The sequence below is a fragment of the Flavobacterium soli DSM 19725 genome (assembly GCF_000422705.1).
Taxonomy (GTDB): Bacteria; Bacteroidota; Bacteroidia; order Flavobacteriales; family Flavobacteriaceae; genus Flavobacterium; species Flavobacterium soli.
In genome coordinates, this window is the sequence record NZ_AUGO01000001.1 from 57,672 (window position 1) to 288,357 (window position 230,686).

Here is a 230,686-nt window from a genome sequence, read left to right on the forward strand (position 1 = left end):
CCAAATTTCTTACGGATTGATCATGCAAGAAATCGAAAGAGGAGATTCGGGCGTTCGTTCGACAGCTTCTGTTCAATCTTCCTTGGTGATGTATCCAATTTGGAAATACGGAAACGAAGAACAGAGAATGAAGTATTTGCCAAAGTTAGCTTCTGGAGAATTCATAGGCTGTTTTGGCTTGACCGAACCTGACCACGGATCTAATCCTGGCGGAATGACAACCAACTTCAAAGACAAAGGCGATCACTATTTATTGAATGGTGCCAAAATGTGGATTTCTAATGCTCCTTTCGCAGATATCGCTGTAGTTTGGGCAAAAGACGAATCAGGAAGAATCCACGGATTGGTTGTAGAAAGAGGAATGGAAGGCTTCACGACTCCAGAAACACATAACAAATGGTCACTTCGTGCATCTGCAACAGGTGAATTGATTTTTGATAACGTAAAAGTTCCAAAGGAAAATTTATTACCAAATAAGTCAGGTCTTGGAGCCCCACTTGGATGCTTGGATTCTGCTCGTTATGGAATCGCTTGGGGTGCTATTGGTGCTGCAATGGATTGTTATGATACCGCTTTGCGTTATGCAAAAGAAAGAATTCAATTTGACAAGCCAATTGCTGGAACTCAATTGCAACAAAAGAAATTAGCCGAAATGATTACTGAAATCACAAAAGCTCAATTGCTAACTTGGAGATTAGGAGTCTTGAGAAATGAAGGAAAAGCAACTTCTGCTCAAATCTCTATGGCAAAAAGAAACAATGTGGATATGGCCATCAATATTGCCAGAGAAGCACGTCAAATTCTTGGCGGAATGGGTATCACGGGCGAATATTCGATCATGCGACACATGATGAACTTAGAATCTGTTATTACCTATGAAGGAACCCACGATATTCACTTGTTGATTACAGGAATGGACATCACCGGAATTGCAGCTTTCAAATAATAGAACTCTATTCAAATATAAATCCCGTCTCATTTCTTATAACCAGACGGGATTTTTTTTTTGCAGTACAACCAAATAAAAAAACCCAACTACTTTCATAGCTGGGAAATTTGGGAATTAAAACTAACTTTTGTTTCTTTTATACTAATGGTCCACCTGCCAAAATTTCTTCGTTGGCAAACTCTTCGAACTTCGCAAAATTTTCTTTGAATTTCTGACCTAGTTCTACCGCTTTTACATCATATAAATCCTTATCAGCCCATGTATTTCTAGGATTTAAAACTTCACTAGGAACATTTGGACAAGATTGTGGTTTTGCAATTCCGAAAACACTGTGATTTACAAATTCTACATTATCTAAATCTCCGTTTAAGGCAGCCGTGATCATTTCACGTGTGTATTTCAATTTCATTCTGCTACCAATTCCGTAAGGACCACCTGTCCAACCCGTGTTGATTAGCCAGACTGTAACACCAGCATCTTTCATTTTCTTGCTCAACATCTCAGCATATTTTGTTGGATGCAACGGCATGAATGGTGCACCAAAACAAGCAGAAAAATTAGGCTGTGGTTCCGTAACCCCGGCTTCAGTTCCAGCAACTTTTGCAGTATATCCTGAAATAAAATGGTAAGCCGCCTGTCCCGGTGTCAATTTAGAGATTGGAGGCAAAATTCCGAATGAATCAGCTGTTAGGAAAAATATATTTTTTGGGTTTTTCCCAATAGAACCTTCTTGAATATTATCAATATGGTAAATTGGGTAACTTACTCTCGTGTTTGGAGTGATTGAAGTATCTTCAAAATCTACTTCATTTGTACCCGCTTTAAAAACCACATTTTCAAGGATTGCACCTTTTTTGATCGCTCTAAAGATATCCGGTTCATTTTCTTCTGTAAGGTTCACCACTTTAGCATAACATCCACCTTCAAAATTGAAAACAGTATTTTCGCTTGTCCATCCGTGTTCGTCATCACCAATCAGTTTTCTTTTTGGATCTGCAGACAAAGTTGTTTTTCCGGTTCCTGACAATCCGAAAAAGATTGCAGTATCACCATCATTTCCAACATTAGCCGAGCAATGCATTGGCAAAGTATTTTTATCAACTGGAAGGATGAAATTCAAGGCAGAGAAAATACCTTTTTTCATTTCACCTGTATAACCCGTTCCTCCAATCAAGGCAATTTTTCTAGTAAAGTCTAGTATGGCAAAATTATGCTGACGTGTTCCATCTACAGCTGGATCAGCCATGAAACCTGGAGCACATACCACGTGCCAATCGGCTGTGAATCCTTCAAGTTCCGAAGCTTCTGGTCTCAAGAACATATTGTAGCAAAACAAATTAGACCAAGCCGTTTCGGTAATAACCCTAACGTTTAGTCTATAATTGTCATCTGCACATACATAACTATCTCTAACAAAAATTTCGTTCTTAGCAGAAAGGTAATTGGTTACTTTATCGTAAAGCTTATTAAAATTTTCTGATGAAAACGGAATATTTACTTTTCCCCACCAAACTTTATCTTCTGTAATGCTGTCTCTAACTATAAATCTATCCTGTGGAGACCTTCCTGTAAATTCACCAGTATTGATGGCCAAAGCCCCTGTAGAATTCTCAACCCCTTGTCCAGATTGGATAGTGATGTCGTGAAGCTCGTCTGGAGTCAGTTGGTAATGTACATTTGTGTTTTTGATCCCAAGACCTTCTAACGAAATCGATTTCGTAAATAAAGCGTTATTATCCATAATTTTTTTGTTATGTTGTTTTTAAACAGAGTACAAAAGTAAAAATTAATAATTACAACGATGTAGTAAATTGAAAAATTATGATTTTTTGTTGAAAAAATCGAAGAATAACCAAAGCCAAGCCACAATTAATAGGAATCCTCCAATAGGTGTTACGAATCCGATAACTTTGAAATCAAAACTTGTCAAGTCATTTGTAGCCAAAAGATAAATGGAACCCGAAAAAAGTAGTAAACCAAAAACAACCAAATAATAAATCACCTTCTTTGCCTTTTCCGAAACTAAAACTGACGTGCCCACAAGCAATAAAAACAAGGCATGATACATCTGATATTTTACTCCAGTTTCAAAAGTTGCAAGTTGCTCTAGATTCAACACTTTCTTTAATGCATGTGCTCCAAAAGCACCAAAAATTATAGCAATAGCACCTATTATTGCAGCAGTAGAAATTATCTTTTTGTTCATCATTTATAAATTTTGTATAAAGTTACGAAACACCATTTCAAAAAAATATAAAAGATTAACAACATTTTTCTTTTTTATAAATATAACAAATCACTACTTTTGTGTGACACAAACTAACTATGAGACACATACTAATCATTGGAGCAGGACGATCAGCATCCTCATTAATCCAATACCTTCTGAACAAGTCCGAAGAGGAAAAACTACACCTCACCATCGGAGACTTATCGCTGGAATTAGCCGAAAAGAAAACGGACAATCACCCAAATGCCACTGCAATAGCATTTGACATTTTTGATGAAAATCAAAGACAAGCACAAATCCAAAAAGCTGACATTGTTATCTCGATGTTACCGGCTCACCTGCATTTTGAAGTAGCAAAAGACTGCATCAAATACAAAAAGCACATGGTAACCGCTTCCTATGTTAGCGAAGCCATGCAATCATTAGACGGTGCTGCAAAGGAAAACAACTTGGTTTTCATGAACGAAATTGGGCTAGATCCGGGCATCGACCACATGAGTGCCATGAAAATCATCGATGAAATTCGCGAACAAGGTGGAAAAATGTTGCTTTTTGAATCGTTCTGTGGAGGTTTAGTTGCTCCAGAATCCGACAACAACCTATGGAATTATAAATTTACTTGGGCTCCAAGAAACGTAGTTTTGGCTGGTCAAGGTGGTGCCGCAAAATTCATCCAGGAAGGCACTTATAAATACATTCCGTATCATAAATTGTTCCGCAGGACTGAATTCTTGGAAGTAGAAGGTTATGGGAAATTTGAAGGTTACGCCAATCGCGATTCATTAAAATACCGCGAAATCTATGGCCTTAACGACATTCTAACTTTATACAGAGGAACCATCCGCCGTGTTGGTTTTTCCAGAGCCTGGAACATGTTTGTACAACTTGGTATGACCGATGACACCTACCTCATTGACAATTCTGAAACCATCAGTTACAGGGATTTCATTAATTTATTCTTGCCCTATCATCCAACGGACTCTATAGAATTGAAAACCCGTTTGAGCCTTGGTATCGAACAAGATGATATTATGTGGGACAAATTGGTCGAACTGGACATCTTTAACGAAAACAAAATTGTTGGACTTAAAAATGCAACTCCAGCACAAATTCTAGAAAAAATCCTAAACGATAGCTGGACCCTAGAAAAGGACGACAAGGACATGATTGTCATGTACCACAAATTTGGCTATGAACTCAACGGAGAACAAAAACAAATCGACTCCAAGATGGTGTGCATTGGCGATGACCAAACCTATACCGCAATGGCCAAAACCGTTGGACTTCCAGTAGCAATGGCAACCTTGCAAATCCTCAACGGAAACATCAAAACGCCAGGTGTGCAATTGCCACTCCATAAGGAAGTCTACTTGCCAATCCTCAAAGAATTAGAAGAATTTGGAGTAAAATTCTACGAACGCGAGATGCCTTATGTGGGCTATAACCCCGACAAAGTTGGCGTAAATCTTAAGTTCTCATAAATAACAAGAATCCGTTTCGAGAGAAGCGGATTTTTTTTGTCGTTTTAATTAGAAGCGAATCAACAGTCTTAAAAATAAAACCATGTTCCTGCTGGATGCCACTATCTTTTGTTCTGAACCCCAGAACAAAAGGATAGTGACAACCATCAGGGCTATTATGAAAACTATAGGCTCCTTTATATTCGCTTGGAATCAGAATCAATAACCAACGAATCACAACGGATTAAAATCCGTTGCTATAAAATGAGTCGTTCCTACGGAACTCGGCCGGGATTGACAGAGCCAGAGGCTCGGAACATATTCTAACACCAGATTTTAATCTGGTGGCAATTCTACCATCATAAATCCTTATATTTACTTTTCAATTTAAACCAAAAACAACCTTTAGGTTACAATAAAAACAAAATGAAAATAAACTCCTTACAAATAGAAATAGACGGAATCGACAAAGAGATACTTCGCGACCTCATGGACGATGCCCGAAAACCCATACTCCAAATTGCTAATAAAATTGGAATTTCGGGAGCGGCAATCCACCAACGCTTACGAAAACTGGAACAATCGGGTGTGATTTCGGGATCAAAGTTTGTGGTCAACAATAGGGTTTTGGGCTACAGCACGATGGCTTTCGTGGGCATCTATCTGGAAAAAGCGGCAACAAATCTTGAAACCGTAAAGGAACTAAAAAAAATACCTGAAGTTCTAGAATGCCATTATACCACCGGAAACTGGTCGATCCTGATCAAGATTATCTGCCGTGATAACGAACATTTGATGACGCTATTAAATACTAAAATTCAGGCTATTGAAGGCGTTTCGAGAACAGAAACATTCATTTCGTTGGATCAACAAATTGAAAGACAAATTCAATTATAAATTTTAGATTGTCGATTTCAGATTGTCGATTTCAGATTGTCGAGCACCAGATTAAAATCTGGCGCTACAATATGTTCTGAGCCTCTGGCTCTGTCAATCCCGGCCGAGTTCCGTAGGAACGACTCATTTTATAGCAACGGATTTTAATCCGTTGGATTTTCAATTCATTGGGATTTCAATTCGTTGAGATTTCAATTCGTTGGAATCTTTATCCATTGGTTATTGATTGTGGTTCCAAGCGAAAATAAAGGAGCCTTAAGTTTCCTTTTAGCCCTGATGGTGCTATTGTTTGAGCTCTTGCAACTGCCGTAAGAGCTGTTGCAAAGCGAGTGGCATCCAGCTGGAACATGGATCTACTCTAATTACCAAAGATTCGCTCCTTATTATACATAAAAAAATCCGCTTCTCTCGAAACGGATTATAATTATTTTGTCTTCTGAGATTAGTCTCTTGAACCTCCAAAAACTTGCAAAGCCCAATATAGCAGAGAAGCCAATGCTCCAATTGCCGCTACAACATAGGTTCTTGCAGCCCATTTCAAGGCGTCTTCTGATCCTGCATATTCTTGCTGGCTCAGCATGTTTTTATTTTTTAGCCAAGCCAAAGCTCGGTTACTGGCGTCATACTCAACTGGCAAGGTGATGAAACTAAATGTGGTAGCTATAGCCATCAATCCCAAACCTGCAATAGCAATATAGTAGCCAAATCCGGCTCCAGCAGCAGCTCCCAAAATTAATCCCCCGATAATCAACCACTGCGACATTCCTGAAGCAACGTTCACTACAGGAACCAATTTAGACCGCATCGTTAACCATTCATAAGCTGTGGCGTGTTGAACAGCGTGTCCCACCTCGTGAGCGGCAACGGCTGCAGCAGCGGCATTTCGTTCGTTATAAACGGCTTCGCTCAAGTTCACCGTTTTATCGGCTGGATTGTAATGATCTGTTAAACGTCCTGGTGTTGAAATCACTCGAACGTCACGAATGCCATGATCGGCAAGCATTTTCTCTGCGATTTCGGCACCACTCATTCCGTTGCGTAAACCTACTTTTGAGTACTGCTCGAACTTGCTTTTCAATCGGGCACTAACAGCCCAACTCACTAAAGCGATAACCCCGATTAATATATAATATCCTATCATTTTGTTTTGATTTTATTGTTTGTTCAAATATAGCAAAATATACGCCAAATGATAGCAGATGTCATTTTGACACGAGTTAAAGATTTTGTAAAATATTTTTGCCACAGATTTCAAGGATTAAAAAGGATTAAATTTCTGTGAAAAATAATCCACTAAATCTGTGGAATCTGTGGCAAAAAAAATGAGCTAATGACTATCCCACCAAGTTGATGATTTTTCCTGGAACGATGATCACTTTATTAGGCATCTTCCCGTCTAATTGCTTGATGGTTCTTTCGTCTTTCATCACAATTTCCTCGATTTGTTCCTTGGTTAGATCCAAAGGCAATGTCATCGTGAAACGCATCTTTCCGTTGAACGAAACTGGATATTCCTTGCTGCTTTCTACCAAATATTCTGGGTTGAATTTTGGGAAAGGAGCTGTTGAGATACTTTGCTCATGCCCTAGTCTTTTCCATAATTCTTCGGCGATGTGTGGTGCATAAGGCGAAATCAAAATCGCCAAAGGCTCTAGAACCGAACGTTCGTGGCATTTTAGAGCCGTGAGTTCGTTTACGGCAATCATAAACTGGCTTACGGAGGTATTGAACGAAAATCCTTCGATGTCCTCGGTTACTTTCTTGATGGTTTTGTGTAAGGCTTTCAAGGCTTCTGGTGAGGCTGGGTTTGAAGTCACAATCAATCCTGATTCGTCGAAATACAGTTTCCATAGTTTTTTCAAGAACCCGAAAACCCCTGTGATTCCGGCGGTGTTCCAAGGTTTTGCTTGTTCTAATGGTCCTAGGAACATTTCGTATAAACGTAAGGTATCGGCTCCGTATTCTTCGCAGATGTCGTCTGGCGTTACTACGTTGTATTTTGATTTGGACATCTTTTCTATTTCGCGAATTGTAAAAAACTTTTGATCATCGTTTATTACCTCTAAGCCATTAGAATCTAAATACAAAGCAGAATTTGTTTCAGAATTCCACTTTTTTAGCCTGTAAATATCAACTTCGTCAGTTGTTCCTTTTAGGTATTCAATTGGTAAGTGAATTTTAGCATATCCATTATACTCAATATAGACAGTTTCTATCCTAATTTGAAAATGTTTAAAAACTAATTTTTTCCATTCTTCTCTCAAAACTGTTAGATAATCAAATTCATTTAATTTTTCCTGAACATATCTTATACCTTTTGACTCAAAATCAGAAGAGAGAAAAATAGATTCGCAATTACGTATTAAAAAATTCTCTTCCTCGTAAAATTCTTTTGTAATTTTTCCTTCTACTAATTGGTACAAATTTGATTGAAATCTAAATAATAATCTAAATAGAAAACCGCTCATCCCCAAAATCATCCCCTGATTGATCAATTTCTTGAACGGTTCTTCTTGGTTGACAAAACCTCTGTCCTTCAAAAATTTGTTCCAAAAGCGGGAATACAGCAAGTGGCCTGTGGCGTGTTCGCTTCCTCCTATATATAAATCGACATTCTGCCAATAGTTTTGTGCTTCTTCCGATACAAATTCGTCGTTGTTGTGAGCATCCATATATCGCAACCAATACCACGAACTTCCTGCCCAACCTGGCATGGTGTTCAATTCCAATGGAAAAATAGTCACATTGTCAATCAACTGATTACTGACTACTGAACACTGAACACTATCCCAAGCCCAATCGGTTGCGTTTCCTAAAGGCGGTTGTCCGTCTTCGGTTGGCAAATATTTTTCAACTTCTGGAAGGCGAATCGGAAGATGCTGTGTTTCGATCATTTGTGGCAATCCGTTTACATAATAGACCGGGAAAGGTTCGCCCCAATATCTTTGGCGGGAGAAAACGGCATCACGCAAACGATAATTTGTTTTTCCTTTTCCTTGACCTAATTCTTCTAAAGCTTCAATGGCTTTTTGAGTGGCTTTCTTATAATCCAATCCGTTTAGGAAGTCGGAATTAGCAATCACCACATTGTCCTTTGAACCGTAGGCTTCTTCCGAAATATCTACGTTGTCAAATATATTTTTAATCTCGATATTGAAATGTTTTGCGAAAGCATAATCGCGTTCGTCGCCACAAGGAACGGCCATAACGGCTCCTGTTCCGTAACCTGCCAAAACATAATCGCCAATCCAAACCGGAATGGCTTCTTTCGTGAAAGGATGTTCAGCATAAGCTCCTGTGAAAACGCCTGAAATGGTTTTTACATCGGCCATTCTTTCGCGTTCGCTGCGTTTTGCAGTTGCTTCAACATAGGCTTCTACGGCTTGTTTTTGTTCGGGTGTTGTGATTTTGGCCACTAAATCGTGTTCGGGTGCCAAGGTCATAAATGTCACTCCGAAAATCGTGTCGGGTCTTGTGGTGAAGACTTCAATTTTATGGTCGTTGGTTTCGTCTCCGCTTAGAATATAATCAACCGCATTTCGTTCGAACTCTGAATCTTTTACCTTAAAAGTAACAGAGGCTCCAACTGATTTTCCGATCCAGTTTCTTTGGCTTTCTTTTAGAGATTCTGTCCAATCGATGGTATCCAAACCTTGAAGCAAACGTTCAGCATAGGCCGAAATTCGCATACTCCATTGTGTCATTTTCTTGCGGATTACAGGATGTCCTCCACGTTCTGAAACACCGTTTACGATTTCGTCGTTTGCCAGAACAGTTCCCAATGCCGGACACCAGTTTACTTCGGTTTCAGCAAGGAAAGTTAATCTGTATTTTAGTAGAATTCGTTCTTGTTCTTCTTTTGAATAGGATTTCCAGTCTTCTGCAGAGAAAGTTGGAATATTATCATCGGAAACGGCGTTTACTTTTGCGTTTCCGTTTTCTTCGAAATCCATTATCAATGTTTTGATATCTCTGGCTTCGTTGGCATCTTTATCGTACCAAGAATTGAACAATTGGATGAAAATCCATTGTGTCCATTTGTAATAATCGGCATTTGAAGTTCGCACTTCTCTGCTCCAATCGAATGAAAAACCGATTTTATCGAGTTGTTCTCTGTAACGTGCGATGTTTTCCTTCGTGGTTTTATCCGGATGCTGACCAGTTTGAATGGCATATTGTTCTGCCGGAAGTCCGAAACTGTCGTAGCCTTGCGGATGCAAGACGTTGAAACCTTGGTGGCGTTTGAATCGTGCATAGATATCAGAGGCAATGTAACCCAGCGGATGCCCAACGTGCAAACCAGCTCCGGATGGATAAGGGAACATGTCTAAGACATAGTATTTTGGCTTGTCTGAATTATTTTCTGCAGCAAAGGTTTGGTTTTCTGCCCAGTGTTTTTGCCATCTGGCTTCGATTTCGTTAGGGTTGTATTTCATTTCTATAATAATGACACCCCCTATGGGGTTTTGGTTTGTTTTATTTGTTTCTATAATAATGGCAACCCTACGGGTTTTTGTAATTATCAATCATTTCACATCTATAATAATGGCAACCCTATGGTTTTTTTCTAAAAAACTACTAAAAATTTTAATCCCGTAGGGATGCCATTTTTGTAGAAAAAAATAATTAAGACCTTTTTAAAATCCCGTAGGGATGATATTTTGATTCGTAATTTATTTTAACGTAATCCTAAAACCAAAGATTCCAAAGATAAAATGGATTTTCCAATAGCCCCGATTGGAGAAAGTAGCTTTTTGTTCTGGGGTTCAGAACAAAAACTACTTCGGAAAGCGGGAACATGGACTCCAAAAATGCCCGAACGATTTGCTCCTATACAAAAAAAATCGATTCGAGGTGGCAAATTTACGTTTATTGTACGAAAGTTGAAACTTTGAACGTTATAAACTGTGTTTAAAGAAATTCTTTATTATTTTTACCAAAAATTATTATATAGATGAGTTCTTCTTACGATAAATTTCAAAAACGCAGACTGCTTTCTTCTTATTTTTCGGTTGTTTTAAGTGTATTCCTGGTGCTTTTCCTGTTGGGAATATTAGGCCTTTTTGTTGTAAATTCTAAAAAACTTTCGGACGATTTCAAGGAAACAATCGTAATGACGGTTTTTATGAAAAATGAAGCCAATGACACGATTATCAAGGCTTTTGACGATGAAATGAAAACAGCGAAGTTTATACTTTCGCATACTTATGTAACCAAAGAAGAGGCTGCAAAAATCCATACCGACATTATTGGAGAAAATTTCATGGAGTTTTTAGGTGCGAATCCTTTGCAGAATTCGTTTGACTTGCATTTGAAGGCCGATTATATTGTTAACGACAGTATTGCAAAAATTGAAACGCGTTTGAGAAGCAACGAAATGGTTTCGGATGTGGTGTATGATAAACAATTGGTGAATTTAGTGAACGACAATATTAAAAAAGTGAGTTTTTATATCCTTTGCATCAGCGGATTTCTTGCTTTGGTGGCGGTTTTATTGATCAATAGCTCGATGCGTTTGTCGATTTACTCGAACCGATTTATCATCAAAACGATGCAGATGGTTGGGGCTACGAAGTCGTTTATTAGAAAACCATTTATCTGGAGAAGTATTAGATTGGGAATTATTGGTTCGGTTTTGGCGATTTTGGCCTTGATTGGAACACTATATTATATCGACACGAATTATCCAAACCTTGAAATCCTGGAAGACCAATTGATGACGGGAGCTATTTTGCTTGGTGTGCTTTTGGTTGGGATTTTGATTACTTGGATTAGTACGTTCTTTGCTACTCAACGTTTCTTGAACTTGAGAACGGACGATCTTTATTAGAAAGAGGGAAGTTGGAAGACGGGAGACAAAAAAATAGATTAAAATATATATACAATGGAAAATAAACCACAAAAGCAGTTTCTTTTTGACAAAGTGAACTATAAAATTTTACTGATTGGTCTAGCTGTTATTACTTTAGGCTTCATTTTGATGTCTGGCGGAGGTAGTGAAGATCCAGCGGTTTTTAGCGAAGACATCTTTAATTTCAGAAGAATCAGATTGGCACCAACGACGGTGTTGATTGGTTTTGGAATTACGATTTACTCCATTTTGAAAAACCCGAAGAAGAATTAGTTAATTTGATAATTCGGTAATTAGATAATTCAAATTGCCAATTCAACTCATTATCTAATTTTCTAATTACTACATTTTCTACTTATTTTATGGATTTAATACAAGCGATTCTTATTGCAATTGTTGAAGGCCTGACAGAATATATTCCTGTTTCTTCAACAGGTCACATGATTTTTTTGAGTTCTTATTTTGGAATACAAGAGGATGATTTTGTAAAGCTATTTCAGGTTTCGATTCAATTTGGAGCCATCTTGGCTGTTGTAGTTTTATACTGGAAAAAGTTTTTTGATTTCAGTAAATTCAATTTCTACATCAAATTGGCCTGTGCCGTTGTTCCTGCTTTAGTTCTGGGTTATATTTTTGATGATTATATTGATGCGGTTTTGGGAAATCCCATTCCAATTGCGATTGTATTAATTGTTGGTGGTTTCGTATTGCTTTTTATTGATAACTACTTTCAAAATCCAACTATTGTTAGTGAAGAACAAATTACCATCAAGAAAGCCGTAACAATTGGTTTTTGGCAGTGCTTGGCGATGATGCCAGGAACAAGCCGTTCAGCCGCTTCTATTATTGGGGGGATGCAACAAGGATTGACACGACAAACTGCTGCCGAATTCTCTTTCTTTTTGGCAGTCCCTACAATGTTGGCAGTTACGTGTTATTCGGTTTTTCTAAAGACGTATAATGATTCACAACTTAAAGGTTATGAATTATTGATGGAAAATGGCGAGAACTTGAAGCTGTTTCTAATCGGAAATCTTATTGCTTTTGTAGTTTCAATTATTGCCATAAAATTTTTTATTGGTGTTATCAAAAAATACGGTTTCAAACCTTGGGGTTGGTATAGAATTGTGACTGGAAGCTTGCTTTTGGTTTATTTCATTTATCTAAAATAATTTAAATTGACAGCACAAGATTATCAGGAAGGCCAAGTTATATTGATTGACAAACCCTTGCATTGGACTTCCTTTCAGGCGGTTAATAAACTCAAATATACCTTAATCAATAAAGCAGGGCTTCCTAAAAAATTCAAGATTGGTCATGCCGGTACTTTAGACCCTTTGGCAAGCGGATTATTAATTGTTTGTACTGGAAAATTTACCAAAACGATTTCAGAAATTCAAAGCCAAGCCAAAGAATATACCGGAACTTTCTACATTGGCGCCACTACTCCATCCTATGATTTGGAAACAGAAATCGATCAGACTTTTCCAACTTCTCATATCAATGAAGATTTGATTCATGAAACCGTAAAGCAGTTTTTAGGCGAAATTGATCAAGTTCCGCCTATTTTTTCGGCTATTAAAAAAGATGGAAAACGTCTATACGAACATGCTCGTGCAGGAGAAGAAGTTGAAATTCAATCTCGGAAAACCACTATTTACGAATTCGAAATAACCAGAATAGCACTTCCAGAAATTGATTTCAGGGTAAAATGCAGCAAGGGAACTTACATCCGTTCCTTGGCCTTTGATTTTGGAAAAGCAATGGAATCAGGTTCGCATTTGACGGTTTTAAGGCGTACGAAAATTGGTGATTATAGTGTTGAGAATGGAGTTTCACCTGAAGCCTTTGTAGAGCAAATTACTAAAATCTCCGAAGCTAATTCTTAATTACAAAAGGTTTAGAATCTCATCTTGAGTCGAAATCCCCTTGTCGTGCAAATACCATAATTGCAATTCGGTTTTGATGGTTTCATCAATCACTCCGAATTTTTCCTTATACTCCTTCATTAATTTTGTTGCTCCAGACGGTCTTGGCCCCCAATCGGCAATTACATTCAAAGTTTCTTTTTCAAGGACAATTAACTTTGGAATCGACTTTCCGCCATTGGTCAAAAACAAATTCATCAAAGCTTCATTCTCATCACGGAAAACAATTTTTAAATCTATATTTTCAGACAATTCTGCCATTTTATTGAAAATTGGCAATAATTGAGCGGCATCGCCACACCAGCCTTCAGAAATGACCAACCAGATATATTCATTCTTCAGGTTTTTCAATCTCAATATATTTTCTTCCGAAATCTTTATTGTTTTCTCCAAACGGTTCATTCTTGTTTCGTTCAACTGACTGTAGTGCAGCAAATCTTCTGACTGCGTATTTCCTGAAGATTTACCTTCTTGAAGCAATTGCGAAACCGTAGTTCTATATTCTGAATAGGAAAAACTTCTTTCAAGACTTTCCTGTAGTATATCTTTCATAATCAAATTTTGAACTGCAAAATTAATTCAAAAAAACGAATTCCATATTTTTCTGAAAACTATATTTCAAAAAAACAGAATATGTATATATTTGCACAACTCAACTAAAGTAACAGATGAAATACAAAAGAATACTCTTAAAATTAAGTGGTGAAGCGTTAATGGGTGATCGTCAGTACGGGATTGATCCTGCAAGATTGGCCGAATATGCTTCGGATATTAAGCAAATTCACGACAAAGGTGTGGAAATTGCGATTGTAATTGGTGGAGGAAATATCTTTAGAGGAGTTGCTGGAGCAAGTAACGGAATGGACCGCGTTCAGGGTGATTATATGGGAATGTTGGCAACAATTATCAACGGAATGGCATTGCAAGGTGCTTTGGAAGATAAAGGAATGCTGACGCGTTTGCAAACTGCTTTAAAAATTGAAGCAATTGCAGAACCTTATATTAAAAGAAGAGCCGTTCGCCATCTTGAAAAAGGCAGAATCGTAATTTTTGGAGCCGGAACTGGAAATCCTTATTTCACAACTGATACAGCAGCCGTTTTACGTGGTGTTGAAATTAATGCAGATGTGATTTTGAAAGGAACAAGAGTAGACGGAATCTATACTGCAGATCCTGAAAAAGACCCAACGGCAACAAAATTCGATTACATTTCGTTTGAAGATGTATTGAAAAAAGGATTGAATGTAATGGACACAACCGCTTTTACTTTGAGCCAGGAAAATGAATTGCCAATTTTGGTTTTCGATATGAACAAGCCAGGTAACTTATTGAAAATTTGCGAAGGAGAAAATATTGGAACAGTAGTAAATATTTAGTGTTCAGTAATCAGTGTTCAGTAATCAGTAACTCAGACAACCGACAACTAACAACCGATAACAAATAAAAAAATGACTGAAGAAATTGAATTTATATTAGACAGCACAAAAGAATCTATGATAGGTTCTATTGCTCATTTGGAGAAAGAATTCTTGAACATCCGTGCAGGAAAAGCCTCTCCAGCAATGCTAGGAAGTGTTTTTGTAGATTATTATGGATCTCAAACTGCACTTTCCCAAGTTTCTAAAATCAGTGTTCCTGATGCAAGAACGATCACGATTCAACCGTTTGAAAAAAATATGATTCAGCCAATTGAAAAAGCAATTCAGATTGCAAATATTGGCTTTAATCCGATGAATAACGGTGATATGATTATTATCAGCGTTCCACCTTTGACGGAAGAACGCCGTCGTGATTTGGCAAAACAAGCAAAGGCTGAAGCCGAAGATGCAAAAATCGGAATCAGAAATGCTCGTAAAGATGCCAATACTGATATCAAGAAACAGGAAAAAGACGGAACTTCTGAAGATATCTGCAAAAAAGCAGAAGAAGATGTTCAGAAATTAACCGATAGCTACATTAAAAAAATCGACGAACTTTTGGCTGTTAAGGAAGCTGAAATTATGAAGGTTTAAAATCATAAATATTTTATAAAATCCGCCTTGTTTATCGCAAGGCGGATTTTTTTTATCAAAGAGTTTGTAACTTGCACTGCAATTGAAAATCACTGCAAGACCCCCTCTATGAAGCAATTAACGGTATTGTTTTTATTTTTTTCGCTTTTTTCTCAAGCCCAATTCCAAATAACTGGAGTTGTGCGAGACGAGACAACTCATAAACCGCTACCATTTGCTTCAATTTCAACCAAAAATGGCTTCGAAATTACAGATATCGATGGCAAATTTGACATACAAAGCAAAGAACCCATTCTCTCTTTTATAGTTTCCTATATCGGTTTTCAAAAGAAAGAAATCAATACACAAGGAAAAAAAAGTTTCATGGTCTTGCTTTCGCCAAAATCCGAGAGTTTACAAGAAGTTGCAATTGGCGAAAATCCTGCAAATGCTGTCATTAAAAAGGCAATTGCTTTAAAAAAACAAAACGACCCACAAAAAAAACTCAACAGTTTTCAGTTTAGAGCCTACAATAAATTGGTCATAACCGCCAACCCAGATTCCATCAACGGAACATTGGATTCTATTTTCGTAACCAATAAAGGTGTTCGGAAATTTGTGAAACTCGATTCTACCGATTTTAAGTTTAAAAAAATAATTGACAAACAACACATTTACCAAACTGAGAAGATTTCGCAATATCAATTTGATGGGCAACATTTCAAGGAAAATGTTTTGGCGACCAAAATGGCTGGTTTCAAGCAACCTATCTATGAATTGATCGGACTAAAATTGCAATCCTTTTCAGTCTATGATTCGAAATACGAACTCCTCGAAAACCGCTATGATGGAGCTTTAGCCAATGACGCCTTGCGAGAATATACATTTAAGATCTTAGATACAGTAACTATTCAAGAACGTGATTTGTATGTGATTTTTTTCAAAAACAAAAAAAGAGCCAAGAAAAACGGACTTCATGGTGTTTTATACATCGACCAAAAAAACTATGCAATTGCAAAGGCTATTTTCAGGGTCAAAAATATTATCGACATTAGCGGAATTCATGACTATGAATACCTTCCAGAAAGCGATTTATGGTTTCCAAAGGGGAAAACTTTTAAAATCGTAAAAGGAAATAACAGCGAAAATATAAAAATACTCGGTGGTCAAATTCAGTTTGAAGGCGATTTAGAAGACGGAAAAACAGATACGAAGGAAAAAGTAACTTCAGATTTTGTATATCTGATGTCGGAATCCAATCATTTTGATTTTGAGTTTAATGTTCCTCTCACCATTAGAAAACCAGCAATTGCTATCGACATTAAAGATGATGCTATAAAAAAAGAAGAATATTTTTGGCAGAAATACAGAAAAGACAGTCTTGATGCAAGAGGAAAACAAACTTATAAGACTCTTGATAGTATTGTAATCAAGCAAGGAATCGAGAAGAAATTAAGAATCGGAAGACGCGTTTTAAATGGTTACATTCCGCTAAGTTTTTTTGATATAGATTTGAGATACTTGGTTAAGTACAACAATTATGAAGGCTTTCGATTAGGTTTCGGAGGAATGACTAATGAAAAGCTTTCGGATAAATTTCGCCTTGACGGTTATGGAGCCTACGGTTTAAAAGATGGAGAATTCAAATATAGTGCTGGTGGAGCTGTGAGAGTGGGAAAATTTTCAAATTCATGGATTGGTGGTTCTTACACGGATGATATACGAGAAATCGCAAGTACCTCTTTTGCAATTGATAAAAGGGTTTTTAAAATTTATGATCCGCGACCAATCAACTTGAGTACGTTTTACAGACATAAAACTTGGAGGGCCTATATCGAAACGAAAATCATCCCAAAAACGGAAAGCATTTGGCAAATTACCCAAAGCCATGTGGAACCGCTATTTAGTTATGTATATAACCAAAATAGTGATGATTATACTTCCTATAACATGACCACGGCGATGGTTTCCTTGCAATGGAATCCTTTTAGCGATTTTATGCAAACACCAACTGGTAAATTAGAAATTGAAAAACGCTATCCGAAATTCACTTTCCAGTTTACAAAATCTTTGCCAGGTATTATGGAAAATGATTTTGATTTTGGAAAAGTTGACATTAAAGCCGAATATCAAAAAAAATACCTGAACGGGCAAAAAACTTCTTTTTACACGGAATTTGGTTATGCATTTGGCGATGTTCCTTTGACGCATTTGTATAATACTTCGCCAAACAGCCTCACAAAAGACAACATTTTGCAACGTATCACCCTTGCGGGAAAAAACAGTTTTGAAACCATGTATTTCAATGAGTTCTTTTCGAGTCAATATGCACTTCTTCAAATAAAACATGCCTTTAAACGCATGAATCTTTTTGGAAAAGTGAAGCCTTCGGTAGTTTTAGTTTCCAGGGCAGCTTGGGGAAATATGGAAAAGCCTGAACAGCATTTTGGCATCGAATATAAAACCTTGAACGACGGTTATTTTGAATCCGGTATTGAGCTAAACCAAATCTATAAAGGCTTGGGATTATCTGGATTTTATAGATATGGTCCTAACCAACTATTACGATTTGAAGATAATATTTCGATAAAATTGAGCTTTGTTTTGGATTTGGGTCTTTAATGATTGGAAACAAATTTCAATCCGATAATGGATGCGATCAAAGTGGAAATAAAAAATATTCTCCAAAAAGTAGCGGGTTCTTTGAAGATAAAAATCCCAACCAGAACCGTTCCTACTGCTCCAACTCCCGTCCAAACAGCATAAGCTGTTCCAATTGGCAAGGTTTGTGTCGCTTTATACAACAAAAACATGCTGATGGCAAGGCATACAAAAAAACCTCCCATCCATAAACCTGATGTAGTTCCCGAAGTTTCTTTGGCTTTGCCTAAACAAGTTGCAAAACCAACTTCGAATAATCCCGCGATAATCAATAAAATCCAGTTCATAATGTGATTGGCATAATAAAAGAAACCTGCTAAATCTTTTGGATTCAACAGGTTCTCTTCTTATTAACTTTAAAACGTGTAAAAAATGACAATCAAATATAGTAATTATGGTTTAATAATCAAAACCGAGGGAATATTTGTTAGCCAAATACTTTGAGTATCGATTAGTTTTTTCCAACTTTCAAGGCTGATAATCATAATATCCTGTTGCTTTAGGAAATCTTTCTTTATAATTCGTTCTCCCATCTTCGTAGAGTTAGGACTGTTTTGTTCAATTTCGCTGATTTTTTCATTGATTTCATCATTGTTTGCAATAGCTTCATTTGGATCTATAAAAGTGACATGCGAATTATTATTGTAAATTAATTTCTCGGCATAGTTAATCAGGAAAGCATCATCGGTACTGAAAATTGGCATGAAAACCTTATCCGGATTTTTTAAATCTTTATCGACCAAAATACCAACCGGCATCTTGCTTTTTGCTATAATCTGTCTTGTTCTTTCATCAAAAGGAGAATTTTCAAAGAGGCCTTCCTTTCCAATAAATTTATCTATTAACCTATCGGGGTTGATGATTCTAGTGGTAAATCCTAATACTTTTCCCAACAAAGTTCCTTCGAAAATGGACTGACCAAGACCTACCAAAAGCAAATCATATTCACCTTGATTAGCAATTTCAACAATATCAGTATTGATATCATTAGACGCCTTAAACAAGGTTATAATATTTTGATTCAATTCTTTAGATTCTGAAAAAATCGGTGCAAAACTCTTCTTTTCCTGTTCTTCCAAATCGAAGGTATGAAGTTCGTTACTTGAGGTAAGATGCATTGCTGTTACAATAGAATCGGTATTTTCTTTTTTTACAAAACTATTAGCCAGCCTCAAAAGCGATTTTCCCCTGTCGGAATTTCCAAAAGAAAACAGTATTTTATATTTATTGACCACCTGAACTTCTTCTGGAATAATGGCATCTTTGGTTTTGAATATAAGATTAATCAAATCCAAAGCCGGACCTGTCATAAAAGTAGTAACTAAAGCCATAATAACCATCATCGTGAATATTTCTGGCGACAATACTTTTAGATCCAATCCAATATTTAGGACAATCAATTCCATCAAACCTCTCGTGTTCATCAAGGCTCCAATAGTGAGGCTATCACGCCAATTTTGCCCAACGAATTTTGCTGCAATTGCACTTCCTAAAAATTTACCAATTACAGCAACAACAATAATCAAACCTGTTATTTTCCAAAGATAAGGATCGTTTATCAATCCTATTTGAGTTCTTAAACCTGTAAAAACAAAAAATAGTGGCAATAGGATAATAACCGACACATCCTCTACTTTTTCTATAAAGATAGCCCTGAATTTTGTGTTATCTGGCATTATGGCTCCAGCCAAAAAAGCTCCAAACAAAGCATGAATTCCGATAATTTCTGTTGTATAAGCAGAAATTATTAAGGTGAGAAGAAAAATGGCTACAACTGGTTTGCTTAAACTTTGACGTGAATTTTTTAGTTGTCCGACTCGTTCCAAAAACGGCCTCACCACTCTCAACATTAGGAAAACATAGCTTATAGCTAAAGCGATAACATATAATGAACTCACGAAAGAACCCGCTTTGACAATCGCAATTACGGTTGCTAGAATACACCAAGCCGTTATGTCATCTGCAGCAGCACAGGTTATAACTATTGTCCCTAATTTCGTTTTATGAATGCCTCGTTCTTGAACAATTCGTGCCAAAACTGGGAATGCGGTTATACTCATTGAAATTCCCAAGAAAAGTGCAAAAGACATAAACTCGACACCATCTGGAGCAAACTGGTTATACATAAAGTAGGCCAAAGCCGTCCCTAAAGTAAACGGAAAGATGATACTGGCATGACTAATAACCACGGCGTCATTGGCTTTGTTTTTCAAGGCTTTTAAATCCAATTCCATCCCAATGACAAACATAAAGAAGATAAGTCCGATTTGGCTCAGAAATTTCAAATTCCCCAGTGAAGCAACCGGAAATAGAGTATCAAAAAATTCAGGAAAATAAAGTCCCATTAACGACGGACCAATTACAATTCCTGCAACCATTTCTCCAATTACCGACGGTTGTCCAATTTTTCTAAAAATCCAACCAAAGAAACGAGCTACTAAAATAATACTGATAATCTGAAGCAATAAGATAGCAAGCGGTTCCTTCAAGCTATGCGACATCGAATCCACAAATTCGGCCCAATGGTCGTTTAAAGATTTAGGAACTACTATTTCCCGACCTACTTCTAAAAATTTTCCTTTTGATAAAATCCAATAGATTAAAACCGAAAAACCTCCAGTTATTGAGATGTAAAAAATAGAATTCTTGTAGTTCTTCATGCGATTTTAAAAGCAAGATTTAGAGGTAAAAAACGATTCAAATATATCAATTTTAACAATTCAAAAAATCAATTGACCTAAATATAATATGAATGTTAAAATAATCTCAAAAGAGTCATTTATGTTTGCATCAAATCAAAAAAAAATATTGATTTATCTACCTTTGCACTCTTAAATTTTGATGATGGTTAAATGGTTTAGTTTGGGATTTTGGGAGTTAGTGGCCAGAGTCGTGCTTCGAAATAAAATTTTGATGTTATCAATAGTGGTTTTGATCACACTATTCTTAGGTCTTCAGTGGAAAAACATTCGTTTTACTTATACAGAAGCTAATTTATTGCCTCAAGATAATATTGTAAATATCGAATATAATGCTTTCCTAGAGAAGTTTGGTGAGGAAGGCAATTTGATAATAATTGGTGTTCATGATGATGCTTTATTTACACCAAAAGCTTTTGCAGCATGGACAAAGATGATGAATAGCCTCAAGGACAATAAGGAAATTGACCTTGTGATTTCTATTAGTGATCTAAAGACGTTATCTAAAAATGATTCGCTTCAAAAATTTCAATTGGTTCCCTTTGTCCAAGAAAACAAAACAGTTGACGAAGCCTATTTGAAACAGATAAAAGCATCACTGTTCTCTGATCTCCCTTTTTATGAAGGATTACTTTTCAATAAAAAATCAGGTAGTATCCGATCGGCAGTTTACATGGATAAAAAAATCGTAAACACTCCTCAACGAAAAGATTTTATACTTCAGAAATTAATTCCAGCGATTGACCAATTTGAAAAAGAAACCGAAATTGATCTTCGGGTTTCCGGAATGCCTTACATCAGGACATTGAATGCCGAAACGATAAAAGGTGAAATTGGCATCTTTATTGGGGCTTCATTGCTGATAACTTCCTTACTGTTTTTCTTTTTCTTTAGAAGTTTTCGAGCGACTTTGATTTCGATTATCATCGTAATTATTGGTGTAATGTGGTCGTTTGGAACTTTGGGATTGCTGCATTATGAAATCACAGTTTTAACAGCATTGGTTCCTTCATTAATTATAGTAATTGGGATTCCCAATTGTATTTTTCTTACCAATAAATACCATCAGGAATATAAAGTGCATCGGAATAAGGCCAAAGCTCTGCAACGTGTCACCACAAAAGTTGGAATGGCAACCTTGATGACCAACTTAACAACTGCGATAGGCTTTGCAACATTTATTGTTTCCAATAACGATTTGCTGATTGAATTTGGCGTTGTGACTTCCATCAATATCATGGGACTTTTCTTTTTATGCCTTGTTGTAATTCCAATTTTTCACAGTTATGTTCCGGCTCCTGTGGATCGTCACTTGAAGCATTTGGATTCAACCGCTGTTTCCTCTTTCATGAATTGGATTCTAACAACCATAAAATACAACCGCTTTTCGGTTTATATTGCTGCCGTGATTCTATTGGTAATCAGTATCATTGGGATTTATAAAATGCGAATTTCAGGAAGTTTGATTGAAGATATGCCTAAAAAAGAAGCCTTTTTCAAGGATATTGTTTTCTTTGAAGAAGAGTTTGACGGTGTGATGCCACTTGAAATCATGATTGATACCAAACGAAAAAGGGGAGTCATGAAACTTTCTACCTTGAGAAGAATGGAAGAGCTTGAAGAGGCCATAAACGAAATTCCAGAACTTTCGAAACCACTTTCGATTGTGAATTTGGTCAAATATTCCAAGCAAGCCTATTATAATGGCAACCCTGAATATTATGAATTGCCAACCAATCAAGAACAGGCTTTTATTTTATCGTATGCCAAAAATACAGCAGGAGATTCCAAAGAAAATGTTATGAAAAGTTATGTAGATTCGACAGGGCAATTTGCACGAATCACAACCTTTATGCGAGATGATAGCGGAGATAAAATCCAAAAAATTGAAGCCGAACTTCGAAAAGAAATCAACAAGATTTTCCCGAAGGAACAATATTCGGTTTCCATTACAGGGAAAGCCTATGTTTTTCAGAAAGGAACGGGCTATTTGCTTCACAACCTACTTTCTTCTTTAATTTTTGCAGTGTTTCTGACTTGCTTTTTGGTGGCTTTTATGTTCCGCTCTCTAAAAATGGTTTTGGTTTCCTTGATTCCAAATATCCTTCCGTTGTTGCTAACGGCTGGAATAATGGGCTTTTTGGATATTCCGCTAAAACCCTCGACTATTTTGGTATTTGGAATTGCATTTGGCCTTTCTGTAGATGATACTATCCGTTTCCTAGCACAATATCGCGAAGAATTAAAAAAGAATAACTGGAAGATTCGAAAATCGGTTTATGCTACTTTTACAGATGCAGGATTGAGTATGTTCTATACTTCGATTGTATTATTTTTTGGATTTTCGGTGTTTATGTTATCCAGTTTTGGAGGAACAGTAGCTCTTGGTGGTTTGGTTTCGATAACCTTATTTTTTGGAATGCTAGCTAACTTGATGCTACTTCCAGCATTGGTACTGACGCTAAATAAAACACTTGCTAACGAACAGGAATTTATTGAACCGAAGATTGACATCTTGGAACATAGTGACGAAGAAATCGACAATATGTTGAGACAAAAGCCAAAATCTGAATCAAGAAAACCCTAAATTACCAAGCCATTTGATTGGTTTAGCCCCGATAGAAGTGGAAATCCTTTTTGTTTTTTCTTTAAAAACAAAAAGATTGCAACGGATAGCGGGAAAAAGCTCCTAAAAAATAACATCAAAAACTATATATTTGCATTCGATTAAAATTTTTATAAAATGAAACACACAAAAGTTAAGGACTTATTAAACAGTACAAAGACGCTTCACGAAGTAAATGCAAAAGGTTGGGTTAGAACTTTTAGAAATAATCAATTTATCGCGTTGAACGATGGTTCGACCATTCATAATATACAGTGTGTTGTTGATTTTGAGAACACGCCAGAAGAAACTTTGAAGAGAATCACGACTGGAGCTGCGGTTTCGGTAACGGGTGACTTGGTAGAAAGTAAAGGTGCCGGACAAAAATTTGAGATTCAGGTTAAGAAACTGGAGATTTTGGGAGACTCTGATGCCGAGAAATTTCCGATGCAACCTAAAAAACATTCTTTAGAATTTTTGCGTGAAAATGCTCACCTACGTGTAAGAACCAATGCTTTTGGAGCAATTATGAGAGTTCGCTCGGTGTTGTCATTTGCAGTTCATCAGTATTTTCAAGAAAGAGGTTTTGTATATGTAAACACACCTGTAATTACTGGTGCAGATGCCGAAGGTGCTGGAGAAATGTTTCAAGTGACTTCATTGCCATTGGATAATCTGCCAAAAACAGAAGAAGGAAACATTGACTATAAAAAAGATTTTTTTGGAAAGCATACTAATTTGACCGTTTCTGGACAATTGGAAGCCGAGACTTTTGCAATGGCTTTGGGTCAGGTGTATACTTTTGGGCCAACCTTTAGAGCTGAAAACTCTAATACTTCTCGCCACTTGGCTGAATTTTGGATGATTGAGCCGGAAGTTGCTTTTAATGATTTGGACGACAATATGGATTTGGCCGAAGACTTTATCCAATATGTAATCAAATACACGATGGAAAAATGTGCCGATGACTTGAAATTTTTAGAAGGTCGTTTGCTCGAAGAAGAAAAATCAAAACCACAGGCTGATAGAAGCGAAATGCCGTTGTTGGAAAAATTGAATTTTGTTTTAGAAAACAATTTCAAACGTGTTTCCTATACCGAAGCTATTGACATTTTGAGAAATTCAACTCCAAATAAAAAGAAAAAATTTCAATATATCATTGAAGAATGGGGAGCTGACTTACAATCAGAACACGAGCGTTTCTTGGTTGAAAAACATTTTAAATGCCCTGTTATTTTATATGATTATCCTGCCAATATCAAGGCGTTCTATATGCGTTTGAATGATAATACAGAACCTGGAAAAGAAACTGTTCGAGCAATGGATATTCTTTTTCCAGGAATTGGAGAAATCGTTGGAGGTTCTCAAAGAGAAGAGCGTTTAGACGTTTTGATGGAAAAAATGAAAACCATTGGCATCGACGAAGAAGAACTTTGGTGGTATTTGGACACGAGAAGATTTGGTTCAGCCGTTCACTCAGGTTTTGGACTCGGATTTGAAAGACTTGTTTTATTTGTTACTGGAATGACGAATATTAGAGATGTAATTCCGTTTCCTAGGACTCCTGGAAGTGCGGAGTTCTAAGAATCATCACTTTATAAAAACCTATCAAAAATGGCACAAGTTTATCATAACGTGTGCCATTTTTACTTGAAAATGTTTAAATTTGAATTATAAATACCAATTAATTTACTAGGATGCTCAAGCAGTTTTTAAATTTAAAATTATCACAGAAATTATCTCCACAGCAAATCCAGCTGATGAAGCTGATTCAATTGCCTACGCAAGCCTTTGAACAACGTCTGAAAGAGGAAATGAACGAGAATCCAGCCTTGGAAGGTGGAGATGAAGAAGAATATGAAAAGGATGAATTTGAAAGTGAAGAATTCGACGATTATGATGAATTTGAGGGCGACCGAATTGAAGCCGAAGACATCAACATTGATGAATACCTGAGCAACGACGAAACTCCCGAATACAAGACACAAATCAACAATTACAGTGACGACGACGACGATCGTGAATCGCCTTTGGCGGCTCCAGTGAGTTTTCATCAGGATTTAATTAATCAGCTGAATACTTTTATCTTGAATGATGAAGAGCGGGAAATTGCAGAATTTCTTGTAGGAAGTATCGATGATATGGGTTACATCCGTAGAAGCGTTCCCGACATGGTCGATGATATGGCCTTTACCCAAGGCATTTATACGGATGAAAAAACGGTAGAAAAAATACTTCACATCGTCCACGAACTGGAACCATCCGGTGTTGGAGCTAGAGATTTGCAGGAATGCTTGTTGTTGCAATTGAAACATAAAACCCCAACAGAGTCGGTAGATTTAGCAACAGACATCATCGAAAATCAGTTTGAGGCTTTTACCAAAAAACATTACGATAAATTATTACAGAAATACGGCGTTTCGAACGAACAACTCAAGAAAGCCATTCATGAAATTGAAAAACTGAATCCAAAACCAGGAGGGTCATTTACAGGAAATAATAAAGTTACGGAAAACGTAGTACCCGATTTTGCCATCCGAATAGTTGATGACGAACTAGAATTGACCTTAAATGGAAGAAATGCCCCTTCCCTACACGTTTCCAAAGATTATCAGGAAATGATGCAGACTTATAAAGATTCCCGTGATAAATCGAATGCTCAAAAAGATGCTGTTCAATTTATAAAACAAAAACTGGATTCAGCAAAATGGTTTATTGATGCGATAAAACAACGTCAGGAAACCCTTTTTGTGACGATGAATGCCATCATGCATTATCAACAGGAATATTTTTTTGATGGCGATGAAACCAAGCTCAAACCAATGATCTTGAAAGACATTGCCGATATGGTTGGCTTGGATATTTCGACCGTTTCGCGTGTTGCCAATAGCAAATATGTCGAAACGCCTTATGGAACTAAACTAATCAAGGAATTTTTCTCGGAAGCCATGAAGAACGATCAAGGCGAAGATGTTTCGACACTTGAGATCAAGAAAATATTGCAGAATGTAATCGAGGAAGAAGACAAGCACAAACCCCTTCCAGATGATCAATTGGCCGATATCTTAAAAGAAAAAGGCTATCCGATTGCCAGAAGAACAATTGCAAAATATAGAGAACAGCTTGATATTCCTGTGGCTAGAATGAGGAAGAAAATGTAAACTATTGCCCTTTTGGCTAATCCTTTTGGTTCTATAATGAAAAAAATACTTCCTGCATTTTCCTATATTTTACATCCGCTATTTATATCGGTTTATGCGGTTTTGATATTTTTCCTTTTCGGAGAACATTACTTTCTTTACCCGGATATTTATTTGGTCATCATTCAGATTGTCATCATTACGATCTTTATTCCGGTAACGTTTTACTATCTACTTCTCTCAATGGGAAAGGTAGATTCTATCATGCTGGCCAAAAGAAACCAGCGAATTATTCCTTTAATTATCCATGCCATCTTGCTTTATATCTTAATTAAAAAAAGCATAACGGTCGATAATTTTTTAGAACTGCATTTCTTTTTTCTTGGAAGTTTGATGAGTACTTTTATGGCCTTGCTTTTCATTTATTTCAAGCAAAAAGTGAGCCTTCACATGATCGGGATTACCGCTTTGACGGTTTTCACTATCGGCTTGAGCCTGCATTTTCAAGTGCGATTGATTTCCTTGATTGTGCCTCTAATTTTGTGCAACGGACTCGTAGCTTCATCAAGATTGGAAATGAAAGCACATACTTATACCGAATTATTCCTAGGATCCTTAATTGGAATCCTGCCACAACTCGGACTTTTTTACTTTTGGCTATAGGATATAAAACATCAAACCGATGTTTAAAGTAGTAAAATCAATACTTTCTCCGTCAACCGTTCGGGCAGATTTGTAGAGAGAGTTCATCCCATAATAGGCATGAAAATTCCAAGTATTGTATCCGAAAGATAAAAATGGACCGTACTGAAACTTATTAAAATCTTCGTTATTGATGATGGTTTGAGTTTCATCTGAGGCGACATATTTGGTTTTGCCTAAAGCCAAATAACGTACTTTAAAACCCGCATAAACCCTCCAAAACTTATGACTTTCGGGCGTTGAATTTCGCCATCTGAATTCAATTGGAACGTCCACAAAAACCTGTTCCATCTTGTTTCTCGAAAAAGTACTCGGATCAACAATGCCATAAACTATACCTTCTGGAGTTTCCGAAGCCACCAAATCCGTGTGGTATTTATTATAAGAAAGACCAAGGCCCAATGCAACAGCCATTGTTCGCTTCTTGTTAATGGGCATATCGCGAAGAAAACCTGCACTAATTCCTGTAGAAATCCCTTCCTGCGAAAATCCTCTTGGAGAATTCATCAATTGGTTATAGGTCAGGCCTATATAAAACTGATCTTCCCGATAGAGCGAATCGATTTTAGTGTAGAAAACGGTATCTATCGCCACCGTTGGAATCGCTTCCTGCGAAAAAGATTTTGCAAAGCAAAACAAGAAAAATACTTTAAAAAATAAACGCATGTTTTTTTGGGGTTAGTCCACAATTAGATGCAAATGCATTGTTCAGACAAATATATCAAAAACATTTAGCAGTCGCTTTAGTTTTAGCGGTATAAAATCATAAACTTATATTAATTGAAGCCCTAAAGTGTCCACGAATTTCTAAATTTATACAAATCAAAATAAAATATAAAAAAATTATGCAAATACAATTCAACACCGACAGTACAATCGAAGGACACGAAAGATTACAGGCTTATTTTACAGAAGAGTTAGAGAAATCGCTAAGTCGTTTCGAAGACAAAATTACACGCGTAGAAGTACATCTTGGCGATGAGAATAAAGATAAATTTGGGTTAGACGACAAACGTTGCTTGATAGAAGTTCGCTTGGCTGGTTTAAATCCTTTAGCCGTGACACATAATGCAGATACAATAGAAAAAGCTTTCAGTGGTGCCACTGATAAAATCAAAAAAGTTTTAAGTACTACTTTTGAAAAAATGAAAAGTCACTAAATTCAAAATTTTGAGATATAAAAAAGCTCTTATGAAATTTCATAAGAGCTTTTTATTTAGCAGAGAGGATCGGATTATTAAAATGCAATAGCCATATCAATATTAATTTTGGTCATAAGCCATATCATAAGTCATAATTCAACTACTAAATATCTCACTTCTTCCATTTTTTAGATTAGAATTGTATCTTTATTCCCAATTACAATTCTCATACAATGAAAAAAATCATGCTAGCCGTTTGTGTCTTGGCCATCAGCTTCCAATCCTGCAAACAGGAAAATACTCCCGGACAAACCGAAAACGAAAACAAGGAACTCAGCACTATTCTTGAAAACTACTATCAGGAACGCTTGAAGCTCTACCCTATTGACGCTACTTTTGCAGGCGACGAACGCTACAACAACATCTTGCCTAACAACCTGAGCGACGCCTATATAGCCGAAGTAAAAGCCTTCTATCAAAAGTATAAAACAGAAATCGCCAAGTTTGATACCGATAAATTATCTCAAAATGACAAGCTCAGCAAGGCCATATTGGAGTGGGAATGCGACATCAACCTTGAAGGTTTTGACTATCATGAGGAGCTATTGCCTATCAATCAGTTTCAGTCGTTTCCTTTAATGATCGGTCAGTTGGCGAGTGGTTCGAGTGCACAGCCATTTAAGACCGTGAAGGATTATCAAAACTGGTTGCAACGACTGGATGCTTTCAACAACTGGATCATTTCGGCGGAAGCCAGAATGAAAGAAGGTGTTGCCAAAGGATATGTCTTGCCAAAAGCATTAACAGAGAAAGTGATCCCGCAGATAAAAGACCTCGCCAATCCCGATCTAAAGAGTAACCTGTTCTACAGTCCGCTAAACAACTTTCCAAAGTCGTTTGCTGCAGCAGATAAAAAAGCATTGACAGATGACTACACCAAACTCATCAGCGAAAAGCTGATCCCTTCGCTAACAAGCCTCCACAACTACATCAAGACCGATTACCTAAAAGCAAGCCGAACGTCAACTGGGATTTCTGCAGTACCTGATGGCGAAAAATACTACAATTACCTAATCAAAAGATATACAACTACCGACCTCACGGCCGATGAAATCCACCAATTAGGACTCAAAGAAGTAGCAAGAATTTCTGCCGAAATGGAGAAGGTAAAAAACCAAGTAGGCTTTAAAGGTGACTTGAAGGAATTTTTTAACCATGTGCGAGACAAGAAGGAACTCATGCCGTTTACCAATCCGCAACAGGTCATTGACAACTTCAATGCCATCCATGAAAAGATGAAACCAAACTTGGAGAAACTTTTCGACATGAAACCCAAAACACCTTTTGAGGTGAAAAGAACCGAAGCCTTCCGCGAAGCCTCTGCAAGTGCCGAATACAACCCAGGTTCTATCGATGGGACACGTCCTGGTGTGTTTTATGTACCCATTCCAGACGTCACTAAATACAACATCTATGCCGATGAAGATTTGTTCCTGCACGAAGCCATTCCCGGCCACCACTACCAAATCTCGTTGCAACAGGAAGATACCTCTTTGCCATCGTTTAGAAAAACTATCTGGTTCAATGCCTATGGCGAAGGTTGGGCTTTATATACCGAATCGCTTGGAAAAGAACTTGGCCTTTACCAAGACCCTTATCAATATTTCGGGATGCTAAGTGCCGAAATGCTTCGTGCCGTTCGCCTCGTAGTCGATACCGGAATGCACACCAAAGGCTGGACACGCGAACAAGCCATCCAATATTCTGCCGAAAATGAAGCCGAGCCTATGCAAAGCATTATTGCCGAAATCGAACGTTATATGGCTATCCCAGGTCAAGCCGTTTCCTATAAAATTGGACAATTAAAAATCCGTGAACTAAGAACCAAAGCCGAAAAAGAACTCGGAAGCAAATTCAGCATCAAGGAATTCCATAACCAAGTATTGGAATCGGGTTGTTTGCCTCTAAAAGTATTGGAAGACAAAATCAATATTTGGATCAAAAAGACGAAATAAACACTACTCCATTTTTTTAATTCTACACGAGTTGCACTAATTTACACGAATCTATTTGTGCAAATTAGTACAATTCGTGTTTTTATTATGCACAATCTATGCTTTATCAGGAGCGAATCGGTTGGTTCATTTGGAATCTTCGTTCCCGCTTTCCACTACTATCTTTTTGTTCCGAACCCCGGAACAAAAAGGATAGTAGCTCCAATCGGGGCTAAACGGCAAACGTCCTTTCCTTTGGAAACCGTCCCAAAGAGTACCATTCTGCATCTACAATTATAGTTTTACAAAATTCACAAATAATTAATTATCAATATATTAACTTCCTTGTAGTACTTTTGTTTCCATTAGTTTTAGAGTCATTTTGCCGAAGCTATATTTTATAGTGTTTTCTTTATACCCAGCAAAGAAACCCCACAAATTATAATTTCAAAAAACAAATGACCATGAAGAAAATTACATTTATACTGCTGTTTTTTATGGCAGTGACTTTTTCTGGTTTTGCTCAAGTACAAATTGGTACAGGAACAAACCTAGATCAAAAAGTGCCCTTCAATGCAAGCTTCGGCTATTCTTACAGTCAATCGATTTATTTGGCTTCAGAAATCAATGCCTCAGGAACAATAACTTCCCTTCAGTGGTATTATGCTGGAAGCGGAGCCTTGCCCAATAACCAACAGTTGGTTATCTATTTGGGAACTACCACTAAAACATCTTTTACTTCGCTAACCGACTGGGAGCCTGTCACCAATTTGACGCAAGTCTATTCAGGAGGCATCACAACCGATGAAGCACCAGGATGGAAAACCATCACCTTGACCACTCCATTTGTCTACAACGGAACCAGTAATCTAGTGGTAGCAGTTGATGAAAACCAAGAACTATGGGATAACTATGATGATAAATTTTACAATACTGCCGTTACTGAACCACGTTCTATCTTTTACTACAACGATTATGAGAATGTAGACGCTGCTAATCCGCCAGAAGCGTATGAAACAATTGGTTTTGTCCCTACCATTATTTTTGGAGGTATTACTCAAGCTTGCCCAACGCCGTTTTATATAGCCATGAGTAATGTCACTACTACCACTGCAACGGTTTCTTGGCAGGCTCCAGACAGTGCTCCAGCAGAAGGAAGTGGCTATTATTTATCGACATCAAGCACTCCGCCAACGGCTACCACAACGGCTACCGATAATATACTTTCTGGATCTTCTATAGCAATTGACGATTTGCAACCCGAAACCGTATATTACATTTGGGTTAGAAACAATTGTGGTGATGACTTGTACAGTGCTTGGTCGGCCATTACAATTTTCAAGACAGATTGTTTGCCTGTTACTACTTTCTCCGAAAATTTTGATGCTGTTGCAACACCAGACTTACCTTCATGTTGGAATAAGATCTTAACCGGTACGGGACTCTCACCTTATGCAAAGATTGAAACCATAAGCTCACAAAGTCAATCTCCAAGCAATGCTGTAATGCTGACGAGTTCTGACTCTAATGAAACGTCCACTAATATCATTTTAGCTTCCCCTAATCTCTCGACACTTGGAGCTGGAACACATCGATTGAGGTTCTATGCAAAGGGAAATGGCAATTTGCAAATAGGTACATTGAGTACAAATGACAACAGTGCCGTTTTTACAGAAATGCCAGATGGGGATATTGATACCAATAGTACTTTCACGCAATATGTAGTTGATTTTACTTCCTATACGGGAACGGATCATTACGTTGGAATTCGTTTAGCATCTCCTTTTGCTTCGGTTTATATTGATAATGTTATTTGGGAATTGGTACCTTCTTGTCCTGATGTAACGGATATTCATGTTCCTTTTGTGACAACAAGCGGTGCTACTATTAGCTGGACTAGTGGGAATCCTGTACCTACAGTTTCTTGGGATGTGGCTATTGGAACTGCTACCGATGAAAATCCAACTGCTTTACCTTTTTTCAACTCAACAGCAACAGATAAAAATATTGATGATTTATTGGATAACACCGATTATAGAGTGTGGGTTAGAACAGTTTGCAGTTCCGAAAATGGTGCTTGGATTGGACCAATTGCATTTAAGACTGCCTGTTTACCAACAACCAGTTTCTATGAAAATTTCAACACAACAACAACTCCTGAATTACCAAATTGCTGGAGCAAAATCATGAGAGGTGAAGAGCTATCAGAATATTCGTGGGTAGAAACTACACAATATTCTGATATCTTTCCAGAACCCAACATCACGATGCAATTATACAACGATGATTCTGGATCAACTGCGGAATTGATTTTAGTTTCTCCAAATCTATCTACCACGCTACCTCTTGGCACCTACAGATTGAAGTTTTATGCCAAACATGCAGAAGAAGATATTGCTTCTGTGGATATCGTGACCTTGGATAGCAATACTGCTACAGCTGTTACAAATCTTATTGAAACGGTAGAACTATCTGACGAGACTACTCAATATGTAGTTAATTTCGATAATTATACTGGAACTGATCCCTACATTGGCATCAGATTGAATACCACAGCAACCTATGAATCTGTTTTTATAGACAATATTTTATGGGAAATTATTCCTTCTTGTCCAGATGTCACACTGGTAAATGTTCCTTCAACATTACCTGACGGAGCTACAATAAATTGGACAGGAACTGGTGCTGAAGATACATGGGATGTTGCTGTAGGACTTGAAACAGACACAAATCCTGCTTCATTGGCTTTCGAAAACTTTGAAACAAATACTGCAGAAATTTCAGCTTTGTTAGACAATACGATTTATAATGTATGGGTGAGGTCGGTTTGTACTGGTAATGACAAAGGAGCTTGGATAGGGCCTGTTGCATTTAAAACAGCTTGTTTGCCTGTTCCTACTTTTACTGAAGATTTTGAAACTTCTCCAACTCCCGATTTACCATCTTGCTGGAGCAAAATTATAAGAGGTGAAACGGTTTCTGAATATGCTGAAATAGAAACTTCTCCATGGTCAAACATGCCTGATCCTACTACTGCTGTGTTAATGAATACTTCTAATTCAACCGCAACTGACGATATCATCCTAGTCTCTCCAATGGTCAACACCTTGTCTACAGGCCTTTATCGCTTGAAGTTTATTGCAAAAGGAATTAGCACATTACAGGTAGGAACTCTAAATGCAAATACCAATACAGCCATTTTTACGAACGTAGAAACGGTAACAACAACGAATATTCCTACTCAATATGTAGTGGAATTTACTACCGATAACGGAACTGATTCTTATATTGGTATTCGTGTCAATAGTGATGTTGAATATACGTATGTAGAAATCGACAATATTGTATGGCAACCCATTCCACTATGTCCAGATGTAACTTCTTTAGAGAAAACAGCCACTACAATGAATACTGCTACAATAGCGTGGGATAATAATGCTGATTTATGGGAAGTGGCAATTGGTGCGACTTCTGTCACAGATCCAAGCACCTTGACGGCAATTGAAGTAATTGACCCTGAACATACTTTTGATGATTTAACAGCGGGAACATCCTATAATGTTTGGGTTCGGGCTATTTGTGGCACTTTAGGCAATGGCGCTTGGAACGGTCCTTTTATGATTACTTCCCAATGCCTTGGAACTTCAGTACCCTACATAGAAGATTTTGAAACGGCTACAAATCCTGAATTACCTGGCTGTACATCTTCCTTAAATCTAGCCGATGCACCAAGTACTTGGTATACCAACTACTATCCAGGTTATGGATTTGAAAACAGCACTTTAACCTATTTAGGGGATTTATATACAGATGCTAATGCATGGTTCTTTACAAGAGGTATTAACCTGACTGCTGGCGAAAGCTATACGGTTTCCTACAGATATGGCGGTGCATCAACTGATACCTTTTTTTATAATAACAATTTAAAAGTAATGTATGGTACAGAAGCATCTCCAATGGATATGACCTTACCGGTGGCTGAATATTTAGATTTTGGATTGGATGCACCTGTTTCACAAGCAGTGACGATTACACCTCCCGCAACTGGAGTCTACTATTTTGGATTCAACGTGTTTTCACCGAATAACAGCTATTATATGTATATTGATGATATTAAGGTTGAAAGTGCCTTATCTACTAGCGAATTTGATATGGCTCATTTCAATTATTATCCTAATCCGGTTAAGAATATTTTGAACATTTCATACATCAATGATATAACTTCGGTAGTAATTTATAATATTCTAGGCCAGGAAGTAATGACAAAATCTGTAAACGACAATTTGGCTAAAATTGATATGTCTTCTCTATCACAAGGAACGTATTTAGTAAAAGTAACCTCTGGTAACTCGACTAAAAATATAAAAGTGATTAAGTCATAATTTTATAAACGCTCTTTAAACTAAAAAAGACAGGTAATTATACCTGTCTTTTTTGTTTTGTATCTTTTTAAGGCTGAATTTATTTTTTTAAGAAGTCGATATTTCGTTTTAAACCTTCAAACTTGGTACGCTTTACTGGAGAGTTTTTAAATACAGCCCGAAACGTTTCTTCGGTAATTTCGTCCCAGTCTTTTTTAGACATCGACAACAATTCAGGATTCGGATTGAATAACGGTTCGCTGTGCGGTTTCGAGAATTTATTCCACGGGCAAACATCTTGACAGGTATCACAACCAAAAGCCCAATCATCGAAACTGCCTTTCATTTCCTGTGGTATATTTTCCTTGAGTTCAATTGTAAAATACGAAATACATTTACTTCCATCCACGACATAAGGAGCCACAATTGCTTGTGTCGGACAAGCGTCAATACAAGCTGTGCAACTTCCGCAATGGTCGGTTGTAGCATGATCATATTCTAATTCTAAATCAATTATTAATTCGGCTATAAAGTAGAAAGAGCCTACTTGCTTTGTAAGCAAATTACTGTTTTTTCCAATCCATCCTAGTCCACTCTTTGACGCCCAAGCTTTGTCTAAAACAGGTGCGGAATCTACAAAAGCTCTTCCTGAAACTTCACCTATTTCATTTTGAATAGAGAATAAAAGCTCCTTTAATTTTTCCTTGATGACAAAATGGTAATCTTGTCCGTAGGCATATTTGGAAATCTTATAGGCTTCTGGATTTTGTGTTTCTGAAGGATAATAATTTAAGAGTAACGATACAACAGATTTGGCATCATCAACTAAAAGTGTCGGGTCAAGACGCTTGTCGAAATTATTTTCCATATAGGTCATCTGACCGTTCATGTTGCTATTCAACCAATTTTCCAAACGCGGAGCTTCAGTTTCAAGAAAGCCTGCTTTCGATATACCACAAGACATAAATCCGAGACGCTTGGCCTCGGATTTTATGAATGCTGCATATTTTTCTTTGTTTGAGATCAAGATGGAAGTTGGGAGATGGGAGATGGAAGAAAAACCAATCCTATCAATTATTTTAGTTGAGATTTAAAAGCAATTGTCATATTCATAAGATTAAAAGAATCATTATATAATTTATTAAATACATCCTCAGTCATATAACCCCTTCTTTTTGCTTTATATAAACAAGTTACAACTTCAGCAATCGATCGAATGGAATATCCTAAAAACCTACCGAATTCCGCCTTTGATTGCTCAATACTTCCTTCAGAAATATTTAGCGCAACTGAATCAGAAGCCCTTACTATTTGTGAACAAAGATTATAGATTTCATTTTTAGGAAACGTCATAGATAGCCTATGAATTTCTTCTCCAAAATCCATTGCTTTCTGCCAAATAATTAATTTTTCAAACTTGAAACTCATTTAATCACTTTCATTAATTCTACTAATTCTTCCATCTCCCAACTTCCATCTTCCCGACTCTCTAAAAAAGTCCACCTTGAATGTTTGTCCTAATTTTACCTAGATGCTGATAGGCTTTCTCTGTTACTTCTCTTCCTCTTGGCGTTCTCATAATAAAACCCTCTTGTATAAGGAACGGCTCATAAACCTCTTCTATGGTTTCGCTGCTTTCTGAAACGGCTGTTGCCAAAGTGGACAATCCTACTGGTCCTCCTTTGAATTTATCGATAATTGTGGTTAGGATTTTATTGTCCATTTCGTCCAATCCGTGAGCATCAACGTTTAGTGCTTTTAGAGAGAATTTTGCTATTTCGATATCTATTTTTCCGTTGCCTTTTATTTGGGCAAAATCACGAACACGTCTTAATAGTGCATTGGCAATTCGAGGTGTTCCGCGACTTCTTCCTGCAATTTCGATTGCCGCTTCCATGGTGATGGGCATTTTTAATATCGAAGAACTTCGTTGAACGATTGTGGTTAAAAGTTCGGTATTATAATATTGTAAACGGCTCTGGATTCCGAAACGGGCTCTCATTGGAGCTGTCAACAATCCGGAACGAGTTGTAGCTCCGACCAATGTAAATGGGTTCAGATTGATTTGAACTGTTCTGGCATTTGGACCTGATTCAATCATAATATCAATCTTGAAATCTTCCATTGCAGAATAGAGATATTCTTCTACGATTGGACTCAAACGATGGATTTCGTCTATAAAAAGTACATCTCTTTCTTCAAGATTGGTTAGTAAACCGGCCAAATCTCCTGGTTTGTCTAAAACGGGCCCTGAAGTTATTTTGATCCCCACTCCAAGTTCGTTTGCCAAAATGTTTGCCAATGTTGTCTTTCCTAATCCTGGAGGTCCATGAAAAAGGGAATGATCCAAGGCTTCATTTCGTTGATTGGCGGCTTGAACAAAAACTTTTAGGTTATCCAAAATCTGATCCTGACCCGCAAAATCATCAAAGGATAGTGGCCTTAATCTTTTTTCCAGATCGAGTTCTTCTGGATTATAACCGTTGTTGGTTGGGTCTAAATTCTCATTCATCTGGCAAATATAGTCATTAGAGATTTTCTTTAAATAGAATTATTTGCTAACGTTATATCCTTTTGCTAAAATGGATTGCCATTCGGGATTTTTGACCAAATATTTTGCTACAAAGGGACAAAGTGGTGCCAATGTATAATTATGCTCTTTAATGTGGTTTAATGCTTTCTCAACAATCTTAGTTCCGATGCCTTTTCCGCCAAGAGATTTTGGGACTTCGGTATGGGTCAAAAACATTACGTTGTCATTAGTCAAAATATATTCAATGAAAGCCAGATGTCCTTCAACTTCCATTTCAAATCTTTTCTTGTCTTCGTTTAAAACAAATTCGTAATCATTCATAATAGCTGTTTTTATTATTCATAAAAGTAATTAATAATCCTTAGATAATCCCAATAAAAAAAGCCCTGAACAAACAGGGCTTTCTAATATAAAAGTAATCTTAGTGATTTAAAACTTCTTCACCTTCTTTCATCGGGATATGCTGAGGAACGAAATCTTCATCATGTCCTGGCTTACTGTAGTCGTAAGGCCATCTGTGAACTTCAGGAATTTCTCCTGGCCAGTTTCCGTGCATGTGTTCTACAGGAGCTGTCCATTCAAGTGTATTTGATCTCCAAGGATTTTGTACTGTCTTCTTACCGTAGAAAATACTACTGAAGAAGTTATACAAGAAAACCAATTGGAAAGCACCACCTACCAAAGCGAAGATTGTGATCAAAACGTTTACGTTTTGCAAATCATCAAACAATGGGAAGTTTGTATTGGTATAGTATCTTCTTGGTAAACCTGCCATACCGATGAAGTGCATTGGGAAAAACACCCCGTAGGCACAAACTGCAGTTACCCAAAAGTGAATATAACCTAAATTTTTATTCAACATTCTTCCGAACATTCTTGGGAACCAGTGGTAGATTCCAGCAAACATTCCGTAAAGTGCCGAGATACCCATTACAAGGTGGAAGTGAGCTACAACGAAATACGTATCGTGAACGTTGATGTCAAGTGTACTGTCTCCAAGGATAATCCCTGTCAAACCACCTGAGATAAATGTTGATACCAATCCGATAGAGAACAACATTGCAGGATTCATCTGCAAGTTACCTTTCCAAAGTGTAGTAATGTAGTTGAACGCTTTTACAGCAGAAGGAATTGCAATCAACAAAGTTGTGAATGTAAACACAGATCCAAGGAATGGATTCATTCCCGAGATAAACATATGGTGACCCCAAACGATAGTTGAAAGGAATGCAATTGCTAATATAGAAGCAATCATGGCACGGTAACCGAAAATTGGCTTACGTGAGTTGGTTGCAATAATTTCAGATGTAATACCCAAAGCCGGTAATAATACAATATATACTTCAGGGTGACCTAAGAACCAGAACAAGTGCTCGAACAATACCGGTGAACCACCTTGATAGTGTAAAACTTCTCCAGCGATATAAATATCAGATAAGAAGAATGAAGTTCCGAAACTTCTGTCCATTATAAGCAACAATGCCGCAGATAAAAGTACAGGGAAAGAAACGATACCAATTACAGCAGTAATAAAGAATGCCCAAATTGTAAGAGGAAGTCTAGTCATAGACATACCTTTTGTTCTCAAGTTGATAACGGTTACCACATAGTTCAAAGATCCCATCAAAGAAGATGCGATGAAAATTGCCATAGAAACCAACCATAAAGTCATACCAGTTCCTGAACCCGGAATTGCTTGTGGCAATGCAGATAAAGGTGGATAAATTGTCCATCCTGCAGATGCTGGCCCTGACTCTACGAATAAAGAAGAAACCATGATTACACTTGAAAGGAAAAACAACCAGTAGGAAATCATGTTCATGAATCCAGAAGCCATATCACGTGCTCCAATTTGAAGCGGAATCAGTAAGTTACTAAAAGTTCCACTCAAACCAGCAGTCAATACAAAGAATACCATTATCGTTCCGTGGATGGTAACCAACGAAAGATAAGCATCATTTTTCATCACTCCACCTGGAGCATATTGTTCACCAAGGAAGAACTTGAAAACACCGAAAGATTCTTCCGGCCAAGCCAACTGCATTCTGAAAAGCATGGACATTCCCACACCAATGATTCCCATGATAATACCTGTTATCAAGTATTGTTTAGCAATCATTTTATGATCAATACTAAAAATATATTTAGTAATGAAAGTATCCTTGTGGTGGTGTTCGTGTTCGTGATCGTGTTCGTGATGATCGTGTCCGTGATCTGACATATATTATAATTTAAATTTTATTTAAAAATATATTTGTTTATTATTTTACTGCTGCAACAACTTTTGTTGTATCAACTGCTACTGCTATAGTGTCTTTTGCTACTGGTGATGAAGGTCCTTGAGGTTCTTCGGCAGAAGCTTTCTCTGGTTTAACTGATTCAACCAAGGTAGGTTTTTCACTTAACCATTTTTTATAATCTTCTGGAGTGTCTACTACAATTTTCATTTGCATATTGTAGTGCGAAGCTCCACAAATTTTATTACAAAGCAATAAGTAATCAAAAGTGTAAGGATCTAATGGAGATTCCCCTTTGGCAACTAAGACAGCACTTCTTTTAGCACGTTCCTTGTTGATGTTAGCCACTTTTTCGGTCATTTTTTTACTTCCTCTATATTCCTCAGTTGTTTGTGTAGGAGTGAAAGCAAATTGAGTAACCATACCAGGAACACAGTTCATTTGAGCTCTAAAGTGAGGCATATAAGCAGAGTGCAATACATCTTGAGAACGCATTTTGAACAATACTTTTTTACCTTTTGGAATATGAAGTTCAGTAACCACTTTATCATCTTGTGCATTTGGATCAGCCAAATCAACACCTAAAGTATTTACACCTTCAATGTAACGAACGTTTGCTTTACCAAGCACATTATCTTCACCTGAATATCTAGCTTCCCAAGCAAATTGTTTTGCATAAAGTTCGATAACGATTACATCTTCTTCTTTCTCATTAACAAACATAATATTTGTCCAAGCATATAATCCGTAAAGAATTAAACCAGCTAAAACAACCGCAGGAATAACAGACCAAATGAATTCCAACCTGTCATTATCTGCAAAATACAATGCTTTTCTATCTTTATTTCCTCTGTATTTAAAAGCAAAGTAGTGCAATAAAACCTGAGTAATAGCTTGAACAATAAAGATCAAAACCCAAGTGATGTTCATCAATCTATCTACATCTTTTCCATGTTCAGAAGCTGGATTGTCTAAAACCAAATGTCCCCAGGCGAAAAGTCCATAAATAGTGAATATGTAGATGAATGCCAAGAAACCAAACATCAAATATCCTTGAACATTATTGTCCTTGTCAGTGGCAACTTGCACATTATTTGCACCTTGTCCAACTTGAGTCAAATCGAATATTTTAGTCAACTGCCAAAGAGCAATAGCTAATAAAACTAAAACTATAATTACCAACAAACTTGTCATCTGTTTTTACTTTAAATATTAATAATGAAAATGCTTACTTTCCTCAATAAATGGATTTCTTTTTGCCAATAGTGGAGATTTAGTAAGTGCTGAGAAAACAACAAATATAAACAACCCTACAAAGAAAAGTAAAGATCCAATTTCAGGAATTCCTATGAACCATTGATCGCCAACTGTTGCAGGCATAATCATATTATAAAAATCTACATAGTGACCCAGCAAGATTACTGTTCCAGCCATAATGATGATCCAAGTCAGACGTTTGAAATCTGTGTTGATCAATATCAAGATTGGGAAAACGAAGTTCATCACTACCATTCCGAAGAAAGGCAAGTTATAGTCTTCAATTCTTGTAATGAAATACGTAACCTCTTCTGGAATGTTTGAATACCAGATCAACATGAATTGAGAAAACCATAAATACGTCCAGAATACACTTATACCGAACATAAATTTCGCTAAATCGTGAATGTGACTTGTATTTACAAACTCTAAATATCCTTTTGATTTCAAGTATAAAGTTACCAATGCAATTGTTGTGATTCCGCTTACGAAGAAACTTGCAAAAACATACCATCCAAACAATGTACTGAACCAGTGTGGGTCAACCGACATAATCCAATCCCAAGACATGATAGATTCTGTAACGATAAAGAATACAAGGAATGCCGCTGACATTTTGAAATTCTTTTTGTAGAAGGTATTGTCATTCGCTTCATCTTGAGCAAGACAGTTTTTTCTAGAATAATATCTGTATAAATTCCAACCGATTAGGAAAATTGCAGCTCTGATCAACCAGAAAGGCACATTTAAATATCCTGTTTTTCCAGCGATAAGTTTGTCATAGTTTTCATGCCCAACAACATCTACACCTTCATTCATCCATACGAATAAATGATTGAAATGCAATCCCGTTAACACCAAAATTATGAAGAAAATTACTGAACCCCAAGGAAGATATGCTGAGATACCTTGCATCACTCTGAACAATACTGGAGACCAACCTGCCTGAGCAACTTGCTGGATTGCATAGAAAGCCAAGGCTCCTAATGAAATCAACATGATAAAAAGACAAGCTACGTACAAAGCAGCCCAAGGCTTGTTTTGCAATTGGTGCAATACGTGGTGCAGGTGTTTTTCATGTTCTGCATGAGCATCAACATGCTCTGTAGTTTTATGTTCAGCAACATGATGATCTTCTGCTACAACTGCAGCAACTTCAGTAGAATCGTGAGTCGCCTCGTGGTGAGCTACTGTATCATTTGCTTTAACACTGTCTGAAACACTATGAGTAGTTTCTACTTCTTTATGAGCATCACCTTCTGCAGCATGAGCTTCATGATTTGCTTCGCCGTGTCCTGCTGTTGCATGTTCATCGTGAGCATCACCATGACCGTGACTATCGGCTGCAAGAATTTTTTCTACTTCTGCAATATCTTTTGGTGCATTTAAAAAACCAATTCCAATACCAACAGCACCTAATACCATTAGGACAATTGAAAAAGTTTTTAATTTGCTAGAAAATGTGTACATATCTTATATATCAGTGTTATACAATTATAATTCGCTTTTCAACTTCATTACATAAGAAGCCACCATCCAACGCTCATCAGCTGATAGTTGGTTGGCATGAGATCCCATAGCGTTCAAACCATACGTTTCAACATGAAAAACACTTCCTTCAGTAATTACTCTGTCTTTATAGCTAGGAACCCCTAAGAATTTCTCTCTTTTAGATAAATTCCCTTTTCCATCTCCTTTTTCTCCATGACAAATTGCACAATAAATACCATACAACTGAGCCCCTTTATCAGAAGTTTTAGCTACAGAATCCAAAGGAGACTTTAAATTCGCTTTCGCCAATTCGTAACCCTCTGTTGTATTTGGATATTCGTAAGGTACAAACCCTCTTTTTATTGCTCCATCAGGAACCAATTGTCCTTCTTTTCCATTTCCAAAAGCATCAGACTCTGCATAAGTTTCATAACTTACTGCTTCATACATGTTCGGGAAGTATTGGTAATTAGGACTTTTTTTATCAAAGCAAGAAGTTACTACTGCTGATAATCCTAATACAACTACTATTTTATTTAAGCTTTTCATATCTACTATTAATGCTTTTCGATTACTTTAACTTCTACGGCACCTGTATTCTGGAAAAAAGAAACTAATTCTTCTTCGTTATTGTTTACAGCAACTTCCATCAAGAAGTGATCATCTGTTGTTCTTACATCTGGATTTTCAGCTTGCTTGAATGGCCATAATCTACTTCTCATATAAAAAGTAATAACCATTAAGTGAGCTGCAAAAAACACAGTCATCTCAAACATTACCGGTACAAAAGCTGGCATGTTTTCAATATAACTGAAACTTGGTTTTCCACCAATATCTTGAGGCCAGTCAGAGATCATGATATTATTCATCATCCAAGTAGCGAAAGACAAACCACACAACCCGTAGATAAAAGCACAAATTGCTAATCTGGTTGGTGCAATTCCCATAGCTTTATCCAATCCGTGAACTGGAAATGGCGTGAAAACTTCTTCGATATGGTGATGAGCAGCACGGGTTTTCTTAACCGCGTCCATCAACACATCATCATCATTGTAAATAGCGTATATAACTTTATTACTACTCATGGTGTGAATCTTTATTTGCTTCTCTTAATTTTTTATAATTTTCTCCAGATGATTTCAAGATTGTTTTTACCTCTGCTTGTGCAATTACTGGGAACGAACGAGCATAAAGTAAGAACAATACGAAGAAGAAACCAATTGTCCCGATGAATATTCCGATATCCACAAATGTTGGTGAGAACATTGTCCAAGAAGATGGAAGATAATCTCTGTGAAGTGAAGTTACGATAATTACGAAACGCTCGAACCACATACCAATGTTTACAACGATTGAGATTACGAAAGAGAACATGATACTTGTTCTTAATTTCTTAGACCACATGAACTGCGGAGAGAAAACGTTACAAGTCATCATTGCCCAATATGCCCACCAGTAAGGTCCAGTAGCTCTATTCAAGAATGCATATTGTTCGTACTCTACTCCAGAATACCAAGCTACAAATAACTCTGTAATATAAGCAACACCAACGATAGAACCAGTAATCATGATTACGATATTCATCAATTCGATGTGCTGTATTGTGATATAAGCTTCAAGGTTAGAAACTTTTCTCATAATAATCAACAATGTATTTACCATTGCAAATCCTGAGAATACCGCTCCAGCAACGAAATATGGAGGGAAGATTGTTGTATGCCATCCTGGAATTACAGAAGTAGCAAAGTCAAAAGATACGATTGTGTGTACAGAAAGTACAAGTGGAGTTGCCAAACCTGCAAGAACCAAAGAAACTTCTTCGAAACGTTGCCAGTCTTTTGCTCTACCGCTCCAACCGAAACTCAATATTGAATATACTCTTTTTGTGAAAGGTGTGATTGCTCTATCTCTAAGCATTGCAAAATCTGGAAGCAAACCTGTCCACCAGAAAACCAATGAAACTGAAAGGTAAGTTGAGATTGCAAATACGTCCCAAAGCAATGGTGAGTTAAAGTTCACCCATAATGAACCGAATTGATTCGGAATTGGTAAAACCCAGTAGGCTAACCATGGACGACCCATGTGGATGATTGGAAATAAACCTGCTTGAATTACAGAGAAGATAGTCATTGCTTCTGCAGAACGGTTAATGGCCATTCTCCATTTCTGACGGAATAATAATAATACGGCAGAAATCAAAGTTCCAGCGTGACCGATACCAACCCACCAAACGAAGTTCGTGATATCCCAAGCCCAACCAACTGTTTTATTTAATCCCCATGTTCCGATTCCTGTAGATATAGTGTAAATGATACAACCTAATCCCCATAAAAAGGCAACTAAGGCAATAGTAAATACTGTCCACCATTGTTTATTGGCTCTTCCTTCAACAGGTGCAGCTACATCTACTGTTATATCGTGATAAGATTTATCACCAATAACTAAGGGTTTTCTAATGGGTGCTTCGTAGTGAGACGACATAATCCTTTTATATTGTTACTTAATAATTTATTTGACTAGGTATTTCTAACTTTTACGTGGTAGATAACGTTTGGCTGAGTTCCAACATGCTCTAACAAATGATACATTCTATCATCTGCTTTCAATGTGGCAACTTTACTTTCTTTATCGTTAACATCTCCAAAAATCATAGCTCCAGAAGAACAAGCTGCTGAACATGCTGTTTGGAATTCACCATCTTTAATTGCTCTACCATCACGTTTTGCATCAAGGATTGTTTTTTGTGTCATTTGAATACACATAGAACATTTCTCCATAACTCCACGAGAACGAACATTAACATCTGGATTCAATACCATACGACCTAAATCATCATTCATGTGATAATCAAATTCGCTGTTTTTACTGTACAAGAACCAGTTGAAACGACGTACTTTGTAAGGACAGTTGTTTGCACAATAACGAGTACCCACACATCTGTTGTATGCCATGTGATTCTGACCTTGACGGCTATGAGAAGTTGCAGCAACTGGACAAACTGTTTCACAAGGTGCGTGATTACAGTGCTGACACATTACTGGTTGGAACGCTACTTGAGGATTTTCTGAAGCCATTTCCATTTCTCCAAAACCTCCCAATGAACCTTTATCTCCAAATAGGCCATTGAATTCTTCTTTCTTCGTATTATCTCCTTCAAAAGTTGTTTCAGAAGAATAATACCTGTCAATACGCAACCAGTGCATATCACGGCTTCTTCTAACTTCTGATTTACCAACAACTGGAACGTTATTTTCAGCGTGACAAGCGATAACGCAAGCTCCACAACCTGTACAAGCATTCAAATCGATTGACAAATTGAAATGATGTCCAACCGAACGATCGAAAGAAGTCCACAAATCAACCTCTACAGCTTTTACCGGATTATGATCCAATGAAACCATTGGCTGAATGTTCCACTCTTTAGCATTTTGAGTATTAAAAACTTCTAAAGTAGTTTCTTTGATAATATCCCCACGTCCCATTAATGTCTTTTGCAACTGAACACAAGCAAACTCGTGATCACCAGCAGCTTTAGTTACATTAACCGACTGAACATTATTAAAATTTTTATATAAAACGTAAGCATTAACACCTACTTGCATTTCTTCTTTTAAAGCTGCCTTTTTACCATATCCTAATGACAAACCAACAGTTCCAACGGCTTGACCTGGCTGGATAATTACGGGTACTTTTTCTAATTTTGTACCACCCACTTCAAGATCTGCATAGCTTCCGTTCAAACCTCCATTAGCAACATTATAGTTTTCTAATTTCAATCTGTCAGCATCTGCTTTAGAAATCGTGATGTAGTTATCCCAAGAAACTCTTGTAATTGGATCTGGAAACTCTTGCAACCAAGGGTTGTTTGCCTGTTGTCCGTCACCCATACCTGTTTTAGTATAAAGCACTAATTCTAATCCTGAAACAGCTTTTGATTGAGCCAATGCATTTGCAGCACCAGCATAATCAGCAGAACCTCCAGCAGCAGCCGAAACAGCTCCTACAAAAACACCATCATGAACTACTTTGTTCCAAGTTGAACCTGATAAATAGGAAGCAGAATTTGCTTTTAAATAATCATAGTAAGTTGCTGTATTTCCTGTCCAAGACAATAAGATATCTTGAAACTGTTTTGTTTCAGCAAATAAAGGACGAATCGTTGGTTGTGTTAATGAGTATGTTCCTTTTGTAAGTGACAAATCATTCCAAGATTCTAAATAATGAGTAGTTCCTACAGCAATATTTGAAGCTAAAGCCGTCTCATCTTCTTTTAAAGAAATTGCAACAGATAAAGTAACTTTTTTCAAAGCCTCAACAAATTCATTGTTGTTTGGCATTGAATAGGCTGGATTCACACCACTCATAATTAAAGTATGAACGCTTCCTGCTTTCATATCATTTACTAACTGAGCTACTTTTGCGTTAGATCCTTTTCTGATTTGACGTGTTCCCGAAGTGGTAAATGCTTCGCTTGATAATGATGCATTAATTGCTAAAACCAACAATTGAGCATTTTTATCATCAATTCCAGAAACCAAAACTCCTTTTGAACCAGAAGCTTTCAATTGTTGAGCCGCTTTTGTTACTTCAGCATCAAACTTTCCAAGATTGACAGCAACAGCAGAACCTGTTACGATATTATATATTTTTACTAATGCTTGTTTTTGTATAGCCGTTGTCATCGGAAAACGCTTATCAGCAGCCGCTCCAGACAATGTCATATTCGATTCAAACTGGAAATGTTTCGACATTTTTCCGTTTTTAGGAACTCTGCCTTGAGCATAACCTGCATCATATCCCCCACCTTGCCAATCTCCAAGAAAATCAGCTCCAACTGAAACAATTGTTTCTGCCTTTGAGAAATCATAATCCACTAAAGCTCTTTCTCCATAAGCCGCTTCAAAGGCATCTAAAGCTTCTGAAGAAGAAACTGCATCATAAACAACATGTTTCGCACTTGGATTAGCCGCTATAAATTCAGCGATTAATTTCTCTGTAGATGGACTAGCCAAAGTTGGTGTCAACAAAACCACTTGTCCGCCTTTTGCCTTAGCATCAGCCAAACTTGCTTTTACTTTTGCATCTACTTCACTCCAGCTTGCTGTTTTACCAGCTATTTTTGGTTGTTTCAAACGCAAACTGTCATATAAAGACAAGATTGACGCATGAACTCTTGCATTTGCAGAAAACTTAGCTCCTGCAATGGTATTGTTCTCAATTTTAATAGGACGCCCTTCTCTTGTTTTTACTAATAAATTAGCAAAATCAAAACCGTCAAATACTGTAGTTGCATAATAATCCGCAACTCCAGGAATGATTTGTTCTGGCTGAACTACATAAGGAATAGATTTGATAACCGGACCTTCGCAAGCCACTAGAGATGCTGCAGCAGTGCTGAATCCAACGTACTTTAAGAAATCACGACGTGTTGTTGAGGAAGCTGACAAAGCAGCATCATCTCCTAAAAATTCATCCGTAGGGATAGCTTCAACAAATTCGTTATTTCTTAACGTCTCAACAATAGAACTATTTTCGTTTAGCTCTTCAACACTTTTCCAGTATTTTTTGTTTGATGACATCTTATATAAATATTAGCTTCTTAATTATTTTCTTTACTTGTTTTGTATTACTGCTTTTCAACAATAATTAATAGTGACATTTACCACACTCCAAACCACCCATATCGGCAGCTGTAAGTTTGTCTTTGCCATATTTTTTAGCAAGCTCGTCGTGAATTTTCGTATAGTATTCATTTCCTTCCATCTTAACATCAGTCTCACGGTGACAGTTAACACACCATCCCATTGTTAGAGGAGCAAACTGCTTCATCACTTCGTAAGTTTCAACTGGACCGTGACATTTTTGACATTCAAGACCTGCAACCGAAACGTGCTGAGAGTGATTAAAGTAAGCGAAATCAGGAAGATTGTGGATTCTAACCCATTTTACCGGCTTAGTTTTTCCTGTATATTTTTGAGTAGTTTTGTCCCAACCTACTGCATCGTATAATTTTTGGATTTCAGCAGTATAGAACTCTTTGCTGTATTCCACATAAGTAGAATCTTTATCACCTTGGAATTCAGAAATGTTTTTGTGGCAGTTCATACAAACATTCAATGAAGGAATACCTGCATTTTTACTAACCCTAGCCGAAGAGTGACAGTATTTACAATCAATACCATTATCACCAGCGTGAATTTTGTGAGAATAATGAATTGGTTGAATTGGAGCATAATCTTGATCGATACCTACTTGCATAAAGAATCCATATACAAAATAAGCACTTGAAAGCAACAATAGGATTGCCGTAACCAAAACCAAGAATTGATTTTTAGCATAAGCTTTCCAGATTGGCATTGTAGCTTCTTTTTCAACCACTTCAATTCCATTTGCTTTAGCGATCTTATTCAAGACATTACTAACCAAGAACAACATTACAACCAACATCGCCATTACAAGCACCAAAGCACCAAGAACGATATTATTTGAAATTCCTGAACCAGCTGATTCACCACCAGGCAAATCTTTTTTCACCTCAGCTACTGGAGCTACCTCAGAAGTATAAGCCAAGATATTATCAATATCTGCGTTTGACAATTGAGGAAAAGCAGTCATTACCGACTTATTGTTTTCTTCAAAAACCTTAACCGCTGCCGCATCTCCTGACTTAATCAATGCCTGACTGTCTTTGATCCACTTGTACAACCAATCCTTGCTGTATTTATCAGCAACACCTCTCAATGCCGGACCTGTCATTTTTGCATCTAATTTATGACATGCCGCACAATTAGAATTAAACAATGCTTTTCCCGCAGCAGCGTCACCAGCAGCAGCTGGAGCCGAAACCGTTTCTGCAACAGGAGCTGCAGGTGCGTCTTGAGAAAATGATTTAGCGGAAATTGTTAGCATCAAAGCTAAACTGAATAGTAAAATTCTTGAAATCGAATTATGGTTACCCACCTTTTTCATATTTTAAATGATTATCGACTAATTTTTGGTATGATTTTTTCTGTGTATAAAATCAGAGAAAACCTTATAGGTCATTTATAATTTGGACAAAAATACGATTTAAGAACTATTCTCAAAACCCTAAATATATCTTAATTCTTAATTTATATTTATTCTAAATAATTTTATTCTTTCGTTTAAACCTATATATAGTACATTTGTTTAAAAAACACCACTTTATGAAAAATTTAGGATTACATTCTTTTAAAATTATAGTCTTTTCAACTCTCTTGTTCTCTTCATATTCGTATTCTCAGGACGAAAAAGTTACTGTTACTCAAGATTCAAAATTTGAGAATTTATTAAGTGAAAAAAGAAGAATAAACTCCTCCATAACCATAAATGACCGCTATAAAATTCAAATTTTTAATGGTGATAGTGAAAATTCTAAAAAGACTTTGAATGAATTCAAAAGGGAATTCAAAACGCTTGATGGGACCATAATCTTCAATACCCCTTATTATAAGGTATGGGTTGGTAATTTTAAAACCAAAATTGAAGCCGAAAGAAACCTCATAGCACTTCAAAAAAAGTATCCGAATGCTCTACTTATAAAGCCTAACAAATAGGCATAAAAAAATCCCGATTGCTCGGGATTTTTTATTTTATAGAAATTCTTATTTCAGTTTTTTCTTCACTGCAACTTCTTGGAAAGCCTCAATAACATCGTATTGTTCGATTTCATTGTATCCTTTGATTTGCATACCACAGTCATACCCTTTAGAAACTTCCTTCACATCATCTTTGAAACGTTTCAAAGCAATCAATTCACCTGTGTGAATCACAACCCCTTCTCTTATCAAACGTATTCTTGACGAACGGAATATTTTTCCATCGGTAACCATACAACCTGCAATTGAACCCACTTTCGAAATTTTGAATATCTCTCTGATTTCGGCAGTTCCTGTAATCTCTTCTTTCATTTCTGGAGACAACATTCCTTCCATTGCATCCTTCAAATCGTCAATTGCATCGTAGATGATCGAGTAATTACGGATATCGATTTCTTCCTTATCAGCTAACTGTCTTGCATTTCCTGCTGGACGAACGTTAAATCCGATGATGATGGCATCTGAAGCAGAAGCCAACATTACGTCAGTTTCGGTAATTGCTCCAACACCTTTATGGATGATATTAATTTGAATTTCTTCGGTAGAAAGTTTAGAGAATGAATCTGATAATGCTTCAACAGAACCATCAACGTCACCTTTAAGGATTATGTTCAATTCTTTAAACTGTCCTAATGCAATACGACGACCGATTTCCGCAAGGGTAATGTGGCGTTGTGTACGTACTGATTGCTCACGCATTAATTGAGTACGTTTTGCAGCAATTTGTTTTGCTTCTCTTTCATCTTCAAAAACGTTAAATTTATCACCCGCTGTTGCCGCACCATCCAAACCTAAAACCGATACTGGAGTTGAAGGACCCGCTTCTTTCACAACATTTCCTCTCTCATCATGCATCGCTTTGATCTTACCGTGGTGTTTTCCAGCAAGCATATAATCTCCTACTTTCAAAGTTCCGTTTTGAACCAAGATTGTAGAAACATATCCTTTTCCTTTATCCAAGAAAGCTTCAACAACAGTTCCTGAAGCAGCTCTGTTTGGATTTGCTTTCAATTCAAGGATTTCAGCTTCTAATAAAACTTTTTCTAATAAATCTTTTACACCTGTACCTACTTTTGCCGAAATATCATGCGATTGGATTTTTCCACCCCAATCTTCAACAAGCAAGTTCATACCTGCCAATCTTTCCTTGATTTTCTCTGGATTAGCATTTGGTTTATCCACCTTATTGATGGCAAATATGATTGGAACACCTGCTGCTTGAGCATGGCTGATTGCCTCCTTTGTTTGTGGCATGATGTCATCATCCGCTGCCACAACGATAATAGCGATATCAGTAACTTGTGCTCCACGAGCTCTCATCGCAGTAAACGCTTCGTGACCTGGTGTATCAAGGAATGCAATTTTTTGACCATTATCCAAAGTTACTCCGTAAGCTCCGATGTGCTGTGTAATACCTCCCGACTCTCCAGCAATTACATTTTCTTTACGAATATAATCCAAAAGTGATGTTTTACCGTGATCGACGTGACCCATTACCGTAACAATTGGCGCTCTAGTCTCTAAATCTTCTTCAGAATCCACAACATCTTGGATAGAATCTTCTAATTCTGTTGTTATGAATTCTACTTCGTAACCAAATTCGTCAGCAACGATTGTCAAAGTTTCAGCATCAAGACGCTGGTTCATGGTAACCATTATTCCTAATGACATACAGGTTCCAATTACTTTCGTGATTGGCACATCCATCATTGTTGCAATTTCACCAACGGTAACAAATTCTGTTACTTTGATTGTTTTGCTTCCTTCTTCTAATGCTCTTTGTTCGTCATCCGATTTCTGACGGTGCGTATCCCTCTTGTCTCTTCTGTATTTGGCCGCTTTTGATTTACCACCTTTACCTTGAAGTTTTTCAAGAGTTTCTCTAATTTGATTTTTTACTTCTTCCTCTGTAGGCTCCACTTTTGCGACAATTGCCGGACGGTTTCCTTTTACGAAACCTGGCCTTGCACTTCTGTTAGCATTATTTCCTCCCGTTCCCGGAGCATTTGGACGAATTATATTTCCTGGAGTTGCAGTCCCACCAGTTTGACCTGGCGCTCCTGGTTTTCCTGGGATTCTTTTTCTCTTATTTTTATTATTGTTATTATTGGCTGTGCCTGGAGCACCAGGAGTACCCGGTTTGTTTGGAACAATTTTAGGTTCTTCTTTTTTCTTTTTAGGCTTATTGAATTGAGATAAATCAATTGTTTTTCCTGTAAAAGTTGTTCCTGACAATTGAACATATTGCGTAGTAATTGCTTCGTCAGCGGGTTGTTCAGGAGTGGTAGTTACTGGAGCTTCTGCTTTTGGCGTTTCTGCTTTTGGAGCTTCTTCTTTTTTAACAACTGCCACTGGTTTTTCCTCCACCTTTTCAATTTTTTTCTCAACCACTACAGGTTTCTCCTTTGGAGTTTCTTGCTGAACTGGTTTTTCAACTACAACTTCAGGTGTTTTTTGTACTGGAGGAGTTTCAACAGGTTTTGCTGGAGCTACAGGCTCTTCTGCTTTTACAGCTGGTGTAGCTTTTTTAGGATTTAGATCAATCGTTCCTACTTGTTTAGGACCTGTCACTACAGCTTTCGCCTTGATAACTTCTTGCTGTCTTAAACGTTCTTCATCCAATTTGCGTTTTTCTTCGATTTCTTTCTCTCTCTCGATACGCAACGCTTCTTTTTCTTTTCTTTTTTCTTCACTTACTTCCAGTGAAGCTTCCTTTTTCCCCTTATCGCCAGCAAATTGATTTTGTAGGATACCATATTCTGCATCAGAAATTTTGGCGTTTGGATTTGCATCAATAGCAATTCCCTTATCTTTCAGATAATCAACGGCTCTTTCTAACGAAATATTGAATTCCCTTAAAACCTTGTTTATTCTTATTACTCTCTCTTCAGACATAAAAACTTTTTATTATTACCTATTTTGTTGTGTTGTTGTAAGAAGAGTTAATTAGGCATTAAACTCTTCATTTAATATTCTCATTACATCCAAAATCGTTTCCTCTTCTAGATCTGTTCTTCTAACCAAATCGTTCACATCTTGTTTCAAGATGCTTCTTGCTGTATCTAAACCAATTTTAGCAAATTCTTCAATAACCCAAGCTTCGATTTCGTCTGAGAATTCTGTTAATTCAACATCATCTTCTTCTTCAGCGATGTTTCCTTCTCTAATTACATCTAGCTCATATCCTGTTAATTGACCAGCCAATTTTATGTTATGACCTCCTCTACCAATTGCTTTTGATACTTCTTCTAATTTCAAAAACACTTCAGCTCTTTTTGTTTCTTCATTGATTTTGATTGAAGATACTTTAGCAGGGCTTAATGCTCTTGTAATATACAATTGAATGTTTGTTGTATAATTGATAACATCGATATTTTCATTTCCTAATTCACGAACAATTCCGTGAATACGAGAACCTTTCATACCAACACATGCTCCAACAGGATCAATTCTATCGTCATAAGAATCTACAGCTACTTTTGCTTTTTCGCCTGGAATCCTTACTACGTTTTTCACCATAATCAAACCGTCGAAAACCTCTGGAATTTCTTGTTCAAATAATTTTTCTAGGAACTTTTCTGAGGTTCTAGACATAATAATTTGAGGTTTATTTCCTTTCAATTCAACGTTTTCAATAATTCCTCTAACATTATCTCCTTTACGAAAAAAGTCAGATGGAATTTGTTTTTCTTTTGGAAGAACGATTTCATTTCCTTCATCATCCACCAAAATTACAACTCTTGGACGAACATGGTGTACTTCTGCAGTATAAATTTCACCTATTAGATCTTTAAATTGCTTGTATAGATTTGTATTGTCGTGTTCGTGTATCTTAGAAATAAGGTTTTGACGCAGTGCCAAAATAGCTCTTCTTCCTAAATCAATCAATTTTACTTCTTCTGAAACCTCTTCTCCAATTTCGAAATCAGGCTCAATTTTTCTAGCTTCTGTTAGGGTAATTTCAAGGTGATCCAAATCAAGGTCATCATCTGCCACAATCACTCTTCTCTGCCATATTTCCATATCTCCTTTATCAGGATTGATGATGATGTCAAAATTATCATCAGAACCAAATTTCTTTTTCAATGCGTTTCTAAACACATCTTCCAAAATTGCCATAAGCGTTACACGATCAATGAGTTTGTCATCTTTAAACTCTGAAAATGATTCGATTAATGCTAAATTCTCCATAATTAAAATATTACTGTAACAATTGCTTCTTTTATATCTGTGTATGGAATTTCCTGTCTTTTTTGAACAGTTTCCTTTCCTTTTCCTAATTTTTTAGGCTCTCTCGCTTCCCATGCTAATGTGATGAATTCATCATTTGCATCTACCAATTCTGCTTCAATTGTAGATTCTGCCAACTTTACGATTAGCATTCTGCCAATATTTTTTTTGTATTGGCGAACTAATTTTAAGGGCGAGCCTACTCCAACTGAAGCTACTTCTAAAGAAAAATCTTGTTCTTCTCGATCAAGATTATGTTCGATTGCACGACTCACATCAATACAATCCTGCAATACCACTCCGTTATCACCATCTAAAGTTACAATAATTTTAAATGCGTCGGTAATGGTTAGATCAATTAAAAAAATGGATGGCTTTTCTTGTAATCCTTCATTTAATAAATCGATAACTTTTTCTCTGAATGTCATAATTTTATAAAAAGAGGGAAGCATTGCTTCCCTCATTATTCAATTTTTAATAAATAACGGTGCAAATATAGTGTTTTTTTTATAAATCAAAAATGATTGCACATTGTTTAAAATATTCTTACCTTTAATTCATTAAAAAACAATTAAAACACCAACCCTTATCCTTTTTTTATGAAAAGAATTTTAGTACCCACCGATTTTTCCGAGCATGCTGAATATGCTATTAAAGTAGCGGCTCAAATTGCTAAAAAAAATAATTGTGAAATCTTCCTTCTAAATTTACTTGACTTGCCAACTCACATGAATGACGCGGTTAGTAGCGGAGTTAATATTCCTGAAGTAATGCTGTATTTAAGAAAAACTAATGAAAGGCTTGAAGAACTTAAAGATGCTCCTTTTTTCGAAGGACTACAAGTTACAGCCGAAGCTAGAATAGAAAGAGCTTTTGAAGGTATTGTAACGTATAGCAAAGAGCACAATGTTGACTTGATTGTGATGGGTTCTCACGGTTCATCCGGTTTTCAAGAAATGTTTATAGGATCTAATACTGAAAAAGTTGTTCGCGCATCCGACATTCCTGTTTTGGTTATCAAAAATGAGATCACAGAATTCAGAGCAGAGAATTTTGTTTTTGCTTCGGATTTCTCTGGAGAGATTAAAAAACCGTTCCAAAAACTGGTAGATTTTGCAAATCTATTTGATGCAAATCTAAATCTTGTAATGATAAACACTCCAAATAGTTTCAAAACGACGATTACTGCACAAAAAATCATGAGTGATTTTGTCAAGAATTTTGCAATAAACCGATACTCATTAAATATCTACAATGACGCAAATATCGAAAAAGGTATCATTAATTACTCCAACAGTGTTGATGCAGATTTGATTGGGATTTGTACTCACGGAAGAACTGGATTAGCTCACTTTTTCAACGGAAGCATTAGCGAAGATATTGTAAATCATGCAATAAGACCTGTTATTACTTTTAAAATTTAATTCAAAAAACATAACTTTTTGGCATAAAAAAAACCTCTCAATTTCTTGAGAGGTTTTTTTGTTGGTCTACTAGGACTCGAACCTAGAAAGACTGCACCAAAAACAGTTGTGTTACCATTACACCATAGACCAGCTTGCTTATTGCGAGTGCAAATTTAATACAAAAATCATCTCTCACAAATTTTTTGACAAAAAAAATTAAAAAATATTTTTTATCATTCCATTCCGCAAAAAAGCTTTTTCTTTGTAAACGGAAAAATAAAAACAAATCATTACATTAATATGATGACATTTAACTTCAAAAAATGGAACACAATTTTAGGATGGATCGCTTTTGCAATAGCTTTAGCAACCTATTCATTAACTGTTGAACCAACTTTAAGCTTCTGGGATTGTGGAGAATATATTGCAACTTCGGCAAAACTAGAGGTAGGCCATCCTCCGGGAGCCCCTTTATATCAAATGCTTGGAGCTTTCTTTGCAATGTTTGCCTTTGGAAACAATCAAATGATTGCATTAATGGTCAATATGATGTCGGTTTTTTCGAGTGCCTTTACTATATTATTTATGTTTTGGTCGTCGTCAATCTTATTAAAAAATCTGATTTCTAAATTTTCTGAAGTAGATCGAAACAATTCTATCGTTATTTTGGGTAGTGCTTTTGTTGGCTCGATGGCCTACACCTTTTCGGATAGTTTTTGGTATAATGCTGTAGAAGCCGAAGTATATTCGATGGCATCCTTATTTATCGCAGTTTTATTTTGGCTTGGTTTAAGATGGGAACAAGACATGGACAAGCCAAGAGGAAACAAATGGTTGCTTATTATTTCGCTTGTCATTGGACTTTCGTTTGGAGTTCACTTCATGGCATTATTGACTATCCCTTCTATCGGATTCTTATATTACTTCAAACATTACAAAACTGTTACCGTAAAAAACTTTATCATTGCCAACATTGTTGTTGTATCGGTTTTGCTGTTTATCTTCAAATTACTTTTGCCTTTAACAATGGGATTCTTCGGGAAAACCGAAGTTTTCATGGTCAACAGCATGGGATTACCTTTTGATTCAGGAACCATTTTCGTAGCCTTGTTATTTGTTGCTTTCTTTTATTTTGGTTTAAAATACACTAAAATGAAAGGATATATTCAAATCAACACTTTGTTATTAAGTATCTTGTTTATTCTTATTGGGTTTTCAACTTGGATGATGTTACCTATTCGTGCCAATGCAAACACCGTAATCAACGAAAATAAACCATCGGATGCAAGAGAAGTCTTGGCTTATTATAATAGAGAACAATATGGTGTAAACCCTTTGTTCTATGGTCCACAATTTACAGATACTTATGCAGGTTTAGACCCAGACACACCTTATCTTGATAAAGCTCCTAATTACGAAAGAGACTATAAAACAGGAAAGTATGTTATTGTAAACAATTATAAAAATGCCGAACAAAATAGTGATGACAGACACAAAGGATTCCTTCCAAGAATGTGGAGTACAGATCATGCTACAAATTATATGACCTTTACAAATCCAGTTGAGTTTAGAATCAATCCTGAATATGCTCATGAAAAAGAACTGGTTCAGATAATTGCTGAATTTAGAAAAGCCTTCAATCAGAGAGAAATTGATCTCGATGGCTATCATAAATTTCTTAAAAGCTACGGAGAATATCTGATTATTGAAAAACCTACCATGAGCGATAATTTAGGCTTCATGTTTGAATACCAATTTGGCTACATGTATTGGAGGTATTTAATGTGGAATTTCGCAGGAAGACAAAGTGACAACCAAGGAAAGTATGACAACCTTGACGGAAACTGGATGACTGGTATTAAATATTTTGATGAATTAAGACTAGGCTCTCAAGACAATCTTCCTTCTGACGTATTGGAAAACAAAGGACGAAATTTTTATTTCTTCTTACCTTTTATATTAGGCTTAATTGGTTTGATTTACCACGCCAATAAAGATTTAAAGAGTTTTTATGTACTTCTTGTATTATTCTTATTTACAGGATTGGCCTTAAAGATTTACCTCAACGAACGTCCATTCGAACCACGCGAAAGAGATTATGCTTTAGTTGGGTCGTTCTATGTATTTGCCATTTGGATTGGGTTTGGAGTGTATGCCATATATGATACTGTGAAAAATTGGCTACAGCCAAAAATTGCCGGACCAGTAGTTATTGTAGCTTCCCTATTGATAGCACCTGTATTAATGGGCTCTCAAAACTGGGATGATCATGATAGATCAGGAAAATATACTGCATTAGCAATGGCAAAAGCCTATTTGAGCTCATGTGAACCCAATGCGATATTGTTTACCATTGGCGACAATGACACGTTCCCGCTTTGGTATGCTCAAGAAATTGAAGGATTTAGAACCGATGTCCGAATTGTAAACACCAGCCTGTTCATGACCGATTGGTATATTGACCAGATGAAAGCGAAAGCTTATGAATCAGAGCCAATGCCTATTTCGTTTACACACGATCAATATGTTGGAGATAAATTGGATTACACACTTCACAACCCGAAAACTGAAAACCGCTGGGACATCAAGGATTTCTTGAATTTCATTGCAATGGATGACCCGAGAACGATAATCGAGATGAATAATGGTCAGAAAATACATTTCTATCCAACCAATAAAATCAGAATTCCGGTTGATAAAAATGCTGTTATTGCAAACAAAGTCGTGAGTCCAAAATTCTATGACTCAATCGTTCCTTACATTGATATTGATATCAAAGGACAAGCATTATATAAAAACCGACTGATGATGCTTGATATCGTTGCCAATAACAACTGGAAACGACCAATTTATTTCACAGGTGGAAGCTTTGGCGATGATGACTATATTTGGATGAAAAATTTCCTGCAATTAGACGGAATGGTTTACAAACTAGTTCCCGTGAAAAATGACATTGAAAAAATGGCAAGTCCTCTGGATATGGGTCAGATTGATTCAGATAAAATGTATGACATTGTGATGAAATGGGATTGGGGTAACGGCGAAAGTCCTAATATTTATCATGATCCAGAAACTAGAAAAAATAGCATCACCTATAGAACCAATCTTGCACGATTGATGGAACAGTTGATTAACGAAGGTAAAAACGACAAAGCCAAGAAAATTATTGACTTGGCGATGGAAAAGATGCCTTTGGAATATTATGGCTTTTACACCATGATCGAACCATTTGCAGCAGGATATTATGAAGTAAAAGAACCTGCTAAAGCAAGAAAGATCTTGACACAACTTATTGGAAAATACCAAGAGAATTTAAAATTCTATAGTAACTTGAAATCAAACGAACAGATGGAACTGTATGTTGAAATCATAACCGATATCGAAAGATACAGGGATTTATTATTGGTCATGAAAGAGCGAGGTGATATTGAATTCTATAACTCCAACAAAGCAGCTTTTAATTCCTATAATAAAATGTTTTCACGCTTTAAACGCGATAGCGAATAAAAAAAAACTAAATAAATCAAAATAAAATGCAGCGTTGTTGAAAAATAGCGCTGCATTTTTTATTTTTACAACCATACAAAAAACCCTCCATGAAGTTCTACTGGATCAAGACGCATTTCCTTATCAAGAAAATTTTTTCCGGATTTGTTTGGGATTTTCCTACTACTGAAAAAAAAGTATATTTGACCTTTGATGATGGTCCAACTCCTGAAGTAACTGAATGGACATTGGATCAGTTAAAACAATTTGATGCAAAAGCAACATTTTTTTGTATAGGCGAAAACATCCAAAAGCATCCCGAAATTTTTCAGAAACTTGTACAAGAAGGACATTCGATTGGAAATCATACCTTCAACCATTTAAACGGATGGAAAACATCAACAGAAAATTATATCGAGAACTTTAAACAATGTGAAGCCGAAATTCTAAAACAATTCTCAATCTTACATCTAAAATCAAAGCTTTTCCGTCCGCCTTACGGCAAGATAAAATTCGGCCAGTCCAAGATAGCGAAAGGCATGGGTTATAAAATCATAATGTGGGATGTGTTGAGTGCAGATTTTGACACGACAGTTTCACCAGAAAAATGTCTTCAAAACGTTATCAAAAACGCGAAAAGCGGAAGTGTGATTATTTTCCACGACAGTCTAAAGGCGTCTAAAAACTTAGAACATGCCCTACCGAAAACATTGGCTTTTTTAAAAGAAAATGGATATAAATGTGAAGCGATTTAGAGTTGCTCCTGAACCAAACCGATGATAGTATTAGCATCCAACTCACCCGATTGTCGCCAAACCATTTGTCCTTCCTTGTAAATCATCATGGTTGGCAATACTTTTATACGCAAAGCATCTGCCAATTCTTGATTTTTATCAACATCAATCTTGATCACTTTGGCTCTATCACCAAGTGCTGCAGCAACATCTCTGATAACAGGATGCATGGACACAGACTGTTCGTTCCACTCTGTATAAAAGTCGATTAGAACAGGGATTTCAGCGTTTATAAGTTCTCCAAATTTTGACATAAAAATGAATTTTTATAGTAATCAATTATACAAATGTAGCATTTTTAACGAATTATGCTACACTCTTACCTTTTTTTAGTTCGATGACTGTTATTTCTGGCCAAATCCCAACTCTTCCAGGATAGGCATGAAACCCAAAACCACGATTTACATACACGTATCTTCCCACATTTTCATACAATCCAGCCCATTGTTTGTAGATATATTGAACTGGACTCCACTTGAAAAAACCTGGGATTTCGATTCCAAATTGTAATCCGTGGGTATGACCGGAAAGCGTTAGATGATAATGTTTTTCATCATTTTTTACTTCATATTCCCAATGTGATGGATCGTGGCTCATTAAAATCTTGAAATCGTTTGACGACAATCCTTCGGATGCCTTTGCCAAATCTCCAGCTTGTTTAAAATTATGTCCCCAATTTTCTACCCCAACAATGGCAATTTTATCATTTCCTTTTTGAAGGGTTACATTTTCATTGAGCAACAACTTAAAATCGATGTGTCCATGAATATTTTTAATCGCTTCAAAATTATCAGCTTTATCTTTTTGAGAAGGCCAATTTACATATTCGCCATAATCATGGTTTCCTAAAACAGAATATTTTCCAAATGCAGGTGTTTTAATCCTTTTGAAGGTATCAATCCACGGATCCATTTCGGTGGCATGTGTGTTTACGATATCGCCTGTAAAAAGGATGATATCCGATTCTTGCTCATTTACCAAATCTATGGCATAATTTATTTTTTCATGATTATCAAAACTACCGCTGTGAACATCGGAAATTTGTGTAATCTTGAAACCATCAAAGGCATCGGGCAAATCCGGAAAATAAATGGCTTGCTTGATGACTTTGTAATTGTATTTTCCTTCGAAAATTCCGTAAATCAAAGAAGTAAAAGGAATTGCAGCAAGTCCTAATGCGATCTGGCTGATAAATTTTCTTCTCGACGGAATATTGCTAACATCAGGATCATTGTTTACGAAATATTTGATAGCACCAATTGAAAGCCGGAAAACATCTTCACCAAACATGATAATGGTCAGGACAATTTTTGGAATATAAATCAGTAAAAGCAATCCTAATGTAAAGAGAGATTGCTTGTTTTGTCCGACGGATCGATCAAAAGTGGTAAAAGAATAGATGATAAAAACAATGGCCAAAAGGCTTAGAACCTGATAAGAAATCAAAAAAGGCCTTGCCTTGATAACCGTTCTAAAAGCTTGAAAAGAATATATTTCTATAAAAAGAATGACGATGACAAAAATAATCCAACGAATCATTTACTATAATTTTATACAAATTAACAACTTCGGGAAATGATAGCGTTTTTTATTATCAAATATTTAACTAGTTATTCACCTTTAAAGCTTATGATCTTGGAATTTTTCGAGCATGGTACTCTTTTTATCCGAGGAAATAGAAAGTTGATCCCCGTTTTCCATGATCACGGTTCCGCCATCTTGTTTTAAAATTTTCTGAATTCTCGATAAGTTCACAATATGACTCCGGTGGATTCGCATGAAATTACCCATTGCCTCAAGCCGTTCAAAATCGGATATTTTCTTGGCAACCGTAATCCTGTGTTTGTCTATCGTATAAAAATGAGTATAAGAACCATCGGCCTTTAAATATAAAATATTTTGCAGGAGCAAAAAGGTAATCCCATCCCCTGTATTCAAAGCTACTTTTTTGTTTAACGGACTCTCGAGATTATTTTGTAAGACTTTCAGTTTTTCAAGGTCACTATTGTTTTCAACCACTTTGTTTAGTGCTTTTTCCAATGCTTCTACACGAACGGGTTTCAAGATATACCCAACAGCCGAAAGCTCAAAAGCATTGATAGCATATTCGCTAAAAGCGGTTACAAAAATGATTTTAAAGTTAATTTGACTTTCGTCAAAAAACTTCAAGAGCTCCAAACCCGAATAACCAGGCATTGCGATATCTAAAAAAACCAAATCAGGCTTGAATTGGTGAATCATTTTTACAGCATTTGGAACATCTTTGCTTTCACCAAGAATCTCCACCTGCGGAAAATTTTCTTCCAAAATACCTCTTAAAGCAAGCCTTGCGTTTATTTCGTCATCAACAATAATTGCCGTCATATTAAATTAATTAATCTAGGTTTAAAGATATAAAACTTCCCTGCATTATTCAGTTATAGGAATATAAATCTTGATTCTAGTTCCTAAAGGTTCTTCTAATTTTGATTTCTTATCAATTGTTTCGATATCTATCGTCACATCGGTAGTTTTATTGATCAATTTTACACGATTTTCTATTGCTTTTGTAGCAAATGAAATGTGTTTCTTTATCTTTTGATTGATCACTTCCGAAGCTTTTCTACCGATTCCGTTATCATCAATAGTGAAACACCATATATCATTGAGGATTTCTGCTTTGATTTCCAGTCTTTTGGGACCTTCTTTGTGCATCAAACCATGTTTTATCGCGTTTTCTACAAAAGGTTGAATAATCATCGATGGGATTGTATGTTGACTCAAATCGACATTTTCTGGAAAGGAGATTTTATATTCAAAATCATCCTCAAATCGAGCTTTCTCTAGAGAAACATACAAATCTATAGTTTCAAATTCCTTTTCGATAGTAACTTCATTTTTATCCGAACTGTCTAAAATTTTTCGCATCAAATCCGAAAATTTACCCAAATAGTCCGTTGCTCTATTTTTTTGATTGGAATAAATTAATCCTTGAACTGCATTTAGAACATTGAACATAAAATGTGGATTCATTTGAGACCGTAAAGCCGTTAATTGTGACAAGGCTAGCTGTTCTCTTAACTCCTGACTTTTTTTGGTCTTGATTTCGGCCCATCTATAAACCAAAAGGAGTAGTGCCAATAATCCTAGAAATGAAAGCCCCATAAACCAATACTGCAACCAAAACGGTTTATTGATTATAAAATTAATTTCTCGTGTGTTGGTATAATTATCACCAATTTTCACTCGGATTTCGAACTTATATTTTCCTGGATTCAATGCCAGATAGTTAATATTGTTGGTTTTTGAAGGTTGAGAATACCAAGTATCATCATAGGTTTTTAATCGGTATTCATATGTATAATCACCCAAACTTTTGAAATGTATAGTGCTAAACTTGATATTGATATTATTTTGGTCATGTGTCAAAACAAGATCTTGATTATAAGGTAGTTTTTTTCCATTTACAAAAAACCCCGTGAAATCAAATTGTGGCAAATTTTCATCTTCCACAATGTCTTTATCAAAATAATAGACACCTTGATTGGTTGCTAAACCTACGGTTTTGTTATCTACAAAAACATCATTAATTGTGATTCCTTTTATACACAGATTCAAAGCTGCATTTTTGACTTTTCTAGCCTTTAGATCAAAAAGATCAAAACCATTATCTGTAACAATCCAAAGGCTTTTTTCGTCAATTTCCATTCGTCTGCAATTATTGCTGGAAAGTCCGTTTTTTGTCGTAATCCTTTGAACAACTCTTTCATTTTGTATTTTAACAACTCCATTTTGTAAAGTAGAAATCCAAACCGATCCTTCTGCATCCTGCACCATTTCCGAAGCAATAATTTCCTTATTGTCTGGTAACTTTATTACGATTTCATTCCCTAAATTATCATATACATATAAACCATCAATATAGGCCACATAATATTTTCTTTCATATCGATCAAACAAAACACATTTTGCCCTTTTGTCTCTAAAAGTCAAAACTTGATTGTCATATTTGCCATAGGAAATCATTTTATATTTTGACAAAGGTTTTTCAAAATTGGGCATACCGTTCAGTGATTTTGCGATTAAACCCGCAAAATTTGAATTGGCAAAAAGAAAATTGCCTTGATCGTCTTCTACTATTCCTTTTCCCAAATAGATATTTTTAGTTATCATCGTTGGGTTACCGATCGTAAAAAAACCATAGGTTGTGAGAAGTTGGTTTCCTGAAAAACTGACAAATTCTATAGTGTTATCAGACTGTGTATTATAGACCAAAACTTTTTCACCTTTCGTATTAATCTCAATAATTTTTCCGTTACTTGTTCCTATAAAATAATTGCCATTTGGTCCTTTCGTAATTCGGGTATAATTTTTGTTGGAATATTCTTTTGCAAGGTCAAAATTAAAGCTCTTGATCTCTTTGTTTGGCATCAAATACAAACCTTCGTCTAGTGTACTAATCCAACTGTTGCCTTCATGATCTTTGACTATATCTGTTATTCTTTTCTCTTTTAAAAATCCCTCCTTAAATTTAAAATTTGCAACATCAATTTCATACAAGCCATTATTGGAACAAAGCCATAAACTGTTACCTACGCTACTTAATCTATTGAGAAAGATATTTTTCAAATCATCTGTCAGCTCGATTTTTCGATCACCAACGACACAATCATAATTCATAGATCTGTGATTGTAACACACTTGGCCTCGAAACAACTCTAGAATTTTAAAGCCATTTTTTTCTTCGGATAAGTCTATTAGCTTATCGTCAAGAAAAGTCAAAATCCTTGAAGCTGTTGACACATAGAGCTTTCGCAGATGATTATCATAGACCATCGACAAAAATCCATCAGCTTCGTTTTTTTGGAGTGAATAAACGAGCTTTGGATGCTGGCCTCTATAAAAAGTAAATATTTTATTTTGTGTAATAATCCAAACTTTTCCATTCGATATCACATAGTCAACAAAGTTTTCACCTTGCTTATGAAATATTGACTTTGCAACTGCATTTTCTTCAAGCAATTCGTTTTTTAATGTAAATAATTGATTGGCAAAATTCTTACACCAAATTACTCCGTCTCTGTCTTGCTGAATACTGTTGATGGCATTTCCAAGATTATCCTTATACTTGATTTGTTTAAAATTAACGCCATCATATGTGATCAATCCTTTATCAGTTCCCAAATAAAGTAAACCATCCGAGGCTACAAAAAGATCATAAATAACCTCTGACGGCAATCCTTCTAAAAAAGAAATCTTTCGAGTCAAAGGCTGTTGTGCCTGAAGTGACAATCCTAAAAACAGAAAAGCAACTACAAGAAATGTTGCAATCTTTTTTGAGTTCAGTTCAAAGTTGGGTAAAGTAAAAAACACTAATGATTAATTTGTGTATAAAATTAACTAATATGGTTAAACTACCTGCTTTTATTTTATGAAACTAGGTTTAATGTTCTTAAAAATTCGTTTTTCGAAAAATTTATCGATTGATTCTGAAACTATTTACAACTTTAAAATGCCTCTTGCCAAAACAATTAACACATTTACCATCAAATTCATCACAGGAAGATGGTAACCTATTTATTTATTGCCTTTGGTTTTCTTTTTGGTAGCTAAGTTTTGTATTTTTGAACCTTTAGAAAAATACAATTATGTCACAAAAACGCCTTTTCCTGCTCGATGCCTATGCCCTGATTTTTCGTGGTTATTATGCCTTTATAAAAAATCCTCGAATCAACTCAAAAGGGATGGAAACCTCTGCCATCATGGGTTTCATGAATTCCCTGATGGATGTTATCAAACGTGAAAAACCCGATCATCTCGCAGTTGCTTTCGATAAAGGTGGATCCGATGTGCGTTTTGAAATGTATCAAGAATATAAAGCCCATCGTGATGAAACTCCCGAAGCCATCAAGATTGCTGTTCCCTATATCCAGGAATTGCTAAAAGCGATGCACATTCCGATCGTAGAAAAAGCAGGAATCGAAGCAGATGATCTCATTGGAACACTAGCAAAACAAGCCGAAAAGGAAGGTTTTCAAGTGTTTATGGTCACGCCAGATAAGGATTTTGCACAGTTAGTTTCTGAAAATATTTTCATGTACAAACCCGCCCGAATGGGTAATGATATCGAGATTTGGGGTATTCCTGAAGTCTTAGCAAAGTTTGAAATCCAACGACCAGAACAGGTCATCGACTTCCTCGGGATGATGGGTGACTCTGCCGATAACATTCCTGGACTTCCCGGTGTTGGAGAAAAAACCGCAAAGAAATTCCTTGCTGAATATGGTAGTTTGGAAAATTTATTGGCCAATACACATCAGCTTAAAGGTGCCATGAAGGAAAAGATTGAAGCTAACAAAGAACTTGGTCTTCTTTCTAAAAAATTAGCAACTATCCTACTCGATTGTCCAGTGACTTTCGATGCCAACGATTATGAACTATCAAAACCGGATATCGAAAAAACCGATGCCTTGTTTCAAGAACTCGAATTCAGGCAAATGAAAGCCCAGTTCGATAAACTATTTGGCTCTGGAAAAGAATATGACGAAATTGATGCCAATGGAACTACTTCAGAAATTCCGCAAGCTATAAAAAAAGCTCCTGCCAAAAAATCAAATGAAGACCAATTCGATTTGTTCGGGTTTAGTGATGACAATCAGGAAACGACCCCTACAAATTCCTATTATGATACGCTAGAAAACACCTCCCATTTTTACCAAATTGTTCAAGGTGATTTGCCTATAAAATTGCTGTTGCAAAATTTATCCAGCCAATCCGCCGTTTGCTTTGACACCGAAACTACCGGAATCGACGCCCTAAATGCCGAACTCGTGGGTATGTCGTTCTCTTTCGAAAAAGGAAAAGGTTTCTACATTCCGTTTCCAGAGAATCAGGAAGAAGCTCAAGCCCTCATCGAGAAATTCCGACCGTTTTTTGAAAATGAAGCCATCGAGAAAATTGGACAGAATATCAAATACGACCTCAAAATCCTATCACGTTACAACATCCAAGTCAAAGGAAAACTTTTTGACACGATGATTGCACATTACCTCATCAACCCTGATATGAGGCATAATATGGATATTCTATCAGAAACCTATCTCAAATACAGTCCAAAATCCATCGAAACCCTCATCGGGAAAAAAGGTAAAAACCAACTCTCGATGCGAAATGTTCCCTTGGAAGACATCAAAGAATATGCAACCGAAGATGCCGATATCACACTTCAATTGAAAGAACATTTCCAACCGATTCTAGAAAAAGTGGGTACCAAAAAATTATTTGACGAAATCGAAATTCCGCTAATTCCGGTCCTTGCCGATATGGAAACTGAAGGTATTCGCCTTGATGTAGAATTCCTAAAAAAGATGTCACTCGACATGCAAAAGGAAATCGACGCCTTCGAGGAAAAGATTTATGAAACGGCTGGCGAAAAATTCAACCTTGCTTCTCCAAAACAATTGGGTGACATTTTATTCGATAAATTAAAAATTGGCGGAGCCAAACAAAAGAAAACCAAAACGGGCCAATATGCCACTGGCGAAGAAGTCCTGAGCTATCTAGCCAACGAACACCAAATTGTTAAGGACATCCTAGAATGGCGTCAGATGGTAAAACTAAAAAGCACCTATATTGATGCTTTGCCCAATCAAGTTGACCCCAAAACAGGTCGTGTTCACACTGATTATATGCAAACTGTTGCCGCAACAGGCCGTTTGAGTTCTAATAATCCCAACCTTCAAAATATCCCGATCAGGACCGAAAGAGGCCGTCAAATCAGAAAAGCCTTTATCGCCAGAGATGAAAATCATATACTACTTTCTGCCGATTATTCCCAGATAGAACTCCGAATCATTGCAGCACTTTGTGGCGAAGAAAACATGATCAAAGCCTTTCAAAATCACGAAGACATTCACAAGAGTACCGCTGCAAAAGTGTTCAATGTTCCTTTAGAAGAAGTAACTAAGGAACAACGAAGCCATGCCAAAACCGTAAATTTTGGAATTATTTATGGTGTTTCGGCCTTCGGACTGAGCAATCAAACCAATCTTTCAAGAAAAGAAAGTGCCGAGCTAATTGACGCTTATTATAAAACCTATCCTCGACTAAAATCCTTCATCCAAGAACAAGTAGATTTTGCCAGAGAAAATGGCTATGTCGAAACCATTTCAGGAAGAAGACGCTATTTGAAAGACATTAATTCTGCCAATGCCATCGTGAGAGGTGGTGCCGAACGAAACGCCGTGAATGCACCCATTCAAGGATCTGCCGCCGATATTATCAAGATTGCCATGATCAATATCCATAAGAAATTAAGTAAAGAAAACTGGAAATCCAAGATGCTCCTTCAAGTGCATGACGAGCTTGTTTTTGATGTCCACAACTCCGAACTTGAGAAGATTCAACCCATGATCAAACACGAAATGGAAAATGCGTTCAAGATGGCGGTTCCGTTAGATATTGAAATTGGTTTGGGAAACAACTGGCTTGAGGCACATTGATTTTAACAAAAAAATAAAAGTATTATTGCTACATTTGGTATCATTAAAACAATTAAAACAAACGCAACCTTTTAACATTTTTTTTATCTGATAAAAGGCTTGCTATGTAATATGCTAAACAGACATAATTGGAATCTCTTAAAACCATTCTTTATTTTTCTATTTTTAACTATCCCATCAAGATGGAGGAAATCTATGATTTCTCCAAATCCAAAGATATTGCAAAAATAAAAGAAGAATTGAGCGAATTAATTTTACGGAAAATAATTTTTAAAGTTGATGATTTCTATCTTTCAACATATGATTTAGAAGCAATCGAGAAAAGAAAAAAAGGTAATCAAATGGCCATCAAGGCATTAATAAAAGCAAAAGAAAGAGCTGCCTTTATTGCTAAATTTCCATACGTCCAAGCCGTAGGTGTTTCAGGTTCTTTATCTAAAGGATATTATGACAACGATAGCGATATTGATTTTTTTGTAATTACAACACCCCGAAAGCTTTGGATTACAAGAACATTTTTAATGTTATATAAAAAAATATTCCTGCTCAATTCTAGAAAATATTTTTGTATCAATTATTTCATGTCCCAAAACAGTTTAGAAATTGAAGAAAAAAACCGTTTTACAGCAACTGAAATCAAGACTTTAATTCCTTTTCAAGGGAAAACCATTTTAACGGAATTTTACAAAAAAAATGAATGGGTTTCGGATACTTTCTGGAATATGAATCCAATATTAGATGGAATTCCAGAAGTTAAAAAAAACATATTTGTTCATTGTATTGAAAACGTTTTAAAGACAAGATTTGGCGACTGGCTGGATGATACTTTCAAAAAAATTACAATCAAGAAATGGAAATCTAAATTTGATTTTATGAGTGATGAAGATTTTAAGGTAGCTCTAAAATCAACCAAGAACATCTCAAAACATCATCCTTCCAATTTTCAGAGAAAAGTCATCATGGCTTTAAATGAAAAATATGACCAAGTCCACAAGAACCATAGTATAGTTTTATCAAAAGAACATGTCTGACCTTCTTTTTTCGCATTCGTATTACTATAAATTAGATCCGAAGCAATGGAAAAACAAAACTCCTTTTCCTCCATTAGGGACTTTGTATGCCGCAGCATTAATGCGAAAAAATGGTTTTACTGTAGATTTATTTGACACGAATTTATTAGATTCTCCAAAAGCAATTTCTGCAAAATTTACTTCTAGCAAACCAAAATATTTGGTAATTTATGATGATGGGTTTAATTATCTAACCAAAATGTGCTTAACCAATATGCGTGAAGCTTGTTTTGAGATGATTTCGATTGCAAAATCATATAATTGCAAAATAATTGTTTGCAGTTCTGATGCTACAGATCATTATTACAACTATTTAGAAAAAGGGGCTGATTTTATCATTCAAGGTGAAGGCGAAATTACTTTACTAGAATTAATTCAACATTTAGAAGAAAAGAAAGATATTTCATCGATAAATGGAATTGTTTTCAAAAATCAAGACGGAATAAAAGTCAATCCAAAACGAGCCGTTCTTCAAAATCTCGACGATTTGCCATTGCCAGCTTGGGATTTGGTCGATATGAATTCCTATAAAGAAATTTGGAAAAAAAGTGGCCAAGAATTCACTTTAAATATAGCTACAACAAGGGGATGCCCTTATAAATGCAATTGGTGTGCAAAACCCATTTACGGCAATCGATATAATGCCCATTCGCCAGAATATATTGTAAACGAGATTGCCTTTTTGCAAAAACAATTTGGAGCAAAACGGTTTTGGATGTGCGATGATATCTTTGGTTTAAAACCCAATTGGGTCCAAGAATTTAATATCGGATTAAAAAATGTACCTCTAAAAATTAGCTATTACATTCAAAGTCGCGTTGATTTATTATTAAAAGAAGACACCATTGATGCTTTAGCCAAATCTGGTTTAGAAGAAGTTTGGGTGGGAGCCGAAAGCGGTTCGCAAAAAATTTTGGATGCCATGGACAAGGGCACGAAAGTGGAAGAGATTTATGAAGCAACACGCCTGTTAAAACAAAAAAACATTCGCGTTGCCTTATTTCTTCAGTTTGGTTATTTGACCGAAAACCAAGAAGACATTCAAAAAACCATTGCAATGGTAAAAGACTTGCAACCTGACAATATTGGCATTTCGGTTTCGTATCCTTTACCGGGTACAAAATTTTATGAGAAAGTAAAAGATGATTTAAGACTCAAGGCCAATTGGACTGATTCTGATGACTTTGACATGATGTTTAAAGGAACGTACAATTCCAACTATTACAGAAAACTGCAACGATTTGTGCATAAGGAGTTTAGAAAAAGTCAAGGTTTTCAAAACCTGAAAAACTTTTCATTTTCTCCAGAAAAAATAAAATCTATTTTGAAATTAGGGTACTATATTCCAAGTGCTTTTTGGGACAGAATTCAATTGAAAACATTACAAAATGAACGCTAGTTTTGACATAGCGGCAAACACGTATGATCAATCTTTTACTAACTCGGAGATTGGAAAACTACAGCGTAATTTTGTTTACAGAGTGGTCTCAAAACATTTACATACCACAAAAAAAATCCTTGAAATAAATTGCGGAACCGGTGAAGACGCCATTTGGTTTGCCAAGAAAGGCTTTGAAGTAACAGCAACAGACATTTCAAATGAAATGATTGCGGTTGCAAAAGCAAAAGCTACTTTTCAAAACCTCAACTTTATTCAAACCGACATAAATTCTATTTCTGAACAATTCTTTAATCAAAAATTTGACACTATCTTTTCAAATTTTGGAGGTTTGAATTGCCTGACACCAAATGAATTAGAAAACTTCCTATCCAGTTCTACAAAAATGCTTTCAGAAAAAGGAAAATTGATTTTGGTAATCATGCCAAAAAATACGCTCTGGGAAAAGGTATATTTTATTTTGAAAGGAAAATTTAAAACCGCTTTTAGACGAACTAAAAAAGAAGTGATTGCAAATGTTGACGGTACCGGTGTTCCGACTTATTACTATAATCCAAAAGAAATTGTACATTTAACCAAAACAAATTTTGAATGTTTAGAAATAAAGCCCATTGGCTTTTTTGTTCCACCCTCTTATTTAGAGCCTTTTTTTAAGAAACAAAAAAGATTTTTGCAATTTCTAACTACATTGGAAAACAAAATTAAAAGCAGTTCATTTCTATCAAAATATGCCGATCATTACATCTTAATTTTAGAAAAAAAATGAGTCTTTTATTTACACATGCTTATTATTTATCTGATGATCCAAAAGAACAAAAGATAATGAAACCCTATCCACCATTGGGTTTATTGTATGTGTCTGCCTATTTGTTAGATAAAAAAATTCCGAATACTGTTTTTGATAGTACTTTTTCGTCTCAGGAACAACAGTTGGGTTTTATTCTTGAAAAACAACCAAAAGTGATTTGCATTTATACCAATTTGATGACCAAAATAGAAGTTGTCAAATTGATTAAAGTCCTAAAATCTGTCAAATTTAATTTTCCAAAAATTATTCTTGGTGGTCCAGATGTTACCTATAATATTGAAAACTATCTTAAAGCTGGAGCCGATTTTTTAGTCATTGGCGAAGGCGAAGAAACTACTTTTGAGTTGTATAATGCCATTCTAAACCATCAAAACCTGCATGAAGTAAACGGAATTGCTTTTTTAGAAAACGATACGGTCATTCAAACCAAAGCAAGAACAAAGTTTAAAGAGTTGGACGAATTGCCATTACCGAATAGAAAAGCAATTAACATGCAAAAATATTTGGACACCTGGAAAAACAATCATGGACAAAGCTCGATGACGATTTCTACACAACGTGGTTGCCCTTATACTTGCAAATGGTGCAGCACGGCAGTTTATGGGCAAAGCTATAGAAGAAGACCTGCAACACAAGTTGCGGCAGAAATGAAAATGCTCAAAGAACAATACAATCCAGATGCAATTTGGTTTGTGGACGATGTTTTTACCGTTAGCCATAAATGGTTATTGGCGTTTCGAGAAGAGGTTTTCAAACAAGAAGCCATAATTCCGTTTGAATGCATTACAAGAGCTGAACGCCTAAATGACGAAATTTTATCTTTATTGAAAGAAGTGGGGTGCTTTAGAATTTGGATTGGCGCCGAAAGTGGTTCGCAAAAAATAATCGACCTGATGGACAGGCGTGTAGATGTAAATGTAGTAAAAGAAGCCATTCAAAAAACCAATGCATTAGGAATGGAAACCGGAACATTCATCATGCTTGGTTATCCGGGAGAGACGGAAGAAGATATTGCTACAACTATTCAATATTTGAAAGAGGCCAACCCTACATTGTATACAATTACCGTTGCTTATCCTATAAAAGGGACATCGCTTTATACCGAAGTTGAAAGCAAAATTACTAATCAGTTAGATTGGGAAACCTCAACCGACAGGGAAATTGAATTTGAACGGACCTATTCTAAAAAGTTCTACAAGTATGCTGTTAGTAAAGTGGTGAATGAAGTAGAATTTCATCGGGAAAATTCAAAAATCACTTTGAAAGCTCTAAAATTCAAGACAAAATCTTTTTTGGCGTTTGGACTAATGAAATTAAACCGATAATGATTTGACAAAGGAAACGAAATATGTTTTTTGCCTAACCTTGATTTATTTCATAGTAAGCCTCATCGGGGTGATGCATCATGAACTTTGGCTGGATGAATCACACCATTGGCTCTTGGCAAGAGATAGCACTTCTTTTTTGGATCTAATTCAAAATACACGATATGAGGGACATCCCATTCTCTGGAATATTCTATTGTTTTTTATAACCCGAGTCACTTCAAATCCTCTTTGGATGCAAATCCTACATATCTTATTTTCGAGTGCGGTAGTATTTATTTTCTTGAAAAAAGCACCATTTTCCTGGGTATTTAAAACACTTTTTATTTTTGGTTATTTTATGCTTTTCGAATATAATTTAATTAGTAGAAATTATATCCTAGGCATCCTATTTCTTTTTTTAGCTGCGTCATGTTTCAAAAATAGAAAAAACAATGTCGCTCTAATAGGTATTTATTTAGCTTTAGCCAGCAATATACATTTAATGTTTTGTGTAATTGCTTTTGCCCTTTTTCTAACGTTATTGCTCGAACAGTATCAAAATAAGCAAATCGGTACATCCGCAACAATTGGAATTGGAGTTTTTCTATTGGGTTTAATACTGGCTGCGGTTCAGATAATTCCTCCTAACGATACTCTTTTTTTTAATAAAATAGATGCCATTCCTTTTCATGAGAAATTAATAAAAGGATTCATTTCCCTTTTTAAAGGTTTGGTCACTCTTCCTGATTTCAGATCGATTCATTTTTGGAACTCAAATATTTTTGTAAACCTAAGCAAGCCATTTGCAACTGTTTTGGGACTACTGTGCTATTTCATTCCGCTTTTATTTTTTAAAAGCCGTAAAATGCTGTTTTTTGTTTACACTGCTCTTTTGGGAACACAAATTTTCTTTTTTGTAACGCAAAGAGGTGCTACTCGATTTGACGGGATGACTTTTATCATACTGATTTTAGCTTTATGGCTTGAACATTATTTTACAGATGAAAATAAAAAATTAGCTAGTTTCATAGCTGCATTCAAATTGAATTTACTTAAAAAACCTATCGTTTACTCTATTTTAACAATACAGCTTTTTAGTGGTGTTTGTGCCTATGCGGTAGATTTTAAAGAACCTTTCTGTTCTGCCAAAGAAACCGTAAAGTATATAGAAAATGAAAACATCAATACAGAAAACATAATTTCCATTACCTGTGACGGCACATTAATAAGTCCATTTCTGGAAAAAAAAGTGTATTTCCTGTGTGATGAAAGCTTGCAAAGCTATTGTCATTGGGATTCTACTTGCAAAGCTGATCTTCCGCCTGAAGAGATTATCGAAATGATTTCTAAATATATGCGTCATCACCAAAATGCCACGTATATTTCCACCTATCCAATTGCAAGTAATTTTCAAAAAGACATTTGGATTAATGTGACTGATGAAATAAGTATTTGCTTTTTAAAAAATTTTGAAAGGAGTATAGTCCGTAACGCAGACTATTTTGTTTATGAAGTTAAAAGAATAAAATCCTAAAGATGAAAATTAAAAAATACATATTCTATGTTCTATTGCTATCGTTTTTAATTTCTTGCGAAAATGATTCCTATTCTGACTTGGTTGAAACAGATTCCTTACTACACTTAAAATGGAATAAAGCTTATCCTGATGACTCAATTGACAAATCTCTAATTGGTTTGAAATGGGCATTTTCCTATATTGGAGCAACCTTGCCAACAACAACAAACGGTATTACTATTCAGAATTCAACTATTATAATCGATCTAAAAAAGCTTGGCTTTAATGAAAATGCAATTCAAAAACTTTTGAAATTATCGATTAAAATTAAAAACACTTCTGAATATAAAACAAATAAAAACATTGATCTAGGCAGATTTGTTACCTTATTAATCGGATCTTCAGAACATTACTATGAAATTATTGGCACTCCAAATACCCTTGATGAAGTTTTAAACCAATATACTTTATTGCCTCAAAAAGGATATGTGGACATTTCTGGAGTTTCATTAGAGCATCGTATTCTTCAATTTTCAGAACAGAATGGTTTTAATCAAGTTTTTCTTTCCGAAGAAGTAGATTCTATTTCGGGAACAATTTATGAATATGAAACCATCGAACTACTACCAAATGGACAACTTCGCTTTGGAATTTTTGATGCTAATAAAAATCGGAAAAATAATGCCGATCCCAGTCACTCGAATGCAGGAAAACCAGCCAAATGCATGTGGTGTCATGAATCTAATATTCAAACTATATTCTACCCTATCAATGATTTCCCAGATTATCTTAGTTCTACGGAGCTTAACAACACTTTAGTGCATTACAGACAATCCAATATAACTCAAAAATTAGCACTTAACAAGGGTGTAGATTTTTCGCAAACCCAAGAACATACTTACACAGAGCTATTATATATTTCCTTTATGGAACCATCTGTGGAGCGGTTAAGTATTGAATGGAGCATGCCCATACCTGAAGTCGAAAATTTACTTTCAGGATTGTCAACCCATGTTGATGAAGAATTTCCTTTTCTGGGAATGTTATATCATCGAAAAGACATCGAAAGTTTAGCACCTTTTCAAGGTTTGTCTGTTTCAACTAGCGTTAGAGAAGAGTCACAAATAGAAGTCAACCATTTAAATGATTAATAAAAAAAAAATAATCGTTATAATGCCTGCTTATAATGCAGCTAAAACTATTCAAAAAACATTTGAAGAAATTCCTTTTGATATTGTTGACGATGTTGTTTTGACCGATGACTTTAGTAATGATGAAACGATTGCTGTAGCAAAAAAAATTGGCATCCAACATATTATTGCTCACAAAAAAAATAAAGGCTATGGTGCCAATCAAAAATCGTGTTATGAAAAAGCAATTGCATTAAATGCTGATATCATTGTAATGCTACATCCTGATTATCAGTACACCCCAAAATTAATTCCGGCAATGGTTACCCTAGTTGCAAATGATCTATATGATGTCGTTTTGGGCTCTCGAATTTTGAGTAAAGGTGCTTTAAAAGGTGGGATGCCTTTTTACAAATATGTTTCAAATAGAGTCTTGACTTTTATTCAGAATATTTTAATGCATCAAAAACTATCCGAATATCATACAGGTTATCGTTGTTTTGATGCCAAACTTTTAAAGCAAATTGATTTTGAAAACAATTCAGATGATTTTGTTTTTGACAATGAAATTCTAGCACAATGTTGCTTTTTAAAGGCTCGAATTGGGGAAATTTCTTGTCCAGCCAAATATTTTGAAGAAGCTTCGTCCATTAATTTCAAGAGAAGCATCAGGTATGGAATTGGAGTTTTACGGGTTTCCTTTTCCTATTTTCTTCAAAAAACCAAACTGTTTCAATTTTCGATTTTTAAAAATCTATGAAACAATTTATATTAAAATATTATCCCTTTGGTATAATGCTTCTGCTTTGCATTTTTTATATGTATAAAGCGATTTCGTTTCCCCTTCACGATTTTGCCAATTATTATTTTGGAGCACAGTTTCTAGCCGATGGAGAATTCAATACTTCAATCTACTTTCCCTCCGAATTTAATAAAGCAATTGCCGATTTAGGTTTTGAAAACATTTTTGTGAGCTATGCTCCAAACACACCGTTTCTAGCCGTTTTCTTTTTGCCTTTTACAATGATTTCTGTGGTCAAGGCCAAAATATTTTTTAATCTAATTTCCTCTTTCTTATTGCTTTTGAGTTGCTTTAGATTATTCGATTTCTACAAAATAAACCTCAAATATGCCATTCTAATTCCAATAGTATTCTTTATCCCAATAAAAAACAATTTACTCTTTGGTCAGGTTTATTTTCTATTGTTTTTCTTATTAGCTGAAAGTTTAATCGCTTACGAAAAACAACAGCTTAAAAAAATGTCTTTGTTTTTAAGCTTATCAATAGCATTAAAAGTTTTTCCTATACTTTTTTTGTTGCTTTTTATTTTTAAAAAACAATACAAGCCCTTGATTTATATTTGTGGTGTTTGTGCTTTTCTTTTTGGGATTTCATTATTACTTACAGGCTTAGAGGTTTGGGTCTTCTTTCTAAAAACAGTTTTACCAAGAGCTTCAAATGGCGAAATCGCAACTGCTTTTGTAGATAATTACCAATCGGTATTTATGTTCTTGAAGCGATTATTAGTTTATGATGAAATCGAAAATCCATATGCTTTTTCGGTTGCATCAAGTTATTTCCCAATATCAATCTTAGCATTCAAACTGGGTTGTATTTCACTTGGATATTTCATTACAAGAAACTCAAATAACAATTTGCAAATTTTCAGTTTCTGGATTTTAGCTTCTATTTTACTTTCGCCTTATGGAAGCACCTATACTTTTATAGTATTATTATTCGCATTTTTAACTTTGGCAAAAAGTGAAATTTCAAATTTTAAAAAGATCCTTTTATTTGGGATTTTATTTTTAACAAATAACCTTTCTGTATCCTTTTTTATTGAAAACCAATTTCCCTTTTCTTATGTAAGATTATTTTTTCTAATTGCTTTTTTTATACTTTTTATGATTTACTTTTATAAAAAATCAACTTTTATAAAAGCCTTTAGTATGGGCTGTTTTGTTTTTTTTATGGGTACTTTCTTTAAGCAGAACATTTCAAAAACCAGTACATCCTTTTTAACAGAAGAAAGTCCCATTTTAATTTATGATTACAAAATAACAAACAATCAACTGACCTATTTTTATTGGAACGAAAAAGGCGAGAACACAAATTCAGTTCCTTTATTATCAAATAAAGCTGAAAAACTTGAATTGAAAAACAATCAAATTTATTACAATAACAAACAACTTACCTTTGACAAAAGCAACAAACTAAAACCAACTCTAATTGACCAAAAAACCATACTTTTTTTATCCGATTATGAGAGAGGCATTGGATTTTATACGTTGCAAAAACTGAATTATAATTGAGCAGTAAAAACTTAAATAGAATAGGATTTATTTCCTCCAACTCCGTAAGGCAACTACTTAATTCTGTATTTGCAATGGCTATTCCATTTATGGCTATTCATTTTTCTACTAAAGAAATCTGGGGTGAATTTGTTTCAATCTTGCTCTTTTCTTTAATTGCAATTCAATTTTTTAATTGGGGAAACAAAGAATATCTATTGAGGGCTTTCAGCAAAATGCCCAATGAAATTTCAACCACCTTTACTACCCTTCTATTTACACGTCTGCCTTTAGTTGTATTGTTTTCTATAATTGGAATTTGGAATTTTAAAACCGAATTTGGAATTTATATTTTTCTATGGTTTTTGGGAAGATATTTGATTCACTCCTTTGAAGTTTTGATTATATATGAAAAGAAATTCATTTCTTCTGTTGTAATCGAAACACTATGCTTTTTAGTATTCTTTTTATCTTTTTATTGTTTTCGGTTAAATTTTGACGTAGAAATACTACTCATTTTATATAGCTTATATCAATTGCTAAAAGGGTCATTGTATCTCATTCTATTTAAAGGTTTTTTAAATTTTAAAAATATACATTTTGATTTCAATTACTACAAAATCAGCATTTGGTTCTTTTTACTCTCATTTATTGGATTTTTAGCTTCTAAAATTGATGTTTACATTATTGAAAGTTTCGGGAATAAATTGATTACTTCAGATTATCAAATAATTAATAGTTTGCTTGTTTTTACGATGTCCATTGCTGCGTTTATTTATACTCCTTTCATTAAAAACATCTATAGAAATAGTGAAGAAATGATAATTAAAGCTAATCTTTTTATTTCACTCACTGGATTGATAATCATTCCCATGGCATTATTTATCATTTCGATGATTTTATATTTTTTCTTAAAACTAGAGTTGGATTTTTGGTTTTTTATAATTGCTTTTTTTTATGTTTATCCATCCTATATTTATGGAATAGAAATAGTAAGTTTGTTTAAGCAACATCGCGAAAAAAAAGTATTTTTCATCTTATTTATTGGAGCAATTGCTAATTTTATTTTATCCTATGTTTTTTTATATTTAAATTTTGGTATTTCTGGTGCGTTATTAGGAAGTGCGCTTTCTCAAACAATAGTTTTATTTTTATTCAAATTCAAAAATAATGTCAAACAATAAAACCATCCTCTTCAACCCGAAAAGCGCTAACGGCAAACACAGGATCCCAAATTCTATCTTGCAGGTTGGAGCTTCCATTGATGGCAAATATGAATATGTTTTTATCGATGGAAATTTAGAAGAAGACCCTTGGCAAACGATTGAAAATTATTTAAAAACAGGAGAATACAAATATTTTGGTTCAACAGTTATGCCTGGTCCTCAATTACGGCAAGCCATTCCTTTTACAAAAAAAATAAAAGAATTTTATCCCGATATTATTACCGTTTGGGGAGGCTATTTTGCTTCTAACCAATATAAAGTGGCTCTAAATTCAGGCGTTGTAGATTATGTTATTAATGGTCCTGGCGACAACACCTTTCCTGAACTTATCAAAACTTTAGAAGCAAATGAGTTAGAATCTTTGATTTTGATAAAGAACCTGATCTATAAAGACGAAAAAGGAGCAATTATAAAAACCGCTGTCGAAGCCTTGTTGGACCAAGACAGCTTGCCAAAGTTTCCCTACAACCATTTGGATTCCTTTTATCCTGTAAAAAATTATTTGGCCAAGACTTTTATGGGAAACAAAACTTTATCCTATCATTCCAGTATGGGATGCCCTTTTTCATGTTCCTTTTGTGCAGTAGTACCCATTTATAATGCAAAATGGAAAGGTATGTCGGCAGCTCGAATCTATGAAGATGTCAAGTATTTCAAAGAAAAACACAATATTGATGCAATAGAGTTCCATGACAACAACTTCTTCACTTCCAAAAAAAGAGTTCTAGAATTTTCAAAACTCATACTGAACGACAACATCAGTTACTGGGGAGAAGGCAGGATTGATACAATAAACATGTATTCTGACGATGATTTAAAACTCATGCGGAAAGCAGGTTGCAAAATGATTTTTCTAGGTGCTGAAACTGGAAACGATGCGGTTTTGAAACAAATGAACAAAGGCGGAACACAAACCGGACAAATGATAAAGGATTTCGTGCTTAGAATGAAAAAAGCCGATATTATCCCAGAACTTTCTTTTGTGTTAGGAATGCCCGCCAAAACAGAAAAAGAAGTTTACGACCAAATTCTTTGGGACATCAACTTCATTAAGGAAATAAAACTTATCAATCCAAATGCCGAAATCATTATTTACCTCTTTAGTCCAGTACCGACTGAAGGTTCTGAATTATACAATCAGATTTTGGAAGCAGGGTTTTCATTTCCAGAGACTTTGGAAGAATGGATTTCGCCAAGTTGGGAAAACTTTGATCTGCGAAAAAATCCGCTTACTCCGTGGCTGAAACCTTATATGATTGACACGATTAAGAATTTTGAAACAGTCTTGAATGGCTATTATCCAACGGTTTCCGATTTTAGAATCAAAGGCTATAAGAGACAATTGCTGCGGTTGACTTCGGGCATTCGGTACAAAACTGGATTTTATCATTTCCCATATGAAATCAAGGTAATGCATAAATTGTGGAAATACAGACAACCAGAAATCGAAGGATTTTATTCGGAGTAATTCAATGGTATAAATGAGAAACTTCCTGAAAAAAATAACGCATCCTTTTTTAAGGCTCGGATTAAAAATCTACTATTTTAAGCCAAGAAAATTCTGTTATGAAGGCATCTGTATCAAGGTGCATCCGGATGTTTTTCCACCGCATTTAACCTTAAGCACAACAATTCTTCTGGATTTCATCAAAGAAAAAAAACTGACAAATAAATCGTTTTTGGAATTGGGTTGTGGGAGTGGAATTATCTCATTGTTTGCTGCTAAAAAAGGAGCGGATGTTACTGCAACCGACATCAACCCAACAGCATTGGAATTCTTAACCGAGAACGCAAAAAAGAATAACTTAGAATTGGAAGTAATAGCTTCTGATTTATTTCAATCATTGCCCAACAGAACTTTTGACTGCATTGTTATCAATCCGCCTTACTACCCCAAAACGCCTAAAAATGTAAAGCAAAAAGCATGGTTCTGTGGTGAAAATTTTGAGTATTTTGAGCAATTATTTCCGCAATTAAAAAACTATTCGACTACTGAAAACGAAATATACATGATCCTTTCTGAAGATTGTGAAGTAAAAAAAATAAAAGCGATTGCCTCAAAAAGTGGAATCGCCTTTGCTATAATCGTTGAAAAGAAAGTCGTTGGTGAAAAGAATTATATTTTTAGGTTAACTTCCTAGTTGACTCCCTTTGTCTCAACTCAGTTTTTACAACAGTAGTTTTAAAAGTATACTCTTCATCGTCTTTACTTTCCAGTTTATCGATGAGTAATTTGGCTGCTGCTTCACCAATTTCAGGACCATGCTGACTAACGGTTGACAAGCTTGGCGTTAATCTTTTTGACCAAACTCCATCTGCAAACCCAATAATAGATAAGTTTTCTGGTATTTTGTAACCATGCTTCAAACCTAACTTAATTCCTGCAACCGAAGTTGGTTCATCCAATGCAAAAACACCATCCAATTCATGTTTTTCAAACAAAGCCGCCACCCTAGTATCAAAATCCTCAACAGAATCTGTCAGGATAATCAAGTCTTTATCGATTTCAATATTATTTTGCTGCAACGCTTTCATATAACCTTTGGCTCTCAATTTTCCTACACTAAGATTATCAATCGTAGAAAATAATGCGATTTTTTTGCAACCTATATTAATAAGGTGCTGAGTTGCATCCATAGCCGAATCAAAATCATCCACAATTACCTTATCGCACGAAACTTCATCGGTAATTCTATCAAACATCACGATGGGAGTTCCATCATTGATGATTTCAGTAAAATGCTGGAAATAATTCTCCTTTTGAGATTCTTCAGAAATCGACAAGATAAAACCATCTATTGTCCCGTTGCTCAACATCTGTAACGTATGGATTTCTTTTTCAAGAGATTCATTCGAAATACAAGTAATCACGTGATATCCTTTTTCATCGGCCACTTTTTCAATTCCCGTAAAAACTTTTGCAAAAAACGAATTCAATATATTAGGAATAATCACTCCAATGGTTTTGGTCTTCCTATTCTTTAGGTTAAGAGCCGTAATATTTGGCTTATAATTCTTGAGTTTGGCAAACTCCTGAATCTTGATCTTTGTAGGCTCACTAATTTCAGGGCTGTCGTTAAGAGCCTTAGAAACTGTAGATACAGAAACGCCAAGTTCCTTAGCAATTTGTTTTAGTGTCGCTTTTTCTTTCATATTTCATCAATTGAAGTGTAAAAATAAGAAAACAAACCATATAATTGTTATTATAAGCGAAAGCTTCATGCATTTTTGCAATCCATAGACCCAACTTAGGCTACAATTTTTCTTTTTTTCTTAAAACACAAAAATATTTTTCAGAAAGAATTAGAGAAACTAAGCCCAAAAAGAATCTAATTCGCCTTCTATTGTGCTAATTTCTAAAAAAATAAACCTTGAAAATAAAACTCGTAAAATAATCTTTTACAGCAGTTTGTATAATAAATAAATAATTGTACTTTTGCACTCCCTTTATTGGGAATGGAATGTTTAATTAAAAATTTATTATGGACGCATTAAGCTACAAGACACAATCAGCAAGCAAAGCCACTGTTACAAAAGAGTGGATCGTTGTTGATGCTGACGGTCATAACTTAGGACGTCTTGCTTCAAAAGTCGCAATGATTTTGAGAGGTAAGTACAAACCAAGTTACACACCACACGTGGACTGCGGAGATAACGTAATTGTTATCAATGCAGAAAAAATTAACCTTACAGGTACAAAAATGGATGACAAAATTTACATGCGTCACACAGGTTACCCAGGAGGACAAAGAACTTTAACTGCAAAAGTATTACAGGCAAAAAACCCTGCTTCTTTGGTAGAAAAAGCAGTAAAAGGAATGTTACCTAAAAACAAATTAGGTGCTGAACTTTTCAGAAATTTAAATGTTGTTGTAGGTTCAGAGCACAAACAAGGAGCTCAAAAACCTAAAACTGTTAACCTAAACGATCTTAAGTAATGGGAGTTATTCACAAAATCGGTAGAAGAAAAACCGCTGTTGCACGTGTTTATGTTTCGGAAGGAACAGGAAAAATCACTGTAAACAAAAAAGAATTTACAACTTATTTCCCAACTGCAACTTTACAGTACAAAGTAATGCAACCAATGTCTATGACAGAAAATGCAACAAACTTTGACGTTAAGGTAAACGTTTACGGAGGTGGTTCAACTGGTCAAGCAGAAGCTGTAAGAATGGCTTTGGCAAGAGCAATGTGCGAAGTTGGCGAAGGAAACAGAGCTATCTTAAAACCAGAAGGTTTATTAACAAGAGATCCAAGAATGGTTGAACGTAAAAAATTCGGTCAGAAGAAAGCTCGTAAGAGATTCCAATTCTCTAAACGTTAATATTACCGTCTTGTTCAAATGGGACAAGACCTCGTTCATTTATTATTTAAAAACAAAATTGTTGTTCCTGTCGAGGCAGGAAATTAGTTTAGCATCTAAATGGGTAAGACCGAATTTTTCGCTACTTATTCATTGCTAATTCAACAGAACGTAAACTATTATTAAAATGGCAAACAAAGTAGAAGTTAAAGAATTACTAGAAGCAGGTGTTCACTTCGGACACATGACTAGAAAATGGGATCCAAACATGGCTCCTTACATCTATATGGAACGTAATGGAATTCACATTATCAATCTATATAAAACTGCAGCTAAAATCGAAGAAGCTAACGAAGCTTTGAAGAAAATCGCTGCATCTGGTAGAAAAATTTTATTCGTAGCTACCAAAAAACAAGCAAAAGATATCGTAGCTGAAAAAGCAGCTGCAGCAAACATGCCTTACATCACTGAAAGATGGCCAGGTGGAATGTTGACTAACTTTGTAACTATTCGTAAAGCTGTTAAGAAAATGGCTTCTATCGATAGAATGAAGAAAGACGGTACTTTCATGACTTTATCTAAAAAAGAACGTTTACAGGTTGATCGTCTTCGTGCAAAATTAGAGAAGAACTTAGGTTCTATCGCTGATATGTCAAGACTTCCTGCTGCATTGTTCGTAGTAGATATTAAAGCTGAACACATCGCAATTAAAGAAGCTCAAAAATTAAACATTCCAGTTTTCGCAATGGTGGATACAAACTCTGACCCAAGAGAGGTTGATTATGTAATTCCAGCTAACGATGACGCTTCTAAATCAATCGATAAAATTTTATCTTTAGTAACTGCTGCTGTTATCGATGGTCTTTCTAACAGAACATCTGATAAAGAAACTGAACAACCAGCTGGTGAAGTTGCTGCTGCTCCAACAGAAGCCGTAGAAACTGCAACTCCTGCAACTGAAGAATAAATAAAAATAAATTTAAAGATTGAAAGATTTAATGATTAGGTAATTATTGATTTTAGAATTAATAATACTTTTAATCCTTAAATTTTTCAATCTTTTCATCTTTAAATCAAAAAATATTATGGCAACAATTACTGCTGCAGACGTAAATAAATTAAGACAAACTACAGGTGCCGGAATGATGGACTGTAAAAAAGCTCTAGTTGAAGCTGATGGAGATTTTGATAAAGCGATACAAATCCTTAGAGAAAAAGGACAAAAAGTTGCTGCTAACCGTTCTGACCGTGAGTCTTCTGAAGGAGCTGCTGTTTCTTTTATCAATGCAGACAACACTAAAGGAGCTATCATTACCTTGAACTGTGAAACTGATTTCGTAGGTAAAAATGAGGCTTTCGTAACTTTGGCTAAGCAATTGGTTGAAAAAGCAATCAACTTCTCTTCTAAAGAAGAATTCTTAGCTTCAGATTTCAACGGAATCACGGTTGCTGAGAAATTGATAGAACAAACAGGAGTTATCGGTGAGAAAATCGAAATCGGTGGTTTCGAAATTTTAGAAGGTGCTTTCGTTGGATCTTATGTTCACGTAAACAAAATTGCTGCTTTAACGGCTATTTCTGCAAAAATCGACAACGCTGAAACACTAACTAAAGATGTTTCTATGCAAGTTGCCTCTATGGGAGCTGATACTTTATCTTACAAAGATTTTGATCCTGCTTTCGTAGAATCTGAACTTGCAGCTCGTATTGCTGTAATCGAAAAAGATAATGAAGAAGCTAAACGTTTAGGAAAAACATTGAAAAACGTTCCTAAATACATTTCTTTCTCTCAATTGACAGAAGAAGTTTTGAAACAAGCCGAAGAAGATGCTAAAGCTGAATTAAAAGCAGAAGGTAAACCAGAACAAATTTGGGATAAAATCATTCCAGGAAAGATTCAACGTTTTATCTCTGACAATACTACTTTAGACCAAGAAAAAGCTTTATTGGACCAAAACTTTATCAAAGACGACAGCAAAAAAGTTGGTGACTATGTTAAAGGATTCAATGTTGAAATTACAGGTTTCAAAAGAGTTGCTTTAGGTTAATATCATTTAGATTATTAGAATCTTAAAATATAAAATCCCATTTCATTCATTTGAAATGGGATTTTTTAATTTAACGAATGTTCGACTTCCTAAAAAAAGATAAAATGCTACATTTGACTATCAAAAACTTTTTATGTTCAAATCGAAGAAAGATTTAGTATTTATCATCCTTGCAGGCATTTTCATTACCAATGCAGTTACTGCCGAATTAATTGGCGGAAAGCTTATCCAGATTGGCCCATTTGTAATGAGTATTGGAATCTTGCCTTGGCCTATCGTTTTTCTTACAACCGATTTAATCAATGAATACTTCGGAAAACAGGGTGTAAAAAAACTTTCTTACATTACAGCTGGCTTAATTATGTATTCCTTTTTGGTGCTTTTCTTAGCCATCAGCATTCCTGCTGCAAAAGGAATCAGTCCTGTTAATGACGAACAATTTACGGCTGTTTTCGGGCAAAGTATGTGGATTATTGTTGGTAGTATTATCGCTTTCTTGGTTTCGCAATTAATTGATGTTACTGTATTTTCTTATTTCAAAAATAAAACAGGCAACAAAATGATTTGGCTTCGGACGACGGGCTCAACCGTTATTTCGCAACTTTTTGATTCCTTTATTGTTTTGGGAATTGCTTTTTGGCTTCCTGGCAAAATAAATTCAGAAACATTTGTATCTTCGGCACTCACAGGATATACCTTTAAATTAGGAACGGCAATCGCCTTGACACCTTTGATTTATTTGGGACATCACTTGATTAAAAAATATTTAGCCGAAGAAAAATTATGAAAATACGTTGTGCTTGGTGCGAAAAAGACGATTTATATAGAAAATACCATGACGAAGAATGGGGAATTCCTGTTTATGAAGACATCAAATTATTTGAATTTTTACTGCTCGAAACCTTTCAAGCAGGACTAAGCTGGTATACTATTTTAAGCAAAAGAGAAAACTTTAGAAAAGCTTTTGATAATTTTGACTATAAAAAAATAGCCCAATATCCAGAGGAAAAAATTCAGGAATTGATGTTGGATGCAGGAATTATTAGAAATCAATTAAAGATAAGATCTGCTGTAACCAATGCACAATCATTTATAAAAGTTCAGGACGAATTTGGAAGTTTTTCAAAATACATTTGGGGATTCGTGAACCATAAACCAATCGACAACAAGCTTCGCGATCTTTCTCAAGCACAAGCCACCACTCCGCTTTCGGACGAAATCAGTAAGGATTTAAAGAAAAGAGGCTTCAAATTTGTAGGTTCAACAGTAGTTTATGCACACATGCAAGCTACCGGAATGGTAAACGATCATGTAGAAAATTGCTGGACAAGGAAACAATAACAATTAGGTGTTTTCAATGATTTTCATGAAATCCTCACGAAAAATTTCTCTCGCACCCAAACTTTCCAGATGGTCATTATGCACTTGGCAATCCAAAAGTTTATAATTTTCTTGCTTTAATTTTTTTACCAAAGAAACAAAAGCCACTTTTGAAGCATTAGAAACTTTGGAAAACATACTTTCTCCACAAAAAATGTCTCCCAAATCAATGCCATACAAACCACCAACCAAAACCTCATCTTGCCAAACCTCAATTGATTTGGCAAAGCCCATTTCGTTTAAGTTGCAATAGGCTTCAATCATATCATTAGAAATCCAGGTTCCGTTTTGTCCATTTCGTTTGATGGAACTGCAATTCGAAATCACTTCTCTAAAATTTTGATTAAATGTAATCTTGAATATATTCCGATTCAAAATATTCCGCATACTTTTGGAAACCACAAATTCCTCTGGAAAAATCACCATTCTATATTCAGGCGACCACCACAAAATAGGTTCATCTTCATCAAACCAAGGAAAAATGCCACTCCTATAAGCCAAAAGCAAACGTTCGGGCGATAAATCTCCTCCAACGGCAAGAATTCCATCTTCGTCGGCTTCCTCAACTGGCGGAAAAAATAATGCTTTGGTTACGAAATACATCTGGTTAGATTCCAATATTTTAAAATACAAATTCCAAATAAACTTCAAAAATCAAATTCTAAATTCTAACCTTAACGTGAGGTTTTGAAAATTGAAAATTGAAAAATTGAAACTTATTTGGAATTTATAATTTGTGATTTATAATTTTATTAAAAAGGCAAATCGTCGTGATCTTCTTCTTTAAAGTTAGATGCTGGTTCGAAAGCTTCAGCAGCCGGAATTGGAGCTGTTTGAACTGGAGCTTCACTAGCCAATCTTTCGATTCTCCAACCTTGAATACTGTTGAAGTATTTTGTTTCTCCTTGCGGATTTACCCATTCTCTACCTCTCAAGTTGATTGAAACCTTTACAGCTTCACCTTGTTTGTAGCTGTTCAACAAATCACATTTATCTTGAGTAAACTCAATCATAATGTGTTGTGGATATTGTTCTTCGGTGGTAACAACCAATTCTCTTTTCTTAAATGACGCGCTAACTTGTTGCTCTGCATTAATTACTTTTACTTTTCCTGTAACTTCCATAACGTTTTGTTTATTTGATGGCTTGTGGCATATACAAACCTAATTATACTCTTTTTGCTAATAACACTTTCCAAGCCGAAATCGCGTCCTGACTTTCTAAATACTCCTTTGCTTTCTGGTGCACGTTTTCTTCATCTGCAGAACTCAAAACACCTTTCACGGCAAAATTCTCTTTTACAAATATATCAATTTCTTCGTTCGTTGGCAAAGATTCTACATTTCCCAACATTCCCAAATCATTCCCATTGAAAACAGGACTTTCTTTGATGAAATCTGGAATCATATCAACCCCAATCCCTAAAGTAACGAGCGGTTTCGGAATTTCAAACAAGCCTTTATTGGCTCTCGAATACCAATTTCCACCCATTCTCGAAACCAAATCAATCTTAGATTGATCAATCGCTCCATTTTCGTCCAAAATTTCTTCGCTGATGTGCATTTTAACCACTTCGCAAATGATCAAATTTCCAGCTCCTCCTTCGTTTCCAAGGCTGATGATTTCGTTGACCTTGCACTCAAACTGAACCGGAGATTCCGCCACACGAAACGGCTTCACAATATCCGACGGAACTTGTGTCAAACCCGATTTCAAAAATTCATTAACACCATCTGCATATTCCGTGCTCGACAGCGAAGCCTGTTGAACTATGTCATAATTTACTACGTTAATCACCACTTCACGAGTCGCTTCGGCATTCAACAAAGTATGTTTTACGGTATTATCCCGAACCCTTCTCGCTGGCGAAAACACCAAAATTGGCGGGTTCGAACTAAACACATTAAAGAAACTAAAAGGCGACAAATTTGGGTTTCCGTCTTTATCAATAGTACTTGCAAAGGCAATCGGACGTGGCCCAACCGAGCTTTGTAAATAACCCTGCAATTTTACAGGAGAAACCTCTTTTGGTTCGATGCTAATCATGGAATGTAATTTTATACAAAGATAATTTTTTGAAGCGAAACTTTAGACATTTTCGGAATCCGTTTTCCCGCTGTCCTTCCAAAACTTTTTTCTCGCTAAAGAAGCGAAAAAAAAGGTTTTTCCCTCACATCGGGGCTAGAGAATTTTCCATTTTCATTTGGGAAACTTTTTTTTACTACTTTTAAAGAAAAAATTTACATGCAATTCTCCGAAAGAAGAAATACAATCCGCTGGATCATTATTGCCGCTTCGTTTCTCATCATCCTCTTGATTCTTTGGAACACTTATTCTTTTTTTCAAATCTTTAAAAAAGAAGAACAGCAAAAGATGGAAATCTGGGCTTCTTCGTTCAACACCATCAACAAAGCTGATTTAGAAAATGATGACATCGAGCTTCCAAGAGAAATCATGGACAAGAACACCACTATACCAATTGTCTTGACCGATCAAGAAGGCAACATCATGGGAATGCGAAATATTCCTGATGAAATTGCCAATGACTCCATAAAAGCAGAGGCATTCTTTAAAAATTTCAAAAATCAAAATACTCCAATCGCCATTGAATATTTGCCTGGCGAATTGCAATATGTGTATTATGGCAATTCTGATCTCTTAAACAAGCTTAAGTACTATCCTTTGGCTCTGGTCTCCATAATTGTTCTTTTCGGAGGATTAGTTTACAATTTCTACAAAAGCACCAAAATGGCCACTCAAAATAAACTTTGGGCTGGAATGGCAAAGGAAACCGCTCATCAAATTGGAACACCACTTTCTTCACTAATTGGCTGGCTCGAAATCATGAAAGCCGATAATGTTGATGAAACTACGGTTTCGGAAATAGAAAAAGACATTGTTCGACTTCAAACCATAACCGATCGTTTCTCTAAAATTGGTTCAGAACCGATTTTGGAAAAGGTAAATATCATAAAGGAAACCGAAGAATCAATCGATTATTTGAAATCAAGATTTTCCAAGCAAGTTGAATTTTCCTTTAAAGCTCCAACTTATCCAATTGAAATCAATCTGAATTCTGCCTTACACAGTTGGACCATCGAAAACCTAGTTAAAAATGCCATTGATGCAATGAAAGGAAGAGGCAAATTAGATGTTGTAATTCTCGAAGATGCTCGATTCGTGAAAATACGAGTTTCAGATACAGGAAAAGGCATTCCGAAAAATCAATATAAACGTATTTTTGAACCTGGATTTACCACCAAAAAAAGAGGTTGGGGATTGGGACTTTCTCTAACAAAAAGAATAGTCGAGGAATACCACAGCGGGAAAATCAGGGTTTTATCTTCCGAAGTTGGCAAAGGAACTTGTATTCAGGTTAGCTTTAAAAAATTGGATTAGGATTGAACACAGATTGCACAAATTTTCACAGATTTAACTCAATAAAAAAAGGAGAAACGAAAGTTTCTCCTTTCATTTTATAAGGTAATTTTATTCTTAAAGATTATTTTTTATCGCTAAAGCCAAAGCCTCAAATTCTTCTTTTTCCATTTTCACTTTGTTGACAAAACGCATTTCGTCCATTTCGTTTAATGGAATTAAATGAACATGTGCATGTGGCACTTCAAGACCAATGACAGCCATTCCTACTCTTTTGCATGAAACAGTTTTCTCTAATGCAATCGCCACTTTTCTTGAAAAATTCATCAGACCCAAATACAAATCTTCTTCGACATCAAAAATCTTGTTGATTTCCTGTTTAGGAATACAAAGTGTGTGACCTTTTGCATTTGGATTGACATCCAAAAAAGCCAAAAATTTTTCGTCTTCGGCAATTTTATAGGCTGGAATTTCTCCGTTTATTATTTTCGTGAAAATTGATGCCATTGTTGATTCTTTTTATGCGTGAATTTGTTTAATCTCTAGATATTTCTAAAATCTCGAATTTTAAAGTTCCGTTTGGCACTGTTATTTCGGCAATTTCTCCAACAGATTTTCCCAATAAACCTTTCCCTATTGGAGAAGTTACAGATATTTTTCCTGTTTTTAAATCGGCTTCACTTTCGGCTACCAACGTATATTTCATCTCCATTCCGTTGGATTGGTTTTTGATTTTTACATTCGATAAAACCAATACTTTAGTGAGATCCAAATGACTTTCGTCAATCAATCTTGCGTTAGAATAAACTTCTTCGAGCTTGGCAATACGCATTTCAAGCATCCCTTGTGCCTCTTTTGCAGCGTCATATTCCGCATTTTCAGACAAATCGCCTTTATCCCTTGCTTCTGCAATATCTGCCGATGCTTTTGGACGCATCACACTCTTTAAATGATCTAATTCTTCTTTCAGTTTTTTTAATCCTTCTGCTGTATAATACGATACGTTACTCATAATTTCCTCATTTATATAAATAGAAAAAATCCCATCAGGACGGGATTTCTTTCCACAAAGATAGTATTTTTATTGTTTGTCTATAATTATATGTTAATCATATATAAACCAAAGTTAAATAATTTAAATTTGTTTAACCTATTTATGCTCAAAAATTTTACAATGAAAAAAATTGCACTCCTAGTTTCATTATTTTTCCTCATTATTGGATGCTCCAACGACAATGTTAGGAATAGAAATCCATTTATTCCGAACTATTCTTTTTCAATCAATATTAATGCAAATTTACCAAGTTACAGTGGTTTACAATCGGCTATCAATCCGATTATTATACCCGATAACGGATCACATCCAACCTTGATTGTAATGAAAATTTCGGAAACCGATTATAGAGCTTGGGATGCAAACTGTCCTAATCAATATCCTTCCGCTTGTTCCCAAATGGTTCTGAATGGGATCAATGCAAAATGTCCTTGTGATGATATCGAATACAGCTTGTTTGATGGCGTGAGTATTGATGGAAGCGGAGAATATACCGTGAAACCCTATCGTGTAGAGGTGCTTCAACCCAATATAATCAGGATTTCTAACTAAAAAATCCTGATAACAGAAGTCATCAGGATTTTAGAAAAAAACTAACTCAAATTTTAAAATTTCAAGGTCAAACCCGCTAAGAAATTAATGCCAGCTTGAGGATAATATCCAGCTCCTTCAATGGTGCTAATTTGTCCTGGGGTACTAAAATCATCATCATACGTATAGAAATATCCGTTGCTTTCATACTGATAATCAAAAATGTTATTCACAAGTCCTGAGAAAACAATGGATTTGAAGATCGAATTGGTTTTGATTTCATAGGTAACACTCAAATCATTTACCACATAACTATCTAATTTAGAACCATCCGAATCAATATTTCCCATATATTGTTCGCCTACAAATTTGCTCAGTAAAGAAAGTTGCAAGTTTTTTATCGGAAGAAAGGTTAAAGCATTTCCGAAGATTACATTTGGCGAAAAGGCAATATTCGTATCACCAAGGTTTTGCAAAACACCGTCTCTCTGAAATACAAAATCCTTGTTTTTATTGGCACTAACCGTTACATTGGGTTGCAAGATCCATTTATCCGAAAGATATAAAGCAGCATCAATTTCGAGTCCTAAACGATAACTATCGCCACTGTTTTCACGGATTGGAGCTCCAACATCGTTTAAATCACCCGTTAAAACCAATTGGTCTTGGTATTGCATATAATATCCATTGATATTGAGTTTTGCTTTTGCAGAAGCATACCTCCAGCCTAATTCAAAATCATTTAATTTTTCAGGCTTAGGATTTCCAGATTCATAATCGTTTCGATTTGGCTCACGATTGGCTCTAGCATACGAAAAGTAAATATTATTTTTATCGTTTATCGTATAGGTCAATCCTGCTTTTGGGTTGAAGAAGTTAAAACTATCATCGACTAATCCTGTATCGTTGCCATTTGCCGAATAATTGACATTTCGATATTGCAAATCTCCAAAAAGACTAAACTTTTCGGTCAGTTGATAATTCGCTTTAGCAAAAATATTAAAGTCGGTTTTGTCCGAATAATCATCATAGTATTTGAAATTATATTGCGGCAAGATGATACTTCTTGTCCAAAGCACATTTCCAAAATGCTTCCCTTCATATTTGTTATAGCCTCCACCCACAATGAAATCAAGCTTTTGATTTTTATAGTTTGCAGAAAAAGTAGTTCCATAGAAATCATTGTCGAGCCATTTTTGACGAATCAGATCTGATTCTTCGACTAAAACACCATCAATGATTTGTGGCTCTAGTGCATAATCGGTAACATCCTCTCCAGCCTTATAATTTTCATAATACCCCTTTCCAATAGTATAATGAAAGGCAAGATTTGTGCTCCAATTAGAATTCCACTTTTCACTCCAATGCAATTGATAATGGTCCTGATCATAATTATCAGTTTCATTGTCATAAAAACGAGTCACGCCATTGTCATCAACATATTCTCCAGCTGTATTGTAAGTTCTATCGTTTTCAAGTTTTTCTGGATCTTCCAAACCGTTCCAAGACTGGTAGGTTTTTTCCTTTCCTCCAAAAACAAGTGCCTTGATCAACGTGTTTTCGTTTGTATAAGTTCCTTGTAAAAAATAGGATTTTAAGTTGGAAGAAGCCCTGTCGACAAAACCATCCGATTGAATGTTTGAAACACGTCCTGCAACTTCAAAATGGTCGTTCATCAATCCTGTTCCGAATTTGACGGTGTGTTTTCTAGAATTAAAACTTCCGAAGGAATTCGAAATTTCGGCGGAAGCCTCTTTTGATGTGGCATCTGTAAGAAGATTTAAACTTGCTCCAAAAGCTCCAGCTCCATTGGTTGAAGTTCCAACACCACGTTGCAATTGAATACTTTCTACAGATGAAGCAAAATCAGGCATGTTTACCCAAAAAGTTCCTTGGCTTTCGGCATCATTATACGGAATTCCGTTAACGGTAACATTCACACGGCTTGCATCACTACCACGAACACGAATTCCTGAATAGCCAAAACCATTTCCTGCATCAGAAGTAGTGACTACAGATGGAAGAAAATTCAGCAAGATTGGAATATCTTGCCCTAGATTTCGCTTTTGCAGTTCTTCTTTAGAAATGTTACTGAAGGTTACCGGGGTTTGGGTCGTAACCCTTACGGCAGAAACCAAAACTTCGTCTAGCTGGTTGACTTTTGTGGTGTCCTTTTGAGTTTCTTGCGAAAAAGAGCAGATTGAGGAAAGAAGGAAAGAAGAAACAATAATTTTCTTTCGCTTTGAACCTTGAAGGTTCGGTAATTTGAATAAAGTTTTCATTCGTAAAAAATTACGAATAAAAGGGGTAATTATTCTGTTGTTAAAATTAAAAAATGATGGTTCTACGGCATTCCCTTAGTGTGCACTCTAAGAAATTTGTCGTTTTTTCCCTTGGCAGCATTACCCGCCCAGGTTCTTTGGGTATAATCTCAGCTCGTTATTTTGAGCACCCCTTTGAGACAGGGCAAAACTAATTATAAATTGTGAATTATGAATTATGAATTGCGATAAATTTAGAAATCGGGTTTTCTTCTGTTTTGCTTGATCTCAGAATTATTTTTTTTATCCTTCAACCTTTTTCTAATTACTGACTTTGGGACTTTTGTTGTCTTTCTAATTTTTGGCACAATTAGGCCTTGTGTGATAATTTGCAAGAATCTTTTGGTTACAATTTCCTTGTTCTTGAGTTGGCTCCTATCTTCATCACAATTTAGAATCAGAATTCCTTCACTTGTCAATCTGGATGACAGCTTGTTTTCAAGAAGTGTTTTTTCTTCTTCAACAAGAGCTTCGGAATTTAGCAAATCAAAAGACAAAACAACTTTTGAAGCTACTTTATTTACATTTTGACCACCAGCACCACTACTTCTCACGGCTTTGTAGTTGAGTTCGGATATGATTTTTTCTTTGTCCAAAATTATTGTGGCTGATGAGCTGGCTTTAATAAATCGTTTACCGTTTTTACAGGATTGAATGTAATCAATGGAACTTCAACAAAAATGGTGATCCAATTGGCCATAGCTCCATTCCATAATCCAGGAAGTTCATAAGCCTTTATATCTCGACCGTGTTTTGTTTTTTCAACAATAAAACCACTATTGTGATCGATGAATTGCATGAGGTCGAATTTTTCTCCTTTGTAATTTTTGATACCACAAATCAAATCAACCGGATTGAAATGGGTGGCGGTTTTCAAAATAGCAAGCTGTTCTGGATTATTAGTGTCTACTTGGGACGATTCGACAATTTGTAACGAAACACGACCCTTGCTATCTCTTGCCCAAAACGGACCTCCGCCTGGTTCGCCTTCGTTTTTAACCATACCACAAACCCTTATTGGCCTGTTTAGTACTTCTTTGACATACAGAATTTTATTAGCCAATGTATATTTATCAAAATCGGCGACAATACCATTATTCAGTTTGCTTTTTATAAAAATTACAATTTCTTGGATGTCATCTTCAGTGATAACTTCTGACTCCATTTTATGCAGATAATCGAAAATTGTTTCTTGCAATTTTACTAAAATTCCAGCTAAAGCTTTTTTGTAGAGTGCAATTTCTTCGATGTGATTTTGAATAACATTGTCGATGTTTTTAATGAAAACAATATCCGCTTCAAGATTATTTAGATTGTCAATCAAGGCACCATGACCTCCAGGTCTGAAGGTTAATTTTCCAGATGGTTCGCGAAAAGGGAGATTGTTTGAGTCAACCGCAATTGTGTCTGTGGCTTTGTTTTGATAGGTGAAATTGACATGAATGTTGATTCCAGAAGCTTCTTCAACTTTAGATTTAACGTTTTCAATAATTTCTTCAAAACTCCTTTGATGCTCTTCCGAAACCGTGAAATGCAAAAATGCTTGACTATTTGAACTCGAATAAAAAACACATTCATTCAAATGCTCTTCAACTGGAGTGGCAATGTGGGTTTCATATTGATGAAAGGGCAAAACACCTTTAGGCTTACCTGCAAAATTGAAAGCTTTGGACGAAAGTAATGTTTTTATAAAATAATAATCTTTTAGATCCTTGTTCCATTGTTTGTAATTGGAATAGTTTTTATGGAGCGACTCTTCTACTTCTTCATAAAACGGAAACTTTTCAAGTCCAGCTAGAAAAACTGCCATTGAAGAATCTTTCTTTCTATTAATATAAGCATTTATAGTCTCTTCGTTTACTTTGAAATCATTCAAGAACTCTAATAAAAACTTAAACATTCTTGTTGCAGCTCCAGAAGCAGGAACAAATTTTTTAAGCTTGAGATTGTCTTTTTTAGCATCAAAAAGAGATTCAAATTCTTTAAAATTAGCAGCTGATAATTTAACTATTCCATCCTCAATATTTGCAGCCCGATCCAAGATTGCTTTTGGCAATCCTTTTTTAAAAATAGTCAGGTGTTTCAAAACAGCCTCGGGTTGAATACCGTGATCATGCATTTGAACAAAATCATGCGACGAAAAACCTATTTTTTTTAGTTTTTCTAAATCAGCAATAATCTTAACCGCTTTGTTAAAACGTTCTTCAGCATTGCCCGATATAACTATAAAAGGTTTTTGATGTGCAATCAATGCCTCTTTAAAAGTAGTAAAAGTGGCTTGCCTATCGGATGGTTTATCTCTTAAATCGTCTTTTGTCCAAGGAACATCAACATCTGTTAGAAAAAATAAATCATACTTGTGTTTTGATGCTGCTTTATCTAAAATTGGATCACAAAAATCATAATACATTTCCGAAAAAACCTTCGTAACCAGTAAATTGGTATCACAAAAAAGATATTTATTTGCTCTATGCAACAACTCATTTTCCAACTTAATTTGTCCAATTGCGATCGGAATCAAATCTGCTGGTTCACATATTTCTTGAGAAGAATCCCATTTTTGTTGCAAATATTCGCGTGCAAATTCTGGAGTCCAAACTGTTTCAAAGTGGTCTGCTAATTGTTTTGCTAACGTTGTTTTGCCAGTACTTTCTGGACCAAACATGGCAATCTTTATTATATCTGTTGGTTTTTGTCTAAAATTTTCCTCCATTCTAAATACGCTAAAATTGCCAGAACTGTAAATATTACATATTGAACAGACAATATTCCTAATCCCCTATATCCATATAGCGGAATTGTTATTAAATCGCCTACGATCCATAATGTCCAATTCTCGATTTTTTTGAGAGCCATATACCACATTCCAGTAAAGAAAAGCCCCGAAGTGAAAATATCAATATAATTTTCGGGTTTAATCTCTTGACCAAAAAGATGATAAATTATGTAGGTTACTACAATAGTAAGAAAAAATAACGCAACTCCTATGATTTTTTCACGAGTGTTGGTTCTAGATATATGAATTAGTGGTTTTCCTTCCTTTTTTCGAGTCCATTGAATCCATCCATAAACACTCATTATTGAAAAATAGACATTCAGTGTCATATCTGCAAAATAACTCGCTTTAAACAATAGATAAACCGTTAGAACAGTAGCAATAATTCCGGTAGGATAAACCAAAATATTTTCTTTTTTGGCATAATACACACTTATAATTCCGAAAAAAAACACAATTGCTTCTAAGGTTATGTCAATTGCTGATTTGTTTTTATAGGCTTCTAGAAAAAAATCTATCATTTGGGTTTAGCATTTAGCAGATTGGAAAACTACAAATAAATATTGTTATGAATTATAAATTGAGGTTGAAAAAATTGTTATCTTTTTCGAATGCAGTTCCAATAACAACCAAATCAGCACCAGAAGCATAGGCAAGTTCAATTTCATCTTTCGATTTTATTCCTCCTCCAACTATCATTGGGATTTCAATATTTTGGGAAACCAATTGAATAATTGCTGCTGGAACTGATAAATGAGCACCACTTCCTGCTTCCAAATAAATCAATTTGTTACCTAACATTTCTCCAGCTTGTGCAGTATCCAAAACTTCTTGCTCATCATTTCGTGAAATTGGCGTCGTTTGGCTTATTTTGGCGACAGCCGTTTCATTCCCACTTTCTATCAGAATATAGCCAGTCGGTATAATTTCTAGATTCGTTTTTTTTAGTATCGGAGCCGCCTTTACCTGATGTTCAATTAAATAGTCGGGATTCCGTCCGGAAATTAAGGACAGAAACAAAATACCATCTGCATGGTTGGAAATTTGCGAAGGATTCCCGGGAAATAAAACAATTGGAAGATTAGAATTTGCTTTTATCTTTAAAATTAAGTCATCTATTTTTTTCGAAAAAACAAGGCTTCCGCCGATGAAAACATGAGTTGCTGGAGATTGATCAATTTTTGATATAAGTTGATCAATACCTTCCCAAACAATCTTATCAGGATCGAGCAAAATGGCAAGTAGCTTTCGCTGTTCGGTTTTGGCTTTTAGGATTTCCGAATAGATATTTTTCATCTTAATTTTTTTCGAATGCATATACAAGTGTGAAATTTTCAATCTCCTCGAATTGTATCGAAAATTCCTTGTTTAAATTTGCAAACGTCAACAATGCACTAGTTTTGTAATCGTTTATTTCGAAAGGAAAAACCGAAATATGATCCTTAAAACTTATCCCTACTTCATTCTGAATTTTAAAAATAGCTTCCTTCACTCCCCAAATTACGGTAAGTTTTCGAATATAATCTGAAGCTTCTCTTTCAAGAAAGTCAAATTCTGTATCAACAAATTTATCCGCAATTAGGCTTATTTTGTCCCTTTGCATTTCAATATCTATTCCTGTTTTTTCATTACTGATAATAATGGCCGAGAAACCAAATGAATGAGTGATAGAGATATGTCGACCATCACTTAAATGTGGTTTTCCAAATTCGTCATAATACAAATCATGGTCAGAATAACCTGCCGATTGCAATAGCATCCTAACACTTAGAAAACCTCGCTGATGCATTTCGGATTTCATATTGTTGAGCCTTATAAGATTGGTATCATTTAACAAGACTTGATCGAAAAGATCCTCGAAAGTTTCGGTTATTTTCCAAACATGGATTTCGGTATCCAAACCACAGCTTTTTGATTCGTGTAAAGGCATTTTATATTTTGAGTGTTAGAACAGTGATAAAGAACAGAATGAGCTTCAAATTCAAAAGATTACCTAATCAAACAAACCTTAAATATTATTTTAGGACTGCATTAATAAAAAGTAATTCCGTAAATTTGCAAAAAATTTTTAGCTAATACAAATATAAAAATAGATGAGTACACAAACTTTGCCTTTTATTGCTTACAAAGTGAAAGATATTTCGCTTGCAGCTTGGGGAAGAAAAGAGATTGAATTGGCGGAAGCTGAAATGCCAGGTTTGATGGCCTTGAGAGCTGAATATAAAGATGAGCAACCTTTAAAAGGTGCTAGAATTGCAGGATGTCTTCACATGACGATTCAAACTGCGGTTTTGATCGAGACTTTAATCGCTCTTGGAGCTGAAGTTACTTGGTCTTCTTGTAATATTTTCTCTACACAAGATCAGGCTGCTGCTGCAATCGCTGCTGCCGGAATCCAGGTGTATGCTTGGAAAGGTCTTGACGAAGAGTCTTTTGACTGGTGTATCGAGCAAACTTTATTCTTTGGTGAAGATAGAAAGCCATTGAACATGATTTTGGATGATGGTGGAGACTTGACAAACATGGTTTTTGACCGTTACCCTGAATTGGTTCCTGGAATCAAAGGTCTTTCTGAAGAAACCACTACTGGAGTTCACAGATTGTACGAAAGAATGAAAAATGGCACTTTGGTAATGCCTGCTATCAATGTTAATGACTCGGTTACTAAATCGAAATTTGACAACAAATACGGTTGTAAAGAATCTGCGGTTGATGCGGTTCGTCGTGCAACAGATTTGATGTTGGCTGGAAAAAGAGTTGTCGTTTGTGGATATGGTGACGTTGGAAAAGGAACTGCTGCTTCTTTCAGAGGTGCTGGTTCTATTGTAACAGTTACTGAAATTGACCCGATTTGTGCTTTGCAAGCTGCAATGGACGGATTTGAAGTTAAAAAACTGGACACTGTTATCGCTAATGCAGATATCATCATCACGACTACTGGAAATAAAGATATCGTTCTAGGATCTCACTTCGAGAAAATGAAAGATAAGACTGTTGTTTGTAACATTGGTCACTTTGATAATGAAATCGATATGGCTTGGTTGAACAAAAACCACGGAGCTTCAAAAATCGAAATCAAACCTCAGGTTGACAAATATACAATAGCTGGAAAAGATATTATCATTTTGGCTGAAGGTCGTTTGGTAAACCTTGGTTGTGCAACTGGACACCCAAGTTTTGTGATGAGTAACTCATTCACGAACCAAACTTTGGCTCAAATTGAATTGTGGAAAAACAGTGCTTCATACAAAAATGAAGTATATATGCTACCAAAACATTTAGATGAAAAAGTAGCTGCTTTGCACTTGGCTAAATTGGGAGTTGAATTGGAAACATTGAGAGATGACCAAGCGGCTTACATCGGAGTTGATGTTCAAGGTCCGTTTAAACCGGAGTATTACAGATATTAATCTATTTGAGAAATCTGAAATAGATTTAAGATTTACCCTCGCTAAAAAGCGAGGGTTTTTTTATTGATAAAACTCCTTAAATGATTGCCATAAAAAAAGCCCATTCTTTCGAATGGGCTTTCAAATATCAAAAATCTTAATTCTTATGCTTCGAATGGAAGAATAGAAACGTAAGATTTGTTATCTCTTTTCTTTTGGAACTTAACAACTCCATCTACTCTAGCGTGTAGGGTGTGATCTTTACTGATGTAAACATTTTCACCTGGATTGTGTTTAGAACCTCTTTGTCTTACGATGATGTTACCAGCAATAGCAGCTTGTCCACCAAAAATCTTAACACCTAAACGTTTCGATTCTGATTCTCTACCATTCTTGGAACTACCGACACCTTTCTTATGAGCCATGACGTATTGGTTTTAAATGTTATTATTCTTGAGTTTCTTCTTTTTTAGCTTTAGCTACTTTTTTCTTTGGAGCTTCTACTTCTTCTTCAGTTGCTGGAGCAGCTTCTTTTTTAGCAGCAGCTTTCTTAGCACCTGGAAGTGTAATTCCAGAAATTTGGATTTGAGTCAAATATTGACGGTGTCCATTTCTCTTTTTGTAACCTTTTCTTCTTTTCTTTTTGAAAACGATTACTTTGTCTCCTTTTAAGTGTTGTAACACTTTAGCTTCTACCGAAGCACCTTCTACAGCCGGGGCGCCTAAAGTGATTGTTCCGTTGTCATCTAATAAAAGAACTTTTGCAAAAGAAATTGCATCTCCTTCTTTATCAGCCAAACGGTGAACATAAACCTTTAAGTCTTTGCTTACTTTAAATTGTTGCCCTGCTATCTCTACGATTGCGTACATAACAATGATGTTTAGTTAATTTTTAAGGTTGCAAATATACAACTTATTATTATATGTGCAATTACATTGATAAAAAATATTTAAACTCTAAAAAACAACTCTTTAGAATGATAAACATCATCAAAAAAAAACCCTAATCAAACCCTTATCTTTTGTTAAATGAACAAGTAAGTGAAAAAATAAATGAAAAAAAGTTAATTTTGGCGTAACAAAACATTCATTTGATATACTTATATCAAAATCCAATAACAAATTATTAATCGTTATGAAAAAATCATTAATGGCTTTGAGTTCAGTTCTTATGCTTGGAAGCGTTGCTTCTGCCCAAAAGGTGACTTTTGAAGAATTCACTCTAGAAAATGGTCTTCATGTTATCTTACATCAAGACAAATCAGCTCCCGTAGTTATTACATCTGTAATGTATCACGTTGGTGCAAAAGATGAAAATCCTGAAAGAACAGGTTTCGCACACTTCTTTGAGCACCTTTTATTCGAAGGAACTCAAAATATCGGTCGTGGAGAATGGTTTAAAATCGTATCAGGAAATGGCGGAACTAATAACGCAAACACTTCTGACGACAGAACATATTACTATGAAGTTTTCCCTTCAAATGGATTGGAACTAGGTTTATGGATGGAGTCTGAAAGATTAATGCATCCCGTAATTAACCAAATTGGGGTTGACACTCAGAATGAAGTAGTAAAAGAGGAAAAAAGATTAAGGGTTGATAATTCTCCTTACGGAAATCTATTTTCTGCTGTTAAGCAAAACATCTTCAAAAAACACCCGTACCGTTGGGCTCCAATCGGATCTATGGAACACTTAGATGCTGCAACTTTAGAAGAGTTTCAAGCTTTTAATAAAAAATTCTATGTACCTAACAATGCTGTTTTGGTTATTGCTGGAGACATCGATTATGGACAAACTACGAAATTAGTAAACAAATATTTCGGTTCTATCAAAAGAGGAGCTGACGTAAAAAAACAAACTTTCGTTGAAGATCCAATTACTGAAACCATCAAGGCTACATTTGAAGATCCAAACATCCAATTGCCAATGGCAGTTGCTGCATACAGAACTCCTTCTATGAAAACGCGTGATGCAAAAGTATTAGACATGATTTCATCTGTATTAAGTGATGGAAAAAGCTCTATGCTTTACAAGAAAATTGTAGATCAAAAGAAAATGGCTTTAGAAATTGGCTCTTTCAACTATAGCGAAGAAGATTACGGAACTTATTTCGTATACGGACTTCCAATGGGCGAAAACACTACTGAAAGCTTGATTAAAGAAATTGACGAAGAAATCGTGAAATTGCAAACACAATTGATTTCAGAAAGAGATTTTCAAAAATTGCAAAATAAATTCGAAAACCAATACGTAAACAGCAATTCAAGTGTTGAAGGTATTGCAGAGAATTTGGCTACCTATTATTTATTGTATGGCGACATCAACTTGATCAACAATGAGATCGACATCTACCGTTCTATCACACGTGAAGAAATTAGAGACGTTGCTAAAAAATACTTAAATCCAAACCAAAGACTTCTTTTGGATTATGTTCCATCTAAAGACAAAGCTCAAAACTAAGATTCGTATATCATGAAAAAAACAATATTAATAGCAAGCTTGTTCTTAACAGTAATTATGCAAGCACAAGATCGACCTCAACCAAAACCAGGACCAGCTCCTGTAATTAACATCGGGAAACCGCAAACTTTCGAACTAAATAACGGCTTGAAAGTAATGGTGGTTGAAAACAACAAACTTCCTAGAGTTTCCTATAATCTAACAATCGACAATGCTCCTTATGCAGAAGGTGACAAAAAAGGCGTTGCCGATTTAGCAAGCAGCATGATTGGAAATGGAACCAAAAAAATGTCGAAAGATGCTTTCAATGAAGAAATCGATTTTTTAGGAGCCAACATCGGATTTTCATCAAATGGTGCTTATGCAAGCGGTTTATCTAAATATTCAGGCAGAATTTTAGAATTAATGGCAGATGGAGCTTTAAACTCTGTTTTCACTCAAGAAGAACTTGACAAGGAGAAAGCAAAGCTTATCGAAGGTATCAAAAACCAAGAGAAAAGTGTTGAAGCTGTTGCCGGAAGAGTAGAAAACGTTTTGGTTTATGGAAAAAATCATCCAAATGGAGAATACATTTCTGAAGAAACGATCAAAAATGTAAACTTAGCTGACGTTCTTAACGAATACAATACCTACTTTGTTCCAGCAAATGCTTATCTAGTTGTTATTGGTGATGTAAAATTCAAAGAGGTAAAAAAATCAGTAGAAAAATTGTTTGGCTCATGGAAAAAAGCAGCTGCACCAGCAGTTTCTTACACTGATCCAAAAGATGTTCAGTACACTCAGATCAATTTCATCGACATGCCAAATGCGGTTCAATCCGAAATTTCTTTGGTAAATGTTTCGAATCTAAAAATGACTGACCCTGATTATTTTGCAGTTCTTTTGGCAAATCAAGTGTTAGGTGGAGATTTCAATAGCTACCTAAACATGAACTTGAGAGAAGCACACGGATGGACTTATGGAGCTCGTTCAAGTATTCGCGGAAACAAATATGTTGGTAAATTTACAGCAAACACACAAGTTAGAAATGCTGTAACGGATAGTGCTGTAGTTGAATTTTTCAAAGAAATCAAAAAAATCAGAACTGAAAAAGTAGCAGATGATATGTTGAAAAACGTAAAAGCAGGATACGTTGGTAACTTTGTGATGCAAATCCAAAAACCAGGAACTGTCGCACGTTATGCATTGTTGGCACAAACTCAAGGCTTACCAGCTGATTTCTACGAAAACTACATCAAAAACATCAATGCAGTAACTGCTGACGACATTTTGAGAGTAGCTAAAAAATATTTCCACGAAGATCAAACTAGAGTTGTAATCACAGGAAAAGCAAGCGAAGTATTACCTGGATTAGAAAAACTTGGAATACCATTGTTCTTCTTCGACAAATATGGTAACCCAACTGAGAAACCAGTTTCTAAAAAACCAGTTCCAGCAGGAGTAACAGCTAAAACTGTTTTAGACAATTACATCCAAGCTGCAGGAGGAGAAAAAGCCGTAGCTGCTGTAAAAACACTTTCTTACAAAGGTTCTGCAACAATTCCTGGAGCTCCAGCTCCTGTTACTTACACAAGCAAAACAGATGCAAAAGGAAAATTCCTTGTAGATGTTTCAATGGGACCAATGAGCTTAATGAAACAAGCCTATAACGGACAAACTGGATATATAAACGCTCAAGGTCAAAAAACCAACCTTGAAGGAGAAACACTAGCAGACATCAAAGCTATGGCATATCCTTTCCCAGAATTGACATTAAGAAGCAATTCAGCAATCCAATTAAAAGGAATCGAAACCATCGAAGGAGCTGATGCTTATGCAATTGTAAACGGAAAAACAACTAGCTACTACGATGTAAAAACAGGAATGAAAATTGCTGATATGACAGTAACACCACAAGGAAATTCTGGTGTAACTTACAAAGATTACAAAGAAGTAAAAGGAGTAAAAGTTCCTCACACTATTATAGTAAACATGGGTATGGAAGTTGAAGTAAAAATGGATGAAGTAAAAGTAAACGAAGGTGTTACTGATGCTGATTTCAATTAATCAACAAAATATTTAGATTCTAAAGACTGTCAGAAATGGCAGTCTTTTTTTATTTTTAAACCATCAATCTTTTTTAGGAGCAAATCGCTTGCGAATAAAACAATCCATGTTCCCGCCTTCCTTCCAAAGCTTTTTTGTTTTTAAAGAAAAAACAAAAAAGGCTTTTCCCTCCAGTCGGGGCTAGATCAGAAACTTTAGGTTTTTTTTAATCAAAAAAATTTAAATCACAAACTTTATAAGCGAGAGCCAGCGGCTCGACTTCTATTGTAATCCCAGATTTTAATCTGGGCTATTTCCGAGCCGATAAATACACACCAACCAAAACAATAAAAGCGCCCAAAAACTGAACAGGCGTCAATGATTCATGATCCAATACACCCCAGAAAATAGCAACAAGTGGCAACAAATAAGTAACTGAAGAAGCAAAAATTGGCGATGAAATCTGAATCAATCTAAAGTAAACAACATTTGCAACACAAGTCCCTAACACCGCCAAAATCCCAACATAGAGCATTGAAGTTTGAGTTTCGGATTGGTTTACAATTTCAAAAAAATCGGTACAACATAAAACTATAATGGCAGGAACTAACAAAACCACAAAATTCCCTGTAGTAATACTCAAAGGATTTACATCCGAAAGGTATTTTTTGATCAGATTGACATTCACAGCATAACAAATCGCTCCCAGAATAGCCAAAGTTGCATACCAATAATTCTGTCCCGGATGGTTTACAGCTCCATTCAAAACCAGCAAAACACATCCAATCAAACCAATGATCACCCCAAAAAGCTGTCTTCTCTGAAAACTCATCCCAAAAACCAAAGCCCCAAGAACAAGGGTTCCTAGTGGTGTCAGCGAATTTAAAATCGCACTAACAGAACTGTCAATTTGAGTTTGGGCAATCGAAAAAAGATAGGCCGGAAAAAAAGTCCCCATAAAAGCCGTCAAGGCGATATATTTCCATTGGTACTGTCTTATGTTTTTCAAACTATTGAAACCAATAATGATTAGAAAAGTGGCTGCAAAAATCATTCGGAGTGAACCGAGTTGAAATGGCGACAAACCTACAAGTCCACGCTTGATAAGAATAAATGAACTTCCCCAAATTAGCGAAAGCAAAATCAGTAAAACCCACTTAGATTGTCTTGAAAGCATAATAAAATTTTTGTTTCGCAAAATTCTATTTTTTAAATGGAAAACCCCTTCTTTTTTTTGCTAATTTTGTAATCTGTTCCAAACAAAGGAAATAAATCGCAATCTTTTAAAAAACACACCCTTATGAATTTCAAAAAAACTTTTCTAGCAATCATTCTTGCTGGATTTATATTTACAAGTTGTAAACAAACAGCTGCAGAAGCTACAACTGAAACTGCTGCAACTCCAGCAACTGAAACGCTTGCTGCAACAGGAAAAATCGAAACAGCAAGCTTCAATATCGAAGGAATGTCGTGTGAAGTGATGTGTGCTTCAAAAATCCAAAAAGAATTGACCAAGACAGAAGGCGTTCAAAAAGCTACCATCGATTTCGAAAAGAAAACAGCAACTGTTGAATATGATCCAGGATTAATAACTCCTGAAAAATTAATAGAAACTGTTGAAGCGGTTAATGGCGGAGAATCTTATAAAGTTTCAAATTTGAAATCGACAGCAGATCAGGCCTAACATTCTGAATAAAAAAAAGAAAACACATTATAATTTAATGTTACAGCATAAAAAAGGGAACTCAATCGGTTCCCTTTTTTTTATTTCCATCTCAAACTTTCCATCAAATTCTGCAAATCATTCCGAACATAACTTGTAGCAGGCATGATCGAATCAAAATTAGGTTTTGCATAAAAATACACAGAACAATTAATAAAGTGCCTTGTGCTATCAGTTGCATAGAATTGCGTGTTTGTTGCGGCATTTCCATTAACTTGATAAAACATTCCGTAGACCTTGTCTTCCCTATTCATAAAAGGTTGTTCAATGATGTCATCTGCCTTCACGACATGCTCATAGGTTAATTTTTGGGCATCAGTCAAAAGTTTATTGATATTATTCTGAATCGGTTTATAGGTCAAATAAATTGTAGCCTTCATCTTTGGATAATCGATTGAAAGATTGCAATTGCCATTTTGTTTCACAATTCCTTCTGCATTTAAATCAAATGTAAACGGACAATCTGTTTCATAACGAACGTATTCTGCAACTGGATAATCTAATCGCAATTGTCCGGTTGGTTTTGGCATAACATCTTCTTTGCAACTTACACTACAAATAAAAATAACTGAAAATAATACAGCCGAAATACTCTTTTTAAGCATGCTTTTGGTTTTATTTTTTAACTAAGTGTGACCTTAACTTGTTTTATTCTTTTTTTATCAACCGTTTCGATGGTAAAAATACAATCATCAAAGTTAACCTTTTGACCTTTTTTAGGAAAATTGCCCAAAATTTCCAGAATCAATCCAGCCAAAGTTTCGGCCTCACCTTTTTTTTCTTCAAAAATTTCTTCGTTTACAGAAACAATCCTATAAAAATCTTTCAAGTATATTTTGCCTTCAAAAAGGAAATTCTTGTCGTCAATTTGAGAAAAATTGATGTTTTCATCATCAAATTCATCGCTAATATCCCCTACAATTTCCTCGATAATATCTTCCAGAGAAACTAACCCCGAAGTTCCTCCATATTCATCAACAACAATAGCGAGATGACTTTTCATTCCCTGAAAATCCTTCAAAAGGTTGTCCAGCTTTTTGTTTTCGGGTACAAAAAAAGGTGCCCTAATCAAGCTTTGCCAGTCGAATTCTTTTTTATCAATATGCGGAATCAAATCCTTGACAAACAAAACGCCTTCGATATGATCTATATTGTCCCGATAAACTGGAATTCTCGAAAAACCTTTATTTACAATTTTTGGAAAAATTTCTTCAAAAGTCTCTTCGATTTCTAAAGCAAATATATCAATCCTCGGACTCATAACTTGCTTTGTATCGGTATTTCCAAAAGAAACAATTCCTTCCAGAATTTTTTGTTCGTCAGATGAGGTTTCTTCAGATGACGTTAACTCTAATGCTTGAGATAATTGATCGACAGAAAAATTGGATTTTTGCTTTCCTAATTTCTTTTGCAAATAAATCGTTAGCGATCGCATCGGCAAACTAACGGGTGACAGCAATTTATCCAAAACTAAAATAAAACCCACTATATTAGTTGCGAATTTTATATTGTTTCTACTTGCATAGATTTTTGGCAAAACTTCTCCAAAAAATAATATGAGAAAGGTAATAAAGAATATTTCGGCCAGAAATTTCAGCCAAGGCAAAGTTGGAAATTCAAATAGATCTCGGCCTAAAATAGAAAAAAGGACAACTATGCTGATATTGATAAAATTATTAGCAACAAGTAATGTTGCTAATAATTTTTTAGGTTTTTCGAGTAACTTGGAAATTATTTGGACTTTTCGGTGATTTTTTTGCGAAGCATCGTCCAAGTCTTTTTGAGATAATGAAAAGAAAGCTACTTCTGCACCAGAAATAATGGCCGCCAAAAATAAAAGCACCACTATTCCTATGAAACCAAAGATTAAGGTAGCATCTGAAGTTTGAAAAAAATCTAAACTGGGAGGCTCCGGGTCCAAATCAATTAAAATTAGTTAAACAATTAGAACGGCATATCGTTATCTGGCAACATGCTATCGTCATAACTTGAGTTTTTTGGTGTAGGAATTGGGCTTGATCGAACACCTTCAGAATCTTTTTTCAAGCTCAAGAACGTAAATTCTGTAACTTGAATCTCTGTAGTATATTTTTGAGCACCATCTTCTGATTGCCATTGACGTGATTTGATTCGTCCCTCTACATATATTTTATCACCTTTAGAAAGGTATTTTTCGCAAATCTCAGCAGCTTTATTCCTTACAACAAGGTTATGCCACTCAGTTGAATTGATTTTTTCTCCAGTGCTTTTATTAATGTAAGTCTCATTAGTTGCTAAAGGAAATCTTCCGATGCAATTACCTCCTTCGAAATAATGCATTTTTACTTCATCTCCAAGATGTCCAATTAGCGTAACTTTATTTATCGTTCCATTCATTTTTAGGGGTATTTTTATTTTCAAATATAGTAATTATTTTAAAATAATGTTTTAAACTTAATTTCTTACAATTGGCTGTCATCTAAATAATTACAAAAAAATGATTTTTAAATATAAAATAATTCTTTCAATTTTTGATTCAAAAAAACCTAGATCTCCACAATTATTTATTATTATTTAACAACTTCCTCGATGAAATTTTAAAACAAGTTCTAAAATAAAACCTGGTTGGTAATTTTTAATGTTCTAAAAACTTTTCAATAAAGTTATAAATAACAATTGGAAAAGGAAAGGTTTTAAGAAAAGAATTATCAATTCCGCCCGAAATCAATCCCTGAACCTCAACTTTCCAAAATTTAATATGCAACTTTTGATGAGAAAGTTTGTGGGTTTTATCATTTGCATTCATTTCTGCAATGGCAATTATCTCATTTTCAACCATTAAATCATCTGAAATCTTTTCAATCAAATCTTCAAGTTGAATTTCTGCATTAGATTCGATTAATGGAAACTCAAATAGATTATGCCAAATACCTTTGTCTATTCTTTGCTGAATTTTAGTATTTCCATGCTCATCTTGTATTACCAAATAATTAAAGAAGCGATCCCTGACTTTGGTTTTCTTCAACTTTACTGGCAATTCATTAACTTTATCTAGCTTCAAAGCCAAACATCCATCATTCATCACACAAACACTACAATCAGGGCTTTTAGGCACACATTGCAATGCTCCAAACTCCATAATTGCCTGATTGAAAACAGCAGGAGTATGCTTGGGCATTAATTCCAAAGCCAATTGTTGAAAGATTTTCCTAGAAGCGGGTTGCGAGATATCAGCATCAATATCAAAAACGCGTGACAAAACCCTGAAAACGTTTCCATCTACTACCGGAACCGCTTCATTATACGAAAAAGAAGCAATTGCAGAAGCAGTATAATCGCCAACTCCTTTCAGTGAAAGTAAGTCTTTATAATTATTCGGGAATTTACCTTCTAGCTCAAAAGCTATATATTGTGCTGTCTTATGGAGATTTCGAGCCCGAGAATAATATCCGAGTCCTTGCCAAAGTTTCAAGACCTCTTGTTCTGAGGCTTTCGCCAAATCAAAAACTGTGGGAAAAGCTTCAGTAAAGGCATAAAAATAGGGCATACCTTGGGCCACGCGCGTCTGTTGCAGGATGATTTCGGAAAGCCAAATTGGATACGGATCAATCGTATTTCGCCAAGGCAAATCACGCTTATTTTGTAAATACCACCTTATTAATGAGTTAGAAAATTCCATGGGTAAACTTTGAGTCAACAAAAGTAAAAGTTTATGTAATTAAATTTTAATGAATTAGGTTGATATATTGTTTTTTAAATTCATATATTTGCAACCTCAAAAAAAATAGTACATCAATATAAATTCGAAAGAAAATGACGAAAGCAGATATCGTAGCGAAAATTTCAGAAAAGTTAGGTCTTGAAAAAGGAGATGTTCAGGCAACTGTTGAAACTTTTATGGAAGAGGTTAAAACTTCATTGGAAACTGGAGACAACGTTTACTTAAGAGGTTTTGGAAGTTTTATCATCAAAACTAGAGCTGAAAAAACAGGTAGAAATATCTCTAAAAACACTACAATTAAAATTCCTGCACATAATATTCCAGCCTTCAAACCTGCAAAAGTGTTTGTAGAAGGAGTAAAAACAAATAACGAAGCAAAATAAAACTAATTATTAATCACCAAAAATCGACAGATTATGCCAAGTGGTAAAAAAAGAAAAAGACATAAGGTAGCGACTCACAAACGTAAGAAAAGAGCGAGAGCTAACCGTCACAAGAAGAAAAAGTAGTTCTAAACTACTTTTTTCTTTTTTAGCGTTCATTGAAATAGGAGTTTTGGTCTCAGTTTACAGTCCATGTCCTCAGTTGAAAAACTGAAAACTACCACTGATTACTGCCAACTACTCCACCGGGTACACAACCTGTTTAATTATTGTTTAATCCATCCCTACTCAAAGGTTCAGGGTTTTTAGGTTTGGGTTCAGGGTTTTTGCCTTGTACCTTACATCTTGGAACCTTACACCTATCCGTACGGATAAAAATTTACAGTGTGAATAAAGAATTAATCATCAGATCTAGTTCAGAAGCCGTAGATTTTGCCTTATTAAAAGATGGAAAACTAATTGAGTTACACAAACAGGAAGAAAAAAGCAACTTTCAAGTTGGCGATATTTTTATTGCCAAAATTCGAAAACCAGTTGCAGGTCTAAATGCTGCATTTGTAAACGTAGGCTTTGAAAAAGATGCCTTCTTGCATTATCATGATTTAGGTCCCAATTTAGCTTCCCAATTGAAATTCATCAAACTTGTTAGCACAGGTAAAATAAAAGATTTCTCCTTAAAAAACTTTCAGTTTGAGAAAGAGATTGATAAAAATGGCGTAGTAACTGATGTTCTCAGTGCCAATCAATCAATTTTAGTGCAAGTCGTAAAAGAACCTATATCTACCAAAGGTCCAAGAATCAGTTCAGAGCTATCACTTGCCGGTAGATTTATTGTTCTCGTTCCTTTTTCTGACAGAGTTTCGATATCACAAAAAATCGAATCCAAAGAAGAAAAAGAGCGTCTTAAACGATTAGTACAATCCATCAAGCCTAAAGGATTCGGTGTTATTGTTAGAACAGTAGCCGAAGGCAAAAAAGTCGCAGAATTAGAAAAAGACTTAACAACATTGCTCGACAGATGGTCGGGGATGTGTAAAAAATTACCAACTGCTCATCATCCATCAAAAGTATTAGGAGAACTCAACCGAGCCTCCTCAATATTAAGAGATGTTTTCAATGACACTTTTAGTGGCATTCACATAGATGATGAAGAGTTGTTTTATCAAACGAAGGATTATTTGCAAGAAATTGCACCTTCAAAACAATCAATCGTAAGGCATTATCAATCAAAGGATACGCCGATTTTCGAAAAATATAACATAGAGAAACAGATCAAAACTTCATTTGGAAAAACCGTCTCAATGAGCAAAGGTGCTTATTTGATAATTGAACATACAGAAGCGCTGCACGTCATTGACGTAAACAGCGGAAACCGTTCCAATAAAGCAACCAATCAGGAAGACACAGCACTTGAAGTCAATATGATTGCAGCCGCTGAAGTTGCACGCCAACTTCGCCTTAGAGATATGGGCGGTATCATAGTAGTTGATTTTATCGATATGTCTGACCCCGAAAATCGCAAAGTATTGTTTGAATTTCTTCGTGAAGAAATGAGCGATGACAAAGCCAAACACAAGATTTTGCCTCCAAGTAAATTTGGATTAGTTCAGATAACAAGGCAAAGAGTTCGACCAGAAGTCAACATCAAGACCAGAGAAGAAGACCCCAACAATGAAAATGGGGAAATTGAAGCTCCAATCCTGATTATCGACAAGATTGCGTCAGACCTTGAAAGAATATTGAAAATCCATAAAAAAGTCGTACTAAATGTACACCCTTTTGTGGCAGCATATCTATCCCAAGGATTTCCATCAATGCGTTCAAAATGGTTTTTTGAACACAAAAAATGGATAAAAATTATACCGCGAAATGCGTATACGTTCTTGGAATACCATTTCTTTGACAGAGATGGAAATGAAATAGCAGATTAATTTAGAAACCGCCTTTCGCAAGATTGGCGGTTTTTTTATTTGTAGCTATTCCGGCTAAAGAATTTGTTTTCAATGAAAACTATTCACTAATAATCTCAATTTTCCTCCTAATTTCATTCCCAAAAGCATCAACAACCGTAATATAATGAATTCCCGAACTTGGTTCAATCGCCATTTCATGAAAGGTTTTTGTTGTACCCTTAAAAACATTATCCACATACCAATACAACTCCGTTTCCCTTTGAGAATGGGCCACTTTTAAAATTACGGGCTGTATTTCGCTGTCAAAATTCTTAGTCAGATAGATTTTACTGTTCTGTTTCGGATAAATAAAATCCATCGAAACCGTTTGTGTTGCCCTACAATCTTCACGAAAAGGTGGCAAAGTTTGGTATTCAATGTGCTGACTCTTATAATACCATTCCATCACGGGAGGCAAAACAAACCAGGTTTTAGTCACGATGTTTTCAATGTTTTCACAACTGCTGTTCACCCTAAATTGTTGCGTTTTATCCAAATGAATTATTTTATGATACGGACAAACGGTAGTTGTTTTTCCTTTCAACGAAACCAACTGTTTTATTTTAGGACAATTTTCTTGAGCCAAATGACCACTCAAACGGCAAACTTCTACTTCTTCCAAGTCATTCAAAGGCGTAGCAAACCATTTCTTTCTTGGCAACACATTAAAAACATCAAAAAGAATGGGTGCCGCACTCGAAACCCCTGTCAAAGTTGGTCTTCCCTCTCCCGAAGCATTTCCGACCCAAACCCCAACCACATACCTAGAATTGGTTCCAATAGCCCAAGCATCACGGTTTCCGAAACTAGTTCCTGTTTTCCAGGCAATCTTTTGTGAACTGTCATAAAACTTCCAAGCTTCATCGCCTTCGGGCCTATTCACTTCTTCCATTGCATTATAGGTAAGCCAAATAGCTCCAGCTCCAACAATCGTTTTCTGATAGCTTTCTTTTCCGAAATCGGGTTCGAAATCACTTTGATAATTCAATTCTGCAAATTCATTCTTCCGATATTTTCCTTGATATTTATTGAAATAATCTACCGTTGATGACATTCCTGCATACGTCCTACACAAATCCCATAAGTTACTCTCTGCTCCACCTAAAATTAACGACAGACCGTAATGATTCGGTGGCTTTGAAATGTCTTTTAATTTGAATTTTTGTAATTCTTCATAAAATTTATTGACTCCAAAATCCTGCAACATCAAGACTGCCGGAATATTCAATGACCTCGACAAGGCCCGATGTGCTGGAACCGCTCCATCAAAAGTGAGATTGAAGTTTTCTGGCGTATAACCCGAAATTTGTGTGGGAATATCAGCAATTAGTGTATTGGGTAAAATGGCCCCTTCATCAAGCATTGAAGCATACAGCAAAGGTTTTAAAATACTTCCTGTACTTCTTGGTGCCCCAATGACGTCTACATCCTTTTGATGATTGGCATCCGTTGGAGCATTACCCACATAACTCATGATATTTCTATTGGAAACATCAATCACCAAAATCGCCAGATTATGCACTTCATTTTGTTTGTATTGGTTGTAATAATACCTCGCAATCTGGTTGACCCGGTTTTGCAAGGCAATTTCAACTGTAGTTTTTACTTTTTGACCTTCTTGATTTTTAGAAATTCGTTGCAATAAATGTGGTGCGATTTGAGGCAAATCAAAGGGTTTTTGAGGCAATGGTTCAGCTACTGAAAGTTCATAAGTTTGCTGATCAATAATTCCCTCTTTCTGTAATTTCAACAAAAGTGCATCTCGCTTTAAGCGTAATTTTTCCTGATTCTTTCCTGGATAAATCAAACTTGGAGCATTCGGCAAAACCGCCAAAGTCACCGTTTCCGACCACGATAATTGATGTGATTGTACGCCAAAATAACGCCACGAAGCCATTTCCAAGCCTACTACATTTCCACCAAATGGAGCATGACCTGCATATAATTCAAGGATTTTATCTTTCGAATGACGAAGTTCTAATCTGGTAGCAAGTACCATTTCAATTATTTTTTCGAAATATGTTCTGCCTTTTCCTTTTCTAGAAAGTCGGATCACTTGTTGGGTCAAAGTACTTCCACCACGAACCACTTTTCCTGCTTTTTGATTTTGCCGAATGGCATTAAACATCGCAACTGGATTAAAACCTGGGTGCTTATAAAAATATTGATCCTCAAAATAAACAATACATTTCTTGAATTTATCCGGAACACTGTCACTTGCTGGAAATCGCCATTGACCATCACGAGCGATTTTGGCCCCTAGCAATTCGCCCTCTTTACTTTCTATAACGGTTGAATAAGGTGCTGAAAATAAAGTTTTAGGCAAACAAAAATAATAGCCTATCAAAAGCAAGAATGCAATTGAGGATTTTATTTTGTTGCGTTTTATCCAGTTGAGGATATGCTGAAAGAAAGCTTTTATTTTCATTTTTACCACGAAGGCACAAAGAAGGCACAAAGCTCGACAAGTCTACCCAATTTGTGGACTCTGTGATTTCTTTGTGCCTTTGTGTTTAAATTATTACTTCACAACTTCAACCCAAAAACCTTTTGTTCTAGCCAAGAATGTATTGTCGTACATCGCTTCGCATTGAAGTCCAGGTAAATAATAAGTCCCTAAATAAGATGCATTCAGCAACACTCGGAACGTCTTGGTTTCATTGGATTTCATACCAAAATAGAAATTAGTCCTGTCATCTCGCATATCGATATAATCGGCTACATTGTTGGTTGCATCGCCATAATCTGTGAATCTCGTATTGACGATTTCAAAACCTGAAGGCAGAATTTGCGTCAACGCCACATTTTCTACACGTTCGTTTCTTTGATTTTTCACGGTTACTTCAGCAATAAACTCGGTTCCTTGATTGATCTTTGAAACATTGATGATGTTGCCTTTTCTATCTTTGAAAACAATGTCAGCATCAACATTACTTTGAACAACTTGTTCCTGACCAACTGGCAAGATTCCGCTGTTGAGCAATCTCACATAAATCGTATTGTCTTTATTGTTCTTAATTGTCACGCCATTATTGCCTGATTTTACAACCAAATCCCTGTTGGCAATTGATTTTGAAGTCTTCACATTTTGACTTTTTCCGTCATTACTATATTTGACATCGATGCCTTTACTACCATTGCTTAAAGCAAATTTCGACATAGCATACAAACAATAAGCAGTAGTTTGAGTACTCATCCATTGGTTGGCTGACATTTGTTTGGCCAATTTATTCGCCATTGCAAATGCCTTTTGCTTTTGACCAAGGAGAATTAAAGTTTCCAATACCATTGCACGATTTCGATCACTTGAACCATAATAGTAATATTGATAGTTGCTGTTATCGTCATCGATTTTACTTTTTGAAAGCAACGTCATTCCAGCTTGCTTTTGACCAGCCAAAACATAAGCAGAAGCCAAACGAAGCTTACTTTCATTTGAAATCCCTGTCGTTTCTCTCAATCGGTTCATTGATGATAAATCTGGAGAACCAGCCAAAGCCAAGGTGTAAAGTCGGTAGGCTTGTGCCAAATCATTGCCGTATTGTGCAACGAATCGCCAATTTTTCGCTTCTTTCTTTTGATAGGAAATCCATTTCGATTTGAAATTGATTGGTAATACATAACCTTTTTTCTCGGCTTCCATCAAGAAATGTCCCGCATACGAAGTTCCCCAATCGTCTGCGTTTTGATTCCCAGGCCAATACGCCAATCCGCCATTTGCCAACTGGAAACCTCCCAAACGATTGATACCAGCCGTTACATTTTTCTGAATGCTATTTTGTTGTGACGCACTCAAATCAGCTACATCATTTAAAAATAATTGAGGGAAACCAGCCGATGTGGTTTGCTCCACACATCCGTGAGGATACGAAATCAAATACTGCAATCTTCTGTTGATGTCTATTGTTGGCATTGAAGAAACTTCGAGTTTGGCCTTGTTGCTTCCGCTTACGCCAAATGTTTCCCACGAAATCGTCTTGGAACTGTTTGGCTCCACGATAACATCCTTGAACATATTGGTCACCGGATTTGGATTCGTCAAATCAATCTCCACATCATAGGTAGATTTCTCACTTCCAGAAGTGGCGATAATCTGTACTTTCCCAATACCAGTTGCACTTCCAACAGCCAAATTAAAATACGCCATCTTTTCGTCAGGCTGTGTGAAATTAACGGTTTGGGTTGTCGCTCCAATAACTCGCAATCCGTTATTTGTTTTGATTTGAACCGTTACATTTTTCACTTTATTTTCCATTGCAAAAACCGTTACCGGAATCGTCACTTTTTCGGATGGAGATATTTTTCGTGGCAACGAAGCCAATACCATCAACGGACTACGAACAGGTGTAGTCTTTTCTACACTTCCGTAAGCACTCGTATTGATATCTCCAGCAACCACCATAGTTCGGACAGAACCAATGTATTTTGGAAGTTGAATTTGATGGGTTTTGGTTTGTCCTTTTGGCAAGACGAATGGCCCAAGATATACTACAACTGGTTTGAAGCGATTGGCTTTCTTGGCTTTTCCTCCACCTAAATCCTCATCTCCACCAATACTGAAAATCTGGTTGATTTTTCCGCCATAGGCTCCAATAATATCATCATATACATCCCAAGTTTTCACACCAAGTGCTTCTCTTACATAAAAACTATCCCAAGCATTTGGTGTTTTAAAACGTGTCAAATCCAGCAAACCTTCATCTACAACGGCAATCGTATAAGTCATTGCTTTTCCTGATTTTTCCGAAACTTTCAAGCTGAATTTTTGTTCAGGCTTCAAAACATCGGGCATCACAATTTTAGGTTCTATAATCGTATTCTTATCGATCACTTCAATCGGGATAATACCGTACATCCTTATTGGCGAATCGTTCTTGGTTGTGGCATGAGGTTGCAACAACGTAATATTGAAATACACATTCGGAGCCATTCCTGCCGTAATCGGAACATCCACTTTGGTTTCGCCTTTGGTGGTTTGTGTCCAAAGAGTTTGCACTACTTTCGATCCGTTTTCAATCGAAATCAAAGCCCTTCCTCCTTGGCTTGAAGGAAATGAAAGCTTCGCTACTTCGCCAACAGCATAATTCTTTTTATCTGTTGAAAACACCAACATATTAGCAGTCGTTGCATCCGTATTCTTGGTTTTTCCCGACCACATTGGCCAATCAATCAAAACAGTTTGAGCTGTGGCGTGACCATCGTCTCCGTCCTGAACTCGCACCAAATACCTGCCCCATTCCTCATCGGTTACGGCAAATTGAAAACTTCCTTTTCCTGAAGCATCGGTATTGACGTAGAAATTCTTATAAGATGTCGTAGCGTTCGACGAACTGTAATTCGACAAATTATCATACGAAGCATCCCACCACCAACGCCACTCTACTTTATACACTCGAACTTCAAGGTTTCTTACGGATTTTGGACGCCCGTTCTCATCAACTGTAACCACTTCAAAACGGTTGTTTTTTCGGGTTTCGAGCATTCCGTATTTGTTAGGTTCTGGCGATTTTATTCCGACATACGTATTGTATGGAGAATAAGTTGTCGCCATAACATCGGTACTAAAATCACCGCCTTCTTCATATACTTTTGTGATGAAAGCCGCCTTTAACATTCCGGGAGCCTGACCGTTTAATTTTGGGTCGATATCCACAGAAGCACGACCATATTCATCAATCTTTCCAGAGAAAACATTGATTTCCTCGGTGCTGAATTTCCGAACCACATCATCAAAAACATAGTTGCTGTAATTTTTAAAGGCTGTCTTTTGTTGCGAAAACTTCGCCTGCATCTCTACCTTCAAATTCTTTGCAATTGCTCCGTGAAGCCAAGTCACTTCGAGATTGCTTGTGTTAGCATAAGTCGAAGAAAGTACCGCATTCTTGAAACTGTTCTTGATTTTTAAACGGTTCGGCTTGATGGTTTCTATTTTTATATTCTTATAAAATTTCGCACCACCAACAGTTATCATCGCCTCCCAACTTCCCGTTGGAGCATCTGAACTTGTTGGCACTGTAAACGCATAATGGTTCAGTTCATTTGCTTTTTTAACCGTCTCATAGGTTACTTTTCCTCTTGGATCCGTCAAGCGGAATTTTATCGGGTGTGATTTTGGAAGCTTATTGGCTTGGTCATTTAAAATAAACGAAAGATAGAGGTTGTCGCCAGGACGCCAAACGCCTCTTTCGCCATAAATGTAGCCCTTGAGTCCTTTCTGCAACACCTCGCCAGCTACATCAAAATTACTGACCGACAACGAAGTGCCATCATCCAATCTCACGTAAGTACTGTTATCGCCTTGCGTTACAATGGCAAAATAGGCAAATCCTTTGAGTTGAAAATTCGCAATCCCTTCTGAATTGGTTGTTGCTGATGCTAATTTTTGCTGTTGAAAACTGTAAACATCAACCGTTGCTCCAGAAACAGGTTCTGTTGTAACAATATTATTTACGGCAAAGAAATAAGATCTGTTTTCTCCTCTTTTGGCAATTACACCCAAATCCGAAGCCAAGATATTGGTTCCGATAGTGGCATTATAAAAATAGGAATTCGTACACGGATCCTGACTCTCTCTCCATTCAAAATCTTCATAATCATAGTAGTAATAATCGTCATAACTACCGCTATAATTCACGTCGTTCTCCTCTACTTCCTCTTCTTCTGTTCCGTAATCCTGCTCTAAACTTTCGCATCTGTAAAGCGAATAGGCTTTCTTGAAAGAGAATTCAACTCGGTAAATCGCTCCCGGTTCTGGCGTTATAATCTTTGATAAATCCATAGCAAACGTGTTCCATTTGCTGGTGTTTATTAGTGTATTTTGTTTCAGATTAATGGTTTTCTTGGCAACAGGCTGTGCTACTCTTTTCAGGTTTCGTGTTCCATTCAAATCGTTCTCCTGAAGGAATTGCAGGATATTGTTCTTGTAAATCTTATAGACTTTTACATCAATCGCCTTGAGGTTTACGGCTTCGAAATTAATCTTCAAATTGTTTGAACTTGGCATGATCGTTCCGTTTTTGATGAAGCGAACATTCGGTTTCAATTGATCGAAAAGTACTTTAGTGGCGAAGTTTTTCTTCATCTTATAACCATCCTCGCTTTCAATTCCTTGAAACACTTCTAGCAACAAATTACCTTTTAAAGGTTCATCAAAAAACACTTTCAGGATGTTTCCTTGAATGGCATATTTGATATTTTCGGCCGTTTCAACCGAAACTAAACCTTGAAAATCTTGACCTTTTAACAATGGATCAGAAAAGTTAATCAATAGCGTTTGGTTGCTGTTATTGGCCACCTCAACATTCACGATACTGAAATTATCCTTCCCGACAACGGTATAATTGATCTTGCCTTTTTGTTCGATATCAAATTCGGTTCCGTCGTATAAAATCTCCAATGTTGAATCTTCTACAAAACGCTGGATACTGTCTACTACAAATTTGAATTCAGTTGGCGAACTCATGGCCTTGTCGAATTTTATCTTAAGCTTTTTGTCTTTTTGTTCAGCAGAAATAATTTTGGTAGCCGTCTCCAAATCCATATCATCGGCGGTTTTCAGGGTCGCATTCAAATACTGATAGTCCTTGCTGTAGGACTGCACATCATTGGTCGTGATGATAAAATCCTGCTTGATGGTTTTGACCGTAAACTTAAAATCATCAAGACCCTTTGGGGTATCAATCAGTTTCGAAAGATGAAACGTTACCTGGTATTCTGTGTTCTGGTCGAGCTTTTTTTCGGGTACAAAAGCCAGTGTATTATTCGAAAGCGCGATGACTTTCCCATCCACACTTGGTGAAATATCAAACAAATCATTGTCTAAAACCTGATTGGCCTTCCACTCTTTTTTATCAAAAGCCAAAACCACACGGATATCGGATTTGGTAGCAACCAAACCACCAGTGAAATTGGTGATGAACTCCTTAAACAATGAAAAATCTGAATTAAATTCGGCAGCCGATTTCTTGCTACACGCTTGAAACAATAAAAACATAAAAAACACACCAACCAATCCTTTCGTTTTCATTTTGATAAAGAGTTAAAAGTTAAATAACAGCCATACTGATTAAGGGCATAACTGTTAAAGTTTGTTTTATATTGTAGTAAATATAAGGTATTTTGTAAAATTTATTTAGAAGAATTTTCGGAAACCAAAAAGGGACGATTCATGCATAATCATCCCTTGCAAATACTGGAGATTTTATTTTTTGGTGGTAATGAGTTCCTTCAACAAATTGTTTTCCCACTTGAGTTTCTGGATTTCCTCTGCTTGTTGCGCAATAAGCAAATCCCTCTCCGAAACAAGATCCTTGCTACTCTCATATTCCTTGGGCAAAAGATTGGCAACATCCATAAAAAAATTATATTTCAAGGCATGACAGATGCGAATAAGATTGTTTGTTTGTAAAGAATTTTGCTTTTCATAGGCATAAATTGCCGTATTAGGAACCCCCAAAAGTCTGCTAACATCAGTTCTTCTAAGCCTTTTGGTCTCTATTAAATCATAGATTAACTTACCTACATGTATGGGTTTCATCGTGTATATTTTTATTAATTATTAGATTGAAAGCGACTTGTTTTTTATTGATTTTTATAATTAAATTAAATAATAATGTATAAAATTATTATTACTTATACATAAAATATTTATTTATATACTTCTATTATTTTAGCAAACAAAAACATCTGATTTTTTATCCGTCCGTTATTAAATCCAACTAAAAATACATGTTTTTTTATATCTCTTTTATTGAGTTTAGCAAAAAATACATCTTTTTTTATCCGCCTGTTATAGAGTTTGCCAAAAAATACATGATTTTTTATAGGCCTCTAAACGAAAAATTAGCCTTTTATCTTTTTTAGAGAAGTTTTGATCCCTTTTATCAACGAAGAACTAAAACCTTCGTGCTCCATCTCGTTCAAACCAACGATGGTACAGCCTTGTGGTGTAGTAACACGGTCAATCAGTTGTTCGGGATGCACGTTTTCTTCCATCAGCATCTTTGCGGCACCCATCACGGTTTGTGCAGCAATGGCCAAAGCAGTTTGTGAGTCGAAGCCAATTTCAATCCCGGCCTGCATCGACGCTCGAATATAACGCAAGGCATAAGCCGTTCCGCAGGCTCCGAGAACGGTAGCGGCATCCATCAATTTTTCGTCGATAACAGGAACAGTTCCTAAATTTTGGAATAATTCGATAACCTTTTTCGACTGATCTTTATGCCTTTCGGCAAATGAAACACAGGTCGCCGAAGCCCCAAATTGAGCGGCAATGTTCGGCATGATGCGGATGGCAGCGTGTTGTTCTCCAATTTTTTCCTGCAAGGCTTCGATGGAAAGTCCGCTAACAGCCGAAGCGATGGTCTTGTTGGAAATTACAGGAAGGATTTCGCCCAAAACCACATCTACCTGATAGGGTTTTATGGTCAGGATGATGACATCTGCGGAAGCTATATTGTGTTTATTGTCCGACGAAACTGTGATGTCTTTTTCCTGCAAATACTGGATAGATTCTATATTTCGTCTGGTTACAGTAATTTGGTTTCCTTTTGCATAATTTGATAATCCGAGTGCTATGGCCACTCCAAGATTTCCTCCTCCGATGATGTGTACTTTCATTGTAGTAAGATTGAAAGATTAAACGATTTTCAGATTGAAAGATAGGGAGTTTTTACAACAAAAAAAGGCTTTGCTGAAAAAATTAAACACTTGGTATTGAAAATCAATTATTATTTAACTCGCGGATTTAAAACCCAAGAATAAGCTTGGCAATGGAGAAATAAATAAGAATTCCGCAAATATCGTTGCTGGTCGTGATAAACGGGCCTGTCGCAAGTGCAGGATCGATGCCGAACTTATCGAGCATCAAGGGGATAAATGTGCCAATTAAAGAGGCAATAATAATCACCGACATCAGGGAAATGGTAACGGTAAGTCCGATTTCATAACTAACTCCAAGAAGCAAATGGCTTCCTAATAAAAGTATCGTTCCGAGGATAAAACCGTTGAGTAAACTCAAGCTTACTTCTTTTACAAGCCTGTTCCAAAGCGAACCTGTAATGGTATTGTTGGCCAAACCTTGCACGATAATCGCCGAAGATTGTACCCCAACATTTCCTGCCATAGCGGCAATTAGTGGCGTGAAGAAAAACAATTCTTTATAAACCGACATTGCTCCTTGAAAACCTTCGAGCAAAGTAACGCTGATGAAACCTCCCAAAAGTGCCAAAACCAGCCAAGGTAATCTTGCTTTTGTGAGTTCGATAACACTGTCATCGGCTTCAACGTCTTGCGAGATACCGGCTGCCAACTGGTAATCCTTGTCGGCTTCGTCCTTGATTACATCGACGATATCATCGATGGTGACCCTGCCTACTAACCGGCCCATTTCGTCGACTACAGGAACGGCTTCCAAGTCATATTTTTGCATGATTCGGGCTACCTCAACATCTTCATCATCGACTTTAACGAAATTGAGCTTTCGGATATAGACTTCGCTGATTGGTGTTTTGGTTGAAGTGGTCAGCAGATCTTTCAGTGAAAGTCGGCCTTTTAATCGGTCTTCATCGTCCACCACATAAATAGAATGGACTCTTGAAATGTTTTCGGCTTGGATTCGCATTTCCTTTACGCAAGTGAGAACGTTCCAGTTCTCGTTGACCTTCACGAGCTCCTTGTGCATGATTCCACCCGCGGTATCCTCGTCATAACGCAAAAGTTCAACGATATCCTTCGCGTGTTCAACGTCCTGAAGCTCGGAGATTACCTCTTCTTTTTTGCTTTGTGAAAGTTCGGCGATGATATCTGCAGCATCATTCGTTTCGAGTTCGTCCAGCTCTTCGGCAATCTCTTTTGGCGAAAGCCTGCTTAGGATGTTTTCACGTAAATCGTCATCCAATTCAAGCAGAATCTCGGCGGTTTTCTCGCTATCGAGTACCTTGAAAATATAAGTCGCTTCGTCAAAATCAAGTTCATCAAGGATTTCGGCAATATCGGCATGGTGCAAGTCGTTCAGCAAAAGCTCTAATTGCTTATCGTTTTTGCTTTGAATGAGTTGCTCAACCTCTATTATAAAATCCTTACTGACTTTAAACTGCATCTGCTTCTATTTTTTTTGTAAGTTCGATGAAATCCTCAACGGAAAGCTGTTCCGGTCGGAGGTCAAAGATAGTATCTTCTCTTAAATTATCCGATAGGTTTAATGTTTTTAAACTGTTACGTAATGTTTTTCGACGTTGCTGGAAGCCTGTTTTCACTACCGTGAAAAATAATTTTTCGCTACAGGGCAACGTGAAATTTTCTTTTCTGCGTAAACGTAAAACACCTGATTTTACTTTTGGTGGCGGAATAAAAACATCTTCGCTTACGGTAAATAAATATTCGGCATCATAAAAAGCTTGTACCAAAACCGAGAGAATTCCGTAGGCTTTTGTTCCTTTCTTTTCACAAATTCTTTCGGCCACCTCTTTCTGGAACATCCCTGCAAATTCGGGAATTTGGCTGCGGTATTCCAATGCTCGAAATACAATCTGGGTAGAAATATTATAGGGAAAATTGCCAATGATGGCGAATTGCTTTCCTTCGAAAATCTCATTGATATTGTACTTCAGGAAATCTTTTGAGATGATTTTCCCGTGAAGTTTGGGATAGTTCTCGTCTAAATAGGTTACCGATTCCGTATCAATTTCGATTACATACGTATTTATGGGTTTATCGAGAAGATATTTTGTAAGCACTCCCATTCCTGGCCCAATTTCCAGCACATCCTGATAACCTTCAAGGTTTAGCGTATCGGCAATATCTTTTGCGATACTTTCGTCTTTCAAGAAGTGTTGCCCGAGATGTTTCTTGGCTTTTACTTTTTCCATTTTTGATTTTTGATTTTAGTCCTGACGCTTCGGGATAGATTTTAGATTGTGGCAACCTAAACTTACAATCTTGATTAATGTTCGGAAATAAGTTCCAATTCTGTTCTAAAAGCCAGCATCTTGTCGCCAAAAAGCCTATGGCCTTCTTCTCTAAAACGCGGAGCATCTTCCTGGTAATATCTTTCGAGTGTTTCCTTACTATCGGCTATGTACTGAATAGAATATGTGGTTCCTCCCATTTCTTCTTCAATCAAAACCTTTACCATTCTAGCCGAGGAAAATTTTCCTGTTGCAAGAATTTCGCTGATGTGTTTTTGTTGCATCCATTTCAGCCATTGGTCGTGAACACTTTCGTGGATGTTTATAGTGACGTTGTATATGATCATTTGATTTTAGATTTTAGAGTGAAGATTTGGGATTTGGGATTTGGGATTTTAAATATTGGAATTTATAAGTTTGCATCTCCTCTTAACTGACGGAATTTCTTTCGGGCTTCTATAAAATAAATACTATCCTGATGATTGAACAAGACGGCTTCATATAAAGGCTTTGCTTTCTCGGGAGTTTTTAGGTCGTTGTTGTAGATTTCGGCAGAGAAATACAAGGCTTCGTCGATATAAATTCCTTCCTTGTGATTATCGATAATATTCTGGTATTGGCTTAAAGCCGAATTATAATCGTGCATCTTTTCATACGTCTGCCCTAATCTTAAAAGAGTTACGCTTTCAATCTCGTTGCCTTTGTTTTCCTTCAATATGTTTTGGAATTGTACCAAAGCTTCCTGCGTTTTATTTTGATATAAAAGATAATCGGCTCTTGCGAATTTCTTCAAGGCAACTTGGGTAGAATCGGCAACGGTATTGTCGTTTATCAAAAGAAAATATTCCAAAGCATCATTGGCTATCAATTGTGTAGAGGCCGATTTCAATACTTTAAACTGACTTGTTGCATACACAAAATCGGCTTTGAAATAACTGGTTTTAGCTGATTTTAAACTTGCCTCGTGACCAACCTCATCATTCTTTAAATCTTCTTCGATTTGAGAATAATAAATTAAAGCTTGGTTGAATTTTTCTTCGAAAAGCAAAATATCGGCCAATTCCATCTTAATTTCAGCTTCTTGGTATCTATTTATTGGAAGTTCCAAGGCTTTCTTCAAAATGGCTCTTCCTTGTTCAGGATTATTTCGGTTAAAAGTTATAAAATGTGCCTGAAGTGTTTGCAATGACAAAGAATACGGACTGATTCCGAATTTTTTCAATAGCAATTCAAGTTCGGCTTCAATAGCAGGATAGTCTTTTTCAGTAGCTTTTTCAATTCTGTTTTCAAGCAAAAAGGAATGGGCAAAAATCTGTAAATCGAGATCTTGTGTGTTTTCTAAAACAAAATTTATAATCTCAATTGCCGATTCTTCATCACCTTCCTCGATTGCCAATTGAGCAAGATTTACAATATCAGAAAACGATTCAGGATCCCTTCTATAAATGGCTTTCTCTTGGATAAATGCCTTACCGTAATCTTTTTGCTGAACAAAAAACCAACTCAAGAATTTGTTCCAAAAAATATCTTGATCTTTTTGGGTTCTAATCAACAATGCCTTTCGCAACGAATCGTTAAAACTTGTCTCTCCATCCTCATTCATAAATCTTGACAAATGATTCTGAATCATAATCTGACTTTGAGGGTTTTTCTGAGCTTCTTCGAGGAATTTCTCAATCATCATTTCAGTTTTTCCCTGTTGACCGTATATAACTGCCATCTGATAATTGAAATTGAGTTTGGGTTCGAGTGATGTTGATATTTGATAAGCTTTCAAGGCATAATCTAGCAGGTTTTTCTTTTCGAAATTAACAGCAATTGCATATACATTTGAAGGATTTTCTTCTATTTTCTCTAATGCTTTATCGTAGAATTTTTTAGCTTTAGCTTCATCCTTTTGAAGTTGATAGTTGTAGCCCAATTCTACCAACATATTAGGTTGTTTGTATTTGTCCAATCGGGCCTGAATCATTTCATTTGCCTTTTCGAAATGCGAAAGCTGCTGATGTGATTCTAGTACTTTTTGAAAATATAAATTATTTCCCGGTTTATCATTGAGCAATTCTTCATAAGCGATAAGCGCTTTTTCAAAGTCTCCTTTTTCAAAATAATTCAACGCCAGCTGTTCGTTTTGGGCAAAACTTGCTAGCGAGAAAAACAGGAATATGTATAGAAAAAGGTGCTTCATCGGATAATTAAACGATATCAATCGGAGAATGGTGAAATTTAGTACTTTTTAAGTTTGGATTTTTCAAATTTAACTTAAAATTTAATGCTAAAGAAAATCAAAATCGATTCTCTTTAGCATTATACATTTAGATTATAAAAACGAATTAATCGATCATATCAAATCCAGTATATTTTCTCAACACTTCAGGAATCACAATTCCTTCTGGTGTTTGATAGTTTTCTAAAATTCCGGCTAGAACTCTTGGCAATGCCAAAGAACTTCCGTTTAGGGTGTGAGCCAATTGGGTTTTTCCGTTTTGGTCACGGTAACGCAATTTCAAACGTTGTGACTGGAAGGTTTCGAAATTAGAAACCGAACTGATTTCCAACCAACGGTCTTGAGCCGTAGAAAACACTTCAAAATCATAAGTCAAAGCCGATGCAAATCCCATATCGCCACCACATAATCTTAAAATTCTATAAGGCAACTTCAATTCTTGCAAGATTGATTTCACGTGTTCTACCATTCCTTCCAAAGCTTCATAGGATTTTTCTGGGTGGTCGATTCGCACGATTTCTACCTTATCAAATTGGTGCAGACGGTTCAAACCGCGAACGTGTGCTCCATAAGAACCTGCTTCTCTACGGAAACAAGGCGTGTAGGCCGTGCACAAAATTGGTAACTCATTTTCATTCAAGATCACATCTCTGAATAGATTCGTAACCGGAACTTCGGCAGTCGGAATCAAATACAAATCATCAACAGTTGAATGATACATCTGTCCTTCCTTGTCTGGCAACTGACCTGTTCCATAACCTGATGCTTCGTTTACCAAATGTGGCACTTGGTACTCCTGATAACCCGCTTCGGTATTTTTGTCCAAGAAATAAGTAATCAAGGCACGTTGCAACTTGGCTCCTTTTCCTTTATAGACCGGAAAACCAGCTCCTGTGATTTTATTTCCTAATTCAAAATCGATGATGTCGTATTTTTTTACCAAATCCCAATGTGGTTGAGCACCTTCATGCAAAACTGGAATTTCGCCCTCCTGATGTGTCGTTACATTATCTTCAGGCGTTTTTCCTTCCGGAACAATATCGGCAGGAAGATTCGGCAATGTGTATAATTTTTGCGTTAGCTCATTAGCCAAAATATCTGCCTTTTCAGACAAATCCTTGCTTTTTTCTTTCAACAAAACCGTTTTAGCTTTTAAGATTTCGGCTTTCGATTTCTCGCCAGCTTTCATCAATTCGCCTATATCTTTGGAAAATTTATTAGATTCGGATAAGGTATTGTCAAGTTCTACTTGTGTGGCACGACGTTTTTCGTCAAGCTGTACTACTTCTTCAACCGTACTTCTGGCATCCATATTTCGTTTTGCCAAAGCGGTAATTACTTTCTCCTGATTCTCTCTAATAAATGCTATCTGTAACATATCCTGATTTTTATAAGTCCGCAAATTTAATGAAATGTTTTTATTAAACAGAGGAATCTCACTCAATTGAAGATTTGTTAAAAAAATTGTTTCGAATTATCATAAATCAGATTAAAGAAACCAGTGGGAAGTTCAAAAATACCTACTTGTAGTTATTTTATATTTCTGATTCGATTGGTAGATTTGAACAAAACTTTTAATCATGAAAAACCCTACATCCCTTTTGTATTTCACTTTAAGTATTCTTTTTTTAGTACCGATGACATCCTGTTCTTCAGATGAAGAAGGTGATGACACCGATGGCGGAAGCGTTAGCAACTCCCTGCACTTGAAATTCAAAACGCCCGATTGGGAACGAACCATCAATTGTGAACAGTTGGATTTAATGCCGATGAATCCCGTGGAAGGTGTCTATGCGGTTTCGGCTACTTCTGCCTCAACGAATGAAACCTTCTATTTCTCCTATCCTCAGGATAGTTCAGATATGAATCAGGTTTCGAACTATAAAAAATATGCGATTGCGAGTTATGCAGAAAATGATGCCCCGTTTCAATTTTCTCAAAAACTTCCTGATAATCAAGGCAGCACCGACAGGCTGATCAGTTTGCCTGATATGTCAAATAGTTATTATAATGAAGTGGAGAAAATTGAATATGTAGGTCATGAAGAAGAGTATTCCATCTTTAAAGTGAAATGCAAATACAATATGAGAACCTATTTGTTGAGCAATGAAGCAACAATTAAAGACGTTTCAGGGACTTTCCATTTTAAAATTAGAACGACAAGAAATTAATTTTTCATTTTGCAAAGTCTTAAAGTCTTATAGAAGTGATAGTTATTTTTTATCTTTGAACAAAATCTTTGCTTTTTGATGAAAAATAACTACCTCTTTGTTTTTTTGCTTTGTACATTGGCAACCTTCTCGCAAACTACCCATTTTGAAATTGCTGAAGCAGAAATGAAATCGGCTTCCCAATTGATGACTTTTGCTACCAATCCGAACACGGCAAATTATGACATTACCTATCATAAATTGGAATTCAACGTTAATCCTGCTGTGCTTTTTATCACGGGGAAAGTCACCACTACTTTTACGGCTTTGACCGATATGTCAACCGTTACTTTCGATCTAACCGATGAACTTACTGTAAGCTCGGTTACAAAAAACGGATTGCCTCTGGCCTTTCTTCAAAATGGAAATAACGAATTGGTCATTACACTTCCATCCGTTCAAACCACAGGAAGTTCTGCCACAGTTGTGATCAATTATTCAGGAGCTCCAGCTCAAGGCGAAGATGCTTTTACCATAGATTCGCATGACGGAACTCCAGTGCTTTACACCTTATCAGAACCTTATGGTGCACGAGATTGGTGGCCTTGCAAACAGGACTTGAACGACAAGATTGCCGCTATTGATGTGTATATTACAGCTCCATCTATTTACACAAGTGTTACCAATGGACTGGAAATCGCTCAAACTAGCAACGGAAACGGAACAAAAACGACCCATTTCCAACACAATTACCCCATTCCTGCCTATCTGATTGCCATTGCCGTAACCAATTATCAGGTTTTCACCCAAACTGCAGGAACGGCTCCTAATGAATTCCCGATTGTCAATTATTTATATCCCGAAAATGCCGAATCAGCTCAAAATAGCTTGGCGGTAACGCTTCCTATCATGGATTTATTCGAAGAATTATTTGAGACTTATCCTTTTGCCGATGAAAAATATGGTCATGCCCAATTTGGTTGGGGTGGCGGAATGGAACATACAACGGTTTCCTTTATGGGGAATTTCAGCCGGGAATTGATTGCTCATGAGTTGGCCCACCATTGGTTTGGCAACAAAGTAACCTGTGGCTCATGGAACGACATCTGGATAAACGAAGGCTTTGCAACTTATATGTCGGGTTTGGTGATTGAAGATTTTGATGGCGAAAGTGCCTTCACGAGTTGGAAAGATGATTTGATTTGGAACATCACTTCGCAACCTGGAGGTTCGGTTTATGTTCCCGAAAGTGATATCTTTAATGTAAACCGAATTTTCAGTGGCAGGCTTTCCTATAATAAAGGAGCCATGGTCGTGAACATGCTTCGATTGAAGTTAGGCGATGCCAACTTTTTTCAGGGTTTGAAAAATTTCCTAGCCGATACTGATCTTGCTTATGCTTATGCCGAAACGGATGATTTGAAAACACATCTGGAAACCATTTCTGGCGAAAGCCTTACAGAATTTTTTAACGATTGGGTGTTTGGACAAGGCTATCCGAGTTATAATATCCAAGGACAGAACATAGGAAACGGTCAGGTAAAATTTATAGTAAACCAAACAACATCACATCCTTCGGTTTCATTTTTCGAGATGCCACTTCCTGTGAAAGTGTATGGAAATGCAGGACAAGAAATGGATTTGGTTTTAAATAATACTTCAAACAACCAACAGTTTATTGAGAATGTTCCGTTCTTAATTACGTCTTTTGATTTTGATCCGACAAAGGAAATCATAAGCCAAAATAATGTTACCAATTTGTCCACAGAAGGTTTTCCATCGCTTGGAGAACTTATCCTTTTTCCAAATCCGGGTTCGGAGATAGTGCAATTAAGCATTCCTCAAGATTTGAAAATTCAGGAAGTCATTTTCTATAATACATTGGGACAAAAAATAAAAACCTCAACAGAAACTTCTTGGAATATCGCTGATTTTGCTTCGGGGGTTTATTTTGTAAAAGTGTTTACTGATTTTGGGGTGAAGCTGATTAGGTTTTTGAAGGAGTAGCTTCTAAAATTTGTATTATCTTTTCGATTTCTTGTATTGGTATTTTTATTACCGATTCAATTGCTGATTTTTCATTTGAAATTATAAGTATTCCTTTATTTTCATCTTCATATCCAACTGGTCTAATAGAGTATAGAATTGCATTTTTATCAATGCTTTTTTTTCCGTCTATAAACCATTTATAGTCTGCGAAATACGTTATTTCATGAGTATTAAAGTCGATTATTTCTTTACCATAACGATTCCATAAACTAACTCGTAACATATAAAATCCAATTAAAGAAAATATTCCGAGTGCCAAAATTCCTCCAAATTTTATTCCTTTTCCTTCGATTGCATTAAATATTAATCCAAATAATGGAAGTGCAAAACATAAAAATGTGAATAGAAATAAAATACCTTGTATGAGAAGTGGCGATTTTACAACTTGAAGTTTTAATTGCTGGTTTTCAAACGAAAATTGACTCATATTTTTTATTTTAAGCTACTGAATCGCCTTTATCCTAGAAGCCAAAAAAGTAATAAACAACCCAAATACCCCAATAAAAGCAAACGAAAATTTCAATCCAAAAGCTTCTGCAATATAACCAATTATCGGAGGTCCCATCAAAAATCCAAGAAAACTAACACTCGAAACTATGGTTAAAGCTTCACTCGGGGAAACACTTTCGTTTTTTCCAGCAACACTATAAACCGTCGGAACGATAGTGGAAACTCCCAATCCAACCACCATAAAAGCTATTGTAGAAGGTATCAAATAAGGAAAAAATACAGCCGTAAAAAGTCCAGCCGAAATCATAACCCCGCTGATTTGCATTACTTTTTTTCGTCCAAATTTGAGAATAAATTTATCGCCTACAAATCTTCCGGTAGCCATCATAATCATAAACGAAGTATAACCAAGAATTACTAACGCTCCAGGAGCTTTTACGATATCTTTAAAGTAAACTCCACTCCAGTCAAACATCACCCCTTCGCTTGCCATACAGCAAAAACCAATCACCCCCAGCCACAAAAGGGTAGCATCGGGTTTGGTAAAAAATTTCTTTTTTTCGAGTTGTTTTTTGGCTTTAGCCTTAATCAGATGCCTAAAATTCAGCGACATCACAATAAGAACAAGCCCAAAAACAATGATAAAATGAATATAAGGTTTCAGTCCGAATGCCAACATGACCAAACCAATCAATGCTCCAGTGAATCCAGCCGTGCTCCAAGCTCCGTGAAACGACGACATGATGGTTCGCTTGTAGAGTCCTTCGGCATAAACACCTTGCGTATTTACTGAAATATTAGTAAAATTTCCAAAAATCCCGAAAATAAAAAGCACGAATGAAAGTTGTAAAGGAGTCGAGGCCAAACCAATATTGGTCATCATAAAAGCATACAAAACCATTGCAATCAAGATAGTCCTGTGGCTTCCGAATTTGGCAACAAGTCTTCCAGAAAACGGCATCGCTAATAATTGTCCAAGCGGAATGGCAAATAAAATGGTCCCTAGTTCGCTTTCGCTTAAGTTTAGCGAAGACTTCAAATCTGGAATTCTACTGGCCCAGGTCGAGGAACACAATCCCATGGCGAAATAAAACAACGAAACGGCCCAACGGATCCTTACAAGATAGGATTCCTTTGCATATTTATAACCTTTTAATTTGGGGCGGGTGTTGAACCTGTTGATAAACCTGAATTCCATAACAACTTGGTTTGAGACCACAAATGTCCGATATTTTACAATGCCAAGAAGCAGCGTCCTTCATTTTTCCGAACTTTTGAGAAAAGTCCAATTATAAATAGTGATACCTCAAAAAAAGAAACTTTTAGCTTGTTATTTTTTACCTTTTAAGTTACAGACTAAAAAACTATATTTGCCGATTAAATCCTTACCTTTAGAGGGATAGGCGAAAAGTCGTGAAAGAGATTGATTTTGCAAAGAAAAACCTTTCGCTCATTATTAAAATTGATACCGAACAACAATGAAAAATATTAGGAATTTTTGCATTATTGCACATATTGACCATGGAAAAAGCACATTGGCCGACCGTTTGCTAGGTGCTACACAAACCGTAACCGCCCGTGAGGAAAAGGCTCAGTTGCTTGACAATATGGACTTGGAGCGTGAACGTGGTATTACCATTAAAAGTCACGCCATCCAGATGGAATACAAATATAAAGGTGAAGATTATATCCTAAACCTGATTGATACTCCTGGACACGTCGATTTTTCGTATGAAGTTTCCCGTTCAATTGCCGCTTGCGAAGGAGCACTTCTGATTGTAGATGCTGCACAAAGTATCCAAGCACAAACGATTTCGAACTTGTATTTGGCTTTAGAAAATGACCTAGAAATCATCCCGGTTTTGAATAAAGTCGATTTGCCAAGTGCCAATCCAGAAGAAGTTAGCGACGATATCATTGATTTATTAGGTTGCAAATTAGAAGATATTATTCACGCTTCTGGAAAAACTGGTTTTGGTGTCGAAAATATCTTGGCTGCCATCATCGAAAAAATTCCGGCTCCAAAAGGAAACAAAGACGAACCTTTACAGGCATTGATTTTCGATTCACATTACAATCCGTTTCGTGGAATCGAGGTTATCTTCCGTGTAGTAAATGGAGAAATAAAAAAAGGGCAAAAGATTAAATTTATGGCCACCGGCAATGAATATTTTGCTGATGAAGTGGGAACATTAAAGTTGAATCAGGTGCCAAAGAGCGTGATTTCTACTGGAGATGTAGGCTATTTGATTTCTGGAATAAAAGAGGCGAAGGAAGTAAAAGTTGGGGATACCTTGACCGATGCCAAAACGCCAACCACCAATATGATTACCGGTTTTGAAGATGTAAAACCAATGGTTTTTGCCGGAATTTATCCGGTTGACACCGAAGATTATGAAGATTTGAGAGCTTCGATGGAAAAACTACAATTGAACGATGCTTCACTTGTATTTACACCTGAAAGTTCTGCCGCTTTAGGTTTCGGGTTCCGATGTGGATTTTTGGGAATGTTGCACATGGAAATCATCCAGGAACGTCTGGAAAGAGAGTTTGATATGACCGTAATCACTACGGTTCCCAACGTTTCCTATTTGGCTTATACCAAAAAAGAACCAGAAGTTGGATTTGTCGTAAACAATCCATCGGATTTGCCAGAACCTTCCCGTTTGGACCGTGTGGAAGAACCTTTTATCAAGGCAACCATCATTACAAAAGCTGATTTCGTTGGAAACGTAATGAGTTTGTGTATCGAAAAGAGAGGCCAGATTACCAATCAAACCTATTTGACGACCGAAAGAGTGGAATTGAATTTCGATATGCCTTTGGCAGAAATCGTATTCGACTTCTACGATAGATTAAAAACCGTTTCTAAAGGTTATGCTTCGTTTGATTATTCTCCAATTGGGATGCGAACTTCGAAATTGGTTCGTTTGGATGTATTGTTGAATGGTCAAACTGTGGATGCACTTTCGGCTTTGATCCACGAAGACAACGCCTACAACATCGGTAAGAAAATGACCGAAAAATTGCGTGAATTGATTCCGAGACAACAATTTGACATTCCGATTCAAGCCGCAATTGGAGCAAAAATAATTGCTCGTGAAACGATCAAAGCGTTGAGAAAAGACGTTACTGCAAAATGTTACGGAGGAGATATTTCCCGTAAACGTAAGCTTTTGGAGAAACAGAAAAAAGGTAAGAAACGTATGAGACAGGTGGGTAATGTTGAGATTCCGCAAGAAGCATTTATGGCGGTTTTGAAGTTGAATGATTAAAGCCCCCTAAACCCCGAAAGGGGAATTAGTAATAAGATAATAGAATTAAGTAGTAAGACGGAACCCGATGATGAAAGTTATTGGGTTTTTTCTTTTTGTATCTTTGAAAAAACACTTTCCACCATGGACGAAACCCCGAAAAAATTTGACAGAATTGTCGCCATCCTCATCCAATTGCAATCCAAGAAGATTGTAAAGGCACAGGAATTGGCCGAACGTTTTGAGGTGAGTTTGCGAACGATTTACCGCGACATTCGGACTTTGGAAGCTTCGGGAGTTCCAATTTATAGTGAAGCTGGAATTGGTTATTCGCTAATGGAAGGTTATCGTTTGCCTCCCGTTATGTTTACGCGAGAAGAAGCTAGTAGTTTTATTGCTGCAGAAAAACTGATGCAGAAATTTACGGATGCAGCACTTGGTAGCCATTATGCTTCGGCGATGTATAAGTTGAAAGCGGTGCTTCAAGGAGCTGATAAAGATTTTGTGGCTTCGATTGAATCGAATGTGTTGATGCAAACTTCGGGCAAAACCATCAATGAGAAAGCTCCTAATAGTTTGGCCTTGCTTTTTAAAAGTATAGCCGAAAAAACCCAAATTATTCTAGGCTATGAAGCCATTGAAGCCGATTGCATCACGGAAAGATGTATCGAACCTGTTGGTGTTTTTCATGACCATAACAACTGGTACTTTTTAGGCTATTGCCACTTGCGAAAAGATTATCGACAGTTTCGAACGGATCGAATTCATACGATAAAAAATACTAGTGCTCCATTTGCCATCGAGCATCAACCACTGGATTTTTATTTAGAAAAAGATAAAAAACAATTGGCTACGACCAAAATCGTCATTCGGGTGGATAAAAAAATTGCAAAATATATTGCCGAAGAAAAAAAGCACCACGGTTTTGTTTCGGAAAAAACAATTGGTGGTGCTGTTGAAATGACGTTTATGTGCCAAAATATCGACGAATATTTCCCTCGTTGGTATTTGTCGTTTGGCGATTATGCTACTATTCTAGAGCCCGAAAATTTGAAAGTAAGAGTTTTGGAATTGATTGAAAAAACAAAAGTTGGACTAGAAGCAAAGTTTTAAATTTATCTTTTTTTTAAAAAAGTATTGTGTGTTTAGAACAATGCATCAAAACATCAAACAAAAATAAAACCATTAAGGAATTTAGTTTATTAAGCTTTCTTGGGCTTTACTAACTCCTTAATGGTTTATGAAAGGCTATCGCTCCCAGAAAAATGGAGGCTCGATTCCAAGGGCTCTCAAATAGACATAACCTTGACCACGGTGGTGCACTTCGTTATCAATAAAATAAAAGATATTTTGAATGATTGGGAATTCATATTGACCAAAAAGATTGAAGGTGTCGCTAAAATCTTCCATGCTCAATTGTTCCCAATAGTCGTTGATTGATGCAGTATCCTGGTCCCATTGTTCGAGGAATTGAGCCTTTGTTGTAAACTTTTCGGCTTCTTCCTTAAAAGGTTCAACTTTTCTATTTACAATTCCTTTTAAACCTGGAGCTCCAATGGCAATAAGCTCTGATGTTAATTGTGCGAAGGTTCTCATCCCTGCAATTGAAAATTCAAAAAAATCTTTTTCTGGAAAAAGTTCGATTACTCTACGGGTCAGGTTTCGGTGTCCTTGCCAGTGTTTTACTAAATCTTCTTGACTGATAACTTGGGCTGTTGCGATCATAATTATTGTTTTTTAATGATTATACAGCAAAGATAAATGGGGCAAGTGACAACAGTTTGTCAGTAGGTTTTTGAAAAATTTAAAATGTACAAAAATTAAAATTGCTTTTGATTAAATGAAAAAATCTCATAAAATACTTAAACAGTATTATGAGATTTCTCCTTCGTCTAATGACAGCTTAATAGTAGTAAATCTGCCTATCTTTTCATCGAAAAATGTGCTTTGAATTCTTTGTTGACACCATCTCGGTTTTCATATAATAATTGAAACCAATAGTCGGTTGAAGGCAATTGTTCTCCGTTTAACGTTCCGTCCCATCCTTCACCAGATGCATTTAATGATTTTACTAGTTTCCCGAATCGGTCGAAAATGTGAGTTTTGGCATTCAAATCGGTGATGCCTTCTATTTTCCAGAAATCATTAAAACCATCGCCATTTGGAGTAAAATAACGTGGGTAATTGATGGCAAAAATCGTCAGAACCAAATCCTGACAACCGTTTTGATCGATAACTGTGATGGTGTATTCGCCCTGATGTGCATACGTGAAAACGTTACTTTCCTGTGGAACTCCATAATCCAATTGGAACAAATAGTCGCCAGAACCTCCTGTTACATCAACCGTTATGGTTTGATTCTGGTTGAAATCTTCTCCAACGGTTGCCGTTGCAACTGCAGTTGAAGAAGGCAAAACCGTGCAGCTTGCCGTATTGCTACATCCGCTAACATCATTGGTTACCGTAACTTCATATACTCCTAATTCAGTAGCGACATGTGTATTTGTTGTTGTAGGCAATGGATTCCCGTCCAAAGTCCATGTAAAAGTGTAGCCTTGATTTGGAATACCACATTCAATTCGCACTGAGTTAAAAGGATTTCCTGTCACATTACTGATACACAAGTAACGATCTTGCAAGACAGGTTGTGGAATTTCATAAACGGTTATGGTAGTTCGCGTGTCACTTGCACAACCATTGTTTAGCGTATAAATTATATCTACAAAATTAGAGAAAAGAGCAGTTACAAGTCCGTTGTTGTCGACCGTTGCAACGCTTTCGTCGCTACTCGACCATGTTCCCCCCGGAGTTGCATTAGAGAGTTGGATGGTTTCGCCCACACAAAGCGAAGTAGGTCCTGTGATTGGAGTTATTGCAGCTGTGGCATCAATTGTGAAATTGAAGGTGTCGCTGTCGCCAGTTGTACAAGTAGTATCATTTTGCAAAACCGTATAGGTAATGACGTGCATCCCGAGTGTACTTGCTACAACATTAATTTGACCAGTTGAAGGGTTAATGCTTAAACCCGCATCAGAAGTAAACGTTCCACCAGAGGTAAATCCGGTAGGGAGAATTGGATTTACAGGAGGATCATTTGGACAAACTGGCGTTGTATAGCTAAAGTTCACAACGGCTGGAGCCAAATCGTTGATGGTTATATTCGCTGGAAAGTTTCCGCCTGGATTACAAGTAGCAGGATCTGGAGCGAGTATATAGGTTACGGTATACGAACCCGGAGTACTTCCCGCAACATCTATTTCTCCTGTTGCTGGGTCGATATTTAAACCTGTGGTCGAGCCAAAAGTTCCGCCCGTTGCGAATCCTGTTGCTGTTGTTGGCATGATGGGTGTACTGCTTGTGCAAACTGGAGTCGTATAGGAAAAATTCAGTACCGGGGTTATGGCATTTGTGATTAAAATTGTAAAAGTATCTATTCCTTCTTCTTGGCAGATCGTAGGGTCTTCTGGAAGAGTATAGGTGATTTCATGAGAGCCTATAGCACTTGAAACCACATCGATTGTTCCAGTTGCAGGATCGATTGTCAAACCTGCATCAGAAGTAAAAGTTCCTCCGGTTACAAATCCTGGATCTGTAGTTGGCGAAACTGGCGGATTGCTTGAACAAACTTCCACTGGATAACTGAACCCAACAATTGGTTGGATTGAACTGGTGATTTGGATGGTAAAAAAATCTGAACCTGCTTCCAAACAAGCTGCAGGGTTTGCAACTACTGTATAAATGATACTATGAGCTCCTGGAGTGCTAGTTGAAACATTGATTTCTCCTGTTGATGGATTGATGGTTAATCCTGTATCTGAAGTGAAAGTTCCGCCAGTTGTGAATCCTGGATCTAGGATTGGCATTAGCGATGTTAAGGTTGCACAAACGGGTGTAGGATATGAAAATTCTACAACAGGAGTAACTCCAGAACTAACGGTTACATTTAGAGTAAAAGAATTACTACATTGACCTGCTGTAGGAGTAAAAACATAACTTCCGTCAGCCGTATTATTGATTGCAGAAGGCGACCATGTTCCAGTAATTCCGTTTAAAGAAGTAGTGGGCAACGCTGGTGCAGTAGCTCCCGTACAAAGTGTTGTTGGTAAATTAAAAGTAGGTACAGTTGAGCTTGTAACATTTACAATTAGGGTATCTGTTATTGAAGCCCCACAGCTATTAGTAGCGGTTAGCGTTATCGTAATCGACTGTCCAGCAGCATCTCCTGGAATGGTATAATTTGTTCCAATAATAGTTGGGTCTGATAAGGTTCCCGTAGGAGCTGTCCATAGTAAAGATTGTTGACCTTCTACAGTACCTAATAACGAAATGGTTGTTCCAGCACAAGCAGGTGATGTGGAAGGGATTCCTGCATCAACCGTAAAAGGTGGGATTGGAGCAGAACATCCAAAATTATCATAGCTTGCTGTTCCAGATGGAGTAAACAATACGGTGTCACCAATACTACCAGTTAATAAAGTTCTATCATACGTTACGGTATCTGTGCATCCGCCAGCTCCTGTAAATGTAATTTCGAGCGTTCTTAAACCCGGATTCACATTGTAGTTAGCAAAGTGTCCCGCAGTATTTGAAAGATTATTTTGAAAAATAATATAGGTATCCTCAGCTAATGCTCCAAATGAATTTGAATCTGTATCCATCAGATAGCTTGTCACTAAAATAACCGATGCATTTGCAGGAAGTACTCCTCCAATTGGTTCCAGCAAATTACCACATCCCCCAACTGCATCAATATCTGCATTTAAAGTTGCTACTTGTGATGCTGTTATTGGGTTTTGAACAAGTCCTTCCCAACCATTTGATGGCCAATCAACAACAAGATTACTTGTATTTAAAGGATTTGGTCCTACTTGAAACCGCACCATCTCGTTATATCCTTCCGTATTTGGTGTAGGACTACAAGCGGCAACTAAAATACTTTCTATCTGGAAACACTGTGAAAAAACGCTTTGGGATGACACAAAAAAAAGCAATAAAAGGAGAGGTGTCGAAACTATTTTTGTCATTTTTCTAATGATGTTATACTGCATACAAAATGGCCACGAAAATACTACTTCTGGAATTATCTGGCTATTCTTTCAGTTTTACTAAAAAGTTAAATATTAATGGTTGTTTCATTTTCAAGACGAAAGGTGTAGTGCGAATAGTTTACAGAATGAAAATATATCTTCGTTTTGAGGCTACAAATATAGAATGATTCGCTTAACTGTGTGAAAATTGTGAAAAAAAAACGTCATCTATTGATTTATTTGACATTGAAATGTGTGAACTAGTAGTTTTCATAAAAAAACCTCCGAGATTATCGGAGGTTTCAGTCAAATTTAGAAGGATTACAACTTCATTCTGTTATCTTCAGAATTGGTATCAATCAGTTTATTATAAGGATCGACTCCCACTTCTTTTGGAAGTTCATCAACAATTATCGTTAACTTATTGGCTATATGATCAATTTTATAACGCTTGTTGTACAGTTCGTTTTCCAATTCAAAGTCGCCTTTCTTGGTTTTTTCTCCAAAGATTCCCACTTCAATAAAATCATTTAAAGGATAGGATTCAATATTTGATTTTCCTTTGTAAGCTAGCGTCTTGCCGTTTTTGTCTTTAAATTGCTTTTTCCCTTTATCATTAGAACGGTATTTGGAAACCGTAAATTTAATATCAACCTGATATTTGCCATTTGGTAATTTCTTAGACGTTACCTTTTCTACCTTGTTGTCATATAAGGTAATGGTTTCAAACATGTCTTCAATCAAATATTGATACTTTTGGGGAGTTCCTTTGCGAATATGATTTACAAATTCGATCGAATTCGTATAGGGTGCTTCTTGGAACGCCACCTCTTTTACATAACCTTTCAAGATATTGTTAAAGTTTTTCTCACCTAGATATTCACTCATAGCATATAAAACTAAGGATCCTTTTTGATAGTGGATGTACTGCTGATTTTCGTTATACATCAACGGATTTTCATGTTTCCACTCAAAAGTTCTTCCCATCAAATAACCATCAAGGGCGTCTTTCAAGAACCTACGCATTTGTGGTTTGCCATATTTATGTTCTAAAACTTTTAACGAGCTATATTCTGAAAGTGATTCGGACATCAAGGTAGCTCCTTTCACATTGGCTCCAATCACTTGATGAGCCCACCATTGGTGTGCAACTTCATGCGAAATTACCGAAAATGGATAATCAACTGCATTTGGATCTTCCTCATCTACTTTGGCAATAAAACCAATGGCTTCAGAGAATGGAATAGTGTTTGCAAACGACTGTGCAAAGGTTCCCATTGTTCTCGGAAACTCGATAATTCTAACCTGTTTGTGCTGATACGGACTAAAATTTTCTGAATAATATTCCAATGAACGTTTCATGGCATCCATCATTCGGTCCAGATTGTATTCGTGACCCTCATGATAGTAAATTTCTAAATTCACACCATTGAGTTTCTCTTTCTTCACTTGATATCTAGCCGAATTAAAAGCATAGAAATTTAGCATTTTCTGATCCATCTTGTAGTGGAAATAATGTCGGCCGTTTTCGTTCCATTCCTTTTGAAGATAACCTGGTGCAATTGCGATTTGATCATCGGAAGTACTTACTGTAGTTTCAAATGTGATCCAATCTGCTTCATTAGAAATATAGGTGTTTTCCCTTGCATGCTCGTCATCGGTGGCAGCCATTCGTTCTTTGGCAGGCAATTTATATTTTTTACGGATGTCATTGTCAGCAATTTCACCTGATTCGTTGTAGCCAAACATCGGAAACATACGGTTATTGAGGAATGTTCCGTTTTCTATAACAGGCGAACGGTCTTCTAAAAATGTATTCGGGCGATTCTTAACTTCAAAGTTCACCAATAGTGTATCACCTGGAAGTATAGATTTTTCTAGTTTGTAGATGTCAAAACGAAGCACGGTATCTTTTGAAACCAATTTATTCTTTGTTTCGAATGTAATAGCTTTCAAATTATCTCCATAGTTGACGAACAACGAATCAATGTTTTTATCGGTTTTGTTCACCATCACATAGTTAACTTTGGCATCATAATTACGTTCTTTTGGGAAGATATCCATATCCACTTTTACATCTACAATTCTAAGCTGTGGATAATTCTCGTATTTCTTGTATTTTTTCTCAAAATCTACCTGTTGCAACTCTAATTCCTGACTCGAATAATAAGGCTGATCAACAGTATCATGACGGTAAATTGCCGTTCCTAAACCTATAAAAGCAATCAATGCTACAAATGTTGGAATCAAAATAGCCGGTCTCATTCTTCTTCCAGCAATTTTAAGTCGCTCTTTGGCTCCAGCCAAAATTCCTCTTCTAAAGAATAAAAGTGTAATGCCGTAGAAGAAAGCAATCAATAAAAGCCAATATATTTTATAGATGAAATAACCACGGAATGATCCGTACTGGTTCATATCTGAATAATCATATCCGGGACTTGAGTTGAAACTAAAAATTGGATGTTCAATTCCCAAGGCTGAAACCGCAGGCAAAGCCAAAAGCAATACCAATATCACAAAGAATCCAGCCAAATAGTTCTTGAAAAACGATTGAATAAACAACGAAAATCCAATTAATATCACATAACTAATTAACCTAAATCCGAACAACTCCTTGATGTAATGCAGGATTTCGAAGTTATAATAACTGTAATACACTTGTACCAGCATACACGCCAACATTCCAAGAAACAGGATCACGATGGTCATCCTCAAAAGTGCCAAGAATTTAGACAAAAGCAAGGTCCAGTTTGGTATTGGTGTCGAATCTACCAAATTGCCCATTCGGCTATTGTTTGCCAATTGAAGCAAATATCCTGAGAATAAAAAGATCAATATTCTGATAAAGAAATTAAAAGTTCCGCCAAGATTATCCACGACTTTCCAAGTCACAGGATAGGTTCGAGTTCCATATAATTCCTGACCCAAAGAGAAACCAGAGATTAATACAAAAAGCACTAAAACCGAAGCAATCGTAATGAAAATCCAGTTCTTTGTAATCAATTTGAATTCAAAACTAGAGATGCTCCAAGCTGTTTTTAAATTTTGAAAGAAAGAATAATCATAATTTACTGTTGGTAAATTAATGCGGATAATACTTCCGAAGTTATTTTTTGTGACACGTTCAGCTTTCTTTTTTCTACCAAAAGTTATAGGCGAATGCGTGAACGAAAAAGTAAAATACAAGGCAATAAAGACCAAAAGCGACACTCCAATCCAAATCAAACGATTGTAAATAATTACAGCGTCAAACGGAATGTCTTTTGTATTTTGTTCCTCAATAGTCCAATATTTGGTTACATAATTCAAAGCCTCAGATCCATAAGGTTCCACCAAAGCTGCGGCATATTTATTATCCATATCGTTAGTAATGTTCCCTAACAAGGCTTGAAAAATAAACAGCAAAATCACAAAAATAAACCCGATATACACATTTCTGGTCAAGGTTACCAAAGCAAAAATGATGGTTCCGATGAAGAAAATATTCGGGATTACAAAAATCACATACGCTTGAAAATAAGCCCAGATACTAATTGGTCCCAAAAGGCTTTCATTGGCGAAAGGCAAAACCGTAGCCAATAAAAATCCGAGTCCAATTGAAAAAGTAATAAAAATCGTGATCAAGAATCCACTCAAGAACTTTCCAACCAGATAATCGAATTTATTAAATGGATAGGAATATAAAATAGTATGGGTGTTGTATTTAAAATCCCGGTAAACCGTAGCCCCAATAACCGTTGGAATAATAAAATAAACCAATTGAGAAAGTCCGTTTAAAATGGCATTGATGGCAATTGGCGAATTAACAATCGTGTTAGAAGCAGTTGTTGTTCCTAAAAAATCGAAATATCCTACAGCCGCACCCATTATAAAAAAGGAAAGGGTGAAGAATATGGCGAAATACAAATAAAAAGATAGGTTCTTGAACCATCTTTTAAATTCAAATGAAAATATAGTGCCTAACATTATACGGTCTCTTTTTTAAGTGCAACAAAATATACATCTTCAAGTTGAGGCTTTGCCGCAACAAAGGTTTCATTTGGCTGAAACTCGCTGTAAACACGAATATTTAGTGTATTGTCCTGGTTGTAATTTGAAGAAATAATATTGAAATTAGTAGAAAAAGCTTCCAATTCCTCACGCTCAACAATTCGCATCCACATTTTGCCTTCCAGCTCTTTTTCGGCATCATTTGGAGTTCCACGATATAGAATTTGTCCGCCGTTTAATATCGCAAGTTCATGGCACAATTCCTTCACGTCATCCACGATATGTGTCGAAAAAATAACAGTATGGTTGGTTCCAATTTCTCTCAAAACATTCAAGAATCGGTGACGTTCTGCCGGATCAAGACCTGCCGTTGGTTCATCCACAATAATTAATTTTGGATTGTTCAAAAGCAATTGTGCAATACCAAAACGTTGTTTCATACCGCCTGAATAACCGCTCACGCTTTTATGACGAACATCCCATAAATTGGTCACTTCCAGTACTTCCTTGATGATTTTTTTTCTATCAGATGCAGATGAAATTCCTTTCAATCGGGCAAAATATTCCAATAATTTTTCGGCCGACATATTCGGGTACACCCCAAATTCCTGTGGCAGATAACCTAAAATTTTACGTAAAGACATATTATCTTCCAAAACATTGATGCCGTCAAATTCAATTGAACCCGAATCCGGCTTTTGCAAAGTAGCGATAGTTCGCATCAACGAAGATTTTCCTGCTCCATTTGGACCCAAAAGTCCAAACATTCCCGAACCAATTTCTAAATTCAGATTATCCAAGGCTTTCACTCCGTTTTTATACGTCTTACTTAAGTTGTTAATTTTAAGTTTCATAATTGGTTATTTTTAATTGATTTAAATTATAAGTAGAACCTACTGCCTTTTTGTTACAGTTTTATTTAACATTTTTTTTAATTCGGAATAACCTCTACAACTTTGTACCTTTGCAACTTTGATACTCAAAACAATGATAGAAGATAAAACTCCACAAAGAACCAGTATTTCGCAATTGGGCGAATTCGGATTGATTGACCATCTGACCAAAAATTTCGAAATCAACCAACCTTCCACCTTAAAAGGAATTGGAGACGATGCTGCCGTTTTGGATTTTAAAGACAAGAAGATTGTAGTTTCTACCGATTTATTGATCGAAGGTGTCCATTTCGACTTGGCCTACATGCCTTTGAAACACCTCGGGTACAAATCAGTCGTGGTCAATGTTTCCGACATTTGTGCCATGAATGCAAAGCCTACACAAATCACGGTTTCTGTAGCGGTTTCTAATCGTTTTCCTTTGGAAGCACTCGAAGAATTATTTGCAGGAATCACCCTTGCGGCAAAAGAATATAACGTGGATGTTATCGGTGGCGACACCACTTCTTCCCAAAAAGGATTGATCATCAGCATTACCGCTTTGGGCGAAGCCGATGCCGAAGAAATTGTGTATAGAGATGGAGCCACTTCAACCGATTTATTAGTAGTTACAGGTGATGTAGGTTCTGCCTATATGGGATTGCAAGTTTTAGAAAGGGAAAAACAAGTGTTTTTGGTAAACCCAAATTCGCAACCTGATTTGGATGCCTATACGTATCTGATTGAAAGACAATTGAAACCCGAAGCTCGAAAAGACGTTCGAACGTTACTTCACGCCTTGGAAATAAAACCAACTTCGATGATTGATATTTCTGACGGATTATCATCAGAAATTATTCATTTATGCAAAAAATCAAAAGTGGGTTGTAATCTATATGAAGACAAGCTCCCGATTGATCCTCAATTGATCAATGTTTGCGAAGAATTCAATATCGATAGCACGACAGTTGCCATCAATGGTGGCGAAGATTATGAATTGCTTTTCACGATCAAGATGGAAGATTTTGACAAGATAAAAGGAAATCCAAATTTTACAATTATTGGTCACATGACCCAGGAAAGCGAAGGAATTCACCTCATCACGAGAGCGAATACAAAAATAGAATTAAGAGCAAGAGGATGGAATGCTTTGAGCGAAGAATAGCTCAAAGCATTCATACCTCTTAAATGATTTAAGCTTCGAGCTCTTCAATCATTTTAATAACCGTTTCGCTCAGGTAGCTTTCTCCTGAAAGTACTTTCTCGAAAGCAAAGATCAATTCTTCGAAAGTTAAATCATTCTTTACGACCAAACCTTCTGGCCGAATAGTATCGAAAAAATACTTGAACTTTAACTTCTCGGTATGCATGGTTAGCAAGAATATTTTACATTTTGGCATTTTTGCTCTTAGAAGCAAAGCCAAATCAACGCCTGACTCAATATTTTTTTCCGAGTAGGGCGGAATACTAATATCAAGAAAGGCAACATCAAAGTCAATGGGGCTATTGACAATCACATTGTAGCCTGTTTCGCCATTGACGGCGTCGGTCGTAATTATCTCATACTCTTCCTTTTTAAAGCCGTTCAAAGTATTTTTGTAGGCTTGCAAAATAAAAGGATGGTCGTCGACCATTAGCAACTGAATCATTTTTTTCATTAGGGTATATATTAAATTTGGGGTTTCTCGATAGGCAATTCAAATCTCAATACTGCTCCTTTTTCTAATTCTGACACCACGGACATTGTTCCTGCTGAGCTATTGATTCTTGTCCTCATATTACTTAGACCAATTCCTTTTTTCTTCTTCAGATAATTGAACCCAATTCCATTATCTTCTACCTTGAGTTCGATTATTGAATTAATTTGTGCGAATGTAACAAAAACATTTTTGGCTTCAGCGTGTTTGTTGATATTTTGAAAGGCTTCTTGCAAAATTCTGTATAAGTTTATTTTTGCCATGTTATCGATTGCATTCCAATCAATAGCTGGATCCATAGTAAAATCGATTTTAGCCTTGCAAACCGTTCGTTGGGTTTCAATAAAATTAGACACCATCAAGACAAAGTTATTGAAAATGGCGGTTTTTTCGGAGTTAAGGTCGTGCGAAATTTCCCGTATCTCTTGTTCGATAATCTTAAGTTCCTCAATATAGTTTTTTCGGGATTCTATGGACTCATTGTCAACTTGGTTGTTGAGCGTTCCTAGATTGAGTCGGGTGCCAAAGAGTTTCCCCAGGATACCATCGTGCAAGTCTTGTGCGATTTTCTTTTTTTCCAATTGCCGCACTTCCTCGATCTTGTTTTGCTGGTTGAGCATCAGTTGATAGATTTCCTCGTTGGCCTGTTGCTGCTCTTGCAGAAATTGCAACTCTTTGTTTTTTGCGGCTTGAGAACGGATGATATAGGCAAAAACACCGAGCAAGACAATTCCTAATGCGATATAGATTAGGGTTTTTCGTTGTTCTACGAGTTTGTTTTTTTCTAATACAAGTTCTTCCGTTTCATACTCAATGCGAGAAAATTTATTTTTTATCCTTCTTTCGGCTAGTTTCAGGCTGTCATCTATTTTATAGTATTCAGCTGAGTATTGAAGTGCTTTTTGAGGTTCTACATTTGACAGTTGTTTCAAAACAGGCAACATCTCTCTTACTTCATTATTATCACTCGCTACATTATAAGCTCTCTTTGCATAATCTATGGCTTTCAAAGTATCTTTCCTAAAAGCATAATATTCAGAGAGATGTATGTTATTAATAATAATTCCAGGAACAACATTCAGACTATCTCTAATTTTTAAGGCTTCTAAAAACAATTCTGGCAAGTGTTTATGATTTCCTAATTTAAACTCCGAATATGCCATATTATCTTTTATCATTGCAAAAATATATGGCCTATCGACAAAGAGACTATCTTGAACAAGAGCCTTCTTAAAAACTTTCAAAGCCTCGTCATCTTTATTTTGCTTTCTATAAAGAGTTCCTAAATTATTTAAAACCGTAGCCTTATATTGATACTCACGGGGAATTTCTTTTCTTTCCGCAATATCTAATGCCAATCCGTAATAGTACTTTGAGAGTTTATATTCAGCTAATTCTCCATAAGTAATACCTAAAAGATTATAAGCTTCATATCGCATCTCATAATTATTATTGAGTCTTAATTTTTTCAACATTGTAAAGACAGTTCTTTCACAGCCCAAGTAGTCACTTTGGTTATGTTGCAATATAGCTTTACTTAAAAGGTTTCTTGAAGCATTGACATTGTCTTTTAAATGACCATATAGCTTTTCTAGCTCATATATATATACATATGTACTGTCGTAAATTTTTTTAGATACATAATAATCAGACATATAACCATAAGCTTTTATTAATGCTGCGGTATCTTTTGATTTAATTGAATTTTCAATAAGCAATGAAGTTATTTTTTTATAATCTTCCATTGCTTTCATATTAAAATAACGATTGGCAACTTTAAAATAATTGACTCTATTCATAGAATCATTTTTATCTTTAGATATTAGCGCAATTGCTTTTTGAGTATATTTTTGTCTGCTTTCATAAGCTATAGAATCACTATTCGCTTTTTCAAAAAAATAAGCAAGACTATCATCTCTATTATTATTAGTAGTAGTATTGACTCTATTGTCTTTTTTACAGCCAATTAAAGAAAGGAAAAAGAAAAAGAAAAATATTTTTTCATTCAAGATTTGAAGATATTGTTAACCAAAAATAGTAAAACTATCTACATAAAAAAAGGCTATCTAATAAAGATAGCCTTTTAAATATTAAAATTAATTAAATTTAATCCTTTTTATTACCAGCACCACTACTACTTCCTAAGCCAGTACCTGCACCGTTCCCACCATTATTCAATGAAGCCAACAAAGTTGAGTTCGATTCGTTTCTCTTCACTTCAATATCATTAGTATTATAAGAAGATAAACCTAAGATTGCGATTACTACGATTGCTACGATTACGATTACATTTTTCATGATACTGTTACTTTTGAAGTTATTTTTTTATTTTTTTATGTCTTGTTGAAAGGTTTGTTTCATTTTGATAGTGTAAAAGTATAGTAGCCTCAACTGATAATCAAACATTTAAAGAGGCATTATGTAGATGCACCCCATTCGTGAGTGAATGGATGCTTTTGAAGGGTGGTTGATTTTTGAAGAAAATCGATAAACGGTGAGTTTTTATCGGTGAAAGGGAGGTTTGAAGGCTTTTTATGCAAGTACAAATAGCCTTTACAAAGCTTTGCTATTGGGTTATCTAAATAGGAATAGATAATCTATTTTCTAAAACATTACTATCCGATACAATCGAACAAGTATTTGTTAGTTGATTTTTTATCAGACAATAAATGTTCCTAAAACTGTTTTATCAAAATATATTCCCCATCGGGAACTCTAAATTGTGTTGGAGGAAGTACATCGCCATAATAAACAGTTTGTGGCTCACATCTGATAAATACCTTGATGGCCTCTTGATTGTTAAGAATAGTTTTTCTTGTAATCATAGAACCACCTAATTCTAACTCTTTGTCCGAAAAACGTAATCGTAATCTCAATTCATTTGCTTCACACTCGTTACAAAAAGGCCTATTTGTATTGGTTAATAAGGTATTTCCTGAAATTGAATAGCCACAAATATTGATAGCATCAGTGCTTGAACTGGAAAGTGTCGATACAATAATACGATCACGCACTTTATATTCATATTCGCCAATCAGGATGTCCTCCTCATAATAGTTCATATAATGCTGTTCTTTTTTCTTCCTCATTACAATCTTAAGGCTGATAGTATCATTTGTATAGATAAAGGTGCCCACATAAGGCGTCAAAAGATTATGATGGTCTTTATAGTAGGCTCCTTTTTCCCAAATACGGTCTTTATCTTCGAGATTGAAAATTGGGGTTTGAGCTTTCAGCGTAAAATCAAGTAAGAGGAGTAATACCAAGGCTATTGTTCTCATCATTTTTATTTCTTATAATGGAGATCTGTCCATATCCAAAGTACCATCAAATTTATCAAAGTCTGCATCAACGTCTTTGATGTAACTTCCTTGTGTCATATCTGCTGGGTGATTTGGACTTTTTAGATCTACAACTTGTGCATTGATAATAGAAGAGGTAAAAAGCAATAGTCTTACAATATTTTTTTTCATAATTCTATTTTTTAATTGCAACCCATTAGGAGTAAAAAGAATAAAAAACGACTGGTTTTAATTATTTAAGACCAGTCGTTTCAATATTCTAAGGCTGTTTAGTCAATACAATATTATTAGGAATGGTAAAACCAAAATTAAAAGGAGGAGGAATATCTATTGGTTCTCCTTCGTCAACCTTAAACCCTATAGGACCATCACTGTTCTTTAAGATAAGCTTCATTTGAGTAGTGCTTCCGGGTAAGAATTCAAAAATAGCACTACAGTATCCCTTATTGATTATTACATCCGTAAAAATAAAATCAATTGTTGTGTCACTTTCTGGGCGTCCCGTGTACATAGGGTGGAACTCTGGCAAAAGACTTAAGGCAGGGTTAATTGTATTGACAACAACTTCGTTACCGTAGTTTTTAGTATATGAATAATCTCCAATCATATAATCTTCATAGGAACTATATTCAGTGAAAAGTTGATGTGTTACTTTCTGTAATTTAAAGGTTACTTTTTCGTCACCATTTGTCCATACCCAAGTCCCTGAAAATTTATCGAATTGACCATCAATGTCTTTTATATATCCGCCAGTAGGGATATCTTGAATGACATTACCACTAGTTATATCGAATGTTTGAGCTTGAACATAAAAGCTAAATAAAAGCACTGTTAAAATTAATATTTTTTTCATGATTCTATTTTATTAATAAAAACGACTGGTTTTAAAATAATAAAACCAGTCGTTTTATCATCTATGGCTGTCGAGTCAGTGTCAAGGTTACTTTAGGTAAAAACATCGGTATGTTTTGTTGCTGGCCATATTGGCAACCACTTGCATCAAGGAGCTCATAATATTCAAATCCTGCATACGTAATTTGATTAGGATTAGAAGGATTTTTTAATAGTGCGAACTTTGCAGAGTTATAACAATGTGCTTCATCATCCCAGAAAGAAAAACTATACCCAATATTGTTGCCATAACTCATTAAACCAATCTTATAATCCTCAAAATTGGTTACCATCAAATCATCATATAATACTTGGCTGGTTATCAAATCCACTACCTTGAATTTGCCTTTAAGTTCATCAATATAATAATAATCCCATTTGGAAAAGAGTTTAAATGGTGCATGAATGTTGTAAACTGAAAAGTATATTCCTTATTGTTAGAGATCCCCTTCCAAGTTCCTGTCCAAAACGGCAGTACATCATCCATATCTTTTAGATACCCTCCAGTATTGGGTTCCTCCAAAGAATTTAATGGTAGTGTTTGGCAATTCGCATTTAGAGTTAATAGAACAAAACATAATAGTTTTAATAGATTTTTCATAACTTTTTTACTTATAAAAACGACTGCCTTAATTACTCAAAAAACAGGCGTTTATAATTTTATAGCTGTCGAGTCAATGTCAAGGTTACTTTAGGTAAAAACATCGGTATGTTTTGTTGGGTGCTATATTGGCAATCAAAATAAAAGTAACTTATATATCCAAATTCAGTATAAGTTATCTGATTGGGGTTGGAAGCATTTTTCAATAGTGTAAATTCTATAAAGTTATCACAATGTACCTCATCGTCACGGAAACAAAAACGATAACCAATATTGTTGCCATAACCTGTTAATTCAATCTTATAATCCTCAAAATTAGTTACCATCATATCATTATATAAAACTTGATTGGTTATCAAATCTACTACTTTGAATTTTCCCTTAAGAATATCTTCGTAAAAATAATCCCCATTTGAGAGAACAACATGGTGGTGTGGAAAGGTGGTAAACTGAAAAGTATATTCCTTGTTGTCGGAAATTCCTGTCCAAGTTCCTGTCCAAAAAGGTAATACGATATCCATATCTTTCAAGTAAGCTCCATTTGGAGCATCAAAACGTGATGTCGTCAAGGGCAATGTCTGGCAACTGGCTTCTAGTGTAAGCAAAAGACAGCAAAGTAGTTTAAATAGATTTTTCATGATTCTATTTTATTGATAAAAACGACTGGTTCTATTATTTAAAACCAGTGGTTTTCAATTTTTATGGCTGTCGCGTCAGGGTTAAAGTCACTTTAGGCAAAAACATCGGTATGTTTTGTTGCTGGCCATATTGGCAACCACTGGCATCAAGGAGCCCCTTATATTCAAATCCTGCATAGTTAATCTGATTGGGATTGGAAGGATTTTTTAATAAAGTAAACTCTGCATAGTTGTAACAATGTGCCTCATTATCCCGAAAAGAAAAAACATAACCAATGTTGTTGCCATAACCCGATAATTCAATCTTATAATCTTCAAAATTGACTACCATTAAATCATTGTATAAAACCTGATTGGTTATCAAATCCACTACCTTGAATTTGCCTTTAAGCTCATCAATGTAATAATAGTTTCCACTTGGAAAAGTATATAGATGTTCTGGAAAGGTAGTAAACTGAAAAGTATATTCCTTGTTGTTGGAGATTCCTTTCCAGGTCCCCACCCAATGTGGTAGTACGTTGTCCATGTCTTTTAGATAGCCCCCAGTATTGGGGGTTTCCAAAGAATTTAATGGTAAAGTTTGGCAACTTGCATTTAGGGCAAATAGAATAAAATACAATAGCTTAAATAGATTTTTCATAATTCTAAAATTTTTAATAATTAGTTACAAGGTTCTGATATTACATTATCCCCTAAAAATACCGACTTTAAAGTTTTCCGTGTCCATTTTATGTTATAGTTGTTGATGTTTGGATCATTTGCATTTTCAACCACACCTTCAAAAAGACCTATCTTGTTGTTCAAGCCAAATTCTTTTAGACCTTGAAGAAACATTTTCGTTAGGAAGCTTTTTCTAGAATTAGCAGTATAACCATTATAATTGGTTATAAAAGGCTTAACACGCTTATCATAGTATTTCTCAAATTCTCCTAATTTACGATGCAATTCTGGATTCCATTCAATAGGTTCTAAAATAGTTATGGCAAATATCCCTTCATTTGACAGCATTGCCACAAAGGTGTCTGTTGCATCAGCGTTTTGCGGTTGCATATCCTTAATCATTTTTAATAGGTCTAAAACAGAAAGCATTTTTATTGCAGCATCATAGGTTTCTTCATTACCAATATACGTTTTTGGCTGGTTGTTATGAACATGTGTGCCGTTTTTTGCATTAGGAGGAACAATAAGAGCATTATTTCCAGGATCTGGGACACCATCAACATAAGAACTACCCACGAGGAAAAAACCTGTTTCATGGTCCTCATTATAATTGGCATTCGTGTTTAAAGCTTTAAACTTTTGTTTATAGGCTACATTGCCACTAGTGTTTTCCTTAATCGTAATACACGGAGGCGAAGCGTTTGGTGTTCCATCGTTCGGCCCAACAGGAGTTGTCAAAGAAGGATCATTCCCTGCAGGCGATGTAGTCCCAGGTGCACTACCACCTGTATCGGGAGGATTGGTGGTTCCGGGTGTTCCGCCAGGTGGATCTGTAAAAGGGTCGCCACCAATGCATTCATAAACGGTTTTGTATTCATTGTAAGGAAATGCTCCTATGCTACAGCCTTCACAATAATCACCTACACGATGTCCTTCACAAGGACAAGGAAACTCAACTACAACAATTGTGGCCACAACAGACCCGTTGCAATCTGTAGGATAGACACTATTGCCTCCGCCACCTCCGCCAAGTATGGGAGTATCCACTTTGTCTATAGTAGTTTGCAAATCATTAATCCTAAAGGTCGTAACCTGCCCCTCAAAAGGCAGATGGTTAGCTTCCAGCCACCCTTCGGTTGGGGCATACTTGGTGATAAACATTTTTGTGGTGCCATTCACTTCCTCGATGGTCAGGTTATAAAAAATGTTACTCGTGATGTCCTTGGGTTCAATAAGCATGGTATAGGAAGTATAGTCGCCCTGCTTTATTTCCTTCACAACTTCTGATATAATCACGATACTGGTGGAGGATGATTTTTGTTGCATGCCCTCATGCGAGATCAACCGCAGGTGCTGGTCTAATTCATGCTTGCTGGAAAGCTGCCTGAATTTTTCGCCTGCTTCTTGATAGGTTGTGGTGACTATCGAAATCGGCAAGTCTGGGGTTTGGCTTTGGGTTTGATTGCTTTCCTCAACAAAGTCTTCTTCGCTTTCGCAGGAAACAATAAAGGTCCCAAAGAGCAAGAGCACAAAGAGGGTAAAATGTTTTTGCAATTGTTTTGATTGTTTGGCCATATAATAATTGTTTTAATTGTTTTAATTGTTTTTGATTTAACAATGTTAGAAATAAAAAACAAACAAAACAATACGTATAAATACGTAATCTTTAAAACAATTGAAAATAAATAATATTACAAATCCTTCCCGTCACTATTAGCAATCAAGCTAATAATCAAATCGACGTTCTTTTTATAGGATTTAGAGAACGGCAATTGGATCTTGCTGTTCTTGATATACACCACATTGTTACCCAAATGAATTCTGGAAACATAACTCATATTGATGATATAACTATTGTGGATTCTCACAAATTGAGGAGGAAGTGTGTTCTCAAAATGTTTCAATGTTTTGAAAGCCGTGATGGTATCACCGTTATTGATGTATAAATCGGTAGAATTATTATCGGCTTGCAGGTACACTATATCATCGGTGTCCACAAAACGATAATCGCCATACGATTTAATGCAAATGGTAGTTGGAGTATCTTCTACGTTTCTTTCAAACTTCATGATGGTTTTTCGAAGTTCATGAATGTTGATCGGTTTCAATAAATAATCAAAGACCTCATTCTTCAACGCTTCGTATGCTAATTCTTTGCCTTTTGTTAAAACAATGATCCTTGGCATGTTCTTTACAAAACGATGCAATTCATTGATTAGTGCAAGAGACAATCTGCTTTCCTTATTGATTGGATCAATTTCCAAAACAATCAATTTTGGATTGTGTTCCAATACCAAATTAACCGCATCATCATAATTATCGGCAGTTCCCAACAAGAAATAGTTCGAAAAGCTGTCAAAGGCTGACTGCGTTTTCAGAACACTTTCGTGGTCGTCATCGATGATTATATAAGGATACTTCATGTAACGGTTAGGGTAATTTTCTAACTGACTGACAGTTATAGCCTGTAAAAGTATTAATTTTATTTGAATCAACTCCTTTTTGGTTCAAAAAATGTTAAATTTTTTTTCCAAAAAAAAGCTCCCAATAAAATATGGGAGCTTTCCTGCTTCATTTTTTGAGAAGTTTCTAGAATTTAAATCCGAGATTGAAACCTGCACTAAATTCAATTTTTGTAAACTCATTGGTAACATCTTCGCTAAAGTTTCTCCCGATATTGGCGAAAGGCCCCATCACAAAACGGTTGTTGAAGCTCCATTTATATCCGGCTCCAAGGCCAATGATAAAACTGTCCATATCAATCTTTGGTGCGTCACTCGTTTCTTGATAGTCGCCAAAACGAAACTTGACCAACGGCGAAACTATAAACCCAGATCCGTCGTCTCGTCTGGAAATATTATAGTTATAGGAAAGCTGCATGCTGTTAGTATTGAAATCCTCCACTTGTCGGCCGATACTCATATTATAGGTATCATTAATCAAAACATCCAAACCAACCGATTGATGATGATCGAAATAATATTCATACCCCACTTCTACCGATCCCAATGCAATCACATTGAAGATATTGAACTTCACTTCATGCTGCGGAAACTCTCCACTTTGTGCATTTGCCATAACCGTTCCGGCAAGGAACACAAGGCCTAAAATTGTTTTTTTCATAGCTTTTAATTTGTTTTTGTCGCCTAAATATAACAAATATTATGCTTAAAAAAATTAATTTCTGCCTTTTTCTCTTTTATAAAGTGTATGAACAGGATCACTCTGCCAAAATTCCTTGGTATCTACATTAATAACCGTCAGCGGACCTTTGAAAGCAGCACCTGTATCAATGTTCCAAACATTTGCCATTTGCACGGGAACTGTCTCCTCGATTCGGGTAACTGGCGTGTGGCCGATATAAATTTCTTTGTATAATGTAAATCGTTTTGGATAGCGGAGATCTTTTGTACTCATGTTTGGATCTAACGCCAAAGCGGTTTCCCAAAGAGTTCGTTCCCAATAAAACATTTTAGGAAAATATTCATATTCCACCCCGTTGAGATTCGTGAAACCGGCATGCACAAAGAGGCGATTTTGCTTGTCCAGATGATAATCTTCCAGGTGTTCTAGAAAAGCAATATGCTCGTCAATTCTTGCAGAAGCAACCTTCTTGTAGGCCGTGACAGTGGCCTCTCCACCATGATGATACCACATCTCGTTGTGGGTTTTCACCTTGAACCATTTGAGCAGTAACTCGTCATGGTTTCCCCGAATAAAAACGCAATTATAAGTAGTTGTTAGATGCATCAAATAATCCAAAACCTCTGGCGACTGGCTCCAACCATCTACATAATCGCCTAGAAAAATCAGTTTGTCATTGGGTTGTAAAGGTGCTCGATCCAGCACTTGTTCTAAGGCTTTTAGTCCGCCGTGTATGTCGCCAATCGCGAATGTACTACTCATCTGCTATTTTTTTTCAAAGTTACAAATTTGATGTTTCTTATAAAAATGTAACACATTGAAAAGGTTTGTGGGATGCCCTTTTTATAGTATTGTTGATTTGTGAGATGGGTACGAAGATTAGAAAAGATAAAATGGCTTTCCTTCTAGCCCTGATGGTTGCATCTATCCTTTTGTTCCAGGGTTCGGAACAAAAGATAGGTGCATCCAGCAGGAATATGGTCTTGTGACATAAAACGGCGATTCGCTCCTTGAAAAGAGTTTAGTTAAGATCATATTTCATCTTTCGTAAGATTCGCATGGCTTCCTTAAAGGAAAGATACACTGTAGTATTGTGATGCTTTTTTAGAAGAGGCTTGGCATCAATCAAGATTTGCTTGGCATCTTCAAAGCCATTAAGATAGCAAATCATCAACGTTGATGGAAGGTTAGTGAGGTCGATATTCTCTCGTTCGGTTAGCGAGAAGCCTTTTTCGAGTTTGGCGATAAGGGCTAAATTTGAGTTGTAAATATGAAAAAGCATCTTCCGGTTAAACTCTGGTGGCTGGAACAGCATTTCCCTTTCGATTTTATAGTAGCCATTTTCAAAAAAATGAATACTGACTTTTTCCAATTCATAGAAGCTCGTCTTGTCGTTTAATCCCAACGAAACATACTCGGTTATCGTGAAAACATCATCGTCATATTCGATTGCCACCTCATCCAGAGCCGAATAGAACAGCTTGATTTGCTCGTTGACCAGCTCAATGTCAACACGCGAAAGATAGGTTTTGTTCTTGACCCGTTTTGGAATTCCTGCCCAGCAAATCACGAAAAGTTCCTTGAAAACTTTATATTCCGGTGTCATGTCCTTGTGGCGGTTGTTCATGAAATCCATCACGCCATCAAGGGTATAGCCGATGCTGTTTCGCGAGCTGTTTTCGATGCTAATAACCGTTTCGGTATTTTGATAATTTTTCTCAAACTCACCTTCAATGGGAACCGAGTTACTGCCTCTTCGGATAAAAATAGAATTTGCTGGAATGGTGTGAATTCCTTTTTTAAAAAACGAAGCTTTATTTTTGGGTTTAATCGTAACCAGTCCAATCACCTTGTCCTTTGGAAGATTTGGAAACGGAACATTTTCATATTGAATCTTAGGAGGATTTTCGAGAAAGGCATTCACAAGGTTTTGGATCCGACTGTCGTCGAAAAAATCGTCGCCTACAATTTCGTTGTCATGGTCTTCCACACCCACAACGATATAGGAATTGTTAGTTGGATTTGAGTTGGACAAGGCACAAATATGTTTTAGGAATTTGGCTTTCCCTTCCCGGGTATGAAGGTTCAACTGTCGCTTTTTGTCATAAAAACTACTCTCGTCGTTATGGGCGAGAAGGTTTTTGATGAGAAGGCGTTTGTTGATCATTACTTTTTATTTTTTTGATTGTCCGTTTTACTGATTGCGATATGAATCTACATTAAAGTTTCTGTTTTTAAAATGAACTCAACAAGATTCTTCACTCTCAAAATTTGATGCAAAACGGAATAAATTCATTGCTTTTACCTTTCAAAAATAAGGCTTTTTAATGATTATTAGTAATTAGCGACAATCAATAAATTGTGATTAGATGATTAAAAATTACATCTTATAGATAGAATAATGTTTCTACTAGGTGCAACTAAACCTGAACTGTATGGTCGATAACGTTGATCCGTTATGTTTTCAATCCCTGCACTCACAGCTAGGTTCTGATGAAACTGATACATTGCCTTAAAATTAAGCGTGTACCAACTTGGAGAATAAGGATTGCCATCTGCATCTTTTGCATAAATTACTGGTTTGCCTTGTTCTTCTGGATTGAGATTATCATAACGCACTTCGGCACTGTACATCGCATAGAATTGCATAAACAGTTTATCTTTCTGATAGGAAAACCGAGTAATTCCAAATGCGGGAGCGGCATGTCTTGAAGGGCTCACATCCCCATTATCCATTTCCTCTTTGCCTACTTGATAATTATAATGTGAGGAAAGGCTAAAACCTGATGGCAGTTTAAGCTCTATTCCTGCATTGAAGCCATAAACTGTACCATATGCCGCATTTTGAATAGCATAAACTTTACTCATCTCCCCATCAAACATGATGCTATCCTGTCCATTAACCTGAAAAGTTCTACGAACCATTGCATTATCCAAATAGGTGTAGAAACCAGTAGCATCAAGTTTTACAACATTACCTAAAATTTTTGAAATATTTAATTCTCCGTTGTAGGCATATTCGGCATTTAAGGACGTATTTGGTACAATTACTTCACCGCTTGCAAAGTCAAATATTTTACCTATATCATCCACGTTTGGAGCTCTAAATCCAGTACTTCCGTTCAAGCTGATTTTCCAAGTTGCATCAGGTGTATAAACGAGTCCTAAACTTCCCGTTGTTGCGGAATTCTTAATACTAGAACTTGTAAAATCAAACGGGAAAAAATCAAGATGACGTGTAAAATCAGACTTTACATGGAATGCGCTAAATCTCGCTCCTGCTTGAATCAAAAACTTGTCGGAGGCGACAAACTGATAATTCAAATACCCTGCATAACTACTCCATTGAGAAGCGGGATATCTGTCAGGAACAAGAATAGGACTTTCATCCCTAATGTCAACTGCTGATCCAGTTGAAGTTACGTCATTCAGCACATATTCAGCACCATAATAAAACCTGTGTTTTTTTACACTTTTTTCAAAATCTATATTTGCAGAATAAGCAGCAACTTCTTCTAGTTGGGTTCTTAATCTATGATGATTAAATCTTCTGTCTATTCTACTTTCTTCAAAATATTGTTGAGCCAAGCGTATTGTCATTCGATCATATAGCTTGTTACTTTGAACATGTGTAACCATTAAATTGTTCATCATCCAGATTTGGGGTCCATAGTTCCAAACAGCTGCCGCTGGTAATCCATTGTCTTGAGTCTCTAGATGACGATCATAACGTGAATACTCGGATGTTTCTGAATAATGAAAACCATACTGAAAATCCCACTTATGGTTTGGGCTGAATCTGATTTTTTGCATCATGTTCATTTGTGAATATCCACTTGGATTTTGAACTCGTGGGTCAGCATTTTCAAAAACTCTATCTTCCAAATCCAAACGCTGCACATAGAAGGTTTTCAAATATTCATCAGGGCCATATTTTCCCATTCGAAGGTCTCCAAATTTAGAATGTGAGAAACTTGTTACCGAAGCCCACTTCTTCCAACCTACATTCACATCAAAGTGATTTGTTGCTTCATTATTTGCAGATGAATAGCGGCTTACGGCTTTGCCCAATACCAGTAGTTTATCTGTTAATGATAATTGGGGAGTAAGTGTCTGAAAGCTCATTACACCTCCAATCGCATCACTACCATAAATGACAGAACCAGGTCCAAAAAACACTTCGGTGTTTTCAATAGCAAATGGGTCTAAAGAGATTACATTTTGGATATTTCCCGATCTGAATATGGCCGAGTTCATCCGTACACCATCTATAGTATAGAGGAGCCTATTAGTAGAAAAACCTCTTATCATAGGACTCCCACCACCTTGTTGGCTTTTTTGAATGAATACTTCACCAGACGATCCGAGTAAATCCGCAGCGGTCTGAGGATTGTACAATGCAACATCTTTAGGAGAAATAATTGAAATTTTAGAAGGGATGTTTCTTGATGTCTGCCTCCATCGAGTGGCCGAAACCACAACTTCATCAAATTGAGTTACAGAAACCGTCAGCATTACCTCAAAATTCATTTTTTCTATTTCAGCAAAGCTTTTTATCTCAGTTTTATACCCAAGACTGCGGATTACTATTTTCTTCGAACCCTCGAAAACTGAAATGATAGCTTGTCCTTTTGCATTTGTTGTTACGAAAGCATTAGTATTTGCACTCATTAAAGTTGCTAATTCTATTGGCTTTTGAGTTTCGTTATCTTTAATGGTTATTATTTGTGAGTTAACAGTGCATACCAACCCCATTACCAACCCCAACGTGAAAAATATTTTTATCATTATTTTTTTAAAATTTATCCCCAACCCTCTCCTCTGCATTCTTGTCCTGACGGAGGAAGGATTTCATAAAGAAGCGTTGCAAATTTGATTTTGATTATAATAACCTCATCTTCTGTCTGGGTGATAACTTTGAGGGAATTAGATAATTCTATTCACGATTGTGGAGGATGCCTGAGCTGTACTCATCACCATCAAATCGGCAATATTCACATGGTAAGGTCTCGTTGTTACAAACACAATAATATCGGCAATATCTTCTGGCTGAAGCGGTTCGAAACCTTTATAGACATTAGAAGCTCTCTCGGTATCACCTTTGAAACGCACCTCTGAAAATTCCGTTTCTACCATTCCTGGATGAATCGCTCCTACCCTAATTCCGTATGGATTCAAGTCCATTCGCATTCCTTGATTCAAGGCATCAACGGCATGCTTCGTGGCACAATATACATTGCCATTCGGATATACTTCCTTGGCAGCTGTCGAACCAATATTGATGATATGGCCTTTTCGTCTTTCAATCATCTTCGGGATTATAGCTTTTGAAACATACAACAATCCTTTTACATTGATGTCGATCATCGCATCCCAATCGTCCAAATCTCCGTTTTGAATGGGGTCTAAACCATGAGCGTTTCCTGCATTATTGATTAGGATATCAATGTTTGCAAAATCTTCGGGAAGTGAAGTAATACTTTCCTTGACCGCTTTTTTCTGCCGAACATCAAACAGCAAAGTATGTACTTCTGTTCGTTGTGAAAGCTCATCCTGTAATTCTGCCAGTCGGTCTTCTCGCCTTCCGCAAATGATGATCTTGTAATTATTTTTGGCGAAAGCCCTTGCCGTTGCCCTACCAATTCCGCTAGTAGCTCCGGTTATTAATACTGTTTTCATTTAAATTGATTAAGTAACATAATTATCTCAAAATGGTCACTGAACACTGACCTCTGTTCACTGCCAACTAAATTAAGGAACCGGATTCCCCATGCTTTCTGTCCAAATGGCAAACCAATCTTCCTTGTCCAGCACAAGTTGGGTTGCATTGTTGATGTATTGCAAACGGGCTACATTCACAGTTCCTGCTACCGGAATAATCTTGGCAGGATGCTGTAAAATCCATGCTAACAAAATCATATCCGAACCTACGTGGTATTTATCGACCAAAGTAGCTAGGAGTTTTTTGAGTATTCGGGTTTGGATGGTATCTTCACGAAAAACAGTTCCAAGAGGATTCCATGCCATTGGGGTAATGTTATGAAGTTGCATATAATCCAGACTGCCATCAATCATCGCTTCGAAATGAGTTGCCGAAAATTGAACCTGATTGTAATTCACTTCTGTCTTGGACCGAATCAAATCAGTTTGTGAAGGAGTGAAATTTGATAACCCGAAATCAAGAATCTTGCCTTCGGCTTTTAGTTTTTCAACCGCTTCGGCAATTTCATCGGGTTGCATCAAAGGACTCGGACGATGCAAAAGAAGAGCATCCAAATAATCGGTTTTTAAATTTTTCAAAGAGTTCTCAACCGACCAAATAATATATTCTTTTGAATAGTCATAATGCTTGACTTTGTTGTCACGGTTTGGGGTAATGTGTTGGATCCCACATTTAGAAATTAACTGGATTTTCTTTCGGTCAATTTTACTTTCTGCAAAAGCTTTTCCAAAGGCAGCTTCAGTAGTATAATCGCCATAGATATCGGCATGATCAAAGGTGGTAATTTTGTTTTCTAGACAAACGTGAATGAGATTTGCCATCTCGGATGTGGAGAGGTTTTTATCCCAAATTCCCCAGTTCATTGTTCCTGCAATTATTTGCGAAAACGCTGTTTTCATGATATGTTTTTTTAAGTTCTTAAAAATATAAAAACAAAATCACAATTCATCCTTAAAGACAAAGGTTTCACAGAAGTTTTAACCATTTTTTAACATCTTACTTCTAAAAAAAAAGTCAATTTGCACTGTTAAATTATTTCAACAAAAATAGTCTACTAAAAAAACAAAGATGGAAGAAAATACAGCTACTTTAGACATAAGGGCAATTAATGAAAAAATTGAAAGAGAAAGTGCTTTTATTGACCTTCTCAACATGGAAATGAATAAAGTGATCGTAGGCCAAAAGCACATGATCGAAAGATTGTTAATCGGACTATTAGGCCAAGGACACATCCTTTTGGAAGGTGTTCCGGGTTTGGCAAAAACGTTGGCCATCAACACGCTTTCACAAGCCGTTCAAGGTTCTTTCAGTAGAATCCAGTTTACTCCAGATTTATTACCTGCCGATGTTATTGGAACGATGATTTACAACATCAAAGCCAATGAGTTTTCGATTAAAAAAGGACCTATTTTTGCCAACTTCGTTCTGGCTGATGAGATCAACCGTGCTCCAGCAAAAGTACAATCGGCTTTGCTTGAAGCGATGCAGGAAAAACAAGTTACCATTGGCGATACAACTTTTAAACTAGACAAGCCTTTCTTGGTTTTGGCTACTCAAAACCCGGTGGAGCAAGAAGGAACATATCCGTTACCGGAAGCTCAAGTCGATCGTTTTATGTTAAAAACCGTTATCGATTATCCAAAAATGGAAGATGAAAGAATGGTGGTTCGTCAAAACCTAAAAGGAGCTTTTGAAAAAGTAAACGCTGTTATTTCTGTCGAACAAATCTTGAGAGCTCAAGAAGCAGTTCGCGAAGTCTATATGGATGAAAAAATCGAGAAATATATCCTGGATATTATTTTCGCAACGCGTTATCCTGAAAAATATAAATTAGAAAAATTAAAACCACTAATCAGTTTTGGAGCATCTCCACGTGGAAGCATCAACTTGGCAACCGCTGCCAAATGTTATGCCTTCATCAAACGTCGTGGCTATGTGATTCCAGAGGATGTTCGTGCCGTTGTTCATGATGTGTTACGTCACAGGATTGGTATTACGTATGAAGCTGAAGCGGAAAACATCACTTCTGTAGATATCATCAACAAAATCGTAAACGAAATCGAAGTACCTTAAAAAAGTATTCAGTTAGCAGTATTCAGTTAGCAGTTATTATAGATAACGCAAAGCACTGACCACTGACCACTGATCACTGATCACTGAACACTCAAAAAATGGATACAAAGGAGCTACTCAAAAAAGTACGAAAAATAGAAATCAAGACCCGAAGATTGAGCGATCATATCTTTTCGGGTGAATACCACACGTCATTCAAAGGTCGTGGTATGACTTTTAGCGAAGTTCGTCAATACCAATATGGAGATGATATTCGAGCCATCGACTGGAATGTTACAGCTCGATACAATGAAGCTCACGTTAAGGTTTTTGAAGAAGAACGCGAACTGACGATGATGCTCATGGTGGACATCAGTGGTTCGGCTGGTTTTGGTTCTAAAAATCAATTCAAGGAAGATATTGTTACCGAGATTGCTGCAACTATGGCTTTTTCGGCTACGCAAAATAATGACAAGATTGGACTTATTTTGTTTTCCGATCAAATAGAATTGTATATTCCTCCAAAAAAAGGAAAATCGCACGTCTTGAGAATCATCCGTGAGTTGATCGAATTTCAACCAAAGAGCAAAAAGACTGACATCAACCAAGCTTTAAAATTTCTTTCAGGAACTCAAAAAAAGAAAGCCATTGTTTTCTTGATCTCCGATTTTATTGCAGATGATTACGAACATACCTTGAAAATTGCTTCTAAAAAACATGATATTACCGGAATTAGAGTCTATGATATCCGTGAGGAAAAAATACCTAATCTAGGAATGGTTCCGATGCTGGATGCCGAATCAGGTCAAGTGCAGTTGATCAATACCGGTTCAAAACAGGTGCGATTGGATTATGAAAAATATTATCACGAAAAGGTAAAGTTTTTCAAAGAAACCTTCAGCAAATGTGGTGCAGGTGCCGTCAACACAAGAGTCGATGAAAGCTATGTGACCAAATTATTGGGCTATTTCAAATCGAGATAATTCCGAAACAAGTTTAAAACCAATCAGGTTTAAATACATGAGAATGAAAATAAAATTCTACATACTATTACTTTTATTTACAACTACACTTTTTGCCCAAAAACGGGTTGAAACTTCTATTGATACCACCAAGAATAAAATTGGAGCACAGTTTAATCTGACGTTGAGAACGGTTGTTGATACTACTGAAACTGTTGTTTTTCCTACAGCAACTACTTTTGGAAGAATGGAAGTCATCCGGAATTATGTGGTGGATACGGTAAAGAAAGACAACCGCTACGAACTCATCAAAAAATACGGATTGGCTCAATTTGATTCAGGAAAATATACCGTTCCGAGTCTGAAAGTTTTCATTAACCAAAAACCTTATTTTACAGATTCACTTTCGGTAGAAGTAGCAAATGTTCAGGTGGATACCTTGCAACAAAAAATGTATGAAATCAAACCCATCATTGGAGCCGAATCTGCTTCGAGTGGAATTTGGAAATGGTTATTGATTATTTTGGCTTTGGTAGGAATTGGATTCTTGGTTTATTATCTGATAAAAAAATACCAGAAAAAGAAAGTAGAGAAAGAAGTCTATAAAACACCTATAGAAAAAGCCACAAGCTTGTTGAACACCTTGGAGAAAAAAGAACTTTGGCAAAAAGGTGAAGTGAAAGCCTATTATAGTGAACTGACCGATATCGCTAGAAATTATATCGAAGAAGCCATCGAAATTCCAGCAATGGAAAGCACCACTTCGGAGCTGATTGTAGCGTTGAGAAATGCTTCGCAGAAAAAGAAAATGGCCGTTTCGCAAGAGACGTTAGAAAATTTAGAACGTGTTTTAAAACAAGCCGATTTGGTGAAATTTGCAAAATCTAAACCACTTGATTTCGAAATTGCAGAAGACAAGAAGAAAATCGAAAAGGCAATCCTTACACTTGACAACGCCATTCCAGAAGAAGTGGTGGAAGAAGATGACATCCTGAACGAAGCACAAAGGCAAAAACTTATCAAAGAAAAATTGAGAAAGAAGAGAAATGCCAGAATAGGAATTGCGATTGCTTCGGTAATTGGATTGACGATTGGGGTTTTCACCTTCTTGGTTTTTACCAAAGGTTTTGATTTTGTAAAAGATAACATAATTGGACATCCAACGAAAGATTTGGTCGAAGGCGAATGGGTGTTGAGCGAATACGGAAATCCATCTGTAAGAGTTGAGACTCCAAAGGTTTTGAAACGTATGGATGCCAAAAAGACCTTGCCAAAAGAGGCTTTCGCGGTTATAAAGGATATGCAACTGTTTTCGTATGGAAGCATTCTTGATAATTTTTATATTTCTGTTTCAACATTACAATACAAAGAACAGGTGGAAATTGATTTGGACAAAGGGCTTGAAGGTTCTGTTCAAGTTTTAGAGGCACAGGGGGCTCAAAATATGATTTTAAAGCAAGAAGATTTTAACACTAAAGAAGGAATTACAGGAAAAAAAGGGTATGGATCATTCTCACTCATTAACCCTATCAAAAAGGAAAGTACGAAGTTATATTTTGAAATATTGATTTTTGGTCAAGAAGGCGGGGTACAACAAATTGTAATCCTCCATGAAGAAGGCGACCAATATGCCAACCAAATTTCCGAAAGAATATTAAATTCTGTTGAACTTAAAAAAGTAGCACAATGATGACAAACGTAACTTTTTTAAACCCAGGATTCTTTTGGCTGTTCCTTTTGCTTCCGCTACTAATCGGCTGGCAAATCTGGAAAAGAAACGAACAATCAGCCACTTTGAAAATGAGTTCGCTGAAAGGGTTTCAAACTTCGCCTTCGCTTTTGGCAAAACTAAAACCGTTTCTATTTGTATTGAGAATATTGGCTTTGGCTTCGATGATTGTGGCTTTGGCCCGACCAAGAACGGTTGACATCAGCAGTAAAACCAAAACCACAAAAGGAATTGATATCGTTTTGGCGATTGACGTTTCGAGTTCAATGTTGGCCCGCGATTTGAAACCAAACCGAATGGAAGCATTGAAAAGAGTCGCTTCGGATTTTATTACTTCAAGACCAAATGACCGAATTGGATTAGTCGTTTATGCAGGAGAGAGTTATACAAAAACACCCGTAACAAGTGATAAAGCTGTTGTTATTGACGCTTTGAGAGGTATCAAATTTGATAACGTTTTGCAAGATGGAACGGCAATTGGAACTGGATTGGCAACCGCCATCAACCGATTAAAAGACAGCAAGGCAAAAAGCAAGATTATTATTTTGTTGACCGATGGTGTAAATAATTCAGGAACGATTGAACCCGAAACGGCTTCGGACATTGCTAAAGAATACGGAATCAAAGTCTATACAATTGGTTTAGGAACCAACGGAATGGCGGAATATCCTTATGCTTTGGCGGCAAATGGTGATTTTATTTTCAAGATGATGAAAGTAGAAATCGATCAGGAATTAATGAAAAGTATCGCTAAAAACACCGGCGGAAAATATTTCAGAGCAACTTCCAACCAAAAACTGGAAACCATTTACAACGAAATCAACAAGCTTGAAACTACCGAAATCGAAGAGCTAAAATTCTATGATTATGATGAAAAATACAGGCCGTTCTTGATTTTTGCTGGTATTTTATTGTTATTGGAAGTTGGATTACGAAACACCGTTTACAGAAGCTTTATATAAAAAACAATTTTCAAATTTTAAAAAAAAATGAATTTGAAACGTATTGTAATTTGGAAATTGTTTTTTGTTATTTAAGAAAATATGGAATTAGACGAAAAAAAATATTTATATCTATTATTAATCATCCCAATTTTGGTGGTGCTTTTCCTTTATAATTTATACTGGAAAAGAAAAAAGCAACGCGAATTTGGGGATATCGAAATGGTTAAAAAGTTAAGTCCGGAGAAATCTACTTTCAAGTCGATCTTGAAGCTTGTAGTTTTGCTTTTGGCTTTTGCCTGTTTGATAATTGCCTTGGTTAATCCAAAAATAGGAACTAAATCCGAAACCGTAAAACGTCAAGGAATCGACATTGTTTTTGCTGTCGATGTTTCAAAAAGTATGCTTTGCGAAGACATTGCACCAAGTCGTCTGGATAAAAGCAAACAGATTGTTTCGCAAATTATCAACCAACTAGGAAGCGACCGAATTGGGATTGTAGCCTATGCTGGAAGTGCTTTTCCAGTGTTGCCGATAACTACCGATTATGGAGTTGCGAAAATGTTTATCCAAAGTATGAATCCTGGAATGGTTTCTTCGCAAGGAACTTCTTTGGACGAAGCCATAAAATTATCTTCTACTTATTTTGAACAAGATAGTGAAACAAGCAAATTGCTGATATTAATTTCCGATGGTGAAGACCACTCTGAAGGTGCTTCGAGTGCTGCAGAAGAAGCCAATAAAGCAGGTTTGAAAATTATTACAATAGGTGTTGGAACTGAAAAAGGTGGTCCAATTCCATTGAAACAAAACGGAGTTGTAGAAAGCTTTCAGCGTGATTTCGACAATCAAGTCGTGGTTACAAAACTGAATCCACAAAGTTTGGAAGAAATTGCAAAAGCCACAAAAGGTGGTTACATCAACGGAAGTAACACTAAAGAAGTACTTGAATACATCAAAAACGCCTTGGATAATATTGAAAAGACTGACTTTGAATCGGAACAATTTACTGATTTCAATTCGCAGTTTCAATGGTTCCTAGGAATCGCCTTTGCCTTATTGCTTTTGGAGATTTTCCTTTTGGAGAAAAAAACCAAATGGGTGAAGAAAATGAATTTATTTAACGAAGAAAAGTCTGAAAACCCACTATAAGAAAATGAAAATGAAAGACTTGAAGAATATTTTTTTAATCGCAACAATCCTTCTTTCTTTTGCCGCAAAGGCACAAGAAAAAGACAAGTATTTGCCACAAGCCAACGAAGAATTTGCAGCTAAAAACTATGTTGAGGCTGAAGCCAATTATAGAATTTCCCAATCAAAATTTCCTAAAAAGGCGAGTGCTTCTTATAATTTAGGAAACACGATCTATAGCATCAATCAACCTTCGGAAGCGAAACTTTCGTATATGAAAGCGATTGAAGAATCAAAATCGAGACCCGAAAAACACAAGGCATTTCATAATCTTGGGAATGTTTTTATGAAGGAAAAAAATTATTCGGCTGCCGTTCAAGCCTATAAAAATGCCTTGATTAACAATCCGGCTGATGAAGAAACCCGTTACAATTATGCTTTAGCAAAAAAAATGCTGAAAGACAATCCGCCTCCAAAAGACGACAAGAAGAAAGACAAAAAAGACAAGGACAAGGATAAAGACAAGGACAAGAAAGACGATAAAAAAGATCAAAATCAAGATAAAAAAGACGACCAAGGCGATAAAGACAAGGACAAAAAGGACGACAAGAAAGACGGTGATGGCAAAGATCCAAAAGACGATAAAAAAGAAGGTCAGCCAAAACCAAAAGAAGGTGGTATTTCTAAACAACGATTAGAGAATCTGCTGGATGCCGTAAATAATGAGGAGAAGAAAGTTCAGGATAAGGTAAATGCCAAGAAAGTGAAAGGCAAGCCAGTTCGAACAGAAAAAGATTGGTAATTTCGATATTCAAAAAAAGTTTAGACAACAAATGAAAAAGTTTATTTTTCTATTATTAATAAGTGTTCAGGGACTTTTTGCTCAAGTTCAATTTGAAGCAAAAGTCAGCAAAACCACACTCGGTATCAATGAAAGATTGCGAATCGATTTTTCGATGAATGCAGATGGTGACAACTTTACACCTCCTGATTTTGATGGTTTCCGCGTGATAACCGGACCCATGCAACAAGTTAGCCAGCAGTGGATAAACGGTCGAGGTACATTCAATAAAACCTATTCTTACTATCTTTTACCAACCCAAAGAGGTTCGGTTACGATAAAGCAAGCTAGCATTGAGATTAATGGTCAAATATATAAAACCTCTCCGATAAAAATCAATGTTACGGCAGCTGTCGAAATGCCAAAAAATCCAAATGATGCACCTCAAATTTCGGCAAATGATGCGATTCACTTGGTTGCAGAAGTTTCCAAAAGCAATCCGTATATCAACGAACCCATTACGGTTGTTTACAAATTATATTTCAGTTACAACGTAGGAATTACGAATTGGAGAGAACTCGACAAGCCAAAATATAATGATTTTTGGAGCCAGAATATCGACATGAAGCAACTCAAAGTTGAAGAAGGTACCTATAATGGAGAGAAAACTCGTTTTGTTGTATTGCGAAAAGTGGTACTATATCCTCAAAAATCAGGAAAACTCTCCATTGAGCCATTATCAATGGATATTGATTTGGAACTGCCAACCAACAGGCGGAACGTTTTTGGTCAAGTTTTGACAACAAGAGACAACAAAAGGGTTTCGGCTGGAGCCAAAGTCATCAATGTTCGTGCCTTGCCTGAAGCTGGAAAACCTGAAAATTTCACGGGTGCCGTTGGGAAATTCACCTTTAGGGCGACACCTACGAAAACGACTTTGAAACACGGCGAAAGTTTAGATTTGAATGTGATTGTAGCTGGAACTGGGAACTTAAAATTATTCGATTTACCAAAACCTGTAGTGCCAACTGCTTTAGAAATGTATGACCCGGTTCACACCGAAAATGTGAATACGCCACTTTCTGGAATGACGGGAACTATCGCCGACAAATACACTGTTATTCCGCAATACAAAGGGAATTACCCAATCAAAGCGATGAGCTTTTCTTTCTTTGATTTGGCGACAGGGAAATATAAAACTATCACTTCTCCAGAGATTATGATCAAGGTATTGGATGGTCCAGAAAGCGATAGTCCAGCTGTTGCTTCGTCTGACAGTACGTCTGGAGTGAACAAGAGATCCATTTCTGCATCAGCACAATTTCAATTTATAAAACTAAAAACCAATTTGGTTTCGACTAAAAAAGAGGACTTCTTTGGCAGTAATTTATTCTACGGATTGCTGTTTGCTCCACTGGTTTTAATTCCGATCATCATGCTTTTCAGAAAGAAAAAACAAGCCATGGATCGTGATGTTGTTGGGAATAAAATCAGGAATTCTAATAGATTGGCGAAAAAATATCTATCGGAAGCCAAAAAACAAATTGCAAACAAAGAGTTGTTCTATATCGCTTTGGAAAAAGCTTTGCACAATTTCTTGAAAGCAAAACTGAACATCGAAACCTCAGAAATGAGTAAGGATAAAATTCGTGAAATTCTTTTATCAAGAAATGCGAATGAAAATACGGTTTCAAACTTTATAAACCTGACTGAAAACTGCGAATTTGCAAGATATGCACCATCGTCAAGTGTGTCGATCCAGCAGGATTTTGATAAGGCTGTTACTATAATTTCCGAATTGGAAAAACAAATCTAAGTGCTATAATTCAACGAAAAATGAAAAATTTAATTTATATATTTTTATTAATCACCTCAACTTTCTTTGCCCAAAATGGCTTTGAAAAAGGCAATGAATTGTACCGAAAAGACCAGTTTAAAGAAGCAGTCGTTGCTTATGAAAGTGTTTTGAAAACCAAAAAAGAATCGGCTGAATTGTATTTTAATTTGGCGAATGCTTACTATAAATTGAACAAAGTTGCCCCTGCAATTTACAATTATGAGAAGGCTTTATTGTTAAGTCCTAACGATAAAGACATTCAAAACAATTTGGCTTTCGCCCAAAAACTCCAAATTGACGATATCAAACAAGTTCCAAAAGTAGGTTTTAGCAAACTCATTCAGGATTTCACTTCTTCCTATCATTACAATACTTGGGGTTGGATTGCCGTTGGATTTTCAACGCTGTTTTTATTGTTTTTTATTGGATATTATTTCTCTCAAACTACACTATTAAAAAGAATTTTCTTTGTTGGAATGTTCCTTGCCTTATTGGTAATCGTGTTAAGCGTTACATCGGCTATCTTCGAGAAATCAAATTATGAAAACGACAAACCTGCCATTGTTTTTGCCGAAATCACTTCTGTGAAAACAGAACCCAAACAGGATGCTCCTGATGCTTTTATGCTACATGAAGGCACCAAAGTACAAATTTTAGAAGCACTTGATAATTGGAGAAATATCGAACTTTCTGACGGAACTAATGGTTGGATAGAGGCTGCAGCTATCAAGGAGATCAAATAGTTTCAGTCGCAGTCACGGCAGTCAGTTACTTAGCGGATCGTATTTCCGAACGAAGACAAAAAACCAAAAGCAAATGAAATTTGATGGTCTAGAATACATCTCGATTGAACATCAAACAACGGAATTTCCGAAGCATTTTCACGAAACGTTTTGCATTTCGCTCATTCATTTAGGTACCGAGCAAATTGATTTTGAAAACAATAGTCTTTTTTGCGAAGCCGGAAGTATTTCCATCACCAATCCCTATGAAATACATTCAAATCCTCTAATAGATGTGAAGGCTCCTTTAAAGTTTGACACCATTTATATTCCAAATGAGATTATGAAATATGGCCTTGATGGCAAGAATATTATTTTTTTAAATAGAAAAATTAGCAGTAAAAAAGCCAATCAATACTTCCTAAATTTAAAAAATGCCATCGAAAGCCAGAATGATTTAGAAATTGATTTCTGCCTAAAACAATTTACAAAAGCAATTCATTCTTATTCGCAAGAAAACAAAGAAGAATATCAAACCTTGAACTTCAGTAGCTTTCGCGAAATCAATACTTTTGTCGAAAATAATATCCAGAATCGATTTAGCTTGGATGAACTTTCGGCATTGGCTAACATCAATAAATTTGGCTTTGTCAAAAAATTTAAAGCTTCGACAGGAATGACGCCAATGCATTATATTTTGATGAAAAAAATATTTTCCAGCAAAAAGCTATTGGATCAAAATACCGACCTGACCGAAATTGCTTATCATTATAACTTTACTGATTTAGCTCATTATTCGAAGACTTTCAAGCGATTTATTGGTGTGTCGCCAACAAAATATAAAGACGAGTTTTCAAAAAAATTAAATTAACCAATATTATACAAGCGCCATTGTTTGCATCGATTTACATTTGAAGAAATTTAAAATCAGATGAAACCATTTTTCTATATCGCATTTTTCCTGTTTTCAAATCTTGCTTTTTCTCAGTCGATTGATGCGTTATTTCCGCAGAAAAAGATGCAAAAGGATTTGGCAATTTTTAAAGATTTACGCAAAAAAGCAAATTCAGGCCTTTACAAATACCGAACTGAAAAACAGATTGACAGTATTTATTCTTGGGCCGAAAAGGAAATTAAAAACTTATCTACCTATAGAGATTTCTATACTTTAATTAGCCAACTTACCAATTTTGAAGGCAGTTTACACAATGACACTTGGCTTCCCGAAAAAGTTATTGAGAATTTACGGAAAGAGCAATCCGGTTACTTTCCTTTCCCTATAAAATGGATTGAAGGAAAATGGTTAGTAAATTTTGAAAATGAAGAAATTCCTTTAGGTGCTGAAATTATAGCAATTAATAAAATTCCAATTGCTGAAATTATTTCAAATCTAGCTAAATATTATACTACAGATGGCGATAATCTGACAGGCAAAAAAATAGGCATTCGAACGCATTTTGCAAAATATTTCAGATTGCAGTATGGGTTGAAAGATCAATTTATTGTTGGTTATATAATGCCAAATGCAGAAGAAATAGTGACCAAGACCATTTCGAGCATAAGTTATAAGGACTATTACACAAACTTTCAAAATCGCTTTTCAAAAGCTTACGACCAAATTTATTATGCCGATTTAGCAGACAATCAGAAATATAATTTTAAAAAACTAGATTCTTTAACGGCGAAGTTGACGATTTATTCGTTTAATATAGGTGACGAAAAATCGAAAGAACATGCCGAATATGTAAAGTTTCTAGATAGTGTTTTCATCCAAATAAAGAAGGATAATATAAAAAATCTAATCGTTGATGTTCGTCAAAACGGCGGTGGGACAGACCCAAATGACCTTGTTACTTATTCCTATTTGACCCAAAGAAATTTCCAAGAAAATAAAAAAGCATGGATTAGCTTTAGGAAGATTCCTTTGTTGAAGTATTACAACAGCAAGGCACCAAAATTTATTCGACCTTTTTTTGTGGGTAAATTCAACAAAGAATTCCAAGAGATTTTTCCTGTCGAAGATAATAACCGCTTTTATCAAAATGAAAGCAGCAACGACCACAGAATTTGGACACCAAATCCAAATGCTTTTAAAGGAAAAATTTATCTGCTTGTAAGTCCTGCAGTAGCTTCAGCCGGAAGTTTATTTGCCTCGATGGTGGCGGGAAACGAAAGTACGATAACCGTTGGCGAAGAAACTATGGGCGGCTATTATGGACATAACGGCCACACTCCTTTAGAATATAAGTTACCCAAATCAAAAATAGTAACGCAATTTTCGGTGGTAAATTTAGAACAAGATGTACCTAAAAAAGAGAATCAAATGAAAAATAGAGGTATAATTCCAGATTATTATGTGGTTCAAACTTACCAAGATTATTTAAATCAAACCGACACTCAACTGAATTTTGTTTATGATTTGATAAAGAAGAATTGAATTTTCAGTTTTCAGGTTTATCATCTTCTTTGAACTCCATAAACCAATTTTCAAGAGCCGGATAGACCAATCCAGATATTTCTAAAGTTGGATAATATATCAAGGATTCCACTAAAGTTGCTTTTGAAACAAGTTCCGTTTTTTCATTGAATTTATGAAAGAAATGAAGCGATACACTCAAAATCAAGATGGTTTTCAATAGGCCAAAAAAACCTCCCCCAATTTTATTGAATATCCCTAAACTTGCAAAATTAGCCAAGGTGGTAAAGGCTTTCGCCAAAACCGTAATGCCAACTACAACCAAAATAAAGGTCAGTACAAAAGCCATAATCTGAACCGTTTTTGGCGACCAAGACACGTGACTTTCAATAATGGATTGGGTCAGAAATGAAAACTTAATGGCAATATAAATCCCTAAAATCAGCGAAACAAAAGAAGCTAGTTCTACAAAAAAGCCATTCCAAACACCTCGGATAATGCCGTAAAGTAGGAAACCGCCAAGGATAACATCAAATAAATTCATACTAAAAGATAAAACAGCCAAGATAAAAGACTTTAGCAGAAAAACAAAACACAAAACCTATCTTTGCAAACTAATTTTGATGTTTCGGAGTTAACTGATAACTCATAACTCATAACTTTGAATCAATGTCTAGAGATATACAACTAAAAGAACGATGGGAAAGACTCGTCGAAATATTATCCAATCAATTTTCGCAAGGCGAAGATCTAGATTTGGATGCGATTATTTACCTGATTGGCGTTCAGGAATTGGGAAAAGTACACCGTACTTTCAAGAAAGACGAGAAACTCAACCTGATGCACATTGCCATTTGTCGACTTCTTGAACCCTATGGCTTTTATGAATTTGAACATTTCGATAACGACGGTTGGCCTCATTATAAAGTAAAAGAAGCGTTACCACCTTTAAAAGCAGGCGAACAATCGGTTTTGATGAAGGAAGCCATCGTTAGTTACTTTCTTGAAAAAGAATTAATCGATTAGTTTAAAAAAGGTTTCAAGGCGATTTTTTTCTACAATATGCTTCAACTTTAAACCTTAAACTTTAAACAAATTCCTTAAATTTGCACCTTTACAAAAAGACGATGATAGACAAGATTAAAGAATATATTGGCGAAGCCCAAGCTTTTCAAACTGATAACAAGCAAACACTCGAAGAATTTAGAATCAAATTCCTAGGAAGCAAAGGTCTTTTGAAAGACTTGTTTGCCGAATTCAAGAATGTTCCGAACGAACAAAAAAAAGAATTTGGTCAAGTAATCAACGCTTTGAAAAATGCTGCCGAGGAAAAAGTAAAATCTATTCAGGAATCTCTTGAAAGCAAGGAAGAAACCAAAGGCATTTATGGCGATTTGACACGTCCAGGCGAACCTTTGTCCATCGGTTCTCGTCACCCTATTTCATTGGTGAAAAACCAAATTATAGACATCTTTTCCACCATCGGATTCAACGTTTCCGAAGGTCCGGAAATAGAAGACGATTGGCACAATTTTACCGCCTTGAACCTTCCAGAATACCACCCGGCTCGCGACATGCAGGATACCTTTTTTATCCAAACCAATCCCGATGTTTTGTTGAGAACCCATACTTCGTCTGTTCAGGTGCGTTATATGGAAAACAACAAACCGCCAATCCGCACCATTTCTCCAGGACGCGTTTTCCGTAATGAAGCCGTTTCTTCACGTTCGCACTGTATTTTCCATCAAGTAGAAGGTTTGTATATTGACAAAGATGTTTCGTTTGCCGATCTAAAGCAGACGCTTTTATATTTCACGAAAGAGATGTTCGGAAAATCAAAAATCCGTCTTCGCCCGTCCTATTTTCCTTTTACAGAACCAAGTGCGGAAATCGACATTTATTGGGGCTTGAAAACCGAAACCGATTATAGAATCACAAAAGGAACAGGTTGGTTAGAAATTGGAGGTTGCGGAATGGTTGACCCGAACGTACTTAAAAATTGTGGCATCAATTCAGATGAATTCACCGGTTTTGCCTTCGGAATGGGAGTTGAACGAATCGCAATGCTCTTGCACCAAATCGGCGACATCCGTATGTTCTACGAAAACGATATCCGTTTCTTGGAACAATTCAAATCGAGTATATAAAAAAGTTTGAAGTTTAAGGTTTAACGTTAGCTCGTAACCTTAAACTTCAAACTTTTCATTTTTTTTAATTATGAAAAAAGACATCATCATCCCAAAAGTAGAAAACGTTTTTATGGCAGCCGTTCAAGAATGGAACGACGACTTCATGGAAAAAGTTTGGTACATGTATTTGGTAAACGACTCTGACTTTGATTTGGATAGTGTGATGGTCGTTTCAAAAGCTTTCGGAACCATTGATGGCGAAATGAAGAAAACATCGCTTCTCCGTCATGCTTTTGTAAAAGTTCCCGCTGTTTCTGTAGTAAAAGTAGAAATGGTTGAGAAAAGTGTCTTGGCTTTGAACAACGAATTCATGGTTACCTATTTTATCGGCAGTACCTTATACGATAAAAAATTCACCTTCAGAACCAACACCATCAACGAAAAAGCCACTGAAGAAGTGCCGATTCTATTCGTTAATGGCGTGATTGTAAGATAGTTTCAAGATTACCCGTTTAAAATTTTATTTTTTTCGGAATCAAACTCTTCTTGCGATAAAACTCCAACATCCAAAAGATCTTTTAAATCTAACAAAGCTTGTTTTTTTGAAGCCATATCATTTTTGGGTACTTCTTGCTCTATAACTTTTTCTGTATTGGTTGGAACTGCTGATTTTGCAGTATTTGAGGGACTAAATTTCAACAACACCTCCGTGATCTCATTAAATCCTTTGATGTTAGAATAATCAATTGCTTTTTGCTCCTTTGTATTTACTATTGAAGCATCGGCCTCTTTTTCGAGCAATAATTTTACCATATCTTTTCTGCCATTTGCTGAAGCATAATGCAAAGCTGTATTGCCACTTTCATCCTGAATATTGACGTTTGCTCCTCTATCTAAAAGCAATTTTACCATACTCAAATGACCACTTTTTGCTCCGACATGTAGCATACTTTCACCACCATATTCATAGGTCGTGCTTAAAGAAAAACTGCTTGAAATACTTAAGCTATTTGCTGTTTCTACCCATTCGAGATAGGAATTCATTGAGGTTTCGTTACCTGAAATAGGTTTTGCATAGTTTACATCAACTCCGTTTTCTATAAACAATTCCACAATTTCCTTTTGGTTGTTGGCACATGCATACCAGACTGGCGATAATCCGGTTTTTGATGACACAAAAACATCAGCTCCTTTTTCAACCAAAAATTTAGTCAACATTCTATTACCATCATAGCATGCCAAAAGCAAAGCATTTTCACCAGCATGATTCACATGATTGATTGTGGCACCATTTTCTAAAAGCAGCTCCACCATTGGCTGATTTTTAGACTTCACGGCAAAAAGCAATGGCGAATTTCCTTGTTTATCTGTTGTATTTACATTTGCTCCATTTGCTAAAAGCTTTTGAACAATTTCCTTGTTTCGCCAACTTGCCGCAATAAGCAAAGGTGTTTCGGCTTCATTGTTTTCAATATCAACTTCAAAGCCTTGTTCCAACAACTTTTCCATGATTTCTATTTGCCCCGTTTGAGCAACAAGATGCAAAAGACTATTCCCTTTATAATCTTTTATTGCGGTTTTTGCTCCTTTTTCTAATAAAAAAAGAGCGGTTTGTTTTTGTTTTTGCAAACAGGCAAAATAAAAAGGTGTTTCTCCTGCATGGTCTTCATAGTCCATGTCGGCTCCTTCACTGATAAGCATTTGCACCAAATCTAAATAGCCACGATGCGAGGCATAATGCAAGGCTGTTCTTCCTTTTTCATCCGTATAAGTAACATCTACTTCCTTATTTGCCAATAAAAGTTCGGCTATTTTTCTTTTTCCACCTTCACAGGCAATAATAAATGACATTGACATAGCTATTATTTTTTTTTGATTTATTATTGATTTTTCATCAACAACTCTACGGTTTTAATTTTCAGATTGTCATCCGATGCTAACATTAAAGCGGTCTGATCTTTATCGTTAGTAATAGATGTGTCGGCTCCGTTTTCTAGTAATAATTTTACTTTTCTATAGGTTTCTTTCGCCTTTTCTGCTTCATAATTCACATTGTAAGCACAAACTTTATGCAAAAGCGTATTCCCACTATTGTCTTGACGATTGACATCAATTACTCCTGTATCGAAAACCGTTTGTAGTATTTCTGATGATTTTTCAGCAATCAAATCAAGTGGCGTTTTCTCTTCTCCATAATACATACTTGGTTGATAAACATCGGCTCCATCTTCAATTAGTTTTTTTAGCAATTCGAGATACCTTTCAGATGTTCCGCTCATCATTCGAGTATATTCGAATAAAAGTGTCACTTGATCTCTGTTTACAAGATCGAATTCTGGCGTATCAATTTCTCGCATGATTTCATACATTTCTAAATCAAGCTGATGGGCAACAGCATAAAAGAATGCGGTATTTCCAGATTTATCTGTATGATTTGGGTTAGCTCCATTTTGCAAGAGCAAAGCTAAAAATTGTTTTTTATGAAATTTTACAGCCGTTATCAGTGCGGTTTCTTGCACAATATTAGGTGCGTCAATATCTAAACCTTCATTTATTAACAGCTCTATATAAGATGCAGCCAAATCATATTGATCTTCATAGGTCAGATCGAATCGGCTTAAATTAGTTTTTACAATTTGCTGGATAAAATTTTCTTCGGCATTGTTTTTAAAGTTAACATCACAACCAGCATCTATCAAAATTTTAATGTTTTCTAGAGATGCTCCTTTTTCAAAAAAGTAACCCAACAATGTTTTTGTAGCAACCTCATCATTCAGATTATCAAATTTTGAAATAAATTCCTTGAAAAAGGCTATTGATTCTTCATCATTTTTGAGATAACGTGTGACGCTTTGAAAAATACTTTTATCGAAACTATCAAATTCATAAACATCCGTTTCGATGGTTTTGTCTTTTATAAAATGTAGAAGGATTTCAAACTGTTTTTCTTGAAATAGCTTGTCGAAAAGTTGCGACTTATTGAAATCATTGATTGTTTTCGAAAGTTTATCGCCAGTGGTAAGAAGTTCAAGTGCGTTCGAAAAATTGTTAGAGTTTATGGCTTGTTCGATCATGTTGTTATTTTTTGCGTTTATTTATACATAAGTACAAATTTTTTATAACACAAAAAAATAAAACTGAAAAAAATATTAAGACATTGAGAAACTTACAAATGGCCTAGTTATCAAAAAATAGTTATTTTTCTGATCTTTTAACCTTGGCTCTCCAGTTGATATATCCCAATAAAAAAATTCCTACTATCAAAAAGGTGACCATCCTGAAATAAAACTGTCCTGAAACAAGCTGTTCTACCAAAGGATGCTCCTTCATTTCAAACAAAGCCATGAAAACAGTCATAAAAATTCCCCAGAATCCTCCAGTTTTAAGTTGGTATTTCCATCTTTCGCTCATGCCCTTTGATTTAAGATTTTTAAAATTAATCTAACTTGTCCGTTAGTTTCTTGAAAACTTTTTTAGCTTCTTTTCCTTCATATAAAATGCTATAAACCGCATCGATAATTGGGGTTTTCGCACCATATTCTTGATTTAATTGGTAGGCACTTTTTGTAGCATAATAACCTTCGGCAACCATACTCATTTCCATCATGGCTGATTTTACAGTATAGCCTTTCCCAATCATATTTCCGAACATCCTATTTCTAGAAAATACCGAATAGCCTGTAACCAATAAATCGCCCAAATAGGCCGAATTATTGATATTACGTTTCATTTTATGTACCTTTCGGATGAATTTCTTCATTTCTCGAATTCCGTTGCTCATCAAAACCGACTGGAAATTGTCGCCATAGCCCAAACCATGAGCCATTCCGGCTGCAATTGCATAGATGTTTTTTAGCATTGCTGCATATTCAGTTCCGATAATATCATCGGTGATTTTCGCCTTGATATAATTTCCAGATAAACATTTGGCTACAATCTTGGCTTTTGCGGCATCCCCACAGGCAATAGTCAAGTAGGACAATCGCTCAAGAGCAACTTCTTCTGCGTGACAAGGTCCTGTTATGACACCGATATTCTCATATTCGATATCGTATTTTTCATGAAAATGTTCGCCAACAATGAGGCTTGTTTCTGGGACAATTCCCTTTATCGCAGAAAAAATTACTTTTCCTTTCAGGCTTGCGGTTAGTTTTTGCAATTCGCCATTCAAGAAAGCCGATGGAATTGCAAAGACGATATAATCTGCATAAGCAACAGCTTCATTGATGTCACTTGTGAGTTTCAATTTATTGACATTGAATTCTACAGAACTCAAATAATTTGGGTTGTGATGGTATTGCTGTATGTGTTCGATTGCATCGGTATTTCGCATATACCATGCGATTTCAGGGACATTCACACATAACATTTTGGCGATTGCTGTTGCCCAGCTTCCACCACCAATTACTGCAAATTTTGGATATTCTGTCATTGTTTGGTTTTTTAGCACGTCAAAATTACTAATTAGCTTCAAAAATACTTAAAATACTGCTAAGAACACTGATTTTACCTCCTAAGAATGTATTTAAGGATATAAATTTTAACTCAAAATTGTGATTATCAGTACAATGTAGCAAAATGTTCTGCGTTAATATAATTGTAAGTAGCGAAGTGGTTATCCTGCTTATCTAGAAAAAAATAATTTAGTTAGTTAAGATTTTGTTTTTGGTGTTTTGAAAAAGGCACTCCTGAATAAATCCAGGAGTGCCTTTTGAATTTTAGGGAAGTTTAAAAAGTGCCTATAGTTTTTCTCCCGAAGCTTCGGGATAGCCCTGATGGTGCCATTGTTTGAGCTCTTGCAACTGCCGTAAGAGCTGTTGCAAAGCGAGTGGCTCCAGCAGGAACATGGTTTCCAAAAATGCCCTACCCTTTCGCTCCAAATTATATTATTGCTGGTTTAAAAGTATAGCAGCTTCCTTGGCAAAATAAGTGGAAATTAAACTTGCACCTGCTCTTTTGATGCACATTAATTGTTCCATCATGATCTTGTCGTGGTCGAGCCAGCCTCTTTCGGAAGCGGCTTTTATCATGGCATATTCGCCGGAAACATGGAAAACGGTAACGGGAACATTTACGGCGTTTTTGACTTCGCGGACGATGTCGAGGTAGGCAATTCCGGGTTTTACCATGACCATATCGGCACCTTCTTCGACGTCCCACAAGGCTTCTTTGATGGCTTCGAGGCGGTTTGCATAATCCATCTGGTAGGTTTTCTTGTCTTTTGGCACTACTATATCGGCTTCTTTTGGAGCTGAATCCAGAGCGTCACGAAACGGACCGTAAAAAGCAGAAGCATATTTAGCGGAGTAACTCATAATTCCAACATTTTGAAAACCTGCTGCATCAAGGCCTTGTCGCAAACGCAAAACTCTACCGTCCATCATGTCGCTTGGTGCTACAAAATCAGCTCCGGCTTGAGCGTGCGAAACGGCCATTTTTACAAGGGCTTCGTTGGTGGCATCATTGGCAATATCACCATTTTCGATGATGCCGTCATGACCATAAATCGAATACGGATCTAGGGCAACATCGGGCATGACAATCATTTCGGGACAGGCGGTTTTGATGGCCTTGATGGCTTGTTGCATGAGTCCGTTTGGGTTCCAGGCTTCTTTTCCAGTGTTGTCTTTTAGGGATTCATCGACTTTTACATAGATGTTTACGGCACGGATTCCGAGTGCAAAGAGTTCTTTGACTTCCTCGACCGTTAAATCGATAGAACGGCGAAAAATTCCGGGCATGGAAGGGATTTTTACTTTGTAGTTTTCGCCTTCGGCTATGAACATTGGGAACATAAAATCTTGTGGACTTAATGTTGTTTCGCGGACTAATGAACGAATAGATTCGTTTGTTCGTAATCTTCTACCTCTTTGTAATGGGAACATAATGATTTATGATTTTAGATTGTTGATTTTAGATTTTAGATGGTTGTAGATTTCGTTACTTCTGAAATCAGAATTCAAAAATCCTCAATCTTCAATCCAGTTTATCGGATTTTCTAATACTTGAATTAATTTTTCTTCCGGGCTTCCTTTTTCGGGATGATGGTCATAAACCCATTGCACATGTGGTGGCAAGCTCATTAGGATGCTTTCGATTCGGCCGTTGGTTTTTAATCCGAAAAGGGTTCCTTTGTCGTGAACCAGATTGAATTCGACATATCTTCCACGACGGATTTCCTGCCAGTTTTTTTGTTCTGGGGTATAGTCTAAATTTTTTCTTCTTTCTACGATTGGAACATAGGCTTCGAGAAAACTGTCGCCAACTTCGGTTACGAAATTGTACCAGTCTTCCATTGACATCTCTTCATTTGCCTTGCAATAATCGAAAAATAAACCGCCGATTCCTCGGGCTTCGTTTCGATGTGCATTCCAAAAATAGGCATCACATTGCTTTTTATATTTTGGATAGAATCCTGGATTATGCTTGTCACAGACAGTTTTACAGGTTTGGTGAAAATGTTTGGCATCTTCTTCAAACAGATAATACGGCGTTAAATCTTGTCCGCCTCCGAACCATTGCTGGATGATGTTTCCGTTCTCGTCATACATTTCAAAATAACGCCAATTGGCATGAACCGTTGGGGTCATTGGATTTTTTGGGTGAATGACCAAGCTTAATCCACAGGCAAAAAAATCGGCTTCGCCAACATTGAACATTTTTTGCATGGCTTCGGGCAATTTTCCGTGAACTGCAGAGATGTTGACACCTCCTTTTTCGATAACTTTTCCGTTTTCGATGACACGTGTTCTTCCTCCTCCACCTTCTGGTCGTTCCCAAATGTCTTCGCGGAATTTGGCTTCGCCATCGACTTTTTCGAGTCCGGCGACAATGGTGTCTTGGAGGTTTTGTATGTATTGGTAGAATTTATTTTTCATTATACTGTTCCTTTTACCGAAGCTATCTTATTAAAAATTTCAAACGAAAACGTCTTGCTTTCCGATTGAATATAATTGTAAACGACTAATGCCTTTTCTTTTAGGTTGGATTTTTCTTCTGGTAATTTATTTGAAAAAACAACCAATAAATCGGCAAATTGTTCTGCATTTTCCCAATCAAAATGAAACTTATCGAGATGCGAAACTAGATCTTCCGAAGAAAAATTCAGTAACGTTTCCAGATTTAATCCAAGAAATTTCAATTGGTTTTCTATTTCATCTTTATCAAAGTATGGAACATAGATCAGTTCGTTCAGCTTTTTTAGAATGTTGCTGATTCGCTCGCTTTCTTGATCTCGTAATCCTTTGTTGAGTGGCATTTGTTTGAGATTTACTGATTATACTCCTTCACAGCATCCACAAAAGCTTTCGCATGATCAACAGGAATATTCGGCAAGATTCCATGTCCTAAATTGACGATATATTTGTCTTTTCCGAATTCGTCGATCATTTGATGCACCATTTTTTTGATGGTTGGGATTGGCGAAAGCAATCTCGAAGGATCGAAATTTCCTTGCAAAGTGATGTTTCCACCAGAAAGATATCTCGCATTTCGTGGTGAACACGTCCAATCTACTCCGAGGGCCGAAGCCTTGCTTTTTCCCATTTCGCCAAGTGCAAACCAGCACCCTTTTCCGAAAACAATCACGTGAGTCTCTTCTGCCAAAGCCTCAACAATTTGGTTGATGTATTTCCAAGAAAACTCCTGATAATCAACTGGTGAAAGCATTCCGCCCCATGAATCAAAAATTTGAACAGCATTCACACCTGCTTTTACTTTTTCTTTCAAGTAGGCAATTGTCGTGTCAGTGATTTTTTGCAATAAAACGTGTGCGGCTTCTGGATGTGTAAAGCAAAATCCTTTTGCCATATCGAAACTTTTCGAGCCTTTTCCTTCCACTGCATAACAGAAAATCGTCCAAGGCGAACCTGCAAAACCAATCAAAGGTACTTCGTCATTCAGCATTTCTTTGGTCAATTTAATCGCATCCATTACATAACCTAACGTTTCGTGAATATTAGGAACTATCACTTTTTCTACATCTTGTGGTGTGCGAATTGGATTCGGCAAGAATGGGCCAACGCTTTCCTTCATCAATACTTCGATTCCCATTGCTTGTGGCACCACCAAGATGTCAGAAAATAAAATTGCCGCATCTGGAGCAATTCTTCTAATTGGTTGAACCGTAATTTCAGAAGCCAATTCTGGCGTTTGGCAACGGGTGAAGAAATCATATTTGTCGCGCAAAGCTATGAATTCTGGCAAATATCTTCCGGCTTGACGCATCATCCAAACTGGCGGACGTTGAACAGTTTCTCCTCTTAATGCTTTTAGAAATAGGTCGTTTTTTATCATGATATTTTATTACTATGCTGTTATTTAAATTCGTTTATACATTGGATAATCGTGTTTTCAACCGTCGGCTGATTAGCGATTATGATATTTCTTGTGGTTTTTTCTAATGCTTCGGCCGTTGTATTCCCGATACAAAAGCAAATTTCTTTTTTTATTTTATTGTCTTTCAGATAACTTTCTACAGCTGATGGACTGAAAAATAATATTCCATCTACTGGTGCATTTATTTTTTGTGGTGTCAAATGTGTTTCATACACTTCGATTTCATTGAACTTGATATTGGCTTCTTTTAGAAAGCTTGGCAAGGTATCTCTACGAAGGTTCCCGCTGAAAAAAGTAAAACTTTCTTTTGCATAAATCAAGGCGATGATTTCAGCTAAATCTGCAGCATAACCTGTATAAACAATTACGTTGAAGCCATTTTCCTCTAATAAAGCTTTGGTTTTTAATCCTACACAAAAAACATTTTTTTCACGAAGCTTCGGAAGTAATTCCTTTGCATTTTCAAATAGACTATGAACGGCATTTTGACTTGTGAAAATTAAATTATCGTTGCTATCTTTTAGTTCAAAAGGCTTGTTTTCTGTTTTAATAAAATCGGCTTCGATGAGATTGAAATTCGCATTCAGCAGAAATTGCTTCTGATTGCTCAAAAGTTTTTTTGTAGAGAGTATGCGGATTTGGTTTTGCATTTTTCTAGAATTTATTTGCAATCGCAATAAAATGAAATATTTTTATTTTCTCCAAAAACAACTAGGATATCATCTTCCAATAACACGGTTTCAGGTTGTGGCAAACCAATGGTTTCCTTGACGATAGACTTTTTCCCAATTAGATTTACTTTTTCCCTTTTTCGAATTATTGTAATCAAATTCAAGTGATATTTGTCGATTGTATTTAATTCCGCCAAAGTTTTTCCGTGAAATTCAGGTTTTGATTTTACTTCGGATATTGTATAATTGTTGTCCAGCTGATAATTTTCAAGAGTAGTTTTAAAATTGATTTGCTTGGTCAATCTATCGGCAGATTCCTGTTCAGGATGCACAATGCTGTGAATTCCCATGGCTTCCAAAACTGTATCGTGAATAGGCGAAAGTGCCCTACTGATGATTTTTACATCCGATAATTTCTTGATAATAGCTGTCGTGATAATTGCAGCACCCTCGTTTTCTCCGATCGCCACCACCACCTTATCTGCATCTTTTAAAGGCAAAGCTTCGTAGGCCAATTCGTTGGTAGAATCCATACAAATTACATGCGAAATTTTGTCTTTCACTAAATTTACTTTATCCATTTGGCGGTCAACCCCTATCACTTCATTGCCTGTTTCTGTGAGGCTTAAAGCCAAAGACATACCGAAATTTCCAAGACCAAAAACTATAATTTTCATTTCAATCGGTTTTAGTTAATTAAAATATTTTCTTTTGGATATTCATAAAATTGATGGTTGATTTGGCGTAGCATTCCAATCATCAAGTTGAGCATTCCAATTCTTCCTATAAACATTGTGGCTATTAATATATATTTGCTTGGTTCTGTAATTGTGGGTGTAAAATTCAGCGACAATCCAACGGTGCTGTAGGCTGAAAAACATTCAAATACAACCGTTAACAAATCAGTTCCTTCTGGTTCAAAAATCAACAACCCCAAGATGGCAAATCCAATGACTATCAATGAAATACAAAGAATGGCAAAGGCTCTCGAAGTCGATTCGCTAGAAATTCTTCGTCCAAAAAGTTGAATCCTGCTTTTTCCTGTTGCAATTGCAAAAATATTGAGCGTTGCCAATGCAAACGTACTGGTTTTTATTCCCCCACCTGTTGAAGCGGGTGAGGCTCCAACCCACATCAAGAAGATAATGAAAAGTAGCGAAGGTACTCTCATTTCAGTATAATCGATTGTATTGAAACCTGCCGTTCTTGGCGTTACCGCGTGAAAAGCACTAGTTGTAATTTTTCCAAAAACAGTTTCATGTTCCAAAAGTGTATTATTCCTTTCCAATAAATAAAGGCATAAAAATCCACCAAGCAATAAAATTACGGTAGTATAGAGTACGATTTTAGTATTGAGGGTTACGATTCGGTTTTTTTTATGAATAATTTTCTTTTGGAACAATTCTAAAATATAATTCTTCAAATAGGAATAAAAATTAAAAATAATCGAATAGCCCAAACCTCCAAAAACAATGAGCCCCATAATGATCCAATGGAAATAATAATCATAAAACAGATGACTTTCGCTCATTCCGTTGCTCAAAGTCGAAAAACCAGCATTACAAAAAGCAGAAATCGAGTGAAATATGGAAAAAAATAATTTATTAGTAATTTCCGTGTTCGCTGATATTGAAGAATAGATGAAAATAGCCCCTATTATTTCGACTGAAAGTGTAAAAACAACGATGTTTAGAGCCACTTTTAAAACGTCTTTAAGGTTGTCATGTGAAGTAAAATCTTTTACATTTAGTCCTTCCCTAAACGAAGAACTTCCTCTGAAGAAAAAAGAAAAGAAAGACGTAAAAGTCAATATTCCCAATCCGCCAATTTGGATTAGGCAAAGTAAAATGGTTTGTCCTAAAACAGTAAATGTAGAGGAAACATTAAGCACACTAAGTCCAGTGACACAAACTGCACTGGTGGCGGTAAAAAGAGCATCCGTAAAAGTGATGCTGCCGTTAGTCGCCTTTGGAAGCATCAATAAAAAAGCTCCCAAAAGGATAATTACAAAAAAGCTTCCAACAAAAACAATAGCAGGATTATAATATATTTCATAAATATACCGTACCAAAATCATGAGGCGGATAATAAAATAAATAATAAGTCCCGCTTCTAAAATAGGTCTTATTAATTTCAATACATCTAAATAATGCAAATCAATATTTACAATGGCTGTAATTATGGAAACAAACAAAAGCAATCCAATAATAAAGGTATTAAAAAGGGCGACTTTTTTCCGGCCAGAGGTTGTATAATAGTGAAATTTATATACATTGAAAACGAGCAAAGCTACTGTAATGACAACTAAACCTATAAATTTTGGAGTTTTATATAAATCATGAACACTGTATCCGAAATCAAATACCAAATAAGTCAAGACGATTAAATCGAAGAAACGGTAGATGAATTTAAGGATAGAGTCTTTTTGCACAATACAGGTTTATGTTGAAGATGTTTTTTATTCTTTTTTACTTTACAAATATCGGTAATTTTATTCCGAAGTTTTATAAATAGCCCCGACTGGAAGGAAAATCCTTTTTATTTTTTTAAAGAAAAAAAATAAAAAGATTTGGGAGGAAGGCGGGAATATGGTTTAAACAAATGCCTAGTGCCTCGCTCCTAATTATTTTTGTAACGACTGTTTTATATTTTTCATTAACTCTTTGCCACCATTGTTCAGGATTTCCTGAGCCATGTGATACCCCAATTTCTTCCATTCTTCAATAGGAACCACTTTCTCTATCCCGATTTTTTCCTTTCCGTCTATAGACAACAAAACGCCTTTTAGAGTAATCGTATCATCGTTTTCATTATAAGTTGCCAAAGCTCCAATTGGTGCTGTACAACCACCTTCGAGGGTTTTTAGGAATTGTCTTTCGATATAGGTGCAAATTTCGGTTTCAATATCATTCAATTCTGAAACGGCTTCGCGAGTAAAACTATCTTCCGCCATTGCCACCACAACCATTGCTCCTTGAGCTGGTGCGGGAATCATCCAGTCCAGATCTATAAAATCGCCCGGTTTCAGGTTGATTCTTTCGAGTCCGGCAGCTGCAAAAACAGCTCCGCTCCAATCGCTATCGTTTAGTTTTTGCATTCGGGTATTCACGTTTCCACGTAAATCTACCACATTATGATTGGGATATTTGTTGAGCCATTGTGCCTGACGGCGAAGGCTTCCGGTTGCTATTGTGCCTACATCTGAAAGAAAATCGAGATTGCCTTTGTGTACCAAAATATCCAGGACATTGGCTCTTTCTAAAACGGCTGCCTGAACAATCCCAACAGGCAAAGCCGTCGGAACATCTTTCATCGAATGAACGGCAATATCAACTTGACCGTTGATCATGGCGATATCTAATGTTTTGGTGAAAATTCCGGTGATTCCGAGTTCGTAAAGAGGTTTATCTAGAATGATGTCGCCTTGTGATTTTACGGCTATGATTTCGGTTTTATAGCCTAGATCATTTAGTTTTTTTTCAACTGTATGGGCTTGCCAAAGTGCTAATTCACTATCTCGTGTCCCGATTCTTATAACTTTTTGAACCATTGGTTTTGTTTTCGAACCATTAGTCCCGAAGTATCAGGAAAGGCTCATTAAGTTTAGTTATCTTGCTTCAATTTGAAATACTTTCTCAATCCATTCAATACTTTCATCCACCATTGTGTTGTCATCTTTGAGGTGATTTGCAAAATGCGTGGTAATCTTCTGGATGATTCTTGCACTTATTATTTCGGCTTGTTCTTCGTTGAAGTTGGATATTTTTTTGCTTTGGAAATCCAATTCTGAATTTTTAATCGCATTCAGCTTTTCTTTTAAAGCATGAATCGTTGGAGCAAATTTTCTAGCTTTTGTCCAAGTAATAAATTCTTCCTTTATATCTTCGATAATGGCTTCGGCAGCTGGAATATGGGATTTTCTCTTTTCAAGAGTTTCATCCGTCATTTGAGCCAAATGATCCATGTGAATCAAGGTAACTCCATCCAATTCCTTCACATCTTCGTTTACATTTTTAGGAATGGATAGATCTAAAATCAATAAAGGCTTTTTTAAGTTCAAAATCGCCTTATCAACTGTTGGATTTTGAGCTCCGGTGGCCACCACAACGATATCTGCATTTTGAAGTTCCAAATGCAATTCTGAATAATCTTTAACGATAAGATTCAATTTTCCGGCCAATTTTTCGGCTTTATCTTTCGTTCTGTTGATGAGGGTGATGTGCTCGTTTTTAGTATGTTTTACTAAATTTTCGCAGGTATTTCTGCCGATTTTACCTGTTCCGAAAAGCAAGATATTTTTAGAACTGATATTTTCTACATTCCTGATAATATATTGAACCGAAGCAAAAGAAACAGATGTAGCTCCCGAACTGATTTCGGTTTCATTTTTGATTCTTTTACTCGCTTGAATGACAGCATTGATCAATCTGTCTAAAAAAGTATTGATTAAGCCAAAGGATCTTGACTCGGCAAAACTAGTTTTAACCTGACTGATGATTTCAAAATCACCTAGAATCTGACTATCCAAACCAGTTCCTACACGAAACATGTGGTTGATGGCTTCCTGGTTTTTATAAACAAAACCTACTTTTTGAAACTCCTCAACTGTTCCTAAACTGTTTTCGCAGATTAATTTAATTAATTGAAAAGGGTGCTCTGCAAAACCATAAATTTCGGTTCTATTGCAAGTGGACGTTACGATCAAACTTTCTATACCTTCACTTTTTGCCTGTTCGAGCAAACGTGTTTTGGCTTTCGCATCTAAACTAAATTTCCCTCTAACTTCGGCATCCGCTTTTTTATAGCTGAGTCCTACCGAATAGAAATATTGATGCTTTGATAAGTTATTATTTTCCATATATACACTTTTCCAGAAAGTTCAACAAAATTATCATTATACCTTTTATAAAAGTAACGCTGTAAGGACTATTTGTATCGCTTAGAGATATTTTAAACCAAAATGCCTGAAACAACGTAAATTCTATTAAATTTGTACTGAAATCAAGTCTTTGCAAATACCTTATGTAGAATAATTCTAAATAGATTTGAACTTGGTTTCAAAAAACATATACGAAAAAATATCGCTATGGGTTCTCAAGAAGAAATAAAAATTGAAGAAGATTTTATTTTGATTCGTTTTCAGAATGATACAAATGAAGTTTTTCGCGTAGAAAGACCTATAAATCAAGGGTTGATACAATTTCACTTTGGTATAAAAGGAAAAGCAAAATTTATCTTCAATCAAGGAAATTATGCCTTGGATTTGAAAGAAGAGAAGTCATTATTGCTTTATAATCCGCAAAAAGAATTGCCATTAAATTTAGAATTGGCACCTAACTCTTGGGTTATTTCGGTCATTATTTCCATCAAAAAGTTCCATGCTTTGTTTTCTTCCGAAGCCGATTATATTACTTTTTTGAGTGAAGATAACAAGGATAAGAAATACTATAACGAAGGCAATATCAATCCCTCAATGGCGATTGTTTTGAGCCAATTGTTTCATTTCAATCTTCATCCCTCCATAAAAAATCTTTACTATAAAGGGAAAGGCTATGAATTGTTGAGTCTTTATTTCAATAGAACCGAAGACCCAAATGCAGAACAATGTCCGTTTTTGATTGATGAAGATAACGTCCTAAAAATCCGAAAAGCAAAAGATATCGTCATCGCCAATATGGCTGAACCTCCAGGATTGCAAGAATTGGCCGATCAAGTTGGTTTGAACTTGAAAAAACTAAAAATGGGATTCAAGCAAATTTATGGCGACACGGTGTATGGTTTTCTGTTTGATTATAAGATGGATTTCGCCCGAAAACTGCTTGATTCGGGTTCCTATAATGTAAATGAAGTAGGCCTGAAAATCGGCTACAGCACGGGAAGTCATTTTATTGCAGCTTTCAAAAAGAAGTATGCCACGACTCCGAAAAAATATTTGATGTCAATCAATCCAAATACCTAATAGGATAGATTCCGTATATTAAACAATAAATAAAATATAGTTAACCCCTATCAGTAAAAAAGCCAGCTTGCTTACTTTTACATAAAACAAAAAAACAATGAAAGGCGTATTATTAGTAAACCTAGGTTCCCCAAAAAGTCCAGACCCAAAAGACGTAAAGCCATATTTAGATGAATTTTTAATGGACAAATATGTGATAGATGTTCCCTTTTTATTGAGAGCCTTGCTAGTTCGAGGTATTATTTTGAGAAAACGTCCCGAAGAATCGGCTCACGCTTATAAGAAAATTTGGTGGGACGAAGGTTCGCCTTTAATGGTCCTTTCTGAAAGAATGACCAAAAAAGTTCAGGCAAAAACCGAAATTCCAGTCGCTTTGGCGATGCGTTATGGCGAAATGACAATAGAAAAAGGCTTGCAGGAATTGCACAATAAAGGTGTTACTGAAGTTTTACTTTTTCCATTGTATCCCCAATATGCAATGGCTTCAACATTGACGATTTTAGTATTGGCCGAAAAAATCCGAAAAGAGAAATTTCCGCAGATGAAGTTCACAGATGTTCCTGCTTTTTACAACAAACCTGATTATATCAAAAACCTTTCGGATTTAATCCAAAAAAGTTTGGAAGGATACGAGTATGACCAACTGGTTTTTTCGTATCACGGAATTCCAGAACGCCATATCAGAAAAACGGATGTAACGAAATCACATTGCAAAATTGATGGATCTTGTTGCAACACGCCTTCTGCAGCTCATGCTTTTTGCTACCGTCATCAATGTTATGAAACCACAAGATTGGTTGTAGAACAATTGCAAATCCCGAAAGATAAATATTGTCAAACGTTCCAATCGAGATTGGCTGGCGATAAATGGCTCGACCCTTACACAGATGTCGAAATTGATAAAATGCCATCAAGAGGAATCAAGAAAATTGCCGTTGTAACTCCAGCTTTTGTTACTGATTGTTTGGAAACTTTGGAAGAAATCGCCATGAGAGCCAAGGAAGATTTTGAGGCAAATGGTGGTGAAGAATTCTTGGCAATCCCATGTTTAAATGATAATGACGAATGGATTCAAACGGTTACCAACTGGATTGAAGAATGGGCTGTAGCCGAAACTGTAACAGCATAAAATGGCAGTTTCCTCGGAAGAATTAGGTTCTAAGGACATTAAAAAATTGCTTGTTCAGCAAGCCGTTCCATCATCAATCGGAATATTATTTATGTCGGTTAATATCTTGGTGGACACTATTTTCGTTGGACAATGGATTGGTTCATTGGCAATTGCAGCCGTGACCGTCGTTTTGCCCATCACGTTCCTGATTTCTTCTTTAGGTATGGCAATTGGTGTTGGAGGCGGCTCGGTACTTTCAAGAGCTTTAGGTTCGAACAACAAGGAAAAAGCCCTTTTTACATTTGCCAATCAAATCATGATGACGTTTTTACTGGCGTCAGTTTTTGTCATTTTCGGAATCTTCTTTAGCGATGAAATGTTGGCACTCTTTGGAGCAAAAGGCAATATTGTGGCTCCAGCCAAAGAATTTTTCCTTCCCATAATTATCAGTGTTCCGTTTCTTGCACTTTGCATGATGGGAAACAACGTTATTCGGGCTGAAGGCAAAGCAAAATTTGCCATGTTCGCAATGATCATTCCGGCTTTCGTCAACATTTTTTTGGATATTATTTTTATTAAAATCATGAATATGGGAATGCTGGGAGCGGCTTTGGCTACAGCCATATCCTATTTCACCTGTTTCCTTTTTGTACTTTGGTTTTTTGTCTATAAAAGTGAATTGAGATTAGAATTGCGACATTTTAAATTTCAATTTCCGTTAGTAAAGGAAATCACGGAGTTGAGTTTCGTTACCTTTTCCCGTCAAGGTGTCGTGAGTATTTTATCGATAATCCTCAACCACACCTTGTATGTTCATGGAGGAGAACATTCCGTTGCCGTTTATGGAATTATTAGCCGAATGTTGATGTTTGCCTTATTCCCGATTTTAGGGATTACGCAAGGATTTTTACCGATTGCAGGCTATAATTATGGCGCTAAAAATTATGATCGTGTTAAGCAAAGTGTCATCATTTCGATACAATATGCTGCACTTTTAGCAACCGTGATTTTTGTGGTCATTTTGGTTTTGGCTAAGCCAATAGTTACCGTTTTTACAAATGATACAAAAGTTATCGCCGAAACACCAAATGCCTTGAGATGGGTTTTTGCGGCTTCGCCAATTATCGCCATTCAATTAATTGGAGCGGCTTATTTTCAAGCCGCCGGAAAAGCAAAAAAGGCATTGTTTCTCACGTTGACCAAGCAAGGATTCTTCTTGATTCCGCTGGTACTGATTTTACCCAATTTTTTTGGTATTTTTGGTGTGTGGGTCGCTTTCCCGATTGCGGATATTTTATCGACAATTATCACAGCCTATTTTTTGAAGAAAGAAATGAACACGGTTTTAATACATCAAAATGGACTATAACTATCTAAAATCCCTGCATTTAATTTTTGTAATCACATGGTTTTCTGGATTATTCTATATTGTCCGCCTATTTGTTTACCAAATCGAAGCGTCCCAAAAACCATCTCCCGAAAAGGAAATTTTGCAAAAGCAATATAAAATAATGACCTACAGATTGTGGTACATCATCACTTGGCCTTCAGCAATTTTAGCTAGTATTTTTGCTTTTTGGATGCTGTTTTTCACCGATCTAGGAAACGCTTGGCTCAAGATGCCTTGGATGCACGTGAAGCTTGGCTTTGTTTTTGTGCTGTATTTGTATCATTTAAAATGCCATCAAATTTACCTTCAATTGCAAAAAGACGAAGTAAAACATTCATCAAATTTTATGCGATTGTGGAATGAAGGAGCCACCATCATCCTTTTTGCTGTCGTATTTTTAGTGATTTTAAAAAGTGCTGTCAACTGGATTTTTGGAGTAGTCGGAATCATTTTATTTTCGGTAATTATAATGTTAGGATTCAAATTCTATAAAAAAATCCGCCAGCGAAATCAATCATAAATGCTAAAAAACGTCAAAATAAAACGCGTATCACTACGAATCAGGATCTTTCTCTCGATGATTGTCCTCACGTTGATAGCATCGGTTTTAATGGCATCCATCTCTATTTTTCAATTCAAAAACGAAGCAAAAGATTACCACCAAGAACGTTTAGAACGAAAGGAAAATGCCATCAAAGAGCATATCAATTTTATTTTGGCCACCACAACTTATCCGCTTACGGAAGACAATTTGCCTTTAATCTTCAAAGACAAAATCCATGAATTGGCCGATATTCACAGCCTCCAGATTAATATTTATAGCCTTAAAGGCAAACTATTAAAATCCTCGAAAGCCTCTTTTTCAATTGATACAATCGCTCCGCCAGTTCCAGAATATATCCTGAAATTGGTGCAATCCTCAATGGAAAAAAGATATGTGGACGTTAAAAATATCGACGGAAAAAAATACCGCTCTTCCTTTAGCCAAATCAAGGATTTAAAGTTCAAACCGCTCGGAATTCTGAACCTTCCTTATATTGAAGACGATGGTTTTTATGACCGCGAGCTCAAGAATTTCCTTATCCGTCTGGGTCAGGTTTACTCGTTTATGTTGATTATCGCCTTCGCTTTGGCCTATTTTCTTTCGAGTTACATTACCAAATCACTCAAATCCATTTCCGATAAAATCACACTGACCAGCTTGAACCAAAAAAACGAAAAAATAGAACTCGACGACAGTTCCCAAGAAGTAAGCCTTTTGATAAATGCCTATAACGGAATGGTCGATAAACTCGAGGAAAGTGCCTTGAAATTAGCACAAAGTGAGCGAGAACAAGCCTGGCGAGACATGGCAAAACAAGTTGCACATGAAATCAAAAATCCGCTGACGCCAATGCGATTGACGGTTCAGAATTTCCAACGAAAATTTGACCCAAATGATGCAGAAGTGAAACAAAAAGTCAAGGATTATTCCGAAACTTTGATACAGCAAATCGACACGATGAGTTCCGTAGCTTCGGCATTTTCAAATTTTGCATCCATGCCAGCTCAACAAAATGAAACCCTAAATGTGGTAAATATTGTAGAACTGACGCTTGAAATTTTCAACGAAGATTATATCTTTTTTCATTCAGAAGAAAAAGAAATCATCACCATTATGGATCGAACACAACTCATCCGTATCATCACAAATTTGGTTAAAAACGGCATCCAAGCTATCCCAGATAATCAGGAAAACAAAGCCATCATTGTTACCGTGAAAAGAGTAGACGACACGGTTTTGATCAACGTTGAAGACAACGGAATTGGAATCGAAAACGAAAATATCTCTCGTATTTTCGAACCAAAATTCACGACAAAAAATAGTGGAATGGGACTCGGACTCGGCATCATTAAAAACATCATAGAAAATTATAAAGGTAGCATCACTTTTGATAGCGAATTCGGAAAAGGAACAACATTTACGGTTTCGCTTCCTATAATTAATGAGTAAGATTCGGAGCAATCCCGAAGCTTCGGGAGCTTGGGCATTTGTTCAATCCGTATTCCCGCGTTCCATTGCAATCCTTTTCATTTTTAAAGAAAAAATAAAAAGGATTTCCATTACAATCGGGGCTATTTAAATAAATTTTTAGAACTTTGGAATCTTTCACGATCACAATATCGAATATATAATCAAAAATAAAATCATGAGCTACGAAAATATTTTAGTTGCCACCGAAAACAACATCACCACAATTACCATCAATCGTCCAACAAAGCTAAATGCGTTAAACAAGGCCACTATTGCCGAATTGCACCAAGCTTTCAAGGAAGCCGAAGCCGATACCGCAACCAGAGTTGTAGTCCTAACAGGTTCTGGCGAAAAAGCCTTTGTAGCAGGAGCTGACATTTCAGAATTTGCCAATTTCTCTGTAGAAGAAGGAGCTCAGTTGGCACAACAAGGACAAGAACTGTTATTCGATTTTGTAGAAAATCTTAAAACACCTGTAATTGCAGCCGTTAATGGTTTTGCACTTGGTGGCGGATTAGAATTGGCTATGTCGTGTCATTTTAGAGTAGCTTCGGAGAATGCAAAAATGGGTTTGCCAGAAGTTTCTTTAGGAGTAATTCCAGGATATGGTGGAACACAACGTTTGCCACAATTGGTAGGAAAAGGAAAAGCAATGGAAATGATCATGACCGCTGGAATGCTCAATGCCGATGAAGCAAAACAATACGGATTGGTCAATTATGTTGTAGCACAGGCCGAACTTTTAGAATTTTGCAACAGCATCGCCCAAAAGATTATTAAAAATTCTCCCGTAGCGATTTCAAAAGCGATAAAAGCAATCAATGCTAACTTTAAAGACGGCGTGAATGGTTATGAAACCGAAATAAAAGCTTTTGGTTATTGCTTTGGAACCGAAGATTTCAAGGAAGGAACGACAGCTTTTCTCGAGAAAAGAAAGGCAGAATTTTCTGGAAAATAAATAAAATTGAATCCCGTTTAACAACGGGATTTTTTATTTAAATTGCAGGCGAAAACCACTACAAAAAACCCAAAAAACAAATGAAGAAAATTTTTTATGTTCTCGCAATCTGCATGTTGAGTTTCGGTATAAAAGCCCAAGACATTCCTTTTAAAATGCAAAAAAGTGATGTCTTTAAAGATGAATACAAACATTCCAATATCGTTTTGGTTGAAGAAGATGGCAAAGGAGGCGTGATCATCATTCGTACATTTAGTGGAGGTGTATTTTCCAAAGGATATGGCTACTATTTTGAACATTACAACTCCGAAATGAAACTTATTAAGGATTTTGAATATGAATTAAAATATTCTCAAGCAGTAAAACAGAGTTCAGTTTTGGGGCTAATCATGAATGGAGACGAAATTAATATCATTGATTTTTTATACAATAAAGACGAAAAAGCTTTTGTATGTTCTTCAAATACTGCTAGTATAGACGATTTTAAATTTTCTAGAAAAGAGCTCTTTCGAGTAAAAAGTGAAGAAATAAAACAGTTCGCTTTTTTCACAAGCTCAAGTTTTGATAATGATTCTGGTGCTTCCATGATTATTAATGAAGATAAAACGGCCTTTGCTGTAACGGTTGATATCAAGGACAATAAAAACGAAACACACAAGTTATTTTTATTTGATAACAAACTAAACAAAAAAGTAGATCACACTTTTAAAAGAGATATCAAGGATAGAAAATTCAGATATGAAAATATAGATGTTTCAAAAGATGGGAATACTTTATATCTATTAGGAAAAGTTTATTCGACAGAAAAAAAGAAGAAAAAAGAAGGTGGTAAATATCAATATGAATTAACTAGAATTACAAAGGATAGCGAAAAGACTCAGGTTTTTGATACTGACGAACATTTTGCTGCATCTCTGAAAACTATTATTTTTTCGGACAGATTAACCTGTATCGGATTTTATTCTGATCGAAAAGATTACAGGTTCAAAGGAATTAGCTATTTTGAATTGGATCCGGTTACTTTGGAAATTAAGAAATCAAAATATAACCCTTTCACTTCACAATTCATAGTCGATAAATACGGGAAAGAAAAAGAAAAGGAATTGAAAAATCTTTCTTTCAGAAAAATTCTTATCACACATAGTAATGATATTGTCTTTAATGCCGAAGAGTTTTATGTGGTCACAAATACCATGAGTACTCCAAATGGTGGTTTTCACACCACTACAACTTACCATTATGATGATATTGTGAGTGCAAAAATCAATCCGTCTGGAGATATAGTTTGGGCTAGAAACATCAATAAACGTCAAGCTACTGGAGGTGATGAATCCTATATATCCTATACTTCGACCATAAAAGGAGATGATACTTTTTTCTTTATCAATACTGGTGAAAAGGTGAAAAAATTACGCAATGACAGGATTCAATTTGGGCATACTAGTAAAAAGCGTGCAAATTTAAACATCATCCGAATAAAAGAAAATGGGGATTTTGATTATCAAGAAATCCTTGATGACAAGGACAATGAAGTTCCCTTTATGGTATCCGATGGGGCTTTGAGCAATGATGCAGTTTATTTTATTGGCAGAAAAGGCAAGAAAAAACAGCTTTTAAAAGTTACATTATAAAACAATTTAAACATAAACCAAAGCCTATCTTCAGAGATGGGCTTTTTTTATTAAAGTCAAATTAGTTGAATTTCTTCAACAAATATATATTTCTTATTTTTGCAGTCAATTTTTAAGAAAAATGGAAAAAATCTTATCATATCCAATCTCTTTTGTCAGTATGGTTTTATTCCTCTTGACATTGGTGATATTTCATCCGATACAATGGATATGTTTTACTGTTTTTGGTTATCAGGCACATAAAAAAAGTGTCGATTATTTGAATTTGGTATTGTTGAGAATCGGACATTTTTTAGGAACAACTTATAAAGTTGAAGGCAGAGAATTAATTCCAAAAGGAGTTCCAATCATATTCGTAGCCAATCATCAAAGTTTATATGATATTGTTGGAATTATTTGGTTCATGCGAAAATTTCATCCGAAATTTGTCAGCAAAAAAGAACTTGGAAAAGGAATTCCGAGCATTTCATACAACCTAAATCACGGAGGTTCCGTACTTATAGATAGGAAAGATCCGAAGCAAGCGATTCCAACCATTAAAAAATTATCGGAATATATTGAAAAACATAATCGTTCGGCTGTAATTTTCCCTGAAGGGACAAGAAGCAAAACCGGAGTTCCGAAAGAATTTGCACAAAGTGGATTAAAAATTCTCTGTAAATATGCTCCATCGGCTTATGTGGTTCCAATAACCATAAACAATTCTTGGAAATTTGTTAAATATGGCTTTTTCCCTTTTGGTTTAGGAAATCGCCTTACCTTTACAGTTCATAACGCTTTAGCTGTCAAAGAGTACCCTTTTGATGAAATTATGCAGAAAACAGAAAAAGCGATTGTAGAATCAGTTAAATTATAAAAGGATTCAGAGTTTGTTTTGACAAATCGAGAAATGAATCTAAAATCTAAATAAAATGTCTATACACAACGTACGACTAGAAGTAATGCAATTATTGGAGAAGAAAATTGACACTTTCGTGGATCAGTTTCTTATTCCTATTGAGACTATTTGGCAACCAACCGATTTCTTGCCCAATTCGCAAGATGAAAATTTCTTTGAAGAAGTTCGAGAACTAAGAGAAATTGCAAAAGATTTGCCGTATGATTTCTGGGTAACCCTTGTAGGTGATACTATTACCGAAGAAGCTTTGCCAACCTACGAATCTTGGTTGATGGATGTTGAAGGAGTAGATCAGATTGAAGCAAATGGCTGGTCGAAATGGGTTAGAAACTGGACCAGTGAAGAAAACCGTCATGGTGATCTATTGAACAAATATCTTTATTTGTCAGGTCGTGTCAACATGCGAGAAATCGAAATTACCACTCAGCATTTAATTGCCGATGGCTTTGATATTGGAACTGGACGTGATCCTTATAAAAACTTCGTTTACACGAGTTTTCAAGAATTGGCGACTTATGTTTCACACAATCGAGTAGCACAATTGGCAAAAACGTATGGCGATAACAAACTTTCAAAAATTTGCAAGATGATTGCCGGAGACGAAATGCGTCACCATATGGCCTACAGCGAATTTGTAAATCAGATTTTCAAAGTAGATCCAAGCGAAATGATGTTGGCTTTCCAATATATGATGAAGCAAAAAATCGTGATGCCAGCTCAATTTTTGAGAGAATCAGGAGAGAAAATTAGTTCGGCTTTCGAAAGTTTTTCAGATTCTGCCCAACGAATTGGCGTTTATACGGCAAGCGATTATGTAGATATCATGCAAAAACTAATCAATAAATGGGAAATCGACAAAATCAGTGATTTGACTGATGAAGCCGAAAAAGCAAGAGATTATTTGATGAAATTGCCTGCGAGAATGGCTAGAATTTCAGAAAGATTGGTTATTCCTGCTGAATCTCAAATTTTTAAATGGGTAGAACCTGCTAGAATATAATTTTAAATTCTAAAATTTAAATGTTGAATTTTGAGCACGTCCTTGAAATTCAACATTTTTTTTATGCTTAAAACAAATGGAACATTCAAAATTAATAGATACGACAATTCATTTCGTAAAGGAAAAACTCGAAAATGCCGAGGGTGGCCACGATTGGTTTCACATCGAAAGAGTTTATAAAAACACTTTGTTGATTGCAAAAGAAGAAAAATGCAACTTGCTGGTTTGTCAGCTAGGGGCTTTGCTTCACGATATAGCCGATAGTAAATTTCACAATGGTGATGAAACCGTTGGTCCAAAAACGGCAAGAGATTTTCTAGAAAAAGAAAATGTATCAGAAGAAATCATTGATCACGTCATAAAAATCATTGAAAACATATCGTTCAAAGGTGGCAATTTTGAAAAGAAGTTCAGTTCAATTGAACTTGACATTGTTCAAGATGCCGACCGTTTGGATGCCATTGGGGCCATCGGGATTGCAAGATGCTTCAATTATGGCGGATTTAAAAATCGTGCTTTATACAACCCAGAAATACTTCCGAATCTAAATATGAGTAAGGAGGAATATAAAAACACAAATAGCCCAACTATCAATCATTTTTATGAAAAATTATTGATGCTAAAGGATAAGATGAATACAAAAACCGGAAAACAAATTGCAGCACAACGCCATCATTATATGGAAGGTTTTTTAGAGCAGTTTTTTGCGGAATGGGAAGGGAAGAAATAAAAAAAACCGTTTCAAATAAATGAAACGGTTTCAATAGTTATTAAACACTAAAAATTATTCTATTTCAGAAACTCTCAAGGTATTCACCATTCCTTTATCTGTAACCGGCATTGCTGCAAGGTTGATCAAGAAATCACCTTTTTCAACATATCCTTTTTGTCTTGCAATTTCGTTTACATCGGTAACGGTGTCATCCGTACTCACGAATTTATCATAGTAGTATGATTTAACGCCCCAAAGTAAATTCAACTGCGTCAAGATTCTTCTGTTTGATGTAAATACTAAAATATGAGCCTGTGGTCGCCAAGCCGAAATTTGGAAAGCCGTGTAGCCACTATTTGTTAGAGTACAAATCGCTTTTGCCTTGATGACATTCGCCATCATTGCCGCGTGGTGACAAATCGATTTGGTGATGAATCTTTTTGTTCTAACCTGTGGTGTGTTTTGTGGGACTTGAATTAGCGGAGAATCCTCTACTGCTTCAATAATTTGTGTCATTTTTTCGATAACCTGAACAGGATAGTTTCCAACAGAAGTTTCTCCGGAAAGCATTACCGCATCAGCACCATCCATTACAGAGTTGGCAACGTCGTTCACTTCTGCACGAGTTGGTGTAAGGCTTGTAATCATCGTTTCCATCATTTGAGTAGCAACAATAACTGGGATTCTAGCCGTTTTAGCTCTGTTGATCAATTTCTTTTGTATAAGTGGCACTTCATGAGCTGGAACCTCAACACCCAAATCTCCACGAGCTACCATAAGTCCGTCACAATAAGCTACAATCTTGTCGATATTTTCAACACCTTCAGGTTTTTCAATTTTCGCAATAATTGGAATTTTATGATCAGAATTTTCCATGATCAAATCTTGAAGTTCCATCAAATCTTCTGCCGTTCTAACGAAAGAAAGTGCGATCCAATCTACATGATTTTCGATGGCAAAAAGTGCATCTTTGATATCTTTTTTGGTCAAAGCCGGAAGTGAAACCTTTGTATTCGGAAGGTTAACTCCTTTTTTAGATTTCAATGGACCGCCTTGAATTACTTTACAAACAACTTCGGTAGAACCATTAGTTTCAAGTGCTTCAAACATCAGTTTACCATCGTCCAAAAGGATTTTTTCGCCTGGTTTTACATCTCTTGGAAATTCCTTATAGTTCATATAAACTCTTTCGGCAGTTCCTGGAACATCTTCGGCTGTTTGAAACGTGATAATATCGCCTGGATTCACTACAACATCTTCTTTCATCACTCCAACGCGAAGTTTCGGTCCTTGTAAATCGGCCAAAATTGCAGTTGTGTAACCATATTCATCATTCAAAGAACGAATCATATCGATCCTTTCTTTTACATCGGTATAATCGGCATGCGAAAAGTTGATTCTGAAAACATTAACTCCTGCATCAATCATATTTTTCAATACTTCTTTCGTGCTACATGCAGGTCCTAGGGTCGCTACAATTTTAGTTTTTTTGTTTGTTGACATTGTTTTTTAAAAAATTAAATTGTTTTTTGATTTGATAGCTTCAGCTTCAACCTTATAAACCGTTGAAACTCTATCAATTGTATTTATTTTATTAATTATTAGTTCTACTGTTTGTTCCGCATTTTCTACTTTCAAAAAATAATCTACTTTTTTGAATTCGGGTAAAAAATAAACTTGGGTTACAATTTCTAAATCAGAATTTGAAAATAAGTTGGTATCCTTATTTTTATCAAGAGCCGTAATTTCATTTTTATTTTGAATTAAGCTCCAGCAAACTTCTTCTTTCAGACTTTCATATCTGTATTTCGAAAAATTAGCATCTCCTCTTTTAGTCGTAATCTGAATTTCCTCTTTACTCTTACTCAAAAGAATAGGTAATTTCTGATTTATAAAATAGGCTAAACGATAATCTTCCAATGAAGTATGAATAGCGATTAGTTCATAATCAATTTCGTCAAATTCATCAATATATAATTTATGATGGACCATTTTTGATATAAAATAAGCCGTAAATATAGTATTTCTAAATCAGAAAAAGGAGTAATAAATTGAACTTAACGTTAATTTATCAACGAAAACGATATAGTTTTGAGAATTTGATTTTATTTTGTGTTAATTTTTTCTTGAAATGCAAAATAAGCTCTTTGGGAAGCTTTTTCTTCTGCTTTCTTTTTTGATGTAGCTCTTGCCTTTGCAATTACTTTTTCATCAATACTCAATTTCACACCAAAAAGACGTTCGCCAGTAATGGCATTGTCTTCGAAAACATCATAATGAAAAACTCTTTTTTCTTTCTGACACCACTCGATAAGTAAACTCTTGTAGCTGATTACTTTTCCTTCTAGTTTTGCAATATCAACATAAGGTAGAATAACTCTTTTTTGTATAAATTTTTCACATTGGGCATAGCCTTGATCCAAATAAATGGCTCCCACTAAGGCTTCAAAGATATTTCCGTGAATATTTTCGCCAAAATGTTGAGTTGGAACTTTACTTTCTACAAATCGGATAAGATTTAAATCTCTTCCTAACTCGTTAAGATGTTCGCGACTCACGATTTTAGAACGCATTTTTGTCAAATAACCTTCATCTCCGGAAGGCACTTTGTTAAATAAATGTGCCGCAATTACGGAACTTAGCATGGCATCGCCTAAAAATTCAAGACGCTCATAACTAATAGGCTTTCCGTTTTTATCAAGCTTGTTTAGCGAACGATGTGTGAAAGCTTTTTTGTAGCAATCGAGGTTTATTGGCTTAAAGCCTAAAATTTTTTCTATTTCATTAAAAAAAATCCCGTCTTCTTGAGAACGGGATTTGGTAAATATTTTTTTGAGAAAGCGCATTAAAATTATTCAGCTATTTTTTTGAACAAAACACAAGCATTGTGACCACCAAAACCAAAAGTATTACTCATTGCTACATTTACTTCTCTTTTTTGAGGTTTGTTTAGTGTCAAATTCAATGATGGATCAATGTTTTCGTCTACAACGGTATGATTAATTGTTGGAGGAACAATCCCATGCTTCATAGCCAAGATCGAAGCAATTGCTTCAATTGCACCAGCAGCACCAAGTAAATGTCCTGTCATCGATTTTGTAGAATTGATGTTGATGTTTTTTGCATGATCGCCAAAAACAGCACTAATTGCTTTCAATTCTGCAACATCTCCAAGAGGCGTTGAAGTTCCGTGAGTGTTGATGTGATCTACATCTTCTGGATTCATTCCTGCATCTCTCAAGGTGTTTTTCATCACTGCAATTACACCGATTCCTTCTGGATGTGGTGCTGTCAAATGATACGCATCAGATGACATTCCGCCACCCCCAATTTCGCAATAGATTTTTGCTCCACGGGCTTTTGCATGTTCGTATTCTTCTAGAACCAAGGCACCTGCACCTTCACCTAAAACAAATCCGTCACGAGTAGCATCAAAAGGTCTTGAAGCCGTTTCTGGAGTTTCATTTCGTGTAGAAAGAGCATGCATTGAATTAAATCCGCCCATTCCTGCAATGGTTACAGCAGCTTCAGAACCACCCGAAACGATCACATCACACATGCCTAAACGAATGTAGTTGAAAGCGTCAATCAAGGCATTTGCCGAAGAAGCACAAGCAGAAACAGTGGTATAGTTTGGTCCCATATAGCCATTTCGCATCGAAATATGAGCTGGAGCTATATCGGCAATCATTTTTGGGATAAAGAAAGGGTTGAATTTTGGAGTACCATCGCCTTTTGCATAATACATCACTTCGTCTTGGAATGTTTCCAATCCGCCAATCCCTGCACCCCAAATTACACCTACTCTGTATTTGTCAACATTGTCGTCAGTAAGTCCGGCATCTTTGATGGCTTCATCACTTGCAGCAATTGCATATTGGGCAAATTTGTCCAATCTGCGTGACTCTTTACGATCCATGTAATCTTCAATGTTGAAGTTCTTTACTTCGCAGGCAAACTTAGTTTTGTGCTTTTCAGTATCGTAATATGTTATTGGAGCAGCACCACTTTTACCGCTAATTAAAGCATTCCAGTATTCTTCGATTGAATTTCCAATAGGAGTAAGAGCACCTAATCCTGTTACAACAACCCGCTTTAATACCATACGTATAATTTTATAGTTTATATCTAAACAAATAATACCTATGTTTTCTTCTATGTAAAATCATAAAAAGACATAGGTATTACACAATATTTTTATTTGGTTGATTGAATTTCAATCAGTAATTTCAATTAAAAAAATAATAACACCCGATTTTTTAAAATTCCAATATTCAAATAACAAATTCCAATATTTGGGATTTGGATTTTCAATCTTTGGAATTTTTAAAACCCGGGTGTAAATTTATTATTTTTTAGCTTCTTCGATGTAAGAAATAGCCTGACCAACAGTAGCGATGTTTTCCGCTTGGTCGTCTGGAATTTGAATATCAAATTCTTTTTCGAACTCCATGATAAGCTCAACAGTGTCTAATGAATCAGCTCCTAAATCATTTGTGAAGCTAGCTTCTAATACAACTTCGTTTTCGTCAACGCCTAATTTGTCTACGATAATCGCTTTTACTCTTGATGCAATGTCTGACATAATCTTTAATTTTAAAATTTAATTTGTTGGCAAAAATAAAAAACTTTATTTTAAAACCACGTTTTAGTTAATAAATATGAGTACTAATTTATAAAATTTATTTCACAAAGGCTTCTAAAATTTATTTAATATCATTTATTATTCTTTTTTTTGCGTAATAATTCCAGCCACAAAATGAAAAACATCCTACTATTTGCTTCGGGTTCGGGAACCAATGCCGAAAATATCATCTTGCATTTCAATACAACCGATATTGCAAAAGTGGTTGCCGTTTTTTCTAATAATCCAAATGCGAAAGTATTAGAAAGAGCAAAAAACCTCAATGTTAAAAGTTTTGTTTTCTCAAAAGAGGATCTTTCCAGCGAAATTGTCCTGAATAAAGTGAACGAATTCCAACCTGACTTGATTGTTTTGGCTGGTTTTTTATGGAAATTTCCTCAGAATATAATTGAAGCCTATCCAAATAAAATCATCAACATCCATCCAGCTCTTTTACCAAAATATGGCGGAAAAGGAATGTATGGCATGCATGTTCACCGAGCAATTCTTGAAAATAAAGATTCCGAAACAGGAATCACTATTCATTATGTAAACGAACATTATGATGAAGGCGAATTTATTGCACAAGAAAAGGTGTCTATAGCAGATTGCCTTTCGGCAGAAGAAATAGCGGCGAAAGTGCATGTATTGGAACATCGATTTTTTCCTCAAATAATTGAAAAATTACTAAAATCTTAATTTTGAATCACGACGTTCACATATATACTGACGGAGCTGCAAAAGGAAATCCCGGAAACGGCGGTTATGGCGTAGTGATGGAATGGGTTGGAAAACCTTATAAAAAAGAATTCTACGAAGGTTTCCGTTTGACGACCAATAACCGAATGGAACTCTTGGCCGTGATTGTAGGTTTGGAAAAACTGAAAGTACAAGGCACAAAGGTTTTAGTCATTTCCGATTCTAAATATGTGGTAGATTCCGTTGAGAAGAAATGGGTTTTTGGTTGGGAAAAAAAAGGTTTCGCAGGCAAAAAAAATCCTGATTTATGGATGCGTTTCCTCAAAATTTACCGCAAGCATCAAGTCGATTTCAAATGGGTCAAAGGACACAATAATCACCCTCAAAACGAACGTTGCGATGAGCTTGCTGTTATGGCTTCGCTTGGAGATGAGCTTTCTGTGGATGCTTATTATGAGAAAGAAGGTGGAAAGTTGTGATGATTTCATCAAATTATTGATTACATTTTCAAAACCAAACACAATGCATTTTCAAAATTAAATATAGTGTACTTTCAAAATAAGACATAGTGTATTTTAAAAATTATATATACATTTGTAATTATAAACGATATACTATGAATTTAAAAAGAAGAATTAAAACCGAAATGGATATTTATAAAACTAAATATCCGATTTTGGCATTAACAGGACCTAGACAATCTGGAAAAACTACTTTTTTAAAAAATCAATTTTCAGAGTATCGATATGTGAATTTGGAAAATTTGGATTTCAGAAATTTTGCAATGGACGATCCAAATGGGTTTTTAGCTCAATATGATAAATATGTAATTTTTGATGAAGCACAGCGCGTTCCGCATTTGTTTTCCTATTTACAAACCAAAGTAGATGAAGATAAAATTATGGGACAATATATTTTGTCTGGTTCACAAAATTTTCATTTGATACAAAACATAACTCAAAGTTTAGCTGGAAGAGTAGCTTTATTTAAATTGTTGCCATTTGATATTTCAGAAATGCAAGAGGCTAATTGGCTAGATGATGATTATGCAATAAACCTTCAGAGAGGATTCTATCCTGCGATTTATGATAGAGACATCCCTGCTAAAGTTTTTTATTCAAATTATATTCAAACTTATGTTGAACGGGATTTGTCAGAACTCATTCAAGTAAAAGATTTAAAACAGTTTCGAAATTTTATTTCTTTATGTGCCGCAAGAGCAGGTCAATTGTTAAATCTTAATTCGCTGGCTAATGAATGTGGGATTTCGCAACCCACTGCCAAATCATGGATTTCTGTTTTAGAAAGCAGTTATATTGTATACCAACTGCAACCTTATTTTTCAAACCTTAACAAACGTGTTACCAAGAGCTCAAAACTATACTTTTATGATACTGGACTGCTTTGCTTTTTATTAAAATTGAACGATGCAGAAAGCGTAAAATTAAGTGCACTAAAAGGAAGCTTGTTTGAAAATTATGTTATAAATGAATACTTCAAAAAAAATTACCATAATAATTTACTTTTAGATTTATGGTTTTGGCGGGATGCAGTGGGACATGAAGTAGATTTGATTTGGCAAAATTCAGAATTATTGAATTTAGTTGAAATTAAAGCTTCAGAAACTATAATGCCTGATATGTTTAAAGGGTTAAACTATTTTGAAAAATTAAAACCAAACTTAATTCAAAGTAAAGCAATTGTTCATACGGGATTGTTTAACCAACCAAGAACTTTGGGAAAAGTAATGAGTTGGAAGAAAATTGCTTTGTGATTTAGTTTTTGTGGCGAACTTGCCGTTATGGCTTCGCTTGCAGATGAGCTTTCTGTTGATACCTATTATGAGAAACAAGGCGATAAATTACTATAAACCACTGTTTTTCAATTCAATAATTTAGCAAAACTTTACAATTTCAAAACTTTGCAACTTTGTAAGTTATGAAGTATCTTTGCACCCTACTTCCAAAAGTAACAAATGAATAAATTGCTAATTGTCGGGACAGTCGCTTTCGACGCTATTGAAACTCCTTTCGGGAAAACCGATAAAATTTTAGGTGGAGCTGCAACCTACATCGGACTTTCAGCTTCTTTTTTTAATCTAAAATCAGCAATTGTTTCAGTAGTTGGAGACGATTTTCCGCAAGAACATTTAGATTTATTGACCGAAAGAAACATTGATATTTCTGGTTTGGAAATTGTTCCCGGAGGAAAAACATTCTTTTGGAGCGGTCGTTATCATAACGATTTGAATTCAAGAGATACATTGGCAACAGAACTAAACGTTTTGGCAGATTTTCAACCAAAAGTACCTCAAGATTTTAAAAATTCTGATGTGGTAATGCTTGGAAACTTGCATCCTTTGGTTCAAAGCAGTGTTTTGGATCAAATGGAAACACAACCAAAATTAGTAGTGTTAGACACGATGAATTTTTGGATGGATTGTGCCTTGCCAGAATTATTAGACGTAATCAAAAGAGTGGACGTGATCACCATCAATGATGAAGAGGCTCGCCAACTTTCGGGAGAATATTCTCTTGTTAAGGCTGCTGCCAAAATCCATACGATGGGACCAAAATATGTGGTGATTAAAAAAGGAGAACACGGAGCATTATTATTCCACAACAAAGACGTTTTCTTTGCACCGGCATTGCCGCTTGAAGAAGTTTTTGACCCAACTGGAGCCGGAGACACCTTTGCAGGTGGATTTGCAGGATTTATTACGCAAAGCGAAAATATTTCTTTCGAAAATATGAAAAACGCCATCATTTATGGCTCAAACCTTGCTTCTTTCTGTGTAGAAAAATTTGGAACAGAAAGAATGGTTGACCTTGAAAAAGAAGAAGTTGTGAACAGGCTGAAACAATTCAGAGCCTTGACGCAATTTGACATAGCATTACAATAGAAAAATCACGCCTCGGAAACGGGGCGTTTATTTTTGTTTAACGTTTAAAGTTGCCCCAACATTAAACGTTGAACGTTAAACTTTCAATAACTACACAACTACAACACAATGAGCGATTCAATTAAACACGAATGTGGTATTGCCCTTTTAAGATTAAAAAAACCACTCGAGTTTTACAAGGAAAAATACGGTTCGGCTTTCTATGGGATACAAAAAATGTATCTCCTTATGGAAAAGCAACACAACAGAGGTCAAGACGGAGCGGGTTTTGCAAGTATAAAACTCGATGTCGAAGCCGGAGAACGATACATCAGCAGGGTTCGTTCGAATGATCCCCAGCCGATTCAAGATGTTTTTGCCCAAATCAATGACAGAATCAATGAAGAATTGGCTTCTCATCCAGAGTATGCCGAAGATGTTGCGGCTCAAAAGAAAAACATTCCTTATATCGGGGAATTATTCTTAGGCCACGTTCGTTATGGTACTTTTGGTAAAAACAGCATCGAAAGCGTTCATCCTTTTCTTCGTCAGAACAACTGGATGCATAGAAATCTTATAGTTGCCGGAAACTTCAACATGACCAATGTTACCCAGCTTTTTAATAGTTTGGTTGAATTAGGCCAGCATCCAAAAGAAATGGCGGATACCGTTACCGTAATGGAAAAAATTGGTCATTTCCTTGACGATGAAGTTACCGATTTGTACTTGGACTGTAAAAACGAAGGGCTTTCTAAAAGAGAAGCTTCTCCGGTAATTGCCGAAAGATTAGATGTAAAGAAAATCTTGAAAAGAGCTTCGAAAGGATGGGACGGAGGTTATGCAATGGCAGGACTTTTCGGTCATGGGGATGCATTTGTTTTCAGAGATCCGGCAGGAATTCGTCCAGCTTATTTTTATGAAGATGATGAAATTGTAGTCGTGGCTTCAGAAAGACCTGTGATTCAAACGGTTTTCAATCTTGAATTCGAAAAAATTCAAGAACTTCAACCAGGTCACGCCTTGATTATCAAGAAAAACGGAAAAGTTACCGAAGAGGAAATCATTACACCAACGGTAAAAAAAGCTTGTTCGTTTGAAAGGATTTATTTTTCTAGAGGTAGTGATGCCGAAATTTATCAAGAAAGAAAAGACCTTGGTAAATTGATTTTGCCAGCGGTTTTGAAAGCAATCGACAATGACACTGACAATACTGTTTTTTCTTATATCCCAAACACAGCCGAAACTTCTTTCTACGGAATTGTTGAAGCAGCTCAGGATTTCTTAAACCAAAGGAAAAACAATTATATACTTGAAAACAAGGACACTTTAACGAAAGATACGTTGCAGGAATTACTTGCCGTGAAAATCAGAACCGAAAAAGTAGCCATAAAAGATGCCAAGCTAAGAACGTTTATTACAGAAGATAGTAGCCGTGATGATTTAGTAGCACACGTTTACGATGTTACCTATGGCGTTATCAAGCCAACCGATAATTTGGTGATCATTGATGACAGTATTGTTCGTGGAACAACCTTGAAAATGAGTATCATCAAAATGATGGACCGTTTGAAACCAAAAAGCATCATTGTAGTTTCATCGGCACCACAAATTCGCTATCCAGATTGCTACGGAATCGATATGGCAAAACTGGAAGGTCTTGTTGCTTTTAGAGCCGCTTTGGATTTATTGAAAGAAAGAAATTTATACCATATCGTAGAAGAGGTTTATAAAAAGTGTAAAGCTCAAGAAAACCTTAATGATAATGACGTGGTGAATTATGTAACGGAAATTTATGCTCCTTTTGAGCCACAAGAAATATCAGATAGAATTGCAGAAATGTTGAGTTCTCCTGAAATCAATGCCGATGTGAAAATCATCTTCCAAACGGTTGAAGATTTACATAAAGCATGTCCTAAAAACTTAGGTGATTGGTATTTTACAGGTGATTACCCAACTCCTGGAGGTAACCGAGTTGTGAATAAGGCTTTTATTAATTTCTATGAAGGAAATGATGCAAGAGCCTACTAAAATCATCCCAAATATGCATTACAACGGATTTATTTGACGTTCATCTAATTTTTTTGTTGGTTCGTTATCAACCCTATACATTTGGTGAACCATAAGATTAGTAGGTTAAGTTTATGGTAGATTTGGGGCAAAAAAGGTGAAAGCAATTTCACCTTTTTTATTTTTATACCAATTCCATTCCGTGATACTTTTGCAAAACTTCGTCAAAAGTAGCGAAGATCAATTCAGGGTTTTCACTTGAAACCATTCTCGATCTGAATTCCTTGAAATTAGGCAATCCTTTGAAGTAATTGGTGTAGTGCCTTCTAGTTTCTAAAATTCCTAGTTTCTCGCCTTTCCAGTCCATTGCCCATTGCAAATGGTTTCGGGCTGCTTCCACTCGATTTTCGATATTTGGCTTTGGTAGATGTTCTCCTGTTTCAAAAAAATGTTTTATTTCATTGAAGATCCACGGATATCCAATTGCAGCACGACCAATCATCATTCCGTCGAGGCCAAATTTATTTTTATATTCCAATGCTTTTTCGGCCGAATCAATATCACCATTTCCAAAGATTGGCATTGTAATTCTAGGATTATTTTTTATTCTTTCGATATGACTCCAATCTGAATGGCCTTTATACATTTGGGCTCTAGTTCGTGCATGAACGGTCAAGGCCTGGACACCAATATCCTGCAATCTTTCGGCAACCTCATCGATGTTGATCGAATTTTCGTCCCATCCCAAACGTGTTTTTACCGTTACAGGAAGATGAGTGCTTCGGATAACCGCTTTGGTCAATCGCACCATCAAATCTACATCTTTCAAAACACCGGCTCCAGCTCCTTTGCAAACCACTTTTTTCACTGGACAGCCAAAATTGATGTCAATTAAATCCGGATTTACAGCTTCAACAATTTTGGCTGACATTGCCATTGCTTCTTCATCTCCACCAAAAATTTGGATACCAACAGGTCGTTCATAATCGAAAATATCCAATTTCTGACGGCTTTTGATGGCATCACGAATCAATCCTTCGGATGAAATAAATTCGCTGTACATCAAATCGGCACCATGAAGTTTGCACAATCTGCGGAACGGCGGATCGCTAACATCTTCCATTGGAGCTAATAATAAAGGGAAATCGGGTAATTCTATGTTGCCTATCTTGACCATCTTCAAAAATTTGATGCAAAATTACAACTTTTTTTAGAAAGCGTTTTTGGACAGTTTTATCCAAAAAAAATGACACGAATTGCACAAATTTCCGCAACATGATTAGTGAAAATTTGTGCAATTCGTGTTCAACTATTTTTTATTTTTTATTTCCAAAGCGAAGTCAGTCCTTCCAATTTTCCGTAGATAGGATCGAATTCTGGAAGTGGCACTTTGCTTATGTTTTCATCGGCTTGTGGTCGTTCGTTTTCTTCTCCTTTCATGATATCATATTCCATCCCGTCAGGATAGGCTCCAATTACGCCAAAATCATATGAAGCTTCAATCTTTTTATGAGCTACTCCTGCAGGAATTGCAATAGCATCTCCTTCTTCCAACGTGATTTTCTCTCCGTCTTCACCACCAAATTGAAGTGTGGCATAACCGCTGTAAATGCCCATCACTTCATGGGTATTGCTATGATAATGATGGTAGTCATAAACACCATTGTTCCATGAATTGCTCCAATTTCGGTCGGCAAAATGTTGCGTAATAAAATCAGGATCTGCCTTTTCTTCTGAAAACACATTCTTATAAATCAAAAGCGGAAGCGGACTGTTTGGAATTTTTCCATCGTCCTTGAATCTCAACTGTATCGGTTCCATTTCCATAATCATATTATTTATGCTATAAAATTAAGGCAGTAGAAAAGGATTTGCTTTACAATATTTACTGATAAACTTCTGGATTTACCACTTTTAGAACTTATTTTTTAATTAGGGTATGTCGATTTTTACTTATAATTGGATCACTTTTTGTTTTCCGTTGCTTTTTATCGCAGCTTCAATGATTCTCATGGTGTTGATACCGTCTTGTGCGGTAACAGGTTCTGGTTTGTTTTCGGTAATCGAAGTGTATAAGCCATCAAAAAAATCGTAGTAATTCCCTTGAAGTGTTGGAATATTTTCGTGGATGATTTTGCCGCCACTTTCTGTATGCAACAATCCTTCATGGCTTCTGGATTCGGTTCCCCAATTTTTTAAGTTTGGCTTCTTGCCCATTTTTAAAGCATCTTCCTGAATATCGCCACGCTTTTTTAGAAACGAGCCGTTCTTTCCATGCACGACAAAAGAGGGAACTGCTTCTCGAACAAACAATCCAGATTTCAGCCTTACGCGAAAGCGGGGATAATAAAGCAAGATATCTACATAGTCATCCACTACAGATTTCTCTCGTGTAATCATGGAATCGGCAAAAACAGCTTTGGGAAAACCGAAAAGATGCAAGGCCTGATCAATCAAGTGAGGTCCTAGATCCATCAAAATTCCCGAACCAGAAGTGCGGGTTTCCTTATGGGCTTTGACGCTCAAACTCGGACTGTAACGATCAAAATGAAACTCAGCTTCTACGATTTCTCCCAAAAGACCTTTGTTGACAACATCCTTAACAGTTTTAAAATCGCTGTCCCATCTTCGGTTTTGGTAAACAGCTAACTTGAGTTTTTTTTGCTTTGCCAAACCTGCCAATTCTTTAGCTTCAGACACCCTTGTAGTAAATGCCTTTTCGACGAGCACATGTTTTCCAGCCTTCAAGGCTTTCTTGGCATATTCGAAATGGGTATCAGTTGGCGTGTTCACAATAACCAAATCGATATCGTCTTGCAGGAGTTCTTCCAAGCTTGCATAACTCTTTGCTTCAGGATACTCTTTATGAATCAGCTTTTTGCTTCTTTCCCATGAGCCTTTTAGCTCAAAACCCTCGTGAAGTTCTAGAAAAGGAGCATGAAATACCTTGCCCGACATTCCGTAGGATAGCAATGCTGTTTTTACTGTTTGCATGTTGTTCTGTAATTTAGAAGAGTAAATTTAGTGGACATTCTGCATATTAAAAATTCATATCCATATAATTAACAAACATTTAAAACCGTCGGAAAATTTATACCGCTATAAATAAATAGAAAACATTACTTTTGTGCGTTATAAAAAAATAAATCAAATGATACAATTAGGTCAAATCCTATTTATACTTTCCGTATTAGTTATTCTGCATGAGCTTGGACACTATGTTGCCGCCAAAATTTTTAAAGTGAGGGTCGAGAAATTCTATCTTTTCATGGATGCGGGTTTTTCATTGGTGAAAAAGAAAATTGGAGAAACCGAATGGGGTATTGGATGGTTGCCGATTGGCGGTTATGTGAAACTTTCAGGGATGATAGACGAAAGTATGGATACAGAACAGATGAAAATGCCAGCACAACCTTGGGAATTTCGCGCTAAACCGGCTTGGCAACGCTTGATTATCATGTTGGGAGGTATTATTGTGAATATTCTTTTGGCTGTACTTATTTATGCTTGGACTTTTTCTACTTCAGGTCAAAAAATAGTATCAGTAGATAAAATTCAAGAAAATGGCTTAGCATTCGGAGAAGTAGGAAACAAGGTTGGATTCCTCAGTGGAGATAAAATTTTAGCTGTAGACGGTGTAAAATACAACGATTTTAAATTTCTTTCGATGGAGGTTTTATTTGGCGAAAAAGTTGAATTAGACCGAAATGGAAATAAAGTCGTTCTACAATTGACGGATGAAGAAAAAGGAGAAATAATTAAAAAAGAAGGCAAAGGTTTTTTAGGTGCACGAAACTCCATTCAAAATTATTTTATTGATTCGATTGGCAAAAACAGTAATGGAATTGAGCGTTTTGATATGATAATAGGTGCAAATGACAAAAAATTCACCTATGTTGATGAATTTTTATATCTCTTGAAAAACAACAAAACGGATTCTATTAATTTATTAGTAAAGAGAGAAAATCAGGAATTGAGTGTAAAAGCTAAAATTGATTCTACTGGAAAAAATGGCTTGTCCCTTTCAAGTATTATTTTAACGCAAAATATTAGTATTGAAGATGCCGTGGTTGGTAGTATTCTCAAAGATTCTGAAGCAGCAAAATCAGGAATTGAATTAAATGACAAGATCCTTGAAATAAACAATACAAAAATTAAGGATTATCTGGATTTCAAAAAACAATTGTCTTTAATTAAGCCAAATGGCCCATTGAAGTTGAAGGTAGAAAGAGAAAATGAATCACTCGTTCTAAATTCGAAATTAAATAAAGATGGAAAAATTGGCATTGGCTTTAAAGACACGAGAGAAAGTGAATATTTAGTTAGAAACAAGTTGTCCTTGGGCCAGGCAATTCCTGAAGCTTTTAGACAAACTTGGAACATGTTTAACTACAATATCAACTCATTTAAACTCATTCTACGTCCTAAAACAGGTGCTTATGCTCAAGTTCAAAGTCCAATTGGAATTGCACGACGTTTACCAGACGAATGGAATTGGGAATTTATTTGGGAATTTATTGCACTATTTTCTGTTGGCTTAGCCTTTATGAACCTACTTCCAATTCCAGGATTAGATGGTGGTCATGCCCTATTTACAATTGCCGAGATGATTACTGGAAGAAAATTGAGCGAAAAGGCAGCAGGCCATGTTCAAACCGTTGGAATGATTATCTTGTTGAGCCTAATGGCTTTAACCTTCGGGAAGGATATCTACCAATTTGTCACCGAAAAGTTTTTCTAAAAATAATGAAAAATTTATTCGAAAATATTTGCAGAAAATAAATTAAGCCCTATATTTGCACCGCTTTAAAAGGCAATACGCCTTCCTCCTTAGCTCAGTTGGTTAGAGCATCTGACTGTTAATCAGAGGGTCCTTGGTTCGAGCCCAAGAGGGGGAGCTAGCAATAAAGAAAGACTTCACAGCGATGTGAGGTCTTTTTTGTTTTTATTTATTTCAAGAAAAATCATTTTGTTCAAGCATACCCCGGCACAGGAGCTAGCAACAAGAAAAAGACGATCAGAAATGGCCATTTTTTTCCTGCAACAGCCGGATCAAATCGCTGGCTGCATCCTTCCCCTTCGTTGCGACCTCTACAATCACCCCCTTGCGATTTCCCTTCCTTCGCTATCAGCAGCGAAGCCCTCCGCCCGCTACCTTAAAAACCAAAGCTCCAGACCAGTAAGGTTCCCCAATGCCGCCACATTGCAGTAACAGCGCTTTAATGACGCTTTAGCAACGCTATAACAACGCTTTAACAGGCTTACTAGTGTCCCTGAGCCGCGACCTATCCAGCCAGCCGCCGCAAATAGAGCAGCTTTCCCAAATTTGGCATTGGCATTGATGCCTCGCCCCGACCGCAGTAACCCCACGCAAGTGCCTTCTTCCGTGCAAAAAGAGGACAAATGGGGGCAAATGAGGACATCCTGCCCACCCGGGTATCTCTAGTACGTGGCCCCTTCCTATCTTTGCCATACGTTTCATCAAAATCTAGCATCATGGCACATGTAAAAAGTATCTTCCGCCTTTCAGGATCGCTTGGGGAAGTGACCTTCTACCGAGGGAGAGAGGGGCAGCAGCTTGCCCGGAAGAAAAGTTCGCTTACCAAGGAGCGGGTTGACCGTGATCCTGCGTTTGCCCGGACACGGGAGAACAGCAGGGAGTTTGGTGCGGTGGTCAGGGCTGGTTCGCAGCTCCGCAAGGGTGCTTCCGCCTTTGTGCGGCGCCTACGTACCCCCGAACTCTCCGGGCGGATGATCCAAGTGCTGTGCAAGGTAAGGGACTGCGACCAAGAGGCTATCCGAGGAGCGCGGACAGTGGGGGGCGGCCTTGGCCATGCGAAGGGGCGGCAACTTCTGAAGGGTTTTGATTTCAATACACAATTTCCCCTGGATGCGGTACTACAATGCCCCCACGTGGCAGCTCCGGGGTTTACGTTCCAGCTTCCCCTACTAGTTCCAGCTTCCCACCTACGCTATCCGAAAGGTGCCACGCATGCTTCCTTCGGGACGTGCCTGCTACAAGTGGACTTTGAAGCTGGTACTACGGCAGTAACCTATAGTCCCGAAGTGGGCGTGGCACTTGACCGGACCGCAACCGAGGTAACGGTTAACCCTCCTGCACCAGCTACCGGTACAGGGATAGTATTCTGGATGTTGCAGGTCTGCTTTTTCCAGGAGGTGAATGGTGAACTGTATCCGCTTGACCGGTCGGGCAATGTGCTGCATATTTTGGAAGTGGCCTAGGCTTTTGGGAGTTGCGAAAAACGGAACACTTTCTCGGGAATTGCAGTCTTTGCCTTTTCAGTATTTCAATAATAAAGGCATACGAAACAATCTTTTAGAGAACGGGTAACCAGGTTTGGAAAGAATAATTGAAAACATGTGGTTTTTAACCCCGTTGCGGAGGTTTTGGATCTGGTTTATTCGGCACTACTATAAACAAAAGGCCGCACGAAGGAATTCGTGCTGCAGCTGGGGCATATAATCCCCCACATCTGCAACACAAGGTCTCACCAAGAGCCATTTTATTCCATTTAAGGCACTACATAATAAAAAAACAACCCAAAGGTTGTTTAGTTTTTGACTGCGATACTACTGTAAATAAATGATTCTACTAGTGCAAAATATAATAATTAGCCATCAACACATTTTATACATCACCGGAGTACCTAATCTGATATACTATCCATTAAATTCAAAGCATTTCTTGCAGATTCTCTTACTAAATTCCAAGAATCATCATTTTCAAAGCTTTCATCAGTATTTCTTTCCTCAATAGATAAATTAAGAACTATGAGATTGTTGCATTTTAGTATTTCCTTCGTCAACTCATAAGAAATTACATTATCCTCCATTAGAACAGGTAACAAACGAAAAGCATTATCAAAATCAGACACAACTTCATCAAACACATCAACATAATCCGGATATGAATCAATCTGGTCATTATACGGTTTAGATAAATTTTCAAGACTCTTCTTTAAGAGTAATAACTTATTTTCTATATCTTTCATATTAAAAATTTAATTTGCTGGAAATCTATATGTATCAGTTCCATCAGAAACTTTCCAATAAGGAGCACCATTGTATTTTCTGCGTGAACCAGGATGATACTGAATTAATTTTCCTGTTTCCTGGCCTCTACTATTAACTTGACGTAAAACCCAGCCTTTGTCAGCACCTCTAGTTTTTGTCATACTACTATTTACCCAACCTTCAGTATTACTCAGAGTAGCGCGAATATTCTCGTAAGATCTACCCTTCAGCAGACTAGGATTATCCATTATATCCTCAACACTTCTTATTGAAGTTGGTTTACTAGCGAATGCTCCAAATCCAACTTGTAATGCGACAGCCAGCATCTGTCCTGCATGGTATTCTTGAGAATTACGAGCTGCATAACTATATGCTCCATTCGAAGCATGGCATGACATGCAACCTGTCCATATATATCCATCTGACCCTGCTTGAGAAAATTCTCCTAAATCTCTTGGGTAATGAAACATATATTCAGGTGCTTCATTAGAGCCTCCTGTATATACAATAGAAGTAGTTGGATTTATACGTTCATATATTTTACTTTCATCGGGTAAAAAAGTAATAGTTGGTTCCCCAACGGTCACATTACCAATATTTGTTTTAGTTTGAACACTTTTGGGAATAGGTTTGTAATCACTATCGGACGAGAAAATTCCTTTTACAGTATCCCAAGCTCTCCCTAACCAGCTTTTGTTCGGGTCTCCCAATCCTTCAGGACTCATACCAGTAGGATCTACCAAATTAATCGGATTCTGCATCGTATAATTATACGGATTCCAATTAGGAAAGCTTTCCGCCAACGGATCCACACTCAACCAAATGCTACTCCTGGAATCATAATACCTGGCTCCAAAATAATGCAGTCCCGTATAGTCATCCTTCTCCTTGCCCGTAAACAGGAACGGTGTCTTGTAATAGCTGTTCGGGTTTTGCTCGGCCATCGTTTAGTTCACCCGCTTTTATTTTAATTAGGTGTTCACTGAATCTCCACCAAGGCTACGATTTCCCCGAATGGTAAATTTAGGAAAAATTGATAGGCCACACCATTCAAATCTGTTAAAAATGTACTCGTCCCCAGATGGTCAGGGTGATAGAAATAAACAGGGGCTATTGCCGCTGCCGCACGCTCCTGCAAGGATGGCGTACCTTCCCCTTCTTCCTTTGCTTCCTGCTGGAGCACAAGCTCCTCTTCCTCATAGGTCGAAGGATTGTAGTCGTCGAAGGTGGCCGTGCCTGCACCTGCACCTGTGAGATAGAGCTGGAGGTCAGCAATCTGGCGTTCGCGCAGCTCCTCATCATCAAATGCAGCCGTTTCTTCCGTCCCGGGTTCTGCATCGGTTGCAGACGTCTTCATTGGATTCTCGTTAAAGACATCGGCCTTTTCCTCTCCAAGACGGCTCACGATACGCTGGCTTCCTGCATAGTAATGGTTGCTGTAAATCCCGTTGGGATCTATCACCATAAAGGCACTAGGATAGGTCGTGTAGCCATTGAAGGTAAAGGTTGAAGGGTATACCAACATGCCGTTCTCATACACCTCATCAAAATTGGAACTTCCCTTCAGGACACGCTCTCCTCCCGCATCATAGAGGTAATGGTGCATGCTTCGGCTGAGAAGCGCCACACGCAGCCTGTTTGATTCGTCCCACAGATAGGAAGTACTGCTGGAATAGCCGGCAATCATCTTCGTCTTTAAGTTACCGTTGTAATCATACGTAAAATTCTCCACGGTACCGGAACCACTGTCGGCAATGTTTTGCACCCTATGTGTATTCTCGAAGTAACTGTAGGCAGCGTTGGTGTCAGCATTCAAATTATTGTTCAGCACGTGATTCTGTACCTTATTCACGATGCCATGGGTACTATTATAGTCCATCGACAGCGTGTAATTGCTCTGGTGGTCATAGCCTCCCACCGCGGTACTGCCGTTAAAGCTTCCCGTGCCAGTGCTAAGCCTGTTCAGCCTGTCATAGGTATACGCGTGGGAATAAGTTCCTCCCATATTGTTGCTCGTACTGCCAGCGGTGTTGTTTACCCCTGTAACATTGCCTACCTGGTCATAGCCATAGACATTGTTGAAAAGGGACTGCTGGTCGGCAGTCTTGACGTTCAGGCTGCTGAGTCGTCTCATTTTCGGGGTATAGGTGTAAAAAGTCTCCGTATTATTGCCGTACCTCATATAGGTACGCTGCTCGAAGTGGTCGTAGTCAATGCGCGTGATATACTGGTCCTTCCCTTCCACCTTGTTCAGGTTTCCTCCAAGATCATAGTAATAGTTCACCTTTTCACCATCTGGATAGATCATGAACAAAAGCCTGTTCCAGCTGTCATACTCGAAAGCGGTTTCAAAGATACGCGTAGGGATATTAGGTGCCGCGATGGTACGCTTGCTGTACACGAGCTCTCCCATGTTTCCATAATTGAATTCCTGTAACCCGGTTGCATCCTTCTGCTGTACCAGTCGGCCCCTTTTGTTCGCATCTGCCCCAGTCAACGTGGCCGCCCCGTAGCTGTATTTTACGTTGCTTACGTTCGCGCCATTCGGAACGTTTGGATAGGTGATGTCTGTCAAACGGTTGCGTTCGTAGGAATAGTCGATAAAGGTGCCGTCAACTTCAAGATTGGCGGTCTGTATCCTGGTCAGGTTACTCGCATTGTCATAAAAGTAGCGCGTCCTTCCCTTGTCCGGATGGATTACAGAGGTCTTGCGTCCCAACCAGTCATATTGGTAGACCGTCTGGAGTGCTCCCGCATCGGTGTAGCTCAGGAGCTCGCCAATGGCATTGTAGGTGAATCTCGTCCATAAATAACTGGAATTGGGCCCTTCATTCATGGTAGAGATAACCCTTCCGTTCACGTCCTTGTAGGTCTCGGATACTATATTTTCTGGTGCATTTGCAACTATGGTCTTGGTTTTAAGCGCCATAGCATTGCTGACATCCTGTGCGATTGAATAGGCAATTTCAGTAACGTTTAAATCAGCATCCTTTACAAACAAGGGACGGCCAATTGCATCATATTGGGTTTCAGCAGCCATACTGGTCTGCATTTCATTTACCATAAACTTGGACACATTGAGCTTCTGCTCCAAATGGGGCAGGTGCTGAGCGACCGTCCTTCCCAGGGCATCATATGACGTCCAGCCGCTTACGGATAAATACTCCTGGTAAGTTGGGGACTGCGGTGTCCCGATATTGCGTGCAATGTCTTTCTTGATCTGCATGGGCCTTGCCAAACCGTCTATGAAGGTATAGGTCTCTATGAAGTTGGCAGGGATTTGCTGGCTGTCATAATGGCTACTCACGGCCACCGGTACAAAATCATTGGCGTTACCTGTACTGAATCCACTGCCGGTAGGCAGCTGTGTATATTTCAGGTAATAGGCAAAGCTGATGGTGGGAGGCAAGGTACTTAGATTCTCTTTCGGCCCCCTTACCTCGATCAATCTTCCGAAGCTATCATACTTGAACAGTGTCTTGTTACCCGCAATATCCGTGCTTGCAATCACCTTGTCATTATCATAAAAGTAATTATTGGCGGGTGTGGCCGTATAGCTCGTCTCCGATATATAGCCGAATGCATCCTCTACTTTTATGATCTTATAGAAATTGCCATCATAGGTATAGGTATAGGACATGGCGTCATTGGATGTGGACGAATTTGGAGGAAATGTCTTCTTGGTCAGGTTGCCATATACGTCATAGAGCATGGTAGTGCTGACAAACTGTGTAGAGGTCAGGTACGAGTTTACGGCAAGGACGTTTCCATTGTTGCTGTCCACCGTTGTTGTCCGTTTCCTTATCATACCTGGAATGCCTACCGTTATGGAACTTGGCACATTCAGGATGTGCTTGCTCACCAGGGCAGTATGCCCATAGGCTATAGTGGTGGTATAGTTATCGGCAGCATTGGAAATGTTGCCGAGATCCTGACGGGTAAGGACACGGCCATAGTCATCATAGGTAAAGTTTACCTCGGATGTCAATAGCGGCGTTGCCGAAAGTTCATGGAAATAATTCCTGGTCCTTGTCATGACTACGGCTGCGGAACCGCGGCCTTCCGTTCCGCCAGTATCAAATGCTTGCGACAGGACAGTAGTGGTCATTTTTGTATTGGAATCCTTAAGCTTCCTTACCTGGTAGAAATATTCCGTTCTCGAGAACTTCTTTGCATCATCATCTCCCTTGATTACATACGATTCCTTCAGCAGACCATCCAAGAAATAACTGCTGTTGTGGTATTTGGCCACGGATGTGCTGACGATTTCCTCGACCTCATTACCATCTATTCCTCCCAGCACTACATTTTGAGCCTTGACAGTGCCGTATCCATAAAAGCTTCTCTCACGTCGGTCATAGTTGCCATTCTCATAGGCAAACCTTTGGACATATTGGCTCCTGCCATTATTTTCCCTGCCATAACCGTCATTTACCCTTACTTCGCTCATCACCCATTTTGGATGCGGGTTGCTGTAATCCGTTTTCTGGAATTCATAATCAATCGTAAAGGAGCCCTTCAAAGGATTGGTAACCGTCCTGAGCTTGTTGGTTCGCCCTATTTTTGATTCAAACACCTCAAGCTGGTTGCCCACCCTTTGTACATAATCAACATACCCGTCGCCATTGAAGTCCTTGAAGGCCTTGTGTGAATTGGTCAAGGCAAGGCTTGCATTGCCACTGACAGATGCCCCCAGCTTGAAATGCAGTATAGGCAATATAAAGAATGGAAAGGTACAGCAGATGGTTGTTTTATAAAAATACAGACCCACTTCTCCCCCTATTGACATCGCATTGGTATTGCTGTCTTCAACCATTGTAAAGTTCCCCGTAGATGTAGTCTTCAATGGAAGTGGCGTACTTGAAAAGCCATTCCCATTGTTGATATAGAGATTTCCTTCACCCTCATCAACACTCAATAAATCGGGAAGACCGTCGCCATTCATATCAAGCAACGTGCTTTTCGTCGTAGCGCCCGAATTGCTAAGGCCTACAGAAAAGTCAATATTGAGCGATGACCAGTCGGTGTCTTCTGGCGTTTGGCTATCTTGCTCGGGTTGATTTTCTGACGGCAACGGTGCCTGTCCAAACAGGCTGTTTACGCTGAGGCCCACCATCATATTAAAGCCAAGGGCGGTAGGTTTATTGGAGGAAGTATCCAACATGCTATACCCCAATAAGGTGTTGGGCGTTTTCGGTCCTGTATTCAACCTGAATCTAAATCCATCACCGCTCACAATCCTATCAGGCAGTCCGTCACCATTCAGGTCCAGCCAAAGAGCCTGTTCCTTGTTTTCTGCATCCAGATTGACATCTGCCCCCATATTCATGATAAAGGCCGGGTTTCCCTGGTCCTTTTTTGCCATCGCTGCCTCATCCTTGGAAGGTGGTGCTGTAGCTGGAGGTCCAGGTTGGTTGGCATTGGTATCAGCAGTCTTATCAGTCAGGGAAGGATTTTCCGGTTTCGACTTGGGACCTTCTTTCCTGCCCAAATCCTGAGAACCTCCCTGTGCAACCAATCGTGTGGCAAAATTTGAACTGGCACTAGGGTGTCCAAAATCATGATCCTCCAGAGGCAAAGGTCGATGCCCACCCGTCATTTTTGTAAGCTGCACCTTGTTGCTGCTCAGTAAATCCGGATAGCTATCGCCATTGATATCTATGAAATCCGATACGGAGTGGCTATAATTGCCGTTATTGCTCCTGCTCAGATTCACCGGTCCCCAGCCCACCGTTTTCGTAACCGAAACGCTGTGGCGCTTCCTATCTATGGCATACATGCCCGAAAAATCATCTACCAGTTCGACACCTCCCGGCTCGTCATCCGGAAAAATCATATCGAAACTGGAACCTGCAAAGGATCCCGATCGCATCTTGGTCGCCATGACATACTGCGTATCGAATAGGCCAGTCCATTTTTCAACTTCAGTGGGCACGCCATTCTGGTTGGGATAGGACCTAGCGGCCCTGCTCATAATCAGCGGTGTTACCAGTGCATCCTCCTGTTCCTGGGTATAGTAGTCCAGTTCAATACCATCGAGGAGGGAGGGATCAATGCCACTAGGAAAAGCAGGGTTATCTTCAGGCAATCCGAGGGTCTCTATGTACTCATTGGCAAGGCAATCCTTCTTTTCTTCTTCGGTTAAACCTGTATTGGTCAAACAAGGGCTATCAGGGTCAACTACTCCGTCTCCAAAAAGATTTTCAAGGGTATCATAACGATTCCCTATATTAGGATTTATCAATTTGCCTATGGCGTCGAACGGTATGGTGGTGGACTTATCGAGCTCATCATTGTAAAAGAACTGCCCCCATTCCTTGTGCAGGGGACCTAGATGTTCCATATTATTAAAGTTGCTCTCCACAAGTATCGGCAGGTATTTGGTACTGTTTGCAGGCGCAGTCCAATCATATCCTATAATTGCAGTCTTGTAATTGGCAGCAGCCAGGTATTTCTGGAATACCTTTTCATCTGCCTTATTGGTAATATAGTATCCTACAGAATAATGAAATTGTGATGCAGGGGTGCTGAGGTTGATCAACCCGCTCAAAGCAATTGGAGTATTCACATTGGTGGCCTGCATCGTCCCATTCAGATTCACAGTAACGGTCTTTCGGCCCACAACCACGCCATTCTTCTTCACTATCATCTCAAATGAACCCTGGTCTCCCGGAGCAAGGGTAACCAAGTTGGGTTTAATTCCATAGCTAACCGGAGCAGTGCCGGTGGTCCATCCTGTAACGGGTTCCAGTTTCCGTAACATATTGGTTTTGTAGATGCTGTATTTCGCCACTGGGTATCTCACTTTTGCCAGTGCTGTACTGTTTGAAGAAGCAGGAATAAATTCTACCCTTGGCTTCCATTGTATCCCCTTCCATTTCACATTGGATGGAGAGGAAACTTCAAATCGGATGAATTTCTTTTCCCCCTTTGATCCATCAACCACAATGGGATACGGGATGGCTTGCTGAGTGGGTGTCATAAAATTCTGTCCCCCACTTTGGTTCGCCGTGGCACTGATCACACCATTTACTCCGGCACCCATATAACGGGTATAAATTTCTTCTTCCCCGGCATCTGTCACCAGTATGATACTGAATAAAACCCCATCGCTGAGATAGTTGGGATTAGACAGGACGGAACTTGTTAGAATATCATTCCAGGTAATCAATAGATTCCCAGAATCCCCTATCTCAAATAGTTGTTCCTCACTCAGGATAAATCCATCGTTAAAAGGACTGGTGGTATGGGCAACCAAGTTTTCATCTTTTAAAAGATTGGCATCCGTTTCATTCAGATAGGCAATGGTAGGATTGGTTACCACCTCATCATTGATATCGGTAGCATTCTTGGTAATCCTGAAAAATATTTTCTGTCCCCGATCAACCTGCAACAGGGAACTGTTCTGCAAACCCAGGGAAGGATTTCCCAATCCTGAGTAATGGGTTATGGTAAAGGAGGCCGGATTTGGATTGGCATGGGTCAATTGTGTCAGATACAGCCTAAACGGATCTCCACCATTTAGGGAGGGTTTGGAGGTCTCGATTGAATAATAGGTCGCACTGTCTACATTGGTTGACACTAATTGCAGGTCATCCGTTATGCTAATCTGTCCATCCTTGGGTGCTATCCACACCCTCACCGCATCAAATCCTTGTGCATCCGTAATGCCGTCGTCTTCAGGATGCACTATATCGGGAATATCATTGACTGAGGCAGTCCTGAGCATATTGGGCGTATTGGCACTGGAAGTGGTAAAATTTCTTCCGTTACCATTGGTATCGGCCTGATTGAATAGCACCAGTTTGTCCTTCACAATATCCAATAAGCCGTCACCATTGCCATCCGTAAAAAAAATATCCGTTTCCATTTCAGATTTGGTACGGAACCTGCCATAGAAGAATTCCTTCTTTGAAAAAGGAATCTGCAACTTGAGATTGTGCGATTCCAGAAACATGGTCTTGGTCTTTCCCTTCGATCTTGAAAACATGGTCACTCCACCGATGTTCCTCTGATCGTCTTCATACTTCACCATACCGCTTTCCTGATCACGGTAACTGGCAAAATACTTCAATCCGCTTGATGCCTTGTAAATGATATCGTCCAGGCCGTCGCCGTTTATATCCGCCATGGTAACATACCCCTTGTCCTTAGGAAATGATTCTCCCAGTGGCAAGTTTACGGTTACCGTGGCATAGTTGTCATTATCTGCTTTCCACAATTTAAATTGCACGCCAGCCGATACATTTAGCCCCCAGCCTGCCTCTATGGCCTCATTGGTATTCAAGGCAGAATTGCCCAATATATTGCCAATTCCCAGCGAAAAGTTCGGAGAAGGGTTTCTTCGCTTTGGCAGGTCAACGAAGTAGGGTTTTTCAAATAGGGTAACCGATTGGTCGCCAGGATTTCTGACGTCATTATGATAATCAAAGGTATGCCTGTAAAATTCAACATTGGTGGCATTGAATTCAGCAACATACTCCAATAATGATTTTTGAAATTCACCCTCCTTCAGGTTGAACTTATACTTGCGGATCTGGGTAGAGCCCGTCCTCCTGATTATGATTTCCTCCAATTTGCAGGGATCAATCAATTTCAGTCCCAACCTTGCATCAATAGTCGGATCCTTCCTAATTGTCAATGAGGTTGCCGAAGTCCTTTTAAATTCAATCTCATACATTCCTACGCTATTGTTGTGGCCTGTGTAATTGATCTTACTGATATTAAACATCCTACCGCCGGCAAGGGGGGCCAGGTTCCCAGTTGATGCCTGTGCCAATGTGCCATTCGAATAGGAATATTTTATATTATTGCCATGGACATCTTCCGTCATGAACAAGGCCCAATATACTATGTTTTCCGTAGCGGCCCCAGTTCCCTGCCTCAGCACATAGTTAATCTCAGCCTGTGTCTTACCCCCGTACCAGCTGATGGTCCCATCTGTATTGGTAACTTTCCAATAATAGGTGGTGGGTGTGCTTCCCATACGCTCAATCTTGGCAAAACTGCCTTGCTTCCGGGGAGTGAACACGGTACTTGGGCTACCCACTATTTTTAGCCGTGGGTCTGTAGAGGGCAAGACAGACGTAGCGTCATAATGCCTGTGTGGCATCCAGTCTACCCAAACGTCTTCAGAATTTTTCAACTGGGGATACATCAGCTGCTCGCCCCCAAGGGTATAGATTACCGTTTCGTGTGTATTGTTGATTTCGGGAACACCCCACCTCGTATCCATTGAAATGGCAGGAATATTGATGCTCCATCCCTGGCCAAGCCAGCCGCTTCCTCCATCACTGTTGTAATGCAATGCCAGATTTGGCTGCATCCCGTTCCTTCCGGAAGGAATCTTGATAGGATAGCTGATGTTGGCCGCTCCTTTCTGAGAAACCCCCGGAGGACTGATCAATGTCATTTCCGAAGAAGGATCCGCAGCCTGGATGTTGCTCATCATGGTTGGTGTAAATCCAGCCGTTTCCGGACTTTCCGGGGTTTGGATAATCCCGTTGATATAATCTGTAAAATGGTCTGTCAGCGATAGCACCATTTGCTCTTTCTGCTGCAGGGTATCCAGTTGCACTGCAACCCAAATTTTCGAATGCGTATTGAAGTAGAAGGTCTTGATATCCTTTGCCGAGTACCCCTTTGGTATCAGTCTTTCATCATATCCGATCGCTATGGAAGCCGTCCTATTGAAGCTCGTACCATCGGGAAGAAATCTGTAGGCAGAACCTCCCCTGGTCACGTTGACCATACCTGATGCCATCGGGGCCACATCTTTCCGCCTTAGGTGGGTGATGCTTATTTCCTTGCTTTCCAAAAATGCACTATCCCTAATGGTGATGGATGCGCCTTCGGTTTGCAGCATACCACCCTTTGCGTCCATTATGCCTGACACCTTTTCCAGATAGCGCTCCAAAGAGAATAACCTATCGGCTTCCATCAGATTTTCAAAATGGATTATTTCCTGGCCCAAGAGCCCCGATCCGTCAACGGCCCTGATGATTGCAAATTTCCTTTGCCTAACTTCCGGGGTCAGCTCCAGGAAACCTTCAAACTCTCCATCATTCAATGAGATTTCTGAATTCTCAATGTAGATATGGGCGTCCCTCGATACCGTATTCCTTAAGAATCCCTTTACATACAGCTTGTTATCTTTCGTATAGGAAATCATGGGTGCAGTTGTTGTCAAAATCGGCAAAACCGCACTGTCCTTCCTGTCGAACTCGATCCTTAAATTCCTTACCTGATATTGCAGATTGGCTCCCTGGGGTATGCTGAACATGATCCTGTTCTCCCCGGTTCGAAGCCATGCGGGGTCAATTTCCTCCCTTTGCATCGTCCAGCCCGGCTGATTCTTGATCATATGCCCCCCTATTGACAGCCTGTCATTTATACTTCTTGTCACTCCCGCATAATCCTGAAGCCCATACAACTCGTATGTCAGATACGCCCTAGCCTGTTCCTCAGGCATATCCTTTACCATGACCTTGAAAATATTGTCCGAAACATCGTCCAGGGGCCTTTCATTTGTCACTCCTATAAAACCATGCTCGATATCCGCTGTCATGACAGCTTTCCCTGCAATACTGCTACCACTTTCCAACAATGGCTTGTTTTCCGCTTTCGTAGTGTCCTGCACTGCCTCCCTATCTTGATGGGTGCTCCCAGCCGTTTGAGAATTTTCGTTTTCTGCTGACCTTAAACCCGTATAGCGGAGCCCCTCTTCCTGCGTGAAGTAGGCATACACAAGTTCTTGGACTGGCGCCACAAAGCTGCTATAGAGCATTGAATGGAGCATTACCTTGTACACTATCTTCTTCAGTAGGGTATTCTTCTTATTAATAGGATTGCTGAATTGCATAAAGTTATAGTATAGAATTTAGTAGGATTATCGAATGATTATTTTTGCTGATTCAGCTATTCCGTCAATGGTCACAACGATCAGGAAGGTACCGATCGTGGATAGCTTTTCCGAATATGCGAATGCTTTCCGTTTGCCCAGATGCTCGCTTTTTAATAATTTATTGGAAAAATCAAAAATGCCGACCGACACATCGGATTCCTTTTCAAGGTCGAACCTGATGGTAAAAGGCTCGTCCATCTTTGCGGGATTGGGATAAAGCACCCATCGCTGAGCCGATTCCTCTGAGGCGTTTACCCTGAACAAGAGTTCTTTTTGACATCCTTGTTCATTCGACACCAGCAAGGCATAGTCACCCGGCTCAAATGCTGTAAATTGGCTTTCGGTTGAAAGTACTCTTGCTCCTTTCTTCCATGCAAAGGACAATTTTTCCTTTGAAGGGTTTACAACCTGTGGCGTTATGATCGCCTCGCTCCCGTCACCGAGGCACCACTCGGAAGCCATATCAACCGTAACATTTTTCAGGCCACCCACATTCAGGGTATCCCTTTGTGTCTGTTGCAGCCTATCCGTTACGCTGATCGCATATTCGCCCGCATCCAGATCCTGAAGTGAGATGGAACGTCCATCTACCTCGTAAGCAGCATCGCCCGACACGGCAGCATACCCAATCCTGAAGGGAGCCTTGCCCCCAATAATTGCACCGGCAACTTCACCCTCTTCAGGGCTGCAATCCGTATCCGCCACTTCATACTCCACAAAGAAATCAGGTGCCTTTATAAACGTGAAGGTATCCGTACCACTTTTATCCGTATCCCATTCTATGCCATCAAAAAGCAACTTTCCTTCCTCATCCCTTGACTGCATGTAGTACTCTGCATCAATATAATCAAAAGTAGCACCACCGTCCCTGTCAATCAGCAGCCATACGAAATCGTCTTTCTTAGGGCTGCCTGTCTTTTTTTCTGCTTCCAGAAGGCCAAAAGCAGCCTTATCGATCACGAGCTGTGTTGCAGGAATTCCTCTTTCGGCTGCCATCGAGCGCTGTAGCTTCCAGACCCTCTTCATCTTTTTACTATGCTCCGCTCCTTTCTTACCGGCCTCCATCTTCAGGGTACCATTGTTATCCCCCCAAAGCAGGAAGGTCCTGTCCGAGATTGCATTCGTATTTTCAATGTTGCTGGAGTGCATTTCACCAAGGCCCAAATAGAGGCCATCTTTCTGGGCATTCCCGGACTGTTTCTGCTCCAGCCCCCAGAACCCATCCTTGCCTATCCCTGTGACGCGCGATCCATAAGCCGCATTTTCCTTGGAATCCCATATCGTATGCCCTTCCGAATCCACATAATCCACCTGTCCCAGCAATGATATACCATACTTGATGGAGAGATAGGTTTCTACCTTCCTCCTTTCGATGTCGCCCAGTACGCGATCATACCAGAGCAGCTCCATCAGATCGTTCCTGTAGCCCTCCTCAGTATTCGGCCTTGAAAGGTTTTCCAAAATCATTCTTGATTTCTTCCTTCCCCTTACCTTGCGGTCAACCAAATAGGAAAGCACAATGCCTTGCTTTGTATCTACCTTACTGTAACGGTTTTCTGTTTCGTTCACTATGCCCTTGTTGGTAATTTTCGTAGAACTACCATTCAGCTTTAAGTTCATCAATGTTACCTCGTCCTCACTATCCGACCTGAAAACAGCAAACAGCGAATACTTATCCTTCACTTTGGTACCGTATTCCAGATCCTTGGCCTCAACTGGAGCAAAAACAGGATTAAAATTAAAATTGTACGCCGTCATACCTTTTTCCTCCAAGAAGGGAGCATCAGGATTGCCCCTTAGCCACAACGTTTGCGTATCGGAAAGGATCGGTTGCTCCTGGGAAGATACCGATTGTGCATAAAGGAAGGCGAGAATGCCTAAGGCTAATCTTTTCATAGATGGAATTTGATAGTAAGCATCAAAAGGACATTGCATCCAAGCTCTTCTGACGGCGTGCAAGATTACAAATATTTTGTTAATAATCCTTGCATGGTTTAAAAAAAAACCTACATTTTTAAAAACCCTGCTGGCACAAGGGTTGGCCGATGATCTAGCTCGACATTGCCTATAATTTAATTTTGATGTTTATGCAATGAGCCGGATGGAAGGAATGTTGAAGAACCTATGTTGCCCACCTTTGGCTGATGGGGGTTGCCCCAGGCATTGGAGTCCAACAGGCTTTTGATATTATGCAGGTAGGCAAGAGCATTCATCAGCCCATAATTAGTAGAGAAAAAAGTTAGGAGATGGATCATCAAGTG

The 230,686-nt window shown here is 36.7% G+C and carries 188 protein-coding genes and 2 tRNA genes (1 of these 190 running past the window's edge); 84 read left to right on the forward strand and 106 right to left on the reverse strand.

Going from position 1 to position 230,686, the window contains the following annotated elements; genetic code table 11:
- Positions 1-946: the 3' portion of an acyl-CoA dehydrogenase family protein gene (locus tag G508_RS0100265; RefSeq protein ID WP_026703440.1), read on the forward strand. 233 nt of this gene lie to the left of the window's left edge; only the last 946 of its 1,179 coding nucleotides appear in the window; the start codon falls outside the window, past its left edge; its stop codon occupies positions 944-946.
- A 139-nt stretch (positions 947-1,085) separates the two neighbouring features.
- Here G508_RS0100265 and pckA read toward each other — a convergent pair whose 3' ends face one another.
- Both pckA and G508_RS0100275 read right to left on the reverse strand, forming a co-directional pair.
- Entirely contained in the window at positions 1,086-2,690 is a 1,605-nt protein-coding gene (gene pckA, locus G508_RS0100270; RefSeq protein WP_026703441.1) for a phosphoenolpyruvate carboxykinase (ATP), read from the reverse strand.
- A 78-nt stretch (positions 2,691-2,768) separates the two neighbouring features.
- Positions 2,769-3,155: a DUF423 domain-containing protein gene (locus G508_RS0100275; protein ID WP_026703442.1), complete on the reverse strand. Its 387-nt coding sequence runs from the start codon at positions 3,153-3,155 to the stop codon at positions 2,769-2,771.
- Between the two features lie 119 nt (positions 3,156-3,274).
- Between G508_RS0100275 and G508_RS0100280 the strand changes: the two genes are divergently transcribed.
- Both G508_RS0100280 and G508_RS0100290 read left to right on the forward strand, forming a co-directional pair.
- Positions 3,275-4,660, forward strand: a complete 1,386-nt coding sequence (locus G508_RS0100280) for a saccharopine dehydrogenase family protein (protein ID WP_026703443.1) — start codon at positions 3,275-3,277, stop codon at positions 4,658-4,660.
- A 405-nt stretch (positions 4,661-5,065) separates the two neighbouring features.
- Entirely contained in the window at positions 5,066-5,536 is a 471-nt protein-coding gene (locus G508_RS0100290) for an Lrp/AsnC family transcriptional regulator (RefSeq protein WP_026703445.1), read from the forward strand.
- A 442-nt stretch (positions 5,537-5,978) separates the two neighbouring features.
- Here the strand turns inward: G508_RS0100290 and G508_RS0100300 are convergent, their stop codons facing one another.
- Together G508_RS0100300 and G508_RS0100305 are read right to left on the reverse strand one after the other, a co-directional pair.
- A complete protein-coding gene (locus tag G508_RS0100300) occupies positions 5,979-6,677 on the reverse strand; it encodes a zinc metallopeptidase (RefSeq protein WP_026703446.1) in 699 nt (232 codons plus the stop codon).
- A gap of 193 nt (positions 6,678-6,870) precedes the next feature.
- Positions 6,871-9,972 (reverse strand): leucine--tRNA ligase, encoded by a 3,102-nt coding sequence (locus G508_RS0100305; protein ID WP_026703447.1) that lies wholly within the window; start codon positions 9,970-9,972, stop codon positions 6,871-6,873.
- A gap of 518 nt (positions 9,973-10,490) precedes the next feature.
- Here G508_RS0100305 and G508_RS0100315 point away from each other — a divergent pair.
- From G508_RS0100315 to truB, 4 genes are all read left to right on the forward strand, one after another.
- Entirely contained in the window at positions 10,491-11,366 is an 876-nt protein-coding gene (locus tag G508_RS0100315; RefSeq protein WP_026703449.1) for a cell division protein FtsX, read from the forward strand.
- A 54-nt stretch (positions 11,367-11,420) separates the two neighbouring features.
- Positions 11,421-11,660, forward strand: coding sequence for a DUF3098 domain-containing protein (locus G508_RS0100320; protein ID WP_026703450.1), 240 nt, complete (start codon positions 11,421-11,423; stop codon positions 11,658-11,660).
- Positions 11,661-11,749: 89 nt separating this feature from the next.
- Complete coding sequence (locus tag G508_RS0100325) at positions 11,750-12,559, forward strand: undecaprenyl-diphosphate phosphatase (RefSeq protein WP_026703451.1); 810 nt, start codon at positions 11,750-11,752, stop codon at positions 12,557-12,559.
- Between the two features lie 6 nt (positions 12,560-12,565).
- The gene (truB, locus tag G508_RS0100330; protein WP_026703452.1) at positions 12,566-13,276 is read left to right on the forward strand and encodes a tRNA pseudouridine(55) synthase TruB; all 711 of its coding nucleotides are present in this window, start codon (positions 12,566-12,568) and stop codon (positions 13,274-13,276) included.
- On the opposite strand, the gene G508_RS0100335 is transcribed toward truB, so the two are convergent.
- A complete protein-coding gene (locus tag G508_RS0100335; RefSeq protein WP_026703453.1) occupies positions 13,277-13,867 on the reverse strand; it encodes a thioredoxin family protein in 591 nt (196 codons plus the stop codon).
- 116 nt (positions 13,868-13,983) lie between these two features.
- Between G508_RS0100335 and pyrH the strand changes: the two genes are divergently transcribed.
- The 3 genes from pyrH (at position 13,984) to G508_RS0100350 (ending at position 17,928) form a co-directional block, all read left to right on the forward strand.
- Positions 13,984-14,691: a UMP kinase gene (pyrH, locus tag G508_RS0100340; RefSeq protein WP_026703454.1), complete on the forward strand. Its 708-nt coding sequence runs from the start codon at positions 13,984-13,986 to the stop codon at positions 14,689-14,691.
- Between the two features lie 72 nt (positions 14,692-14,763).
- Positions 14,764-15,327 carry a ribosome recycling factor gene (frr, locus tag G508_RS0100345; RefSeq protein ID WP_026703455.1) on the forward strand — a complete coding sequence of 188 codons (564 nt, stop codon included), beginning with the start codon at positions 14,764-14,766 and terminating at the stop codon, positions 15,325-15,327.
- A gap of 108 nt (positions 15,328-15,435) precedes the next feature.
- Positions 15,436-17,928, forward strand: a complete 2,493-nt coding sequence (locus tag G508_RS0100350; RefSeq protein ID WP_026703456.1) for a DUF5686 family protein — start codon at positions 15,436-15,438, stop codon at positions 17,926-17,928.
- Here the strand turns inward: G508_RS0100350 and G508_RS0100355 are convergent.
- On the reverse strand, positions 17,925-18,254 hold the full coding sequence (locus G508_RS0100355; RefSeq protein WP_026703457.1) for a DMT family transporter: 330 nt from the start codon (positions 18,252-18,254) through the stop codon (positions 17,925-17,927). The genes G508_RS0100350 and G508_RS0100355 overlap by 4 nt on opposite strands.
- Before the next feature lie 105 nt (positions 18,255-18,359).
- A complete protein-coding gene (locus G508_RS0100360) occupies positions 18,360-20,627 on the reverse strand; it encodes a cation:proton antiporter domain-containing protein (RefSeq protein WP_026703458.1) in 2,268 nt (755 codons plus the stop codon).
- 184 nt (positions 20,628-20,811) lie between these two features.
- On the opposite strand from G508_RS0100360, the gene G508_RS0100365 reads away from it, so the two are divergent.
- From G508_RS0100365 to G508_RS0100380, 4 genes are all read left to right on the forward strand, one after another.
- On the forward strand, positions 20,812-23,253 hold the full coding sequence (locus G508_RS0100365; protein WP_026703459.1) for an efflux RND transporter permease subunit: 2,442 nt from the start codon (positions 20,812-20,814) through the stop codon (positions 23,251-23,253).
- A gap of 156 nt (positions 23,254-23,409) precedes the next feature.
- Positions 23,410-24,855 carry an asparagine--tRNA ligase gene (gene asnS / locus G508_RS0100370; protein ID WP_026703460.1) on the forward strand — a complete coding sequence of 482 codons (1,446 nt, stop codon included), beginning with the start codon at positions 23,410-23,412 and terminating at the stop codon, positions 24,853-24,855.
- Positions 24,856-24,968: 113 nt separating this feature from the next.
- Positions 24,969-26,432 (forward strand): RNA polymerase factor sigma-54, encoded by a 1,464-nt coding sequence (gene rpoN / locus G508_RS0100375; protein WP_026703461.1) that lies wholly within the window; start codon positions 24,969-24,971, stop codon positions 26,430-26,432.
- Between the two features lie 36 nt (positions 26,433-26,468).
- Positions 26,469-27,074 carry a hypothetical protein gene (locus G508_RS0100380; RefSeq protein WP_026703462.1) on the forward strand — a complete coding sequence of 202 codons (606 nt, stop codon included), beginning with the start codon at positions 26,469-26,471 and terminating at the stop codon, positions 27,072-27,074.
- Here G508_RS0100380 and G508_RS0100385 read toward each other — a convergent pair.
- Entirely contained in the window at positions 27,069-27,779 is a 711-nt protein-coding gene (locus G508_RS0100385) for a porin family protein (RefSeq protein ID WP_026703463.1), read from the reverse strand. The genes G508_RS0100380 and G508_RS0100385 overlap by 6 nt on opposite strands.
- A gap of 179 nt (positions 27,780-27,958) precedes the next feature.
- Here G508_RS0100385 and G508_RS0100390 point away from each other — a divergent pair, with 179 nt between their 5' ends.
- From G508_RS0100390 to G508_RS0100405, 3 genes are all read left to right on the forward strand, one after another.
- Entirely contained in the window at positions 27,959-28,273 is a 315-nt protein-coding gene (locus G508_RS0100390) for an HPF/RaiA family ribosome-associated protein (RefSeq protein ID WP_026703464.1), read from the forward strand.
- A 215-nt stretch (positions 28,274-28,488) separates the two neighbouring features.
- The gene (locus tag G508_RS0100395) at positions 28,489-30,270 is read left to right on the forward strand and encodes a DUF885 domain-containing protein (RefSeq protein ID WP_026703465.1); all 1,782 of its coding nucleotides are present in this window, start codon (positions 28,489-28,491) and stop codon (positions 30,268-30,270) included.
- 443 nt (positions 30,271-30,713) lie between these two features.
- Positions 30,714-34,631, forward strand: a complete 3,918-nt coding sequence (locus G508_RS0100405) for a fibronectin type III domain-containing protein (protein ID WP_169628004.1) — start codon at positions 30,714-30,716, stop codon at positions 34,629-34,631.
- A gap of 79 nt (positions 34,632-34,710) precedes the next feature.
- Here G508_RS0100405 and queG read toward each other — a convergent pair whose 3' ends face one another.
- From queG to G508_RS0100465, 12 genes are all read right to left on the reverse strand, one after another.
- Positions 34,711-35,637, reverse strand: coding sequence for a tRNA epoxyqueuosine(34) reductase QueG (gene queG / locus G508_RS0100410; RefSeq protein WP_026703467.1), 927 nt, complete (start codon positions 35,635-35,637; stop codon positions 34,711-34,713).
- A gap of 47 nt (positions 35,638-35,684) precedes the next feature.
- Positions 35,685-36,038 carry a four helix bundle protein gene (locus G508_RS0100415; RefSeq protein WP_026703468.1) on the reverse strand — a complete coding sequence of 118 codons (354 nt, stop codon included), beginning with the start codon at positions 36,036-36,038 and terminating at the stop codon, positions 35,685-35,687.
- Positions 36,039-36,099: 61 nt separating this feature from the next.
- The gene (gene ruvB / locus G508_RS0100420) at positions 36,100-37,122 is read right to left on the reverse strand and encodes a Holliday junction branch migration DNA helicase RuvB (RefSeq protein WP_026703469.1); all 1,023 of its coding nucleotides are present in this window, start codon (positions 37,120-37,122) and stop codon (positions 36,100-36,102) included.
- A gap of 39 nt (positions 37,123-37,161) precedes the next feature.
- Positions 37,162-37,464 carry a GNAT family N-acetyltransferase gene (locus G508_RS0100425; RefSeq protein ID WP_026703470.1) on the reverse strand — a complete coding sequence of 101 codons (303 nt, stop codon included), beginning with the start codon at positions 37,462-37,464 and terminating at the stop codon, positions 37,162-37,164.
- A gap of 100 nt (positions 37,465-37,564) precedes the next feature.
- The gene (locus G508_RS0100430) at positions 37,565-39,364 is read right to left on the reverse strand and encodes a cytochrome c oxidase subunit I (protein WP_026703471.1); all 1,800 of its coding nucleotides are present in this window, start codon (positions 39,362-39,364) and stop codon (positions 37,565-37,567) included.
- Between the two features lie 40 nt (positions 39,365-39,404).
- Positions 39,405-40,574, reverse strand: coding sequence for a cytochrome c oxidase subunit II (locus G508_RS0100435; protein ID WP_026703472.1), 1,170 nt, complete (start codon positions 40,572-40,574; stop codon positions 39,405-39,407).
- 18 nt (positions 40,575-40,592) lie between these two features.
- Positions 40,593-42,107, reverse strand: a complete 1,515-nt coding sequence (locus G508_RS0100440; protein ID WP_026703473.1) for a quinol:cytochrome C oxidoreductase — start codon at positions 42,105-42,107, stop codon at positions 40,593-40,595.
- A 24-nt stretch (positions 42,108-42,131) separates the two neighbouring features.
- Positions 42,132-42,677, reverse strand: coding sequence for a c-type cytochrome (locus tag G508_RS0100445; protein WP_026703474.1), 546 nt, complete (start codon positions 42,675-42,677; stop codon positions 42,132-42,134).
- An 8-nt stretch (positions 42,678-42,685) separates the two neighbouring features.
- Positions 42,686-43,213, reverse strand: a complete 528-nt coding sequence (locus G508_RS0100450) for a DUF3341 domain-containing protein (RefSeq protein ID WP_026703475.1) — start codon at positions 43,211-43,213, stop codon at positions 42,686-42,688.
- Positions 43,206-44,609: an NrfD/PsrC family molybdoenzyme membrane anchor subunit gene (nrfD, locus tag G508_RS0100455; RefSeq protein ID WP_026703476.1), complete on the reverse strand. Its 1,404-nt coding sequence runs from the start codon at positions 44,607-44,609 to the stop codon at positions 43,206-43,208. The genes G508_RS0100450 and nrfD overlap by 8 nt, the downstream gene beginning before the upstream one ends.
- A gap of 35 nt (positions 44,610-44,644) precedes the next feature.
- Positions 44,645-47,707: a TAT-variant-translocated molybdopterin oxidoreductase gene (locus G508_RS0100460; RefSeq protein ID WP_026703477.1), complete on the reverse strand. Its 3,063-nt coding sequence runs from the start codon at positions 47,705-47,707 to the stop codon at positions 44,645-44,647.
- A 67-nt stretch (positions 47,708-47,774) separates the two neighbouring features.
- Positions 47,775-49,097 (reverse strand): c-type cytochrome, encoded by a 1,323-nt coding sequence (locus G508_RS0100465; protein ID WP_026703478.1) that lies wholly within the window; start codon positions 49,095-49,097, stop codon positions 47,775-47,777.
- A 218-nt stretch (positions 49,098-49,315) separates the two neighbouring features.
- Between G508_RS0100465 and G508_RS0100470 the strand changes: the two genes are divergently transcribed.
- Positions 49,316-49,705 carry an SPOR domain-containing protein gene (locus G508_RS0100470; protein WP_026703479.1) on the forward strand — a complete coding sequence of 130 codons (390 nt, stop codon included), beginning with the start codon at positions 49,316-49,318 and terminating at the stop codon, positions 49,703-49,705.
- A 48-nt stretch (positions 49,706-49,753) separates the two neighbouring features.
- On the opposite strand, the gene infB is transcribed toward G508_RS0100470, so the two are convergent.
- The 3 genes from infB to rimP are packed head-to-tail and all read right to left on the reverse strand — an operon-like array spanning position 49,754 to position 54,405.
- Complete coding sequence (gene infB, locus G508_RS0100475; RefSeq protein WP_026703480.1) at positions 49,754-52,642, reverse strand: translation initiation factor IF-2; 2,889 nt, start codon at positions 52,640-52,642, stop codon at positions 49,754-49,756.
- Between the two features lie 51 nt (positions 52,643-52,693).
- On the reverse strand, positions 52,694-53,938 hold the full coding sequence (nusA, locus tag G508_RS0100480) for a transcription termination factor NusA (RefSeq protein WP_026703481.1): 1,245 nt from the start codon (positions 53,936-53,938) through the stop codon (positions 52,694-52,696).
- A 2-nt stretch (positions 53,939-53,940) separates the two neighbouring features.
- The gene (rimP, locus tag G508_RS0100485) at positions 53,941-54,405 is read right to left on the reverse strand and encodes a ribosome assembly cofactor RimP (RefSeq protein ID WP_026703482.1); all 465 of its coding nucleotides are present in this window, start codon (positions 54,403-54,405) and stop codon (positions 53,941-53,943) included.
- A 171-nt stretch (positions 54,406-54,576) separates the two neighbouring features.
- Between rimP and G508_RS0100490 the strand changes: the two genes are divergently transcribed.
- Complete coding sequence (locus G508_RS0100490; protein ID WP_026703483.1) at positions 54,577-55,401, forward strand: universal stress protein; 825 nt, start codon at positions 54,577-54,579, stop codon at positions 55,399-55,401.
- 61 nt (positions 55,402-55,462) lie between these two features.
- On the opposite strand, the gene G508_RS0100495 is transcribed toward G508_RS0100490, so the two are convergent.
- Positions 55,463-55,533: transfer RNA gene (locus G508_RS0100495), tRNA-Gln, on the reverse strand.
- Between the two features lie 150 nt (positions 55,534-55,683).
- On the opposite strand from G508_RS0100495, the gene G508_RS0100500 reads away from it, so the two are divergent.
- Positions 55,684-58,890, forward strand: a complete 3,207-nt coding sequence (locus G508_RS0100500; RefSeq protein WP_026703484.1) for a glycosyltransferase family 117 protein — start codon at positions 55,684-55,686, stop codon at positions 58,888-58,890.
- 89 nt (positions 58,891-58,979) lie between these two features.
- The gene (locus tag G508_RS0100505) at positions 58,980-59,624 is read left to right on the forward strand and encodes a polysaccharide deacetylase family protein (protein ID WP_026703485.1); all 645 of its coding nucleotides are present in this window, start codon (positions 58,980-58,982) and stop codon (positions 59,622-59,624) included.
- Here the strand turns inward: G508_RS0100505 and G508_RS0100510 are convergent.
- The 4 genes from G508_RS0100510 to G508_RS0100525 form a co-directional block, all read right to left on the reverse strand.
- The gene (locus G508_RS0100510) at positions 59,621-59,917 is read right to left on the reverse strand and encodes a thioredoxin family protein (protein WP_026703486.1); all 297 of its coding nucleotides are present in this window, start codon (positions 59,915-59,917) and stop codon (positions 59,621-59,623) included. The two genes, G508_RS0100505 and G508_RS0100510, sit on opposite strands and share 4 nt — an antisense overlap.
- A 52-nt stretch (positions 59,918-59,969) precedes the next feature.
- Entirely contained in the window at positions 59,970-61,202 is a 1,233-nt protein-coding gene (locus G508_RS0100515) for a metallophosphoesterase (RefSeq protein ID WP_026703487.1), read from the reverse strand.
- A gap of 81 nt (positions 61,203-61,283) precedes the next feature.
- On the reverse strand, positions 61,284-62,027 hold the full coding sequence (locus G508_RS0100520) for a LytR/AlgR family response regulator transcription factor (protein ID WP_026703488.1): 744 nt from the start codon (positions 62,025-62,027) through the stop codon (positions 61,284-61,286).
- Positions 62,028-62,072: 45 nt separating this feature from the next.
- Positions 62,073-65,015 (reverse strand): sensor histidine kinase, encoded by a 2,943-nt coding sequence (locus tag G508_RS0100525; RefSeq protein ID WP_026703489.1) that lies wholly within the window; start codon positions 65,013-65,015, stop codon positions 62,073-62,075.
- Positions 65,016-65,088: 73 nt separating this feature from the next.
- On the opposite strand from G508_RS0100525, the gene G508_RS20465 reads away from it, so the two are divergent.
- From G508_RS20465 to G508_RS19360, 13 genes are all read left to right on the forward strand, one after another.
- Complete coding sequence (locus G508_RS20465; protein WP_281170198.1) at positions 65,089-65,214, forward strand: hypothetical protein; 126 nt, start codon at positions 65,089-65,091, stop codon at positions 65,212-65,214.
- 73 nt (positions 65,215-65,287) lie between these two features.
- Positions 65,288-68,143, forward strand: coding sequence for a DNA polymerase I (gene polA, locus G508_RS18350; RefSeq protein ID WP_035693789.1), 2,856 nt, complete (start codon positions 65,288-65,290; stop codon positions 68,141-68,143).
- 128 nt (positions 68,144-68,271) lie between these two features.
- Entirely contained in the window at positions 68,272-69,174 is a 903-nt protein-coding gene (locus G508_RS0100545; RefSeq protein WP_026703490.1) for a nucleotidyltransferase domain-containing protein, read from the forward strand.
- Positions 69,167-70,612 carry a B12-binding domain-containing radical SAM protein gene (locus G508_RS0100550; protein ID WP_026703491.1) on the forward strand — a complete coding sequence of 482 codons (1,446 nt, stop codon included), beginning with the start codon at positions 69,167-69,169 and terminating at the stop codon, positions 70,610-70,612. The genes G508_RS0100545 and G508_RS0100550 overlap by 8 nt, the downstream gene beginning before the upstream one ends.
- Positions 70,602-71,378 carry a class I SAM-dependent methyltransferase gene (locus tag G508_RS0100555; protein ID WP_026703492.1) on the forward strand — a complete coding sequence of 259 codons (777 nt, stop codon included), beginning with the start codon at positions 70,602-70,604 and terminating at the stop codon, positions 71,376-71,378. The genes G508_RS0100550 and G508_RS0100555 overlap by 11 nt, the downstream gene beginning before the upstream one ends.
- Positions 71,375-72,745 carry a B12-binding domain-containing radical SAM protein gene (locus G508_RS0100560; protein ID WP_026703493.1) on the forward strand — a complete coding sequence of 457 codons (1,371 nt, stop codon included), beginning with the start codon at positions 71,375-71,377 and terminating at the stop codon, positions 72,743-72,745. Before G508_RS0100555 ends, G508_RS0100560 begins: the two co-directional genes overlap by 4 nt.
- A 4-nt stretch (positions 72,746-72,749) precedes the next feature.
- Entirely contained in the window at positions 72,750-74,261 is a 1,512-nt protein-coding gene (locus G508_RS0100565; RefSeq protein ID WP_026703494.1) for a hypothetical protein, read from the forward strand.
- Positions 74,262-74,263: 2 nt separating this feature from the next.
- Positions 74,264-75,394 carry a hypothetical protein gene (locus tag G508_RS0100570; RefSeq protein WP_026703495.1) on the forward strand — a complete coding sequence of 377 codons (1,131 nt, stop codon included), beginning with the start codon at positions 74,264-74,266 and terminating at the stop codon, positions 75,392-75,394.
- Entirely contained in the window at positions 75,387-76,133 is a 747-nt protein-coding gene (locus tag G508_RS0100575; RefSeq protein ID WP_026703496.1) for a glycosyltransferase family 2 protein, read from the forward strand. Before G508_RS0100570 ends, G508_RS0100575 begins: the two co-directional genes overlap by 8 nt.
- Complete coding sequence (locus G508_RS0100580) at positions 76,130-77,686, forward strand: glycosyltransferase family 87 protein (protein ID WP_084625890.1); 1,557 nt, start codon at positions 76,130-76,132, stop codon at positions 77,684-77,686. The genes G508_RS0100575 and G508_RS0100580 overlap by 4 nt, the downstream gene beginning before the upstream one ends.
- The gene (locus G508_RS0100585) at positions 77,683-78,849 is read left to right on the forward strand and encodes an MATE family efflux transporter (RefSeq protein ID WP_157485844.1); all 1,167 of its coding nucleotides are present in this window, start codon (positions 77,683-77,685) and stop codon (positions 78,847-78,849) included. Before G508_RS0100580 ends, G508_RS0100585 begins: the two co-directional genes overlap by 4 nt.
- A complete protein-coding gene (locus tag G508_RS0100590) occupies positions 78,836-80,359 on the forward strand; it encodes a B12-binding domain-containing radical SAM protein (protein WP_026703499.1) in 1,524 nt (507 codons plus the stop codon). Before G508_RS0100585 ends, G508_RS0100590 begins: the two co-directional genes overlap by 14 nt.
- A gap of 13 nt (positions 80,360-80,372) precedes the next feature.
- Positions 80,373-81,032 (forward strand): methyltransferase, encoded by a 660-nt coding sequence (locus G508_RS19360; RefSeq protein ID WP_026703500.1) that lies wholly within the window; start codon positions 80,373-80,375, stop codon positions 81,030-81,032.
- On the opposite strand, the gene G508_RS0100600 is transcribed toward G508_RS19360, so the two are convergent.
- The gene (locus G508_RS0100600; RefSeq protein ID WP_026703501.1) at positions 81,016-82,044 is read right to left on the reverse strand and encodes a LacI family DNA-binding transcriptional regulator; all 1,029 of its coding nucleotides are present in this window, start codon (positions 82,042-82,044) and stop codon (positions 81,016-81,018) included. The genes G508_RS19360 and G508_RS0100600 overlap by 17 nt on opposite strands.
- A 329-nt stretch (positions 82,045-82,373) precedes the next feature.
- Between G508_RS0100600 and rplM the strand changes: the two genes are divergently transcribed.
- The 6 genes from rplM to G508_RS0100630 all read left to right on the forward strand — a co-directional run bounded on the left by rplM (position 82,374) and on the right by G508_RS0100630 (position 86,583).
- Positions 82,374-82,829, forward strand: a complete 456-nt coding sequence (rplM, locus tag G508_RS0100605) for a 50S ribosomal protein L13 (protein ID WP_026703502.1) — start codon at positions 82,374-82,376, stop codon at positions 82,827-82,829.
- Positions 82,829-83,215 carry a 30S ribosomal protein S9 gene (gene rpsI / locus G508_RS0100610; RefSeq protein WP_026703503.1) on the forward strand — a complete coding sequence of 129 codons (387 nt, stop codon included), beginning with the start codon at positions 82,829-82,831 and terminating at the stop codon, positions 83,213-83,215. The genes rplM and rpsI overlap by 1 nt, the downstream gene beginning before the upstream one ends.
- Before the next feature lie 166 nt (positions 83,216-83,381).
- Entirely contained in the window at positions 83,382-84,161 is a 780-nt protein-coding gene (rpsB, locus tag G508_RS0100615) for a 30S ribosomal protein S2 (protein ID WP_026703504.1), read from the forward strand.
- 118 nt (positions 84,162-84,279) lie between these two features.
- Positions 84,280-85,242: a translation elongation factor Ts gene (gene tsf / locus G508_RS0100620; protein ID WP_026703505.1), complete on the forward strand. Its 963-nt coding sequence runs from the start codon at positions 84,280-84,282 to the stop codon at positions 85,240-85,242.
- A gap of 133 nt (positions 85,243-85,375) precedes the next feature.
- A complete protein-coding gene (locus tag G508_RS0100625) occupies positions 85,376-86,029 on the forward strand; it encodes a queuosine precursor transporter (protein WP_026703506.1) in 654 nt (217 codons plus the stop codon).
- Positions 86,026-86,583 (forward strand): DNA-3-methyladenine glycosylase I, encoded by a 558-nt coding sequence (locus G508_RS0100630; protein ID WP_035693790.1) that lies wholly within the window; start codon positions 86,026-86,028, stop codon positions 86,581-86,583. Before G508_RS0100625 ends, G508_RS0100630 begins: the two co-directional genes overlap by 4 nt.
- A 3-nt stretch (positions 86,584-86,586) precedes the next feature.
- Here the strand turns inward: G508_RS0100630 and aat are convergent, their stop codons facing one another.
- From aat to G508_RS0100645, 3 genes are all read right to left on the reverse strand, one after another.
- On the reverse strand, positions 86,587-87,225 hold the full coding sequence (aat, locus tag G508_RS0100635; RefSeq protein ID WP_026703508.1) for a leucyl/phenylalanyl-tRNA--protein transferase: 639 nt from the start codon (positions 87,223-87,225) through the stop codon (positions 86,587-86,589).
- Between the two features lie 149 nt (positions 87,226-87,374).
- The gene (locus G508_RS0100640) at positions 87,375-87,746 is read right to left on the reverse strand and encodes a DUF3127 domain-containing protein (protein WP_026703509.1); all 372 of its coding nucleotides are present in this window, start codon (positions 87,744-87,746) and stop codon (positions 87,375-87,377) included.
- A gap of 43 nt (positions 87,747-87,789) precedes the next feature.
- On the reverse strand, positions 87,790-88,668 hold the full coding sequence (locus G508_RS0100645; RefSeq protein ID WP_026703510.1) for a flavin reductase family protein: 879 nt from the start codon (positions 88,666-88,668) through the stop codon (positions 87,790-87,792).
- A 198-nt stretch (positions 88,669-88,866) separates the two neighbouring features.
- Here G508_RS0100645 and G508_RS0100650 point away from each other — a divergent pair, with 198 nt between their 5' ends.
- A complete protein-coding gene (locus G508_RS0100650) occupies positions 88,867-90,021 on the forward strand; it encodes a sensor histidine kinase (RefSeq protein ID WP_026703511.1) in 1,155 nt (384 codons plus the stop codon).
- Between the two features lie 96 nt (positions 90,022-90,117).
- Here the strand turns inward: G508_RS0100650 and G508_RS0100655 are convergent, their stop codons facing one another.
- Both G508_RS0100655 and greA read right to left on the reverse strand, forming a co-directional pair.
- On the reverse strand, positions 90,118-90,507 hold the full coding sequence (locus tag G508_RS0100655) for an HIT family protein (protein WP_026703512.1): 390 nt from the start codon (positions 90,505-90,507) through the stop codon (positions 90,118-90,120).
- A 28-nt stretch (positions 90,508-90,535) separates the two neighbouring features.
- Positions 90,536-91,012 (reverse strand): transcription elongation factor GreA, encoded by a 477-nt coding sequence (gene greA, locus G508_RS0100660; protein WP_026703513.1) that lies wholly within the window; start codon positions 91,010-91,012, stop codon positions 90,536-90,538.
- A gap of 162 nt (positions 91,013-91,174) precedes the next feature.
- Between greA and G508_RS0100665 the strand changes: the two genes are divergently transcribed.
- The gene (locus tag G508_RS0100665) at positions 91,175-91,606 is read left to right on the forward strand and encodes a Rieske (2Fe-2S) protein (protein WP_026703514.1); all 432 of its coding nucleotides are present in this window, start codon (positions 91,175-91,177) and stop codon (positions 91,604-91,606) included.
- A 53-nt stretch (positions 91,607-91,659) separates the two neighbouring features.
- Here the strand turns inward: G508_RS0100665 and G508_RS0100670 are convergent, their stop codons facing one another.
- The 6 genes from G508_RS0100670 to G508_RS0100695 all read right to left on the reverse strand — a co-directional run bounded on the left by G508_RS0100670 (position 91,660) and on the right by G508_RS0100695 (position 98,612).
- The gene (locus G508_RS0100670) at positions 91,660-93,867 is read right to left on the reverse strand and encodes a TonB-dependent receptor (protein WP_026703515.1); all 2,208 of its coding nucleotides are present in this window, start codon (positions 93,865-93,867) and stop codon (positions 91,660-91,662) included.
- Between the two features lie 233 nt (positions 93,868-94,100).
- Entirely contained in the window at positions 94,101-94,502 is a 402-nt protein-coding gene (gene arfB, locus G508_RS0100675; RefSeq protein WP_026703516.1) for an alternative ribosome rescue aminoacyl-tRNA hydrolase ArfB, read from the reverse strand.
- 2 nt (positions 94,503-94,504) lie between these two features.
- The gene (locus tag G508_RS0100680; protein ID WP_026703517.1) at positions 94,505-96,619 is read right to left on the reverse strand and encodes a DUF4301 family protein; all 2,115 of its coding nucleotides are present in this window, start codon (positions 96,617-96,619) and stop codon (positions 94,505-94,507) included.
- Positions 96,583-97,203 (reverse strand): nicotinamide riboside transporter PnuC, encoded by a 621-nt coding sequence (gene pnuC / locus G508_RS0100685; RefSeq protein WP_026703518.1) that lies wholly within the window; start codon positions 97,201-97,203, stop codon positions 96,583-96,585. The genes G508_RS0100680 and pnuC overlap by 37 nt, the downstream gene beginning before the upstream one ends.
- A gap of 52 nt (positions 97,204-97,255) precedes the next feature.
- Entirely contained in the window at positions 97,256-97,978 is a 723-nt protein-coding gene (locus G508_RS0100690; RefSeq protein ID WP_026703519.1) for a phosphoglycerol geranylgeranyltransferase, read from the reverse strand.
- Position 97,979: 1 nt separating this feature from the next.
- On the reverse strand, positions 97,980-98,612 hold the full coding sequence (locus G508_RS0100695; protein ID WP_026703520.1) for a 4'-phosphopantetheinyl transferase family protein: 633 nt from the start codon (positions 98,610-98,612) through the stop codon (positions 97,980-97,982).
- Between the two features lie 163 nt (positions 98,613-98,775).
- On the opposite strand from G508_RS0100695, the gene ahcY reads away from it, so the two are divergent.
- Positions 98,776-100,092: an adenosylhomocysteinase gene (ahcY, locus tag G508_RS0100700; protein WP_026703521.1), complete on the forward strand. Its 1,317-nt coding sequence runs from the start codon at positions 98,776-98,778 to the stop codon at positions 100,090-100,092.
- Between the two features lie 143 nt (positions 100,093-100,235).
- Here the strand turns inward: ahcY and rpmA are convergent, their stop codons facing one another.
- Both rpmA and rplU read right to left on the reverse strand, forming a co-directional pair.
- Positions 100,236-100,496, reverse strand: a complete 261-nt coding sequence (gene rpmA, locus G508_RS0100705; RefSeq protein WP_007805051.1) for a 50S ribosomal protein L27 — start codon at positions 100,494-100,496, stop codon at positions 100,236-100,238.
- Between the two features lie 22 nt (positions 100,497-100,518).
- Complete coding sequence (gene rplU / locus G508_RS0100710; protein WP_026703522.1) at positions 100,519-100,941, reverse strand: 50S ribosomal protein L21; 423 nt, start codon at positions 100,939-100,941, stop codon at positions 100,519-100,521.
- A 265-nt stretch (positions 100,942-101,206) separates the two neighbouring features.
- Between rplU and G508_RS0100715 the strand changes: the two genes are divergently transcribed.
- A complete protein-coding gene (locus tag G508_RS0100715; protein ID WP_026703523.1) occupies positions 101,207-102,532 on the forward strand; it encodes a M16 family metallopeptidase in 1,326 nt (441 codons plus the stop codon).
- 12 nt (positions 102,533-102,544) lie between these two features.
- Positions 102,545-104,578 (forward strand): M16 family metallopeptidase, encoded by a 2,034-nt coding sequence (locus G508_RS0100720; RefSeq protein WP_026703524.1) that lies wholly within the window; start codon positions 102,545-102,547, stop codon positions 104,576-104,578.
- Between the two features lie 289 nt (positions 104,579-104,867).
- Here G508_RS0100720 and G508_RS0100725 read toward each other — a convergent pair whose 3' ends face one another.
- Entirely contained in the window at positions 104,868-105,734 is an 867-nt protein-coding gene (locus G508_RS0100725) for a DMT family transporter (RefSeq protein ID WP_026703525.1), read from the reverse strand.
- Positions 105,735-105,857: 123 nt separating this feature from the next.
- Here G508_RS0100725 and G508_RS0100730 point away from each other — a divergent pair, with 123 nt between their 5' ends.
- The gene (locus G508_RS0100730) at positions 105,858-106,241 is read left to right on the forward strand and encodes a heavy-metal-associated domain-containing protein (protein WP_026703526.1); all 384 of its coding nucleotides are present in this window, start codon (positions 105,858-105,860) and stop codon (positions 106,239-106,241) included.
- An 80-nt stretch (positions 106,242-106,321) separates the two neighbouring features.
- Here the strand turns inward: G508_RS0100730 and gldD are convergent, their stop codons facing one another.
- The 4 genes from gldD to mutY form a co-directional block, all read right to left on the reverse strand.
- Entirely contained in the window at positions 106,322-106,885 is a 564-nt protein-coding gene (gene gldD / locus G508_RS0100735) for a gliding motility lipoprotein GldD (protein ID WP_026703527.1), read from the reverse strand.
- A gap of 17 nt (positions 106,886-106,902) precedes the next feature.
- Positions 106,903-108,201 carry a gliding motility-associated protein GldE gene (gene gldE, locus G508_RS0100740; RefSeq protein WP_026703528.1) on the reverse strand — a complete coding sequence of 433 codons (1,299 nt, stop codon included), beginning with the start codon at positions 108,199-108,201 and terminating at the stop codon, positions 106,903-106,905.
- Between the two features lie 23 nt (positions 108,202-108,224).
- The gene (locus tag G508_RS0100745; protein ID WP_026703529.1) at positions 108,225-108,656 is read right to left on the reverse strand and encodes a single-stranded DNA-binding protein; all 432 of its coding nucleotides are present in this window, start codon (positions 108,654-108,656) and stop codon (positions 108,225-108,227) included.
- Between the two features lie 238 nt (positions 108,657-108,894).
- A complete protein-coding gene (gene mutY / locus G508_RS0100750) occupies positions 108,895-109,938 on the reverse strand; it encodes an A/G-specific adenine glycosylase (RefSeq protein WP_026703530.1) in 1,044 nt (347 codons plus the stop codon).
- Between the two features lie 134 nt (positions 109,939-110,072).
- On the opposite strand from mutY, the gene G508_RS0100755 reads away from it, so the two are divergent.
- Together G508_RS0100755 and G508_RS0100760 are read left to right on the forward strand one after the other, a co-directional pair.
- Positions 110,073-110,363: an HU family DNA-binding protein gene (locus G508_RS0100755; protein WP_026703531.1), complete on the forward strand. Its 291-nt coding sequence runs from the start codon at positions 110,073-110,075 to the stop codon at positions 110,361-110,363.
- A 386-nt stretch (positions 110,364-110,749) separates the two neighbouring features.
- Positions 110,750-112,294 (forward strand): Rne/Rng family ribonuclease, encoded by a 1,545-nt coding sequence (locus tag G508_RS0100760; RefSeq protein ID WP_026703532.1) that lies wholly within the window; start codon positions 110,750-110,752, stop codon positions 112,292-112,294.
- 79 nt (positions 112,295-112,373) lie between these two features.
- Here G508_RS0100760 and pbpC read toward each other — a convergent pair whose 3' ends face one another.
- The 9 genes from pbpC to serS form a co-directional block, all read right to left on the reverse strand.
- Complete coding sequence (gene pbpC / locus G508_RS0100765; RefSeq protein ID WP_035693794.1) at positions 112,374-114,743, reverse strand: penicillin-binding protein 1C; 2,370 nt, start codon at positions 114,741-114,743, stop codon at positions 112,374-112,376.
- A gap of 93 nt (positions 114,744-114,836) precedes the next feature.
- Positions 114,837-120,341 (reverse strand): alpha-2-macroglobulin family protein, encoded by a 5,505-nt coding sequence (locus G508_RS0100770; RefSeq protein ID WP_026703534.1) that lies wholly within the window; start codon positions 120,339-120,341, stop codon positions 114,837-114,839.
- Positions 120,342-120,515: 174 nt separating this feature from the next.
- Positions 120,516-120,851, reverse strand: coding sequence for a helix-turn-helix domain-containing protein (locus tag G508_RS0100775; RefSeq protein ID WP_026703535.1), 336 nt, complete (start codon positions 120,849-120,851; stop codon positions 120,516-120,518).
- Positions 120,852-121,156: 305 nt separating this feature from the next.
- A complete protein-coding gene (gene proC, locus G508_RS0100785; RefSeq protein ID WP_026703536.1) occupies positions 121,157-121,933 on the reverse strand; it encodes a pyrroline-5-carboxylate reductase in 777 nt (258 codons plus the stop codon).
- 127 nt (positions 121,934-122,060) lie between these two features.
- The gene (gene mgtE, locus G508_RS0100790) at positions 122,061-123,413 is read right to left on the reverse strand and encodes a magnesium transporter (protein ID WP_026703537.1); all 1,353 of its coding nucleotides are present in this window, start codon (positions 123,411-123,413) and stop codon (positions 122,061-122,063) included.
- On the reverse strand, positions 123,403-124,182 hold the full coding sequence (gene rsmA / locus G508_RS0100795) for a 16S rRNA (adenine(1518)-N(6)/adenine(1519)-N(6))-dimethyltransferase RsmA (RefSeq protein ID WP_026703538.1): 780 nt from the start codon (positions 124,180-124,182) through the stop codon (positions 123,403-123,405). The genes mgtE and rsmA overlap by 11 nt, the downstream gene beginning before the upstream one ends.
- Before the next feature lie 74 nt (positions 124,183-124,256).
- The gene (locus G508_RS0100800; RefSeq protein ID WP_026703539.1) at positions 124,257-124,568 is read right to left on the reverse strand and encodes a DUF4286 family protein; all 312 of its coding nucleotides are present in this window, start codon (positions 124,566-124,568) and stop codon (positions 124,257-124,259) included.
- Positions 124,569-124,630: 62 nt separating this feature from the next.
- Entirely contained in the window at positions 124,631-126,409 is a 1,779-nt protein-coding gene (locus tag G508_RS0100805; protein ID WP_026703540.1) for a tetratricopeptide repeat protein, read from the reverse strand.
- A gap of 145 nt (positions 126,410-126,554) precedes the next feature.
- Positions 126,555-127,826 carry a serine--tRNA ligase gene (gene serS / locus G508_RS0100810; protein ID WP_026703541.1) on the reverse strand — a complete coding sequence of 424 codons (1,272 nt, stop codon included), beginning with the start codon at positions 127,824-127,826 and terminating at the stop codon, positions 126,555-126,557.
- Between the two features lie 202 nt (positions 127,827-128,028).
- On the opposite strand from serS, the gene G508_RS0100815 reads away from it, so the two are divergent.
- Both G508_RS0100815 and G508_RS0100820 read left to right on the forward strand, forming a co-directional pair.
- Positions 128,029-128,619, forward strand: a complete 591-nt coding sequence (locus G508_RS0100815) for a hypothetical protein (RefSeq protein ID WP_157485845.1) — start codon at positions 128,029-128,031, stop codon at positions 128,617-128,619.
- Between the two features lie 78 nt (positions 128,620-128,697).
- Complete coding sequence (locus G508_RS0100820; RefSeq protein WP_035693798.1) at positions 128,698-130,605, forward strand: M1 family aminopeptidase; 1,908 nt, start codon at positions 128,698-128,700, stop codon at positions 130,603-130,605.
- On the opposite strand, the gene G508_RS0100825 is transcribed toward G508_RS0100820, so the two are convergent.
- The gene (locus tag G508_RS0100825; RefSeq protein WP_026703544.1) at positions 130,586-131,074 is read right to left on the reverse strand and encodes a hypothetical protein; all 489 of its coding nucleotides are present in this window, start codon (positions 131,072-131,074) and stop codon (positions 130,586-130,588) included. The two genes, G508_RS0100820 and G508_RS0100825, sit on opposite strands and share 20 nt — an antisense overlap.
- Before the next feature lie 15 nt (positions 131,075-131,089).
- Positions 131,090-132,295, reverse strand: coding sequence for an MFS transporter (locus G508_RS0100830; RefSeq protein ID WP_035693801.1), 1,206 nt, complete (start codon positions 132,293-132,295; stop codon positions 131,090-131,092).
- 280 nt (positions 132,296-132,575) lie between these two features.
- Here G508_RS0100830 and lepA point away from each other — a divergent pair, with 280 nt between their 5' ends.
- Together lepA and G508_RS0100840 are read left to right on the forward strand one after the other, a co-directional pair.
- Positions 132,576-134,372, forward strand: coding sequence for a translation elongation factor 4 (gene lepA / locus G508_RS0100835; protein WP_026703546.1), 1,797 nt, complete (start codon positions 132,576-132,578; stop codon positions 134,370-134,372).
- Between the two features lie 123 nt (positions 134,373-134,495).
- The gene (locus G508_RS0100840; RefSeq protein WP_035693804.1) at positions 134,496-135,464 is read left to right on the forward strand and encodes a helix-turn-helix transcriptional regulator; all 969 of its coding nucleotides are present in this window, start codon (positions 134,496-134,498) and stop codon (positions 135,462-135,464) included.
- 135 nt (positions 135,465-135,599) lie between these two features.
- Here the strand turns inward: G508_RS0100840 and G508_RS0100845 are convergent, their stop codons facing one another.
- From G508_RS0100845 to G508_RS0100865, 4 genes are all read right to left on the reverse strand, one after another.
- The gene (locus G508_RS0100845) at positions 135,600-136,076 is read right to left on the reverse strand and encodes a DinB family protein (protein WP_026703548.1); all 477 of its coding nucleotides are present in this window, start codon (positions 136,074-136,076) and stop codon (positions 135,600-135,602) included.
- A gap of 197 nt (positions 136,077-136,273) precedes the next feature.
- Positions 136,274-139,375, reverse strand: a complete 3,102-nt coding sequence (locus tag G508_RS19365) for a T9SS type B sorting domain-containing protein (protein ID WP_026703549.1) — start codon at positions 139,373-139,375, stop codon at positions 136,274-136,276.
- 324 nt (positions 139,376-139,699) lie between these two features.
- Positions 139,700-143,344, reverse strand: coding sequence for a M1 family aminopeptidase (locus tag G508_RS0100860; protein WP_026703550.1), 3,645 nt, complete (start codon positions 143,342-143,344; stop codon positions 139,700-139,702).
- Positions 143,344-144,222 (reverse strand): ABC transporter ATP-binding protein, encoded by an 879-nt coding sequence (locus G508_RS0100865; protein ID WP_026703551.1) that lies wholly within the window; start codon positions 144,220-144,222, stop codon positions 143,344-143,346. The genes G508_RS0100860 and G508_RS0100865 overlap by 1 nt, the downstream gene beginning before the upstream one ends.
- A gap of 133 nt (positions 144,223-144,355) precedes the next feature.
- Between G508_RS0100865 and thiL the strand changes: the two genes are divergently transcribed.
- A complete protein-coding gene (gene thiL / locus G508_RS0100870; protein WP_026703552.1) occupies positions 144,356-145,405 on the forward strand; it encodes a thiamine-phosphate kinase in 1,050 nt (349 codons plus the stop codon).
- Between the two features lie 28 nt (positions 145,406-145,433).
- On the opposite strand, the gene G508_RS18365 is transcribed toward thiL, so the two are convergent.
- From G508_RS18365 to G508_RS0100965, 18 genes are all read right to left on the reverse strand, one after another.
- On the reverse strand, positions 145,434-145,898 hold the full coding sequence (locus G508_RS18365; RefSeq protein ID WP_051197372.1) for a response regulator: 465 nt from the start codon (positions 145,896-145,898) through the stop codon (positions 145,434-145,436).
- Between the two features lie 11 nt (positions 145,899-145,909).
- On the reverse strand, positions 145,910-147,946 hold the full coding sequence (locus G508_RS0100880; protein ID WP_084625892.1) for a tetratricopeptide repeat-containing sensor histidine kinase: 2,037 nt from the start codon (positions 147,944-147,946) through the stop codon (positions 145,910-145,912).
- 97 nt (positions 147,947-148,043) lie between these two features.
- The gene (locus G508_RS0100885; protein WP_026703554.1) at positions 148,044-148,235 is read right to left on the reverse strand and encodes a hypothetical protein; all 192 of its coding nucleotides are present in this window, start codon (positions 148,233-148,235) and stop codon (positions 148,044-148,046) included.
- A 377-nt stretch (positions 148,236-148,612) separates the two neighbouring features.
- Positions 148,613-149,221: a DUF6705 family protein gene (locus G508_RS0100890; protein ID WP_026703555.1), complete on the reverse strand. Its 609-nt coding sequence runs from the start codon at positions 149,219-149,221 to the stop codon at positions 148,613-148,615.
- A gap of 9 nt (positions 149,222-149,230) precedes the next feature.
- Entirely contained in the window at positions 149,231-149,410 is a 180-nt protein-coding gene (locus tag G508_RS0100895; protein WP_026703556.1) for a hypothetical protein, read from the reverse strand.
- Between the two features lie 88 nt (positions 149,411-149,498).
- Entirely contained in the window at positions 149,499-150,092 is a 594-nt protein-coding gene (locus G508_RS0100900) for a DUF6705 family protein (protein WP_026703557.1), read from the reverse strand.
- 61 nt (positions 150,093-150,153) lie between these two features.
- Positions 150,154-150,462 (reverse strand): hypothetical protein, encoded by a 309-nt coding sequence (locus G508_RS0100905; protein WP_035693807.1) that lies wholly within the window; start codon positions 150,460-150,462, stop codon positions 150,154-150,156.
- Positions 150,462-150,731 (reverse strand): hypothetical protein, encoded by a 270-nt coding sequence (locus tag G508_RS0100910; protein WP_026703559.1) that lies wholly within the window; start codon positions 150,729-150,731, stop codon positions 150,462-150,464. Before G508_RS0100910 ends, G508_RS0100905 begins: the two co-directional genes overlap by 1 nt.
- Before the next feature lie 59 nt (positions 150,732-150,790).
- The gene (locus G508_RS0100915) at positions 150,791-151,369 is read right to left on the reverse strand and encodes a hypothetical protein (RefSeq protein ID WP_157485846.1); all 579 of its coding nucleotides are present in this window, start codon (positions 151,367-151,369) and stop codon (positions 150,791-150,793) included.
- Between the two features lie 61 nt (positions 151,370-151,430).
- Positions 151,431-152,009: a hypothetical protein gene (locus tag G508_RS18370; protein ID WP_035693810.1), complete on the reverse strand. Its 579-nt coding sequence runs from the start codon at positions 152,007-152,009 to the stop codon at positions 151,431-151,433.
- Between the two features lie 20 nt (positions 152,010-152,029).
- Positions 152,030-153,604 (reverse strand): hypothetical protein, encoded by a 1,575-nt coding sequence (locus G508_RS0100925; protein ID WP_026703561.1) that lies wholly within the window; start codon positions 153,602-153,604, stop codon positions 152,030-152,032.
- Positions 153,605-153,720: 116 nt separating this feature from the next.
- Positions 153,721-154,452: a LytR/AlgR family response regulator transcription factor gene (locus G508_RS0100930; RefSeq protein ID WP_026703562.1), complete on the reverse strand. Its 732-nt coding sequence runs from the start codon at positions 154,450-154,452 to the stop codon at positions 153,721-153,723.
- A gap of 166 nt (positions 154,453-154,618) precedes the next feature.
- Positions 154,619-155,152 (reverse strand): DUF3575 domain-containing protein, encoded by a 534-nt coding sequence (locus tag G508_RS0100935; protein ID WP_026703563.1) that lies wholly within the window; start codon positions 155,150-155,152, stop codon positions 154,619-154,621.
- Between the two features lie 54 nt (positions 155,153-155,206).
- Positions 155,207-155,935 carry a metallophosphoesterase family protein gene (locus G508_RS0100940; protein ID WP_026703564.1) on the reverse strand — a complete coding sequence of 243 codons (729 nt, stop codon included), beginning with the start codon at positions 155,933-155,935 and terminating at the stop codon, positions 155,207-155,209.
- 259 nt (positions 155,936-156,194) lie between these two features.
- Positions 156,195-157,340, reverse strand: coding sequence for an ATP-binding protein (locus G508_RS0100950; RefSeq protein ID WP_026703565.1), 1,146 nt, complete (start codon positions 157,338-157,340; stop codon positions 156,195-156,197).
- A gap of 206 nt (positions 157,341-157,546) precedes the next feature.
- Positions 157,547-159,961 (reverse strand): TonB-dependent receptor plug domain-containing protein, encoded by a 2,415-nt coding sequence (locus G508_RS0100955; protein ID WP_051197376.1) that lies wholly within the window; start codon positions 159,959-159,961, stop codon positions 157,547-157,549.
- A gap of 138 nt (positions 159,962-160,099) precedes the next feature.
- Positions 160,100-160,852, reverse strand: coding sequence for an SDR family oxidoreductase (locus tag G508_RS0100960; RefSeq protein ID WP_026703567.1), 753 nt, complete (start codon positions 160,850-160,852; stop codon positions 160,100-160,102).
- Positions 160,853-160,924: 72 nt separating this feature from the next.
- Positions 160,925-161,797, reverse strand: coding sequence for an aldo/keto reductase (locus G508_RS0100965; protein ID WP_026703568.1), 873 nt, complete (start codon positions 161,795-161,797; stop codon positions 160,925-160,927).
- A gap of 166 nt (positions 161,798-161,963) precedes the next feature.
- Here G508_RS0100965 and G508_RS0100970 point away from each other — a divergent pair, with 166 nt between their 5' ends.
- From G508_RS0100970 to G508_RS0101015, 10 genes are all read left to right on the forward strand, one after another.
- The gene (locus G508_RS0100970) at positions 161,964-162,968 is read left to right on the forward strand and encodes an AAA family ATPase (RefSeq protein ID WP_026703569.1); all 1,005 of its coding nucleotides are present in this window, start codon (positions 161,964-161,966) and stop codon (positions 162,966-162,968) included.
- Between the two features lie 98 nt (positions 162,969-163,066).
- Positions 163,067-163,930, forward strand: coding sequence for a DUF58 domain-containing protein (locus G508_RS0100975; protein WP_026703570.1), 864 nt, complete (start codon positions 163,067-163,069; stop codon positions 163,928-163,930).
- A gap of 43 nt (positions 163,931-163,973) precedes the next feature.
- Positions 163,974-165,599, forward strand: a complete 1,626-nt coding sequence (locus tag G508_RS0100980) for a phenylalanine--tRNA ligase subunit alpha (protein WP_026703571.1) — start codon at positions 163,974-163,976, stop codon at positions 165,597-165,599.
- Positions 165,599-166,600: a vWA domain-containing protein gene (locus G508_RS0100985; RefSeq protein WP_026703572.1), complete on the forward strand. Its 1,002-nt coding sequence runs from the start codon at positions 165,599-165,601 to the stop codon at positions 166,598-166,600. The genes G508_RS0100980 and G508_RS0100985 overlap by 1 nt, the downstream gene beginning before the upstream one ends.
- Before the next feature lie 81 nt (positions 166,601-166,681).
- Positions 166,682-167,731: a vWA domain-containing protein gene (locus tag G508_RS0100990; protein WP_026703573.1), complete on the forward strand. Its 1,050-nt coding sequence runs from the start codon at positions 166,682-166,684 to the stop codon at positions 167,729-167,731.
- Between the two features lie 10 nt (positions 167,732-167,741).
- Entirely contained in the window at positions 167,742-168,512 is a 771-nt protein-coding gene (locus tag G508_RS0100995; RefSeq protein WP_035693872.1) for a tetratricopeptide repeat protein, read from the forward strand.
- A gap of 31 nt (positions 168,513-168,543) precedes the next feature.
- Positions 168,544-170,307 carry a BatD family protein gene (locus tag G508_RS0101000; protein ID WP_026703575.1) on the forward strand — a complete coding sequence of 588 codons (1,764 nt, stop codon included), beginning with the start codon at positions 168,544-168,546 and terminating at the stop codon, positions 170,305-170,307.
- A gap of 20 nt (positions 170,308-170,327) precedes the next feature.
- Positions 170,328-171,071 carry a tetratricopeptide repeat protein gene (locus G508_RS0101005; RefSeq protein WP_026703576.1) on the forward strand — a complete coding sequence of 248 codons (744 nt, stop codon included), beginning with the start codon at positions 170,328-170,330 and terminating at the stop codon, positions 171,069-171,071.
- A 73-nt stretch (positions 171,072-171,144) separates the two neighbouring features.
- A complete protein-coding gene (locus tag G508_RS0101010) occupies positions 171,145-171,921 on the forward strand; it encodes an AraC family transcriptional regulator (RefSeq protein WP_026703577.1) in 777 nt (258 codons plus the stop codon).
- A gap of 60 nt (positions 171,922-171,981) precedes the next feature.
- Positions 171,982-173,487 carry a S41 family peptidase gene (locus tag G508_RS0101015; protein ID WP_026703578.1) on the forward strand — a complete coding sequence of 502 codons (1,506 nt, stop codon included), beginning with the start codon at positions 171,982-171,984 and terminating at the stop codon, positions 173,485-173,487.
- Between the two features lie 4 nt (positions 173,488-173,491).
- On the opposite strand, the gene G508_RS0101020 is transcribed toward G508_RS0101015, so the two are convergent.
- Positions 173,492-174,010 carry a CvpA family protein gene (locus G508_RS0101020; RefSeq protein WP_026703579.1) on the reverse strand — a complete coding sequence of 173 codons (519 nt, stop codon included), beginning with the start codon at positions 174,008-174,010 and terminating at the stop codon, positions 173,492-173,494.
- Positions 174,011-174,135: 125 nt separating this feature from the next.
- Between G508_RS0101020 and G508_RS0101025 the strand changes: the two genes are divergently transcribed.
- From G508_RS0101025 to G508_RS0101035, 3 genes are all read left to right on the forward strand, one after another.
- Complete coding sequence (locus G508_RS0101025; protein ID WP_026703580.1) at positions 174,136-174,492, forward strand: hypothetical protein; 357 nt, start codon at positions 174,136-174,138, stop codon at positions 174,490-174,492.
- Between the two features lie 101 nt (positions 174,493-174,593).
- The gene (pheS, locus tag G508_RS0101030; RefSeq protein ID WP_026703581.1) at positions 174,594-175,613 is read left to right on the forward strand and encodes a phenylalanine--tRNA ligase subunit alpha; all 1,020 of its coding nucleotides are present in this window, start codon (positions 174,594-174,596) and stop codon (positions 175,611-175,613) included.
- A 70-nt stretch (positions 175,614-175,683) separates the two neighbouring features.
- Positions 175,684-176,091 (forward strand): hypothetical protein, encoded by a 408-nt coding sequence (locus G508_RS0101035; protein WP_026703582.1) that lies wholly within the window; start codon positions 175,684-175,686, stop codon positions 176,089-176,091.
- 8 nt (positions 176,092-176,099) lie between these two features.
- Here G508_RS0101035 and G508_RS0101040 read toward each other — a convergent pair whose 3' ends face one another.
- From G508_RS0101040 to hemA, 13 genes are all read right to left on the reverse strand, one after another.
- Complete coding sequence (locus G508_RS0101040; RefSeq protein ID WP_026703583.1) at positions 176,100-177,452, reverse strand: ankyrin repeat domain-containing protein; 1,353 nt, start codon at positions 177,450-177,452, stop codon at positions 176,100-176,102.
- Positions 177,453-177,475: 23 nt separating this feature from the next.
- Positions 177,476-178,669: an ankyrin repeat domain-containing protein gene (locus G508_RS0101045; protein WP_051197378.1), complete on the reverse strand. Its 1,194-nt coding sequence runs from the start codon at positions 178,667-178,669 to the stop codon at positions 177,476-177,478.
- A 121-nt stretch (positions 178,670-178,790) separates the two neighbouring features.
- Entirely contained in the window at positions 178,791-179,006 is a 216-nt protein-coding gene (locus G508_RS0101050; RefSeq protein WP_026703585.1) for a hypothetical protein, read from the reverse strand.
- Positions 179,007-179,031: 25 nt separating this feature from the next.
- Positions 179,032-180,027, reverse strand: coding sequence for an NAD(P)H-dependent glycerol-3-phosphate dehydrogenase (locus G508_RS0101055; RefSeq protein ID WP_026703586.1), 996 nt, complete (start codon positions 180,025-180,027; stop codon positions 179,032-179,034).
- A 454-nt stretch (positions 180,028-180,481) separates the two neighbouring features.
- Complete coding sequence (gene hemB / locus G508_RS0101065) at positions 180,482-181,480, reverse strand: porphobilinogen synthase (RefSeq protein WP_026703587.1); 999 nt, start codon at positions 181,478-181,480, stop codon at positions 180,482-180,484.
- A gap of 84 nt (positions 181,481-181,564) precedes the next feature.
- Entirely contained in the window at positions 181,565-182,473 is a 909-nt protein-coding gene (gene hemF, locus G508_RS0101070) for an oxygen-dependent coproporphyrinogen oxidase (protein WP_026703588.1), read from the reverse strand.
- Positions 182,473-182,853, reverse strand: coding sequence for a hypothetical protein (locus G508_RS0101075; protein WP_026703589.1), 381 nt, complete (start codon positions 182,851-182,853; stop codon positions 182,473-182,475). Before G508_RS0101075 ends, hemF begins: the two co-directional genes overlap by 1 nt.
- Before the next feature lie 11 nt (positions 182,854-182,864).
- On the reverse strand, positions 182,865-183,890 hold the full coding sequence (hemE, locus tag G508_RS0101080) for a uroporphyrinogen decarboxylase (RefSeq protein ID WP_026703590.1): 1,026 nt from the start codon (positions 183,888-183,890) through the stop codon (positions 182,865-182,867).
- A gap of 20 nt (positions 183,891-183,910) precedes the next feature.
- Positions 183,911-184,582, reverse strand: a complete 672-nt coding sequence (locus tag G508_RS0101085; protein ID WP_026703591.1) for a uroporphyrinogen-III synthase — start codon at positions 184,580-184,582, stop codon at positions 183,911-183,913.
- Between the two features lie 11 nt (positions 184,583-184,593).
- Positions 184,594-185,280 (reverse strand): potassium channel family protein, encoded by a 687-nt coding sequence (locus G508_RS0101090; protein WP_026703592.1) that lies wholly within the window; start codon positions 185,278-185,280, stop codon positions 184,594-184,596.
- An 11-nt stretch (positions 185,281-185,291) separates the two neighbouring features.
- A complete protein-coding gene (locus tag G508_RS0101095; protein ID WP_026703593.1) occupies positions 185,292-187,034 on the reverse strand; it encodes a TrkH family potassium uptake protein in 1,743 nt (580 codons plus the stop codon).
- 192 nt (positions 187,035-187,226) lie between these two features.
- Entirely contained in the window at positions 187,227-188,153 is a 927-nt protein-coding gene (gene hemC, locus G508_RS0101100; RefSeq protein WP_026703594.1) for a hydroxymethylbilane synthase, read from the reverse strand.
- Between the two features lie 57 nt (positions 188,154-188,210).
- A complete protein-coding gene (hemA, locus tag G508_RS0101105) occupies positions 188,211-189,461 on the reverse strand; it encodes a glutamyl-tRNA reductase (protein WP_026703595.1) in 1,251 nt (416 codons plus the stop codon).
- 228 nt (positions 189,462-189,689) lie between these two features.
- Here hemA and G508_RS0101110 point away from each other — a divergent pair, with 228 nt between their 5' ends.
- The 10 genes from G508_RS0101110 to G508_RS0101160 all read left to right on the forward strand — a co-directional run bounded on the left by G508_RS0101110 (position 189,690) and on the right by G508_RS0101160 (position 200,294).
- Positions 189,690-190,562 carry an AraC family transcriptional regulator gene (locus G508_RS0101110; RefSeq protein WP_026703596.1) on the forward strand — a complete coding sequence of 291 codons (873 nt, stop codon included), beginning with the start codon at positions 189,690-189,692 and terminating at the stop codon, positions 190,560-190,562.
- 97 nt (positions 190,563-190,659) lie between these two features.
- The gene (hemH, locus tag G508_RS0101115) at positions 190,660-191,691 is read left to right on the forward strand and encodes a ferrochelatase (protein ID WP_026703597.1); all 1,032 of its coding nucleotides are present in this window, start codon (positions 190,660-190,662) and stop codon (positions 191,689-191,691) included.
- A gap of 1 nt (position 191,692) precedes the next feature.
- A complete protein-coding gene (locus tag G508_RS0101120; RefSeq protein WP_026703598.1) occupies positions 191,693-193,042 on the forward strand; it encodes an MATE family efflux transporter in 1,350 nt (449 codons plus the stop codon).
- The gene (locus tag G508_RS0101125) at positions 193,032-193,583 is read left to right on the forward strand and encodes a CopD family protein (RefSeq protein WP_026703599.1); all 552 of its coding nucleotides are present in this window, start codon (positions 193,032-193,034) and stop codon (positions 193,581-193,583) included. The genes G508_RS0101120 and G508_RS0101125 overlap by 11 nt, the downstream gene beginning before the upstream one ends.
- 57 nt (positions 193,584-193,640) lie before the next feature.
- Positions 193,641-195,056, forward strand: coding sequence for an ATP-binding protein (locus G508_RS0101130; protein WP_084625893.1), 1,416 nt, complete (start codon positions 193,641-193,643; stop codon positions 195,054-195,056).
- Between the two features lie 196 nt (positions 195,057-195,252).
- Positions 195,253-196,035, forward strand: a complete 783-nt coding sequence (locus G508_RS0101140; RefSeq protein WP_026703601.1) for an enoyl-CoA hydratase/isomerase family protein — start codon at positions 195,253-195,255, stop codon at positions 196,033-196,035.
- An 80-nt stretch (positions 196,036-196,115) separates the two neighbouring features.
- Positions 196,116-197,666: a hypothetical protein gene (locus G508_RS0101145; RefSeq protein WP_157485848.1), complete on the forward strand. Its 1,551-nt coding sequence runs from the start codon at positions 196,116-196,118 to the stop codon at positions 197,664-197,666.
- Positions 197,667-197,787: 121 nt separating this feature from the next.
- Positions 197,788-198,522: a lysophospholipid acyltransferase family protein gene (locus G508_RS0101150; protein WP_026703603.1), complete on the forward strand. Its 735-nt coding sequence runs from the start codon at positions 197,788-197,790 to the stop codon at positions 198,520-198,522.
- A gap of 55 nt (positions 198,523-198,577) precedes the next feature.
- Positions 198,578-199,564 carry an acyl-ACP desaturase gene (locus G508_RS0101155; protein WP_026703604.1) on the forward strand — a complete coding sequence of 329 codons (987 nt, stop codon included), beginning with the start codon at positions 198,578-198,580 and terminating at the stop codon, positions 199,562-199,564.
- Positions 199,565-199,640: 76 nt separating this feature from the next.
- Positions 199,641-200,294: an HD domain-containing protein gene (locus G508_RS0101160; RefSeq protein ID WP_026703605.1), complete on the forward strand. Its 654-nt coding sequence runs from the start codon at positions 199,641-199,643 to the stop codon at positions 200,292-200,294.
- A 54-nt stretch (positions 200,295-200,348) separates the two neighbouring features.
- Here the strand turns inward: G508_RS0101160 and pyk are convergent, their stop codons facing one another.
- The 5 genes from pyk to G508_RS0101190 all read right to left on the reverse strand — a co-directional run bounded on the left by pyk (position 200,349) and on the right by G508_RS0101190 (position 204,861).
- On the reverse strand, positions 200,349-201,779 hold the full coding sequence (pyk, locus tag G508_RS0101165) for a pyruvate kinase (protein ID WP_026703606.1): 1,431 nt from the start codon (positions 201,777-201,779) through the stop codon (positions 200,349-200,351).
- A gap of 6 nt (positions 201,780-201,785) precedes the next feature.
- Positions 201,786-202,268: an IPExxxVDY family protein gene (locus tag G508_RS0101170; protein WP_026703607.1), complete on the reverse strand. Its 483-nt coding sequence runs from the start codon at positions 202,266-202,268 to the stop codon at positions 201,786-201,788.
- 113 nt (positions 202,269-202,381) lie between these two features.
- On the reverse strand, positions 202,382-203,122 hold the full coding sequence (gene rnc / locus G508_RS0101175) for a ribonuclease III (protein WP_026703608.1): 741 nt from the start codon (positions 203,120-203,122) through the stop codon (positions 202,382-202,384).
- A gap of 5 nt (positions 203,123-203,127) precedes the next feature.
- Entirely contained in the window at positions 203,128-204,381 is a 1,254-nt protein-coding gene (fabF, locus tag G508_RS0101180; protein WP_026703609.1) for a beta-ketoacyl-ACP synthase II, read from the reverse strand.
- 243 nt (positions 204,382-204,624) lie between these two features.
- Positions 204,625-204,861, reverse strand: a complete 237-nt coding sequence (locus G508_RS0101190) for an acyl carrier protein (RefSeq protein WP_014082856.1) — start codon at positions 204,859-204,861, stop codon at positions 204,625-204,627.
- A gap of 174 nt (positions 204,862-205,035) precedes the next feature.
- On the opposite strand from G508_RS0101190, the gene purN reads away from it, so the two are divergent.
- From purN to G508_RS0101215, 5 genes are all read left to right on the forward strand, one after another.
- Positions 205,036-205,599 carry a phosphoribosylglycinamide formyltransferase gene (gene purN, locus G508_RS0101195; RefSeq protein ID WP_026703610.1) on the forward strand — a complete coding sequence of 188 codons (564 nt, stop codon included), beginning with the start codon at positions 205,036-205,038 and terminating at the stop codon, positions 205,597-205,599.
- A 2-nt stretch (positions 205,600-205,601) separates the two neighbouring features.
- The gene (rnhA, locus tag G508_RS0101200; RefSeq protein WP_026703611.1) at positions 205,602-206,078 is read left to right on the forward strand and encodes a ribonuclease HI; all 477 of its coding nucleotides are present in this window, start codon (positions 205,602-205,604) and stop codon (positions 206,076-206,078) included.
- Positions 206,079-206,215: 137 nt separating this feature from the next.
- The gene (locus tag G508_RS0101205; protein WP_026703612.1) at positions 206,216-207,373 is read left to right on the forward strand and encodes an ATP-binding protein; all 1,158 of its coding nucleotides are present in this window, start codon (positions 206,216-206,218) and stop codon (positions 207,371-207,373) included.
- A 201-nt stretch (positions 207,374-207,574) separates the two neighbouring features.
- Entirely contained in the window at positions 207,575-208,501 is a 927-nt protein-coding gene (locus tag G508_RS0101210) for a PfkB family carbohydrate kinase (protein WP_026703613.1), read from the forward strand.
- Positions 208,502-208,609: 108 nt separating this feature from the next.
- Positions 208,610-210,508 carry an amidophosphoribosyltransferase gene (locus G508_RS0101215; RefSeq protein ID WP_026703614.1) on the forward strand — a complete coding sequence of 633 codons (1,899 nt, stop codon included), beginning with the start codon at positions 208,610-208,612 and terminating at the stop codon, positions 210,506-210,508.
- 163 nt (positions 210,509-210,671) lie between these two features.
- On the opposite strand, the gene dusB is transcribed toward G508_RS0101215, so the two are convergent.
- The 3 genes from dusB to G508_RS0101230 form a co-directional block, all read right to left on the reverse strand.
- Positions 210,672-211,664 (reverse strand): tRNA dihydrouridine synthase DusB, encoded by a 993-nt coding sequence (gene dusB, locus G508_RS0101220; protein WP_026703615.1) that lies wholly within the window; start codon positions 211,662-211,664, stop codon positions 210,672-210,674.
- A 146-nt stretch (positions 211,665-211,810) separates the two neighbouring features.
- A complete protein-coding gene (locus G508_RS0101225) occupies positions 211,811-212,308 on the reverse strand; it encodes a cupin domain-containing protein (protein WP_026703616.1) in 498 nt (165 codons plus the stop codon).
- Between the two features lie 132 nt (positions 212,309-212,440).
- Positions 212,441-213,481, reverse strand: coding sequence for a Gfo/Idh/MocA family oxidoreductase (locus G508_RS0101230; protein ID WP_026703617.1), 1,041 nt, complete (start codon positions 213,479-213,481; stop codon positions 212,441-212,443).
- Positions 213,482-213,638: 157 nt separating this feature from the next.
- On the opposite strand from G508_RS0101230, the gene G508_RS0101235 reads away from it, so the two are divergent.
- The 3 genes from G508_RS0101235 to G508_RS0101250 all read left to right on the forward strand — a co-directional run bounded on the left by G508_RS0101235 (position 213,639) and on the right by G508_RS0101250 (position 216,730).
- Positions 213,639-215,228 (forward strand): site-2 protease family protein, encoded by a 1,590-nt coding sequence (locus tag G508_RS0101235; protein ID WP_051197380.1) that lies wholly within the window; start codon positions 213,639-213,641, stop codon positions 215,226-215,228.
- A gap of 83 nt (positions 215,229-215,311) precedes the next feature.
- Positions 215,312-215,385: transfer RNA gene (locus tag G508_RS0101240), tRNA-Asn, on the forward strand.
- Between the two features lie 598 nt (positions 215,386-215,983).
- On the forward strand, positions 215,984-216,730 hold the full coding sequence (locus G508_RS0101250) for a hypothetical protein (protein WP_026703620.1): 747 nt from the start codon (positions 215,984-215,986) through the stop codon (positions 216,728-216,730).
- A gap of 425 nt (positions 216,731-217,155) precedes the next feature.
- Here G508_RS0101250 and G508_RS0101255 read toward each other — a convergent pair whose 3' ends face one another.
- From G508_RS0101255 to G508_RS0101270, 4 genes are read right to left on the reverse strand one after another with little or no spacing between them, the layout of a single operon-like run.
- Positions 217,156-217,500, reverse strand: a complete 345-nt coding sequence (locus tag G508_RS0101255; protein WP_026703621.1) for a hypothetical protein — start codon at positions 217,498-217,500, stop codon at positions 217,156-217,158.
- 9 nt (positions 217,501-217,509) lie between these two features.
- Positions 217,510-218,466 carry an RHS repeat-associated core domain-containing protein gene (locus G508_RS0101260; protein WP_026703622.1) on the reverse strand — a complete coding sequence of 319 codons (957 nt, stop codon included), beginning with the start codon at positions 218,464-218,466 and terminating at the stop codon, positions 217,510-217,512.
- A 35-nt stretch (positions 218,467-218,501) separates the two neighbouring features.
- Complete coding sequence (locus G508_RS0101265) at positions 218,502-228,383, reverse strand: SpvB/TcaC N-terminal domain-containing protein (RefSeq protein WP_084625894.1); 9,882 nt, start codon at positions 228,381-228,383, stop codon at positions 218,502-218,504.
- A gap of 27 nt (positions 228,384-228,410) precedes the next feature.
- On the reverse strand, positions 228,411-230,321 hold the full coding sequence (locus G508_RS0101270) for a T9SS type A sorting domain-containing protein (protein ID WP_157485849.1): 1,911 nt from the start codon (positions 230,319-230,321) through the stop codon (positions 228,411-228,413).
- Positions 230,322-230,686: the final 365 nt, after the last annotated feature.

Excerpts from the sequence above, each read along its gene's own strand:
- G508_RS0101150 (WP_026703603.1), top strand. The coding sequence starts at position 197,788 with ATGGAAAAAATCTTATCATATCCAATCTCTTTTGTCAGTATGGTTTTA.
- tsf (WP_026703505.1), top strand. The coding sequence starts at position 84,280 with ATGGCAACAATTACTGCTGCAGACGTAAATAAATTAAGACAAACTACA.
- asnS (WP_026703460.1), top strand. The coding sequence starts at position 23,410 with ATGAAACACACAAAAGTTAAGGACTTATTAAACAGTACAAAGACGCTT.
- G508_RS0100450 (WP_026703475.1), bottom strand. The coding sequence starts at position 43,213 with ATGAGTAGTAATAAAGTTATATACGCTATTTACAATGATGATGATGTG.
- G508_RS0100305 (WP_026703447.1), bottom strand. The coding sequence starts at position 9,972 with ATGAAATACAACCCTAACGAAATCGAAGCCAGATGGCAAAAACACTGG.
- G508_RS0100890 (WP_026703555.1), bottom strand. The coding sequence starts at position 149,221 with ATGATGAGAACAATAGCCTTGGTATTACTCCTCTTACTTGATTTTACG.
- G508_RS0100405 (WP_169628004.1), top strand. The coding sequence starts at position 30,714 with ATGAAGAAAATTACATTTATACTGCTGTTTTTTATGGCAGTGACTTTT.
- G508_RS0101010 (WP_026703577.1), top strand. The coding sequence starts at position 171,145 with ATGAAATTTGATGGTCTAGAATACATCTCGATTGAACATCAAACAACG.
- hemH (WP_026703597.1), top strand. The coding sequence starts at position 190,660 with ATGAAAGGCGTATTATTAGTAAACCTAGGTTCCCCAAAAAGTCCAGAC.
- G508_RS0101110 (WP_026703596.1), top strand. The coding sequence starts at position 189,690 with ATGGGTTCTCAAGAAGAAATAAAAATTGAAGAAGATTTTATTTTGATT.
- purN (WP_026703610.1), top strand. The coding sequence starts at position 205,036 with ATGAAAAACATCCTACTATTTGCTTCGGGTTCGGGAACCAATGCCGAA.
- G508_RS0100895 (WP_026703556.1), bottom strand. The coding sequence starts at position 149,410 with ATGAAAAAAAATATTGTAAGACTATTGCTTTTTACCTCTTCTATTATC.
- G508_RS0101205 (WP_026703612.1), top strand. The coding sequence starts at position 206,216 with ATGAATTTAAAAAGAAGAATTAAAACCGAAATGGATATTTATAAAACT.
- G508_RS0100515 (WP_026703487.1), bottom strand. The coding sequence starts at position 61,202 with ATGATTCGTTGGATTATTTTTGTCATCGTCATTCTTTTTATAGAAATA.
- G508_RS0100990 (WP_026703573.1), top strand. The coding sequence starts at position 166,682 with ATGGAATTAGACGAAAAAAAATATTTATATCTATTATTAATCATCCCA.
- G508_RS0101125 (WP_026703599.1), top strand. The coding sequence starts at position 193,032 with ATGGACTATAACTATCTAAAATCCCTGCATTTAATTTTTGTAATCACA.
- G508_RS0100290 (WP_026703445.1), top strand. The coding sequence starts at position 5,066 with ATGAAAATAAACTCCTTACAAATAGAAATAGACGGAATCGACAAAGAG.
- G508_RS0100570 (WP_026703495.1), top strand. The coding sequence starts at position 74,264 with ATGAAAATTAAAAAATACATATTCTATGTTCTATTGCTATCGTTTTTA.
- G508_RS0100940 (WP_026703564.1), bottom strand. The coding sequence starts at position 155,935 with ATGAGTAGTACATTCGCGATTGGCGACATACACGGCGGACTAAAAGCC.
- G508_RS0100975 (WP_026703570.1), top strand. The coding sequence starts at position 163,067 with ATGGATACAAAGGAGCTACTCAAAAAAGTACGAAAAATAGAAATCAAG.
- G508_RS0100695 (WP_026703520.1), bottom strand. The coding sequence starts at position 98,612 with ATGCCTTTACACGAATCAAAAAGCTGTGGTTTGGATACCGAAATCCAT.
- rplU (WP_026703522.1), bottom strand. The coding sequence starts at position 100,941 with ATGTACGCAATCGTAGAGATAGCAGGGCAACAATTTAAAGTAAGCAAA.
- G508_RS0101000 (WP_026703575.1), top strand. The coding sequence starts at position 168,544 with ATGAAAAAGTTTATTTTTCTATTATTAATAAGTGTTCAGGGACTTTTT.
- G508_RS0101170 (WP_026703607.1), bottom strand. The coding sequence starts at position 202,268 with ATGGTCCATCATAAATTATATATTGATGAATTTGACGAAATTGATTAT.
- G508_RS19360 (WP_026703500.1), top strand. The coding sequence starts at position 80,373 with ATGAGAAACTTCCTGAAAAAAATAACGCATCCTTTTTTAAGGCTCGGA.
- G508_RS0101250 (WP_026703620.1), top strand. The coding sequence starts at position 215,984 with ATGGCACATGTAAAAAGTATCTTCCGCCTTTCAGGATCGCTTGGGGAA.
- frr (WP_026703455.1), top strand. The coding sequence starts at position 14,764 with ATGACTGAAGAAATTGAATTTATATTAGACAGCACAAAAGAATCTATG.
- G508_RS0101075 (WP_026703589.1), bottom strand. The coding sequence starts at position 182,853 with ATGCCACTCAACAAAGGATTACGAGATCAAGAAAGCGAGCGAATCAGC.
- G508_RS0101005 (WP_026703576.1), top strand. The coding sequence starts at position 170,328 with ATGAAAAATTTAATTTATATATTTTTATTAATCACCTCAACTTTCTTT.
- G508_RS0100510 (WP_026703486.1), bottom strand. The coding sequence starts at position 59,917 with ATGTCAAAATTTGGAGAACTTATAAACGCTGAAATCCCTGTTCTAATC.
- G508_RS0100970 (WP_026703569.1), top strand. The coding sequence starts at position 161,964 with ATGGAAGAAAATACAGCTACTTTAGACATAAGGGCAATTAATGAAAAA.
- G508_RS0100655 (WP_026703512.1), bottom strand. The coding sequence starts at position 90,507 with ATGGCATCAATTTTCACGAAAATAATAAACGGAGAAATTCCAGCCTAT.
- G508_RS0100925 (WP_026703561.1), bottom strand. The coding sequence starts at position 153,604 with ATGGCCAAACAATCAAAACAATTGCAAAAACATTTTACCCTCTTTGTG.
- G508_RS0100445 (WP_026703474.1), bottom strand. The coding sequence starts at position 42,677 with ATGAAAAGCTTAAATAAAATAGTAGTTGTATTAGGATTATCAGCAGTA.
- G508_RS0100820 (WP_035693798.1), top strand. The coding sequence starts at position 128,698 with ATGAAAAATAACTACCTCTTTGTTTTTTTGCTTTGTACATTGGCAACC.
- G508_RS0100745 (WP_026703529.1), bottom strand. The coding sequence starts at position 108,656 with ATGAATGGAACGATAAATAAAGTTACGCTAATTGGACATCTTGGAGAT.
- G508_RS0100725 (WP_026703525.1), bottom strand. The coding sequence starts at position 105,734 with ATGCTTTCAAGACAATCTAAGTGGGTTTTACTGATTTTGCTTTCGCTA.
- G508_RS0100395 (WP_026703465.1), top strand. The coding sequence starts at position 28,489 with ATGAAAAAAATCATGCTAGCCGTTTGTGTCTTGGCCATCAGCTTCCAA.
- G508_RS0100720 (WP_026703524.1), top strand. The coding sequence starts at position 102,545 with ATGAAAAAAACAATATTAATAGCAAGCTTGTTCTTAACAGTAATTATG.
- G508_RS20465 (WP_281170198.1), top strand. The coding sequence starts at position 65,089 with ATGTTCTTAAAAATTCGTTTTTCGAAAAATTTATCGATTGATTCTGAA.
- G508_RS0100960 (WP_026703567.1), bottom strand. The coding sequence starts at position 160,852 with ATGAAAACAGTATTAATAACCGGAGCTACTAGCGGAATTGGTAGGGCA.
- G508_RS0100885 (WP_026703554.1), bottom strand. The coding sequence starts at position 148,235 with ATGAAAAATGTAATCGTAATCGTAGCAATCGTAGTAATCGCAATCTTA.
- G508_RS0100315 (WP_026703449.1), top strand. The coding sequence starts at position 10,491 with ATGAGTTCTTCTTACGATAAATTTCAAAAACGCAGACTGCTTTCTTCT.
- G508_RS0100770 (WP_026703534.1), bottom strand. The coding sequence starts at position 120,341 with ATGAAAACGAAAGGATTGGTTGGTGTGTTTTTTATGTTTTTATTGTTT.
- G508_RS0100865 (WP_026703551.1), bottom strand. The coding sequence starts at position 144,222 with ATGAAACTTAAAATTAACAACTTAAGTAAGACGTATAAAAACGGAGTG.
- G508_RS0100380 (WP_026703462.1), top strand. The coding sequence starts at position 26,469 with ATGAAAAAAATACTTCCTGCATTTTCCTATATTTTACATCCGCTATTT.
- G508_RS0101225 (WP_026703616.1), bottom strand. The coding sequence starts at position 212,308 with ATGGAACCGATACAGTTGAGATTCAAGGACGATGGAAAAATTCCAAAC.
- infB (WP_026703480.1), bottom strand. The coding sequence starts at position 52,642 with ATGTCTGAAGAGAGAGTAATAAGAATAAACAAGGTTTTAAGGGAATTC.
- G508_RS0101210 (WP_026703613.1), top strand. The coding sequence starts at position 207,575 with ATGAATAAATTGCTAATTGTCGGGACAGTCGCTTTCGACGCTATTGAA.
- thiL (WP_026703552.1), top strand. The coding sequence starts at position 144,356 with ATGATAGAAGATAAAACTCCACAAAGAACCAGTATTTCGCAATTGGGC.
- G508_RS0100755 (WP_026703531.1), top strand. The coding sequence starts at position 110,073 with ATGACGAAAGCAGATATCGTAGCGAAAATTTCAGAAAAGTTAGGTCTT.
- G508_RS0100490 (WP_026703483.1), top strand. The coding sequence starts at position 54,577 with ATGAAAAGAATTTTAGTACCCACCGATTTTTCCGAGCATGCTGAATAT.
- hemA (WP_026703595.1), bottom strand. The coding sequence starts at position 189,461 with ATGGAAAATAATAACTTATCAAAGCATCAATATTTCTATTCGGTAGGA.
- G508_RS0100580 (WP_084625890.1), top strand. The coding sequence starts at position 76,130 with ATGAAACAATTTATATTAAAATATTATCCCTTTGGTATAATGCTTCTG.
- ruvB (WP_026703469.1), bottom strand. The coding sequence starts at position 37,122 with ATGAATGAGAATTTAGACCCAACCAACAACGGTTATAATCCAGAAGAA.
- greA (WP_026703513.1), bottom strand. The coding sequence starts at position 91,012 with ATGAGTAACGTATCGTATTATACAGCAGAAGGATTAAAAAAACTGAAA.
- pbpC (WP_035693794.1), bottom strand. The coding sequence starts at position 114,743 with ATGAAAATAAAAGCTTTCTTTCAGCATATCCTCAACTGGATAAAACGC.
- G508_RS0101020 (WP_026703579.1), bottom strand. The coding sequence starts at position 174,010 with ATGAATTTATTTGATGTTATCCTTGGCGGTTTCCTACTTTACGGCATT.
- G508_RS0100680 (WP_026703517.1), bottom strand. The coding sequence starts at position 96,619 with ATGGAGGAAAATTTTAGACAAAAACCAACAGATATAATAAAGATTGCC.
- G508_RS0100665 (WP_026703514.1), top strand. The coding sequence starts at position 91,175 with ATGAAAAAAATTGCACTCCTAGTTTCATTATTTTTCCTCATTATTGGA.
- mgtE (WP_026703537.1), bottom strand. The coding sequence starts at position 123,413 with ATGCAGTTTAAAGTCAGTAAGGATTTTATAATAGAGGTTGAGCAACTC.
- G508_RS0100555 (WP_026703492.1), top strand. The coding sequence starts at position 70,602 with ATGAACGCTAGTTTTGACATAGCGGCAAACACGTATGATCAATCTTTT.
- G508_RS0100550 (WP_026703491.1), top strand. The coding sequence starts at position 69,167 with ATGTCTGACCTTCTTTTTTCGCATTCGTATTACTATAAATTAGATCCG.
- G508_RS0100825 (WP_026703544.1), bottom strand. The coding sequence starts at position 131,074 with ATGAGTCAATTTTCGTTTGAAAACCAGCAATTAAAACTTCAAGTTGTA.
- pyrH (WP_026703454.1), top strand. The coding sequence starts at position 13,984 with ATGAAATACAAAAGAATACTCTTAAAATTAAGTGGTGAAGCGTTAATG.
- G508_RS0101055 (WP_026703586.1), bottom strand. The coding sequence starts at position 180,027 with ATGACAGAATATCCAAAATTTGCAGTAATTGGTGGTGGAAGCTGGGCA.
- rpsB (WP_026703504.1), top strand. The coding sequence starts at position 83,382 with ATGGCAAACAAAGTAGAAGTTAAAGAATTACTAGAAGCAGGTGTTCAC.
- G508_RS0100275 (WP_026703442.1), bottom strand. The coding sequence starts at position 3,155 with ATGAACAAAAAGATAATTTCTACTGCTGCAATAATAGGTGCTATTGCT.
- G508_RS0100995 (WP_035693872.1), top strand. The coding sequence starts at position 167,742 with ATGAAAGACTTGAAGAATATTTTTTTAATCGCAACAATCCTTCTTTCT.
- G508_RS0101255 (WP_026703621.1), bottom strand. The coding sequence starts at position 217,500 with ATGAAAGATATAGAAAATAAGTTATTACTCTTAAAGAAGAGTCTTGAA.
- G508_RS0100955 (WP_051197376.1), bottom strand. The coding sequence starts at position 159,961 with ATGATAAAAATATTTTTCACGTTGGGGTTGGTAATGGGGTTGGTATGC.
- G508_RS0100365 (WP_026703459.1), top strand. The coding sequence starts at position 20,812 with ATGGTTAAATGGTTTAGTTTGGGATTTTGGGAGTTAGTGGCCAGAGTC.
- G508_RS0100690 (WP_026703519.1), bottom strand. The coding sequence starts at position 97,978 with ATGAAAAATATCTATTCGGAAATCCTAAAAGCCAAAACCGAACAGCGA.
- G508_RS0100840 (WP_035693804.1), top strand. The coding sequence starts at position 134,496 with ATGGACGAAACCCCGAAAAAATTTGACAGAATTGTCGCCATCCTCATC.
- G508_RS0101260 (WP_026703622.1), bottom strand. The coding sequence starts at position 218,466 with ATGGCCGAGCAAAACCCGAACAGCTATTACAAGACACCGTTCCTGTTT.
- G508_RS0101085 (WP_026703591.1), bottom strand. The coding sequence starts at position 184,582 with ATGCAAAACCAAATCCGCATACTCTCTACAAAAAAACTTTTGAGCAAT.
- G508_RS0101035 (WP_026703582.1), top strand. The coding sequence starts at position 175,684 with ATGAAAAAAGACATCATCATCCCAAAAGTAGAAAACGTTTTTATGGCA.
- G508_RS0101040 (WP_026703583.1), bottom strand. The coding sequence starts at position 177,452 with ATGTCAATGTCATTTATTATTGCCTGTGAAGGTGGAAAAAGAAAAATA.
- G508_RS0100950 (WP_026703565.1), bottom strand. The coding sequence starts at position 157,340 with ATGATCAACAAACGCCTTCTCATCAAAAACCTTCTCGCCCATAACGAC.
- G508_RS0100805 (WP_026703540.1), bottom strand. The coding sequence starts at position 126,409 with ATGAAGCACCTTTTTCTATACATATTCCTGTTTTTCTCGCTAGCAAGT.
- mutY (WP_026703530.1), bottom strand. The coding sequence starts at position 109,938 with ATGGAATTTTCTAACTCATTAATAAGGTGGTATTTACAAAATAAGCGT.
- G508_RS0100715 (WP_026703523.1), top strand. The coding sequence starts at position 101,207 with ATGAAAAAATCATTAATGGCTTTGAGTTCAGTTCTTATGCTTGGAAGC.
- serS (WP_026703541.1), bottom strand. The coding sequence starts at position 127,826 with ATGTTACAGATAGCATTTATTAGAGAGAATCAGGAGAAAGTAATTACC.
- G508_RS0101090 (WP_026703592.1), bottom strand. The coding sequence starts at position 185,280 with ATGAAAATTATAGTTTTTGGTCTTGGAAATTTCGGTATGTCTTTGGCT.
- G508_RS18365 (WP_051197372.1), bottom strand. The coding sequence starts at position 145,898 with ATGAAAAAAATGATTCAGTTGCTAATGGTCGACGACCATCCTTTTATT.
- G508_RS0100360 (WP_026703458.1), bottom strand. The coding sequence starts at position 20,627 with ATGAAGAACTACAAGAATTCTATTTTTTACATCTCAATAACTGGAGGT.
- G508_RS0100645 (WP_026703510.1), bottom strand. The coding sequence starts at position 88,668 with ATGATTAGCATCGAACCAAAAGAGGTTTCTCCTGTAAAATTGCAGGGT.
- G508_RS0100520 (WP_026703488.1), bottom strand. The coding sequence starts at position 62,027 with ATGACGGCAATTATTGTTGATGACGAAATAAACGCAAGGCTTGCTTTA.
- G508_RS0100350 (WP_026703456.1), top strand. The coding sequence starts at position 15,436 with ATGAAGCAATTAACGGTATTGTTTTTATTTTTTTCGCTTTTTTCTCAA.
- G508_RS0100430 (WP_026703471.1), bottom strand. The coding sequence starts at position 39,364 with ATGTCAGATCACGGACACGATCATCACGAACACGATCACGAACACGAA.
- rsmA (WP_026703538.1), bottom strand. The coding sequence starts at position 124,182 with ATGGAAAAAGTAAAAGCCAAGAAACATCTCGGGCAACACTTCTTGAAA.
- pnuC (WP_026703518.1), bottom strand. The coding sequence starts at position 97,203 with ATGATAGATTTTTTTCTAGAAGCCTATAAAAACAAATCAGCAATTGAC.
- G508_RS0101230 (WP_026703617.1), bottom strand. The coding sequence starts at position 213,481 with ATGCAAACAGTAAAAACAGCATTGCTATCCTACGGAATGTCGGGCAAG.
- pckA (WP_026703441.1), bottom strand. The coding sequence starts at position 2,690 with ATGGATAATAACGCTTTATTTACGAAATCGATTTCGTTAGAAGGTCTT.
- nusA (WP_026703481.1), bottom strand. The coding sequence starts at position 53,938 with ATGGAGAATTTAGCATTAATCGAATCATTTTCAGAGTTTAAAGATGAC.
- G508_RS0100560 (WP_026703493.1), top strand. The coding sequence starts at position 71,375 with ATGAGTCTTTTATTTACACATGCTTATTATTTATCTGATGATCCAAAA.
- hemC (WP_026703594.1), bottom strand. The coding sequence starts at position 188,153 with ATGGTTCAAAAAGTTATAAGAATCGGGACACGAGATAGTGAATTAGCA.
- G508_RS19365 (WP_026703549.1), bottom strand. The coding sequence starts at position 139,375 with ATGACAAAAATAGTTTCGACACCTCTCCTTTTATTGCTTTTTTTTGTG.
- G508_RS0100650 (WP_026703511.1), top strand. The coding sequence starts at position 88,867 with ATGCAATTCTCCGAAAGAAGAAATACAATCCGCTGGATCATTATTGCC.
- G508_RS0100985 (WP_026703572.1), top strand. The coding sequence starts at position 165,599 with ATGACAAACGTAACTTTTTTAAACCCAGGATTCTTTTGGCTGTTCCTT.
- proC (WP_026703536.1), bottom strand. The coding sequence starts at position 121,933 with ATGAAAGTACACATCATCGGAGGAGGAAATCTTGGAGTGGCCATAGCA.
- G508_RS0101045 (WP_051197378.1), bottom strand. The coding sequence starts at position 178,669 with ATGATCGAACAAGCCATAAACTCTAACAATTTTTCGAACGCACTTGAA.
- G508_RS0100355 (WP_026703457.1), bottom strand. The coding sequence starts at position 18,254 with ATGAACTGGATTTTATTGATTATCGCGGGATTATTCGAAGTTGGTTTT.
- fabF (WP_026703609.1), bottom strand. The coding sequence starts at position 204,381 with ATGGTATTAAAGCGGGTTGTTGTAACAGGATTAGGTGCTCTTACTCCT.
- G508_RS0100335 (WP_026703453.1), bottom strand. The coding sequence starts at position 13,867 with ATGAAAGATATACTACAGGAAAGTCTTGAAAGAAGTTTTTCCTATTCA.
- G508_RS0100980 (WP_026703571.1), top strand. The coding sequence starts at position 163,974 with ATGAAAATAAAATTCTACATACTATTACTTTTATTTACAACTACACTT.
- G508_RS0100775 (WP_026703535.1), bottom strand. The coding sequence starts at position 120,851 with ATGAAACCCATACATGTAGGTAAGTTAATCTATGATTTAATAGAGACC.
- G508_RS0101155 (WP_026703604.1), top strand. The coding sequence starts at position 198,578 with ATGTCTATACACAACGTACGACTAGAAGTAATGCAATTATTGGAGAAG.
- ahcY (WP_026703521.1), top strand. The coding sequence starts at position 98,776 with ATGAGTACACAAACTTTGCCTTTTATTGCTTACAAAGTGAAAGATATT.
- G508_RS0100300 (WP_026703446.1), bottom strand. The coding sequence starts at position 6,677 with ATGATAGGATATTATATATTAATCGGGGTTATCGCTTTAGTGAGTTGG.
- G508_RS0100500 (WP_026703484.1), top strand. The coding sequence starts at position 55,684 with ATGATGACATTTAACTTCAAAAAATGGAACACAATTTTAGGATGGATC.
- hemE (WP_026703590.1), bottom strand. The coding sequence starts at position 183,890 with ATGATAAAAAACGACCTATTTCTAAAAGCATTAAGAGGAGAAACTGTT.
- G508_RS0100800 (WP_026703539.1), bottom strand. The coding sequence starts at position 124,568 with ATGATCATATACAACGTCACTATAAACATCCACGAAAGTGTTCACGAC.
- G508_RS0100935 (WP_026703563.1), bottom strand. The coding sequence starts at position 155,152 with ATGAAAAAAACAATTTTAGGCCTTGTGTTCCTTGCCGGAACGGTTATG.
- G508_RS0101120 (WP_026703598.1), top strand. The coding sequence starts at position 191,693 with ATGGCAGTTTCCTCGGAAGAATTAGGTTCTAAGGACATTAAAAAATTG.
- G508_RS0100425 (WP_026703470.1), bottom strand. The coding sequence starts at position 37,464 with ATGAATGATTACGAATTTGTTTTAAACGAAGACAAGAAAAGATTTGAA.
- G508_RS0100815 (WP_157485845.1), top strand. The coding sequence starts at position 128,029 with ATGAAAAACCCTACATCCCTTTTGTATTTCACTTTAAGTATTCTTTTT.
- G508_RS0100590 (WP_026703499.1), top strand. The coding sequence starts at position 78,836 with ATGTCAAACAATAAAACCATCCTCTTCAACCCGAAAAGCGCTAACGGC.
- G508_RS0100470 (WP_026703479.1), top strand. The coding sequence starts at position 49,316 with ATGAAAAATTTAGGATTACATTCTTTTAAAATTATAGTCTTTTCAACT.
- G508_RS0100670 (WP_026703515.1), bottom strand. The coding sequence starts at position 93,867 with ATGAAAACTTTATTCAAATTACCGAACCTTCAAGGTTCAAAGCGAAAG.
- hemB (WP_026703587.1), bottom strand. The coding sequence starts at position 181,480 with ATGTTCCCATTACAAAGAGGTAGAAGATTACGAACAAACGAATCTATT.
- rimP (WP_026703482.1), bottom strand. The coding sequence starts at position 54,405 with ATGACATTCAGAGAAAAAGTTATCGATTTATTAAATGAAGGATTACAA.
- nrfD (WP_026703476.1), bottom strand. The coding sequence starts at position 44,609 with ATGTCGTCTCACTACGAAGCACCCATTAGAAAACCCTTAGTTATTGGT.
- pyk (WP_026703606.1), bottom strand. The coding sequence starts at position 201,779 with ATGTCAACAAACAAAAAAACTAAAATTGTAGCGACCCTAGGACCTGCA.
- G508_RS18370 (WP_035693810.1), bottom strand. The coding sequence starts at position 152,009 with ATGAAAAATCTATTTAAGCTATTGTATTTTATTCTATTTGCCCTAAAT.
- G508_RS0100830 (WP_035693801.1), bottom strand. The coding sequence starts at position 132,295 with ATGGAATTCAGGTTTATCAACAGGTTCAACACCCGCCCCAAATTAAAA.
- G508_RS0101025 (WP_026703580.1), top strand. The coding sequence starts at position 174,136 with ATGTCTAGAGATATACAACTAAAAGAACGATGGGAAAGACTCGTCGAA.
- G508_RS0101145 (WP_157485848.1), top strand. The coding sequence starts at position 196,116 with ATGAAGAAAATTTTTTATGTTCTCGCAATCTGCATGTTGAGTTTCGGT.
- G508_RS0100900 (WP_026703557.1), bottom strand. The coding sequence starts at position 150,092 with ATGAAAAAAATATTAATTTTAACAGTGCTTTTATTTAGCTTTTATGTT.
- G508_RS0100915 (WP_157485846.1), bottom strand. The coding sequence starts at position 151,369 with ATGAAAAATCTATTTAAACTACTTTGCTGTCTTTTGCTTACACTAGAA.
- G508_RS0100460 (WP_026703477.1), bottom strand. The coding sequence starts at position 47,707 with ATGTCATCAAACAAAAAATACTGGAAAAGTGTTGAAGAGCTAAACGAA.
- dusB (WP_026703615.1), bottom strand. The coding sequence starts at position 211,664 with ATGGTCAAGATAGGCAACATAGAATTACCCGATTTCCCTTTATTATTA.
- G508_RS0101130 (WP_084625893.1), top strand. The coding sequence starts at position 193,641 with ATGATTGTCCTCACGTTGATAGCATCGGTTTTAATGGCATCCATCTCT.
- G508_RS0100280 (WP_026703443.1), top strand. The coding sequence starts at position 3,275 with ATGAGACACATACTAATCATTGGAGCAGGACGATCAGCATCCTCATTA.
- G508_RS0100440 (WP_026703473.1), bottom strand. The coding sequence starts at position 42,107 with ATGTACACATTTTCTAGCAAATTAAAAACTTTTTCAATTGTCCTAATG.
- G508_RS0100465 (WP_026703478.1), bottom strand. The coding sequence starts at position 49,097 with ATGAAAAAGGTGGGTAACCATAATTCGATTTCAAGAATTTTACTATTC.
- G508_RS0101215 (WP_026703614.1), top strand. The coding sequence starts at position 208,610 with ATGAGCGATTCAATTAAACACGAATGTGGTATTGCCCTTTTAAGATTA.
- G508_RS0100505 (WP_026703485.1), top strand. The coding sequence starts at position 58,980 with ATGAAGTTCTACTGGATCAAGACGCATTTCCTTATCAAGAAAATTTTT.
- pheS (WP_026703581.1), top strand. The coding sequence starts at position 174,594 with ATGATAGACAAGATTAAAGAATATATTGGCGAAGCCCAAGCTTTTCAA.
- rnc (WP_026703608.1), bottom strand. The coding sequence starts at position 203,122 with ATGCGCTTTCTCAAAAAAATATTTACCAAATCCCGTTCTCAAGAAGAC.
- G508_RS0100630 (WP_035693790.1), top strand. The coding sequence starts at position 86,026 with ATGAAAATACGTTGTGCTTGGTGCGAAAAAGACGATTTATATAGAAAA.
- rpmA (WP_007805051.1), bottom strand. The coding sequence starts at position 100,496 with ATGGCTCATAAGAAAGGTGTCGGTAGTTCCAAGAATGGTAGAGAATCA.
- G508_RS0101140 (WP_026703601.1), top strand. The coding sequence starts at position 195,253 with ATGAGCTACGAAAATATTTTAGTTGCCACCGAAAACAACATCACCACA.
- G508_RS0101050 (WP_026703585.1), bottom strand. The coding sequence starts at position 179,006 with ATGAGCGAAAGATGGAAATACCAACTTAAAACTGGAGGATTCTGGGGA.
- G508_RS0100435 (WP_026703472.1), bottom strand. The coding sequence starts at position 40,574 with ATGACAAGTTTGTTGGTAATTATAGTTTTAGTTTTATTAGCTATTGCT.
- G508_RS0101270 (WP_157485849.1), bottom strand. The coding sequence starts at position 230,321 with ATGAAAAGATTAGCCTTAGGCATTCTCGCCTTCCTTTATGCACAATCG.
- G508_RS0101190 (WP_014082856.1), bottom strand. The coding sequence starts at position 204,861 with ATGTCAGACATTGCATCAAGAGTAAAAGCGATTATCGTAGACAAATTA.
- G508_RS0100390 (WP_026703464.1), top strand. The coding sequence starts at position 27,959 with ATGCAAATACAATTCAACACCGACAGTACAATCGAAGGACACGAAAGA.
- G508_RS0100730 (WP_026703526.1), top strand. The coding sequence starts at position 105,858 with ATGAATTTCAAAAAAACTTTTCTAGCAATCATTCTTGCTGGATTTATA.
- hemF (WP_026703588.1), bottom strand. The coding sequence starts at position 182,473 with ATGAAAAATAAATTCTACCAATACATACAAAACCTCCAAGACACCATT.
- G508_RS0100600 (WP_026703501.1), bottom strand. The coding sequence starts at position 82,044 with ATGAAAGAAAAAGCGACACTAAAACAAATTGCTAAGGAACTTGGCGTT.
- G508_RS0100415 (WP_026703468.1), bottom strand. The coding sequence starts at position 36,038 with ATGAGTTTCAAGTTTGAAAAATTAATTATTTGGCAGAAAGCAATGGAT.
- G508_RS0100385 (WP_026703463.1), bottom strand. The coding sequence starts at position 27,779 with ATGCGTTTATTTTTTAAAGTATTTTTCTTGTTTTGCTTTGCAAAATCT.
- lepA (WP_026703546.1), top strand. The coding sequence starts at position 132,576 with ATGAAAAATATTAGGAATTTTTGCATTATTGCACATATTGACCATGGA.
- G508_RS0101015 (WP_026703578.1), top strand. The coding sequence starts at position 171,982 with ATGAAACCATTTTTCTATATCGCATTTTTCCTGTTTTCAAATCTTGCT.
- G508_RS0100930 (WP_026703562.1), bottom strand. The coding sequence starts at position 154,452 with ATGAAGTATCCTTATATAATCATCGATGACGACCACGAAAGTGTTCTG.
- G508_RS0100320 (WP_026703450.1), top strand. The coding sequence starts at position 11,421 with ATGGAAAATAAACCACAAAAGCAGTTTCTTTTTGACAAAGTGAACTAT.
- rpsI (WP_026703503.1), top strand. The coding sequence starts at position 82,829 with ATGGGAGTTATTCACAAAATCGGTAGAAGAAAAACCGCTGTTGCACGT.
- G508_RS0100845 (WP_026703548.1), bottom strand. The coding sequence starts at position 136,076 with ATGATCGCAACAGCCCAAGTTATCAGTCAAGAAGATTTAGTAAAACAC.
- G508_RS0101265 (WP_084625894.1), bottom strand. The coding sequence starts at position 228,383 with ATGCAATTCAGCAATCCTATTAATAAGAAGAATACCCTACTGAAGAAG.
- rplM (WP_026703502.1), top strand. The coding sequence starts at position 82,374 with ATGGACGCATTAAGCTACAAGACACAATCAGCAAGCAAAGCCACTGTT.
- G508_RS0101235 (WP_051197380.1), top strand. The coding sequence starts at position 213,639 with ATGATACAATTAGGTCAAATCCTATTTATACTTTCCGTATTAGTTATT.
- G508_RS0101160 (WP_026703605.1), top strand. The coding sequence starts at position 199,641 with ATGGAACATTCAAAATTAATAGATACGACAATTCATTTCGTAAAGGAA.
- aat (WP_026703508.1), bottom strand. The coding sequence starts at position 87,225 with ATGTATTTCGTAACCAAAGCATTATTTTTTCCGCCAGTTGAGGAAGCC.
- G508_RS0100575 (WP_026703496.1), top strand. The coding sequence starts at position 75,387 with ATGATTAATAAAAAAAAAATAATCGTTATAATGCCTGCTTATAATGCA.
- rpoN (WP_026703461.1), top strand. The coding sequence starts at position 24,969 with ATGCTCAAGCAGTTTTTAAATTTAAAATTATCACAGAAATTATCTCCA.
- G508_RS0100625 (WP_026703506.1), top strand. The coding sequence starts at position 85,376 with ATGTTCAAATCGAAGAAAGATTTAGTATTTATCATCCTTGCAGGCATT.
- G508_RS0100860 (WP_026703550.1), bottom strand. The coding sequence starts at position 143,344 with ATGTTAGGCACTATATTTTCATTTGAATTTAAAAGATGGTTCAAGAAC.
- G508_RS0100910 (WP_026703559.1), bottom strand. The coding sequence starts at position 150,731 with ATGAAAAATCTATTAAAACTATTATGTTTTGTTCTATTAACTCTAAAT.
- G508_RS0100640 (WP_026703509.1), bottom strand. The coding sequence starts at position 87,746 with ATGGAAGTTACAGGAAAAGTAAAAGTAATTAATGCAGAGCAACAAGTT.
- G508_RS0100325 (WP_026703451.1), top strand. The coding sequence starts at position 11,750 with ATGGATTTAATACAAGCGATTCTTATTGCAATTGTTGAAGGCCTGACA.
- gldD (WP_026703527.1), bottom strand. The coding sequence starts at position 106,885 with ATGCTTAAAAAGAGTATTTCGGCTGTATTATTTTCAGTTATTTTTATT.